The organism is Sphingobacterium sp. Ag1, from assembly GCF_000988325.1.
Lineage (GTDB): Bacteria > Bacteroidota > Bacteroidia > Sphingobacteriales > Sphingobacteriaceae > Sphingobacterium.
Genome location: NZ_LBGU01000044.1, coordinates 230686 through 461371, shown reverse-complemented (window position 1 = coordinate 461371; position 230686 = coordinate 230686). Strand labels below are relative to the sequence as shown.

Sequence of the window (230686 nt, the reverse complement as noted above, 5' to 3'; positions counted from 1 at the left end):
ATTGCCCATAGACTCTCGACCATCAAGAATGCCGACGTCATCTGTCTTATCGAAAGAGGGAGAATCGCCGAGTTCGGTTCGCATACAGAATTGCTAAAGCAAAAAGGTAGATACTATCGTTTGTATATGGGACAATTTGACTGATCATCCCGAAGCTTTAACACCCTACTTATTTCGTGAATACTATATCTATTTCGTGGCAGAGGATCTTTTTTGAAAAGTACCGCGGCTTGCAAAATACGAGATCATCGATTTTCTGAAAGATGGCTACAATATTCTGACATTTGGATACATCTGCCGTCAACCTTACACAGAACTTTGTCTCAAGAAAAAAAAGATTATGAAAGTATTTATAACTGGAGCTTCGGGCTTCATAGGTTCAGCAGTTGTTCAAGAAATGATCGATGCGGGACATCAAGTAACTGGTTTAGCACGCTCAGAAAAATCAGCAGAGATAATCACCAATTTAGGTGCTCAGGTAATCCGTGGCGATCTTCAACACTTGGATATATTAAAACAAGCAGCTTCAAACGCCGAGGCCGTCATCCATACGGGGTTTTCCCACGATCTGATGTTTGCAAATGAATATGCAAAAGCTGCCGAAATTGATATCAATGCGATCAATGCCATGGGTGAAGAGCTGCTTGGTACACAAAAACCGCTTGTCATTACAGCGGGAACCTTGGGTCTACCACTTATCAACGGGTTCATCACAGAGGAAAGTACACTGCTAAATTCTCCAAGAGGTTCAGAACCTGCGGCAATGTCCCTGGCAGCAAAAGGTGTCCATGCTTCAGTGATTCGCTTACCACCCTCTGTTCATGGCAGCAGTGATCTTGGCTTTATGGCAGGCTTCACATCAAGCCTCATCCAATTTGCGCGCAATCATGGTGTTTCGGCCTATCCCTTAGATGGAAACAATCGTTGGCCAGCGGTTCATCGCTTGGACGCTGCAAAAGTTTTTTGCAAGGCGACCGAGAAGGCCGAAGTTGGGGCATTGTACAACGCTATTGGTGAAACCGGCATTAAAATCAGCGCAATTGCTGAACTGATCGGCACGAAATTAAATCTGCCTGTTACTTCATTACATGGTGAAGATATGGTTAAACATTTCCAATGGCTGAGCCATTTCATCACCTTCGATAGCCCGGCGACAAGTTTTGAGACACAGCAGCAATTAAATTGGTCGCCTACGCAGATCGGTTTATTGGACGATGTTCAGCAAAATTATTTATAAATTTGTTATATGCCACAAAGTCGAACACAGCGTATAAAAACGATCAGTGAATTTCATCAATTAAGAGGTTTGCCACAGCCAGAGCATCCATTGCTGAGTGTTGTGGACTATTCAAAGATGAAACGTTCTCCTTTGGATGATGCTTCGGCCTTATTGTTTGATTTTTATGTCATTTCCAATAAAAGAGGCATCACAGGCAAAATGCGCTATGGGCAGCAGCTCTTTGATTTTGACAATGGTGTGCTCGGTTTTATGTCGCCCAATCAATTGCTGAAACTGGAAGAAAATGACGCTGCTGCCAACGTCAACCGAAGCGGGTGGATGTTGCTTATTCATCCGGACTTTTTATGGAATACCACATTAGCGAAAACTATTAAAGAGCATGAATTCTTCGATTATTCGGCAAATGAAGCTTTATTTCTTTCAGACAGTGAAGAGAAAACACTTAACGATATTATTGAAAATATCCAACGGGAATATCGAGCAAATATGGACAAATTCAGCAAGAACATTATTGTGTCAAACCTTGAAACATTACTGAATTATTCGGAGCGTTTTTACAACCGACAATTCCTGACGCGCGAGAAAGCCAATCATCAGGTTTTAAATCGCCTGGAAAAACTGCTGAATGCTTATTTTTCGACAGAGAGCCTGATCGCACAGGGTCTTCCATCCGTTCAATATATTGCAGATAGCTTAAATATTTCCTCCAAGTATCTGAGCAGTTTGCTTAAGGTACTGACGGGACAAAGCACCCAACAGCATATTCACGAAAAACTAATTGAAAAAGCCAAGGAGAAATTGTCAACAACGGCACTTTCTGTTAGCCAGATCGCTTATGAATTAGGCTTTGAACATTCACAGTCATTCAGCAAATTGTTTAAAACAAAAACCAAACTTTCGCCTCAGGAATTTCGAGCAGGCTTTCACTAAGTTAATGAACGCTAACCGTTACCATCGAATGGCCATTAGATTCAGTAAAACGGTCCATCTGGGCATGGACATTATAATTTTATGGGCGAAGATCAAAAAAAGAAACAGCAGACCAAGCAATAGTTATTATCCGGTCTGCTGTTTGAATCGACAAAGCTTATTTTTCTTTATGATCTTTAATTGTATCTTTAATCGCTTTAGTTTCTTCGGCGGTCTTTTCACTTACTTGATCTTTATACTTATCAAATTCATTTGAGACCTTATCAGCCACATGGCCTGCTGTTTCGCTAATCGAGGATGACACATGATCATACTCTTCTTTCACTTTATCGGCTACTTCTTCGTATGTGTGTTTTGCCTGTTCTTTGAGGTCCCTTGTTTTTTCCTTGATTTTTTTCCGCGTTTTTTTTCCACTATTCGGTGCCACTAATAGACCGACCAATGTACCAACTGCTGCTCCCGCCACCATTGCGAGAAGTAATCCCGTTGAATTATTTCTTCCGTTGCACATCTTTAATTTTTTTAGACAATCGTAATTAAGCATATATTTTCAAAATGATTATGTTGTTGAACTTCTACAAGAGCAAACAATAAAAGCAAAAAATTAGTTTGTCATATTTTAAATAATGTACAACAGGGTAGATTACAGCACCAAATGAATCGAAAGGCGCTAAAGATGAGCGTTCAGAAATGGTCTGGATCAAATAGCTCTGCTAGACTTGACTTTTCAGTTCTGACCCCAATCCAGTGTTGATTTTCTTTTGTTTGAAGTATTGAAAAATGACTGCAATAATAAAAAGCACAAAAAGGACAAGAAGGGTCTGTCCAATAATTGGATCATTTATATCCTTTGCCAAGGGATGTCCGACCGGAACTCTGGTAAAGGTCTCATTAACAGCAGGCACCAGCGACAAGAAGAAACTAAATGACCATAGAAAATTCTCAAAATACTGAGACTTCGTACTACTTTTCTTCGTTGCGTGCAGCCAATAGGCCACCATTACAAGAACAAAGATGAAGAGCGAAAAAACATGTCCAGCATTGAAGCCACCTTGTTTCGAAATCCCTAATGCCGTAAGAGAAGTGATGGCTGTCGCATAAAAATATAACTTCCCCGATAATACTTTAAGATTGATCTTACCATAGCTGATAAATCCTAATACAGCGCCTAAAAGTGCTGTTACTCCGATAACTGTGTGGAAAACTCCTAAACCTGATAAATTCATTTTTCTATTTTTAACGTTGATAATTTCAAAAAAATGTTCCTGTAAGGTCGTTGTCACGCTTTCACGGCACAATCCATGGAATAACAACCCTTTAAAGGAACACTACAAAGTTGCGATAGAATAAGGAAAATGGTTTTTTGATTTCGTTCAAAGATTTGATGTTTTAGTTCAAAAAACAGGACCACAATCTTATGGTTTTTAGTTGCTTTTAAGCTGTCGACGATATTTTGTTGGCGATATATTGTATTTGTCGCTAAAACTCTTTGTAAATGTTGTAAGGTCGTTAAATCCACAGTTAAAGGCAATTTCGGAAACACGCTGATCGGAAACCAAAAGGAGCTCTGCCGCCTTTTCGAGCTTCTTATTTTTGATGTAGCTGGCAGGTGTATCATGATATAATTTGGCAAACTCTCTTTTAAAGGAAGAGACACTCAGATTATTCTGTTCCGCAAGCTGCTCAATGGTTAATTGGGAAAACAGATTGGCTTCAATAATCTGTTTAAACGAATAGGTATTTGAAGAAAAAAGCTGTGATAATATCACTCGTATGACCGACGCGTTTCTCGTTTGGGACAGGAGCAATATAATTTCTTTTAATTTGAGCACCAGTATATCTTCATTGATCAATGAAGGATTTTCAAAATAGAACAGCAAGCCTTCCACATATTTCTGGATCAGGAAATCATTGTCAATTTTTTCTTTTGATTGGTTTGAAATAATATTTTCAGGTTCAAGCAGCAACGAGGGCAACTCTCTATCGTAAACTTTCTTCAAGGTATCTGGATAAAAAGTGACGATTAACAGCTGACAATCACGCGTTGGATTCACATCGTGGATTCGCTTTCCAGAATTAATACAATTCAGCAATAAGGAATAATGTTTCGCAATAGTTAGCTCTTCGTCATTTGCCTGGCATTGCATTTCCCCTTCCAGTACATAGAGGAAGCAAGCCTGTTCCACTACTGGAAATTCAAATGTAAATGGTGCCTTCAATGCAATTTTTTGCATCATCGGTCTTCCAAATAGCTCATATTTTTTGTAATCATTTACCATTGTACCGCTCAATTTCTCAAATTTAACGATTGAGTTCCGTATAATTAAAATGACGGTTGTGCAATCGAGTCTTATTTTTTAAAATTCCGTTAAAATAGATTCTTCCAATCGATGTATTTTAATTCGTTAAACACCTGTTAATATTAGTCTAAATTTACGTCTATTTTAACACCAAGATCTTTGCTGCTTGCCTTTAAAACATGATCTACCCAAATGCATAACATAGACTGTTTTCCAGGTTTGTTTTGATCCCAGTCTTCTTTCCAAACAATGTCTATTGTTTTCCCGTGATAGGCTAAGTTTCCGAGGTAAAAATAATCCATTTTGCCAGCAGGTATCAGCGGCTGAACCTGAAAGCTATTGTGATGGGATGCCTTAAATCCAATGAGATCTGCTATGATTATGTCTAGATAGGTTGAATGAAAATAATCCTTCTGCCCACCAAATTGCTCACCGTCACTTGGTATATACCATTCACCGATATTTGGGTGGGCATAACCGTGAAGCCGTGTAAGCTTCATAATTTGTTCGTACAGGGTCTCTTTGTCCTGCGCAGTGATATGATTTTTATAATTTCTTAAATAGTTGCTGTATGCTTTATAGACGACTGAGTTTTGAAAAGGCCATCCTCTGCCGTTCCAGGCATAAGCCTGCTCATTATAATAGGGATGTTGTCTTTCGGCCGTAGTCATTCCTTTATGGTTATTGAAACCTTTTTCGGAAGTAAACATCGCCCAAGCTACCTCATACTTTTTATTATCCTCACGCGGTATCATATTGAAATACCAAGGGGTGTAACCAACGGATTCCCGCACCCGCGCTTCGTAATCCCGTACACCATAGGCATTGTCTCCGGCTGTCAAGGTATAAAAAAAACCATCATCTGCATTCCAAAGTGTCCTGAGAAATTTCCACTGTATTTCCTGGCTTCTGAATTTATAGTAATCTGCTTTCGCCTTATTCTTAATCGAAGGATGATGTTGCTCTTCCTGTCTATAGAGATTGTACAATGCGTTGGTATTCCCAAAGGAATAGCTTCCAACGGATGGGCGCACCAGATAAAAATCAGGATAACCTTTGGTAAAGGCCAATGGAAAGTCTTTCGCAGCAGTCGTATTTGCAGCCTTGTCTGTCGTCCCCCAACCTAAATAAAGATCTCTCCATGTACTATCGCTATAAATAGCATAGGGCCCTTTACTCTCAATCAAGCCAAGCACCGCCGAAAGGCTGAATTCCATACCATCGTACAGATCCAGAATTTTGTACATGCCGTTGGTCTTCGCATCGGGATTTTTCACAGTGAATAGGCTATCCAAAAGGTGCTGGTGGGTCTCCATCGCTGGAAGCATCTTTTGTGTCCAGGCCTGATCGGGATGAATTTTTAAAAATGATTCAATGCCATCGACCATCCAACTGGAAAAATGAACACTTTCGGGCCGGCTCAAATGGGTTAAAAAATTGCCGTTTTCACGCTGATTTATTTTGGAAGCTGATCCAAGCATAAAATATTCTGCATAAGATTGAAGGTATTTGGGATCACGAAGCCAACGTACATCGTAAAACTGATGCGCTGTTGGGCAGGTAATCGCTCCACTCAGGGATCCCCAGGCGGGATAACCAAAAAATTCCGTTATAACCCAATATTTCTTTGAATCATATGGATCGTAATAATCCCGAAGATGCTTGCTGATCATCCACCAACGATAATTATACACGCGACTTAGGGTATCGTTGGAACTCTCAAAATACGGAATGTTATTGACCAAAAAGTCTTTGTTGTTGGATTCGTCAAAAGCTCCGTCCGATTTTGGCCGGTGCTCGAAAGCATTGAACTCCTTTATATTATCTGTTAGATTATTTTTCGCCACTTCCTTTAAACGATCAAGTTCAAGCCGATATATCGACTCCTGCTTTCCCGAAAATCGCCGATTACTGGAACAGGAAAAAAGAATCCCTAGAATCAAAAAGGCTGTGCTGCTTAAAACAATAGAATTTAAAAAAACGGAACGATGTTGTCTTTTCATATGGTTGTATGGAATAGAACTGGAACGAAGACCTAATCAACAGAATTTTTATGACAATTCAGCATGGTGGAACAAATCGGCGTAAAATTGATACAATATATCATATTGCAACAACCGTAATTTATATAAAACTCAAATATTCCCATTTTCACATAAAAAAGTATCTTTTTCATATTCTTTCTACTGCTATTCTAAGCTACATTTGTCCATAAGTAAACTTGACTCAAGAGAAGTAATTGCCGAAATGAATGGAGATGCCTATCTCATCATTTTAAATTTCTGAATTGATTCGATAAGAATACTGTAAAAAGAATCCTACAATACTACACTGAAGAACATTTTGTGGAACGACAGCGTCGTTCCACATTTTTAATTTATTAAACCGGTCTTTACCCCACCTTCTACGGTAGCCACTTTAGCTTGCTCACCGGCTTTTTCATGCTTAGTCTCCGGTAGTTCCTTCCGTTGTCATTTTAATTTTATGGATTGTACCATCTGGACGGTAATTTAAGGTATCTATGCATATCGAACGGCTAAAACTGCCTCCATCTGGATTAATTCCCCCATTATGGTAAATGAAATACCATTGATTTTTAAAAGGGACAATTGCTTGATGGTTCGTATTGCTATTGCCTGCTATTTCATTCAAAATTCCTTTATAGACATAGGGACCTTCGATCTTATCGGCCATGGCATAAGCGATCTTCTCCGGAAATTCCGTAGCATAACTCAAATAGTATTTTCCATTGCGCTTGTGAACCCACGGTGCTTCCGTAAAAGCTAGTCCTTCAAAATTCACCTGTTTTATTTCGCCATCAATCTCAACCATATTTTCTTTGAGCTTTGCGTAGTAACACTCGCGATTGCCCCAGAAAATCCAGGCTTGACCATCATCATCAATAAAAACAGCTGGATCGATACAAGCCCAGGAATGGGAAGAAGCAAAACAGTCTTTGTTGGTCAATAAGGGCTTTCCCAATGCATCGCTAAAGGGACCTTCGGGTCTGTCTGCGACAGCAACACCTATTCCGGACCAATTGGAACTGATGTACCAGTAATATTTTCCATTACGTTCGGTAACATGTCCTGCAAACGCATCGCCGCTTTTTGCCCATGTAAAATCACTTATGCGCAAAGACACGGGATATTCCGTCCAATTTTTTAAATCCGTTGTAGAATAAACGATCCAGTCTTTCATCTTATAGCCTTTCTGCCCCCCTGCAAAGTCATGACCTGCATACAACCAAAGTGTATCCCCCTTAACTAATGCAGCCGGATCGGCCGTAAAATGATGCTTAATAATCGGATTTCCCTTTGCGGTAAAATGATACCGGTCATCCGCAGCCACAGGAGCTAGCAATTCACCAGGTACACCGCCCCATTTATTGTTCAGAAGACGAGACTCTTCCTTGCTGATTGAAATCACACTTCCATGTCGCGGATTAAAATTCTTATGAAAAGGTTCAGGTTTTGAAGAGAAATTAAAGAGATCGTCTGTGCGCTGAAATTCGTATCTTCCATTCGCATACAAATCGTACATCAAGATATAATCGTTTGTTCCATTCAACTTAAAAAGGCTCGATCCTTCGACAACAACAGAAGTGTCTGCGTAGGCATCGAGATACCGGAAGTCTTCTCTCCATGGTCCTTTTAGGGATTTACTTGTCGCCTGCTGAATTCCATTTTTCACTTCTTTTCCGGCAGCATCTTTTGTATTACCCTTAAAGAAAAAATGATATAGCCCATCTTTATAGACAATGTCGCCATCAATACCGCCAAATTTTGGACTGAACAATAAAGTAGGTTCCTTTTCAAAGCCACTAAAATCTTTATTCGCATAGGCCGCATAAAAATCAAGTTTATCATTCGCATGCGATTTCACAGTAAAATACACCAGGTATTTTTTTTCAGCCGGATCGTAGATCGTCTGTGGTGCCCATACCCATTTTACGTTCTTAAATTTTTTAGGGTATAACTTTGCCAGGTCAACAGAATTGTGTTTCCAGTCCGTCAGATTATCAGATCGCATCAGGATAATACCCGGATTACTTCCCCACCCATTCTTTACCGTAAACATATCAGTTGCGACCATATAAAATGACTTTTTGTCCTCTCCCCTAAGGATGTGCGGATCACGAATCCCTCCCGTTTGGGATATATCCGCCGATGACAAAATAGGTTTATTGTTATTTAATGCAACCCAGTTTTGCGCATCCTGACTGACTGCAAATCGCAATTGTTCTTGTGTATTTTTATCCCCCGAACCTTCAAAATATGCAAAAAGATAACCCGCCGCCTTATCTGCATTGTGTATTTTTTGCGCTACGGCATTGGTAAAACTCATTAATGCAATACTTAATACCCCTATTTGTTTTAGTTTCATGTTTGATCAATTTTTAGGTTTTTCTAAATGCTCATTTGCCAAGCAAACCTTATTTATTACACCTTAACCATGGATTATTTAATGCACAAATTCCAAATTATCTTGATCGAAGGGCTATTCAACACGAATTTAAATTTGCTCAAAAACACTTTTCCACGAAGCTGTAGAAGAATATGATACGAGGTTTACTTTTATTAATGTCAAATATACATTTATTATTTAAATAGGCGATATTTTTATGGTAAGTATCGTTTAAAACGGGAGATTTTCCAGGGGTAAAAGTCTTGAATCCGAGATTGCTGCAGTACGATGCCCTATAATCTTCATATACGCTGGATTTTGTTCAAATGAAAAAAAATCGGACACACTTCGCTGTTTGATCAGCAGACAAATATCCCACTGCTCCTGATCGGGGCCTATCAGAAACTGGTCACCATGCCCAACAAAAAGTAGCTCACCGCCGCTTTCTTCCACAAAAGGTTTGGCTAGCTTTATATAATTCATGAAAGCATCGTATCCCGAAATTTCTTTGATTGGCGCAATCTCCGGAAAATTAGTATAGTCCGCGATTTTCCTCAACTGAATTAAATTGAGATTGACAATGGGGCCTTGGATATTTTTCAATGCCAGATTCCTTCCGGCTTCATAACTCGGATACAAATACGTCTTTCTTGCCATATTAATAGATACTTGTTGTTTCACTCACTTTACTCTTCAACTCAGTTGCTGCATGATGTACGACTCTTTTATAATCAATGATTTTGTCGTTTTCAAATGGAATAATAACTGCATTTTCAAACAGGAAATTTCCCTCGCCCAATTGGTTCCAATCCGCCTGTAAGTTTTTGTTGTCAAATTGCCCCATGTTTAACATAAATCTGATTCTGTTGGAAAGAGCCGTTAAATTCAGGCTATCTGCGATATATGTTTTATTTTCGGCCTTATTGTAAATTGTTAACACTCCCATCAATTGTTTACTGTCCAAGAATTCGGCTTTCAGTTGTTTTTTATCTATTTTGTTCATGTGTTTTTAAATTAAAATTATAAATCTCCGCCCAATGACTTCAATTGCCCAGCAAAAATAAGGAGATCTGTTACGGCCATTCCGTCCAATAGCTTGTTGGCGATGTGCTCAGCTGTAACAGTCGCCTCCTTTAAAATTCGATCACCAACCGCCGTAAGCTTCACATAACTGACCCGGGCATCTCTATTATTGTGCTCTTTTACAACAAGCCCCATCTTTTCCATGGGGGAAATAATCCGTGTAATTCCTGAGGCTGTTAAACCGGTACTTTCAGCCAGATCAATTCGCCGTAGCCGCTTACCGGGAACTTGGCTTAAAATATGTAAGATCATAAAGTCTGTCAGACTTAGTCCATGCAAGCTCAACCCATCAAACTTTTTGGTGATGACAGATTGAACTTTTACAATGTTCAGAATCGTATTAATCGCGTTCATAGTATTATTGTTCTTGTTATTTGCATAATACTTGATAACTCAAGTATTATGCAAATATAATAGTTTTATTTAAATGGCCGAATAGAATAAAAGATTCTGCCAACAGCGCGGTTACACGACAGCGCAATAAATCTATTTACCTTACGAGAGAAGTTGGTTGGTATAAAACTACACTTAGGTGTAGCCTTGATTGACATAATCTATAATATTTTTGGACAAATTCTAATCGACAGGAGGCTAAAGCCAACGATTTTCAGAATATGGAAAGGAAAGAATCCTCAGATATTAACAAATTTATTACCTATAACATAGTATAAACATGACAAATTGCAAAAACTGTGGGACAGATATAACGCTGAATTTCTGTCCGAAATGCGGACAGCCAGCGGTCCTTAAAAGAATTGATGTGCATTATATCGTCCACGAGATTGAACATGTCCTTCATTTCGAGCGCGGCATCTTGTACACGATTCGTGAACTCATTACCACACCCGGAAAAAATGTAAAAAAATATATTGCCGAGAACAGGAGTCGCTTGGTAAAACCCATTATTTTTATCATCATCACCTCGCTGATATACTCTGTAGTAAGCCATTTTTTTCATGTAAACGACAAATATGTGAGCTATTACGAATCTCAACATTCTACTACGGGTTCGATATACCTCTGGATCCAGGATCACTATGGTTACGCCAATATCATGATAGGATTGTTTATCGCTTTTTGGGCGAAACTATTTTTTAATAAATACGGTTTTAATTTTTTTGAAATTGTCATCCTGCTGTGTTTTATTTTGGGAATCACGATGTTGATCTATACTATTTTTGCATTAATTGAAGGTGTAACACATACAGGCGTTATGGTACAGGCTAGCATCGTCGCTATGGTATATAGCGTTTGGGCGATTGGACAATTTTTCGACCCCTACAAAATACCCAGTTATTTAAAAGCGCTCGCTGTTTATATTTTAGGGTATCTGTCATTTACTGTTGTCGTCGTTATTATTGGTCTATCGATAGACTTAATTTTAATGAAAAGATAGGTTATCCTCCTTTTTCCGTTCTTGTAAGACCTTTTACAATAGCATAAGGGTAAGTTTGCGCTGTAAACTTACCCATCCTATTACTCGTTGCCTGTTACAGATTATTTCTCAGATATCCCTGAAAATTATCTTGAAACTGAAGGCCGGACCCCAGTCTATATTTACTTAATTTATTGTTGAGGGTAAGTCCCCATAAAACGAATTCAGTCAGAAAATGGAGATCTTCGGGTTTCGTTTCCGGTTGGTATTGCTGAATTAAAGCATGGATAGGCTTCACTTGGTCCAAAACCTGCCCGTACGCCAAATCGTTGAGTTCATCAGATAATTCGATTCCTTCTGATTCCGAAAACCAACGAACAATATCATCGTAGGGATAACGCTCGTTTTCTCTTTCCAGTTTCTCAATTTTTGGGAATAAAATCGGGAAAAGGCTTTTAATCGCTTTTTCTATTAGCTGCACTGCAACGATACCCGCTCCTTCTTGCTCGCCTTCATAAACGAGCTCAACTTTGCCGGTTATCGCAGGCACAATACCCATAAAATCACTCAGCCGTACTGCCGTTGCTTGCGCCCCACTTCTGAGCATGCGTAATTCAGCGGTACTTAATAAGTTTTGAAATGCTGTAATGCTCAGACGCGCACTTACGCCGCTCTTTTCATCAACATTTTCACTATTTCGTGCTTCAAAGCTTATCTGCTCAATCAATTCCCTAGCTAGCTCAGGGACGTATATCTGCTCCTTCTGGGCCGCTTCCAAGTTCGCCTCCTGCGCAGTAATTGCCTTTGCTATCTCAACCGATGCGGGGTAATGTGTAAGTATCTGCGATCCGATGCGATCTTTCAGCGGCGTCACAATACTTCCTCTATTGGTATAATCCTCTGGATTCGCTGTAAATATAAATTGTACGTCTAACGGCAAGCGTAACTTAAAACCGCGAATCTGAATATCTCCCTCCTGTAATATATTGAAGAGGGCTACCTGGATTCTAGCTTGAAGATCAGGTAGCTCATTAATGACAAATATAGAACGGTTTGCCCGAGGAATCATACCAAAATGAATCACCCGATCGTCTGCATAGCTCAGTTTTAAATTTGCGGCTTTGATGGGATCTACATCACCGATCAAATCAGCTACTGTCACATCAGGTGTAGCCAGTTTCTCCGCAAAACGATCGCCTCGACCAAGCCAGCTTATCGGTGTATCGTCGCCTTTCTCCTTCAGCAACTCTATCGCATAACGCGATATGGGGTTAAACGGATCATCATTAATCTCTGAACCTTGAACCACAGGCACATATTCATCCAATAAGTTGACCATGAGCCTAGCTAGACGTGTTTTCGCCTGACCGCGAAGGCCCAAGAAATTAATGTTGTGTTTGGAAAGTATTGCTCTTTCAAGTTCTGGAATTACGGTATCTTCATAACCATGTACCCCATTAAACACGGTTTCACCCGCCTTTATTTTTGTAATCAGATTCTGACGCAATTCTTCTTTTATTGTTTTAGGTTTATAACCCGAAGTTTTTAATGCACCAAATGTTGTAATCTTCGTGTAATCCATATATTCTTATCGTATTCTCTTTTTTCGATTTTCTTCGTAATCCTCAAAGATCATTTCACCCAGATCCCCAAGTCCCGTGTAATAAGCCTTCCCTTGATTTGAAGCTGTAAACTCGTCGACAAATTGCTGTAGATAAGGATCCGAAGCAATCATAAAGGTTGTAATTGGTATTCCCAACTTTCGAGCCTGTGCAGCCATACTATAGCATTTGCTGGTGATAAAAGGATCCAAACCCATAGGATTCTTATAGTAAGTGCCGTCCGGCATATTTAAACAGCTGGGTTTCCCGTCGGTTATCATAAATATTTGCTTATTCGCATGTCGTTTTCGCCTTAGTAAGTCCATCGCTAGCTGTAAGCCCGCGACCGTATTGGTATGAAATGGTCCAACTTGCAAATAAGGCAGGTCTTTTATCGCGATAGGCCATGCATCGTTTCCGAAAACAATGACGTCAAGTGAGTCTTTCGGGTAACGGGTCAAAATAAGTTCTGATAAAGCCATCGCCACTTTTTTTGCAGGAGTGATCCGATCCTCGCCGTATAAAATCATACTGTGGCTGATATCGATCATCAACACTGTACTCATCTGCGACTTAAACTGTGTATCTTCTACGACGAGATCATTTTCTGATAAGGCAAACTCACCTATCCCATGATTGATCTGTGCGTTTTTCAAGCTCTCTGTCAAAACTATTTTCTCCAGGCCATCTCCGTACTGATAGTTTCTGAAATCGCCCATATTTTCGTCACTCCTTCCCTGGTGATTAGTTTTATGATTGCCTGATTTTCCTTTCCTCATTTTCCCAAAAATCTGGTCCAAGGCATGCTGACGCAAAGCTTTCTCCAGCTTTGAGGTAATATCTACGCCACCTTCACCACCAAACTCCACTTTTTCCCTGATATAACCTTTATCCTTCAGATCCGCAATGAAATCGTCTATCGTATAGGCTGGAGTCGTCAGTTTGAACTCTTTATCCAATTGCCTAAGCCAGTCAATGGCTTCATCAAAATCACCAGAGGTATGGGTAATCAATTCTTTGAAAATGTCAAATAATTTATCAAAAGGCGTTTGAAACGGCTCTTCATATTGTTTGAAAAGAAAACCTTTCCTTCGTTTCGTGCTTTTCATGCATTCCTCTTATTAGTATGAAGAAGCTATCCAACTCGTGTATCGGATGCTTCATAGTATGAATTTACGAAATAATAATTTTTGTGAGCACCGTATGTCCATTTAACTTCAAAAACTGGCTATAGTATGACGCATAAAAAATAAGGTACACTAAAATTAATGGCAGTCTTGTTTACTTAGCCCGATTTTTTTGGGTGATAGCATAAAGCGCTATTGGGAAAGCGTAAAAAGCCACAGAGAATTGGCATTCTCTGCGGCTTCTTGATCTGGTTATTCCACAAATAGGATAGAATTACCTGAATAAGTACCAGCTTAATAGAGCAGTTCCAAAGTCGGTTTATTGGCGGCAGCTTCCCTACTACTAAAAGACATATCATTTGTAGAAGAGGCCGCAGCTGTATTTAAAAATAGAAAGGATGCTTTACGATCAGTGCCGGTCAGCAATCTATTAATGGCCGAAGTGACGTCGATGGTCTGTAAACCTATCCCAGAAATAGGAATTTTACCGACAAGTACAGTATCCATTGGTGCATTGTTCCAATTAATGCTATTTTCCAACCAAGATGTCGTGGAGGTTGTATAAATATTAATAGTACGTTGTGGTGCTGTATTCACCCCTGCAACATACAATTTTAATTTTGCCGAACTCACTTTAGGTTTAGTAATCATCGCAATATCAAATTTAGCATATGCTTTACGCGCGTAAGATGTAGCGTCGGATTTGATGACAAGATCAGCTGTAGTTCCATAATTTGTACTCGCATAGCTACCGTTGCGGACATAGGCATCGGCAAGAGAGCTTCCAGCATTGGCTACAACAGCATGCTGAAACGCTCCAACATCTGGATTACCCAATGGCAGCGCATTTCCAGCAAAATCCTCTCCTCCATTGTTACTTATAAATACACCGGCATTAAGGGCGGCCGAACTGGAACCGACATCATAACCTTTTGCAGCGTCAAGGCCGTTTCCACCAATTGGGTTGACAAACACCGGATCTTCATAGAAATTGTTGTTCCGCACGGTAGTTCCCCAGTTCAATGACGTAAATGTACTTGACGGAAATAAACAATTATTGTTAAACTTCAGCCCATTATCGGCTTGGGTGGATAGACTGCTAATGGTTGAGGTGGTATAAAAAATATTATTTGAAAATGTCGCATAAGGCTTTCCTGAACTCACGCCATTCATGACGTTAAACAGGCTGGCGGTTGGATTTTTAATATAGAATACATTATTATAAATCTCACGGGAATCGTATGTCGTTTTTTCGATCAAAAAGAGTTTTTTTAACCGTGTTGTACCGATATCGTTGACAGAAACGTTATAGCGAACTTTAATATTCTTAGACTGGTTCATAAAAAGCATAAATCCGCCGTTATTATCATGCGAATAATTGTATTCGAAAATATCTCCATCGGTTACTGAATTGGTATCATAGCCATCGGCATCGAACGCGACTCCATCGTTAGCGCCCCCGCCTGTCATACCGTAAACTTCATTATAAGCCACCAGCGTATTCAAGCTACCAATTGTCCAAATACCCGCATAATTTTCAGAGCCTGTGTTCATACATGCCTTATAGACCGTATTGTGTGTGATTTTACTTCCTCCCGTCACGCCGGACATAACGATTCCGTCGCCGTAGATATATTCAATCAAATTGTTATCGATAATAATATCTTTTGATCTCGCTGCCATAGCCCTATCGCCAGTAGTCCTTATCCCTTCAACGGAACAATTGGCTACGTGGCAACTTTGTACCAAAGCACCATATATTTTACCGTCTAAGATAATCCCGCCAGAGCTTTTGTTATAATTGGTCTGTCCATCGATAGCACCATTGACGTCGTGAACATAACAATTTCTAACGGAGACATTGCTAATTGCTGTTCCTGCAGAACTGCCTCCAACCACGCGGATCCCCGTAGCAGCATAACTTGTTCCGCTGGGGATTGTATTTGTCAGTTCGAGGTTATTTACCTCAAAATAAGACACCTTATTGAGGTATAGTGCATTTGATCCGTTTCGCTTTCCACCACCGTTGATAATCGGACGAACATCACCGCCATATTTGTCTATAATAATAGGAGCTTCAGCCGTTCCCGAATTTTTCATATGCAACGTGTCATTCCACACGCCACCACTCTTGAACAAAATACGATCACCAGGGCCAAAAACCGAGGCATTAATTTTGGCCAGCGTTCTCCATGCTGCAGTTGTGCTCGTTCCTGTGCTATCATCGTTTCCGCTGGGATCTATATAGTAAGTATTACCTATACTTGCTAGATTTACCTTCGCTTTTGTTTTTAGTGATGTCGGAGAATCTAGTTGAACAGACTTTTGGCAGCTCAATAGCCCAATGATTCCAATAGAAATCACCATCATAAATTTTCTCATAATGCTGTTTTTAGTTTATAAATGTTATAATTCTTGCAGACGTATCCCTTATTCCAACGAATACGAATTTTATAATTTGATTAATAACATTAAATTATAAATAACTTGCCAACCACAGGGGGTAAAATCTGAAATAAAGAGGGGTAAAATTTTAAAGGCAGGTCAACATGTAGCCAAGATAAATCAATGCATCTTTTTATCCTGACCTACATCGATATAGAAGAAAATTTGATACTTTTAGCTAATAACTACAGCCCTTAAGAACAATACGATATTATGGAAATAGATCAGTATATCAATACACTTTCGGAAACGGAGCAAGAGGTCATCCGTCAATTCCGGAAAGCGATAACAGAAAATGACAATACCGTCTCTGAGAGCTTCGGAAAATTCATGTCAAACCCTAATGCGATTAGCTTTAATGAACAGGGCGTATTTAAATACGGGCTAACAGTCGCAAAGAATTACATTTCATTCCATTCCTTGGTTATCTATACTAACCCCGAATTAATGGAAGAACTAAAATTAAAATTACCCAAGGCCAAATTTCAAAAAGGTTGTATTAATTTCAAAACATTGGATGAATTTCCCGCATCCGTATTGGCAGAACATATTCAGGCTTCATCCAAAATAGATTTTAGCCCCATGATAAATCGCTATTTGAAAAAGAAATAAGTACCTGGCCAATTCCCAGCATTCTATTTATTCACTTTTACGCGCAACAATAGCATAAACCATCGGAATTTTATTTCCCAAATGGGCTATTCTGAATTTTTTAGGATCTAGTTCTGTCATGTTTTCAAAAATGGGATAAGGTGAATAGTCAAATTCGTTCAGGTCTTGAATGTTTAACCCATGATGAAGTAAAGCTCCAACGACCTCACTCACACTATGATTCCAGGTAACATAGGACTGCGAAATAGCTGCATCTTTATCGGCATAGGTTCCCTGCTCGGTTTCAACAATTGGAGCAATATTAAAATAATTATAGCCAATTTTATCAAAATTATCATCGAACATCCAGACAACTGGATGAAACTCGACAAAAACAAACTTCCCTTTCGGTTTCAAGAAACGTGAAATTATTTTCCCCCATTTATCTAAATCCGGTAACCAAGTAATCGTTCCATAGCTGGTAAAGACCAGATCAAATTGTCCGTCAAGATGATTCTCAAGCTCATACAAATCACAACAGATAAACTGTACATCTGCATTCGTTTCTTTCGCAATTTCTCGGGCACTTTCAATAGCCTTGTCGGATAGATCAACACCAGTAACTTTGGCACCAAGTCTACTCAAAGAAATTGTATCCTGTCCGAAATGACATTGTAGGTGTAATATTTTTTTTCCGCTGATATCACCCAATAACGCCAATTCGATTGAATTTAGCGAAGTCTCCCCTTTTAAAAATCCTGCTAGATTGTAAAAGTCTGATTTTAGATGTGTATCTGTTCTATTATTCCACGAGTGTTTGTTTATTGCGATGTAATTTTCTTCTGGATTCAAATCGTTCATTTGGTTTTTTATTAAACGGTTAATTACCGACTAAAGTACACTAAAAATTGAATACTATCGGATTCATCTTCTCCCAATTTAAAAATAAGTGTTTTAAGAAATTAAGCTTGGTAAAAATTATCATAAAGGTTCTCTATATTTAAATCGATTATCCAATACATCCAAGTTTAAAAGGATGACGTATGAATAACACCTATTTACATGAAGAATAAATGACGATAAAAATATATAGACCAAAGAGCTTACTTCTAAAAAAATATATTGAATGCTTCTATGTACTTGAGAAAACTCACGAAGAAAAAGCGACGGCATATTTTACGTTTCCGAGCATTTACACCATAGTGACGATAAGTGAGCAGACCAAAACTAAGGTAAGCCCAAATGAGGTCATTACGAAGCATTGTCCGTCCAATTCGATAGAAACAAACCTTGTATGCAATTTTAATGAACCTGTTTTAGTGAGTTATGAGGGAAAAATAAATGAAATTACCACTTACTTCAAACCTCTTGGGATAAATGCTTTTATATCCAATGATTTAAGCTATTATAACAGCGGAACATTTCCTGATTTTAATCCGCACCTGGATTATAAAAACGCGATGAGATCTATCCTTTCCATTGATGACCAAGACGAGCGAATCAAGGCCTTAGAAGATTATTGGATATCAAAATTTCGGGCATTTGAAAATGCATTGCTCGAAAACATAATCACCGAAATGCTAGATACAAGTAACCTCAATCAATCGATGTCAGAATTTTCGCTAAAAACAGGAAGATCGAGAACAACCATAAATAAGCAATTCGATCAACATATCTGTAAAACACCTTCCCAATTCAAAAAAATCATTAGATTTCGAGCTGCGATTCAAAGTCACCTCGAAGATGGCAACAAAATAGGTCTGTCTTATAACCTGGATTATTTCGATCAGTCCCACATGATCAGAGATTTTAAAAAATTAACAGGGTTTACACCAAAAATTTTCTTTTCCAAAATAGCTGATCTTGAACGGGAACAAATAAAATGGATTTTTATTTAGCAGGTTTACAAAAATACAATCACACTATTTTATTAAACAGTAACATTGCTCCATAATTATTTATACCATACGCTATGAAGCTTTTAATGTTACTTATGTTTTGTCCAATTTTTCTTGTGGCACAAGAAAAAACATCAGCCAAACTTGCCACCTATATGCAGGCACAAGCCGATGTAAATAATTTTAGTGGAACAGTTCTTGTCACGAAAAACGGCGCCATTTTATTAAAAAAAGCCTACGGTTTAGCAGATTATGAATGGAGGATCAAAAATACGATCGATACGAAGTTTCAGTTGGCATCGGTCACAAAACAATTTACCGCGGCTGCTATTTTACAGCTCGTAGACAGCGGAAGATTATCGCTAAACGATAAACTCAGTAAGTTTTTCCCCGATTATCCAAAAGCCGATAGTATCAGTATCCACATGCTGCTGTCACACACCTCAGGACTTGCTATGGGTTTTAAAGAAATCGCATTAAGTAGTATAAGTAGCGATTCTGCTTATGCCGCCATCAAGAAAATTCCTTTCGAATTCTCACCGGGAACGAAAAGCGCCTATAGTAATATCGGTTATTATTTGTTAGCAAAGATTATTGAAAAGGTCTCAGGTGAGCATTACGCTTCTTTCTTAAAGAAAAACATATTTGATAAAGCTGGCATGAGTAACACCGGAGTCAGTAATAATGATTCCATCGTCACGAAAAAGGCAAAAGTATATTATCCTAATGCAGAAGGTTTTATCCATAATCCCCATATCAACTGGGAGATCAACTTGGGCCACGACGGTATTTATTCAACCGTTGAAGATTTAGCCATTTGGGACAAAGCACTCTATGGAACGACGATTCTATCTGCAGCGATGAAAGAAAAAATGTTTACACCATATAGCGCTGAAAATTGGGGCTATGGATTTATCATCAATCCATTTTACAATCACGGACATTATTTGATTGCACATGATGGCGGATTCTTTGGTACAATGACTTCTTTTAATCGATTTACTGACGACAAACTCTTTGTCACTGTCCTTTCCAACAACGGCTCCCCCGCCCATATCATCGGGTATGGACTGTCTGCAATTGCGCTGGGTAAAGAAGTAGAGCTTCCCTATAAACATTATCCCACCAAAATAGATACGACGCTGTACGATAACTATGCAGGTGAATATGGGAAAATACATATATTAAAAATTGCAGGCAAACTCTACTATAACGATGCGGATACTGAACTCATTCCCGAGTCTAAAACAAAATTTTTCAGGGCAGACGACAACGACAGAACAATCGAGTTTGTTAGAGACAAAACAGGAATTTACAATTCCCTTATTTTAACAAAAGGTGGCGTTAAGGAAGTTTTCCCAAGGACCAATAAAAATTAATGAACCCATATGCATGCTTTTAGCATCAAATGTGTAATCGACTCTTTGAAACCTTAAAGAAAAAAATTAAATTACGCCCTTATCAGTCCAGTGTTAAATAGTATACAAACTATCCTAAATTATAACATCGTGCAACAGACAGATCAAAATCCGGAGAAAGCTAAAAAGAGTCCTTTATTAAAGTCTTTTTTCGGATGCCTAGTGTTTATGGCAGCCTATCTCATCAGTTTTTTTATTTTTGATGCAGGCAACAATGTGAAGCTGAATTATATTATTTTTTCGCCGCTTGCATTTATACTGAGCTGGGTATTTTGCTATTTCTATCTGCTGTTAAAAGATACCAGTACTTTAAAATATTATCTACTGGGATGTATGCTGATAGCCGGTACAATTATATATACAAATGGTATTTTTGATATCGATATTAGGATTCAAAACTTCTTTCACTCGTCGACACTCCCGAAAAAATACGGGCAATATCTCGATATCAATAACACCAAAAATAGATTTGGACGACATGAAATCATTCTTTTCAAGGCGAGTAGTAATCCTATTGATCAGTTTTTGACAAAGAACAACGAATTAATCATCCATAGTTTGAGCAAGGCTAAAAACGCTAACGATGCAGAACCAACCATCCATATGTTTTATAAATTGGACAAAAACGGCAAGCAGATCGATCAATATTCTTACACACAGGATGAAGATAAGGATACGGAGATTCTTTTCGAGGGCTATCTGATCAACATAGGAAAACATTACTTTCGTAGCTGGCCATTAGATGGTGATACCACAAAAAACAGCATTGAAATACGCAATGCCGATCTCAACTGGACTGCGGATCAACAACGCCAACAACTAGATGATATCGATCGTAAAGCACAGTATTTTCTTTCTGAGCGAATCTATGATTTCGAACACAGCAATTCGAAAAACTACTCAAAAAAAACGTATTTCATGGACGATAAATGGCATATATTCTGTGAAAATATATCGGATGATGGTAATTTAAATCTGCAAACTGTGTCTAGAGGGCGCACAGTAAATGACCTTTTCGGACACTGGGACAAGAATGAATGGGTCACGAATCATTCCCCCGCCAATATTCAATCGGTTTATTACCAAAAAATCAGGCGTATTCGCAATCGACAGGATGTGAACAGCGGAAAATATGAGCAAGGCGATCGTTGGCAAGGTTGCCTTTTCTCACACCTTATTGTCGAAAACGACACCTTAAAATTTAAAGATCATTTATATCTTGATGAGGAGTGGCATTGGTCTCAGATTGAAATCAATGGTAAGAATATTGGAGCGCTGACTTTTGAGGATACGGAACAATTTCATAACTATGGTTACTACTCAAATGCGGCTTTAAATTACCAGCTTTTCACCAGTCGACGCAATAGGCTTTATTTGATTAAAAGAATAGATCCTTAGCTTCATCCAGATAAATTAGGAAAAATAATAAGCAGACGAAATGCGGACTTGCTTTTTGCTATCCAAAATAATGACTATATTACATGAAATGAATTTTTGTAGAAATACATCCAATTTGATAGCCATTGGATCCTAGTGAAAATAAAATTCTGATATAGAAGGAAATAAAGCATATGAACAAAAGATATTTTTTCTACTTCATCCTCATTATCACCTTGTTCGCCTCGTGTGGTCTTATTCATAACCTTCCTGATTCGGCATCTCCCAATACTGGAGTAGATCCCAATTTATGGTATTCATTTGTGGATCAGAATGGAAATTTCTACCCCGATAATTGGAAGAAAAGTTATGGCATCCCCTCGAATAAAGCTGCTAGAGACCCTTATTCACTGATGAAGATTGCCACCGACAGAGGCGACCGCGAACAGTTACTCGCTTTTGAACGCGGTAACATGCTGCGTCTGTCAAAACGTATTGCACCCAAAAAACGTGTGTTCATTTTAATTCATGGCTTTAATGCCGATGAAGAATCCGTTGTAAAACAATATAAATATATTGCCGATCATATCGTTACAAATCCCAAAACCGACGAAATTATTCGCTTTTATTGGGATGGTTTACGATCAACCTCTCCGTTTCGATCTGCAAAAAACTGGTTTTCCGCAGCCTCCTTTAGCCAGATGGCCGGTGAATTTGGATTGAGACGTATACTGAATAATATGGCCGATAAAGATGTCTTCATTATCTCTCACAGTCGTGGAGCATCTGTGGTGATGAGTGCTATTTCGAATCCGGAATACAATAGTTCCTTTTCCGCTCAGGCCAAAGACATTCATAAGGTCGATATCGAGCGGGCAAAACCTTTATTGGAAAACAAAAACAGGATTACCTGTATTATGTTGGCGCCAGCCATAGGGCTTTCCGAATTTCAGTATACCGATACAACAACTAACACCAAAAAATTTGTGGAACTGAGCTCCCAGGTTAAGAAAATACATATCACCATAAATGGTACGGATAAGATGTTGAAGAAGTTTTTTGGATTCTTATCGAATAAACTTAATCCAACAGATCTGGGATATAAAGAGGAAAGTTTTAACGCACTTAAGAAAAATTATACCATCTTTTCGATGACTGATTTCACAGGAATGTCAAGCCATGACTTTAGTCGTTATATCCGAGATCCCAAATTCAAACAGATGCTTCGGGAAGAATCCATCCAAGTACAATAAGATGGTCGCTCGTCTAATTAAGTCAATAGGCTATGAATCGAAACTATTCGCTCAAAACGGCCATGGTTACTTACGGAAACAGGCAAGCGCCTCTTCCCATCCCTCAGAACGAGGCTTGGAACTCCGAGAGAATCTTTAATAATTCCATCTCTTTTGATTTCAACAATATCGTCCAAATGAACTAACTCGCCAGCTGCTACGGTATGTATAAAATCAGGGGAAACGATGGTCTTCGTATAATACCTTTTCCCTTCGCAGATGACTTCTCCCCTCGCCTTGCAAGAAGATCGTTCATGAACTGAACACCGCAATTTTAAAGGAATGTACTTTCTGATTCCTGTCTGTCTATTCCATATTTTATAGGCAGCCTCTTTCATACTCCATAAGAGCCAAACAACAATTTCAGGATCTGGACTGTTCACAATCAATAGTTGTTCCTGCTCATTAAATAGTTTTGAAAGAAAACCTCTACGTCTCCAATTACTCTCTTTTCTGGACTGAACCAGATCGATAATGTCATTACCAATCATTTTTCTTGTAACTTGCTTTCGATTATTTCGACTGCAGCTCCAACATTAAGCATACGCTCCATATCGGAATTTTCAATAACGATCCCAAATTGATCTTCGATATCCAGCACAATATCAACCAAATTGGCTGAATTAATTTGTAGATCACGCATAAAATCAGTCTCTTCAGTAAGTTTTTGGAAAGCTTCTCCGTTTGTTGTGTAGGGCGCTATAATTGGTTTTAAAGCACCGATCAATTCTTCTCTGTTCATAAATTTAGTTATCAAATTTTTTAAATATTAAACAGGCATTTACATCTCCAAACCCGAAACTTGCTTTGGCTATAATTTGGGGTTTGACATCAATTTGCTGTATTGGTACTCTTGATGGATCTATGAGTGCTGCAATCTCGGGATGTAAATCAGTACAATTACTGTTTCCGAATAAAAATCCATGAAATAACTGCAAAACTGTGGCCACGCATTCTATGCTACCTGCCGCGCTGAGACAATGCCCAGTCATTGCTTTTAACGAATTTATCCATGGAAAATCTTTCCCTTTACGCCCAAGTGCCTCAGTCCAATTTTCTATTTCAAAAGCATCTTTGGCTGTTGCCGTTAGATGACCGTTTATAGCATCGACATCCCATTTGGAGACGCCCGAATTGTTTAGGGCCTCTTCAATGCAACGGCGTACAGCATCAGCGTTTGGAGCTGTCATACTGCCTGTTCCCCGTTGTCCTCCAGAGTTTACTTGGCCGCCCAATAACTCGCCATATATAACGGCATTGCGTGCTAAGGCACTTTCCAAATCTTCCAGTAGCATTGCTCCAGCTCCACTACCCGGGACAAATCCTGCGGCTGTTGCACTCATTGGGCGCGACCCCTCCGCAGGGCGGTCATTATATTGCGAACTACAGACACGTAGTGCATCAAAACCGCCCCAAATATAAGGCCCACTATCTCCAGTACTGCCTGCCAGCATGCGTTTTGCTCTTCCGGACCGAATCCGGTCATATGCCATTAGAATTGCTTCAGTCCCAGTAGCACAGGCAGAAGAATTGGTGGTCACCTGATTTCCGAGGCCTAATTTCCCACCTAAATATGCACTGACACCACTGTTCATTGTTTGAGCCACGACTGTACTACCTAATCTACGGATTTGCAGCTCATCAATTTTATAAATACTCTCGCGAAACTTATCAATACCTGATGTACCTGAACCAAAGACCGTTCCGCTATCCCAATCGGGGACCGAATTTACGGCAATAGGAAGACCTGCATTTGTCCAGGCCTCCATTCCAGCAATGACTCCGTACAAGATGCCTGTACTATTAAAACCTCTAAGCTCAAGTTCAGTGAAATATTGCCTTTTAAGATCATCTGATACTTGCGGCATTCCCGCAATCTGGCAGGAAAACTGTAGCTTTTCCAGCAGTTCATCATGTCTAATGCCCGAAACGCCATCTTTGATGGCCTGGGTAAAGGCTGGCACCCCCACTCCATTGGGCGCAACGACTCCTAGTCCAGTAATCACAACTCTCTTCATAGCTCCTCCGTCATCATACCTGCCAATATCCCTTTACAAACTTCCTGCCCGGCTTCATTCTTCATCGTAACGGCACACTTTAGTTTGCCAAACCTAAAATATATTTTTTTTGAAAACACGGTGACTTTCTCCTTTGGATATACTGGTTTTAAAAACTGTATTTCAGTAGAAGTCAACGCAATAGACGAGCCTTGCATTAAGTCTTTATTGAGCAGAAAGATTCCCAAACAGGCCAGACCTATTTGAGCCATCGTTTCGATCAGAATAACTCCCGGGGTAATCGCTCTATCATAAAAATGGCCGCGATAAAAGTCCAGATCTTCATCAAAAGTATAGGTACCTGCAACACCTTCGTCATCGACTTGAATCAACTCATCGACAAATAAAAACGGCGCCCTGTAGGGCAATTTCGCTAGTATAGTATTCAATTCCATTGTTCAAAATGAGTAAGTTACCACTGTAATAAAACCCGCTGTGCTGAAAATCCCGGACCGAAACTCAGCATCAAGCCCAATTCACCGGCTTGAGGCTTACGTTTCATAATACGTTCAAGGACGTAGAGTACCGTAGCGCTCGACATATTACCATAGTCCGCTAGTATAGCCTTAGTATCTTCAATATCTTTATCAAATTCAGCAAAAATCTCCTCGATTGTGGCTACGATCTTTTTCCCGCCCGGATGAAAAATCATGTAATTAATATCTTTAATTTCCAGCTGGTTCTTTTTCAGGAATGGATGTATAACTGCATCAAAATGGGACGCAATCACATTGGGCACATCCACATCCAGTATCATCTGCATACCAGTGTTGGTCAATTTAAACCCCATAATGTCCTCCGCATCATAAAAATGATACATCTCCTGATCACGAATTACAGGGCCGCAATCTTCCTCATAGGATGAAAGCAGACAGCAAGCTGCACCATCGCCGAAAATGGCGGCACTGACCATATTCGACATCGAGAAATCTTCCAGCTGAAAAGTCGCTGTTGGCGTTTCCACCGCAATAACCGCAGCACGTTTACCTGGGTTTGCCTGAAGAAAATTTTTAGCATAAATAATACCTGAAACACCGGCAACGCAACCCATTTCGGTAACTGGTAACCGGACAATATCCTGTCGGAGTCTCATCCTATTAATAAGATATGCGTCTAGAGAGGGGATCATAATTCCAGTGCAACTGACTGTAATGATATAATCCAGAGACTGGGGATCCCAGCCCGTTTGTTCAAGGGCCTGACCAAGTGCTTGCTCCCCTAGGGCTATCGCCTCCCGGCAATACACATTGTTTTTTTCTTCAAAAGATGTCGCCGTGAAGACATCAATCGGATCCATAATCGCATAGCGCCTGTCCACGGCGGCGCCTTCGAAAAGTTTCTTGATTTTCTTAATAAAACGAGGTTCCTGTCCATGAAGCCAAATATCCAATAGCGGAAGAATATCAGCGGTAGCACAAGAGTATTTAGGGAGTTGCTTGGCAACAGTTATTATTTTAACGTTCATATATTGGAAATTATCCACTGGTAGCGAAACGCCCATTTCCATTGGATGGTGTAATGTTCTAACCGTAATCTCTTGGAGAATTGTACAAGCTCAACCTTTTTAAACCCACGCAGTATGGAAACAAGCCCATCCACTTTTGTCATTCTATTTAACCTAAAAACAACAGCAATAGTTTGAAAAAGCCGGTAAGCCATTTTACTCCTTTGTAAATCGTTGATGACAACCCCCAACCTTGATACGTTGACCAGGCTACCTAGCAAACGAAGAATCGCATCATCGTCGAAATGATGTAAAGTAAGCGTACACAGAACAATGTCATACTTGACATCTTCAAAATTCGCTTCAAAGATATCTGCACACAAATAGGATATATTGGTATAATCTTTCGACAAATCCCTTGCACAATTTATTGTATAAGGGTTGGCATCTATACCGAGCAATGAAAGCTTAATATGATGTCTATTGCCATAATCGCTCAACATGCGAAGCATGTCCCCATTACCACAACCGATATCCACAATGGTTATTGTTTCATTCTTGTAGCTGGTTGACAGCAATTTTTTTACGCCATTCAGCGTAATGCTATTTCCGCCTAGAAAACGATTAATCTTTGCGATCCGATCCAGTGTGATGCGAAGTTCATCACCTTCCAGCCGAAAATCGTCCATGATCTCATTCTGCGATGTTCTATATCTTGTGTCTATCCCCATTTTATTGAGCTTGCATTTCCATGAGTTTGTTTTATCATCCAACTTAAGATTTTTGGAAAAAATACCGTAGCCTTCATTAAAACTGCGGTACCTATTTTATGGCGCAATACAGCCGACAGAAGTCGTCCGATTAAAAGCCGTCTTCTAAAGGTTCCCTTCCATTGACTCACGTAGGACTGTTCCAATTGCTGGCGCGAATCGATATGACCATGGTAATAGTCCACAATAAGCTCGGACGCCATTTTTGCACTATGTATCGCCATCGCCATCCCATTTCCACAGAATGGATGAATAAGACCGGCCGTATCACCAATCATAAGCATATGGTTTTCTACCGCTGATTTCTGATCAAATGAAAATTGACTTATCGCAAGCGGCTTGTCAAAAAGCAGCCTACTCTGTTCAAAAAAACACTGAAGATGCCTATTTTTAGACAACACATACTTTTGATAATCACCTATATTTTTATACCTCTTGAACGTTTTTACATCGGCCAGATAACATAAATTTATCTGGTCATCTTCGACCTTAGAAATACCACAATAACCGCCTTCAAAATGATGCAAGGCAATAAGGTCATTCGGAAAATCGCCCGAATAGTGTGCCTTAACAGCCATCCACGGAGAGGTTTTTGTTATAAAATCGCGGGATAAGAGCTGATCCACATTGCTGCGTTTTCCATATGCGCCCAGTACAATTTTTGATCTTAATACCTGATCTTGAAACGAAACAGCAAATGTATCATTGCTAAAGGACACTCCTGTGACGGTCGCAATAACAATTGTACAACCCGTCCCTTTTACTCGCTGATATAATAGATCATCCAACGCGTAACGACTGATGCCAATTCCACCCAAGGGTAACCTGACCCTATTCATCTGCCCACCTTCTGTCGTGAACTCCAGCTCCCGAATATGTGTTGGACGTAGCGATTCAACATCCACTTGTAGCCAATGCAGATAGGGCAAGACTTCATTCGAAACATATTCGCCACAAACCTTATGACGAGGAAAATCATGTTTTTCGATTAACGTCACGCTGAATCCTTGTTTAGACAGATGCAATGCACTTGTAAGTCCAGCCAAGCCGCCACCTATAATAATCACATCAGGGTCCAATACCATATATCAAAGTTTGTTCTATATGAGTTTCATCTACAAAAAATCAACGTTATAAATCATGCTTCGGTCTCCTACATTGGTTGTCCCCGCTATTCAACAGACGATTCTTAATAAATCTGTTCACGACCTAGAATTTTCCTGCACAGGACAATATCATCCATCCGCTTTTATAAAAGTCTCTCTGATAACAGCCCTTAGCGATAAATGGTTTTTATTTGACCGTAAAATAAAGAAGGTATCTATCTGGATTTATATTCACGGTCGACAAACATTTTATCCAGAAAAAGATACCTGTTCCGGAACTCTTCAGCAGAAGCTTTCACCTCGGTATTCAAATTCAAGATATTCATACACTTATCTTTTGCTGTTGTTTTCGGCCAGGCTGGAAGTCCTTTTCCATTTGGATCACCCGTCTTGATAAAATTAACAAAGTACTGCTGACCAAGTTTCGAAACCTTGTAATCATCTTCTGCCCAGGCAAAAACATCATTACTCTGCAGATTTCCCAATAAATATTCGATATCACTGGCATGGAAAGCTCCCGGCAGGGGCTGTGGGCTTTTTTCCTTGTCTTCTTGTGTAGATTTCTTGCTAATTCCTCCGGCAAGCCCGGTTTGTGCATCACGATATGCCGGTTGCATGGGTGGCCGCGGTTTACCGAATATATAAACGAAGACTGGCTGGCCGCTATTCTTTCGTTGCAGGTCAAGCCATTTCCAAGTACTATACACAATAAAATTATCGCTAGCTAATGCAGTTGCCGATTCAATGACTTCTGCCTCGGTCTTCCCTGGATACTCCTTGAGCACTTCCTCAGCTTTAACACCAAACTGTGCTCTTACCAACTTCTCATAATTCTCCGGAGATGGGTAAGATTTACCCATGTAAGCCATATAGGGAGCTTCCGTGGAAGTCCAACCGGCAAGCAAGGGAACCTTAGATTGCTCCCCGGCTTCAAAAATAGCCAATGGAGATCGCGGCAAAAAATAGCCATCAACAATCAAACGGGTAGTGAAGGCTCCTGGCTCGCTGGCTTTATCTAGAAGTTCGGCCGCAGGAATTTCACGCAGTTGATCAAGACCTGTGGCATTTACCCGCGATGCAAATGCAACACCCTGTTGTTCCTGCTCAGTAATAGAGGCTGTACCATACCGTAAGTTAAAGACACTTCCGCTCTGACCGATAGCACGCGTAAACAACCCCTTGGATAGCGGACTAGTCATTTGAGCGGAAACAGACATACTTCCTGCCGACTCGCCACCGATGGTGACCGCATCGGGATCACCGCCGAATGCAGCTATATTTTTTTTGACCCAAACCAAAGCTGCATGCTGATCCAGCAGTCCATAATTTCCTGAAGCATGTTTCGGTGATTCCTCCGTTAATGCTGGATGCGCAAAAAAGCCAAAGATACCAAGACGATAGTTGACAGTAACGACAATAAGACCTTCTTTGGCAAAACTTTCACCATCATAACGATTTTCAGATCCATCACCAGCATTGAACCCCCCGCCGTAAAAATAAACTAAAACAGGAAGTTTGCCTGAATGAAGGCTCTTTGGACGCCATACATTCAGGTAGAGACAGTCTTCACTGATCCCCGGCGACCGAAATCGCATATCCCCATAGATCGGTTTCTGCATCGGAGAATAACCAAAATGATCTGCTTTGCGGATGCCAGACCAGTGTTCAGCAGCTTGCGGCTCTTTCCATCTCAGATCGCCTACTGGGGGTTTTGCAAAGGGGATCCCTCGGAAGGACTCGACCCCGCTTGACAAGATAATCCCTTCTAGCCCCCCCTCTTCAACCTTTACCTGTGGCATTTGGGCGAAAACAAACGATGCAACCAAAAGCCCAACAACTGTAAAAAAAATCTTTTTCATCATAACATTCATTTACAACTCTAGAGTTTTATTCTTACAGTTAAAATACAAAATAAAATCTATACCACCGTGATAGACTGGCATTTCACCGCAAAAACCTAAAGAAAATTTAACCAATAGACAAATACCTGCAGCAGCCGGATGCTTGCTTGCAGTGATCAACGCATTTAGTTGGTCAGCCAAATAAAAAGTAGCATAAGCCATTGGACAAGAATACATGTCCAAAATGGCTTACTACTTGCTGTGGTCAATATTTCGAGTACACCAATAAACTTTGACCTTATAATAGCATAGAAGCTAGTGTTATTATCCAAATCCAAAGAATCAAACTTCACTTTGTTCAGACCAAAAATGACAATGCGCCGCACCCAAGGACCCTCAATTTTGGTATTTTTTACGTCATTAATCAGTTTAAGTTTCGCAAACGAATAATCAGCGACATTTTGTATTACATCGGGCTGATTTGATTGAAAAATTAAGAGTACTTTGTCAAATGCCGGCAGAATGAGATCATCCTGCCTTTCCTCCAAGACAAGACTTGCAATCTTTGAAAACACATATTTGTTGCTGAAAATAAAAAGTAATACAGGTAGCAGGATCAATCCAATCAGCCAAAGGAATTTAGCCACGGCTTGTACAGGACTGACTGTCGAAAAGAAAGCTTCATGACTAGCATTAAATTGTAAACTACCAACCACCAAATAAAGTAAAGTCGAAACAATAGCCAGCAAATAATATTTGACTAAAGTTTTCGTCCCCAATACGCTCAATTTTTTTAAGTACGATAACTGTGTTTTCATCTTGTTATAATTAATTACCCTAATTTAGCATTATTCGCCAAACATTGATCCGTAGGTTTAATTCTCGATTGTTTTCATTTTAAATCCGCCAGAAAAGAATTTTTATTCGTCATCTCCTTTTCTGCCAACCGATTTTCTCCACAGAAATGTAAAAAATATTTGCGTAGCTAAATAACTACACGTATATTCGTAGTCAAATGACTTCAAAATGAACTTAAGACGAGATGTTTTCCAAGCTATAGCAGATCCAACAAGAAGAGCGATCTTACTTCTTTTGGCCTCACAAGCCATGACTGCAGGTGCAATTGCAGCCAACTTCAACACCGCAAGACCGACAGTTTCAAAACATTTACAAATATTGACGACATGTGAGTTATTAAAGTCTCAACAAAATGGACGTGAGATATACTATCAACTCAACCCAACGAAGATGAAAGAAATTGCAGATTTCATCGAACCTTTTCGTCAAATGTGGGATGACAGATTCAATAAATTGGAAGCTATTATGCAAAACTACAAGAACAAATAATATGGAGGTAAAAACCAACGTCCAGGCTGAGGATAATAAACAGGAGATTGTCATTACAAGAGAGTTCGATTTACCTGTTGAACTGCTCTTCAAAGCATACGAGGATCCCGAAATTTTTGAACAGTGGATGGGAACCAAAGTCCTGAAATTGGAAAATAAAACGCATGGTTCCTATGCGTTTGAAACTTCCAATAATGGCCAGGTCATGTTCAAAGCAAATGGAACAATACACGAATTCCTGCCCAATCAACGTATCACACGGACGTTTGAAATGGAAAACAGTACATTTCCCGTACAATTGGAATATTTAACATTTGAAAAAATAGGTGCAGAACGTAGCAGGCTTCACATCCATATTATATTTCAGTCGGTCGCGTTTAGAAACCAGCTGCTACAGATGCCTTTTGCGCAAGGAATCAATATGGCGCACAACAGATTACAAGAAATTCTTTCCAAACTTACCTAAAGCACTACATGATGAATCCAAAAATTGAACATTTTTTTGAAAATGCGACAAGATGGAATGAAGAATTCAATCTGTTGAGAGAAATTGTCCGTGGCAACAAAACACTGCAAGAGGATTATAAATGGATGCACCCTTGTTATACATTTGAAGGTAAAAATGTCGTATTGATACACGGCTTTAAAGAATACTGTGCGCTGCTATTCCACAAAGGTGTATTATTAAAAGATCCCAAAAATATATTGATCCAGCAAACCGAAAATGTTCAATCGGCCAGACAGCTTAGATTCACCACTGTTGAACAGATTGAATCATTAAGAGAGGTGATATCGGCATATATTCAGGAGGCCATCGAAATTGAAAAATCAGGTAAGAAAGTGGACATGCGAAAAGCTGCAGATTACCCTGTACCGGAAGAATTTAAGCGCGCCTTACTGGAAGACCCTTTGCTCCAAAAAGCCTTTCAATCACTTACGCCTGGTCGGCAAAAAGGATATCTATTCTACTTTAACCAGGCAAAACAAGTGAAAACTCGCGAGGCAAGAATCGAAAAATACTACCAGCATATTCTCGATGGAAAAGGTGTCGATGACTAACATATTTATTACAGTTTATTCGCGATATAGTAGTCTATAAAGAGTAGATTTGTCTACAATCAAATAGACAGAACTAGACCAAGACGAACGATTATAGCAATTATCGTAATCCGGTATACTCAATTCGTCGACTCATATATCGCTGAATTCACATGAATAAAAAATTAGTATTGCTCCTCTGCGGCCTCTTGCCCATTTTTTCACAAGCACAGAAAAAGAACAACGCAACACAACGACCCAATATCGTCTTTATCCTGACGGACGATTTCACGGCCCAGGCATGGGGCGTATACGGTGGTATTTTAAAAGATTTTGTCAAAAATCCGAATATTGAAAAATTAGCCAGTCAAGGGGCGGTGCTAAATAATACCTTCTGTACAAATTCCATTTGCACCCCTAGCCGTGCAACCATACTGACAGGACAGTACAGTAATAAAAACCAAGTTTACACACTTGAAGATGCATTGGATCCCAATAAGGAAAACATCGCTAAGGATCTGCACCATGCAGGCTACCAAACTGCTGTTTTTGGAAAATGGCACCTGAAAAAAAGGCCAAGTGGATTTGACGATTTTAAAGTTCTTCCTGGGCACGGTGTTTATCATAACCCGACTTACCTCTCTAAAGACAACTGGAATGATAAAGAAGAGGCTGGCACACCTTACGAAGGCTATGTTGATGATATCACCACAACGATGAGTCTGGACTGGTTAAAATCACGCGATCCAGACAAACCCTTCTTTTTAATGTGTCATTACAAGGCGACCCATGAACCCTTTGATTTTGCTGAGCGATTCAAAGATTACTACAAAGATGTGGAGTTTCCTTATCCTCCTACATTTTTGGACTCAGGAGCAATCACGACTGGACGCTCTTTTGAAGGCCAACCCTTGGAAGAGCTTGGCCGCCGTTATGAGCAAGCTTCCGTTGGTCCCTTTTGGACATCTTATCCCGAGCTTCCGTTTTCAACAAAAGGAATGGACCCTTTAGAAGCTCGCAAAAAGATCTACCAAAAGTTCATCAAAGATTATCTGCGTTGCGTCGCTGGGATTGATGATAATCTGGGAAAAATTATGCATTACCTTAAAACCGCAAATTTGGACGAAAATACCGTTGTGATCCTAGCTTCCGATCAAGGTTACTTCTTGGGAGAACACAATTTCATGGATAAACGTCTCATGTACGAAGAATCACTGCGCATGCCTTTTGTAATCAGCTACCCCAAAGAAATCAAAGCGGGTAGTCGATTAGACGATATGATTCTAAATATCGATTTCGCTGCGCTATTTGCAGACTATGCCGGCATCAAAAAACCCGCTTACATCCAAGGTGAAAGCTTCCGGAATAACCTCAAAGGAAATACATCCAAAGCATGGCGGTCTGCCCTATATTACCGTTACTGGCAACATGCACCAATACGCCCTGCCCACCTTGGAGTCCGTGATGAACGTTACAAACTGATTTATTTTTACGGACAGCCCTTAGAAATGACAGGTAGTGATTCCAAAACAACAGCACCAGCCTGGGAATTCTACGATCTACAACAGGACCCCATGGAAACACACAATGCCATTCTGGACAAAAAATATGTCAAAGAAATTGCCCGGTTGAAGAAAAAGCTGACTAAACTAAAAGCCGAAGCAGGCGATGATGATGCAACAAGACCCGCTTTTCAGCAGGTCCTCAAGCAAGAACACTTAACCGTTAAATAATTAAATACAAGCGATGGATTTAAAGCATCTATTTTCGTTTATACCATTCTTATTTACCCTTGACGCTTCTGCAGCTTCCATTACAGATGGGAATAAACCGGCTCCACCTCCAAACACCGTTATTATTTTAATGGATGATATGGACCTGCTGCCAACCATCGTCAACTCAATTATAATAAAAACGGGGATCCAGCTTTGGATCCCCGTTTTTATTAAACGACCTCTGTTAAACAGCGGTGTAACCGCCATCAACTAAATAGTACCCTCCTGTCATAAAGGATGATTTATCCGAACTTAGGAAAAGAACCAGTTCAGCGACTTCCTCGGCCTTTCCCAAACGTCCAATAGGGTGTTTACTAATTAATGCATTGATATGTTCTTTATCCAACTTCGCCAATAAAGGGGTATCAATATAGCCAGGTCCAACCGCATTGCAACGAATATTTTTTTGACCATATTCTGCACCAATATTCTTTGTCAATCCCACAACAGCATGTTTGGCTGCAGTATAGGCACTTGACATTGGAGCAGCAACAGTACCATGAATGGAAGCCATATTCACAATAACTCCGCCTCCATTTTTTTCCATCGCCTCCAGCTGATATTTACAGCCATAAAATACGCCATTGAAATTAATATCGATAACTTTTTTCCAGCCATCTAGACTATACTCTCCAGTTAGAGCAGCCTCTCCCCCAATACCCGCGTTGTTACAGGCGATATCGAGCCGACCAAATGTTTTGACTGCAAAAGCTACCAACGCCTCATTGTCAGCAGGAGATGAGCTATCTGCTTTAAAGAACGCAGCCTCTCCTCCCAGAGATTCAATTTGTTTTACTGTTTCCTGGCCAGCTTGCTCATTGATATCTGAGACAACGACCTTTGCTCCTTCTTTACCGTAAGCCATTGCAACAGCCAGTCCGATCCCCGAACCAGCTCCCGTTACCAAAGCTACTTTATCTGCTAAAATTTTCATATGCTACAAATTTTATGATAAATACAATTTACTAAAAGCAACGCGGAATAAAGCAGAAGCGGACATTTACTTCATTTAAAACGAAACTAAAATGACATTTCTAGACGGGTTAGTTCTGTAGCTGCGGATATTTTTTATATAATCTATCCAAAAACAAACGCCCCATCAATTGGAGCTTGGCTTGCGTTTCAAACATACCTGAACCTGGAGAAATAATACCATGCGGCATACGCTGAACAGTGCCATAATACATGATATCGAGCCCATTTCCATTGAGGTCAAGATGCATTTTCTTAGGTTTCAAGCCCATAACGGAGCCCATACGCGTTACCTTTTCAGCATTTGTAATCTGCGCAGTCCGTGCATTGAGCAAGGTTTCATGATCGAAAACCAAATGGTCTCTCACCTCCCCCTCATCAAAAAATACGTAATGCAATTCGTTGTTGCTAAGCACCAGATAAGAAGCGTTATCCCGTTCATTGTACCGAGCCTTTACTCCTACAGCCGCCCAAGCAACAGTCTTCGCTGCTGTTGCCGCAGCCGAAGCAACTTTATCCCCAACCGTTGCAATATACGCGCATTGCGTAAAGGCGTCGATTGGAGCGCCGTTCAATTGTTTTCTTAATTCGCTAAATTCATCATTTAACAATTCATCTTTTACGCCTGGAGCTAGGCCAATCCCGGATTCACCTTCATATTTTTTGGCCGTCTCCTTTTGCTTTTTCATCATCATAAGAGAAAAAAACACGCAAGCTACAACGATAACAGCAAAAATGCCGATGTACAACATCATAAAATAAAATTTAAAATGGGTTTATAATTCAATAAAAATCCAAAAAAGGAACAACCTAGTCAGTTTTCCTTTTTTTTAATATAATCGGCTACAAAAATTTTGCCAGACTAAAGAATTTTATCCGGGTAGTGAATATTATTTAATGCGGTTTGGTGCATATCCACCCAAATAGCGCTGTTTGACTGCAGTATAAGCCAATTTGGAGAGCTTCGCATGTCGGCATCGGCATCATTATTATAAACGGCCGGAAAATCAGACTCTTTGGCCCGAAGCAAAACGACGATCGTACCTGCCATAAACAAAGGAATATCACCCAAAACAAGATTATAGAATCCATCTTCAAGCAATCCTGGGCTAAATCGCTGTAAACTGTCGTAACTACGCTCCAATTTGCCAATCAATTTTTCCAGTTCATGTGGGTAGTGAACCTCAACATAAGACTCAAACAGCCTCGACCCTTTGTCGTAGGCGCCTGCTTTCATCAGGTTGAGTGCTTCATTTCTATACACCTGCAACCAACGATCTGACCCGAGATCATGATATTCCGCTGCCGCATCTTTACCATCCCGTTTCAGGGCCCAAAGTTTAAGCTGCTCAAGCCGCTCGGTGGTTTCCATTTCATTTTTTCCCATAAGACTACCGCTCCCGTTCCCTAAGCTCTAATTGTAATAGAATATCGCGCTTTTTACCTTCAATTAAAGATAAATTGCCAGCAACAAAAACGCCTTTCTGTCCTGAATTTTTGCTGATACCATATACAGTCGATTCATCATCAGGATCTGACGCTCCTTCGTAGCGAAATAAGTAGTCAATTTTATACTCATCAGCATGAGCCAACAAATCGTCAAATTCGATATTATAGTCTATTGTGTAACCTAAGTTGTTTAATTTTTCCAAGGCAACACTTGCAGAGGAGTATCCATGCATTCTTTCCATAGTTGATTGTTCTAAATCCGATCTAAATTCTAATTTTTATAATTTATTATAAAACGATTGACAAAAGGGTTTTGTTTTCCGCAAATTGAAATAGTTTATTCAAAATCATATGTCTACTTTTGTGCTACCAAACACGATGAAATATGGCAAATCTAGCAGCACCAGCTTATCAGCATACACCTCAATTGGCATTTCAACGATTACTCGATGTCTTATATACCTTACGGATTGAATGTCCTTGGGATAAGAAACAGACCATGGAAACCCTTCGCCATTTGACGATGGAGGAAATGTATGAATTAACCGACGCCATTTTGGAAAAAGATTATCCCGAAATAAAAAAAGAACTTGGTGACGTCTTGATGCACCTTGTATTCTATGCGCGCATTGCCGAAGAAGAGGGACAGTTCAATATCGTAGACGTACTTAATGCAATCTGTGATAAATTGATTACGCGGCATCCTCACATCTACGGTAACACCAATGCCGATACAGAAGATCAAGTCAAATCCAATTGGGAAACAATCAAGCTCAAAGAAGGCAACACATCTGTTCTTTCCGGTGTCCCGAAAGGTCTGCCGGCATTGGTGAAGGCGTATCGTATTCAAGATAAAGTGCGCGGTGTCGGCTTTGACTGGGAAGATAAGAAACAAGTATGGGAAAAAGTAGAGGAAGAACTGGCCGAATTTAAAGCTGAATTTAATCTAGAGACAGCACTTCCAATGGATCAGGAAAAAGCGGAAGGCGAATTTGGCGACCTCTTATTCTCCTTGATAAATTATGCACGGCATATGGGTATAAACCCCGAAAATGCGCTTGAACGTACCAACAAAAAATTCATTGCACGCTTCACCTATCTGGAACAAAAAGCAGCCGAAAATAAGCAGCAACTGCAGGAAATGAGTTTAGCAGAAATGGACGTTTATTGGAATGAAGCTAAAAAATTGAAAAAATAAAGCAATTCCTATAAAAGGCGGGCAGCGACCGAATTTAATTCGACTTTGTCAAATTTATGCGTAAATTCGCAGCAATATGGAAACAGTTGTTAGCGGTATCAGAAGTACCGGAAAATTACATTTAGGAAATTATTACGGCGCATTGAGCAATTTTGTGAAAATGCAAAACGAATATAATTGCTTTTTTTTCATTGCGGATTTACATTCACTAACGACCCACCCCACTCCTCATGGACTTCAGGGAACGGTTCGCCAAGTTATTGTTGAATATTTAGCAGCAGGAATAGACCCTGAAAAATCGACTATTTACGTTCAATCTGATGTTCCAGAAGTCGCGGAGCTCTATCTATACATGAATATGAACGCCTATCTCGGCGAGCTTGAACGCGCTACAGCTTTTAAAGATAAAGTTAGAAGCAATCCCGACAATGTTAACGCTGGTTTATTGACTTATCCGGTTTTGATGGCCTGTGATATCTTGATTCATCATGGTACAAAAGTCCCTGTAGGAAAAGATCAGGAACAACATTTGGAGATGACGCGGACTTTTGGTAATCGCTTCAATCGCTTATATAATGTAGATTATTTTAAAGAGGCATTTGCGTTCTCTTATTCTGACAAATTGGTGAAAGTTCCTGGACTTGCAGGCCAAGGAAAAATGGGTAAATCTAACGGTGAAGCTGATTGTATTTATCTATCGGATAGTGAAACCGTAATTCGTAAAAAGGTGATGCGCGCAGTATCGGATTCAGGCCCGACGGAGATGAACCAGCCTAAACCTGAAGCTATCCAAAATCTTTTTGACTTAATGAAGGTCGTATCTACTGCAGACACATTACAGCATTTTGATGAACTCTATAACAAATGTGAAATTCGTTATGGTGATTTCAAAAAGCAATTGGCCGAAGATATGGTCCTTGCCACCAACGATGTACGCTCCCGTATTGAAGAAATATCAAACGATGATGCATACATTGCTAAAGTTGCAAAAATGGGCGCTGAAAAAGCAAGCGAGTCCGCACGCAAGACCCTGAAAGAAGTTCGTGAGATTATTGGTATTAGAAGATTTTATTAAGCTAGAAATAATATGCACATAGCTATCGTTGGAAATATAGGTGCCGGCAAAACAACATTAACCGAAATGTTGGCCAGTCACTTTAAATTTGAACCTCAGTTTGAAGCTGTAGACAACAACCCTTATCTGGAAGATTTTTATTCGGACATGAAACGCTGGGCTTTCAATCTTCAGATTTTTTTCCTCAACAGTCGCTTTAGACATATTGTAAAATTGCAGGAAACCGGCATTGATATGATTCAGGACCGTACCATTTATGAAGATGCTTATATCTTTGCCGAAAACTTGTATGATATGGGCTTAATGAGCGCACGTGATTTTGAAAACTATAGTAATATTTTTCAAAGCATCATCCACTATATCAAACCGCCGGATTTATTGATATACCTCAAAGCCTCTGTCCCTACCCTGGTGAATAATATCCAAAAAAGGGGCCGTGATTATGAGTCTGCAATTCGTTTGGATTATTTGTCAAAGCTAAACGATAAATACGATAAATGGATCAATAATTACAAAGACGGTAAGGTCATGATTCTCGACAAAGACAATCTGGATTTTACCACAAACCCAGAGGACCTCGGAAATATCATTCAAAAGATCGAAGCCGAATTATTTGGATTGTTCGAATAATTGCGATATCAAAAAGCCTGTAAGTCAATTGATTTTACAGGCTTTTTAATAAACGTGCATTTCCTCAGCCAATGATAAAAAATAAAAAATGAAATTTTTAGGTATTATTCCTGCCCGATATGCATCGAGCAGATTCCCTGGAAAACCGCTAATCGACATCGAAGGAAAAACGATGATCCAGCGTGTCTATGAACAGGTCAAAAAATCAACAAAATTAAACGAGGTTGTTGTTGCTACTGACGACCAACGCATCGCACAGACTGTACGCTCTTTTGGTGGCGAAGTCGTCATGACCGCAGCGCATCATCAATCGGGAACAGATCGTTGCGCCGAAGTCATAACGAATATAGGAGGCTATGATGTTGCCATCAATATACAGGGTGACGAACCCTTTATCGACCCCGCACAAATTGATCTTTTAGCAAATTGTTTTGAAGATCCCACTACGCAGATTGCGACCTTGGTCAAGGAAATTACAGCAGAAGAGGAGCTATTTAATGTAAACATACCCAAAGTTGTCCGAAACACCAAAGGAGAAGCCATCTACTTCAGTCGGCAAACCATTCCTTTTTTAAGAGCCGTGGAAAAAGACCAATGGTTACACAGACAAACATTCTATAAACATATTGGAATATATGCCTACCAGGTAGATACATTAAAAGCCCTGACACAACTTCCTATTTCTATGCTAGAAGAAGCAGAGGCATTGGAACAGCTACGCTGGTTAGAAAACGGTTACGCCATTCAAACGGCAATTACAACGCATGAAACTGTCGCCGTGGATACAAAAGAAGACCTCGCTAAAATATTAAGACTATTTTTCAATAAATAGTAAAGCTTACCGGTGTTCGGTATAGTATAACGACCGGACACCTTCCAATAGAACCTGCTTATCCGAATCACTTAATTTGATCATCTGCTCTTTTGCTCTGATCAATTCATCCAATTGCAATTTTGTACTCACACCAACAAGTGCTGTTGCTACTGCTGCATTAGAAAGCACATAAGAAAGAGCAACAATCATATTGTCTTTTCCGATACGTTTGGAAAGATTTGCCAAGTTTCTCACGATATGGGCCACCTCTCCCGAACTATATTGGAGAAAAGGTTCAATAGGTTTGTTAATGAGAACACCTTTGGCTAATACGCCGCGTACGACGATACTTACACCCCGTTCTTCCAATAAGCTACTGATTTCTTCTTCAGGTCTTCTATCCAATAAGCTGTATTGCATCATAACTGAGGCCATATCAGATTTGGATAAAAATGCCTTAATAACATTTGGGCGAATTGATGAAAGACCGTAAGCACGGATTTTCCCTTGTTTCTTCAACAACTCAAACGCTTCAACAATCTCCTCTATCGGATCTTCTATCGTACCACCATGTAACTGATAGAGGTCGATGTAGTCCGTTTTTAGACGTGACAACGAACCTTCCACAGCCTTGATAATATAGTCCTTCGATGCCTTCCAATCCCAACCTGATCCATCTGCACGCCAAAGGTTACCAACTTTCGACGCCAACACAATTTGTTTGCGAAAGCTTTGCACACCTTCCCCAACGATCATCTCATTTAGCCCCTTATCGTAGAGGTCAGCGGTATCGAAGAAAGTGATCCCTTTGTCGTAAGCTTTTTGGATAATATCTTTCGATTGTTTGGACTGATTGCTTTTTAGCGACATACAGCCCAAACCTATTTCCGAAACGATTAAGCTTGTATTACCTAATTTACGTTGTTCCATCTGCGCCAATATCAAGCAATTCTACCTCAAACACCAATGTGCTGTTTGCCGGAATTTCACCTGTTGCCCGTTCGCCATACGCTAATCTACTTGGTATGAAAAATTTATACTTTGCACCCTTAGACATTAACGGGATTCCAATCTGCCAACCTTTGATCACCTGACCCAAGGATAGTTTCAATGGCTCCTTACGGTCATATGAGCTATCAAATTGCTTTCCATTCAATAAGGTACCTTTATAATGCACTGTTACCTCATCGTCACTTTTCGGTTTTGGCCCTTCGGTTTGACTTAGAACAAGATATTGAATTCCCTCAGCTGTAGATTTCATCCCAGGAACCTTTGCATTTTCGGCAAAAAATTTATCTTCTTCAGCACGGCTAGCAGCCTCTTTTTTAGCACGAACGTCCATAATCGCCTGCTGGATAACAGCTCTTCCTTGGCCATCTTCCAATAGCGATTTCTCCCCTTTCAGAACATCCGAAATTGCTTTTGCAATGACATCTGACTTCAAATAATCGATCTCAATAGACTTTAGGGAATTTCCGATATCGGCACCAAATGCATAAGACACAGAATCGGCCTTCGTTTTCAGTTGATTTGTTGCACTTGGTTTAGTTGCGACGACCTTCTTCTTTGCCGTCGTGTTCGTTTTTTTTTGTTGAGCAAATCCTGTGACTGTCGTCAAGGATAATAGGGCTAATGCGATATACTTCATGTTTGTTTAACGGTGCTTCTGCACGATTTCATTTATAATTTCTTGCGTGATATTAGGGTAATCAACGTCAACCCTAGATTTACTGTTGAGCCAGGCTTCTATCGCCAGCATGTTCTTCTGTTTTAAACTCGAAATTACAGGCACTCCCATCTCTTCCAATGACGCTGCATTCAAATGCTGCTCATACTGGTTTTTCATTGGGATAACTAACAGTTTCTTTTTCAAATATAACGCTTCTGCCGGTGTTTCAAAACCTGCCCCACATAAAACTCCAGAAGAAGATGCCATACTATCAATAAAAGATTGGTTATTGATCGGTCTTATCGTTACATTTTTCATGTCAAATGCCTTTGAATTGTGTTTACTAAAGACATCCCATTTCACGTCCGGAAACTTCATCAAATGCTTTAAAAGATGCGCATCGTCATATGCGGGGAGGTAAACCGTGTAATGTCCCTGATCGGTGACATTTAATTCACGAACAGCATTGCGGATAACCGGTGGATAAATGTTCTTGCCGTACCGCTTGAAATGGAAACCATAGGAATGGGTAGACGGAGCATAATTTTTCATGATAAATTTGCCCAACATGTCACTATCTTCTGGCTTGGGGCTCGATGGGTCTAAGGCAGCGATCTGATGGCTCAAGCCAATGCATTCTAAATCTTTTGAATGACAAGCCCAGGCAGAGATCGGTTCAAAATCATTGATCACCAAATCATAGTTTTCGATGGGTAAGCTCTTAATTTCATTCGTAAATTTGCGGATCGTCGAACTCATAAAAGTTTTCCACAGGTCTACCCCGCCGGATTTACCAAAGATAAAACTCAGCCCGTGATAACGGTATTTCACTTCAAAAGGTAATGATAGATCCGCTTGAATTCCACTAACCAAAACATCGACTTCCCCTAACTCCCTCAGACAGGGGACAATATCCATTGCACGGCTCAGATGTCCGTTTCCTGTCCCTTGTACGGCATACAATATTTTCATAATGACTGCATTTTGTGTCGGCAAATTAATCAATTTTAACGAGTATCAATATTATTTTATTGTTTAGTTATGTTAAGAAAATATAAATTAACATCAATAAAAAATGCAGTTAATCCATTTTTAATTTTCCTTTATGTATATTTAATATCAACAATTAATTAATAGCCAGTTTGATACCCCATGAAGTCTCTATTTTATCAGATGCTTTGCATAATCGCCATGCTAATTTTAACATCGTGGGGATTTTTTGCGCATAAAAAAATTAATCATTATGCCGTTTTCGCCCTACCAGCAAAGTTGGCAAAATTTTATAAATCCAATATCGACCTTATTACCGAAAAAGCGGTCGATCCAGACAAACGTTGCTTCACAGATAGCGCTGAAGGCCCGAGGCATTTTATCGATATGGAGGACTACCTTAAGGAAAGTACAATTGATACCATACCCCTACATTGGTCACAAGGCAAAGAAAGATTTCAAGAAAGTCAATTGTTAAAAAATGGTATAGTACCCTGGCAAATCAACCTTACCTATCAAAAGCTTGTTAAGGCCTTTCAAGCAAAAGATTATAAACGGATCATCAAACACTCAGCAGAACTGGGCCATTATATTGCAGACGCCCATGTTCCATTGCATACGACTAAAAATTACAATGGACAGCTCACCAATCAACTAGGCATACATGCATTCTGGGAAAGCCGCTTACCGGAAATGTTTTCCGAAAAATACAACCTTCGCGTCGGAAAAGCGAGCTATATCAAAGATCCTCTACAAGAAGCCTGGGTTATTGTTTACGAAAGTAATCGCCTTGTGGATTCTGTCTTAACGATTGAAGCTGGTCTCGATCGTCAATTTAAGGCATCTCAAAAAAAATCATTTATTGAACGAAACAATCAACTGGTATGGACCTACTCTGATAATTATGCCAGAGCCTATCATGAAGCCATGAACGGTATGGTAGAAAGGAGAATGCAAAAAACCATCTTACGTGTTGCCTCCTATTGGTATTCCGCCTGGCTCGAATCTGGCCAACCCGATTTGACCAACATCGAAAAAATAAAAAGCACCAACAAGCAAGATCACATCGATATAACAGGGAAAAAGCGTATCGGTCGAGAAGAATGGATATAAGAAGGTTATAGAACACCACCCGGACTACCAATATTATTCGCGCCGGACTATTTGTTTTTTAATCTGCTAAGCTACTTTTGCAGCGTAAAATCTAGGAAAACATGTTGAATAAGAATATTACGTTAACAAAACTTGCACTAGTACTGAGTATTGGAGCCGCGACTGCGCAGATTAAAGACACAACCGCTTTGGGTGAAGTCATCATTAATCAAAATCGCTTACAGATCCCTTTTTCAAAACAAAGCAAGAACATCCAAATATTGACGCAGGAAGATATACAGAGACTACCAAATCGATCAATCAACGAATTGCTTAGCAATATCCCAGGAGTTGATATTCGCCAACGTGGACCATTCGGTTCGCAGGCAGATATAAGTATCGACGGAGGCTCTTTTGAACAGACGGCGATCCTACTCAATGGTGTTAAAATCACCGATCCACAGAGTGCCCATCACAATATGAACCTTCCGGTTCCGCTGGAGGCCATCGAGCGTATCGAAATCATTCGAGGACCAGCATCCAGAATTTTCGGCATTAATGCGCTAACTGGCGCCATTAACATCGTGACAAAAAAAATGGAATCGAATCAGATTAGCGCCCAAGTGTATGGTGGTTCTTCATTCAAAGATAATGAGCAGACAAGTGCAGGCAAGTATTATGGTAAAGGTGTTCAGCTTGGCTCACAGTTCTTAACCAAGCAAACAAGCCACGGTTTATATTTTGGCCACGAAGATTCGAATGGACAACGCTATAATACAGCCTCTAACAATAATAAACTCTATTATGACGGGACATATCAACCGAATACAGCCAATATGATAAAAGCCAATGTTGGCTATATCAACAATCAATTTGGAGCCAATGGTTACTATGCTGCACCGAATGACAAGGAAGCTTATGAACAGGTTAAGACAGCTTTCGCTTCCCTGCAGTCCAAGCATCAATTAACACAGGCATTTTCCATCAGTCCACGCATCAGTAACCGCTACAACGAAGATGAATATTGGTATTTAGGCAGAGAAACAACCAAAGGTAGGTCCAAACATTACAGCAACGTCTTTGGAGCTGAAATCAATGCCACATTGGAGCAAAGTTATGGTACATTTGGCTTAGGATTAGAAAGTCGATTTGAACGCATCAATAGCACCAGTATTGGCGACCATAACCGGGAGAATTACGGTGGCTACCTTGAATTCAAAACAGAGGCGATCGAAAAACTGATGATCAACTCAGGTGCCTATATCAATTATAACTCAAAATTTGGCTGGCAGGTATTCCCGGGGCTAGATCTAGGATATGATATCACCGAACATTGGAAGATTGTAGTCAACGCAGGTTCTAGCCAACGTATCCCTTCCTTCACGGATCTTTACACCAATCAGACAGCCAACGTCGGAAACCCCACACTGAGCTCTGAAAATGCCTATCAGATCGAAGGTGGTATAAAATACTTATCCAATCGAGTTATTGCGCAAGCGGGCTATTTCCATCGAAGGATAAACGATTTTATCGACTGGCAAAAAGAGGATGCCAATACCGGAAGCGGAACGGTCGTTCCATGGAAACCGATTAATATTGGAAAAAACAAAATTGATGGATTCAATGCTTCATTCCGATATAATATCAATGATCCCAGTGCAACGACACGATACTTTACAACGCTAAGTTATAATTATCTCAATCCAAGCATAACACTAGCAGATGGGATACTATCCAAATATGCTATTGAGAGCCTAAGGCATCAAGTTATTGCCAACTTTACCATAAACTACAAGAATTGGATGTTCACTTCTGCCAACCGCTTTAATGAGCGTATCAGTTACAAATCTTATTTCATTGCTGACGTACGAGGATCGTACCAATTCCAAGACTTAAATATCTTTGCCGATGTACAAAATATATTTGACAAGAGTTATATAGAAGCTGCGGCCGTTCCAATGCCCGGTCGTTGGTTTAGTGTGGGGGCAAAATATAAACTAAACTATTAAACCCGAGCAAATGGTGAAATCAATAGTCTTCCGATTTCGCTATTCTCGAAAAAAAAGTCCCAAATGGAATGACCATTTGGGACTTTTCATTGTGTCCTTGTTAAAAAGCCACGTAAGGTACGCCCTATTTAAGAAAATCGGTCAATAGCTTACTATTTCTTAGGAAGAACAGATAGAATTCCTCCAATGAGATGTTTTTGGAATTCAGGTTCGTCATAGGACTCATCGGTATGTCCAAGCCCGGTATAGAATACTTTCCCCCCGTCGTAGCTTTGGGTCCAGGAAATTGGATGTTGATCACCCATTTTTCCATTCTGGTAGCTTTTTTCATCCAGATTCATCAAAACATGCAGACCACCCTTCACATCCTTGAAGTTATACCACTCATCCTTGTGCCACCAGATCGGATCGAGGTGCTTGGTAGCTGGATGTTTTCTATCCAGTACATCAATTTTGGCTTTTTGTACTGCAGGATGAGACGCAAAATATGCCCCTACAAGACCATTATACCAGGGCCAATCAAACTCAGTGTCCGTCGCCGCATGGATACCCACAAATCCTTTTCCCGATTGTATATACCGCACAAATGCTTCCTGTTGCGCACTATCGAGAATATCGCCGGTTGTGCTCAGAAAGATAACGGCGTCATATTTGTTCAATCCCTGATCGGTAAACAGAGCTGCATCCTCCGAATGATCAGATTTTATCTTTTCTTTATCAAGCAATTGCTTAAGTACCTGCGCACCCTTTTCGATGCTTCCGTGTCTAAACCCTTTTGTCTTGCTAAAGATCAATACTTGCCTTTGTGCCTGAACAGCAGCTGATATCCCCAACAGGAGAAACAGAAAAACGAAGATTCTATTCATGATATAAATGGTTATTATGATGATTAAAGTTTAGATTTACTATTTTACGAAACGAAATCGCGATAAAAATAGCTGTAAAGAAAAGCCGTGCATTCTCCCGATACACGGTTTTTCTGTTTTATTATGGTGTGATTAGCTCACGGTAAAAATCAAGGCTTTCAATAATATCTTCCTCAGAAACGTAGATATCATATTGACAACTGCCAATTTGGTCAAGCAATGCAAAACCGATCTGATTGGACAAATTTTTCTTATCATTTCGCATCAAATCCAACAAGGCTGTATCAATGGATGAATCAAATGTATAATCTTTAAAGTATTTTCTGAAGGTTTGGATCAAATCGTTTAATTCATCCAAAGGCAGACCATTCAATTTATGCGATAGATACCCCTCACAAATCATTCCCGCTGCAATAGCTTCTCCATGTAATAAAGGTGAAGCATCATTCAACAACGAGTATCCCTCAATAGCATGACCAATTGTATGACCAAAGTTTAATATTTTACGTAGTCCTTTTTCTTTCGGATCCTCAAGGATAACACGGTTTTTGATCGAAACAGAATGCTTGACCAAAGAATTGTCGATTTGATCGATCTCCAATTTTTTCACTCGCTCGTAGTAATCCCGATCGAAGATCAGTCCATGTTTGATTACTTCAGCAAAACCTGAGATTAACTGACGCTGATCTAAGGTTTTCAAAAACTGGCTCGAAATAAATACTGCTTGAGGTTGTGCAAAAGTTCCAATAATATTTTTCACACTGCCCATATCAATACCGGTCTTACCTCCTACCGATGCATCTACCTGGGAAAGTAAAGTCGTCGGAATTTGAATAAAATCCATCCCTCTTTTGAAAGTTGACGCTGCAAATCCCCCCATATCGGTGACTACCCCACCACCCAGGTTGATCATCAACGAATGCCTATCCGCTCCGAAATCGAGCATATTATGCCATACGCCAATACAGAAATCAATATTTTTATTTTCCTCGCCAGGATCTACTTCTATCACATCATAATTCGCCAAATTGGGTAAGGCCTGCTGAAATAAGGGTAAACAATTATCCAAGGTGTTGGTATCCACCAAGACGATGATCTTTGAGTAACTGCGCTCAGCTAAAAACGCCTCCAAAGAGGCCAACGTATCATCAAAATATACCTGATAGCCCAAACTTTCTATGACTTCCATTCTACGATTCTTTAAGGTTTAAGTTTTCTATTTACCAATATTGTTTAATATTACACCAATTTTATTTGCATCCCATCAAATTCAACAACATCTCCTGGTCGCAATTTGAGCCTTTTCCGGTAATCGACCTGCCCATTATACTTTACACACCCTTCCGATACAACCCACTGAGCCATAGCACCATGCTCCACCCAATTTAAAGCTTTAAGTAACTGTATGAGCTGGATATATTCGCCCTCGATTTTAAATTCTTGCATTTCACAAAAATAGTGGTTTCACTGAGGAATACAAGAATTATCATCGTTTTAATGCTTAGTAAATTGCTACATTTGCCTTATTGCAAATAAAGATTATGATTGAGAATTCTGAGCCCAAGACATTATCCTTTGATAATACAGAGATTGCTTTTAAAAGTAAAAGCGATAAGGATTTGGAAAGAGCGTATTGGTTATTCAAAATAATAGCGAATAACTTCTTGACAAAAGTAGGTCCGTCAATGACCAACTTTGCACTGAACATCGGATTACCTATCCAGGGTATCATCCGTAAAACAATCTTCAAGCATTTTTGTGGCGGAGAGACCATCGAAGGTTGCGAAAATGCGATCAACGAATTGGGAGAGAATGGTGTAGGGACAATATTGGATTATTCCGTTGAAGGAGAAGAAACTGAAAGTGCATTTGACGCTTGCTGCAACGAGGTATTGCGCACCGTAGTCGCGGCCAGTAAAAACAAATACATTCCATTTTCAGTATTTAAACCAACTGGATTAGGCCGATTTGAACTGTTTGAAAAAGTCAATGCAAAGGAAGCCTTGACAGAAAGTGAACAGGCAGAATACCAACGTATGTTGGATCGTACCGATCGCATCTGTAAAGCTTGTCATGCAGCTGGTGTAAAAGTTTTAGTAGATGCTGAACATTCATGGATCCAAGATGCAATTGACGATATCGCTCGTGAAATGATGGAAAAATACAATATGGAAAAACCAATTGTATATAATACTTATCAATTGTACCGTAGTGATAAGTTGGCATCTTTGAAAGCTGACTTTGAATACGCCAAAGTTAGAGGATTTCACATGGGTGCTAAGATCGTTCGTGGTGCCTATATGGAGATCGAACGTGCTCGCGCTGCGCAAAAAGGTTATTCCGATCCCATCCAGCCAAATAAAGAAGCTTCCGATAGAGATTATAATGAAGCTATTGAATTTATCTTGGATCATCTGGACAACTTTGGACTAATGGCGGGTACACACAATGAGGACAGTAGCATGCTACTTGCAAAGGAAATTGACAGACGTGGTATCGACCGATCAATCGACCGTATTTACTTTGCACAATTATTGGGTATGTCTGATAACCTGAGCTTCAATTTAGCTGCACATGGCTACAATGTTGCCAAATACATGCCTTACGGACCGGTGAAAGCAGTGATGCCATACCTTTTCCGTAGAGCACAGGAAAATACTTCAGTCGCAGGAGCGACAGGTCGGGAGCTCGGGCTTTTGATCAAAGAAAAACAAAGAAGAAAAGCTAGTCGATAACGACTAGCTTTTTTTATAATTGGCGCGCATCAAGTCCATCTACTCAAGGAACTATGCTCAAATGGTCTCCAAGAAACACCCTACTTTTGAAAAGCACAAAAGCACTTTACCTATCACTCGCCTCCCCTTCGCACTTTTGAAACAAGCTAATTACAAAATCATTCCATATTCTTGAAACAATTATTTATGTTTGCAAACTTTTCCCTTAAAACAAAGTTCATACTGGAAGGGTGCTCCCCAGGAGCTTAAAAGAATACGATTTGAAATGGAAGAAAAACTTAGATTATTTGATCTTGCACGTCAACAGATGGGCAAATACCCCAATCTTGATATGTTTGCGCACAAAGTGGACGGCAAGTGGAATTATATCAAAACAGCAGATTTTCTTGAACAAGTAGACAACCTCTCCGAAGGGCTGATTGAACTTGGCGTGAAACCCAGCGAGAAAGTTGGTCTCATTGCCGGCAGTAGCATGGAATGGCATATGATTGACTTTGCAATCCAGCAAATTGGTGCAGTCGTGGTGGCCATCTATCCAAATATTACCGATACAGACTATCAATATATTTTTAATGATGCCGAAATCAGGGTCTGTATCGTCAGTAACAAAAGCTTGTACGATCGCCTGATGAATCTAACCGATTCAATCTATACATTGAAGTATCTTTTTTGTATCGCCGAACAGGAAGGAACACGCAGCTGGAAAGAACTTAATGATATAGGCTCCAATTGCTCCCCAGAAAAACTAGCAGCGCTCCGCGATCAGATCAAACCTGAAGATCTCGCTACCCTGATCTACACTTCTGGAACCACGGGCAAACCAAAAGGCGTCATGCTGTCACACAATAATATATTTTCCAATGTATTAGGTGCAGCAGAAATTACGCCCTGTAAGGCTTACGACCGCGGATTGACCTTCCTGCCACCCTGCCACGCCTACGAACGCATGGTTTTATATACCTATATGTATCTCGGCTTTACGATCTATATCGCAGAATCTTTTGATAAAATAGGTGATAATCTGAAGGAAGTAAAACCTCATATCATGACCGTTGTCCCCCGTATTCTTGAAAAAGTCTACGAGAAAATCATGAAAACAGGCCACGATCTCACTGGTTTCAAACGAAAAGTTTTTGATTGGGCTGTCTCAGTCGCAGAAGAATATGATCCAAATCCTGAGAAAAGAAGCCTATCCTATAATCTCAAACTAAAGCTTGCCAAGAAACTTGTCCTTAACAAATGGTATGAGGCTTTGGGTGGCGAATTGCTTACCGTTGCCTCTGGATCAGCCTCTCTTCACAGCAAGTTAACACGTGCCTTCTTAGCTGCAGGAATTCCATTATATGAGGGTTACGGCATGACCGAAGCCTCACCACTCATTTCAGTCAATCATTATATCAAAGGTATTCGCATTGGCACTGTTGGACTTCCTGTACGTTTTGTTGAAATAAAACTCGCCGAAGACGGAGAGATATTGGTAAAAGGTCCCAACGTCATGATGGGCTATTATAAGAATAAGGCAGAGACGGATAAAACCATCATTGATGGATGGTTGCACACCGGAGATATCGGGAAGTGGGAAGATGAGAAATTCTTAAAAATCATTGACCGAAAAAAAGAGATGTTCAAAATTTCGGGTGGAAAGTACGTTATACCACAACCTATCGAAACCAAGCTCGTTGAATCTAAGTTTATAGAACAGGCAATGGTAATCGGTGACGGGATGAAATTTGCCTCTGCCTTTATTGTACCAAACTATGCCCATTTGTTGGATTGGGCCAGAACAGATGCTCCTGAACTTGCTACCATGGCAAAGGATGATTTTCTGACTGACCCGACTATTGTAAAAAAAGTCAATCAGGAGGTGCGCCGTGCAAACCAGCATTTTGGTAACTGGGAGCAGATCAAGAAACCGATTATTTTAACCGACGAATTTACAATTGAAAATGGAGAGTTAACACCAACCTTAAAAATGAAACGGAAGGTCATTCTCGAACATCATCAAGAAGAGTTCAATAACCTCTATCAAATGGAGATGGATTAAGGATCAACTGATCAAAATTTTGACATAGCACGCTATATTTATACAAGTAAAACATGAAATTATTAAAGGATAGAATCCTTCATGACGGTAAAAGTCTCGCAGGAGGCATACTTAAAGTAGACAACTTCATCAATCATCAAATGGACCCCGTATTGATGAAATCTATTGCGGTGGAATTTGTCCGCCGTTTTGCAGACCTCCCGATCAATAAAATCATTACAATTGAAGCAAGCGGAATAGCCCCAGCGATTATGCTTGGCTACCTTTTAGAACTCCCGGTTGTATTTGTAAAAAAAGCAAAACCCACGACCATGGCCGATATGTATGTGAGCCAGGTACATTCGTTTACCAAGAATAGAACCTACGACATCTGTGTCAGTAAAGAATTTCTTGCACCCGGCGACAATGTTCTTTTTATAGACGATTTTTTGGCCAATGGAAATGCTGCTTTTGGCATGCTCGATTTGGTCCAGCAATCAGGTGCGTCGTTATCAGGCATGGGGTTTATTATAGAGAAGTCCTTCCAAGAAGGGGGAAAAAGATTAAGAGAATTGCCTGATTTAAGAATCGAATCGCTAGCGCGGATAAAGTCGCTTGAAGTGAATAAGGTCAGTTTCGAAGAAGACTAGCAAAAAGAAAAGCCTCATCTCCCTAAAGATTGAGGCTTTTTTATTCAAACAACAAGATAAATTCTTTCTAGTCCCAACGGTAGTCATTGTAAAAATCTTCAGGATGTCTGCTAATTGCAACATCTTTTACAATCCGGATATTGGCTGCTCCCAAGTTGACATTCAACATAAACGAAGGCACGTTTGATGAAAAATTCCAACGGCCATTGCGCATATACACGTAACCTCCTCTGTAAGGGTCATAGAATGTTTTGTAATCTCTAAAGTATACATGGTGTCTACTATCGTAACGATGTGCACTTGCCCAGGCTGGTGCTCCATGACGGTATCCTTTTCGGTATGACTTAGCTACTTCTTTATGATATTTACGGTCTTCTTTTTCGCGTTTTTCTAAATATTTTCGATATTCCTTATCCCTTTTCTCTTCATATTTTCTACGCTCTTTGTCCTGTTTCCATTCACGTTCATGTCCCCGATACTGAGCGGAAGATTGTTGTGGAGCCACTAATACAAGTCCTCCTATTGCCAACGCGAAGTATATCATCTTTCTCATAACAGTATAATTTAAATTTAAAAATTAATTTCACTCCGCCTGTGTTTCATTCTTTTTTACAAGCGTTTCTATGGGTATGACTTCAATGTTTGAACAAAGGTTTAATCGGTCAAGATGAATTTAATTTGTGCCGCAATATATAGAATCCATTATTCCAATTTAACGTATCTTTGTACCATGTCAAATACGGGATATATCACTGAAGATACCATTGTTGCATTAGCGACATCTTCTGGAACAAATGGAGCTATCGCTGTCATACGCGTTTCGGGTCAGAATGCCATAAAAATTACAAACGAAATATTTAAAGGAAAGAACCTGCTTCAACAAGCATCGCATACTATCCATTTTGGAACCATACGGGATGGCGAAGAGATTATAGATGAAGTACTTGTTTCTTTATTTGTAGCCCCGAACTCCTACACGAGAGAAAATTCGGTGGAAATATCAACGCACAACTCCAAATATATTATCGAGCGCGTTGTAAATTTACTGATCAAAAAAGGAGCACGTGCTGCTCGTCCGGGAGAATTTACCCTACGTGCATTTCTCAATGGTGGCATGGATCTATCACAAGCAGAAGCAGTTGCCGATTTAATTGCATCCAATTCTGCAGCTTCACATCAAGTGGCGATGCAACAAATGCGGGGCGGTTTCTCCAATCAGCTTAAATCCCTTCGTGAAGATCTCATTCACTTTGCTTCACTAATTGAATTAGAGCTTGATTTTTCGGAAGAAGATGTGGAATTTGCGAACAGGGATCAGCTAAAAAATCTAATCAACAAAATACAGGTCATTGTTCAAAAATTAATACAATCTTTTGAACAAGGTAACGTCCTTAAAAATGGTGTGCCTGTTGTCATTGCGGGGAAACCGAATGTTGGAAAATCAACCCTATTGAATGCTTTCTTAAATGAAGAACGTGCCATTGTTTCCGATATTGCAGGGACTACGCGTGATACTATTGAAGATGAAATTAATATTCATGGCGTCACATTCCGATTTATTGACACTGCAGGTATACGTGAGACGGCAGATGTTATTGAAGCAAAAGGAGTTGAGCGTACCCGTGAAAAGATGAAACAGGCACGATTGATCATTTACCTTTTCGATCCTACCCAGGACAAAGTTGAAGAAGTACAAGCTCAATTACCAGAAATCGAGCGACTACAAATTCCGTTTGTCACCATTATCAATAAATCAGATTTGCTTTCTGAGGCGCAAAAAGACGTTTACAATGTCCTTAATCCGCTCTACATTTCAGCAAAAGAGCAAATTGGCGTCGAGGAATTGAAAGACGAATTGATCAATCGTGTACAATTAGGAAATTTAAATACAGATGATGTTATGGTCACCAACATCCGTCACGTGGAAGCGCTACAAAAAACAGCAGATTCACTGGAACGCGTAATATATGGTATTGACAATCCGGTCACTTCTGATTTCCTAGCAATGGATATCCGCCAAGCGCTATATCATCTTGGTGAAATCACGGGAAGTGTTTCGACAGACGATTTATTGGATAATATCTTCTCGAAATTCTGTATCGGCAAGTAAATCATAGCCTTAATGATCGCGTGATACAACAAAGAGCAAGGTCCGACCATGGTCGGACCTTGCTCTTATTAGTGAAAAAAAACATACAAATCCAGCGCAGAGCAGAGCCAAGAACTATTTGGCTTCAAGTTGAATATCACCCGAAATTAGTCCTTCGCTTTTTGCCCTTACCTGTATTTTGCCTTTGTTTTTGCTCGTGACAATCGCCAAGGCTTTACCATGAAAAGCATTGCGGGAAGCAGATTGGAAGCTCGTCAGATCCGTCGTATTGCCATTGTCTGTCGCCACAATTTTTGCACCATCTCCCTCCACCTCAAATTCGATTTTATCGTCTGCATAAGGAACGATCGTGCCAAACTCGTCCACGATATAAGCATGTACAAAGGAAAGTTCTTTCTTTGCCGAATTGAAATTCACATTTTCTGCAAACAATTGTATACGATGCGCTTTCGCTGCGGTACGGATCGTTTTACTTAGCAGTTTCTTGCCACCTTGAAACGATATTACTTCAATCTCCCCTGGTTTGAATTCAACAGCTTTAAATACAAGGTCGTACCGATCTGGGTCTTTGGACTGCTCCCTTATCCTTTTACCGTTCAGATAAAGCTCCACCCGGTCAGCCTGATTAAAATATACCACGATATCTACCCGATCACCTTGCTTCCAATTCCAATGAGGCAATACATGTAAGACCGGCTTTTCTGTCCAGACGCTTTGATACAGATAGTAGACATCTTTCGGAAATCCAGCTAGATCCACAATACCAAAGTACGAACTTCGTGCCGGCCAGGTGTAGGGTGTTGGTTCGCCGAGATAATCAAATCCTGTCCATACATACATGCCCGCAATATGGTCGTACTTTTCCATCAACCTCAAGCTTGTCTGATGATTTGATCCCCAAGGTGTAAATACATTGTCGTAAGCCGATATGTTCCTGTCTTTGTTCCCGCCAGAAAAGGGAATATCCCATCGTTCTGGCCACATGCGACTAGAATCATATGGCACCAAATCATACGTTCCGCGGCTTTCCAATGCCGAAGTACTTTCCGTTACGATAAACTTCTTTTCAGGATGATCTTGTGGGAAGCTTGCCCATTTCTTATGGTTATAGTTGTAGCCAATCAAATCTACCGCCGAACTCATCAGCACCGGATTGGCTTTGGAGAGTTCATTATTGGCAATGGTGGTCGGACGTGTGCCATCCAGACTATCGACGATTGTTGCCAGCGCAATCGGAATCGCTGCACCATCAGCTTTGGAATGCCATTGCTCCTGCGCTTCATTGCCCAGGCACCATATAAACAGCGACGGATGATTCCGGTCCCTTTTGATATGGTCAACAAAGTCCCGCTTGTACCATTCGTCCCAATATAAATGATAGTCATAGGGATTTTTACGCCCATTCCAGACATCGAAGGTTTCACTCATCACAACAAAACCCAAGCTATCGCAGAGGTCCAAAAACGCTGGCGCCGCAGGATTGTGTGATGTCCGTATTCCATTCACCCCCATTTCTTTCATGATGCGAAGCTGACGTAATGCTGCAGATCGGTTGAATGCCATGCCCAAAGCGCCGAGATCACTATGTAAACAGACCCCACGGATTTTAAGCGGCCTCCCATTGAGCATAAAGCCCTGTTGCTGATCGAAGCTAAAATTACGTAAGCCAAATTTCGTAAGCTGTTCATCTACAACCCGACCATCAACAATAAGTTTAATCTTTGCTGTATATTGATAGGGATTTTCGATACCCCATAAGATGGGATTTTCGAGGACTATCTGCTGATCGAGGGGATGCAGACCTGCCTTGAGGGCGTTCAACGTAGTACGTTTACTCGCTATAACAGCACCTTGAGCTGAAAGCACCTCTGTCAACAACATCATATTTTTAGATGCCTTAGGGCTATGCTCAATTTCGAGGCTGAGATCCACGACAGCGTGTTTCTCGCTGAGCTGCCCAGCCCTTATGAAGGTACTGTTGCTGCCTATGGCGACTGGATTTCGGCTGATTAATTTAACATCACGATAGATACCCGAACCCGAATAGAAACGCGAATTGGGCTGATTCTTATTGTTTACTTTTACTGAAAGCAGGTTGTCCCTACCATCCCAGTATAAATAAGGGGAAAGCTCATATTCGAATCCGATATAACCATTGGGTCTTTTTCCCAAGAAATGCCCATTGATCCAGACTTCACTGTTTTCGTATACACCTTCGAATGCAATAAATATCCGTTGCCCTCGCTCAGCCTGAGCCAACTTAAACGTTTTTTGATACCAGCCTACGCCACCATCGAGGTAAGCAGCCCCGCTACCTGCAGGGCTGTTTTCTCTAAATGGCATTTCGATACTCCAGTCATGTGGTAGATCGAGCTTTCGCCAGCCCTCTCCGTTTCGTCCATTGCTATATTGCTGGATGCTGTCCAGTTTAAACCACCAGCCCCCATTAAAATCAATAACCTTTCCGGACTGTCCACTTACGGAGCTCGCGGTCGCAAATAAGAGGAAGAGCAGGATCATTATTCGGCTATACCCAGTATCAACTAATTGCTTCAGCATACATTTATGGGGTCTTGTTGTTATCCTTGGCATCTCCGGCCAAACTCTCCTTGTAGGCCTTGCTGATAAAATTAAAGGTCAGCATGGCCGCTCCGTCGTTCGAAAGCACGGGATCTCGCAATACCCCCAGTTGCATGGTATTCTCGGTCAACGACATAATACGGACATCGCCCCAGTCGACGACGATCCCATCTTGTGGTTTTCCATGTAAAGGCGAAGCCCCCGTCATGCGGATGGTTTTCTTTTCGGTATCAATATTGAAAGTTCCCTTCTGGACTTTGCCCAGCATAGCATGGTTAACATGAATGTTTGCGCCACCTTTCAGGTCAAAAGTCATACTCCCATAATTGCCTGCCGGCATCAGCCAGCTATTGCCTTTCCAATCGGGTTCCCAGCTCCAGCTATCGCTGTTTAGGGGCGCAGCTGTTTTGTTGATGCTTCCCCACCAGTCACCGGTACCGTAAAAATACAGCGGACCTTTAAAGTAACGGGAGATACCGTCAGCATCTAGATCGAGATACCAGGTTTTCTCTTCCCCTGCCCCGCCCGCCAGTAAGGTCCAGGTCTCGTCACTGATAAATTCGGCATACATCTGATCGATTTTAAAGGTCACAGGCTCGCCGTAGACGATGCCACCACGCGTCTCGACACCAAATTTTACCGTGTAATCACCAGGGAAAGGCATTTTCAAGGTCACCTTTTTTTCCTGGCTCCGTCCCTGTGGATGCTCCCATAAAGCGGTGTATCTGGGATCCATCAAACTCGTTAAATACACAATATTGGGATTATTGGCATCATGTTCAATGGTAAACGCTTTACCCTTCTCTAACTGTGCCGATGTGACATCGATGTCCCCCAGGGTATAATTCTCCGGAGAACAGGCTCCAAAGAGTACCATCGCTACAAAGAAGCAGATGATATATGTGAATATCTTTTTCATGTTTATCTAGTTATAATTCAACTAATAGTAAGTCCTAGTATACCTATGTTTAGTTCCAGCCGGCATTTTGTTTCAGTACACCATTGGATAACGTAATCTGCTTGTTTGGAATCTGCATAAATCCTTTCGTTGTCAAAAAACGTTCCTTAGTCACGCTGACCTTCTCCGGCACCGAACCGCTAAGCACATCTTCGGTTGTTTCCAGTGTAGCAGCCGCATTATTTAACCCCTGCCGCAATACATCCCAATAACGGATACCTTCAAACGCAAATTCAAATTTTCTTTCCTTCAGAATATTATTTTTTGAAACTGTTAGCGGCACAAAATTGGTCTTGTACGCTCTTTTCCTTACCTCGTCAAAGTATTTCTGTGCGTTTGCGGATCCGAGTTCTGCCGCCATAAGCAAGACATCAGCATAGCGGATGACAAAGTAATCCTGGTCTTGGGACAGTTGCATATCCTTATCTCCACCTGTATTGGTAGTGCCATCCGGCAATGCCGTAGGGGCGTATTTTTTTATGGTGTAACCTGTATACTCACGCTGGTCTTTCAGGTCAAATCCGGTGATGTTCTCGCCATCGATATCAATAATTGAGGCGGTTTTGCGCGTATCCATGTTGTCAAACTCATTGAAGAACTTTTTGCTTACCGTACATGCACCCCATCCCTGACCATACGGAGACCAATTTTTACCGCGCAAGCCCAGGAAGACGACCCAGCGGTTGCCATCGATATACCCGCTATAATTCGAGGTATTGTTGAATTTCTGCGCAAATACCACTTCAACATTTCCCTTACCGGCATATTTGGAGATGTCTAGTGTATTATTGCTTGCATTGGGGATATAGCTCGCTGCCGGCCACAGATTCTTGAAATCTGCCACCAGCGCAAACTGGCCACTGCTGATAACTTCTTCCAGTCCCGCCAAGGCTTCGGCTTTGGAGACACCGATATCTTCACTGCCGTAATAGCCTGAATAAAATAGATAAACACGGGCCAGTAGCGCTTTAGCAGCAAATGGAGTTGCCCGACCATCATTGGTTGCCGCAGCTGACTTCGGGTAAGCTGTTGCCGGGATATTGGCAGCCGCAAATTTAAGGTCCGAAACAATCAGTTGATAAACAGCTTTGGGGTCCGACTGTGGAATATTCTCATTGGTCGGGCCCGTTAGCAAAGGGATGTTTTCGAAGAGACGGACGAGATCAAAGTACATGGTGGCCCGCAGGAATTTTGTTTCCCCTTCAATACGTACCCGCGCTGTTGTGTTACCTGAAAAATCAGTACCATCCAATTTTCCCAAAAGTGTATTGCAGCGAAAAATCCCCGCATAGTAATCAGACCAGGTACCATCAAAGATATTATTGTCCGATTGGGATTGCGCAATATCAAAACGGTCTATTGCCTGAAATGCGCGACCGTCTGTTGTACCAGTTCCACCAAAACAATTGTCGCTTGCTACTTCTGCAGTGATATAGAAGGCCTGACTCCCATTGGAAGTCGTCCGTTGATAACCATCATAACAACCGACCAAGGCCATGTCAGCATCGGCTATCGTTTTATAAAAATTGCTTTCCAAAACGCTAGTCATCGGTTCGACATCCAAAAAACTGGATGAACATGATCCTAAGATTAAGGATCCAAATAACATGGAATGATAGATATAGCTCGTTTTTTTCATGATTTCTTGTGTTTAGAATTTAACATTTAGGCCAAATAATACAGTCCTTGGTCTTGGATAGTAACCGAGGTCGATACCCGATACCCAACCATCGGTTCCATAACCGATCTCAGGATCCATCCCATCATATTTGGTGAACGTAAACAGATTTTGACCTTGTACGTAGAAGCGGATCTGATTGGCATACTTCCATTTGATCAGCTTCGATAAGTCATAACCTAAGGTCACATTGCTAATCCGAAGGAAGTCTCCATCCTGAATATAAAGGTCTGAAAACTGCCAGTTGACATTAGTTTCCGTAACACGGGGGATCGTATTGGAAGTACCCTCTCCCGTCCATCGCTCTAATATTCGTGTGGTATAGTTTGCCTGTTTATTGGCATGATTGCGGTAAGACTGTACAATTTTGTTGCCCAGGGAGCCGTAGGCATTGACCGAAAAATCAAATCCTTTATAATCTAGTCCAATATTAAATCCATAGGTGAAACTAGGCATGCCTACACCCAGATTTGTTTTATCCGAGGCATTGATAATACCATCGTTATTCTGATCTACATATTTCACATCGCCGGGTTTTACATCCGCTTGAAGAATACCTTTCCCGGCTGTTTTCCAGGCATCGATCTCGGCTTGGCTCTGGAACAGACCGTCTGTTTTATACCCCCAGAAGTAACCAATGGGCAGGCCGTTTGCGGCACGATAAAATTCTTCCGAATTATCGTATAACATGGCTGTCTGTCCGTGGATAATTCCATCTTCAGTTGGTATTTGTCCGACCTTATTTTTGTTGTAGGCACCATTTACCCCAAGACGGTATTTGACTTCATTGATCCTGTCCGCCCAATTTAGTCCCAATTCTACCCCCGTATTCTTCACATCACCGCCATTGATAAAAGGAGGCAACGTACCGGTTGTCGCCAAAACAGGCGCTGTAACCAACCAGTTCTTCGTCTTTTTGACATAAAAATCGGCCACAACATCCAGGCGGCTTTTCGCGAATTTGGCGTCAAATCCAATATTGGTCTGTTCGGAAGTTTCCCAGGTCAGATTCGGATTGGATAAGCGGCTCGGATAAGCACCGGCGATATTATTATTGCTCGTTCCAAAGACATAATGCGCTCCGGGGTTGGAGGACGTAATGCCTGTTGAGGTACTGATGGGTGCCGCATATTGAAAATCAGCGATATCCTGGTTACCCACTTGCCCCCATGAAGCACGAAGTTTAAAGAAGTTTACAGCCGCTAAATGTTCTTTAAAAAACTCTTCCGAAGAAATTACCCAGCCTGCCGATACCGAAGGAAAATATCCCCAGCGATTGCTGCGCGAAAATTTAGAAGATCCATCTGCACGCAATGTAGCATTCAACAGGTACTTTTCCTTATAGTTGTAGCCCAGCCGTCCAAAGTACGAGACCCTACGCGTGATGTTCTCTGGTTTTCCAGACACGGTACGCGTTTCGACGACATTACCTTTTTCGTCCAGGTGTGCCTGGCCTGTGGTATTGTCCAGGTAAGCATGTGCAAAATCATTGAACTGCGAAAGCAGATTCCAGTTGGACCCCGAAAGGTAAGTTCCCTGGTAACGTAGCGATTCCATACCGACCATGGCCGAAAAACGATGATCCGTATGGATATCAAAGTCATAGGAAGCAGTATTTGTCCAGGTCAGCGTATGACCTTTGCTCATGTTCTGTGAGGTTGTTGTATGATCTTGGTTGTAGGTGTAGATGGAGAAGCGGTATAAGGGCGTAAAACTTCTGTATTCTGAAGCATAATAGTTGAATCCCAGCAATGACCGAACCTTCAAGCCTTTGATCGGCTCGATCTCCGCAAATACATCCGCCAGTAATTTTTGGCCATCATTGGCGTTATTAGAATTGGTCATCATCACTCCATATGGATTGCTGTCCCCATTGTACCAAGGTGAATTGGAGGTATCATTGAAAGGACTTCCGTACAAGCCATTGTCCGAGTACACCGGTGACAAGGGCGAAGTCGCAAAAGCACCGCGTAAGGTATTATTGTACTGGTTGCCTACACCGATGCCCCGATTTTTGATGTAGTTAAAGTTAAGGTGCTGACCTATTTTCACAAAGTTATCGAAGAGTTTATGTTCCGAGTTCGTACGGAAACCATAACGCTGATAGTTGGAAACATCTTTACCACCGACAATTCCCTCCTGACCAATATAGTTCATCGATAAGGCGTAGGTGGATTTTTCATTGCCGCCAGTCAGGGCAACATTGTAATTGTCCATTTTTGCATTATCCTTAAACATGTAATCCATCCAATTGGTATTGGCCAGACCATCCATGCTGTTAAAATCAATAACCCCAGCCCCCGAATTCAGCGATTGCTCATTCATGATCAGCTTGTACTGATCTGCATCCAGCAATTTTGCTTTACGCGAAACGTTCTGAATGCCTGTATAGCCATCAAACGACAGCACATTTTTTCCCGCAGCGCCCATTTTAGTGGTGACCAGAATAACCCCATTGGCAGCCTGCGAACCATAGATGGCGGCCGAAGCCGCGTCTTTCAATACGTCGATAGATTGGATATCGGCCGCATTTAAGACCGAAATATCCCCTCCCGGAACGCCATCGATGACGTACAAGGGGCCTGAATTGCCAATTGTTCCCAGCCCCCGTACGACCACCTTCATATCTGCTCCCGGCTGACCGGAAGTTGATGTAATGGATACACCCGGTGCTTGCCCCTGAAGCGACTGCAGCGGGTTTAATTGATTGCGCTTCTGTAGTTCTTCACCCTCCACCTTCAAATTGGCTCCTGTATTCAGTTTTTTCTTTTGTACACCGTAGCCGATAACCACCACCTCTTCAAGATCGGAAGCTTGCGGCTGTAGGCGGATCACCATATTGGGGCCAGTCACTTTAATTTCTTCGGTTTTGTACCCCACGTAGGTAACGATCAATACTGTCCCTGTGCTGGCCTTCAGTGCAAACTTGCCCGATTCATCACTGCTTGTTGAAATCTTCTGATTCTTTACTTTGATACTCGCTCCCCCGATCGGCAGTCCTGAATCAGCCGAAACAACCGATCCGGTAAAGGATTGTGCCCAGACCAAAGAGGTTACGCTGGTCATGACAACGACGGCCATGCCCCTGCTCAACAATTGTTTGCTTATCATATCTCTTGATTTATAAATTGGTTTTTATTATTTTAATTTGACCTGCAAGGCTTTACCGGCATAGGTTACCACTGTGGGTTTTGCTGGTGAAACATCCAGTCCAACGGCGTTGCTGTCGCTGACAAAAATGAAATTGAACTTTCTTTTGGTCAGCATGCCATCGAAATCACCCTGACGGTTGGCCACTGACAGCGTCTTTGTCGAATTGTCATAACTGAAATCAATGCGACTATATTTCCCTTTTTCATAATTATAGTTGCTTCCTTCGTCTTCATAGAGTGAAAAATGACCGTTTGCTCCCGCATAGACATAGACATCCAGTACATCCGGCTTTTTCTCGGCAGTATACTGCATGACCGGTCCAATAGGCAATATTGCTCCGGCTCTGACATAAACAGGGATACGTTCGTATGGTGCAGCAACAAGCAGATCCTGCCCACCTGTTACCATCTTGCCACTGTATAGATCATACCAGCTGGTTCCTTTTGGAAAGTGTATCTTGCGTGAGCTCGCACCTTTTTCAGTGACAGGACTGATGAGCAAAGATGGTCCCCAAAGGTATTGGTCATTGCGGTCGAATCCATCTTTGTCCTGAGGGAAATCCATGGCAAGTCCACGTATCATCGAATAGTCATCAAAAAAAGTCTTTGCGGCAAGACTATAATTATAGGCCAGTAATTTATACCGTAGATTGATCGCATAGATCATGCTTTTATAGGCCGGATGATCCACAGGAGCGATATTATACGGCTCGCGGTAGGGATATTGTCCATGCGCCCTGAATAAAGGCAAGAATGCCCCGTATTGGTACCAGCGGCTATTCAGCTCGCGCCACTCCTCCAAGTCCGCCGCATCAGGTTTGTGAAACCTATTTTCAACCAAAAAGCCACCTGCATCCATCGTCCAATAAGGTGTACCGGACATCGAGAAATTGACGCCCCCGGCAATCTGATCTTTCATGTCATGCCATCTCGAAGCAATATCGCCGCTCCAGGCAGCAGCCGCATAGCGCTGCTGCCCTGCAAAAAAGGATCGCGTCAGAATAAACACCCGTTTGTTAGGATCTGTTTCACGCTGGCCCTCGTAGATACCCTTGGCATTTTGCAAAGGGAACGCATTATAGTAGCGAACAGATGATCCTATAGCTGGCTGAAAGACCGATTTACGCTCATCCAGATCAATATTGGAGTGAATATCTGGCTCACTCGCATCCATCCACCAGGCATCGATCCCAATTTTGAAAAGATTGTTGTCCAACAATTTCCAGAACCCATCGCGTGCCGCTTTGTTGAAAGGATCATAAAATGTCGAGGTATAGCCCTTTCCGATCCAGTCTTTACGGCCGTCATAAATATTTCGCGGATAGATCCATTTGTTGGCTTTAAATTCTTGGTATACCGATGACTCTTCATTGATTTTGGGCCAGGCCGAAATCATGATCTTAAAGTGCTGATCATGCAGCTTCTTCACCATAGCCAGAGGGTCTGGAAAACGCTTTACATCAAATTTTTGGCTCCCCCAGTCGTTTTCAGCCCAGTAAGACCAATCCTGCACAATATTGTCGATCGGAATCTTACGTTTGCGAAATTCAGCCGCGACCTCCTCAATTTCCGCTTGTGTCTTGTAACGTTCTCTGCTCTGCCAAAATCCAAAGCTCCAAATCGGCATAATCGGTGCCTTGCCGGACAAGTGGCGATAACCTGCAATGACCTCATCCATTGATGCGCCCTGTACAAAGTAATAATCAATGGCATCTCCAGCTTCTGAATTAAAGGAAAATACGTTTTTACGCGCTTCTGGAATGGGGCTCTGCCAGTTTAAGGTAAAATAAGATTCGCCCCCATCAGGTATCCATTCCATTCGGATCTGGTAAGTTTTATCTTTCTGCAGGTCTCTTTCTATTTCAAAGGTACCCGCATTCCAGGATTGCCGCCAGCGGTCAGCGACCTGCTCGCCATCAATCCAAACTTTCATATAACCTGAATATTTAAAATGCAGCACATGTTTGCCAGTATAGGCCGAAGAGAAACTTCCGGCATAGATGACTTTGCTTTCGGCCAGCTTTACGCTCTTTGGAAATTTGTGCTGATCTGTTAGGTAGCCATAGTCGATAATCGATTCCGGTCGGGATAGATACACTTCTTCGTCCCTGTTCCGATTTACATAGGTTGCCGTGAGCCAACCCGGTTCTCCTTCTTTTGACTGCAACTTAAAAGCATTTAAAGGCAATAACGGCCTCACGTCGCCCGCTTTTGTAATGGAGTAATTGTGCCATAAAATGCCATAGTTGTTAGTGGACAGTAAAAAGGGTATTCCGATTTCTGTATTGTACTGCAGCAGCGAAACCTGTTTGCCACGGTTATAATTCATCACCGCATTCTGATGTTGGCCGAGTCCATAGATCCCCTCTTCCGCATTGACAATAAAGTCTTGGTTAATGTGATAAAATGCATCACCTTGATAACTATTGGCTAAAAAAGAACTTGAATTCCGCTTTGCTTCTTTAAGGATGGATTGCCCCTTAAGGTCAAAAAATTCCACTTTGCCGTTCATCAAGGAAACCACTGCCTGCATATTGGCCGTTTGTACATTTACCGTCGAGTCGGTCGAGCTTACCGCGAGTGATTTTACTTGCCGGCGCAGTGAATCGACGATCACTAAGCTCGTTTGTTCCGGTAAGACTGCACCAGCTGGAACAGCTGTGACACGCACAATCTTGTCGGTTACGACATCCAAATAAATATCCTGATCAATGGAGGTCTCCGAATTTTTGAAGCTGACCTTAATACCGGAAGGCATTTTTTCATAATGAGCTTTATTGGCTTGGCTAAATCCCTGCTGCACGATTGCGAAGAGCATCAAACCACTTAAAGCGTACGTTAAGTTGCGCATTTAAATAAGATTTATTGGTTATTATATTCCCTTGGTTATTACGCGTCCTTTCCTATTGAAAGAACAGATCAAATATAGAATGCAACCGGTTGTATAAGGGGTATATTTTGTTAACTTTTAGGGGTTATTTTGTTAACTTATGCGGGGATACTGGCGGAAAACACTATCGACAATTCACTTATTTACAAGCTTTTTCGATAAAAAGACGGCAGGTTACCAAATGCAGATTTAAAATATTTGCTGAATTGTTTCGGATTTCCGAATCCTACTTCATAAGCGATCTCAGCCATCGATAATTTCGAGTTCTGAACTAGATGCATGGCACGTTTGAGCCGAATATGTCGGATGTATTCCATCGGTGAATAGCCTGTGATGGCAAGCACCTTTTTATAAAGCCCTACGCGCGTGATGTTCATTCTTTTGGCAAGCAGTTCGACAGAAAGCGAAGAGTCACTGAGATCCTGTTCAATTTCCATTACCAGCGCACGGATAAATTGTTCATCAGCAGATGCGATATCGGGCTGCGTCAGATTAACATTAATCTGTTTTTTATACCGTTTTACCATTGTCTGTTGTTGATGGAGTATCTGCGCTAATTTTGAACGCAGCAGGTTAATATTAAAAGGCTTGTTGATATAATCTGTAGCACCCGACTCCAAGGCTTCCAGTTCAATTTTCTGATTGACTACGGCCGTTACAATCAGCACAGGGATATGGACCAGCTTGGCCTGGGCCTTTATAAACCGGCAAAATTCCAGTCCGCTCTCTCCAGGGAGGCTGAGATCGGTGATGATCAGATTGACCTGCTGCTTGCTTAGGATCAATTTTGCATCATTGATGCTTTGCACAGCGTGGATTAGGTAGGCTGAACTCAGGCTCCGTTCCAGGTAATGGAGGAAGTCGATATCATCTTCGACCAATAAAATAGCAGGTTTATCCTGCTTATTGCTTTCGACAGGATCGACACTCGCTTCGGCCTTATGTATGGGTAGCTGAACTTTAAAAATCGTCCAGTGCACATTGCTGCTCAGCGCGATAGTTCCGCCCAAGAATTCGACATAGTCTTTAACAATGGAAAGCCCGATTCCCGTACCCTGATTCAGTTTTCCATTGGGAACATCCAGTTGCATGTAACGTTCAAATACGCGGGCTTGTAGGTTTTCGGGAATCGCTGTACCCTGATTTTGAACTTCAATACGCAACATCTTTCCTGTTTCGTGTTCAGTGACTTCGGCATTGAATGCCACAATGCCGGATACCGGGCTAAACTTGATCGCATTTGACATCAGATTGAAAATAATGCTTTCCAATTTGTTTTTGTCAAACCAGGATAGATAGGTGTCTGGAGCGATATTGACCTGCAGCGAGATCTGACTGCTTTGCGCTATCCCGGCAAAGGCATCAAGCATTTCGCGGATAAATCCCATGAGGTCCCCATACGCTTCGTTCAGCTCAAGCTCACTTTTCTCCAATTTTCTAAAGTCCAGCAGCTGATTGACCAATTTAAGCAGACGGTCTGCATTCTTCTTGATTAAGTTTAGGTCAGCTTTTTTTTCTGGATGCTGCTCTTCATCCAGCAGCTGCTGCGCTGGAGTTAGAATCAAACTGATCGGAGTTCTGAATTCATGACTTATATTGGTAAAGAAACGTGTTTTCAACGCATCCAGTTCCTTTGCCTGTGCAGCCTGTTCCTGGGCGAGGTAGAGTTGATTGCGCGTCTTGACACGTAGTTTTGTCAAATAAAAATAAGCCCATAGGACGATCAGTACCAGGCTGGCATAGAAAAGAAAGGCCCAAGCCGAACGCCAAAAAGGTGGCTGTATATCGATTGTTAGGAGCAGCACGCCCTCAGACCAGCTATTCGAATCGATGGCGTGCCGAATATACAAATTGTAGCTTCGGGTGTCTAGATTGGTGAAATTGGCGCGCATGGTTGCCGGTTCAAAATCAAACCATTCATCACTTAGACCAGCAAGCTGATATTGGTAGAGTCCATTATGCTGTTGCAGGTAGTCAAAGGTAGAGAACTCCAGCGAAATGGCATTGAGGTTGTAAGGAAGACTCAGTTCTTTAAGATTATTCAGGGCTTGATCGTAAATGACCCGGCCCGAAAATTCCTCACCTACGGCTATCCGCTTGTTAAATAAATAAAGATTGGACAAAAGCGGTAAGACCAGTTCACTTTCGCTGCTAATTTTCTTAGGGTCGATAAAATTGAATCCCTTTGGCCCGCCAAAGACAAGTCTTCCGTCCCGCATTTTTAAAGCGGCGTTTTCATTGAATACATTCCCCTGAAGGCCTGATTCCCGTGTAAAATTGCGGATGATGAACTTCTCGGCCTGCCCTTTGCCGACAATCGCCGACAGTCCTTTGTTTGTTGAAGCCCAGATTCCCCCCTGATTATCGACCAAGAGCGCCAGGATCGCATCGTCGCTGAGTCCATCCTGCTGTGTGAGATAGCTTACTTTTGTACCGTCAATTACATGCAAGCCCTCTTGTGTTGCTACCCAAATACGACCAGTTTTGTCCTCTTTAATATCATAAATCAGATCATTCATAAGTTTCATGGGCGAACTGGATGTATTCATATAGCTAATCTTGTCGTCGGGAGCCAACAATGCCAAACCTGTAGCTGTGCCGATCCAGAGCCGTTTTTTTGAATCTTCAAACAAGACAGAGATATAATTGCTGTTAATGGTTTGTCCCTGCCGAGTATACGCTCTCGAAAACTGTTCTGTCTTTTTATCAAACAGGTACAAGCCAGCACTTAGGGTTCCTATCCAAAATCGATGTTGACTATCCTCGTAGATCTCCCATACACTATCGTCGTTCAACTTTCCAGGAGCCGAATCACGGTGGAAAACCTTAAAACTTTTGCCGTCGAATAGACACATACCACCTCGATAAGTTCCGATCCACAGCTTATCTTCCGTATCCAGCAATAAGGAAACAATCACGTTGGAGCTCAAACTGTTGGGATCCTGAGGATCATGCAGGTATTGCGTGAATGTTTTCTGACTGCTATTATAATAGAGCAATCCCCCACCGTTTGTCCCGATCCATAGATTACCCTTTCGATCCTGTACAAACTTATTGACATCGTCAAAGGGAAGCGATTTAGGAAGCCCTGGATAGTTCCTGATTAAAGAGAATAACAACAGGTTGGGATGATAATAACTGATGCCACCTTTATAGGTGCCCGCCCATATGATACCTGACTTATCCCGATATAAAGCCGTTATGCTATTGTAAGGTAGGCTCCGTAAATCATATTTATCGTTAGCGAGGATCTGTACACTTTTTGTTTTTTTATCATAAACATTGATCCCACCATGATCAGTTCCTAGCCAAAGATGCCCTTGATCATCTTGCACGATATTGCCTACAAAAGGATTGGACAGTTCTTTTTGGAGGTGTTGAATTGATCCATCTTTCGGGTCAAGCCAGTATACACCAATTGGAATGTCTTTTGAGAAAATCCATATCGCCCCTTCCCGGTCGGCAAATAGATTATAATTTACCAGCTTACTGCTGATCGGCAATAGGCTGGTTTTGGTACTTCGCAATGATTTGGTATCGATGTGGCCCAACAGGCCATTTTCGTAGATTACCCAGATCGTATGCCCTTGACCAGCTATCACATCAGCGATTCGGTTGTTTTTTGTCAACGACGGTACAGTACGATAGGTTTTCTTTAGGCTATCGTACAAGATCAGCGAACGATCGCTATACAATAATGCGAAGGTCTGCCCTTCCAGCGGCCTTATCGTGTGTACGTCTTTGACGGGCAGGTTTAAGTGGGTCAGTATGGAATCAAGCTGCTGGACGATAATGCCTGAGTGCTGATCATACACATTCATCCGGTTGCTGGTGCGAATCCATACATTGCCTTCTGGTCCCTCAAAGATTGCAGAAATTGCATTTCCACTCAGGCCGGTACGTTTATTGGCGGAATAGCGAAAATTTGTGAATTGCGTTCCATCAAATCGGCTCAGGCCAGATTCGGTACCAAACCAGAGGTAATTGTACTTATCCCTGAGTGCACAATTGACATGATTATGGACCAGGCCCTGGTCAGAGGTTAAGGTTTTAAACGCATAGGTATTGACCTGGCTCCAAGCTGACGATTGCCCTAAGAAAAGGAGAAGAAAGAGTTGGAGATACGCGAATAAAAAAGACTTAAGCTGCTGCATTGGTTATCATCTCCCCAATGATACAAAAATTGAGTAAATACAGCAAATCAAGTTGCTATTAATATAAGCTTTAGCATGAGCCCCATATTTTTTATCCTATAAACTAGGTTACCACATTGAGATCAAGTTCGTAAGTTAAACCTAAATAACACCATTTTTATAGGGATATAGCTGGGGGTTAACAGGGGTTTACCCCTGTTATACCCCTGTTATACCCCTGTTAACCCCCTGTTACCCCCCAGTTAAACCCCTCCTACTGATTGAACTCGTATAAATTAATTGATACGTTTAACCACTCTAAACAATCGTTAAAATCCAAGAAAGAAATTGACTTATAAGGAAGTGATGGAAAACGTAAAAAAAAGCGAAACAACGCTACATAGAACGTGCAATATTAGTCATAAAAGACAAAAGCTAATGCTATACGCCTGATTCATTTCGATAAATGATCCCTTTACTGAAATTGTTTAGGCCTATCTTTTTCTGCTGCTCTTGCGGCAATCTCATCAATGCGTTTTTTGCGGGTATCTGGTCTTTTGGCAAGAACAATCCATTGCAACATCATTTTTTTGACGGATTTACTCAGCCCAAGAAAATAATCTTTTGAACCAGCATAATGTCGAAATGCTTCATCCAGATCCTCGGGAATAATTAATTCTTCCACACTGTCCAAAATTGACCAAGAGCCATTTTCTTGTGCTATTTTTATAACCGCGTACCCCGCTGGAGCCATCAGATTCGCATCGATTAGTTTTTTAACTTTTTCTTTGTTAATTCTAGACCACGTGCTCTTTGGTTTTCTTCGACTAAATAATTGCATAAATGAATAGGCATCAATCGGCCTCCTCGTGCTATCAATCCAGCCAAAACACAAAGCTTCATCCACCAGCTCTGTCCAACTGACTACTGGTAGATTTGATTTTTTGGTATTACAGATCACCCAAATTGATTGTGCTATTTGATGATTGTTTTCGAGCCAAAGCCGCCACTCTTCCTTTGTGTTCAGGTAAATAGTGACTCTTTCTTCTGCATGGTGTTTTATCATTGTTTTTGTCGATTGGAATAGATCGAATTTATCTATTGTGAAAATACGACTTTTTCAAATGCTAATCATCACTGTTGTCCAAAAGGATATGGACAAGCTCAGCACATTTGTTAATCCAAATTGTTCACCAATATTTTCCTTCTTAAATTCTAAGAATGTACCTTTTTGGAACTAGGATAAGTATGACGAGTAGAACAATCTGTATGCAGACTGCGAAAAACAAAAAAGTTTGCATTCGAAAAGCAAGTTCAGAGACTCGTTTTGCGCTTCTGCGCCGTAAATCGATCTGATTTTTCAGCACATGCTTTTCACAGCTGTCAATATCAGCCCGCTGCTCTATTTTCCATTTTTCCTCACTTGCCAGATGATCACTTTTCGTAGGCGCCAAATCGATAGCGTCAAATAGGGTAAAAAAAAACCAGCAACAACCTATAATAGTAATTAAAGTCAAGCTAATCAGGATTTTCTTTATCATGCGTATTTATTTTTTTGCATTTCGTTTCAGATAATAAGCCCTTAAACAAATTGAGATCAATGCAGCAGTTAACCCCGAAACCAGAAAAGACGAAAACTGGAAAATCACTTCACCAAACGCTTTACTGTCGCCAAAACACTGTACGGAGTTTCCCCATGCATCCGTACCCATAGCTCCCTCATGTATACAGTTCCGACAAGCCCAATATTCGGGAAGTATAATCCCAAGATAAATTGGTAAGAAAATACCATAACAAGTTAGAAGAATAATTTTTATTGCACGAACCAATTTCATATTATCTATCTACCTAAACCTTTTATTCGTTAAACACGACAATCGCCAATTTACGGTATTACAATAAGCTAAAAGATCGATAGTTTATATATGTTGGCAGCCATTTATAATTCGTTAGGGATCCATCAATTTACACAAACGTTTGTGTATTCATTTTATTTGAATCTCTAATCCATTCTCCGTATACTCGTGATAACATTATAATCAATTATTCGAGGCTAACGTTCAAGCACACCTGGACTAACAATAAGACAGCATGAAGAGAACAAGTACCTTGTATTCTTATAGAAACACATGTTAAAACGCTATAAAAAATGAAACAGATTGGTTTAAAAATCAAACGGGAATGGAAGTTTCTTTCCATATTCGTCATCTGCTCTTTACCAAGCTTATTCAGCATGGCACAATCCAACAGGCCGGTTCTCCGTATCGGTATCATGGCCGATATGCAATACGCAGACAAAACAGACCACGGTAGCCGGTTCTACCACAATTCTTTAATGAAAGTCGATACCGCTGTAGACTTCTTTAATCGCAATAAAGTCGATTTTTCATTGGTTCTTGGCGATCTTGTCGACGAAGGCCCAAAAGATCTACCTGTATTGTTAAAACATCTCTACCCTTTAAAAAAACCGATGTATTGTCTACTTGGCAACCATGACTATGTCAGCGTATCTAAACCAGATCTTCTGCACACTACTTTTGGGATGCCAGCTAAATACTACGCATTTACAAAAGGGAAATGGCGATTTGTTTTCTTAAATACGAATGCGCTCAGTGAATATGCCACAACGCCCAATTCAGCAGACCAACGTGAATGGAAAACCTTGGTGGGTAGCCTACAGGCAGACGGAAGGAAAAATACGCAACCCTGGAATGGCGGAGTTGATCATAAACAACTCCTATGGTTGCAAAACGAACTTGCCCAAGCGCGGAAAAATAAGGAGCATGTGATCGTATTGACACATCATCCCTTATTGCCAGAAAATGGTTATGAAACACTCAATAATAGGCCAGTTCTTGATATACTCTACAAATTCCCAGAAGTTAAACTGGTACTTTCCGGTCATAATCATAAAGGCAATTATGTGATGGTAAACAATATTCCTTTTGTAACCATGGAAGGTATGATCGAAACACCTACAAGCAATGCCTATGGTCTTTTGGAGCTTTATCCGGAAGAAATCAAAATCAAAGGCCAGGGTAGACTCAGTTCAAGAGTTTTTAAATTATCATCCAAATAAGGCTCAATCGGGCGATTAAAAAACTCGCCATAAATGAAATTTAAATAAAACACCCCCAACAGCGAAAGCCGTTGAGGGTGTTTTTTATTGAATGGGTTTAGTGAATACACTATTCTAAGGTTGGATTAAATGTTCCGCCCCAATCTTTATTCTGCTTGATATTCGGATTTTTATCAATGACTGATTGTGCTATTGGAAAGAAATAATAGGTATCTGGTACCAGGTTCACTTTGTTTCCTGTACTTGGCACCTGCAAGACACTATATTTAAACTGATTCTCTTTCAACGTGTATGTTTTGGCCAATGCATTTGCATCTTCCAGTTTCATTTCAGTTCCATTAGCATTGATCGCAATAGCTTCAACTCCATGCTTTGTCGTATTGTTTAGTATATTTAACTTACGTAACCGTCGTAAATCCCAAAAACGATGTCCTTCAAAGCAGAACTCAATATTACGCTCTGCTAAAATGGCTTCACGCATTTGCTCTTTCGTAGTCGCTGCAATACCATATTTATTATCCGCACCAGGTTCTATACCCGCTCTTTTTCTGATCTGTGTCACCAAATCTAAGGCTGTCGCAAAGTCTCCGGTTTCATTTGCTGTTTCAGCATAATTCAACAGGACTTCGGCATAGCGCATCAACACAAAATCCACATCATACTGGGTTTCCACTTCGGTCTGTTTTAATGATAATTTAGAGTTTTTTAAGATAAAAAATCCACTATATCGATCCAAATTGGAAGAAGGTGTTTTTGCGTTAGGGTTTATACCAAAGTCATCTAAAGCCGGAGCAATACCTACAGAAGTGTATTGTCGTTTGCCGGTCTTTCCTGAAACTTCATAAATCTTGGCATTCCACACAATGGATTTATCAAAACGCGGATCGCGGTTTTCCCAATAGGATTGCAAAAATTGATCTTCTGTCTTATAGTATTTGCCCGTTTGATCGGAATAAAGCTTTCCATCTTTCATTGGAAAAGCTTTTACAAATTCCCAGGATGGAACGGAACCCGCTGGCCCTCTACTTTCGGAGCCTGGTCGTACTCCATTATCCCAATTAGCGACTTTATTTGGATAAGTATTAATCACAGCAAAAACAACCTCTGGTCCTTTTTCAACCAGCGCAATATTGGAATAATCTGGAGTCAAACTATAGCCATCCGCTTTAAGTTGCTCATAAGCCAATTTATTCGCAGTGTTGGCCTCCTGCCAATAAGCATTTCCATAAGGATTGGAAGGATTAAACTGGGGTGAAGCTTTATATAACAATACTTTCGCTTTAAAAGCTGCCGCAAAATCACCGTCAACCTTTCCATAATCTGCCGTACCCTTGGCAATCGTTTTTGGCAGTAAGGAAATAGCCTGATCCAAATCTTTGATCATCAGATCAAAACACTCTTTTGTAGAATTGCGGGGTACATTAAGATCATCATTTTTTAAATCTTGAGGTACCGTAATATAAGGGACCCCACCATGAATCCTGACCATATTAAAATACATATAGGCACGGAGAAACAAAGACTGCCCAATCACCGCATTTTTGAAGTCCGCTTTTAGCACAGTACTTTCACCAACTTTCTGTATCGCCGTATTAATTTTTCGGATGGTTGTATAGTCCCAGGATTTGTAAGAACCGTTGTTGACGGTGACCGCATCCAAGGGGAAAGCGATGCCAATTAGTTGTTCCGAATTTCCATCCGCACCAGCGTTCCAGTTGCCAAATAGTGGATATAGATTGGCAAGATAGCCGTTGACTAGATTTGGATCGGCCCATACCTTGGCTTCATCCAGCGAATTGAGATCTTCAATGTCCAGCACATTTTTACAGGAAGACATACACAGAGCCAACGCTATTAAAGGATAATATATTTTTTTCATCTTTTTTTCATTTAAAATTTAACATCAAGTCCAAACGTAAAGGTTTTCATGACTGGATAAGAATCATACAGCTTTTGTTCCGGGTCATGGAATTCTTTCATCGGCGAAAAAACAAACAAATTGGTTCCATTGAAAAACAGGTTGACATCTTTTACACGGATCTTCTCGGTCATGCTTTTCGGCAATCGGTAAGACACGTTAACATCGCGTAAACGCAGATAGGCTCCATTTCTTATCCAGAACGACGAAGGAGCTGCACCAGACTCAGCCCAACCAGAATAGCCTGTTGGACGAGGGTATTTCGCATTGGTATTATCCGGCGTCCAAACATCGGAAGCCCAAATCGGGTAATATGGACGGAAAGTATCGCCATGCTGACGCATTCCACCACCTTCTTGATTGCTGATCATCCGATCATAAGCAAGAACCCCCTGAAATAATGTCGAGACATAGAAGCCTTTCCAGCTCGCATTGAAGCCAAACCCGTAATTGATGCGCGGAGAATTATTGTCCGACAATAACTGCAAATCGTTATCATCAATTTTCCCATCCGGACCTCCTGAGTAGTTCGCCCCTTGAATATCTTTATATAAGATCATCCCAGGAAAAGGATCCCTTCCGTAGGTCTTAAATCCTTTTGCTTTCAGTGCGTCGGCTTCAGCCTGTGTCCTTACTAAACCCAGTGCCTCTAAGCCGATAATTCTATTTTCTGGCCGCCCAATTCTGGAACGAAAGTTCTGCGGTTGGCCGGCAGCATACGCCGGTTCCTCGTCAATGATATCCCAGCGGTCTTTTGCATAACCCAGATTCCCATTGAGCCCATAGGTCACCTCGCCCACCTTATCATTCCAGTTCAACGAAATCTCCCCGCCTTTGTAACTTCTTGCGGCATAGTTTTCAGGAGCAAGTGCGCGACCATAGTTATCCGGAACTTTCAGTGATCTTGGTCCTAGGATGTTCGTTTCCTTACGTGAAAACAGATCTAGGCTACCGGTCAGCTTATTCTTAATAAATCCAAAATCCAAACCGAGATTGACGCTTTTAGAAGTCGTCCAAGTGAGGTTCTGCGTCGGTGTTGCACCATACGCAATACCATTGTAATAGCGATCTCCGAACATATAGCCACCAGAGCTGTAATATTTTTCCAGATAGCCAAACTGACCGATTCGATTAGCATTTACATCCAAATCATTACCCGTTGTACCGTAAGAAGCTCTGAACTTCAAGTCTGATATCGTATTCTTTATATCCGTAAAGAAGTTCTCGTCCGATACACGCCAGGCTGCCGAGACTGAAGGAAAAAAGCCCCACCGTTTATCGCTAGGAAACAAAGGTGATCCATCGTAGCGGAAAGAAAACTCCGCAATATACTTATCTGCATAATTATAATTAGCACGCCCAATCACGCCGCGTCTTGAATCAATTGTTTCATTGGCAGTTGTCGACCTAAAGTTCCGATCTGTAGGATAAATAAACATCTGATCCAGGGCTGTAATCGGATTCTCTGCCCGTGAAGTAACGTACGTCCCTCCTTTTTTGGACTGCTCATAAACCAATGTCCCATCGACGGAATGTTTACCAAATTTGCGGTTATAGTTTAAAAACCAGTTTACCTGATATTCCCACAATCGTTGTGGGCTGTAATCCATGAAAGGCTGACTCTGACTAAAAGTAAAGATATTGATATTCGCTTCCGAAGGTGGGGCCGGTATAAAGCGGTTGTCATTTGGATTCAGTGAAGTAAAGGTGTAGTTTTTTTGAAAGCTCATATAGCGCTTGCGCATATAGTCACTGGCAAGATAACTCCCCACAAGTTTTGTCGATAGACCTTGTACCAATTTATCCAGCTTCAAGTTTAGGCTCATAATTGGATTGACCTGCCGCACTTTGCGGTCGATATAACGATCCCCGATGACCTGATCGATCACATTCCATGCCTGCCAGCTTCCCATAGGTGTCTGTACGGGATAGGCCGTTGGCGTATTGCTCGGAGTTCCGTCTGCATTCAGGTAAAACGGATACATCTTTGGCCAGTTGAAGGTAACACGGTAGAAATCGGATACATCAAAATCATCATCATTGGAAGATGTGCTAAAAGGCCAAAAAAAGCGCTTCGAGTTGGTCTGGTTAGCTGAAATATTAAAATCCATGCTAAAATCTTCGGTAATCTGCGCGGAGATATTGCTGCGCAAATTGAACTTCTCATGGTCCAAAGATTTATAGGATCCATTTTCTTTGCGGTAGCTCAGCAAGCTATAATAAGTAATTTTGTCGCCACCACCATTGACCGATATGGATTGCCGATGGGTAAATGGATTTCGCCAGATGACATCGTTGGCATTATAATTTTTATCCTTGAAATAATCAAACTCTTTTTGTCCATTTGGGATGGAAAGACCGCGAAATTCGGCGACCCTGTTTTGATAGGTGAGCTCATCTTGTGCAGTCGTTAAATTCGCAAGAAGTTCCTGTGTTGGCGTATTAAAGGTATAATTACTTTGTACATTAAAAACTGGTGCTTGCGCTGTTCCTTTTTTCGTCGTCACAACGACAACGCCATTACCCGCCCGGGTGCCATACACTGCGGCAGTTGCTGCATCTTTTAAGAAGGTCATTTGGTCAACCTCGTTCGCTTCAAGCACATCAAATGCAGCTTTATCGCGGACCACACCATCAATTACATAAAGTGGCTCGGCAAAACTCCCCCGGATACGCAAGCTCGACGATGCTCCAGCCATCCCCGAAGTATTGGTGACATTGACCCCCGCTGCCCTACCGGCAAGTGAATTGGAAAGATTTGAACTGGGGATATTTTTTAGCTGTTCTGCATTTACGGTAGCGACGGAACCGGTGATATTCCCTTTCCGCTGCTTACCATACCCAATGATCACGACCTCTTCAAGCGCCTGATCACTCGAAACCATAACAACACTGATGTTGCCTGCGGAAACTGCTACCTCCTGCTTTGTAAAGCCCTGGTAGTTCACGACCAAAACATCACCACGCTTGGCCCGAATAGAAAAAATACCTTGTTGATTGGAGGATGCTTGAACGGATGTTCCTTTGACGGTGATGGTAGCGCCGGCTAATGCCTGACCTTTCTCATCTTTGATGATCCCTGTAACCTGATCTTGATCGACAATAGCATTGATCGGATCCAGATTCAGTGCGTAAGAATCAGGCTGACTAAACAGCAGGCAGAGCCCCAAAAGGCTAATGGGTCTCGCCTTTCCATGAAGAAAAAAATTTCTCATCATAATTACAAATTGGTTTAAAATAATAAAGAACCCTCAGGCTCAACTTTGGTTTATTTACTTAGCCTGCTTTTCTTTTTGTAAAAAACAGCAAAAGTGGATTAGATTGTCTACTAAATTTAAAAAACAAATTCTTATTTACGAAATTAACATGATTTTTTAATCAGAAGTTCACATAAACGTTACATGCTGAAATAGGGAATGGAAATGGTTGACACAGCAGTGCCGATCTTCAGGTAGAACACCTAAAAACTGTGGTGAATACAGGGGTTTAAAGTGAATTTACATCCCTGTACGAATACTATCTAGGAAATTTTGTTTTCAGGCAAGCTGAGTACGATCAATGTAGAGACCCCGAATGGGGCTAAAAAAAATAAGAGTCTAAAACTGTAAACTAGCGTTTAAACAAAATTGTCTCCCGTTATATGTTGGAAGTACAACATAGCTCTTTTTCGAATTCTGTAATCGACTGTCTACCAACGGGAGCAACCAATAGGCGATTTTAGTACTTAAGATACCGACCCCAGCTCCCATAGCGATATCCGAGAACCAATGCTTGTCGTTGTACATCCGCAGATAACCGGTACCTGCTGCAACAGCATATCCTGCTATTCCGTACCAAATTGACTCCTGTCTATATTCCTGCCAAAGCAGTTCGGCACCAACGAATGCAGCTGCAGCATGCCCTGAAGGAAAGGAATTATTCGCTGAACTATCAGGCCGCCATACGGGAATGGTGGATTTCATAATTTTCACGGTTGAAGTCATGATAATATTAGAAACAGCTGTCGTAAACAGGCGTTGTTTAAGGTTATGTTTGGCAGGCACCCCTACCGCGTCCAAAACAAATACTCCGGCAGTTCCAGCAAAGCGGGTGAAATCGTCCAACTTAATTTTTCGGCTAGTCCCCCTCGATACGCCGTCTCTAATGTCTTCATCTATCCCCTTTAAAAAAGGATTTCCTTTGGCAACGACACCATAGGTGATTAGTCCTACAGGAACAGCCAGTTCCTTGTAAGGAACTTTCTTAAAAAAATGAGATCCGCTGCTCGAATCCGACGGTTGTTCCGACAGGATTTGGGCAATTGAGGTAGCCGGTACTACAAAAAGTAAAACCAGGATACAATAAAAAACAAAGTATCTTTTGTAAGTGCTCATTTTATCCGTATTTATTTTATCGTGTGCAAAGATAATATTAAAATATCCAGTAAAAAAGATACCGGGCATTGTCAACTCGGAAACTAAGCATCTTGCACCATCCACCTTCGTCAGAGGGTCAGCTTCCCTTATAGGCTGAATAGCCGTAGGGCGAAAGCATAATCGGCACATGAAGATGTGTCTGCTCAAAAAGCGTAAACAAAAGTCCGCCGTTTCATGAATTGATATGAACAGCGGGCTTTAGATTTAAAATTTATGTATGATCAAAGTCCTATCGTCACGCCATTGGCAATGACCGCATCTTTTTTCACAACAACAATCCCGTCACAGATCATATGCGTATCAAAATCACCATCATTCAAACCCGGTCCACCAATGATACGAACGTCATCTCCAATTCGGCAGTTCTTATCCAAGATTGCATTTTCGATATAACAACGTTTACCTACACCTACCGGTGGTGGCTTTTGTGTATTTCCCAATTCCAATACTTCTTCCAACTGCTCATAGTAATCAGTTCCCATCATGTAGGTCGATTTAATAACCGTTCCTTCACCAATACGGGAACGTATCCCAATAACGGACCTCTCCAGTTTATCGCCATTTAAAATACATCCATCGGCAATTACCGTATTATTTAACGTTGTACCCGAAATTTTCGAAGGCGGGAGCATCCGCGCACGTGTATACACGGTTTCATTAAACAAATTGAAGTCCGGAATATCATCTGTCAATCCGATATTGGCATCAAAAAATGATTTGATGGTCCCGATATCGGTCCAATACCCATCAAATTGATAGCTCAATACCCGAAGTGCTTCGATAGCATCAGGTATAATTTCTTTACCAAAATCCATCCCCGGGTTGGCGATCAAAAGGTTGCGCAATATGTTTTTCGAGAAAACATAAATGCCCATGGATGCCAAATAATGCCTTCCCTGTTTATGCAAAACCGCTGAAACCTCTGAGGTCCAATTTAATACTTCATCCTTATCGGGCTTTTCGACAAAGGCAGTGATTTCATTCGCTTCGTTCGCTTTTAAAATACCAAATCCCGTAGCATCTTTACCATTGACTGGTATCGTAGCGATGGTAACATCGCCTCCATTTTCAACATGGAAATCAATCAGCTTTGAATAATCCATTTGGTATAATTGATCACCGGACAATACAAGAATGTAGTCGTAATCGACATTCAGGAGATGCTTCTGCGTTCGTCTTACCGCATCGGCTGTCCCCTCAAACCAACGATCGCCCTCATTGGTCTGCTCTGCAGCCAAGATGTCGACAAAGCCCTTACTGAAAATGCTGAAATTGTAAGAATTTTTGATGTGTGTGTTCAAAGAGGCTGAATTGAACTGCGTCAGTACGAAGATCTTATTATAGCCTGAATTCAAACAGTTCGAAATCGGAATATCGACCAAACGGTATTTTCCAGCTATTGGAACCGCTGGTTTCGAACGCTGTTGCGTCAATGGGAAAAGGCGCGACCCTCGACCTCCTCCCAATACAAGGGAAACTACTTTGTGTATCATACCTCAATCCATTAATTGGTTATAAAACTATTATCTTCAAGAACAGGGACCTGATCAGGTTTACGCTCGAGATCCTTTAAATTCAGGTTTAAGAATCCTTATTAAATTAGCAATTTTTCGGATAAGAAGCAAACAGCAATTTTGATCATTGATTCTTTTTACAATAAAGGTAATCCTCGAAAAACGAACAGAGCCATTCTTAATGTTAACCGATTAAAAGACGATGATTACAAGTCCGTGTCTCCCGTAGATTTAATATCCAAATAGACCACTGAATAAAAAAAGGCAGTAGATATAACCAACAAGCAATAGATTAATACCTATTTGCGGATATTTCTTTTGCGTAAATAACCATAGGATCTCAATAAAGGCATAAATAGACAAGGGTGCCGCAAGACTGACTGTCATAAAATAGAGTAAATATCCTGCTCCCAAACCATCATTTTGTTGCTTAAGAATCAAATATGGGACAAGAAGTAGCAGGAAGGCGATACAAACCACAGAAAAGCGGATAAAAAAATGTCGTTTCAATTTTCTATCTCCTTTAAGAGGTTTGTAGACAAACATAGTTGATCCTGATATATAGACAGTTAACAGCACATAACCGATATAGTGATGCGCGCTCTCCAAACCATTCCAATCTTGGTTAGCATACGCAAGACCAACAATTAGAAATAAAACAATAAATAAGACTACTTTAATATAATTCATCTAAAAACACAGGGTACTTGCCCTACTAGAGTAATTGAACGCTATAAATTTTAATATCGTATGGAACGCAAGTGAATTACAACACTTTGCTCCAATACGACGTCTTGCCAATCGAACGTTGACCACAATAGTGCAAATCAGCAGCACATGATCGATCCATCGATTTAAGAAATCTACTCAAATTTGAATACCAGCGGCAAAAATAACTATTTAAAGAGATAATTATAATCATCTTCAATAATAATGGTATATCTCAAATTTGCTTGAATCGTTCAAAATTCAAAATTTCTACCAAATCCATCTGTAATTTGTCTTGTAAATCAACCCTCCTGCTTGAATGGCGTTAATTTAAGCCCCTATTGCCGTGGAGACATTTGTTTAAATATGAGCGGAAACGAAAGGTATGCGCTATTTTAAAGTAACCCGAGTTTATTCAATAGTCATGGCACTATTGCTATTTTTTAGTCTGGCGCATGCACAGACAAGCAATAATTTGACATATTTTATCAAAAGTGCCCAGCTCAATAGCCCCCTATTGACAGACTACAACAATCAAATTCTCTCCACGCGTATTGATAGCCTGAAATTAAGCGCTACCTATGGATTTATTGTCACTGCTGAAGGTAATGCGAGCTATGCGCCCAGTAGCAAAGGCTGGGGCTATGACAATGCACTAACGAACGGCCAATCAATCTTTGCAGGCGTACGTGTCTCGCGGGAATTTATCAGCCGGAACAATCTCGCGACAAGACTCAAGGCTTACAAAAGTAGTATCGCTCAAGTTATCACGCAAAAAGACCTTGCGATTCAAACACTAAACAGGCAGATTACAGATCAATACATCACTACATATACCAGTCAAAAACAGATGGACTTGAGCGCTGAAATTATTGCACTATTGTCCAAAGAAGATCTAGTACTACAAAAACTGACACAAAAAGCAACTTTTAAACAAACAGACTACCTTTCTTTTAAGGTTACATTACAACAAAATCAACTCGCACTACAACAGCAGACTGCGGACTGGCAAAATAACTATGCTTTGCTCAATTATCTATCGGGAATTATCGATACCAACTTTCATGCGCTCCCCCCTCCCGATATGGGAGAAATATCCCTCTTCCCTTCTTTTCAGGAAAGTATTTATACAAAATCATTTCAAGCTGATAGTACAAAACTGGCAAATGATGCGATGGTTATTGCATATGACTACAAACCAAAGGTGAATGCCTTTTCAGATGGTGGCTACCAATCGTCGCTCACACATACCCCATTTAACAATTTTGGTATGAGTATCGGTCTTTCAGTCTCTTTACCAATTTATAACGGACATCAGAAACAACTATTATTGCAGCAAAACAACCTTGCTTTACAAACCCGAAAGAAATACCTCGAACAAACGCAGAACCAGTATCAACAAGAAGTTTTCAGTCTACAGAATCAGATACGACATTATGATAACATGTTAGAAATGGCCACACAGCAAATAGAATATGCGAAGACTTTAGTTGAGGCGAATGCAAAACAATTACCCACCGGAGACGTAAAAATGGTGGATTTTATCCTGTCCATCAATAATCTCCTCAACCTAAAAGCAAATATTATCCAATATAGCAATGCATTATATACACTTAAAAATCAGATGAAGTACCTCATCATCCAATAATTATGAAACATGTCCTAGCTCTTTTCATATGTTCTTATTTGCTGTTTTCTTGTCATTCAGGGCAAAGTGAAAATGCGAACATAGCTGATCCGATCATAAAACCGGCAACCGAAGTCAGCATTGCATTCCCCTCGGACACAGCCAAGCTAGCCAATGTGGTCACACTGAATGCAACAGCATCTTATCTATTAAAGTCCGATGTCAAGGCTAACGCCAATGGTTATATTACAAAAATTACCATAAAAATGGCCGATCATGTCAACAAAGGAATGTTATTATTCGGTCTGGAGACCAAAGAGGCCCGGGCGCTGGGCAATACAATCAATAAACTGGATCCGTCGTTTCATTTTAATGGTAATACCACTGTGGTAAGCCCAGCAACCGGATACGTCGCTATGCTTAACCATCAAATCGGCGATTACGTCCAAGATGGTGAAATCCTAGCCACGATAACCGACGCGAATAGTTTTGGTTTTGTGGTTGACGTTCCTTACGAATACCTTCAGATCGTGAAGAGTAAAAAAATATTACCTATTGCCTTACCGGACGGCATTATTCTGCAAGGCTCAATAGCGAAGGTCATGCCAACGGCGGATGCAATCTCCCAAACAGTAAAGATTTTATTAAAAGTCTCTGCTAATGATATTCCCGAGAATCTTATTGGAACAATTAGTTTCTCAAAAAATCTCGATTATGGTCTTTCGGTTCCCAAACTGGCAGTATTGAGCGACGAAGGACAAACCTCTTTCTGGGTCATGAAACTCCTGAATGATTCGACCGCAATAAAGACGATAATCGAAAAAGGTATCGAAACGGACAAATTTATTCAAGTGAAGTCAGGTGATTTAACAACTAAAGACCGCGTGTTAATATCCGGAAATTTCGGACTGGCAGACACTGCTGCAGTACATATCAGAACAGGTGGAAAACGATAAACAATAGGGTTCTAACATACCTAAAAGCATTTTCTCATGAAAAAATCATTCTTTGTTACTTATAAAATCCCCCTCTTTGTTTCGATACTCATGATCATTATGGGCGGGATATATGCGTATTCCAAGATTCACGCGGCATTATTTCCGCAGATCACTTTCCCAAAAATAAAGATTATCGCAGACGCCGGACAACAACCTATTGACCAGATGACTGTAGGCGTAACTAAAATACTGGAAGATGCAATCAAAAAAGTGCCTGATTTGCAATTACTCAAAAGTACGACCAGTAGAGGGAGTTGCGAAATATCGGCATTCATGTCCTGGGATATGAATATTGATCTGGCCAAGCAACAGATAGAGAGTAGTATCAACCAGATACGTAACCAATTGCCTAGCGATATCAATATCACTGTAGAGAAAATGAATCCTGCCATTTTACCCGTAATCGGCTATTCATTAAACTCAAATACAGTTGATCCAATTGAACTAAAGCAACTTGCCCTATACACCATTAAGCCCTATCTTTCCCAGGTTCCCGGGGTCAGTGAAGTGCGGATCATCGGCGGTCAGGACAAAGAATACCGGGTGCTAATGAACCAGCAGATGATGGCGCGATTGGGTATCACTTCCACTAAAATAGAACAAGCCATCAATAGTACAAATTTTATTAAATCCAATGGCTACTCTGCTGATTTCCGCTTTCTATACCTGACCTTGACCGATGCTCAAATCCGCAATGAAGCGCAATTGCAAAATTTGGTCATCAGCAACGATGGCAATCGGATTGTTAAGCTGGGGGATATTGCTCAAATTATGGTACACCAAGCCAAACAGTACATAAAGGTAAATGCCAATGGACAAGAGAGTATTTTGCTCGCGGTCATCCAACAACCCAACGCCAACGTTGTCGACGTGACAACAGCCATGGAAGCGAAAATCAGTGCGCTACAAAAAACATTACCGAAAGACCTTACCTTAAAACCCTACTATGTTCAGGCAGATTTTGTAAAAGATTCGATAAAAAGCGTAACAGATGCTTTATGGATCGGACTCGTATTGGCAATTATAGTAGCCATTATTTTCCTACGTTCCTGGAAAGCGAGCCTGGTTATCCTAATAACCATTCCGATAACACTGGCATTGACGATTTTATCGCTTTACGCCATGGATCAATCGTTTAATATCATGACATTAGGAGCTATTGCAGCTGCTATCGGACTTATCATCGATGATGCCATTGTCGTTGTAGAACAAATACACCGTACACACGAAGAACATCCTGAAGAAACGGCCACAACACTCGTACAAAAAGCCATAAATTACTTACTAAAAGCCATGATCGGGTCATCGCTTAGTACGATCGTGATATTTCTACCATTTATGTTGATGAGCGGCGTAGCTGGAGCCTACTTCAAGGTCATGACCGACACCATGATTTTAACGCTTATATGTTCCTTTTTTGCAAGCTCGATTTTACTTCCTGTAATTTATCTCTTTTTTTCATCCGAGAAAAAAAAACGGCAGCCAGCGCAACATCATGATGTCAAAGAGCGGAAATGGGTGGGATTTTTTTTAGACCGCCCTTGGTTAAGTTATTCGTTCATCATTATTTTAATACTGTGTGCAATGGTAATCTTGCCAAAGATCGACACCGGTTTTCTACCCGAAATGGATGAGGGCAGTATCGTTCTTGATTATAATTCACCTCCCGGAACCTCGCTGGAAGAAACAGACAGAGAGCTGAAACAGGTTGAAAAAATAATAACCGCTACACCGGAAGTAGAAGCGTATAGCCGAAGAACGGGCACACAAATGGGCTTTTTTATTACGGAACCGAATCGAGGCGATTATCTTATTCAACTAAAAAAACAGCGTAATAAAACAACAAATGAAGTCACCGACGAGATACGAAATCGCATTGAAGCATCAGGGCTGCCTTTGACAGTTGACTTTGGACAGGTGATCGGTGATATGCTTGGTGATCTAATGAGCAGCGTCCAGCCAATAGAGATCAAAATCTTCGGAACTGACCAAAGAACAATACAGGCATACTCAAAAAAAATAGCCAACATTGTACAAAAAGTTAACGGTACTGCTGATGTATTTGACGGAATTATAATTGCCGGGCCTTCGATAATCGTTAATCCTAAATTCCCTGTACTGGCACAATACAATATTTCTCTCGCCGATTTCCAAAGTCAATTACAGACCAACTTAGATGGTAATATTGTGGGCAACATCTTTGATAAGGTGCAATACACGCCAATACGTTTACTTTATAACTCACGTACCAATCAGTCGCTCAGTGATATCAACAACAGCATGATCGCACTCCCAAATGGCATACTGAAGCCCTTGAGTGAATTTGCAAACGTTACAATTACTGCTGGATCGGCAGAGATCAATAGAGAAGATCTTCAGTCATTAGGTATTGTGACCGCTCGATTGGACAATGGGGATCTAGGGGGAACCATCCAATCAATCCGGCAGCAAATTGATCTACAGATCAAATTGCCAACAGGTTATTCCATTAGCTATGGTGGAGCCTATGCCGAACAGCAACAATCTTTTGGTGAGTTATTGACAATTTTGCTCATCTCCTGTTTATTGGTTTTTGCGATCATGCTATTTCTATTTCGGAATTTCTTGCTTGCGCTTACTATATTATTTATTTCGATATTAGGTATTTCCGGAGGGATTATACTCCTCTTCCTCACCGGTACACCCCTCAATGTTGGCAGCTATACGGGTCTTATTATGATGGTCGGGATAATTGGCGAAAATGCTATTTTTACCTATCTACAATTTCACGAAACCTTGGCAACCAAGACAAAGGACCAGGCAATCATCTACGCTATTAGCACAAGGCTACGTCCCAAACTAATGACTGCAATTGGCGCGATCATCGCATTAATGCCACTTGCCTTGGGTATCGGCACAGGCGCCCAAATGCATCAACCGCTGGCAATCGCAGTTATTGGAGGATTTATCGTGGCTTTGCCCCTATTGCTCATTGTTTTTCCGACCTTACTTAATAAAATCAACTTCCGAGAGGGTAGCTAAACGCAATTTTCATTGGAGAGAAGCACGCTATTGACCTAATATTTATGTAAATTGCTAAAGTATAGAGAACAAAATAGCTATGGATTCTTCACTATTGGATGAGAACTATTGGGATGAACGTTATAAGACCAAATCGACAGGCTGGGATATTGGCTATGCATCCCCTGCAATCATCAACTATGCAGCGGGGTCTATTGCTAAAGATGCGGCGATTTTAATTCCCGGTTGTGGAAATGCTTACGAGGCGAAGGCTCTCCTTGCCATGGGGTTCAATCAAATTACCTTACTTGATATCGCCCCAACGCTCGTTGCAAAGGTAAGAAGCGAATTCGAAAATAACCCTAACATCCAAATTGTATGTCAAGATTTCTTTGAGCATCAAGGCCAGTACGACTATATTATTGAGCAAACCTTTTTTTGCGCGCTAGATCCCTTGTTACGCCCCAACTATGTACAACAAATGCATACTTTGCTCAAGCAGCAAGGTATATTGATGGGTTTATTGTTTAAACGGGAATTTGCGCAGCAAGGCCCACCTTTCGGTGGAGATCAAACAGAATACCAACACTTATTCAAATCTAAGTTTGACATTTTACACCTGACAGATTCCACCAATAGTATTCCCCAAAGACAGGGAAATGAACTGTTTTTTGAGCTGCGCAAAAAATTGTCTACTTGTCCGGCATAACCCGATAAGTGGGATCTTCCACGATATTGACCTTCACAATGTCTGCTGCATCTTTTAGCAGTGAGCGACAATCCTCACTGAGGTGCCACAATTCGATCTTTTTCCCTTGTGCAGCATAGCGTTCGGTAATTTTGTTGAGGGCATCCACAGCGGACATATCCACCACACGACTCTCCTTAAAATCTAAAATCACACGGTCGGGATCTTCCAAAACATCAAATTTATCCAAGAAGTTAGCTGTTGAACCAAAGAAAAGAGGTCCATAGATTTCATAATGCTTGATGCCCTCGGCATCCAAATATTTTCTTGCTCGAATGCGCTTCGCATTGTCCCAGGCAAATACAAGTGCGGATACCACGACACCAATCAGCACCGCAAGTGCCAAATTATGTAAAACCACCGTAATCGCTGCGACAAGAATACCAACAAAAATATCAGATTTCGGAAATTTATTGACAATACGCAAGCTCACCCATTGGAAGGTACCTATTGCCACCATCATCATCACACCGACCAGCGCTGCCATTGGTATCTGCTCAATGAAAGGAGCACCTACCAAAATAATCACTAAGATGGTCATGGCTCCAATAAAAGAAGAGATCCTCGTGCGTGCACCAGCATTCAAATTGACTAGTGTTTGAGCAACCATGGCACATCCACCCATTCCTCCAAAAAATCCATTGATTGCATTGGCTACCCCCTGCGCCATGGATTCGCGGTTTGCATTTCCTTTGCTCGCGGTTATTTCGTCCACCATATTTAGTGTCAAAAGCGATTCCACCAACCCTACTCCGGCCATCACCAACGAATACGGAAAAATCAGTTGCAATGTTTCCCAGCTCAGGGGTACATTGGGTAAATGTAAATGGGGTAATGTCCCACTGACAGAGGCTATATCTACTACTTTTTTGGTATCAATTCCTAAAAGAGAAACCAAGCCAAACACAACGAGAATAGCGACTAAAGAGGCCGGAACTGCCTTTGTGATCCGAGGAAATCCAATCACGATCAACATCGTCAGTAGAGTGAGTCCCCCCATGATGTATAAGGTACTTCCCGACATCCACTCCACCCCCGATCCTGTATTCTCTTTAAATTGGACCACTTGCGCCATAAAAATAATGATGGCCAGTCCGTTTAAAAAACCGTACATCACAGGCTGCGGAATTAAGCGTACAAATTTCCCCCATTTAAAAAGTCCGACCAAAAATTGTAGAAGCCCCGCCAAGACGACAGCAGCAAAAAGATAATCAATACCGTGACTTGCCGCCAGGGCCATTAAAACAACCACTGTTGCACCAGCACCTCCAGAGACCATCCCTGGCCTGCCTCCCAAAACGGAAGTAATCAAACCCATTAAAAATGCTGCGTAGAGTCCCGTTAAAGGCGGTAATCCAGCCAAAATAGCAAACGAAAGTGATTCCGGAATCATCGTCATCGCGACCGTTAATCCTGCAAACAACTCATTCTTAAGATTGATCGATTTTATATTGAATATTTCAAAGGTATTGTTCATTTCTAATTACTTGAACAGGATAATTGCTGCAAAGGTACTAATCGCACAAACACTTTTATCCTATATTTGTTATTCTTTACAAATTTTATCGCAAAACAGTATGTTCATTTCGATCAAACAACGCATTAACCAACGTCACTATAGTCTCTTTATATTTATCTTTTGGGTGCTTGTCCAGCTCGGGAATATAGGACCAAGTAAGGCAGCACTCCTTCCAGCAAGAGACTCTTTAATGAATTCAGATAGCCTATTTCGAGCGACATCAGTCGAAAAAAATCACTTGTTCCACCGCGAGCAGCCAAAACCATGGAACAATCATCGTATCAATGTAAAACAAACAGACAGTCTATTTGATTACCAAAAAAAGAACTTCTTAAGGGCGGGAATTGAGTGGTTCTCCATCCAGGCTATTCCTGCCTCGGTTAATTACTTCATTCGAAAAGATCCTGTTTCCCATATTTCCTTTAAAAACTTCTTTAGCCATTTAAAACTGTCTGCCTGGACCTGGGACGACAATCTTTTTGCAACGAATCAAATGGCGCACCCTTATCACGGTCAGTTTTATTTCAATTCCTTCCGATCCAACAACTATAGTTTTCTACAATCAACAGCTGCAACCGTAGCTGGTAGCTATATCTGGGAAACTGCAGGTGAAACCGAACCCCCATCCATCAATGATATCATCAACACAAGCTTTGGGGGTACTATTTTAGGTGAAATGACCCATAGACTATCGCATCATATTCTTTCACGACCAAGCCTAACTAAAGGACAACGTAATAAAAAAGAACTACTGGCCATGCTGATCAATCCGATAAACGGACTCAACCGATTGCTCGATGGGCGCTGGGGAGATAAGGTCAAGGGAGCTGTTATCGACAGTTCTTTAGTGCACACCGAAGTCGAATTGGGGCTAAGACGGTTTGATGCCAAAGAACATGACATCTTAAATAAAGGAAAGAATGACGTATATGCACGTATCAAACTGATTTACACCAACAATGATATAGACAAAAAGAAACCCTTTGATGACTTCTTCCTCAATTTGGAACTCGGATCAGATGATAGTTCCATTGTCAATGCGGTCAATGTCTATGCTTCGCTATATGGAAACCGTATTCTCTCCAATTTAACAGGACGCCACCGTGGTATCGTGTCTGCACATTTCGACTTTCTGCGCAATGAAGCTTTTTATTACGGATCCCAGAGCATCAATTACAATGTCTTTTCAAACTTCAATATTGGTAGCCGTACCAAGCTGACAACCATTCTTGGTGGTGGTCCGGTGGTATTGGCCGCTGTACCTGATCCCTACCTCCATTTTGGTGAAAGCCGCACATACGATTACGGACCCGGAGCTGATGTTAGGGCTTCGGCTACATTGAGCACATTGAACCGCTTTAAATTTGGTGTAGATTATCGTGGTGGATATTTTGTCACAATCAGTGGTAACAAATCCCACCATTTTCTTCATACGGCATCCACGAGTGCTTCAATGCGTATCTGGAAGAACTTTGGTGTCAACCTTTACTCTGGTTACTTTAGATTGGAAGGTCGTTATCAAGACCATAACAACGTAAACAAAGACTATCCTTTTGTCCGGATAGCCCTAGCCTACAACTCTGAATATTAACTATAAAAAAAGGCTTAACGCATTTGGTTAAGCCTTTCTCATCAATTTGTCCAATACTTCTTTAACGCTTCCTTTAAACGCGGGTCGTACCCGTATATATCCGGATAAGTAACAATTTTACCTTCGTCATCCAACCAAGTTGTATAATACGTGATATAAACTGGCATCTGCCGTTTTAGTGTTACCCAGCGAGACTTTGAAATGGAATCTGTCGTAATTTCTTTCGCAATTTTTTCGGCCTGTTTTTCATTATTGACAAGATAAGAAGCCAAATCCACAGGTTTTTCTACACGCACACAACCATGGCTGACCGCCCGGTTGCTTTGCCCAAACATTTGTTTTGCCGGCGTATCATGTAGATAAATAGAATAGGGATTCTCGAACAGGAACTTTACATTCCCCAATGAATTATCCGAACCGGGATTCTGTTTGAAACGAAAATTCTCCACAGAATCCGAATTCCAATTGACAGTTGTAGGATCCACTTGTTTACCTTTGTAATAAGCCACCATATTGCGCGACGCCAAATAGTTTGGATTATTCCGAACACTTGCCAATAATTCTTTCTTAACAATACTGCTTGGAATATTCCATACCGGATTAACTTGCATGGCATCCAACATCCCCTGCATCACAGGCGTCTCATGGTTCTCACCTTTCCGCGTATATGCCGGATTGTCTGTTTCACCCACACACACATTCATCAGTTGGCTTGTCTTCCCATCTTCCATGATATGTAAACGCTGTTCAGGTATGTTCACAAATACATATTTCTCCGGAAAAGCATCCCCCATCCAGCGCAATTTTTCCAATACCATTAACACCTGGCTTCGTTGTGCACTGTTTAGATTCCCATTTTCCAACAAATCTTGAAATCTAGCATAATATTGATTTTTAGGCTGTATATCGGCCAAGACGTTTCCGATTTTCACGCTGTCCAATAAGTTGACAACTTTGCCATAGCTCATACGTTTTTGAGGAACGAAATACCTTCCATAAAGGCGTTTGGGATTGACCACACCATATTTGATACTGCTGATATAAGCCACGAGTCCATCAGTGCTCAATAAGTCAAGCTTCGCCAATAAAGGATAAACTTCGGCAACATCTTTGCCCTTCAGTTTTCGAAGCGAAAACAACGTTTCCTTAATCGCAGCCGTATGGAAATAACTGGTCCGAATACCATGCTCTTCGCTTCGCTCGAAGTAAGTAATCATAGTATCGATACTACCATCAAAGAGATGTTCGGCAATTAAAGTCATCCCTTCAGTAGAATCCGATAATTCCTTCATCCAGCTCGGATTAACCAATTGGGATTTTTCCTTAGCATACACGTCACGGAAGACTTTTACGTAAGCAGCTGTGTCAAAATCCTTATAGGACTTATTTTCAAACTCCTTCGCCAGCACATCGCCATAAGTTGGAGGGTTATCTTTACAAGAAAAAAATACTACTGAAATAAATGAAATAAAAACTAAAAATCGTAACATATTACAAATCGTGAAAAAGAAATGGCTTCGCAATAATGAAGCCATTTTCTGGGGACAAAGATAAATAATTCTTATGGTCTAAAGAATCTTACCTGTCATTGAATCACTACAGAATCAATCACTGTATTTTTTCAGAAAATCTTCCAGCAATTCCACCATATCGGTATTGCCCAAAAAAGCTGCTGATCGTTGGTGCAAAGTTTTTGGCTCAATATCTAGTATACGCTGAGATCCATTCGAGGCTTTACCTCCGGCCTGCTCGATGATAAAAGCGATTGGATTGCACTCATACATCAATCTCAGTTTCCCATTAGGGTGTGCAGAAGTCGTTGGATAAAGAAAAATGCCCCCTTTGAGGAGATTGCGGTGTATATCGGCGACCATTGAGCCGATATACCGTGACGCATAGGGGCGTTGCGTTGCACTGTCTTCCATTTGGCAATATTTGATATATTGCTTGACGCCGTTTGGAAATTTGGAATAATTTCCCTCGTTAATTGAATAAATTTGGCCCGAAGCCGGAATTTTCATGTCGGGATGGGATAAACAAAACTCGCCGATCGATGGATCCAATGTGAATCCGTTTACGCCCTTTCCGGTTGTATACACCAACATGGTTGAACTACCATAGATCACATAACCTGCAGCGACCTGTTTCGTTCCATGTTGTAAAATATCATTGCTATTACAAGAAACACCCGTATCAGAAATTCGTCGATAAATGGAAAAAATAGTCCCCACAGATACGTTGACATCAATATTGCTTGAGCCATCCAGGGGGTCAATACACACAATATATTTGGCATTTTTGGAAACCCCTGACTGGATGTAAACTGGATTTTCATGCTCCTCTGAGGCAACTACACAGCATTCGCCCCCACTTTGAAGTGCTTTGATAAACTGTTCATCAGCGTAAACATCCAGTTTCTTTTGTCCCTCGCCCTGCACATTAACCTGTCCTGCATCGCCTAAAATATCAACCAATCCCGCTTTATTTACCTCTCTATTTACAATTTTTGCCGCAATTCCAATATCGCGCAAGAGTCTAGAAAGTTCCCCTTTGGCATATGGAAAATCGGCCTGTTTTTCAATGATAAATTGACCTAGTGTAGTTATACCACTCATAATATTGTTTTATTGGATATTTGTTGCACAAAGCTAAAAAAGTTAAACAAACTTTAGCAAACACATGCTGCTCATATTTAGCATTTTAGCAGACTAAATACGCAATCGATTGCGCTAAGTTTTGAAAACTCTTCTTTGCTAAAACGATTATTAGCTATTAAAAAGATAATAAAAGGTGGAAAGCAGTGGATAAATTTCAAAGAGCGACGATTAGAAAAAAAAACAATAAATGCTAAGTATTTGGTAATTTTGGCTAAATATTCTGATACAATGCAACAACTTATACAGCTCATCGAAAAGGAAAAATTGGGAAGCCAATTGGTAAAACAGCACACGTTGATCATAGATGATAAACAGGTCGTTCACGGCGCCCTATTCATGGTCAAAACCACAAAAAAAACATTTAAACTGATGATCCCGGCACCTTTTCACGAAGCATTGCTGAAAGAGCAGGTCAGCATCAATACATTGATCAAACATCCCCAAGTGATGCTATTAGCTTAATCAACGAGATATTCCACCCCCATAACTACCCCCAAGCAAACAAAACATAGTTCGATTGTGTTTATCATAGCGTGATTTCGATGTTTTTCACATCACATTCCGTCTCCCGAAGACTATAAAGCTGGCTCGACCTAGAAAATGGGGGCAAATTGAAAGCATATTATCAACGGGAAATTTTACAAAAAAACCCGGTAAAAGTGTAAAAATCACCTCGATATAACTTTTAACTTTAGGCAACAAAGACAACGCTATGCAACACCGCTATACACTTTCAGGAATGTCCTGTGATGGATGTAAAACAACAATCGAACATGCATTGAACGAGTTACCTGGGGTTCATGCCGAGGTGACTTTAAACCCACCAAGCATCACAATAACATCCCAGAAACACATTCCGTTACAGCAATTACAGGAAATAATATCCAAATTGGGGCCATATCAAATCGGCGAAGCACATCAGCATACTTCCGAAGTTCCCTCCGATCAATCCATGGAAGTTCCGCCTATCCATAGCGAACAGCAACACAATCATTCCGCTCAGTCAAATGCGACAATGCATCAGTCACAAACATTAGCTACGCCCGACAAAGTACATCATAGTACGTATGCAGATAAATACTATTGTCCGATGCTTTGTGAAGGCGATAAGCTTTATGATTCACCAGGAAGCTGCGCCGTATGTGGCATGCATTTGGTAAAACACGATTCAGTCTCGCACAGCGATCAGGAACATCAACATAATCCGCCTATTCAATCAAGTACAGCAGTTCCTACACCCCATAGTCGCGTCCACAACGATCATAATACTACACATCAGCCGAAGACAGCATCCCCAGCCGACAAAGCACATGGTAATCCGTCTGCGGATAAATACTATTGCCCAATGCATTGTGAAGGCGACAAGCTTTACGGCGAACCCGGAAACTGCCCCGTATGCGGCATGAACCTGGAAAAGGTCCCCATGTTAAAGACAGACCTTCAATATACTTGCCCAATGCATCCTGAGATTGTACAAGACCATCCCGGAAATTGCCCCATATGTGGTATGGACCTTGTGCCTATAGCCAATGGTAATAATGCGGACGACGATCATACCTATCGTAATCTTCGTATGAAATTATGGGTCTCTATCCTATTTACTGTCCCCATATTTATACTTTCCATGGGTGAAATGCTTCCGGGCAACCCGATCGGTAAAATCATTCCGCCCAGCTGGTCGGGATGGATACAACTGGTTTTATCTTTACCGGTTGTTTTTTACACCTGTTGGTCTTTTTTTCAACGTGGCTGGGTATCTTTCAAAACCTGGCGCCTTAATATGTTTAGCCTGATTGCACTTGGTGCTGGAGCTGCGTTTGTCTATAGTTTGGTAGGTCTATTTTTTCCGCAGATCTTTCCTGACGAATTAAAAAATCACCATGGCTACATTGCGCTTTACTTCGAGTCCGTTACCGTCATTCTAACGCTGGTATTGTTAGGCCAGGTGATGGAGGCTAAAGCACATTCCAAAACCAATTCAGCTATCAAAGAACTGGTCAAGCTGAGTCCTTCCGAAGCTACGCGCGTGGAAAATGGAATCGATAAAAAAATAGGCATAGATCAAATTCAACTTGGTGATATACTCAAAGTAAAACCCGGTGATAAAATTCCAGTCGACGGACAAATTACGGATGGCAACAGCAGCATCGATGAATCCATGCTGACGGGTGAACCTATTCCAGTAGAAAAGCAGGAAGGCGATCATGTCAGTTCAGGAACCATCAATGGCGACCGCAGTTTCCTCATGAAAGCAGAGCGTATTGGTTCGGACACACTCTTGGCTCAGATTATTCAACTTGTTAATGATGCCAGCAGAAGCAAGGCACCCATTCAACGGTTAACAGATAAAGTATCCGAGGTATTTGTTCCGATTGTCATTATCATTGCAATTTTGACATTTCTTACCTGGTGGCTCTGGGTTCCTTCTGCTTCCTTAGCGTTCGGCTTTGCCAATGCACTTGCCGTACTAATTGTTGCCTGCCCCTGTGCCTTGGGGCTCGCTACACCGATGTCCGTCATGGTTGGTGTCGGCAAAGGAGCCAAACATGGCATCCTGATCAAAGATGCAAGTGCGCTGGAAAAAATGAACCAGGTCGATGTGGTACTAACAGACAAAACCGGTACCATCACCGAAGGAAAACCCACCGTCGATGATATTCAACCAAACTCCTCCAATAGCAAAGACGAAATATTGTCTTTGGCTGCCGCTTTAAATACCAATAGCACACATCCTTTAGGTCATGCTATTATTGAAAGAGCAAAAAAAGAAAACAGTAAAACAGAAAATAAAGTTTCCGATTTCGAAAACGTAGCGGGGCAAGGAATCAAAGGAAACATAAACGGAAACAGTATAGCACTTGGCAATCAATTGTTGATGCAGTCTATCGGTATAGCAGTTCCACACGATATGAAGCAGATGGCTGAAACCGCTCAATCCAATGGAAAAACGGTGTCTTTCCTCGCAAAAGATCAAACCTTATTGGGCTATTTTAGTATTTCAGATCAAATCAAGGCTTCATCGAAGCAGGCAATTCAATACCTCCAAAAACATCAAGTCGATGTAGTCATGCTGACTGGAGATAATGTCCATACGGCAAAGGCTGTGGCGGATCAAGTCAGCATCAAGCATTTCAAAGCCAATGCCTTGCCCAAAGATAAGTTGCAAGAGATTCATACATTACAGCAACAAGGTCATGTGGTCGCAATGGCCGGTGATGGTATCAATGATGCCCCTGCCCTTGCTCAAGCCGATATCGGCATTGCCATGGGTACAGGTACCGACGTTGCCATACAAAGTGCTTCTTTGACTTTGTTGAAAGGAGATCTTACTGGAATTGCCAAAGCAAAAGTACTGAGTCATAAATTGCTTCGTAACATTAAGGAAAACCTGGGTTTTGCTTTTGTCTATAATATACTCGGTATTCCATTGGCAGCCGGACTGCTATATCCATCTTTCGGAATTCTCCTGTCACCCATGATAGCAGCTGCCGCAATGAGTTTTAGTTCCGTTTCGGTTATTTTGAATTCTTTACGCTTAAATCGTGCAAAGATCGATATCGATTAAAAACAGATATTCCCTATATTCGCTGCTACAATAACGACATATAGCTTACAGTAACATGCGTAATATCTTTTTAATCTTAATTACGGTTATCATCACAGTTGTCTGTGTCAAGAATCCGCAATCGGTTCAGCTCAATTTTCTCGGGGAATCACAAGTGGCACTATGGAAGCTACTATTGACATTTTTTATTGCCGGAATTGTCTTTGTATCGCTGCTAAAAACCGGAAAAAAGAAACAGCAGGTACACGAACAGGAGGAAATAGACGAATCGGAAGAAGAAAACGATCACAAAAAACCTCAATTATCGGATGAAGATCGAGAATTCCTCTCCTAAAAGAAAAAATAAACCACTAAAAATGAAGCCCTAAACAGCTGTAGCGCATTTTTATGGCATAAATACTTGCGTGGAATAGGGATTAACCCTATCTTTGCATCACTTCAAACAAGGAACGTTAGTTCTAAAACAAAGAAGTAAGATTCCGTAGCTCAGCTGGTAGAGCAATACACTTTTAATGTATGGGTCCTGGGTTCGAATCCCAGCGGGATCACAAAAGAAAAGCTAATCGCAAGATTAGCTTTTTTTGTTTTAAAGCTATTAGGATCCAAAAAAAGTTCGGCCGGGTTCGATCCTTTCGAGGCTCAGCAATATTAAAAATCACTATTTCCATTGATTTTTTTACAGAGCTAATTTAATAGCTTTGTTAGGCACATTAAATAGCACAACGGATGAAAAATTGCCCAAGATAAATTAGCTTCATCAGATTTGGCGTATCCTGATTTAATTCCGACACTCATGCAGAACGGCTTATATGGCTACTGTGACAAATCACTAAACATTAAGATAAAGGCATTTTTTGAAAAAGCAGAACTCTTCGAAGCTGTGAACAGCAGTATCCACTGTTTATTGGCTATCGCGGTGACCTCGATAAGGAAATATACGTCGGTTTAAATGGAATAGAGTACTGTATCAAAGACTAGTGTAAAAATCATTAATTTCCAAGTTACAGTCCGTAAAGACACTATTGCAGCTGTCATTTCACTAACTTTGTTAATAAGATAGACCAGCATGTACAAAAACAATTGCCCCAGATGATAGAAAAACTACTCTTCGAAATGAATACTTATGCTGCGCTCAGTGCAGAAACAACAGACATTTTGAAAACTATCTTTCAGGTGAAGCAGTTCAAAAAAAATGAACATATTCTACGTGCTGGAGAATATGCCCGATACTATTATTTTATATGTAAAGGATTATTAGGCTATTATAAATTAGACGCTGATGGTAATACCATCTATAAAATGTTTTTTGAAGAAAATAGCTTTTGTGCTTCCACCGCCGCCATCATCACAGAAACACCGAGCACGTTCAACATCGTTGCACTCGAAGATGTGGAGTTGATTCAGTATTCTGCCAAGGCTTTCCGTGAGCTTGTCCGGACAAAGCATGATTTGGCACTCTTTCAGATAGCCTACCTGGAAAAGAATTGGGTGGTCAAAAAAGAACCACTTGAAATCGAGCTGAAATGGGAATCTGCGAAGGAACGTTACCTTGAACTTCATCAGAATCAAGTGCTTTTCAAGCGCCTCAAGCAGCATCATATTGCCTCCTATCTTGGTGTAACACCCACGCAATTGAGCCGTATCCGTAAGGAATTAAAATAATAATTCCATCAACATCTGTACACGTTTTTAAAGATTATACTGTCGAATTTTGCCATATAAAGACAAAATTTATAAGCTATGAAAACAGTATACACCCTCCTATTTTCTGCTCTTAGCCTACCATTGGCGGCACAGCAAATTATTAAGACGCAAATCCATAGTGCCAAAATGAACAAAAACATTGAAACTGTCATAATTACACCCGACATGCAAGACGGGATCAATTATAAAACAGTTTATATACTCCACGGTTATAGCGGCAACCCCACCCGCACAGTGCAAGAAGATATTCCCGACTTAATCCAAAAAGCAAAAACATTTCAGACTATTTATGTACTCCCAAATGGCAACTTCAATTCTTGGTACGTAGATAGCCCCATCGATCCACATTCACAGTACAGCACCTTTATCGGAAATGAGCTAGTCAATTACATCGATCATCACTACCCGACGCAACAAAACCGAAATGCGCGCGGAATACTGGGCTGGAGTATGGGTGGCTACGGAGCATTGCACATCGGCATAGCCTACCCACAAACATTTTCGATCGTCGGAAGTTCATGCGGCGCACTTGATTTCGACCGCTTTGGACAAGCCTACCAGCAATATCAGGTAGACAAGGTATTGGGCGATTTCAAAAATCTGAACGATGTAGACCGCATCTACAGCAACGAAGATAAAATGAAGCACAATAAACAACGCTATATCCTCGATTGTGGAACTGAAGACCTGCAAATGCTGGAAATGAACCGGACATTCCACAAGCATCTGACCAACAAAAACATCGAGCATCTTTACATCGAATCAAAAGGTGGACACGATACCGCTTATTGGAGCAAATCACTATCACAACAGTTGGCATTATTTCAAAACTACTTTCAACATGAAGGACTATAAATCGACACTCTATGTTGCTGCAGGCGCTTGCAGCTATGGACTCCTCGCAACGATCGTGAAATATGCAAACCATTTAGGGATACACACAAGTCTGTTGACCTTTCTGCAGTTTATGTTTGGTTTTCTCTTTTTGTTGTCCTTTAATCTGTTATCAAAGCCTAATGCAGAAGAACATAACGCCATCAAATTTTCATCAAAAATTAAACTGATGGTCTGGGGCATTTCCCTTGGTTTAACAACAACACTTTACTATCTCTCCATCCAATATATCCCGGTATCTGTTGGAATTATTTTACTGATGCAATCCATTTGGATAAGTTTGGTTGCAGAAGCAGTACTGTTGAAAAAGTTTCCGTCAAAAGGCAAGATAACAGGAGTTATTATTGTTCTGCTCGGAACGACCTTAGCAACCAATCTATTCCAAAACAATAATAACCTTGATTACAGAGGAATAATACTGGGTTTAGGAGCGGGAATAAGTTATGCGCTGGCGATTTATGCTTCAAGCACAGTGGAGAAAGAGTTACCGAGTTCGGTACGAAGCCAATTCTTGGTCTTAGGCGGACTGCTGCTCATCGTAGCATTTTGGAACATGGATATTATTCGGTATGTGCAAGTTAATGCAATCCCCTGGGGATTACTGATTGCCATTTTTGGAACGATCCTACCGCCTTTATTGTTTACAAAGGGAATCCCGAAAACTGGAATAGCGATGGGAAATATTATTTCAAGTCTGGAAATCCCCGTTTCAACCTTATCTGCCATGTTGGTTCTACAGGAAGTTGTTTCAGGATTCCAATGGTTTGGCATACTCCTGATTTTAATGGCTGTCATTATAATTAATGTTGGTAAGTCGTAGTAGCCAGCCAATGATTAAATCTATTATATTGCCATAAGATCAGCCCCCATACCGGAACTATGGATGCAGCCATGTGGAGCATTTCAAATATATTGGATGCTCCACCAGTTTGGATCAGAAAGGACGAAAACAATAGGCTAATAGCCGCGGGCAATAAAACAAAGGATAGTGCCCGTGCAAGCCTACTGCTTCTGAATTGCTTATTTAAATTTAGAAAAATAGATATCGTACCAATCGCAATACAGAGTGTCACGAATGAAAGCAACAATTCTGTAAAAAAGGGCATGTAGCAACGTGCCCTTTTTGCCGCCTCATTATTTGCCTGAAGTATCGCTGTAAGGACAAACGTCGTCGATACACTAAACCCTATTATTCGCAGAAAATTAAAACAAAGCTTCCTTTTCATCAGCACAATAATTTAAAGTAAACAAACAAAGCGGCTAATAGGCCTGAACTCCCCCGTTCCCTCCTATTTTTTCTTAATACATTTCGACCAGTTCCTACGGAGAGCGGCAATCCCAAAACTGATTTCAACGCCGACCTTTTACAAGTTACAGCTGATAAATCCCTGTAACTATCAAGCTTTAAGTAAAAACAAGAATTTTTTTAAAGATGCAAATTAATCCTTGAAAGATAAATGCCAAAGCACTATTGGACGTGGTCCTGACGATATTGGACGGATGGACCTTAATATTTGTCGGCATGCTACATCTGAATATTTTTTCACTTTTTACTAAGGTTTATCCTTCCTGTTACGTATCTATCTAAAATTATACACCATGAGATTGACTGATGACATCAAACAACTAATCATAAAGTACATTGGCGACAACTTATCTCCCGATGAAAAGACCGATTTAAAGTTATGGTTGGATGAATCAGCAGAACACCGTATTTTTTTTGAAGACCTTTTAGATCGCGATGATTTTATCAATGATTTAAATCAATGGAGCCTACTTCAGGCCTCAGATACAATGGATTGGAACGAAAGGTTAAAGACAAAGACCCTAGAGACCATTCGGAGCTCCGCCATTAAACCATCTCCTATAAGAAACCTAAAGCGTTTGCTACCCTACGCTGCAGCTTTAATAAGCCTAATTTTAGGTGGTCTGATGTATTTCATGGTGGTAAAAAAACAGGCTACACCGATCAGCAATCGAATGGTCTTAAATGATGTGGAAGCACAGAACAACCAGGCTGAAATACGACTTTCGAATGGCAAAGTACTCCAGGTATCGAGTCAGAAAGGAGCCCTTGTTTCAGGAGATAAATTGACCTACGAAGACGGTACTGTTCTACAAAGCGAATCTTTAAAAGAAGATCTGATGGCTACAGTCAATACCCCCGCCGGCACAATGCTGAAACTGCTATTGGAAGATGGCTCGGAAATTACGCTCAATGCGAAAACAACACTCAAATACCCGCTTCATTTTGCAAAAAACAAACGTGTTGTTGAAGTTGACGGTGAAGCCTATTTCAAAATTGCAAAAAATAAAAAGGTTCCATTTCAGGTCGTTTCCAATGGACAGCTCATCGAAGTCACCGGTACCGAATTCAACGTAAACACCTATTCGAAATCCCAAAGTAGTACAACGCTTGTGGAGGGAAGCATCAATCTATCCGCGCAAGGGCAAACGTTACAGCTCAGACCCAACCAACAAGCGCTCTTAGCTTCGGGTCAACTATCCAAAAAAGTGGTCGATCCCGCTAACTACATCGCGTGGCTCGACAATAAATTCTATTTTAATGAAACGGACCTTCATACTGCCCTACAACTGATCGGTCAATGGTATGACCTGCAAATCATCTACACGCAACCGATAAAAGAAACACTATTATATGGCGAAATTCAACGTACGAAAAGTCTATCGGCAGTCCTAAAAATTTTGGAACGTAGCCATATTAAATTTGAGTTGATCCAAGAAAATGGCATCCGTAAACTCTTTGTTTCAAACTAACCAATTATCAATGAAATAACCCAAAAACAACAATTATGAGAAAACCAACCTAAGGAGACAAAACGAGATACTAAAAAAAAGCCGACCAATGCTACGAACATTAATCGGCCATAATAGCGATCTCCATTTTTGACCGATTTACCCAATCAGTTTAACAATAGATTATATCCCTAATTCAACAAATTTATGAATTTTAAATTTCTTGTTCATAGAAATCGAATTGCTGTGAACATTCCCAAGCAATGGAAGACCAAAATGAAGCTGAGCGCATTTTTTACTCTTGCATGTGTTGTTAAGCTGTCTGCAGCCAGCTACGCACAATCAATCACGATTAAAGCCAAAAAAATGTCTTTGGTGCAGGTACTACGTACCATCCAAAAACAGAGCGGCGTCCCCTTTCTATTGAATGGTAAAGAACTTGCTGAACTAAAAATTGAGGCGCAGGTTCGTAATATGCCTTTAGAAAAAGCTGTACCTATCCTCTTAAAAGGCCAACCCGTCGATTGGAGTTTTCAGGACAATATGCTTGTCGTAACGAAGTTAAAAACAAACCACCTATCGTATGACCTTCCAAGCAATTACGTCTTAGTGCAACAAAACCGCACCATCAAGGGAAATGTTCACGATAGCAAAGGAACCGCGCTCCAAGGTGCAACAATTATGATAAAAGGTTCGACAAAGGCAACTACTACAGATGCAAGTGGTAACTTTCAGATTGAAGCAAATAATAACGCCGTAATTGTCATTAAAATGATCGGCTACCAAACCAAGGAAATCTCATTGGCCAACCAGCTTTACCTCAATATTGAACTTAGCCAGCATATCGACGCATTGGAGGAAGTCGTCGTCGTAGGCTACGGTACGACCAAAAAGAAAGAACTAATCGGTTCGGTTTCCCAAGTTGATGGGAAACAACTCGCCAAACGCTCCGTTCCCCAGCTTGCTCAGGCCCTCACAGGTCAAATGCCGGGCGTGACCGTCATACAGCGATCTGGCCAACCCGGGGCAGCAAACAATACCATACAGATTCGTGGTGTGGGATCATTCGGCGCCAGTACCGACGCACTTATTTTAGTTGATGGTATCCCCACCAATTCCTTTAATGATATTGATCCAAATGATGTTGCCTCGATATCGGTATTGAAAGACGCCTCCTCAGCAGCCATATATGGAGCTAGAGCCGCAAACGGCGTTATTCTGGTAACAACAAAAACAGGCGCAGCTGGCGGAAAATTAACGGTCAATTACAATGGTTATTATGGGATCCAAAAGCCAACAGCCTTCCCCGAATTTGTCAACTCTTGGGAGTACGCTTCCTTACTCAACGAAACCACAAGTGGTGGCGGTGGTTATACGGCCGAAGAAATCCAAAAATTTAAGGATGGCTCAGATCCTGACAATTATCCCAATGCCAATTATATGGCAAGCTCATTTAAGTCGCAAGCAACACAAACAGGCCACAATTTAAATATATCCAATACCACAGATAAAATACAATACACCTTATCTGCTGGTTTTCTGAATCAAAAAGGTATTGTCATCAAAAACAATTTTGACAAATACAATGTCCGCCTCAATCTCATTTCAAACCTTAATGACAAGCTCAAATTAACGACGCGGGTAGCGGCAATTCAGACCGAAACAGACGAACCGGCAGCACCGGCAACGCTCGACTTCTCCCGCATGACGGATATCATTTCTCAGGTGATTCGCTATCCCGCCATATACCCTATTCGGTTGAGCAACGGTGACTGGGGTGCAGGAAATAACCTGAAAGGGACACCCGTATCTTTCCTGGAGAGCGAATCCTTCTACAAAGAAAAAGTATCCAATATATCGGGAAACGCAAGGCTCGATTGGAAACCGATTTCAGATCTGACCTTATCCGCTATTGGTGGGTATACGCAGACGAATGGCCGTACAAAACTTTTCAGAGCTTCGCAAAGGATCAACAATTCCATAATTCTGGGCCCCTCAAATCTGAACCAAAGTGCGCCCTACGACACTTACAAAACTTTTCAAGCTTTAGCAGACTACACGAAGACTTTCGGGTCGCATAACTTGAAAATATTAGGTGGTTATTCTTTCGAAAAAGGCTACAGCGAAGGTTTAAGCGCTTACCGCCAGAATTTTCCCAGCAATGATCTTACCGAGTTAAATGTAGGTTCACCAGATGGGCAACAGAACGCTGGGACAGCCTCAGAGTGGGCATTGGAATCATTATTTGCACGCATACAATATAATTATGCCAAGAAATACCTTGTCGAGGGTGTTGTTCGATACGATGGGTCATCCCGTTTTCCAACCGATAAAAAATATGCTACCTTCCCTTCGATTGCAGTAGGTTGGTTGCTGAGTGAAGAATCGTTTATAAAGGACCATTATAGTTGGATCGACGAATTGAAAATCAAAGGATCTTATGGGGTACTTGGAAACCAAAATATCGGAAATTACCCGTATCAAAATATTTTAAATACCGGATATAACTACCCCTTTGGTAATGCAATATCTCCAGGCTTAGCTCGAACCACCATTGTTGACCCTACCCTACGCTGGGAATCGACCCGAACGGCAGATGCGGGCATGGAAGTGGCTTTATTTAAAAATTTATTGACATTCAGTAGCACCTATTACAACCGATATACTTACGATATTTTGGTGAGCCCAGGTTCTAGTGTTTCGAATGTGCTAGGTTTTGACGTCGGCCTACAAAATTCTGGAAAACTACGAAACACAGGATGGGAATTTACGTTAGGGCATCAAAAAAAATTAAATGATTTTTCTTACAATGTAAATCTAAACTTCTCTACGGTCAAAAATAGGGTCGTCGATTTGGGTGTCGGCAATATCAATCAACCGAATGGCTTAGTGGGAAATGGTTCAACCCTATTTATCGGTTACCCCATCCAATCCTACTACGGCTACCAGGCCGATGGCTTATTTATCGATGCTGCTGATATCGCAAGCTATGCCAATCAAACCAGCATCAACCCAAAACCGCAACCAGGCGATATCCGATACAAGGACATCAGTGGCCCCGACGGTGTACCTGATGGAAAAGTAGACGCTACGTACGACCGAACTGTGATTGGATCACGTATCCCCAAATACACCTACGGGATGAATATCGGGATGAGCTACAAAGGGTTTGACTTAGGAATACTTCTTCAAGGTGTAAGCGGTGTTAAAGGCTTATTGGACAATTATGCTGGATTTGCGTTGACACAAAACGGCAATATCCAACGCTGGCAAGCTGACGGCAGATGGACAGCCGCCAATCCCGATAGAAATGCCATTTATCCAAGAATTGAACAATTGCCGAATACCGGCACACCCAATACCCTGCTATCAGACTATTGGTTACTGGATGCGAGCTACCTACGACTCAAGAACATCCAATTGGGCTATACCATCCCTAAGCATATCCTTACCAAATGGAAATTGTCGGGTCTAAGGGTTTACGCAAATGCCGAAAACCTATTTACCAAAAGCAACTATAGAAAAGGCTGGGATCCCGAAATCAATTCAAGCGGCGCCTACTACCCTATTATGCGCAATTTTACATTTGGGGTTAACCTAAGTTTCTAACCGATCGATAAAACACCATGATACACATTACATGCAAACCTATAAAATTGGCCTTATGCATTCTTTTTGCATCAAGCCTGAGCATCAGTTGCAAAAAGCAACTGGAAACCAATCCATTGGATAAATTTGCCAACGAAACCTTTTGGACAAATGAAACCAATGCAAAATTGGCCTTGACCGGTCTATATAAAGGTGAAATCCAAATGAACTCCCTCGCCGAATTCAGCCCTACAGATTGGTGGTCCTATAATGGCCTGCTTTACCTGGAGTTTGCTTCGGATAATGCCTACGATAGACGTGGTGATAATTCGGTTTTCAATAAACTATCCGATGGTACATTAACGAACAATAATAGTGTTCTTGGAAATTACTGGACACTTTCCTACAAAAGAATTGCCCGTGCTAATTTTTTTCTTGAAAATATTGATAAGGCCCCTATTTCAGCAGATCTGTTGACCCGTTTCAAGGCAGAAGCGCGGTTTATTCGTGCTTGTCAATATTTCTACCTCTCTCAATACTGGGGTGACGCTCCCTTGGTGACCAAAACCTTAACACCCAATGAGGCGAATCAGGTATCCAAAGCAAAAAAACAGGAATTGGTTACTTTTGTTGAACGTGAATTACAGGCAGCGGCAAACGACTTACCGAATTATGGCAAATTGACTGCCGCAGAACGGGGCCGCGCAAGCAAACAGGCAGCCCTCGCTTTCCTGGGACGCATCCAACTGGCCGAAAAAGCCTACGCCGACGCGATCAAAAGCTATGAGCAGATCATCAATGCCAATGAAAATAGCATTGATCCCAACTATTCAGGCTTATTTAATGGAACCAACGAAACGAGCAAAGAGATTATTTTTGCCACGCAGTATCTTGTTGATCTCGCTGGAAACGGTATGTTCCAACACAATTTTCCCGCAGTCGCTGGGGGTTGGCATCTCCATTGCCCGCTTGGTAGCCTTGTAGAAAGCTATGGTTTCACCGATGGAACGGCATTTTCGTACGATGATGCGCGCTATAATGCGCAAGACATCAGCAAAAACCGGGATCCGCGTTTAGCCTTCACGGTGATAACAAATGGAGACCGCTTTAAAAATTTAAAATACACCTCACATCCAGATTCCACATTGTCTATCGATCAATTGACAACAACAAAACAGGCAACACGCACGGGCTACGGATTACGCAAGTTCAACGATGAAGGCTTTAGTGGAAACTTACAAAACTCTGGAGCCGATGTTCCTATTATACGCTACGCCGAAGTCCTCCTGAGTTACCTTGAAGCCAAACTCGAAAATGGCGATCCTATTACCAGCGACCTACTGGACAAAACCATCAACGCTGTCAGAAAAAGAAGCAGCGTTAATATGCCAGCCATAACCGTCCAAAGCAGTAGCGCACTGCGTTCGACCTTACGTAACGAAAGACGTGTCGAACTTGCACTGGAAGGACTCCGTTATTGGGATTTATTACGTTGGGGTATCGCAAAAGATGTACTAAAGGGTGATTTCTATGGGGCACCATTCCCGAACGCAAAAAATCTCCGTATAAAATCCGGTGGAAGTAAAGACCCGTATAACCGCTGGTACGTAACCAGCAAGTCCTTCCGAGCTGGCCAAGATGAACATTGGCCAATTCCACAGAATGAAATTAATATCAATCCAAATTTAAAATAGTACCTTGGGTATCGTCAATTGTCAAACGATACCCTTTAAACAAAATTCAACGTATATGAAGAAGCCACTATGCCTAACGTTATTACTCTCCGCGAGCCTTTTCGTTACGCTACCCATCGTTAGTTTTGCCCAAAAGGCAAGTAAACCGAATGTCATCTATATTTATGCGGATGATCTTGGTTTCGGTGATTTAAGTAGCTATGGTGCCAAACAAATCGAGACACCCAACCTGGATAAGCTCGCCCGAAACGGCGTTCGATTTACCAATGCACACAGTACATCGGCAACTTGTACTCCTTCCCGTTTTGCATTGATGACCGGAACGTATCCATGGCGTCAGGAAGGTACAGGCATTCTGCCAGGCGATGCCAAGCTAATCGTTCCTACGGATAAAATTACATTACCCAAAGTATTTAAACATGCCGGCTATGCTACTGCCATTGTTGGCAAATGGCATATGGGGCTCGGAAATCAGGTCCAAAAAGACTGGAATGCCCCCATCAAACCCGGACCTAATGATGTGGGTTTTGACTATTCATTCATTTTCCCCGCCACAGCAGATCGCGTCCCAACAGTGTTCCTTGAAAACGATCAAGTTGTGGCCGCTGAAGCCAATGATCCAATCCTGGTGGACTATGAAAAGAAAATTGGTAATGATCCTACGGGCAAAGAACACCCCGAACTGCTCAAAATGCATTCTTCACCGGGTCAGGGCCACAATCAGACTATCGTCAACGGTATCGGAAGAATCGGCTACATGAGCGGCGGAACACGTGCCAGGTGGGTGGATGAAGAAGTTTCCACAACATTTCTTCACAAAGCTCAGGACTTTATTTCCCAACATCAAAACAAACCGTTCTTTCTCTATTTCTGCTTGACAGAACCACATGTCCCACGTATGCCCGCAACACAATTTAAAGGGAAAAGCAAACTCGGCTACCGCGGCGATGCTATTCTGCAGTTGGATTGGACCGTCGGACAAATTCAACAGCAGTTGCAGCTCTTGGGACTTGACAAAAACACGATTATAATTTTCAGCAGCGACAACGGGCCCGTTCTCGACGACGGCTATATGGATGGAGCTGTGGCCCAACAAAATGGCCATCTACCCGCAGGCCCACTACGCGGTGGCAAATATAGCATCTTCGAAGGCGGAACGCGCGTGCCCTTTATCGTGAGCGGCAAAGGTGTTGCACAGGGGAAAGTTTCCAATGCTTTGATCAGCCAAATAGATCTCTTGGCAACAAGTGCCCAATTATTGGATGTTCCACTAAAAGCAGATGAAGCAAAAGACAGCGCCCCACTCTTGAAAACCTTAACCGGTCAAGATAATAAGGGACGTAGCAGTATGGTACAGCATGCGCAGACACTGGCTATCGTAAAGGACGAATGGAAATATATTGCACCCAGCAAAGGTGCCCCCTACATGAAACTAACCGATACTGAAACAGGAAGTCTTCCGGAAGATCAGTTATACGATCTCAAAAATGATATCGGCGAAAAGAATAATGTGGCTTCAAAATATCCAGAAAAGGTTGCTGAACTCAAGCAGTTATTGGAAGGAGAACGTAAAAAATGAAAATAAAAGCTGGACTCGCCCTCATCCTCCTCGGATGGGGGACTCTTTTTGCACAACAAAAGAAAAAGCAGCATCAATTGCCCAATATTATATTTTTCTATGCGGACGATTTAGGTTATGCCGAAACGGAGCCCTATGGACAGCGATTGATCAAAACACCACATATCCAGCAGCTGGCACGCGAAGGTCTACGTTTTATAAACCACTATACAAGTACACCCGTCTGCGCCCCCGCCCGTTGCATGTTATTAACGGGCAAGCATGGTGGCCAATCCTATATTCGTGGAAATTATGAATTGGGCGGTTTTGCAGATAGTCTCGAAGCTGGCCAGATGCCACTTCCTGAAGGAACCTATACCATGGCTCATCTATTTAAAAAAGCCGGCTATCAGACCGCAGCCATTGGAAAGTGGGGACTTGGGATGAGTAATTCCACCGGAAGCCCCAACAAACAGGGATTTGATTATTTTTTTGGCTACCTGGACCAAAAACAGGCCCACAATTACTACCCAACTCATCTTTGGGAAAATGAAACAAAATATCCTCTTCAAAACAAGGAAAAATTTGTACATACTCCTTTAGATTCCAGTAAGGCCACGTCGGAGGACTTCAAGCAGTTTGACGGTAAGGAATATGCACCTGAACTAATGACAGCGAAAGCGCTGGCTTTTATCGACAAAAACCGAAGTAAACCTTTTTTCTTATACCTTCCTTATACTTTGCCGCACTTATCACTACAAGTTCCCCAGGAATATGTAGATAAATATAAGGACCTCTTCCAGGACAAACCGTATTACGGACAGGACGGCTATACCGCTACCCCCTATCCAAGAGCGACCTATGCGGGTATGATCACCTACCTGGATGACCAAGTCGGTACCATTATGAAACATATCAAATCATTGGGAATAGATGACAATACCATTATTCTGTTTTCCAGTGACAACGGAACTGGTTTTAATGGGGGCATAGATTATCGCTTTTTCCGCAGTGTCGATTCGCTTAGGGGATTAAAAATGGATATTTTTGAAGGTGGTATCAAAGTTCCGTTAATTGTCAGGTGGCCAAACCATATCAAAGCCAATGCTGAAACGGACCTTATCTCGGCCCAATATGACCTCATGGCAACCTTCGCACAGCTGGTTCAACAAAGCCCCGGACACAGCAATGGGCTCTCCCTCCTTCCAACCTGGCTGGGTCAGAAGAATCAACAGAAACATCAATACCTCTATTTCGAATATCCAGAAAAGGGCGGCCAGCTCGCCATACGCGAAGGACGTTGGAAGGCCGTCAAACTCGATCTGAAGAAAAACCCCAAAGCAAAATGGCAATTGTTTGATTTAACGACAGACCCTTGGGAAGAAAATGATTTAGCTGCACAATACCCGCAAATGCTGCGACATTTTGATGAAATTGTTCAGCATGAACACCGACCTGCCCATATTCAGGAATGGGAAATTGTAGCGAATAAGATGATTAAAAAATAAATCGATTTCTTTCTTCATTTTTTAATCTTAAAAAACTTGGGTTGTCCGGATTGAATCATGACAACCCAAGTTTTTTATGTAATTTAGCACAGCAATCCACAGCTGGAGTCCTAATGTGAATGTACCTATTGAATGACGTATCGAACATAGAGGAGTACAACATATTCCGAAGGCCAACGTAAAAGGATCAATAACCAAGTATGCAGCAAATAGAATCATACATCAATACATTAAAAGAAGGTGATGAAATGGCTTTATGCTTTTTTATGGATCATTTTGGTCATTCGTTACGCTATTTTGCCTTTTCCTACCTCCGCAACAAAACCGACGCCGAAGAAATTGTCTCCGATGTTTTTGTTAAGTTATGGAATAATCGACAAAAGGTAGAGAATTATGAAAGCCTGAAGGCCTTTCTTTTTATCGCTACTAAAAATGCCTGTATCGATATGCAAAGAACGACGCAATTCAAAATACGGAAAGAGGAGCTCGATATTCTTCAGCATATGTCGGTTCCGGAAGACGATGTACTCAAGAAAATATTCCGGACGGAACTCACCGAATTGCTGCTTGCTGAAATAAATTTGCTCCCCAGACAGCAGGCTCAGATCTTCAAGCTCAGCTTTTTGGAAGGCTTGAATACCGAAGAAATTTGTGAAACATTAAACACAACCGCATCGACCGTCTATTATGCAAGGTCTAAGGCATTATACGCATTAAAAGAAAGGTTCAAATCTAAAAAATTTGAATACCTCAGTGTTCTTATGCTATCCGCATGGTATGCCTTCAAAGGATAATTAACTCCCTTCAATTTCCCGCATCCGACCCCTAGATAGATCAATAGGCTATTCACACGGTATACTTTCCAAGGTTAACCACCTTCAGGCAATACTTCCCGTCCAACGTTGGAACGGTTTAAAAAAATACAAACAGCTGTTTATCAGTAAACTAAGAAAGCAATAATTTTAAAAAACTAGAAACAAAAAAAAGCTTAGCATTCGGTCGGGCGACCTGCTAAGCTTTTATAAATACCTCTTTGTAAGAGGCAATCAACCTAAACCTAGGACAAAGATAGTGCTTCAAATGATATAAACAAAAATTTTGTTATATTTTTTTTCAACTCCCATAAATTTGTTTTAGGATAGTAATCACAAAAGGAATAGTAAGTGTACAATGTACACTACAATCTTTTTGCATTTTTCAATGGGCTATTTTTTTGATAGCTTCGCTCAGCGCCTCCCAACCACCGTATTTAACTCGTGCATTATTTAAATTTACTATGTAATAAGGGAGCACTCCTTTGCTTCGTTTTATCAAGCACTCTTATTCTTTACAGGTTCAATTGGATGCATAAACAGGGTCCGAAATGATGGATTGCCCTTTTTAAAGATCCTTTTAACAATCGCTACAACTATCCTGCTAGTTTGAGCATCAAGTCCAGTTTCAACTAGCATACGCCTGACTTATCGCGACAGTATTTGTGCGACCTAAACAATCATATTTCATTTTTTTATTTAGTAACTTTGGAAACAATCAAAAATAAAATAACATGTTTACTGGAATCATAGAAACCTTAGGAAAAATAGAAAATATCGAACAGGAGAAAAGTAATATCCATTTTTACGTCAGTTCTGCTATTTCCAATGAACTTAAAATAGACCAAAGCGTTAGTCATAATGGTGTTTGTCTTACTGTAGTAGGATTAAACAATGATCTCCATAAAGTGACAGCAATTGACGAAACCCTACAGAAGACAAATCTGGCTCAGTTAAAGGTGGGCGATCTGATCAATCTGGAACGCTGTACTTTGGCAGGCGGAAGATTTGATGGACATATCGTTCAGGGACATGTGGATCAGACTGCGCGTTGTATCCAAAAGAAAGATGAAAATGGTAGTTTTATTTTTACCTTTCAATACGATGTTTCCAAGCAAAATATCACCGTAGAAAAAGGATCCATTACCGTAAATGGTATCAGCTTGACAGTAGTCGATTCTAAAGACGATCAGTTCTCCGTTGCAATCATTCCATATACGCTAGAGCATACCAACTTGCAGCAGGTTGAAGTGGGGAGCACAGTCAACTTGGAGTTTGATATCATCGGGAAATATGTCACGAAGATAATGGCTTTGCGCGCTTAAAAAATTCACTTTTCTTCCTTGGGTTTAAAGGTAATCCAAGGAAGTTCATCCTTACACGCTTTATTTCGGGGCCTAACTGTATACTTGATTTATTCCAAATAGTGCCCCTGACGGATCAGTAATGCGCGATATTTATTGAATACACTCGATTTGGAAACAAAGCCCATATATTTATTTTCGTCCCCTAAAACCGGAAGTATCCACGTATCGTCCTTATTCATTTTAGCCATCACGATTTCCATGTTTTCGTTGATCCCAACGGTATCATTTGGCTTCTGCGCTAATTTCTCAAAGGTGGTATCTCCCCCATCCACTTCGCCCAATAAGACTGAAAATAGAAACTCACTATAAAGAAGTCCCATAAATTTGCCCTCATAATCAACCACGGGAAAGATATTGCGTTTACTATGGATGATGTCTGTTTGTCGACCTTTTGGTGTTTCGTCAGGGCGTAAGATCACAAAATTAGTTTCCAATACATATTTAATCCGCATCATACTTAACACGGATCGATCCTTATCTTCATAAGAAATCAGATCGCCAGACTCCGCCAATACCTTGGTGTAAATGGAATGCTTTAGCACGGCCCGATTAATCAAATAAGAAATGGAACAAACCAACATCAATGGAACCATTAACGTATAACCTCCGGTCACTTCAGCAATCAAAAATATGCCCGTCAACGGCGCGTGCATAATGCCACTCAACGCACCGGCCATCCCCGCTACCACAAAATTTGGTACATTTAACTCGGCTATTCCGGTTAAGTTTACACCATACGAAAATGCAAATCCTAATAATCCGCCCATGACTAAACTTGGTCCAAATACCCCACCATTTCCGCCACCATTTAAGGTAAATAATGCAGCAAAAGATTTCCCAAATAAGGTTAATATCGTATAGCCCAGGACAACTAATCCCATATCTTTATAGTCTGAAAACAGACTGTTCTTAACAATCGAATTAAACTGACCATTCAGAATCTGCTGAATGGTAATATAGCCCTCACCATACAGTGCCGGGAATACAAAAATCATCAGACCTAAAGCAATTCCACTGACCCAGACTTTATTATAGGGATTCTTAATCCTAGAAAACCATTTACCCACACTTCTGGAAACACGTGCAAAGTAAATCGTATAAAGCCCAATCAACACGGCCAACAAGAGGTAAAATACTAAGGCCGAAACCTGCCAGTCGGAATTAAACGTACTGAATAAAGGCTCATTATAAAGCACACGAGAGACAACAGAAGCCAATGCAGATGAGATCAGCAAAGGAATGAACACGGGAATTGAAAATTCTGGAAGCAAAATCTCGATGGCAAAAATCATTCCGGCCAAAGGGCTGTTGAATGCACCTGAAATTCCTGCTGCTGCACCGCAAGCCAATAACATGGTAACTTCCTTATACTGCAGTCCAAAAAAACGGGCGATATTAGAACCGATGGAAGACCCGCCCAAAGCAACCGGTGCTTCCAAACCACAGGAACCGCCAAAGCCAACGGTTATAGCTGAGGTCACTACCTGAGAATAAATATTACTGGGATCCAATCGGCTGCCTTTCCGACTAATGGCATAGATAATGGGTGTAATCCCATGTTCCATCTTCTTCCCTTTCAGAAATTTGCGAACAAAAAACACGCTGAGCAAAATTCCGATCAATGGAAAAATTAAGTAAACTGAGTATTTTACTTTCCAGTCGATATCATCCTGTATAGTCGTTGCAATAAAATGGGTTAATCTTTTCAGTACAGATGCCATAATACCACCAACAATTCCAACCAAAAATGCGAGTATAATAATAAAGTTCCGGTTAGAAACTTTCTTCATTCGCCATTGATTGATCTGGTCTATTTTTTTAAAAAAACGTCTTTTGAGGTTTCCCATATCGTTCTATTGAAAGCTCAACACTTCCTTCTTCTTTTTTGTTTTGAATTTATCGGGTACTACGGCCAATATTTCTCTTTCCAGCGCCTGGATGGCCTGTCTCTTCACATAGTTCTGTGTGGTCACCAATGATATCTCGCGTACCGGTTCTGGTGATTTGAAATAACGGATACGATCCAATTGTTCGTCGGAATAATCCCAAATCGACAATTCAGGCAATATGGTGATGCCGTCGTTGATATCGACCATACGTTTTAAGGTCTCTACGCTACCGGTGTTATATTCAAATCTTCCCGTAAGATCTTGATTGTGTTTGTGGTGACAAATATTAAGTACCTGCCCACGCATACAATGCCCCTCATTGAGCAACCAAAGTTTATCATCGGCAATATCATCACCACTCAGTATTTTTTTTGGAAACAGGGGGCTATTGACTGAGATATAGGCAACAAAATTTTCGTAAAATAAGGGCGACTCCAAAATCCCAGGATCATTTAAAGGAGTAGATAGCACACCACAGTCCAAAAGTCCGACCTTCAATTCATGCACAATCCGTTCTGTGGTATATTCCCATATCTGCAATTGTAGCTTCGGATATTTTTCCATAAATGTGGTCAGCACATTCGGAAGTAAATAAGGTGCGATTGTCGGGATAACACCGACCCTTAGCGTGCCCTCAATTTCCCCTTTTTTATCCTGTACAATCTCATTGATTTTTCGGCTTTCCGTCAATACCATTCGAGCTTGAAGAATAATTTTCTCGCCGATTTCTGTAGGAACAACAGGCTGACGGCTCCGATCAAAGATTTTTGCCCCTAAAGACTCTTCGAGTTTTTGTATTTGCATGCTCAACGTAGGTTGTGTGACAAAACATTTTTCTGCAGCTGCAACAAAACTTCGGTAGGTATCAACAGCTATAATATATTCCAATTGGATTAAGGTCATCTTACTATCTTTAAAGCACAAAATTACGAATCCTGTCGTAAACCAATGTCAAATCCTTTACAATTAAAGTCAACAGGCGTATTTGGCCTGCCGATTATACAATAAATACCTTGCCAAAAAGATCCTGTATATCCACTATTGTTACATTAGTTCACATAAAAATCGATTTCATCGAAATGCTTTTCTTAAATTTGGAGATTTACAACAGTTGATAGTTAAAATCCTATGAAGTTTATAAATCGTACGACAATTGCACTAGCTTTATTCTTAACCATGGCAAACAGTCCTTATAGCAAGGCAAATCCTGATGAGGGAATGTTTCCATTGAGCGAATTAAATAGAGCTGGATTGAAGAAAGCCGGATTAAAGATCAGTGAGAGAGACATCTACAATCCTGGTCAGGTCGGACTGGTAGATGCCCTGGTTCAAGTCAGTGGATGTACCGGATCGTTTGTCTCAAACCGTGGTCTGATTATTACCAATCATCATTGTGCTTTTTCTGCCGTTCAACTTGCGAGTACAGCAATCAACAATTACCTAAAAAACGGTTTTGTCGCACAAAATCAAGAACAGGAAATTGAGGCAAAAGGATTAAAAATAAGAATTACCGATTCTTATGAGGATGTTTCCGCTAAAATATTAAATGCTGTCGCCAACATCAGCGATCCTGTGGAGCGTATCAATACGATCAAACGTAAACAACAAGAACTGGTTAAACAAGCTGAAAAGGAAGATCCGACGATTAAAGCTGAAGTATCGGAAATGTTTATCGGCAAAAGCTATGTCCTATTCCGTTATAAAACAATTGAAGACGTTCGTTTGGTTTATATTCCACGTCAAAACATCGGTGAATTTGGTGGAGAGACCGATAACTGGGTATGGCCACGCCACACGGGAGATTATTCTTTTCTGAGAGCTTATGTCGGCAAAGACGGAAAATCTGCACCTTATTCTAAAGATAACGTTCCTTACCAGCCAAAAAAACACCTTAAAGTCAATCCAAATGGTGTACGGGAAAATGATTTCACCTTTATCCTTGGTTATCCCGGAAAAACATTCCGACACAGACCAGCACAATATATTCAATATCAACAGGAATATCTTTTGCCTTACGTATCCAACCTGTATGATTTCCAAAATAAACAGATGGAGGAAGCAGGAAAAGACAATACCGATATCGCCCTGTCCTTGGCAACACGCATAAAACGTAATGCCAATGTATTGAAAAACTATCGTGGTAAACTCAAGGGCTTACGAGGAATCGACTTGCTATCGACAAAAAAACAAGAAGACGAAGCATTGGCAGCGTTTATTTTAAGTAAACCTGAACTGAAAAACAAATATGGAAGTCTACTCGCTGATATTGATGCCTATTATCAGCTCAGTGATCAAGATGCCCTGAAAGAACTTTGGATCAACAATATTTACAATAGCACAAGCTTATTGAAAGTAGCTCGCGACCTAAACGTTCTGAAAACCAACTTAGCCAAGGAAAAATCATCCCAGGCGGCCAAACAGCTTTTCGATTTAAATATTGAAAAGTTAAAAACAGCACTTAAAGAAACTTACGAAAGCTACAATAAGCAAGCTGATCAGCGTATTTTTGCCCGAATGCTGGAAGACGCCATCGCATTCCAAGGTAAAAATCAATTGGCCTCCATTCAGAAATTGCAATTTAATACGGCTACTGCTCAAGAATTTGCCACAGAAATCATCCAAAACAGCAAACTTGCCGATCAAAAATATATACTGAATACCGTCTTGGCCAATGCCGATGCATTGCAGAAATTTGACGACAAATTATTGGATTTCCAGGGCAAGCTGAACAATGACATTGTCGATTTCGCAGCTGAGCAAAAAAGACGTGAAGGGATACTGAACAAATTAATGGGCGATTATGTCGCCGTCAAGGAAATTTTCCAGGCCAAGAACTTTATTCCTGATGCAAATTCAACCTTACGTCTTACTTACGGGCACATCAAAGGCTACTCGCCTGCTGACGCAACCTATATGAAACCGTTTACAACAATTGAAGGGATTATTCAAAAAGGAAATCTTGGTTTAGCAGAATTTGACTATCCACAAGAAATCAAGACAGCTTACCTCAATAAAAATTTTGGTCCTTATGTTCAAAAAGACCTGGGATCCGTGCCGGTCAATATCTTATATGATATGGATACCACAGGCGGAAATTCAGGATCTCCAATTATGAATGCCAATGGTGAATTAATCGGTGTAAATTTTGATCGTGCTTACGACGCAACAATTAATGATTTCGCTTGGAACGAGAGTTACAGCAGATCCATCGGAGTCGACATTCGTTATGTCCTCTGGGTTGCCGATAAAATTGACAACGCGCATTTTATCCTGAAAGAAATGGGTATCTAATCTGGTCTAAAACAAGGCGCGAGAAAGCCGCTGCATCTCTCGATGCAGCGGCTTTCTTTGTTCACCACGCTATTTCCGATTCGCCCGGAGGCATGCCACTATGAACGAAGAATTCACCGTAAATCAGAACCTATTCATCTAACTCAGAATAGCTTCGCATACTATTTTGCCCCTTGGAGCAAAGAAGAGAAAACAGTCTTCAAACGCAACAAGCCTGTTGTCAATACCTCCCTTGAACAAGCAACGTTGAGGCGAATAAAGTCATCACTCCCCTTCCCGTACATCGCACCTACATTCACCTGCACATGCGCTTCGTCCAATAAGAGCTTTCCCAATTTTCGACTTGAAATCCCCAAAGCGGCGCAATCTACCCACACAAGATAAGTACCCTCCAAAGGAAGCACATGCAAAGCAGGCAGATGTTCGTTCATAAAGCCTTTCAAATACAGATAATTTGCATGGATGTAGCTTAAAGCCTGATCCAACCATTCCCCGCCCCACTCATACGCAGCGATCAAGCCCGTAATGGCAAAGGGACTTATGCTACTGATCTCATTAGCTAAGAAAGCCTGTTGCACCTTCCTCTTGAGTTCAGGATCGGCCACGAGGACTGTAGCGACCTGCAATCCCGCCAAATTAAAGGTTTTACTCGGTGCTACACAGGTAATCGAATTCGCCAAAAAGGCTGCACTGATACTTCCAAAAGGAATATGTGTATAGCCTTCAAATACCAGATCGCAATGAATTTCATCTGAAATGACTAAAACTTGGTGCCGCAAACAGATTTCACCAAGACGTTCAAGCTCAGCTCGGGTCCAAACTCGCCCAGCAGGGTTATGTGGGCTACATAAAATAAATAACTTGACTTTCGGATCACTTGCTTTATGCTCAAAATCCTCAAAATCGATCGTATACTCGCCATTACGATAAATCAGGTCATTGGAAACCACCTCGGCTTGATTGCGTTCTATGGAAGAAAAAAAACAATGATATACAGGCTCTTGCACCAAAACCTTATCTCCGGACGATGTCAATGCGCTAACCAAAGCCGAAAGCGCCGGTACCACACCGATAACAGGAAGTATCCATTCCGGTTGAAGTACAAATTTATGTCGCCGTGAGGACCAGCTCATCACTGCGCTGTAAAAAGCAGCTGGAATCGTAGCATAACCATATACAGCATGTTGAACCCGTTTCGCAAGTGCATCCACGACTGGTTGTGCTGCTGGAAAGTCCATATCCGCAACCCAGAGTGGAATTAAATCGGCATAATCGTGTTGATTCCATTTGACCGAATCGGTACCACGACGAACAATCGTTTTGTCAAAATTATAGATCATACAGCAATTTAATTAAAATTAGGAGGCATTTGCAATAAAAATACGATAAAGTAAAAAAGGGTTCAGTTCGCACGATAAATTACCTAGTATAGACTAAAATGTATAACGCAACTCGACGGGCGTCGTAGACAACGTGCATTTAAAAAATCCAGTATACCCGGATAAGCAGAAAGCGCTATCTTTACAGAAAATAGCATAACAACTATGGCCAAAAACAACTTTTCATTCCGTGCCAGATTAAAGAGTTTTCGCTACGCCTTCAGCGGGCTGAAAACAGCCTGGCAGGAAGAACACAATTTCAGGGTGCATTGTATCGCGGCCATTATGGCCATACTGCTATCCTTTGTTCTTCACATCCGTACCCATGAATGGATTGCTGTACTATTTGCCATTGGTTTTGTATTCGTCTGTGAATTGTTAAATACTGCATTGGAGAATATGGCTGACTTTATCTGTCCTGAAGATAACCCAAACATCAAAAAGATGAAAGATGTCGCCGCAGCGGCAGTGATGATAAGCAGCATCACTGCACTATTGATCGGCCTCTTAATTTTTACGCCAAAGCTGATCTCATTGGCCCTTCGTTACATTTTCTAACGCAAATTTCTCATCAAAAGCGATCTTCTTCGGATCGACAAAATACATTTTCCCAGCTTTCTCTTCCATTGCACCATAACCTTCCACTGCACGTCCACTGGATAGTTTAAATATCACCTGACGGACGGATTCTTGTCCTTCAGAAGAAAAAGTATAATCGGCCGTTAAAATCCCCGCCTTTAATAGCCCATCAATGTGTCCGCTATTACGATCTTTTTCCTTCCAAGCATAGCTTAGATCACCATGTACTTTTTCTCCATCAACAGTGATTGACAGCGAAATTGTATCTCCATTTTTAAGGTACCGGTATGTACTCTTTCCACTAAGAAACCCCGCGGTATCCAATGGTTGAGTAGTTTGAACAGTATCATCGCGTTTCGTTGAAGTAACTTGTTTTTTTTGTTCCTGATGGCAGCCCGCGCAACACAGCAACATTATAAATCCGAAATTTATTATTCTCATCGTATCGTTTTTGTTTGATCGTATAGATAGCAATTCAAAAGAATTTTTGTTTTAAATAACTACCATTTAAAATTTTCAAATTCAAAAAACAAAAAGCAACTGAATATTGTTTATAAGTTAGATAGCAGTCTACTATTTTAGCACGATATAAGCTATTAAAAATAAACAATTTAGTAACAATAAAATTATCGCAGACTTATTGTAAAGCTAATTTTTATTAGTAAATTGTACACTATAAAATTCAGGAATTCTTAACCAATATTAGTATGAAAGATGTAAGCTTTAAGAAATTTGATAGTGGATGTACATCACTCACAAAATTGTCCATTGAAACAGACTTGGCTATTATTGTTAAAGAGCAAGTTACCATTTCTTCCGAATCCAAAATTGAAAAACTCAGACGCTGTAAAGAAGAATTACTTAAGAGCCTTTGGTTTGTTCAACGTCAATGTTGAGATAACAGTTTCCTCCAAATTTCGACTATCCGCCGATCAGCATCTATGGTCTGATCGCCACACATTCATGTCACTTTTAACACAAAATAAGCCCCTCCGCTTTATGTTTCGAGGGGCTTTTAAGATATCCAGTTATGCGATATCGCAAGGATTAAAGCGATTTCAAATGTTTATAGTTAGACTTGATGGTATCCCACACTTCTTCGAAATTACCCGACAACATTAATTTTGCCATACTTTCTGTCATCCCTTTCATTTGACTGAAGGAGATCTTGGGCGGCATGGCGAGCGCGTTGGGATTGGTATATATATCAATCAGGACAGGCTCATCGACAATCCCAAAAGCCTCATGGATAACACCATCCACATCCTGGGGTTGAGTGACCGTAAATGCACGTATGCCCATCGCCTGGGCGATCATCGCAAAATCTGGATTGACCATATTGGTTTCCTGATCTTTAAGACCCGATACCTGCATTTCCAATTTCACCATACCAAGTGCACGATTGTTGAAGACGATGATTTTGATCGGCAGATTATATTGTTTTATTGTTGCCAGATCACCCAACAACATGGACAGTCCTCCGTCACCACAAAAAGCAATAACCTGGCGCTCAGGATGTGTCAATGCAGCGCCTATAGCCATTGGCATGGCATTAGCCATAGACCCATGATTGAAAGACCCCAGCATGATTCGATCCTTTTGCTGATTAATATAACGTGCTCCCCAAACACAGCACATCCCGGTATCAAGCAAGAAAATCGCATCATCACTGGCTTTCTGATCAATGGTATGCGCGACAAATTCCGGCTGTATTGCGCATTCGCTGCCTGAATCCTCCACATACGTCATGAGATCTTCCTTGACCTTTTCATAAGAAGCAAGCTGCTTCTCCAGAAATTTCGTATCCGAACGCGCTTCCACAAAAGGCAATACAGCCTTAATGGTATGTTCAATATCGCCCACTAATCCATAATCTACGATAGATCTGCGCCCTAGCTTTTCACCTTCAATATCAATCTGGATAATGGTTTTGTTGGTCGGTATAAAATCCTTATAAGGAAAATCAGTCCCCAAAAGTAAAATAAGATCGGAATGATGCATACTTTGAAAAGCCGAAGCCATTCCTAGAAGTCCTGTCATCCCGATTTCATTGGGATTGTCGCGTTGAATATCCATCTTTGCTTTAAATGAATAACCTACTGGCGCATGGATTTTTTGTGATAACGCTACTATTTGCTGCTGTGCTTTCTTGGCTCCCACACCACAGAACAAGGTTATCTTTTCTGCCTGATTGATATATTGTGCCAATCGCCCAATTTCCATCTCCGAAGGTCTAATTTGCGGCTCGGTAAAAAACACTTTCGTTGCAGTGTTCATCTGAACGGCTTCCATTTCTGATACATCACCAGGTAGGCCGATAACTGCGACATCCCGTTTAGAGATAGCCTGTTGTAATGCATTTTGCACCATACGTTGTACCTGCTCCGGCCGAGTGATCATTTGATTGTAGCAAGAACAATCATCAAACAGTTTGATTGGATTGGTTTCTTGAAAATAATCGGTTCCAAATTCATATGTAGCACAGGTTGATGCGATCACAAGCATGGGTACACGTGTCTTGTGTGCTTCATAAACACCATTGATCAGATGCACATGCCCCGGCCCACTACTTCCGGCACAACAGGCGATCCCGTGCAAATCAGCCTCTGCCGTTGCGGCAAATGCCCCCACTTCCTCATGCCTGACATGTATCCATTGCATCGTTCCATCTGCATGAACAGCTTCGTTGAAAAAATTTAAACTATCGCCCGTTACGGCATAAATACGCTGAATTCCCGCATCCTTTAAAAGACCCACAATCTGGTGTGCTACATTTTTCATACTTATACTATAATTTAAGATTTTGTGATAGCGGCATCGTGCAAACTCTATTGCCGCTACTTAATAACAACAATAATGTAGCATAATGGTTTGGGACATTAGCTGAACAGGTCTGTCGTTTCCCAAGCGCATAAACTGGTCAAATGTGCAACAATAGCCTCAATTTGGAGCTGGGATACGTGGAGCCCAAATTTAAGCCAACAATCCGTTACACTTAAAATACTCAGCGATTGTATTCAACAAAAAAAGCTGTTTCAACTTGATTGAAACAGCTTTTTTAAAAATGATAGCTTGGATAAATCCTTAGTTGATTTGTCGCGACAACTCATCGACAAAACGTTTTGCATCATTGAGATCTTTATTCCAGTCCGCATAGCGTTTAGCAGTATTTAATTTTGCTATTTTTGCATTTAGCTTCGCTAGGTTGGCTTGATCTTTTGATTTTTCCAACTTCGCCTTCAAAATGCCGACTTTGGTATAATCTTGAATACCTTCTAACATACGCTCGTAACGGATAGAGCTTCTTCCTTGCGGATAAACGATATACGTGTCTCCTGCCGGCCATGTACGGAACCTTGAATCACGCAGTGGATCCTTCACCCAGGAGTTGAATGCCCAACGTAATGCCCCATCGAAGCCTGCCGCCAGCGCATACCAAGCCATATAGGTGGATTCTGCTGGATCCGAGAACGTAAATTGGTTTGGAAATTCGTCCGAGCAACACACATAAAATGTCGTGATATATCCTTTTTTACGTCGCTCAATAAGATCTTTCTGATCAAAAGGATCTCCAGCGGCAACGCTGATATCTGTACTCTTATGATAGCGTTGGTAGCTTTTGTGATTATCAGCAAATGCAACACCAAATTCGGGCGCTACTTTTTCCAACAAGGCGATCGCTGGATCCATTTCTTCCCGGCCTCTTTCATCCATCGCAATATTGGTAATTTTTAACCAGCCCTTTGCGGTAATGTGCTTACTAAAATCCTTTAAGAAAGGCGTCCATAGCTCCTCAAATATTGCTGTACCGGGTTTTGCAATCACATTGACCAGTTCATTTTTGCTCTCATCGAAATAATGTACCTCATTATTCCATGGCAAAAGCGAATAGCAATTGATCTGTTTGTTAACACCTAGATCCATCATAAAGTTTACCCATCGATCAAAAACAGTATAATCATAAGTCCAGGAACCATCTTTTGCCTTCTTCCAGGTGATCATATCCGCATAGGGATCATAGGTCTGTACGTTCCACGCATCCTTATTTAAAGTCGCGGTAATCACTTTTTGCCCTGCAGCTGCAAGCTGTTTCATGGTCGGCTTCAACGCTTCAAAATGTTCATCGCTCCACATCTTCACGTTATTGACCCGAGCCACAGCAGAAGGATGCTGCCATTGGTCCAAATGATAAGTCCACTGCGATGATGGTGGCAGCACATGATTTTGGACATTGACGATCAGCTGTAATTGCTCTTTCACCTTGCCATTTTGCTGAACCGAAATTGTCGTTTTATATTGTCCAGCGGCAGCTTCCTTGGGAACCTTTACAGTAATCCATACAGGACGGACTTTCTTCGCTTCAAGGTCATAGCTTTTGAGATCATCCAACATGTCTGCTGAAAGAGAAGCTTTAAAATCTTCTGGCTTACGGTGGCCACAGCCACTTGCAAATTCATCAGTCATGACATAACGAACAAAACGCGCTTGTACCGCATCACTGCCAATCACCTGGCCTGTTGTAGATTTTAATTCACTTGCCGATACAGCGACATGCGCTGTGGCAACACTGGTCCATAACAATACCTGCGCCGATACTTGTTCACCTTTCCAGGCATCTACAGTCGCCGTACGTTGTGTTGTCAGATTTGGATTGACAGATTTGGGGTAACGTTTGTCTATCGATACAAACGACGCATGTAGGCCGGCTTTAACATTCGACCAATTGGATAAAGTATCCTTTGTCGGATCGGCCATTTCAGTAAATGTTGTCCCTGTAGCAAAACGCTGCTGGGAAAATCCCGGATTACTGCCGCAAAATAGCATACAAGCCAGGGCAATAGAAGAATAAATTGTAGTTTTAGGCATAACAGTTATAATTAACAAAACTTTAGCGAAGCGATAATCTTCTTTCCAGCCCAGGAGCAGGGTGCTCGCAGAAAAAAGGCAAACAACTTCTGTTTGCCTTAAAAATAGTAAAATTTTATTTATCTATAACTAACTTTGTTCAAAAATTTCAGAAAGTGCTTTATACAGCTCAGGATGATGGCTCTTGAATTTCGCCGGGTTCTCAAAGAAATATTCAGACGCAACTGCAAAAAACTCGGCTGGATTGGTCATGCCATATACATCAATATCAGATTTATTCGCCTTTATCTTGGTAATTTCTTCCCGTATCAGGTTCATAAAAGGAATGACTGAAGTTTTATCCATCAAATGTGTAGGAATGCCATCCACGGTACCATCGGTTTTATCGATCAAGTGTACAAATTCGTGTATTGCTGTATTCTGTCCATCCTTTGGATTCCTAAAGCCATACTCCAATGCCGATTTGGACAATATCATTTGTCCGTTCATGGCTCCCTCACCCACCATCCCCATAATATTGCGGTCAGCATGGCCTTCAAATTCATATGCCGTATTGAATTGGGAAGGATAAACCAAAATATTGGTCAAATTGGGATAAGTCCATTTCTTAAAGGCAAATATTGGGATAATTGCACTGGCGGCAATCATCATATAATCTTTCAACTCAACCGCTACGCCCACACCTTCAATTTTAACTGTATCCAAAAATTTTAAACAGCGGGTTTCAAATTCCATTTTATCCGCATCGGTCAGATTGCGGTAATAGGCAACTTCTTTTTCCAGAATTTCCTTTCCTTCGTCGCTTAATACACGTTTAATGGCTTTGCTGTTTTTGGCCGTACGATTTAACAGGTAATAAACAACATAAATGGTTACTGGTATAAGCAGTATAATAAATAGTTTTCCTAACATATTAGTTGATCTGTATCCATTTGGGATCCCGAGCCTGCAAATTACGCAAAAAGCCTTTAAAATGTGAGGTTCCGAATAAGATTAAAATCTTTTGCTGTGGGGCGTCAGCAACTAATGATGCCAGGTTTTCTTCCCTTTTTTTCATGACAAATTCTTTATCAAATTTGTTCTTTAAGGCTGCTTTGATCGGTTTACAGGAATAAGGTTCTTGGAGCGGTGTTTTATAATCACAATCATCCAGTTTGATCGTACCATACAGGTATTCAAACTCGTCAAGCAATTTATTTTTGGGAATATCCGCATTCACCGCCGTTTCATAATTCACCAGGAAAAAGGAATAATCGGGCTGACTGATGATTCGTTGCCCCAGTTTACGGTACATGGGCGCCCGAAGAACCCTGGAGGTATCGCCCGGTATTTCAATACATTGCTGCAGCCCGAGCCGATTGCCCGTAAGTTTTCTAAATTTGCGGTCATATAGATCACGTTGTGCCGCGCTATCCACCTGATAAGCGATACTTTCATAAAAAACAACATAGCCCGAACGTTGGAGGGAATCTACAGCGCGCTGAATTTGATCATAGTATACCCGCGTACCCAAATGCCGCATTGGAATATAAACGACTGACCGATCGCCATGGCGAAGCTCAAATTTTCGCGAGGCATCACGCAAGACGCCTGTACCTTGAACCATCAATGAGGTATCACAACCTACAATGACAACCAGTATAAAAAAAAGGGAGATAATCTGTATCAATCGCATACTACTCATTATAATATCTATTCTTTGCTAGCAAAGACAATACCATCTGACGTTAATTTGCCGGTATTAGACAAATTTTGACTTCAGCTAACTGCTTTTCAAGCTTTTCAAGATACTTTTATGATAACATGAAATGATAACAATATATTATCTCCCCTGTTCTATAAATTTTATAGGCTTGTCAATCCTATTGTTGTTCCGTTTGGAATAACAGCATTTTTTTTGATGACAACAATGCCGTCACAAATGGTATAGGTGGGATGATTAGCGTTCAACAAATGGGGTCCACCATTGATCCGGACATCGTTGCCGATACGGCAATTTTTATCCAAAATAGCATTCTCAATATAACACCGTTCGCCAACACCAACCACAGGTATATTTTTGCGCTTTGCTTCCTCCATATCGACAAGATCCTCATAATAGTCTGACCCCATCATATAGGTGCCGCGTACCACAGATCCTGTACCAATCCGTGAACGAACCCCCACGACGGAACGGTCTATTTTATCCGCTTGGATAATACAGCCATCCGAAATGACCGAATTAATTAATGTTGTACCCGAAATCTTAGAAGGCGGCAACATCCTTGGACGGGTGAAAACCGTATTTTTATCAAACAGATTGAAGGCCGGAATATTATCGGTCAAACCAATGTTGGCTTCATAGAAAGATCCTATGGTACCAATGTCTGTCCAATAACCCTCAAATTGATAGCTAAGTACTCTATTTGTATCAATGGCATCGGGAATAATTTCTTTTCCAAAATCCATTCCGCGATTCTCTTCAAGCATACGTTTCAGGACGCCTTTTGAAAAAACATAAATACCCATAGAAGCCAGGTATTCCCTGCCCTCACCCTTTAAATGATCGCTCACTTCTGAACTCCAGTCTACGAGCTGCTCGCTATTCGGCTTCTCGATAAAAGAGGTAATATGATTCTTTTCATCCGATTTCAGTATACCAAAACCGGTGGCATCTTTGGCGTTTACTGGTATAGTGGCAATGGTCAGGTCGCCTTCGTTTTCGACATGGAAGTCAACCAGGGCATCAAAATCCATTTGATATAGCTGATCCCCTGATAAAATCAGTACATAGTCATAATCAATACTCGCCAGCTTCCGAAACGATCGTCGCACGGCATCGGCCGTACCCTCGAACCATTTGTCGCCATCGTTGGTCTGTTCAGCAGCCAGAATATCGACAAAGCCCTTGCTAAAAATACTAAAGTTGTAGGTATTCTTAATGTGGGAGTTGAGCGACGAAGAATTGAATTGTGTCAACACAAAAATCTTGTTAAAACCCGAATTAAGACAATTCGAGATGGGAATGTCCACCAAGCGATATTTCCCGGCAATGGGAACTGCTGGCTTAGACCGTTGATCGGTCAATGGATACAGACGTGAGCCCCTTCCTCCGCCCAAGACGATAGCTACTACATTATGACGTGACATATCAAATTACATTAATTGGTTATATAGACTTATATACTTCGCTGCAGATTTATCCCAAGAAAAATCCAAATGCATCATTTTACGTTGATTCTCCTCAAACTGCTTTTTACTGTCGTAAAAATTTATAGCCCGGACAATCGCTGCACTAATTTCAGTGATTGTCAGACTATCAAAACCTATACCGTAGCCATCATTTTTCAGATCGATTACCGTATCTTTTAATCCCCCCACCCGATGCACGATCGGCAATGTACCGTACTTCATTGCATAGAGCTGATTAAGCCCACAGGGCTCAACGCGGGAAGGCATTAAAAGAAAATCCGCACTGGCATAAAGCCAATGGGCAAGATTTTCATCATAACCAAAGAACACATCAAAATTATCTATTCCATCATCGACGAGTGATTTCACTCGCGACTGGATCACTGGGTCTCCGGCACCCAGTATAAATATACTTAATCTATCGCGATATTTCTCTGTCAAATCCAAAATTATCTCCGGTAGTAAATCTGCTCCCTTTTCTGTTGCAAATCGGCCGATAAAAACAAGCAATGGCCGATCTGGATTGATCTTATACTGCTTCGCCAAAGCCTCCTTATTTTTCAACTTGCCAGCAAAAGCTTGTACAGCATCGTAGTTTTCCAGCAAAGTATAATCAATTTTGGGATCCCAGATTTCCCAGTCAATTCCATTGACAATACCAACGGATTTATTCCGTTCATCATAAAATAACTGCTGTAAACCATTCGCTTCCACATAAAGCTCTTCCAGATATCCTTCAGAGACCGTTGTGTAGGCATCGCAACATTTAATGAGGGCTGCAAGCGGATTAATTAGACCATCCCAGTCCAATAATCCCCATTTCCAACTATCGAAAGCGGGCAACAGAATAGCTTTGCTCCAATGTGTCCAGCCCTGATACTGCCCATTGTGCACGGTGGCTACCGTTTTAACGTCGGCCAGAAAATTATAGTCATTGCTATACTTCATCAAAAAAGGCATCAAACCGACATGATGATCGTGGCAATGCACTATATCAGGTACTATCGCTTTATCCTTAAACCACGCCAACACAGCATGTTGAAAGGCGATAAATTGCTCACCTTCATCCGGATAACAATATACCTCCTGCCGATCGAGTTTACCTGGAATCTTAATCAGGTAGAGTTCAAAACCAAGGACCTGTTGATCTTCCTTATAAACGCCGTAGCGCAGCAATTCAGATCCTTGATAAAAAGTACCTTCATGAACTAGGCTAAAAGCATGATCCCTTACAAAAGGACGATCATACCAGGGCATGACAACCGCTGCCTCCCAGCCCAGCTTGGTTTGGTATTTAGGCAGTGCCCCCACGACATCCGCGAGGCCACCCACTTTGGCCACGGGATAACATTCTACACTCAAGTGAAATACGTTCATTCTTCTTTTACAGCATGAAATTTAATAACATGATTTTACACAGGGATACGCTCGCCTTGTTTAATTGGATTAGCCTCCTTCACCACTTTCTTTCTTTTTAAAATATATCCGCCCAGCGGAGGCAAATGAAGCTGTGCCGATTGCACTTGATTCATCCAATGCAGGTGCTCACTATGGACGGCCGGATGATGTACACCTGAACCAAAATAGTTCAAATCGTCTGAATTCAAAACTACTTCCCATTCACCGGCATAAGGTAAACCAATACGAAAATGTTCCCGAACAACAGGCGTTAAGTTAAGTACAACGACCGTATCATCCCAGGCGTCAAATCCCTTTCGCCAATAGACGACAATTGAATTTTCACGATCACCAGCATCTATCCATTCAAATCCAGCGGCGTCAAAAGCCTTCTGGTAAAGACTTGGTTGGCTCCTATAAACCGTATTCAGGTCGGCTACAAATTGCTTCATACCCTGATGTGGCGCAAACTCCAAAAGATGCCAATCAAGCGATTGGTTTACATTCCACTCCGAAGTTTGCCCAAATTCTCCGCCCATAAACAGCAATTTTGTTCCCGAAAAAGTATACATAAAGAGATACAATGCCCGCAGGTTGGCAAACTTTTGCCATTCATCGCCCGGCATCTTATAAATTAATGAATGCTTTCCGTAAACAACCTCATCATGTGACAGCGGTAGCATAAAATTTTCATGGAAAGCATATACTGTCGCAAAGGTCAGTCGATCATGATGATAGCTGCGATTAATCGGATCCTCTTTAAAATAATCCAATGTGTCATGCATCCAGCCCATCATCCATTTCATTCCGAAACCCAATCCACCAGCATAGGTTGGGCGACTGACACCTGGCCAGGAAGTCGATTCTTCCGCGATGGTCTGCACATGCGGGAAATGTCCGTAAACGGCCTCATTCAGCTCTTTTAAAAATTGTACTGCTTCGAGATTTTCATTTCCACCAAACTCATTGGCAATCCACTCGCCTGCGTTTCGACTATAATCCAAATAGAGCATAGAAGCTACCGCATCGACCCGAAGTCCATCGATATGAAAACGATCCAACCAATAAAATGCATTACTGATCAAAAAAGAACGCACTTCATTACGTCCGTAGTTGAAAATATAGGATTGCCAATCGGGATGAAACCCTTTACGGGGATCTTCATGCTCGTATAAGCTCGTACCGTCAAAACGATAAAGACCATGTGCGTCACCTGGAAAATGTGACGGAACCCAATCCAACAATACACCTATCCCGGCGGCATGCAGCTCCTCAATCAGATACATGAGATCTTGTGCCGATCCGTAGCGTGAACTCGCAGCAAAATAGCCTGTTATCTGGTATCCCCAAGAAGGATAATAGGGATGTTCCATCAGGGGCATAAATTCTACATGGGTAAAATTCATCTCCTTCACATAGGATACGAGCGCCACAGCGATTTCGCGGTAGTTGAGCAAAGTATCCGGACTTTCGGGATCCCGCGACCAGGAGCCTAAATGCACTTCATAGACAGACCATGGTTGATCCAGCCTGTTTTTAACAGCCCTTTCCTGCATCCATTGCTTATCCTGCCACTCGTACCAAGTCGAATGAACAATGGAAGCAGTCTTTGGCGCGATCTCCCACTGAAAAGCAAAGGGGTCTCCTTTTTCAAGTTGTTCGCCAGTATAAGTCTCAATAACATACTTATACGCCTCCCCATTGCCAAGCCCCGGAATAAATCCCTCCCAGATTCCGCTACCATCCCAGCGCACATAGAGCGCGTGACGCGCTTTATCCCAAAAATTGAAGTTGCCGGTTACAAAGACCGATTTTGCATTCGGAGCCCAAACCGCAAAATAAACGCCTTTTTCACCATTGACTTCCAGCTCGTGTGAACCGAACTTTTCGTATAATTTGAAGTGCTTACCCGACTGGAATAAGGCGACATCAAATTCAGAAAATAGACTATGCGGAATTACTTCATTGGTCATGTTTTAACCTTCTATCAATATGTTATCAAATTCTCGTGCGACATTAATCCAATACCGCCCCTTATCATCTACTTGTACTTTTGTTTCAATACCATCGGTCTTAACCTTCTTAACCTGAAAAGGCAAGCCGATTAACTGTAATTTATATTCCTCATATCGCTCCGTAAAAAGCCCATCTTGCGTCTGTTTAATCGACAGGGATTCTTTGAGCCCCGATACGGTAAAGCATTTTTCAAGATAAATATCCTGCTCATACGCAAAGGTGTCGCCATGATCCGAATACACATACGAACGGGTTACACCTTCAGCGAAGTAAACATTGAGCTGCAGCTCCTCAATCTTCTTTTCACCAGTGTATTGCATCACTGGATATTCGGGGATAACAGATCCTCCACGAATGAAAATCGGCATCTCATCAATCGGCGTAGGAACAGTATGTTCTTTACCGCCCACGTAGGTTTCATTATTGAAATAATAGAACCAAGTACCTTCAGGCAGATAGACAATCTTACTTTTTTGTCCCGGCTGCAATACCGGGGATACCAATATTTTATCCCCAAAACAGAATTCTTCCTCACGTTGCCAATTGGTCGGTATATGCTGTTCGACCATGGAAATCGGACGTAATATGGGAAAACCATACTTCGTTTGCTCCCAAAAACAGGTATAGATATACGGCAACAACTTATAACGGAGTTCGATAAATTTCCGATTGATCTTTTCCCAATCCTCCCCAAAACTCCAAGGCTCCCGGTCGCGGGTATCGCCAGCGGAATGCACACGCATAAAAGGTGAGAAAACGCCAAATTGCATCCATCGCGTAAATAACTCACCGTCGGGTTCACCCGTAAACCCACCGATATCCGTTCCACAAAAGGACATGCCCGAAGTAGACAAACGCTGTAACTGCAAGGTTCCCAACTTGAGGTGTTCCCAACTGGCCAAATTATCACCGGTCCAGACCGAAGAATAGCGCTGCGTACCCGCATAAGCCGCTCGGGTAATGGTAAATGGCCGTTTATTTTTATATAATTTCTTTAAACCATCATAGGTTGCCCGGACCATCTGCATGCCATAGATATTATGTGCCTTACGATGCGAACCCCGATGGCCGTCGTATTGGTGACGTACATCGTCGGGGAATGTTCCGCGGCCAAATACGGCCGGTTCATTCATATCGTTCCAAAAGCCAGCCACGCCATCTTCCACAAGCCCCTGGTATAAGGTGCCCCACCATTGACGAACCTCCGGATTGGTAAAATCAGGAAATTGACAACGTCCCGGCCACACAAATCCTTCCATAAAATAATCATCCCCGCGGCGACAGAAATACCTATTTTCCTTTCCTTCCCTGAACACCCAGTAGTTCTCATCAACCTTGATGCCCGGATCGATCATCACCACCGTTTTAAAGCCATCATTGGCCAAATCGCTGATCATATTCTTTGGATTGGGAAAATACTGCTTGTTCCAGGTAAAACAACGGTATCCTTCCATGTAATCGATATCAAGATAAATCGCATCACAGGGGATCTGTCGCTTCCGAAACTCCTCAGCAACCTTCCGGACATTCGCTTCGGGGTAATAACTCCAGCGACACTGATGGTAACCAATTGCCCACAGCGGTGGCAGGTAGTGCGTACCTGTCAGCGTATGATAGCGACGGATAACGTCGATAATATGTGGACCATGGATGTAGTAGTATTGCAGTTCCCCTCCTTCGGACCAAAAGCTTGTTTTTCCCGGATCTTCCGCGGCGAAATCAAAATACGTTTTAAAAGTATTGTCGAAGAATATGCCGTAGGCTTCACCATCTTTTAAACCAATATAAAACGGAATAGTTTTATAAAGTGGATCCTGATCGTAAGCAAAAGCATAAGTGTCTGAATTCCAGTTTTTAAGTCTTTTACCTCTCAGGTTCAATTTAGTGGCCTTGTCCCCCAGTCCATAAAAAGCTTCATTTTCAAAGGCCACTTTTGTGCTATATACATAGTAGCCGCCAAAATCTGGATTCTCCTCCCAGTGCATGGGTGCCAAATCAGCGTTAAACAGTTTACCCGAGCGATCAGAAAAAGAAATCAAAAAATCATTCTTATTGATCTTACAGGAAATTGTATTGGTATGGACCAGATAATGATCTGTTTCTTCCTTGCATTGATGTATACTAACGCGGTGATCTTTCTTGGCCAGGGCATACGAAAAATCCTCCAAAAAAGTGCCTTGCGGAGCCAGCCGTACCCTGACGATCTCATCCGTTACGATCTTAATTTCTACCTTGGCTTTGCCATCCGAAAAATAATAAGACTTATCGTTTTGATTGTGGGCTACTATGGTTTCAAGGTATTTCTTTTCAATTTTAGGTAAATCCAATACCGGATTATTCACATGATGCATACTCTCCAAAGTACCATCATTTTCCTCCTCATGTAGTGTGGTTTGATTTAGGTTGTCGTCTTCAAGCATAGTTGTAATATGTTAAAAAGTTTCTGAAGGCTTAATTCCTCTTTAAGATAGAAAATTAATCCTGCGCTGACAACAAAACACAAAAAAAAATCCCACCTATAGGGATAGGCGGGATTTTTTTCGATACCTGTGGATAAACTTCTACAGCTTACTTAACAAAATGCGCACGAAGCATCCAGGCCATCTTTTCATGCTTTTCCAATAGTCCGACCAAAAAGTCCTCTGTACCATTGTCGGCTGTACCTTCGACCACGGAAATGTCGGCGCGAATTGACATCGCTATGGCCTCATGATCAGCCAACAGTTCCTTATAATAAGACTGGCTGTCGGTCTTTTCTGAGGTAGACTCCGTCAAGCGAGTCAATTTCAAATATTTATCAAAGGTACCTACTGCATAATGCCCTAAAGTACGTACACGTTCTGCTACTTCATCGATCACTTCAGCTAGTTCATCGTATTGTGATTCCAAAAATAAGTGAGCAGCATGAAAATCCGCACCTTCCACATTCCAATGCGCGTTGCGCGTTTTCATGTAGACAATGTGTTCATCTGCCAACAGCACATTTAGCAACTTTGCAACTTTTTTCAAGTCCGCATCTTTAATTCCAATTGAAGTTTTCATATTATAATCTTTTGTTAACTATATGTTTTAAATGCTTAGTTAAATTTACCCAAAAATGCGGTAAAAACCAAAAAAAGCCAGTCAAATTCACAACATTCAACTCCACACACTGCAACAAACCCGCTTTGAGGTTCGTATAACTGCAAAGCCGTTGCCATACAGAAAAAATGTACCGAGGCTGCATCGAGATTGTTCTTAGTAGACAGCAATAAAACTTAAACAGTCCCTTATAAACGAAACATTTTAAAGAAAAAAACAAAAATCGATCAAGCTATTATTTAAAGCACATAATGTTGTATTTTTGCGGACATCTTTATTTGGAGGGAAAGCTGCGGACAACATGGACAACAATACATATTTTCACAAATTCAAACAGGATATTTCAGCAATTGAACTTCCAACACGGTTTACCTTCCCATTTTGTTATGAACCGCACCCTCTTGCCGTGATCGCTGCAAAAGAACTCCAATATTACATCGAAACACAAGACGATTGGACCCACAATTTTGGCCTGGACTCCGCCGTGGAGGGCCTCGCTATTGGAAAAATGTTCGGTGTGCTGGTTGTCAGAAACTCGAAGAACGAGCTTGGCTACCTTGCGGCCGTTTCAGGGAAACTGGCCGGAAGCAACAAGCACCGGTATTTTGTACCGCCAATCTTCGATATGTTGGAAGAAAACAGTTTTTTTCTACACGAAGAGGTACATCTCAATGCGCTGAACCGCAAAATAGAAACGCTTGAAAACAGTGAAGAGCTAGCAAACACGCAGCGTAATCTTGGCCGTTTAAAAAACGAATGGGATAAATCCCTCGATGAGCTAAAATCGAAATTAAGGATCCAAAAGAAGGAACGAAAAGAAATCCGCACGAAAATGAAGGTCAGTTTGTCCGATGCGGATTATGAATTATTGATGGAAGACATGCGAAGCCAGAGTTTAAAAGACAAACAACAGCTTCAGCGCTTTCAATATGACATGCATTTGGCCCTGGAAACGGAAAGCAACCATCTCCAACAATTGCTTGCTACGATTGCCGCCCTAAAAGAGGAACGCAAAATGCGCTCAGGTAATCTGCAAAAACAGCTTTTCGAACAATATAATTTTCATAATGCAAAGGGACAACACAAGAATGTCGTCGATATATTCCATGAATTTGACCATATAACTCCGCCTGCAGGATCGGGGGAATGCGCTGCACCAAAACTGCTGCAATATGCGTATGGAAACCAATTCTCCCCCATTGCTTTGGCTGAATTTTGGTGGGGCTGCTCCCCTGCATCTGAAATACGCAGGCACAAAAACTACTATCCGGCATGCCGCAAAAAATGTGAACCGATTTTAGGGTATATGCTGCAAGGCTTGGTCGTAGATCCGAATCCCATGCAGCAGGAAACGACCTTGGATATCACACTTCCCCAAATTTACGAAGATGAAGATATTATCATCATCAACAAGCCGGCCGAATTTCTCTCTGTACCAGGAATATATGTCAAGGATTCGGTCTACACCCGCATTCTCCAACGCTACCCAAGTGCAGGACCGATTATTATCCACCGCCTGGACATGTCGACATCCGGCCTGCTGGTTGTTGCCAAAAACAAAGAGGCGCATAAATTTATTCAAGATCAATTTATACAACATACCATCAAAAAAACATACATTGCCTTGCTTGATGGTATTATCGAGGCTCCCTCCGGCTTGATCGACCTTCCACTTCGCGTCGATCTGGATGATCGCCCCCGACAAATGGTCTGCTACACCTATGGTAAACCGGCGCAGACAAAATGGGAAAAAATTGCAATAGAGAATAATCAAACACGGGTCAGGTTTTATCCCTTGACGGGCCGAACCCACCAGCTTCGCATGCATGCGGTGCACCCCAGTGGGTTAAATACGCCTATCGTTGGTGACGATCTCTATGGCAGAAAAGCCAATAGATTACACCTCCACGCGGCTTCAATTACCTTTATTCATCCACGTTTCAAGCAAGAAATGACCTTCGAAATCGCGCCAGATTTTTAACAGCGTTGACTATATCGTTACAAAAGTCAGTAAATATGGGAACGGAAAATCATCGCGAAGTCAAAATGTAATGTGAAATTTATTGACCCAAATCAACAATTTACCATAAATAACTCACAAACAGATCTTTAAAAGGAAATATAATTCAACTGCTTTCCTTTATTACATTACAATAAAATTTTAATTATTCTTAATTTTTTGTTTCCTTTGTTCACTGATTTTTTGATTTTAATACCTATAAAGTCAAAAATAAAGTAGAGACAGGAAAACAATTTTGAATTTTCAAGATTATAGCAATATAATGAAAGCTAAAATAAACGCAACAACCTTCATAACTAAACTCTTTTTTTCGATAACGCTCGTACTAACGGTGTCCATGGCTTTTGCCCAAAACAAAACCGTTACCGGTACAGTTAAAGATGCAAAGACCAAGAATCCTATACCCTATGCTACCGTAGCCGTCGTTGGCGCCCCGGCTTCCGCTGGAACCGCCACGTCGACCAATGCAAATGGTGAATTCAAACTTGTCTTTCCAACATCTTATGTGAAAATCAGGGCAAGTTACATTGGGTATGACAGCAAAGATGCTTTTGTTACGAATGACGCTACGCAAACAAAAGAAATTTTGATGGATGAACAGGACAACATGCTGGAGGAAGTTGTCGTCAAAGCCAAAAAGAAAAAATACAGCAACAAAGATAATCCTGCTGTCGCATTGATCCGAAAAGTCATCGAGAATAAGGAAAAAAATAGACTTTCAGGTCAACAGTATGCTGAATTTGACCAATACGAGAAGATGTCTTTAGGACTGAGCAATCTTTCGGAGAAATTCGTCAATAAAAAAATATTCAAAAATTACCAATTTCTTTTTGAAACGGATGACTCCGCTAAAACAGCCAACAAATATGTTTTGCCTGCTTTCATTGAAGAAAAAATGTCCAAGGTTTATTACCGTAAAGATCCAAGCAAAACCAAACAGTATATCCTTGGTAATCAACGCGCACAGTTTGACCCTAAATTTATTGACAACGATGGTCTGACAGCCTACTTCAATAAATTATATGAACAAGTTGATATTTATGATAACAACATTTCATTGGTTACCAATCAGTTTTTAAGCCCAATTGCAAACTCCGCACCTACTTTTTATAAGTTTTACATTACGGATACCATTAAGACTGTACAGCCTTGGTTGGTCGAATTGAGCTTCTTTCCACGCAACAAGGCAGACATGTTATTCAAAGGCCAACTGTATGTTACCTTAGACGGCAATTATGCCGTACAGGGCGCTAATATGACTGTTGCAGATGATATTAATCTAAACTTTGTACGTGACCTCCAGATACAGCTTAAATTTGAGAAAGATAGCAAAAGTCGCTTTTACTTAAAAACAAGTACTCTGGGTATTGATTTTTCTTTAACAGAAAAAGGCATGGGGATCCGTGGAAGCCGAACAGTAGATTACAATAATTACAAAGTCGGCATTCAGCGTCCTGATAGCACCTATGATGGTCCATCTACCGTCATTGCTTACAATGTAGAAAACAAGAAAGCAACAAAATCATTATTTGAAACACAACGTCCGCTTGCCCTTGCGCAAAACGAATTGAATATCTATCATAATATTGATACTTTACAAAAGATCCCTTCCTTCCGTACCTTCATGGACATCGCTGCATTGGTACTTTCCGGATACAAACAAGCCGGTCCGGTTGAGATCGGTCCTGTAAATACATTCTATAGTTTTAATCCGGTTGAGGGCTTCCGATTACGGGTTGGTGGACGTACGACCGAATCTTTAAGCAAACGTTTCTATGCGGAAACGTATGCGGCCTATGGTTTTAAAGATCAGAAATGGAAATACTTTTTCAGCGGCACGTATGCATTCAACAATAAATCGGTATACTCCTTCCCGATGCATTATATCAGGGCCTCCTATAAAAAGGACACGAAGATTCCGGGACAAAAACTGGAATTTATTCAGGAAGATAACTTCTTACTGTCCTTCAAGCGCGGTGACAATGACCGCTACATTTATGAGACCAATTACGGCTTAGAGTATAAAAAAGAATTTTTAAATCACCTAGCCATTGGTGCTGCATTCAATATTAACAGACAAACTCCTGCTGGAAGCCTTACCTACCAGATGGTAGATGCCAACAATGAAAGTAGACTGTTTAATGAATTGAACTCGACGGAATTGTCGGTAAATTTCCGATATGCTCCACATGAAGAGTTTTATCAAGGCAAGATTTACCGCACACCAATATTCAATCAATATCCGATCTTCACGTTCAATTATACCGCTGGAATCAAAGGACTGGCTAAAGGTGAGTACAATTACCACAACTTTAATGTGGGCGCCTTTAAGCGCTTCTATTTTAGTCAATTTGGATTTGCTGATGTAACGGCAGAGGGTACTTATATTGCCGGAAAAGAGATCCCATTCCCTTTTTTGACAATCCATCGGGCAAATCAGACGTATGCGTATCAATTGAACTCGTATAACTTGATGAACTTCCTGGAGTTTGTCAGTGACCACAATGCCTCGTTGAATGTGCAATATTATATGAACGGTTTTCTGTTGAATAAAATTCCTTTGATCAAAAAGCTTAAATTACGTGAGGTATTTAGCTTCAAAGGTGTATATGGTGGCCTGCGGAAAGAAAACAATCCTGACGATCCTAACTATGGCTCAAAGGTATTCACTTGGCAGCACAATGCAGATGGTGTACAGAGTTCTTATACCTTCGGTTCAGAACCTTATATGGAAGCCAGTATCGGTCTATCCAACATTTTTAAAATATTACGTGTAGACTACGTAAAACGTCTAAACTATCTTGATCACGTCGATGCACCAGCTTGGGGTATTCGTGCGCGGGTTAGATTTGACTTCTAATAGTTTCCATAAATTTATAGTATAATTTGAAGCCCTGTCATTTGTATGAACAGGGCTTCTTTTTTTGTCCTATAATTCCGCAACATCGGCTCCCCCTCCAACGCTTTCTTGACGAAATAGCGGGGAAAGCTTCGTACTTGCTTCGTACCTTATTCGGAGACACAACAGATGTTGTACAGATGTTGACCAGATTCCGACCAGCCCCTGACCAGGTAATTCCTGGTCAGGGGCTGGTCAATATTTATTGCAAGATTGTCGCCTTCCGAAGCTGATACGAACACTATACGAAGAAAGCCCCACTGCATTAGGCCTGCAGACACAAAAAGCGATGGCTTATGAACAAAAAAATCCCCCTTGCATAGTACAAGGAGGATAAAATTAGCATATGACGGTGGTTAGTTTTTATGTTTAAATGCATCCACACCACTTTGTAGGAATGCCTTATACTCTTCTACATTGTAGTTGGCACCACTCTGGGGCACCAGTTTTTTGCCCGTCGGATCGACAATAACGTACAGCGGCTGCGAATTGCTATCGAATGTAGCCGCTTGAAAATCGCTGTTTTTCTTGCCGATGGTATTGATCTTTTTGCCACTATACTTTGAAACAAATTGTTCGTTTGCAGCCAGCTCTGTTTTATCATCCACAAAAAGTTCGGCCATCACAAATTCTTCTTTTAATAATTTTGCCACAGCTTTGTCCGTCCAGACATTCGCTTCCATTTTACGACAATTGACACAATTCCAGCCCGTAAAATCAATTAAAACAGGCTTGTTTAATTCTTTAGCCGTAGCTAAGGCCTGGTCGTAATCATAATAAGGGTCGAATCCCTTTGGCGTGCCTCTTTCATGAAAAATTTCAGCATATTTTTTCACCTTTCCATCTGAAGCCACAGTACCAGCACTTACACCAGAAGAAAGATCAAAGTCTTGTGTTGCCGATGGTGGTAAAAAAGCCGAAATCGATTTTAACGGTGCTCCCCATAAGCCCGGCACCATATAGACCACAAAAGAAAAAACAACGATGGCCAAAATAGTTCGAGGAACAGACAGGAATTTCAGCTCACTGTCATGGGAGAACTTGATCTTACCAATCAGGTATAGCCCCATCAAAGCAAAAATAGCAATCCATAGCGATAAGAACACCTCTCTATCCAACAAGTTCCAGTGGTAAGCTAGGTCGACATTGGATAAAAATTTCAATGCTAAAGCGAGTTCCAAAAAGCCTAACACGACTTTTACACTATTCAGCCAACCGCCAGATTTCGGTAAGGATTTAAGCATCGAAGGAAACATCGCAAACAAACCAAAAGGAATGGCCAGGGCAATGGAGAATCCCAGCATCCCAACTGCTGGCCCCAATCGCTCCCCTTTCGAAGCTGCCTCAACCAACAGCGTTCCAATAATCGGTCCCGTACAAGAAAATGAAACCAAGGACAAGCTGAAAGCCATAAAGAACAAGCCAACTAACCCACCTTTATCCGATTTGGCGTCCATTTTATTGACAAAGGAGCTTGGTAAGGTAATTTCAAAAGCGCCAAAAAAAGAAGCCGCAAAGCCAACCAACAACAAAAAGAAAATGAAGTTGAAGATACCGTTGGTCGAAAGTGCATTGAGTGCATCAGATCCGAATGCGACCGTGATAATCATTCCCAAAGCCACATAAATCACAATAATAAATAATCCATATAACAGGGCTTTACTAATACCGCTGGCACGACTCCCCGCCTGTTTGGTAAAATAACTCACCGTCAGCGGTAACATCGGAAAAATACAAGGCATCAACAATGCTGCAAAACCACCTAAAAGGCCCGCAATAAAGATACTCCACAGCGATTTTTTGCCCTCTGCCCCAGCTTTGTCTACGATTGTCCCAGCTACTGATTTCATCCTGGCGGAATCGGCCTTGACCGTAGCGGTATCTGGGGACTCCTCAAAAGACAGTGAATCGGGACTTATCGTACCATCCGTAAACTCAAGCTCCTCCAACTTGTTTGCTGTTGTATCCGCTTGGGCAAACATTGCCCCAGGCGCAACCAGCAACAACAAAAGGATTAATAATTTAAAATTGACTTTCATGTTGTGTTATTCTTAGGTATAAATTGGTTTTTGAATAAATGAAACCCGAGGAGCTAGAGACTCCCCGAGTTAACTATAAACATATGAAACTAAATCTTTTTAAGCACCAAATACCGGATTTGGCAACCTGCAGATCGGCTGAAAACCTGAGAAATCAACGTCTGTAGAAAGATATCCTTCTTTTACCGGCTCCTCTTTCACCAAATCCGTACTTAGGTATTTTTTGTTATCATCACAAAGTAGGGTCACCACGACCGCTTCATCGCCTAGCTCCTGCTGTAATTTAATCGCTCCGATTACATTTGCTCCCGAAGAGATTCCAACAGCCAATCCCAATTGGCGAGATAGCTTCTGCGCCATGATAATGGAGTCGCCATCGTTGGCACATACGACCGTATCGAGTTCATCCAAATCCACAATGGCAGGAATAAATTCATCAGATATTCCCTGAATACGGTGTGAACCTACCTTATGCCCTGTAGTTAAAGTTGGACTTTCTGCCGGTTCCAGGGGATGTACACGGACATTTGGGTTTACCTTTCTTAAGCTTCTACCCACACCCATGACCGTACCACCAGTTCCCACACCAGCAACAAAAGCATCAGCAACTAAGCCCTGTTCTTCCAGTTGCTTGACAATCTCATAACCGGTGGTTTTCTCATGCGCTTCGGCATTATATTGATTCTCGAATTGCCGTGGAAGAAAAACACCGCCCTTCGCAGCAAGCTCTTCACTTAAACGGATACTACCTAAAAAACCACCTTCTTCTTTGCTTATCAACTGAATATCCGCACCCATACTACGGATAATATCGGTACGTTCCTTACTCAACCAATTGGGCATAATAATCTTTACCTGATGACCAAGTGCTTTACCAATTGCTGAAAAAGCAATCCCTGTGTTTCCACTTGTGGCTTCAATAACAACATCACTCGGCCGGATCTGACAATTCATATACGCTTTGTATAAAATATAAAGCGCCATCCTATCCTTGATGCTACCGGTCAGGTTGTAGTTCTCACATTTCACGAAAATTCGTCCGGGTTTACCTTTGTAAGTATACTGTAGCTCCAACATCGGTGTATTTCCGACCAATCTCCACAGATGTTTGAATCTCTTGTCCAATGCAGGCGACAAACACGCACTTAATAATTCTTGTTCAGCCATTTCTTATAAATGATTATTCTGTTGCAAAATTGACCATTGACAAGATAATATTCAACACATCACTATAATTTCAATAAAAATTAAATTAAAAGACATAAAAACCAATAAATAATTCAGAACAATAGCGTATTTTTACAGCCGTACCGAAAATATTCAGATTATGGAATTGGATGAAATAGATGTAAAATTATTACGCCTCCTACAGCAAGACGCCTCCATGAGCAATAAAGCACTATCTTTTGAGCTCAACAAGTCTATTGCTGCTGTTCATGAGCGCGTTAGAAAGCTGAAGCGGCTGGGTTACATCAAAAAAACGGTGGCGATTTTGGACCGCCACAAAATAGGCATTGGGTTAATTTCCTTTTCCCAGGTCTTTCTCAAGGCGCATACTTTTGAAGTGTTGAATGAATTCGAAAAAGAGGTGGCTAAATTTCCCGAGGTGATGGAATGCTACCAAATGGCGGGTTCTTATGACTTTATGTTACGTATTGCAACCAAAGATATGGATGCTTATCATATTTTTCTGCGGCATCGACTGGCTGTATTACCGCAAGTAAATACCGTACAGACCTACTTTGTATTATCGGAAACGAAAAGTGAGACGGCTTATCCCCTTTAAAGGTCGTATTAAAAACGAAAGAAAAGCGCTGTCATGTGTCACCGTGCTCTATAGCACATGACAGCGCTGAAAAAACATCTAATCGAACAACAAGGTTCCTGTCACATTCCAACTACTAAAACTCGTTCCTTCAGGAGCTCCCTGTGGAATCTGCACCTGCATTGTATGGTCGCCGGCTTTTAAATCCCCCAGATCAATGTAGATTGGTGGTGTTACTGTACCCGGGCACCAATTGGAGCGGCTCAGATCGGATGAAGACAGACCTGTGGCAAAATTGCCTGAAGCTGGGTTTGACAAACGGTACGAGCCACAATCATTACGCCAAGGCGTGTATTTAAAGCGTAACGAATTGTCTAGGAAAATGCGGTTTTCCTTCGGCACAAACTCATCTCCGTTCCCCCAGCCTCCATGCCCTGTGGTAATGTAGCGTAATTGCACGTTTTTAGCGTCCTGGTCCAAATGAAACGAAACAGTAAGACCTTTCTCCTTATCAAACATAGATCCATACTCCTGGCCGCCCATTTCCATCACGTTGGTTGTGGTAAATAAAGACATCGTCTTTTTCAGGCTGCCCTTTGACTCGGCATCAAAACCCGGATGCACCGTCAACTCCACACTCACCTCATGTCCGTTTTTATCATAATTGCCGATGAAGGCCCCTACATAAACTTCCTGCTCGCTCAACATACCAGCCAATTCCGTTACGTCCTGACGGTACAGTACCGAATCTTGCCAAACCTTATCCTTTAACTGAAGATAGTTAAACTGCTTAACACCAAAAGGTGTAAAGAAACGCATCAATTCAACAATGGGCTCAAAAGATGCTGTTTTTACAACGCCTTGATAAGCTTTACCATTTCCATTTTCATACGTAGGCAGGGTACCCATACCATTTTTCATGCCATCCAAAAAGCTTTGCGCCTTGTTGGTCGGGATGATAAAAACTGATCCCGTACGGTCATAGGCATCACCCTTCGATTGTTCGACCAACTGCACAAATACATTATCGCTAGTCTTTATTTTTGGGATCTTCACCTTTTTTACCAAAACAGTCCCATTGGCAAAACGCAAAATAGAATCCGACTTTACATCATCCGCAAAACGTATGCGCTCCTTCCGAAAAACAGGTATTTGGATAAAACGATTCTTCCAGATCAGATCTTTATACGAGAGTTCATCGTACAATTTTTCATTTCCTTTCAGCCGCAGTTGCTCCGGTATCGTCTTTACCTTTTCTACTTTGGTGGCAAAAGTCCGTGTATTCCCGTTGCGGATCACCTCGAGTACCAGACCAAGGTCCTGACCAAGTTCGGTGGGTGCACCTTTTACCCCTAATTTATCGGTATACCAAACTTCTATTTTATTGGAATTGATGCTGGTCTCCACTTTTTTGCAGGGATAGCCCAAGATTGTTTTAGTCTCATTTGTCGTGTTAAATTTTTGCTTCGAAAGCGCGAGCGAATCTTTGGTTAGAATGATTGACCCGTCTTTGAGTTTAGCAATTTTAAGTAAGGCATTACCTCCGGCACGCTCCACCACAACCCGTTCGTATGGCGGCGCCAACTGTCCCTGCATTTCCTTCGCTGAACTGACAAAAGTCTCCTTTTCATTGGCATAGACGAGAATGGTATTTTGATTGGCAGCTGTATTTCCATTGAAACTTTGGTTATATTGAATGACATAACTCGACAGCTTTTGCGCCTGCGACGACAATGACAAACATAAAATAGAGGTAAAAAGAATACTTTTCTTCATAGCATGTGTATTGGTTTAGATGCAAAAATAAGAAAGGCTTTAGGAAATCCTAAAGCCTTTCTTATTTTATGCTAAAACGTTTATTTAATCAACCAGATATCCAAGAGGTAGAATACCGCAAAAATCACCGAGGCATAACCATTGGTTGTCATAAAGTCACGATTGACCCGACTTAAATTAGTCGATGAAAACAGGGTATGCTGGTAAATTAGCAATGCACCGTAAAAGGCCACACCTAAATAATAAATCCAACCGACAGGCATCAAAAATGCTGGTATTAAAATAAATATAAAAGAAAACACGTGCAGACCTTCCGAAACGCGCATGGCTCCCTTCGTTCCCAACCAAACGGGTATAGAATTCAGCTGATTGGCCCGATCAAATGCTTCATCCTGCAACGCGTAAATAATATCGAAGCCGCTCACCCAGGTCAACACTGCGAAGCCATAAAGTACCGGAACAGTCGCAAACTGTCCTGTAATAACCATATATGCACCTATTGGAGCCAATCCTAGCCCTGCTCCCAACACTAAATGGCATAAAGGTGTTATGCGCTTCGTATAGGAGTAAAAAAGCACAACAAAAAGTGCAATGGGCGACAACATAAAGCAAAGAGAATTGATAAAACATGTCGCTGCTATAAAAATCAGGCAATTTACTAACGTAAAAATCAATGCATTTTTAGCAGAAATTTTTCCGGCAGGAATATCACGCATGGCCGTTCGCGGATTAATGGCATCAATATCGCGATCCAAATAACGATTGAATGCCATAGCGGCATTACGGGCCGTTACCATACACACGAGCATCAAAACCAATAATTTCCACGAAAAGGTGTAGTCCGTTGTGTGCAATGCCAAAAAGAAACCGATGAAGGCAAATGGTAATGCAAATACACTATGGGCAAATAAAACTAAGGACAAGTATTTTTTCATCTGAACTTAAGATCTAGCTAAAACTGTTCGTTTCCTTCGGGTTCAGGGCGAACAAATCGGCCATTAACTTCATCAATGGCTTCTAAAATAGGCTCATGACCCATTTTCTTTTCCGCTGACGTTAGGAAAATCGGCGGCACCTCTTCAAACCACTGAAGCAATGATTTTTTAAATTTTGCAATGTTCACATCGGATTTGACCGTCGATTGCTTATCGGCCTTGGTGAAAACCAACATAAAGGGTAAACCGCATTCACCCAACCAATAGCAAAAATCCAAGTCTATCTTCTGTGGTTCATGACGGCTATCTACCAACACAAAAACGCACTGCAAATTGTCCCGATGGGTAAGATACCTACGGATAAACTTCTCCCATTCCGTGCGACTTGTTTTAGAGGCTTTGGCAAAACCATAACCGGGCAAATCCACCAGATACCAGGTATCGTCGATGATAAAATGATTGATCAACTGAGTCTTACCAGGCTTTTGGGAGGTCTTGGCAAGTCCTTTCTTGTTGGTCATTGCATTGATCAACGATGATTTACCGACATTCGAACGTCCGATAAACGCATACTCCGGCAAATTGGGTGCAGGTAATTTGTCAACTCTCGTGTTACTACACACGAATTCGGCTTTTTTCACTTCCATGGAACAAAGGTACGTTAAATGAATCCCTTTGACAAGATTTGTACCGCTTCTATTCCATAAAAAAGCTCCGTCCCCCATTTTATTGGCGGGATCATAAAATGTCCCTAATTATTTTTAACTTTCACTTCAAACGATTCATCAAACGACTAAGCGCTTTCCGAAGCTGCAATATGCAATCGGGGAATACGTATTATTAGCCAAATAAAAGAAGTCAGTATGTCATAAAAGAAATACAACTTGTAACTAAGAGATCCAGGATATCATAAAGGAATATAGCATGTCATAAAAGAAATATGTCTTGTAATGAGAGGTTCGAGGAAGTCCTAAAAGAATACAGTATGCCATAAAAGAAATACAACTTGTGACTGAGAGATCCTGCATGTCAGAAATGAAATTCAGCTTGTAATAAGAAGTCCAGTAGTTAAAATGCAAGCATCACCCAACAAGGAATTTTTCGGAACTGCTGTAACAATTCAGCTGCTCAAGATACTAATCACTTAAATAAACGTCAGTCTTTGGGGAAAAAGGAATGCTTTTGACGAACTCAAAGAACGAATTAATTAAACCTTAAAATAGATGTTACTCGAAATCAATCATGTCACCAAAGATTACGCCAATCACCGTGCATTGGACGACGTATCCATTCAAATCCCAAAGGGTAAAATTTTCGGACTATTGGGACCAAACGGGGCCGGAAAAACGTCCCTGATCCGTATTATTAACCAAATTACCGCACCCGATTCCGGTGAGATTTTGTTTAATGGGGAAGCGCTGGGTCCGCAGCATATTGCACAAATCGGCTATTTACCTGAAGAGCGAGGTCTGTACAAAAAAATGAAAATCGGCGATCAAATGTTGTATTTGGCGCAACTTAAAGGACTTTCCAAGCGAGAAGCCCTAGCACGCATCCACGATTGGTGCCAGCGCCTGGACATCACATCCTGGTTGGACAAAAAAATTGAAGATCTCAGTAAAGGTATGCAGCAAAAAGTCCAATTTGTCGCCACGGTCATCCACCAACCGCAATTGATTATCTTGGATGAACCCTTTTCGGGATTTGATCCCGTCAATGCCAATATCATAAAAGAACAGATTCTCCGATTGAATCAAGAGGGGGCAACCATTATATTCTCCACACACCGCATGGAGACTGTGGAAGAGCTTTGCGATAATATTGCCCTCATCAACCGATCCAAGAAAATCCTCGATGGTTCCGTACAGGCGATTAAAAAAGAATACCGAAATCAAACCTATCGATTGGAATATACAGCCAACGAAGATAATTTTCTTCTATCCGAAGATAGCCTATTTAAGGTCATCACGTCGACAAAGCACGAAAAAACATACAATACTACAATTCAGCTAAATAACAATATTCATATCAACAATGTCTTAATGCGTTTCTTACCCGAAATACAGCTCAACCAATTGATCGAAATCGTTCCCTCCATGGCGGATATTTTCATTCAAAAAGTTACACAAGTCTCACCCCTATCTCAAGATCATGCATAAAATACTACTTATCATTCAACGGGAATACCTATCCCGTGTCAAGAAAAAATCTTTTATTGTCATGACTTTTGCCGTGCCATTGTTCTTTTTTGCATTGTATGCGGGCATGTTTTATCTGACAAAAAAGAGCTTTAAAGATTCACACACCGAAGTCTTTATTTTAGATGAACAAGGCGACTTTGCGGGAAAACTGCAAAGCAATAAAAATGTAAGTTATACAATCAGTAAACTGGATCTCCAGGCACAAAAAGCGCAGCTGACCCAAAGTGAAGGAAAACAGTCGATCCTTTATATTCCAAAAGATATTTTAACAAGCCAAAGAGCCGAACTCATTACCAGTGGCAAGACCAGCTTTGTTATACAGGAGATCATTAGCGGACAGCTGGAAGAGATCATCCGTGAAAAGGAATATAAAGCCAAGGGAATTGACCTGCAGATTATCCAGTCCATTAAGCCGAAAGTCAGCATCGATGCAAAAGAAATAACAGCCGACGGCGAAGAAAAGAACAGCAACACGGCCATTGCAATGGGCCTTGGTGTCGCTTTGGCTATCTTAGTCTATCTATCCCTGTTTCTTTATGGTGCCCAGGTAATGCGTGGTATTATCGAAGAAAAGAGCAATCGTATCATCGAAGTTATTATTTCCTCGGTCAAGCCCTTTCAGCTCATGATGGGTAAAATTGTTGGAATCGGGATGGTTGGCCTGACCCAATTTGTGATGTGGCTTGTGCTTACCGGGGGCTTATTTATCACAGCAACGCTACTGTTTGTCAATCCGCAGGATATGCAGGAAGTTGCCGCTAGCCAACCTGGAGCGGGCAACATGAGTACCGTATCAAAAGCTATGGCCCAGAATGATTCTGCTTCGATCCTTACGTCGATCCAAAGCTTTAATTTCACAGAGGTCATCATTTTCTTCTTTCTGTTTTTTATTGCCGGATACCTGTTGTATAGTGCTATTTTCGCCGCTGCAGGCTCAGCTGTCGACAACGAAACAGAGGCCAATCAGTTTTCCATGCCCATTACCATGCCCTTGCTATTGACCTATATTCTCTCGTTCGGCGTCATTATCAATGATCCCAATGGACCGATAGCAACATGGTTGAGCTTTATTCCATTCACCTCACCGATCGCCATGCTCGTTCGTATACCTTTTGGTGTACCCCTATGGCAGATACTGACCTCGTTGACCTTGCTCATACTGACCTTCTTATTGGTAACCTGGGTCGCTGCACGTATCTACCGCGTCGGGATTTTGATCTATGGAAAAAAAGCAAATCTCAAAGAAATCATCAAATGGTTCAATTACAAAAGTTAGTTTTATACTGAACCTACTGTGCATAACGATCGAATATTCCCGAACAGTGTCAGCGCTCAACTAAAAGAAAGGGGCCAAATTGCAAGCAATTTGGCCCTGTACTTTTAAGCGCGCGATTAGGCTACGATCAGATGCAGTATGATCACTCCTAAAGACAGCTCAATTAATATCTTAATTTCAATTTTTTAAAGACAAAATGCCACAGCCATATCGGTCCGACAAGTAAAAACTGTAGAAACTGTTGTCCTGTGATTTTTTTCTTTTCCTTTCCCTTACCGATAAACAGCGCGACAATAGATAGCAATGCGATTCCCAAACATACCCAGATGACAGCCGGGCCACCGTTCTTCTGTGCGTACTCCAGTTGCACGATAAAGAAACTCATACCCCCGATCGAGAATAATATCGCATAGGACAAGGTTGCAGACAGCTTTAAATAATAATAAATAACAATAGCGATGAAGAAAGAGCCCCAATTCAAAAAGGTATGCCAATTGAGTTTGACCAAGAATTCGAACTGTGGAAATGGAATCATCCAGATGCAGCCCATGATACCAAAAAACAATAATGGTAAAAAGATGGCCTGAATCAGGCGGTTGGTCGGATCCTGAAAATTAGCATCCAGCTCCGCAAAATACTTATCCACGGGGCGTAAAGGTTCGACTTCTTGAACTTTCTTCTTTTGTTTCATTCGGCAAATTTAACAAATATTGAGCATGCCTTAGGTCTTAAAAATGATAATATTCCCTATTTTTTGGTCTGCCGTAGGTCATTATCTGCTTTCAGGGCAAACAAACTCGCTTACTCCTATTCTATTCCGTAATATTGCAGCATGAAGTCTTACAAACATATCTTATTCGATCTGGACGGAACCCTGACCGACCCTGCAGAAGGGATTACAAAATGTATTGCCTATGCCTTGGAATCAAAAGGCATCCATACAGCCGATCTGAATAGCCTCAAACCCTTGATCGGTCCGCCCCTTAAAGATTCTTTCATACATACCTTTGGATTTGGGGAAAGCGAAGCAATTGCCTGTGTAGAAAAATATCGGGAGCGCTTTTCAGCCATAGGGCTGTATGAGAACATCTTGTTTGATCGCATACCGGAGCTTTTGGAGCATTTAAAAATAGGAGGTTACAAGATTTATCTTGCCACATCCAAACCCGAAATATTTGCCCACAAAATATTACAGCACTTTGCCATAAATACCTATTTTGATTTTGCCGGCGGAAGCGCGTTAGACGATTCCAGACCGACCAAAACCAGCGTCATCCAATATGTCATGGAAAAGGGCAAACTAACAAATCCACAGGACTGCCTCATGATCGGCGATCGCAAACATGATCTGATTGGCGCAAGGGAAACAGCCATGGATGCTGTTGGTGTATTGTATGGCTATGGTAGCCAAGCTGAACTCAAACAGGAGTCACCGACCTATCTCATCCAGACAGTGCCTGATCTGATTGAATTTTTCAATTAAAAAATAGGGATCCTAAATTAAAGACAATTTAGGTTGAGTCCATTTAGGTCAACTTGATTCAAGTCTAGTCTATTCAAGTCTGGTCTATTCAGATCAATTCCAATACAGTCTATTGACACCAATTCAAGTCCATTCACCAGGCAAGACACAAGTCAACCCCAAACACCTTGAATAGCTGAAATCATCCTGTTAGGGGAAAGCTGTAGAATTCCATAAAAAAAGCTCCAATCGAAATGATTGGAGCTTTTTTAAGATGGATCCTTGGATCTATTTTGCGTAAGACACCGATCTTGTCTCACGGATCACAGTTACTTTAATTTGCCCTGGATACGTCATTTCCGTTTGGATACGGTTAGAGATATCAGCAGCGAGTATTTCCGACTGCGCATCAGAGACCTTCTCACTCTCCACGATGACACGTAGTTCACGACCAGCTTGTATCGCGAAGGTCTTCTCAACCCCAGGATACGATAAAGCCAAGTCTTCCAGCTCTTTTAAGCGCTTGATATAACTTTCTACAACCTCACGGCGTGCGCCCGGGCGTGCACCAGAAATCGCGTCACAGGCTTGAACAACCGGAGATATTAAAGCCGTCATTTCGATCTCATCATGGTGAGCACCAATTGCGTTACATACATCAGGATGTTCCTTGTATTTCTCTGCAAGTTGCATACCTAAAATAGCGTGTGGCAACTCTGGATTATCATCAGGCACTTTACCAATATCGTGTAGTAATCCAGCACGTTTCGCATGTTTAACATTCAGGCCCAGTTCTGCTGCCATTGTCGCTGCAAAATTAGCAACCTCACGCGAGTGCTGTAAAAGATTCTGTCCGTAAGATGAACGGTAACGCATACGCCCTACCATACGAATCAACTCGGGGTGCAAACCATGGATCCCCAAATCGATCGCTGTACGTTCACCGATTTCAACAATTTCATCCTCAATTTGCGTCCGCGTTTTTGCAACAACTTCCTCAATACGTGCAGGGTGGATACGACCATCGGTTACCAAACGGTGTAAAGCTAAACGTGCGATTTCCCGACGTACAGGATCGAAACCGGATAGGATAATTGCTTCAGGTGTATCATCGACGATGATCTCTACGCCTGTTGCAGCTTCCAAAGCACGAATATTACGACCTTCACGACCAATAATACGCCCTTTAATTTCATCATTTTCAATATTGAAAATTGAAACGGTATTTTCGATCGCAGATTCCGTAGCAGTACGTTGGATTGTCTGTATAACAACCTTTTTCGCCTCTTTAGTCGCAGTCAATTTTGCTTCATCCACAATATCTTTGATTTGAATCATGGCTTGTGAGCGGGCTTCTTCACGCAACGAATCCACCAATTGATTTTTTGCTTCGTCGGCTGTTACGCCAGCGATGCTTTCCAATTGTTTAATCTGTTGTAATTTGAGCGTTTCTACTTCTTCAGATTTCTTTTCATTCAGTTCAACCAATTTATCCAATTGCTTTTTCTTGGCATCCACCTCCTGCTTGTCGCGGTTGATGTTTTCCAATTTTTGGTTAATTGACTGCTCTTTTTGTCTTAACGTATTTTCCTTCTGGTTGATGGTATTGTTACGTTGATTGACTTCCTTTTCATGTTCAGATTTTAATTGAAGGAACTTTTCTTTGGCCTCTAACAGGCGTTTCTTTTTAATGTGTTCCCCTTCCTGCTCTGCATCTTTCAGTATGCTATTTACCTTATCCTTGGCTTCCTGTTCTTGTTTTTTAAACAACAAAACCAATAGATAACGACCTATAACAACACCAACAATCAGAGAAATTATGCTATAAATTGCGATGTCCATGTATGTATAATTGTATTATTATGTTTGTTTTTATTAATTATATTCAAATTCCGGTAAAATCATCAATCGGCCTTTCCCCTACTTCGGTATGTAACAACGAAGTAGCGAGCTTACGAAGCTCGTACGACTTTCATGACAAAAAAAAACCGCAATTAAATTTAAACAGGTCTCATGTATTATTAAACTTCGTGATTACATAATTAGGCTTAGATTGTGACCCAGATGGCTTTCGCAAAATGGCCTATATCTTTTTGCGCCTGTAATATTGAAGCGTTAAGTTTAAAATAGTGACAACCCGAATTTAATTGCGGCAAATTCGTCGTTTAAGCTCTAAATATAAAGAACGTAAATTTATTTTTTAAAGAAATCCGTCAACAACTGATCAAGTTCCTGTACTGAATTTTCCAAGCCCACTTCGTGGTTTTGGGACTGCCGCTCTGCATTAAGCATACGCGTCGCAAATTGCAATACACACATGGACAACAAATCCTGCTTATCTCTCACAGTATAGTTTTCCTGCAATTCCTTTACTTTTTCATTTATCAATTTCGCAGCATGTCGAATTACTTCTTCTTCCGCGCTCTCCACCCGAAGGGGATAAACACGATCTGCGATATTTATTTTTATGGAAATCTCTCCCATTTCTTTGAGCTTTTTAACGTTGTATTAGTTTGAATCCGATAACACTTCTCCCAACTATTTCAACAAACTAATACATTTGTCTATTTCCCGCACAAAATCGTTAATTTTTTGTTTTGTGTCAAGTATTTTTTCATTAATTGCTTCCTTATCCGTTTCAGAATCTAACGTACGGGCAACTGCCAACGCTTTGACCTTCTCTTCCAACTGCTTGCTCTTATCGTTGCTCGCATCGAAAGCCACTTTTAAGGATTGTACCTCTAATTTAAGCAAATCATTTTCTTCTTGCAAGACTTCGCACAATTGAATTAAATTTTTCGTTTTCTCAACGATCAGATTCATTTGTGAAGACAATGTTGCCATAGTATAAATTGAATATTACCAATTAATGTTGTATCTCTCATTAACCACGCACTTCCGCGCCTAGTTCCTTCTCAAAATTAACAATTAATTTTTGAACTATCGCATCAATTTGCTTATCCGTAAGTGTTTTTTCTTCATCCTGCAAGATAAAGCTCAGAGCATAAGACTTTTTCCCTTCCGGAATTTTATCACCTTTATACACATCAAACACATTTACCTCCTTCAAAAGCTTGCGTTCGGTCTTTTGAGCAACAAATTGTAGCTTATCGAAGCTCACATTTTCATCGATTAAGAGCGACAAATCTCTGCGCACAGCCGGGAATTTGGAAACTTCTTTGTATTGAATGCTATTCTTACGAATAATTTTCATCAAAACATCCCAGTCAAAATCAGCAAAGAAAACCTGACCTTCAACATCTGCTTTTTTCAAATCTGCGTTTGCAATTGCACCAAACGAAACTAAACATTTCTGCCCTTTCATATAATTCAAACCATAGGCGAAATGTGTACTTGTAGCATCTTGTATCTGAATTCCTTCAATTTTCAAACGTTTGATAAGCGTATCTACAGCCGCTTTAAGGTTATAGAAATTAACGGCGTCTTTTTTGCTGTTCCATTGCTCAGCTTCATTTTTACCTGCCATGGCAAAAGCCAGATGCTGCGTTTCTTTATAGCCTTCGCCATCCAGCGCATACGTCTTACCGAATTCGAAGAACTTCAGGTCAAAGTTTCTTCGTTTTTGGTTATATTCAATCGCACTCAAAACAGAAAAAACCATATTTTGACGCATTGTGTCCAAATCCGAGCTCAATGGATTATACAATTTGACCGCCGTTTCGCTATCATCCGCATAATCCAGCTTCGTAAGAGAGTTGGACAGAATCTCACGAAACCCATTGGCGATGAGCAGATCAGCCAATTGATTTAAGACAACTTCCTTGTCTGGCTTTTCAACCGTATTTAAAGAGGCCTTAATTTGTGACTTCAACTCAATATTGTTATAACCGTAAATCCGCAACACTTCTTCCACAACGTCTACCTCGCGTGTGACATCAACGCGGTATGCAGGCACCAACACATCAAGTCCTGTTTCAGTTTCTGAAGCGACTTCAATGCCAAGAGCGACAATAATGGATTTAATTTCTTCATTTGGGATCGCCTGACCGATCAAACGAACCACATTCGCATAGCTCACGTGAAATGAAAACGGGTTAATCACCACGGGATAGTCATCTTTTAGCGTCGATGAAATCGTTCCACCTGCAATTTCCTGAATCAATAAAGCTGCGCGCTTCAAGGCTTCAACCGTAATATTCGGATCGGTACCACGCTCGAAACGGAAAGAAGCATCTGTTTTTAAGCCATGTCTTTTGGAGGTCTTCCGTACAGAAACAGCATTGAAATAGGCCGATTCCAAAAATACATTGGTCGTTTCGGCTGATACACCCGAATGTGCTCCACCGAAAACACCCGCAATACACATCGGTTTTTCAGTATCAGCAATCACCAAGTCCTCTGCAGACAAGGTACGCTCCACACCATCCAGCGTAACAAATTTTTCACCCTCAGTCGCCAAACGAACAATGACTTTATTTCCCGCAATTTTATCTGCATCAAAAGCATGCAGTGGCTGACCTAAATCGTGTAATATGTAATTGGTAACATCGACAATATTATTGATCGGACGAACACCGATAACATTTAATTTCTCTTTTAACCAATCGGGAGATTCGCCAACGCGAACACCGGTGATATTGATACCACTATAACGTGGGCTTGCCTGTGCGTCTGAAACGACCACTGTCGTCCCCTCCGCCTCAGCAGCCTTAAATGCAGAAACATCTGCCTTTAACACGTGTGTACGGAAATGTGCCGCAATATCTCTTGCAACACCTAAATGCGAAGCAGCATCTGCACGGTTTGGTGTTAAGCCAATTTCATAACGGTAATCATCCTGGATATTGAAATGATCTTTCACTAAGGTCCCCACAGCAACGTCAGCTGGTAATTCAACGATACCGGCATGAGATGTACCCAAACCGATTTCATCTTCTCCACATAACATACCTTCGGAAACTTCACCACGAATTTTAGATTTGGTAATTTTAAAAGGCTCTCCGGTAAGCGGATGGCAAGTAGTACCTACTGTAGCAACAATGGCTTTCAATCCTGTACGACAGTTTGGTGCACCACATACAATGTGCAATAACTCCGGTCCACCGACATCAACAGTGGTTACTCTTAATTTATCGGCATTAGGATGCTGTTCACAAGTTTTCACTTCACCAACAACCAAACCATCCAATCCACCTGGGATACTCTGCACGACGTCCAAAGCTTCTACTTCCAATCCTGTATTTGTTAAGATCAGCGATAGTTCCTCCGGTGTCGAATCTATATTAACGTGTTGTTTTAACCAATTATATGAAATATTCATCTCGAATCTGATTTGATGCACAAACTTAGATAAATTTGAGTTTATATCCAACGTCAATTTGCCGATCATCGGTGTCTTCGGTAAATTGTCGTGAAATCGTGCTGTTTCGTACGAGACAGCTTCGGGATAGCGTCGTATCAGCTTCGACATGCTAGCGGCATAAATACGACGTGCCTCCCTGTTATCTCCGAGCTAAAGACGGTTGGAAGGCTGTGGCATGCCTGTGGGGAGACGCACGAATATCGACCATGTTCAGACTCAGGGGCGAACACTAAGCGAATAAGAGCCAATTAAAGGGGGCTACACACAAGATTAAGGGAGCTCAGCTCAGGACAATTATAAAGCTATTCTTCGGTATTTTGAAATAGCGTTTGATTAGATTAAAACTGGAAGCAGTTTTTAATCAAAATCCAGTCATTTCCATAAAAATAATATGTAACTTTGTGCTTTAATTTGAAGAACGTTCAAAACAAACATTTATAATGATTCATTTCTTTGAGAACCCATCGAACACTGTATATGGTGTTCAAAGCGTAAACTCTTTATCACAAGAAGACATTACTAAACTCAACTGGCTATTCGGCAACGCCAAAAAACTAGACGACCAAAACCTTAACCATTACTTTGTAGGACCCCGTGCCGCGATGGTGACTCCCTGGAGTACCAATGCAGTAGAAATCACACAAAATATGGGCATTGCAGGAATTGTTCGCATAGAAGAATTTCAACCGGTACCAGCGGATTTCAATGACTTCGATCCAATGATTTCACAAAAGTTCAGTATGTTGACGCAGGACATGTATACCGTCAACATTACACCTGAACCGATATTGGAAATTGAAGACATCGAGGCCTACAACAAATCTGAGGGCCTAGCGCTAAATCCAGAAGAAGTAGATTACCTCAATAACCTTTCGACCAAATTGGGTCGTCTGCTTACAGACTCGGAAGTATTCGCTTTTTCGCAAGCGAATTCTGAACACTGTAGACACAAGATTTTCAATGGTACTTTTATCATTGATGGCGAAGAGCAACCAACTTCCCTCTTTAAATTAATTAAAAAGACTTCTGAAACCAATCCGAACGAGATTGTTTCTGCTTATAAAGATAACGTTGCCTTTGTCAAAGGTCCACGTGTCACACAATTTGCGCCTAAATCGGCCGACAAACCTGATTTTTACGAAGAGAAAGCATTTGATTCGGTTTTATCCGTAAAAGCTGAAACACACAATTTCCCAACTACTGTAGAACCATTTTCGGGTGCTGCTACTGGATCAGGTGGTGAAATCCGCGACCGTATGGCCGGTGGCCAAGGAGCGATTCCATTGGCGGGTACTGCCGTATACATGACTGCTTATTCGCGATTGGAACAAAATAAATTGGACCTTCAGGCAGGAACAGTTACTGAACCGGCAAAGGAACTCAACAAAACGCGTCCATGGGAAAATGCGATGCAAGAACGTCAATGGTTGTACCAAACCCCGGTTGACATCCTGATCAAAGCTTCCAACGGTGCTTCTGACTTCGGTAATAAGTTTGGTCAGCCCTTAATTACGGGTTCTGTATTGACCTTCGAGCATGAAGAGGATGGCCGTAAACTTGGTTACGACAAAGTCATTATGCAAGCCGGCGGTGTTGGTTATGGAAAACTGGATCAGGCAAAAAAACATACGCCGAAAACTGGTGATAAAGTTATTATCCTAGGTGGTGAAAATTACCGCATCGGAATGGGTGGCGCTGCTGTATCTTCTGCAGATACAGGGGCATTTGGTTCTGGAATTGAGCTTAATGCCATTCAACGTTCCAATCCCGAGATGCAAAAACGTGCAGCGAATGCTGTTCGTGGCTTAGTAGAGTCTGATCATAACCCTATTGTCTCTATTCACGATCATGGTGCAGGTGGCCACTTAAACTGCTTATCTGAACTTGTTGAAGAGACCGGCGGTTTAATTGACCTGGATGCACTTCCTGTAGGCGATCCTACCCTATCCGCAAAAGAAATTATCGGTAATGAATCGCAAGAACGTATGGGACTTGTGATCGCTGAAGATGATATTGACACCTTAAAACGTGTTGCCGATCGCGAACGTGCACCAATGTACACCGTAGGTGATGTCACTGGCGACCACCGCTTTACTTTCGAATCAAAAAGTACGGGTGAAAAACCAATGGATTACGCCCTTGAAGATTTCTTTGGCTCATCGCCAAAAACTTTCATGCGCGATAAAACCGTAGTTCGCAATTACGCTGATCTTGCTTATGATGCAGCCAACATTCCAAGCTACTTAAACCAAGTATTACAACTGGAAGCTGTTGCTTCCAAAGATTGGTTAACCAATAAAGTAGACCGTTGTGTTGGTGGCCGTGTTGCCAAACAACAATGTGCGGGTCCATTGCAATTGCCGTTGAATAACGTCGGTGTTATGGCATTGGATTATAAAGGTAAAGAAGGTATTGCGACAACAATAGGTCACTCCCCTGTGGCGGCCTTAGTGGATCCGGCTGCGGCAAGTAGAACGGCTATTGCCGAATCGCTTTCCAACATTGTATTTGCGCCAATCAAAAATGGCCTCGCAGGAATCTCCCTATCGGCCAACTGGATGTGGGCGGCCAATAATGAAGGTGAAGATGCCCGCTTATACCAAGCTGTTAAAGCCTGCTCGGATTTTGCCATCGCGTTGGGAATCAATATCCCCACGGGAAAAGATTCTTTGTCGATGAAGCAAAAATATCCAAACGGCGAAAACGTCATTGCCCCTGGCACATTGATCATTTCTGCCGCAGGAAACTGTACTGATATTACCAAAGTGGTTGAACCTGTGCTGAACAAAAAGGCTGGATCAATCTATTACATCAACTTATCAAAAGATCAGTTCAAATTAGGCGGTTCGTCATTTGCACAAATCATCAATAAATTAGGTACTGAAGTTCCGACCATTCAAGATGCTGCTTACTTTAAAACAGCATTCAATACCGTACAGCAATTAATTCAAGAAGGACAGATCGAAGCTGGTCACGACGTCGGATCGGGTGGCTTGATTACCACCTTATTGGAAATGACCTTTGCCGATGTTAATCTTGGCGCCAACTATGACCTTTCGGCATTACATGAACCGGATAGCGTAAAAGCCTTCTTTAATGAAAATATCGCCTTGGTGATGCAGGCAAAAGACGATGTGGCCTTCGAAGCGATCGTGAAAGATGCCGGTGTAGACGCGGTTAAAATTGGTCAGGTGATCGAAGGGAATACAGTGACGATTAAAAATCAAGAAGCTTCCTTTAGCTTTGATGTTGCTGCAACACGTGATGTATGGTTTACGACGTCCTTCCTTTTGGATTCCAAGCAATCTAAAAATGGAACTGCACAACAACGTTTTGATAATTATAAACACCAACCCCTAGCCTTTACTTTCCCAAGTCAATTTGATGGTAAGAAACCAAAAATCGACGGAACTAAAGCACGTCCGAAAGCGGCAATCCTTCGTGAGAAGGGTTCCAACTCCGAACGCGAAATGGCAAATGCCATGTTCTTGGCCGGCTTTGATGTGAAAGATGTACACATGACCGATTTGATCACTGGTCGTGAGACATTGGAAGACATCCAATTTATCGGTGCCGTCGGAGGCTTCTCAAACTCAGATGTATTGGGTTCGGCAAAAGGTTGGGCCGGTGCTTTCCTTTACAATGAAAAAGCGAAAAAAGCCTTAACCGATTTCTTTGCTCGTCCGGATACACTTTCGGTTGGTATCTGTAATGGCTGTCAGTTATTTATGGAACTTGAAATGATCAATCCTGAGCATGAAATCCATGGAAAAATGCTACACAATACTTCAGGAAAACACGAGTCAAACTTTGTATCTGTAAAAGTTCAGGAAAACAATTCGGTCATGTTATCGACACTAGCGGGAAGTACCTTAGGGGTTTGGATTTCACACGGGGAAGGAAAATTCAATCTTCCGTATGCTGAAGAGCAATACAATATCGTGGCAAAATATGCTTATGAGCAATATCCGCATAACCCAAATGGTTCGGATTATAATACAGCAATGGTCTGCGACAAGACTGGCCGCCACTTGGCTACCATGCCACATATTGAGCGTTCGGTATTCCAATGGCATTGGGCAAATTATCCAAAAGGTCGTCAGGACGAAGTTTCTCCTTGGATTGAAGCATTCGTTAATGCACGTCAATGGATTGACGAGCAAGGCAAATAAAAAAAAGAAAAACTCCTTCATGTATGAAGGAGTTTTTTTTTAGATATCCCTTTTGTATCCTGGTTTGTTCATCATTTGATCTAGGGAGTATTTTCCAGAGCCCATGACCATAAAAAAGATCAGCAAAAAGAATACGACTATAGAAAGCCACAATTCGGAATTCAAATAACTAAACCCGTGGGTGATATTAACAAAAAATACAGCCCCTACCAGTACCGGAAATAATAGTAATGAGGCTAAACGGGTTTGAAAACCTAAGATAAGGAACAGCCCGCCTACCAAATGGGTAAAAACCACATAGTGAACCGCACCCCACGATGATAAGTGGAAACTACTTTGCTCAATCATGTGTTGAACAACATCCCTATCATTTACGAAACTTACACCTTTGGCAAAAATAACGATCCCTAAAGCTATTCTTAGGTAATCGATCCATTGTGGGTGATGTGCATCGCCCCAATGCTCAATTTTGTGTATCAGGTTCATAACATACCTCCTTTTTATAGATGGTTATAGCCTAATAACAATTGAACAGTAAAAAAGTTGTTTGTATGAGATGATTCACTATCAAAATGTTACGAAGTGAAGACACCCCACTCCTACGCAACACTTCTGCTAAAACCAATCGTTGGCAAATGAGGCCCCACACTGTTTCCAAAATCAATCAATCAATCAATCAATCAATCAATCAATCAATCAATCAATCAATCAATCAATCAATCAATCAATCAATCAATCAACAAAACCGTAGGTTAGGAGAAAAAAAGTCGAATGACAAAATCCCAAAACGCGGTTGTCAGCAGCCCCGCAACAATGCTAAAACCGATCACCAGATTGACCAATTTGGTATTCAGATGGTATTGCTCGGCAATGATTCCTGAAGTGACCAAGGTTGGCATTGCCGCTTCGAATATACTGATCCGCGCAACAGCACCCTTTACACCAAGTAGTAAAGCAAATAGTAATACCAATGCTGGGGCAAGAATCAATTTATAACTCATCGCTGTACTGATCTGCGAAATCTGTTGTCGCCAACCGTCAAACTTCAACTGTAAACCAATAGAAAATAAGGCCAATGGCCCAACGGTCGCCACCAGCTTATCAAAAAAAGGCTCGGCAACCGAAAGATCAACCAATTGCGACAGCATTAAGGCTGTTATACAACCGATCAAGGGTGGGAAGCTGACTAACTTTCGAAGCATAAATTTGACATCGATCGCCTCGCCATCTTGGGCATTCGCTCGCAGTGCATTGATAATTCCAGCTGTAGAAAGCAGAATAAATGTGGTTTGGTCGCAAATAATTGCAATCGGCAACTGGGCTTCGCCAAAATAGGCGATGATCAATGGAAAGCCAATAAAGGACGTATTGCTATAACCAGCGGCCAATTCCAAACTACTGCGCGAACGCTGTTTGTAGTTTTTACGCCTACAGTACATTTCCATAAATAACCAACTACCTGCCCAAACCAGGATTGCCGAAAACACCGGAAACAGTAATTGCGATGACCATACAATCTTCGGAATATATTTGAAAGACACCGCTGGAAGGGCAAAATAAAGAATCCAGGTATTGATCCCTTTATGTGCTTCGGAGTGAATTAAATTTGTTCGCCTCAACAGCATCCCCGCCGCAATGCAAAATGCTATCATTATAAAATTGACCATGTTTTATTACCATTTTATACGACACAAAGGTGCAATAGTGCGGCAGGCAATAACATGTACAAATACATTCTTTTTATGTACATTTACAGATATATAATCAGAAGAATAATGCGCAAAAAACAGTTTGAGCCTTTGCGGATCAGTGAATTTATTGAGGATAGCTTTCATTTGCCTCCACATGAGCAGAATTATTATGAGCTTGTTTATATTCGTTCGGGCACAGGAACCCATGTGATCAACAAATTTGAACTGAATTATAAACGTGGCGATGTATTTTTAATTAGTCCGGCAGACAAGCATTATTTTAATATTGAAGAAAAGACACATTTTCTGTTTATTTTATTTACAGATACCTACTTCCTGCAGAATAAACGCAATCAAAAGCGCTACGCCTGGATTATGGAGCTGATGAATGACCGGGGATTAAAGGAACGCAAATTGGATATGGACGAGCATTATCGCCTGATTTACACCCATATCCTCGAAGCGGTCCGATTGTATAGTCATACGAGCGTCAGCGAGCGTTCGGACTGGCTATTTGATCAACTCGTCGCAATCTTTGGACTCTATAAAGAAATAGCAGAGACGCAACGTTTACCCCAGCAGCATGAACTATATGTTGGCCGATCGATTTCGGCCTACATTCATCAGCATATTTTTTCGCCCGAACAACTTCAGGTCAGCCTACTGGCTCAGAAATTCAATATTGCCCCATCCTATTTTGGTATCTACTTTAAGAAGAACTTCGGCAGCAGTTTAAGAGCGTATATCAATACCTATCGGATCGAACTCATCGAAAACAGACTTAAATCGAAAGATTATACGTTGAAACAAATTGCTGCAGAACTCGGATTTACCGACGAGAGCCATCTTTCCCATTTCTACAAACGCGCCAAGGGTTATAGCCCTTTACATTACCGAACACATCTGACTAAATAGTAAGCCTTCCTGATAATACATCCTGTATATGGTTTAAAACAAATCAATTAATTGATTAATTTTTGGGCGGAATGACACTATAAAACTTCAAGCCCTCCGCTTCAAACTTCTTATATAATACAAGTAAGACATCATTTTTAAAGGCGGAAGCATTGGCAGCAAAATTTACCCAACCGGAAACACTCAGGTAGATCATCTCCGCACTGATGTCCTGTATGCTGATTCCGCTATCTCTATCCTTGATAAAATGGTCGCTATTTTCCATCGCGTCCTTAATCCATTGTTTGGCTTGGTCTAAATCTGCTTTCCGATCGATATGGAGAACAAAACTTGTCTTGCTGTATTCTTGGGATAAGGTCCAATTGACAACCCTTCCCGACAGTAAATCACCATTTGGAATAATGACATCTGCACCATCTCCCGTTTTTAAAACACTAGCGCGTATACCGATTTCCTTGACGCGCCCTTTTTTATCGGCAAGCTCAATTTGATCACCAACGCGAAACGGCTTATCAAAAACCAGAATTATGCCCGAAACAAAATTATTGATGATGTTCTGCATGCCGAGCCCGATACCAACACTCAATGCGCCAATCACGACCGTAAGTTTGTCCAAACTCATGCCCAGGGCCGAGATGGCCATAAAGAAACCGATCAGAATAATGGCCAAGCGAAAGAGCGGAAATAAGGTCATCTTCTGATTATAGACCTGGCTGAGCTGACCGTCTTCACCACCGAGAACGATCAAACTGATATTCTTCTGAAACCAATTGGCCACCAACAGTAATAAAACTGCTACAACAAGATTTCCTAAGGTAAAAGAGATGCTGCCGATGCTGCGTACTTTTCCGAAGAATGTTTCGCTTAGTGCCAATAAACTTTCAATAAACTGTAAGTTATTTGCCAGGACAATGATCGCCAAAAGCACACACACAATACGCAGAATTTCGGTGATGATTGCCAAGGTACGCTGCTCGTTGAAACGCATCCAAAAACCGGAAGTCAACCGATCTTTTTTAAACTGATTACGGACATCTGCCTTAATCATATCCGAAAAATACTGAAGTGTAAAAGACTGTACAAGCCCCACAGCACAGGCAATACTAAAACTACGTGAATGCTCCACATGCCCAATAATATTCAGCGTAATTGCCGTCACGTTGAGTATCGCAAAAATCACATAAATAAAATTACTGATATAGCCCGGACTATCCGCATTCTTTATACGCCGTTTCGTATAACTGACCAATCCTAAAGCAATCAAATTGAAGGCAATACAAACGATACGTAAAAACAGGTCGTCGCTTACGATCATATTGACAAATACATCCAGGATATAGAATACAATAAGGATAATGGCAATTTTACGCTGCAATCCACTCATGCGATGCCTGAGCAAAAACATGAAGATTAACATAACGACCAATTGGGAAGCCTGCAAAATGAAACTTGGTGTAAAGAAGTTTACAAAGGGCAACAGTGTCAGGAGAAAAATAATGGTTTTCCCAACAACTGCGTCAATCGCAAGTTTATGTTCAGGATCATTTTGCCGAAGGACATAAGACACCCGTACAATCCAGTAGCAATAACCCAATCCCAGTACAATCAACAGGATACGGCTCGCCCAATCCGTGCGATTCACATATTTGTCTATCGACTTATTGTTACTGTAATTACTCCGGATATTATTTAAGATCACATCTTTAGAGATGGCTGCCGTATTGGCTTTCCATATCGAACTTTTAGCGGTCACGGAATCGGCTTTTTTGCTTCCGGTTTTTATTTCGTGAACGGCTTCGATCCGAATCAGATGACGTTGATTTTTAGCAATAAGTTCATCAATCGTCCGATTGATCGCTTCCAGCGAATCTTGTTTTGCAGCTAGTTTAAGCTGCGCATTGTCGAGATATTGATACGCTCTACTGTGATTATTGGCACTGATATCATAGCGGTTGATCAGCGTCTTGATCTGATCTGCTGTCACATTGAGGCTATTGGAATAATTGCTGATACTGCCTTTAATAGACTTCAGCTGGCTGATTTCTTCATGGATACTATTTTTTATTAAAGCAATACTATCTTTAGCCGATCCAGCATTCGTTGTCAAGTAGCCATTGGATTTTTCATTCAGCTGCGCGATAAGCTCAGCCATGGAAGCCGTACGAATATTGGATAAAAAGTTTAGATTTACTTTGCGCAGATCATTGCGTAGTTCATTCCGCAGTGAGTCATTTCCAACCCGTGTCGAATCCACATTCGACCGTCTACTTAGGCTGCTATGGTTCGCCGTGCGATCGCCTATCTGATTCTTCCGAACCTGAACGGAGTCCTGTGCAAATCCGTGCAGCTGAAAAGCCAAGAGACTTAAGACAAAAATAAAACGCTTAACAATGCCCAATTTCATACTTCTAATTTTGTTGATTTTCTTTCCCGGCAATAGGTAGTCAAATGCCATGGAAACTACAAATTGCAAAGAAAGGACCAAAGGTTTTTCTCCGACAAAAATAACTTATCTCCTGTTAAAATCGAATAGCATCCGAGAGTTTTAGTTCTTCCAGCCGTTTTATTTTATCATCACGATAAAATAAATTCATCGTCTCAAAAGGAATCAACTTCAAGTCTTTATTGACGATGTGGACACAAGATTTCTTAACCGCACGAACATCAAAATCGTAGGCATCCATAAAATTCATAATGATAATACGGAAAAGATTATCGTAATCAAGATCAGGTGCGCACACTTCCGGCAAACAGCAAAGCAATTGATTTACTTTCGGCTTTACCTTATCCACCGAAATTCCGGTGCTAAATATATCCAGCAATTGCATCTGAACCCCTTTGTCCTGTTCATAGACAATGGTATTGCGCGATTGGTTATTTAATAAAATAGCCGGATCAATATGCCGGGTCAAGGGTATCCGCTCATCGCCTATCTTTAGGATATAACCCATCGCCAAGGCATCAGGATTACAAGGAACAGGAATAATATCATGTGGATCCAATAGGGAATATTGATTCAGGATTTCCTGACGTACCTCAGTCAGTGTCATTTTATGCTGCTGTGCATCGGCGGCATTTCGCCCGGCAATTTCCACCGGTTGAAAAGTTACCCCGCGTACACATCGCTGTTGTAAAGCGTACTCCAAGATTTCCCCGATTTCATCATCATTGGTTCCCTTTTCTAAGACCACAACCAATGTTGTACTCAGATTGAGCGCATTTAATTTGTCAATGGCCTTTTTTCGGACATCCGTGAGATCTTTGCCCCGAAACTTTTCGAGCACGGATGGGCGAAAAGAATCAAACTGGAGATAGATTTCAAATTCAGGCGCATAGGTGGCGAGTTGCTCAGCAAAACCGGGATCATTGGCAATTCGGATACCATTCGTATTGAGCATGAGATGCTTAATAGGTTTTGTCTTCGCAATGTCTAAAATCTTAAAAAAATCAGGGTGTATGGTTGGCTCTCCACCGCTGATCTGAACCACATCTGGTTCACCCTCACTTTCGACGATTTTGTCAAACATCTGTTCAATCTCTTCCAGCGAGCGATGTCGTCCGTAGTGGGGCGACGACATGGCGTAACAAGTTGGGCAGGTCAAATTACAACGGTCGGTGACCTCAACAATGGACAAGCAGCTATGCTGCTCGTGATCTACACATAAACCGCAATCGTATGGGCAGCCATAATGTACTTCGTTGTCAAATTTCAACGGTGTTTCGGAGGCTTTATTATAATTCCGAATGTTCTTATAATAGTCAACATCCGTCGCAATCAGCGTTTTGAAAAAGCCATGATCGGGACAGTTTTTGGTCATAAATACCTGTTCATCCTCGATAATAATCTTGGCACCCACACGCGAAAGGCATGTTGGACATAGGCTAATGGTATAATCGTAGTACGTATAGTTTCTTACTGGCATCGTTCTGATTTCTAGTTCATAAAGGTAAGTCCGCAGGCAAGCCCTCCTGCCAGCATTGCTCCAATTCCGCCCAACAATACTTTAAGCCAGGGATTGACATTAAACTTCGACTCCTTATTACCTGCTTTAATAATCGAGCCGATAATAATAACCAAAAGTGCAATGCCAATCACAATAGCACCTATAGTAAGAAGAAAAAGTCCTAGCATCGCGGTACTTTCCGATCCAAATGATCCTTCAAGCAAATACATGATTCCTATTTTTTGATTAAACGTTCATTTTTTAATAAATAAATATAATAAATTATCACCACGATGCAGGTAATTTGTATGGTACTTAGCCCCAAAAGTATAATTGCCCGCGGCTTAATAAAGTCCAGCAGGAAACGAAAACCAAAATAACTAAGCATAAAAAGCTGAAACAACACACCATTTCGATAATTGTATCGTCGTTTAAAAAGTTGGAGCGTTACAAATAAAAGCAGCAAAAATGCGATTTCATACAGCGCAACTGGATGCCGTTTGTAGGCATCGCCCAAGTACATCCCCAATGGAGAGGTAGTGGGTAAACCGTAGGTCTGCTCGAACACACCCGTGTAAAAACATCCTATTCTGCCAATGGCAATTGCGGTAATTAAAGGAAAGACCATGCGATCCCCGGTACTTTCTTTTTTACCCATGATCTTTTTCATCCCTTCTACGGCAACCAAACCTCCTGCCAAACCACCGATTATCGTATTATTCACCCAGATGTAAGTCCATTTATGTGTCGCATTGAGCAACTCAGCAGGACGCTCGAGGGAACCGATAATATGCGAGCCGATTAAAGCGCCTAAGCCGGCAGCAATAACAATAAGAAGTGAATTGGTATGCCCTAAACTTTCCTCATCCTTCCATTTGAGCAGTTGGTAATAACGCATCCCTATAAACATCCCCAACCCTTCCATAAAAGGATGTAAGAGAAATGTTTTTCCAAACAAATCTATCGTAACCGGAAATTCAATTAGCACAAGCATAAACAAGTATACGAAAGACGATCAACAAAATGATAAACAAAATTGCTTACCAAGCAGATAGGACGCCAGCATTTAAAAACCAAAAAAGCCAGTCCGAGAAATGGACTGGCTTAAGAATAATTATTTTACGACAGCTATTAAAGCTGATTGCTATACACAAACCGTATTTCCTCACGGAGGTTATAACGCGAAGCCATCACTTCGCCATAGGCGCCTGCAGAACGAATGGCAATTAAGTCGCCACGTTTTGAGACCGGAAGTGGCACTTCCTTACCAAAACAATCTGAAGATTCACAGATAGGTCCAACCACATCATAATTAATGGATTCCACCGTATCGTTCGCACTAATATTCTCAATTTTATGATAGGCCTGATACAAGGCTGGGCGCATTAATTCAGTCATTCCTGCATCCAATACCAAGAAATTCTTCTTGACACCATTTTTGACATACAAGACACGGCTTACCAAGCTTCCGCATTGCGCAACCAAAGCCCGTCCCAATTCAAAGTGCACCTCTTGCTGTGCTGTACGCTCCAGGAAGCGGTCGAAAATATCAAAATAGGCTTCAAAATCGGGAATTGTATTCCCATCCGGGTTTTTATAATCTATTCCCAATCCGCCACCGACATTCAATACACGGATTTGAGTACCGCGTTCTTCAAACCAGTTTTTCCATTCATTGACTTTCACACACAGGCTTTTGAATACGGTCATATCCGTAATCTGTGAACCGACGTGAAAATGAAGGCCTACCAATTCAATAGACTCACATTTTTTAAGCACGGCTGCACATTTTTCCAAATCGGCATTGGGCACACCAAATTTGTTTTCATCAAGCCCTGTTGTAATATAATGATGGGTATGTGCATCCACGTTTGGATTGATCCGTAAAGCTACATTCGCTTTTACACCTTTCTTTGAGGCAAGCTCATTGATGACCTCAAGCTCCTGAATGGATTCAACATTAAACGCGAAGATATTTTGATCGAGCGCGTAATTGATTTCCTTATCGGATTTACCAACTCCTGCAAAAGTGACTTTTTTGGAATCAAAGCCACATTCAATGGCTTTCTTCACCTCATTGCCACTCACACAATCCGCACCAAAGCCGACCGCTTGAATCGCCTTCAATAACTCGTCGTTAAAATTGGCCTTTAATGCATAATGAACATGAAATCCCCGTTTGTGCGAAGCAGCATGAGCAGCCTCCAGGGTCTTGTTTAACACATCCAGATCATAATAATAGAACGGCGTTTCTTTCTCTGCAAACTCCGCCGCGATACCTGTATTTATCATATAAAAACCTAATTCTTAAAATAAGCGATTGTGCAATGAACGTAATGCTTCAGTTTTATGATCTGAATTCAATAGAATTGACACGTTAAAGTCTGAACCACCATACGAAATCATACGAACCGGAAGGTGTTTTACAGCATCAAGCACGCGAGCGGCATAGCCATGGCTATTTAAACCAAAATCGCCTACAACGCATACAATGGTCTGATCACCATCCACTGTTACTGAACCAAAATCCTCCACTTCTTTGATGATATCTGCCAAATTTGTGGTATCATCAATCGTCAATGATACCGCAACTTCCGACGTTGTGATCATATCGATTGGTGTTTTATAGCGCTCGAATATTTCAAAGACACGGCGTAGGAAACCGTAGGCAAGTAGCATTCTCGACGAATGGATATGAATTGCCGTAATACCGTCTTTCGCTGCTATAGCACGGATACAACCTTTCTGTGCACCGTCTTTACTGATCAATGTCCCTTTTGCATTAGGTTCCATCGTATTCAAAAGGCGAACTGGAACGTTATATTTTTGTGCTGGGAATACCGATTGTGGATGTAAGATTTTAGCACCAAAATAAGCCAGCTCCGCTGCCTCATCAAAGCTTAGATGTGCAATCGGTGTGGTTCCTTTGACAACACGGGGATCATTGTTGTGCATCCCGTCGATGTCAGTCCAGATCTGAACTTCCTCGGCACGGATTGCTGCCCCGATCAAGGAAGCCGTATAATCTGAACCTCCACGGCGCAAATTATCAATTTCACCAAAAGAATTACGGCAAATAAAACCTTGCGTGATAAATAAGGTATTTTCTGGACTCTGGGCCAAAATATGGCTTAGCTTTTCGCCAATGTAATCAACCATAGGCTCATTGTCTTCATCAATTTTCATAAAGTCCAGTGCTGGCAACAGCACGGATTTTACGCCAATTTCATTCAGATAAAAATGCCATAAAGCGGTAGACATCAATTCGCCTTGTGCTAAAATAACTTTCTCCTCGATCGGTGTAAACAATTCGTTGGCCAAGGTAGAAATCAGATTAAAATGGTAATCGATCAATTCTTTACCATTTTTATATCCCTGTTCAGTACTGAAAAGTTCTTTAATAAGGTCTTCGTACTTATCCTTATGCTTCTTGACCAACTCTTTAGCTTCGTCCTTCTTACCTGCTGTGTAAGCTTGACCGATTTCAACCAAAGCATTTGTCGTTCCAGCAACTGCGGACAACACGACGATCTGACGTTCAGCAGGGTTTACAATATCCAACAACCCTTTGATACGTGCTGCACTCCCCACGGAAGTACCACCAAATTTTAAAACTTTCATACTGAAGTTACAATTATTAAATTTCTGTGTGCCAATATAGGCAATTCATGAATTTATATTAAAAAAAATGCGGCACAAAATCATGAAAGTTTTGTGCCGCATACCTTTATGTTATGCGGAAGAATTACTTCTTCAAGTTTTCGATCAGTAGACCAGCCAATTCTTCGCCGATTCTTTCTTGAGCTTCATTGGTCGCCGCCCCAATATGTGGAGTCAACGAAATTTTCGGATGTTTTAGGATCTCCTCACGTGGAGTAGGTTCGTTGTCGAATACATCTAAACCAGCAAATGCTACCTTACCCGAATCCAATGCTTTCACCAATTCCAATTCATCAATAACACCACCCCTAGAAGCATTGACTAAGCCCACACCATCTTTCAATAATGGGAACTCAGCAGCTCCGATCGCTGGTTTATCCAAAAATGGAACGTGTAAAGAGATAAAATCTGAAACTTTCAATAAGTTGTCCATCTCCACTTGTTGAATAGGCACGTCAACCTGGATACCACCTGAAAGTGTTATGGTCAACGCTTTTGGTCCTTCGAACAAATCCGTATAAACCACATCCATCCCTAGACCAATGGCGATTTTGGCAACTTCGCGACCGATACGGCCAAATCCAACGATACCGATCGTCTTACCACGAAGCTCCGTACCGGCACCATAAGCTTTTTTAAGGGCGCCAAATTTTGTGTTGCCCTCAACTGGCATTTTTCTGTTGGCATCGTATAAGAAACGTACACCATTCAATAGGTGAGCAAACACCAGTTCAGCAACGGATAGCGAAGATGCCGCCGGGGTATTGACAACAGCGATGCCTTTTGAGCGGGCATATTCTACGTCAATATTATCCATGCCTACTCCACCACGGCCGATAACTTTCAAATTAGGGCAGCCATCAATCAGGGCCTGACGCACTTTAGTTGCGCTACGTACCGTGATTGCGTCATAAGCAAGAAGCTTTTCTGGAAGCTCTTCTTGTGGAATATGCGTTGTATCTACACTATGACCGGCATCTTCCAGCATTTTTTTTCCTAGTGGATCGATACCGTCATTCGCTAATATTTTCATCTTTATAATTCGTTTTTAAAGGTAGCAGTACCATTCAACTCATTGGAAGATCCAATCCCGCGAATACGATACGACCTTTATAATTCGTAATCTAACTAATTATTTATTCGTCAACTGTTAAATTTCAGCAACATGCATGCAGCCTTAAGCTGTATGCGTGTCCTCAAATTCTTTCATGGCATCAATCAACGCATTTACGCTGCTTAATGGTAAAGCATTGTAGATTGAAGCTCTAAATCCACCGACAGAACGGTGACCTTTGATGCCAATCAGATTACGTTCTTTCGCCAAAGCCAAAAATTCAGCTTCTAACTCTGGTGTATCCATCACAAAAGTAACATTCATGCGTGAACGGTCTTCTACAGCAGCAGTACCTTTGAATAATGGGTTGCGATCGATTTCATCGTATAAAGCGCGTGCTTTGATGATATTCTCTTGTTCCAATACCGCAACACCGCCTTTTGCTTTTAACCAACGAAGGTTTAACATCGAAACAAAAATCGAATATACCGGTGGTGTATTGTACATTGAACCACCGTTGATATGCAATTGATAATCCAACATCGATGGAAGAATACGTCCTGATTTACCTAAGATATCATCTTTAACAATCACGAGTGTAACACCTGCAGGCCCCATATTTTTTTGAGCACCAGCATAAATCAAATCATAGTCAGCAACGTTGATCTCACGTGAAAAAATATCAGAAGACATGTCAACAACCACTGGCAATGCGGTTTCGGGTTTATCAAAAACCTCCGTACCGTAAATGGTATTGTTGGCTGTATAATGAAAATATGCCGCATCTGTTGGGATGGCATATCCCTTAGGGATATAGGAATAATTTTTATCAATCGACGAAGCTACAACATCTACTGTACCGAATTTTTTAGCTTCTTTTAATGCTTTTGTAGCCCATACACCCGTATCCAAATAAGCAGCCTTACCGCCTTCTGGTAAAAGATTCAACGGTGCCATTGCAAATTGCAAACTCGCCCCGCCTTGAAGGAAAAGAATCGAATATCCTTGAGGTACTGCCAATAACTCACGTACTAATTGTGTGGCTTCATCTATCACTGCTTCAAACTCTTTGGAACGGTGAGAGATCTCTAAAATTGATAAACCGGTGTTGTTAAAATCAATTACAGCTTCTGAGGCTTGTTGAAATACTTCCTTTGGCAGAATACATGGACCTGCTCCAAAATTATGTTTCATTGATGTTATAGTTTGTTTGATTGCTATTGTTTAACCCTAGCTAAGCAATCCGTTGTTTAAAAACCAAAGGTAAAATAAAATTATATATTTTTCAACTAATCTGTTTTTTTATTGAAAATTTATAAAATTCTAAATGATTTCAATAAAAAGATCGCACAACAAACAGTAGGTTCAATGCAAAAAACATCAAATAAGCAACACTTTCCACGCCATATCTACCTGATTATCTTGCAAATACTCCTTAGCCTTGAGCTGAAGATGGGTATTGCGAGAAGATTGATCACCAATAAAGGCATTTAGCAATTCGTAAATTTCAGGGAGACTCGTTATCTCATCTACCTCCTGTGGGGTGGGTAAACGGTCGATCTGAGCCAACTTCATTTTTTCGTTCTCCGTAAAAACAGTCGATTCCTTTATAAAAGGCGGCAGCTGATTGTAATCCATAAAAAAGCAGAAATTTTATTCAAATTTCTGCTTAATATCTCAGAAAATAAAATTCTTATATTTTTTCAATAATTCGATCTGCAAATTCACTTGTTTTAACTAAGGTAGCATCATCCATCAAATTGTAAAAATCCACCGTCACCGTTTTAGCCAGTATCGTTTCTCCTAAAGCCTTAACAATTGCCGCTGCAGCTTCCGTCCAACCTAGATATTCAAACAGCATGACACCACTCAAAATAACCGATGAAGGATTCATGGTATTTGTATTTGCAAAGCGAGGTGCAGTACCATGGGTGGCTTCAAAGACAGCATGCCCTGTTTTAAAATTGATGTTAGCCCCCGGAGCAATCCCTATCCCGCCAACCATAGCGGCTAGCGCATCAGAAATATAATCGCCGTTCAGATTCAACGTTGCTACAACAGAAAAATCCCGTGGATTAAGTAGGATCTGCTGTAAAAAATTGTCGGCAATCATATCTTTAATCAAAATTTTACCGGAATCCAAGGCCGCCTGTTGTTCTTGGTTGGCAACCTCGGCACCCTTTTCTTCTTTCGTTCGCTCCCACTGTCCCCAAGTATACGTTTTGTCAGCAAATTCCGTTTCAGCAACCTCATAACCCCAAATCTTAAAAGCTCCCTCCGTAAATTTCATGATATTTCCTTTGTGGACAATCGTAACGGAAGGCAGATTATGATCAATAGCATGTTCAATCGCTGCACGGACCAATCTTTTCGACCCCTCCTCAGAAACCAGTTTGACACCGACGCCTGTCGTGGACGAGAAATTGTAATCGATATCAAGCTCGTCATGCAAGAAATCCTGAAACCTATTGGCTTCAGCTGTTCCTGCCTGAAACTCTATTCCAGCATAAATATCTTCGGTATTTTCGCGAAAGATCACCATATCCACATACTCGGGATGTTTGACTGGTGAAGGTACACCCTCAAACCATTTTGTCGGGCGTTGACATACATAGAGATCCAAATCCTTACGCAACGCAACATTCAACGAACGGATTCCTCCGCCTACTGGCGTGGTGAGCGGCCCTTTGATTCCAACCAGGTACTCTTTTAATACATTCAGCGTATCTTTTGGTAGCCATTCGCCTGTTTCGTTGAAAGCTTTCTCACCTGCCAACACCTCCTTCCAGGTTATTTTCCGTTTTCCGCCATACGCTTTCTCCACCGCCTGATCAAAAACACGCACTGCCGCATGCCAAAGGTCGGGACCAATACCGTCGCCGATAATAAAAGGAATTGTTGGAAAATCTGGAACCTGTAAAGTTCCTTCACTTGACATTGTAATCTTATTTGACATAACCTTCAATTTTAACGGACAATAACTATCCCTTATTAAACATATTTCCGATTTCTTTGCTAATTTTTCTAAAGATTGGTGCAGCTTCAACATCTTCATATTCGTCAATGTGCGCATTTTCCACTCTACTAGGAAACACTAAAACAAGATTTTCGTTTGCATAAATACGATCTAATTTCTTTGCTACTCCATCCAAAGAATCCCGATAGGAAACTTCTCCATTTCTAGCCGACACAAAAATAAACATCGCATCCTCCTCCTTAAACGCTTTAAGGCCCTGTAAATTGTCCCAGTTGTCGTAATGTTTGAATGTGACAGGAACAGAATTTTTCAATTCGACGAGATGTTCTTCAATGGCAGCGGCAGAACGTGTATCAACCACAAAAGTGATAGACAGGGATAATTCCTGGGCAAACTTAACCACCTTCTCCAGCCAGTATTCGAAACCAAATTCCGCCTCGCACATCGGTGGTGCAAAAACGACAATGGACTTATTCGAAATAAAAGGTTTTTTAAAATGACATAACATCACATTAGCCGAGGTTCTATTTAAAATACTTTCCGTTTTCTCCCCGACAAACTTATCCATAAAATTGGCCGCACTTGGCCAGCCCAAAACAATACAATTGGCAGAAACCTCTTTTGCCGAACGCGCAACGCCGCTGGCAATGTTTAAATCTATTGTAGCACTTATATTCACATTTGTTTCACTACCCGAAGCATATCTGACCATATTGTCCAGGTTCTTCCGTGCTTTGGACATGTTTAATTGTGCCTGTTCATTATCTTTCACAACGGACACAATATTGACAGGATAGGAACATTTCTTGCTTTTAATATAGGTTGAAAAATCCAAAATCGGCTCCATATTATCCATATTAGCGATAGAAATCAAGATGTTTTCATCTTTTTCCTTCACCACATCAGTATGTTCTTCGTCCTGTTCACCGTCCATAACCACTTTACGTGAGGCATTTCCCGTCACCACCGTGGCGACAATGCAGGTCACCAAAATCAGTAGAATTGTACCATTAAGCACATTTTCATCGATAATGCCGTTCTTATGTCCAACCATGATAACCGCCAGTGTTGCTGCGGCATGCGCACTACTTAAACCAAATATTAGGTTACGTTGACCACGGCTGTATTTAAAAACGATCTGTGTCAGCCAGGCGGCCACATATTTTCCGACGATAGCCACAACGGTCAGTGTTCCGGCAATAATCAGGGCCTGCGGCCCCTTCAAGATCACGCTGACATCGACAATCATTCCCACAGATATCAAGAAGAAAGGAATAAAAATCGCATTGCCAATAAACTCGATCCGGTTCATCAAAGCCGAAGAATGTGGAATCAGTTTATTGAGGGCGAGACCGGCCACGAAAGCCCCAATAATCGGCTCAAGGCCGGCAATTTCCGCTAGAAAGGCCGCAAAAAAAACAACCGAGAGAACGAAGATATAGTTGGATGTTTTCTCACTCCCCAAGCGCTCAAAAAACCATTTCGCGATCCTTGGAATAACACCAAACATGATAAATAGAAAGATAGCAAAGGAAATGGCCAGTGTAATCCAAAATTCATTGCCTATATTTCCCTGGGAAATACCGGTAATCACAGCAAGAATAATCAACACGGCCGTATCCGTCAGGATTGTTCCACCGATCGTTATCGCCACAGCCTCCATTTTTGAAATACCATAGCTATTGACGATGGGATACGAAACCAGCGTATGGGTAGCAAACATGCTTGATATCAACAAACTCGGCAAAACACCGTAACCCAATAAAAAGTGACAAACGGGATAACCAATACTGATCGGCACGATGAATGTTAGAAAGCCAAAGAGCAAGCTTTTATTTTTGGTCTTTTTAAATTCATTCATGTCCAACTCAAGGCCGGCAATAAACATGATATAGAGCAGGCCGATCGTTGAAAACAGCGTTATGGCCGAGTTTTTTTCCAACCAGTTGAGTCCATGTGGCCCAATAACAACGCCAGATATAATTAATCCTATAATACCCGGCACCTTAATCGGGCGCAGTACAATCGGTGATAACAGGATAATAAAAAGTACCAGTGAAAATATAAGTACAGGATTTTGTAAAGGTGCTTCGAAAGCGTGGGAAATATGCTCAAAAGTTTTATTCATAAGTGCTTGTATACTAGCCGTAAAATATAAATATTTATTTTTCTATACAGCTCGAAAAATAGTTAACAGCATTAAAAATACGATTTTTTAAAGAAAGCGAAGCTTAAAAAGAGTGTTACTTAAAAGAAATGGCTTTAATCGGACTAATCTTGGTAATAAGCATTGACGGAATAAATAAAGAGATCATTCCGATAAACACAACCGCCAAATTGACAAGAATCACATCAGACCATTGAAGTTGAACGGCCACATAGGAGATATAGTAGGTCTTCTCATCCAATTTAAAGAAATGGGTAAAATCCTGAAAAAAGTAAAAACCGAGGCCAATAAGATTACCGATTAACAATCCGAGGCCGATCAGGTACAAGGCACTGTACATGAAGACGCGGCGAATTCCGGCATTGTGATACCCCAACGCCTTTAAAATACCGATCATTGAAGTCCGCTCAAGAATGGTGATCAGCAAGGCGGAAATCATATTGATAATCGCCACGACCGTCATCAGGACAAAAATGATTTTGGTATTCATATCCAGCAATTCCAGCCATTGAAAAATATCGGGAACCTGATCCTTGATATTGATGGCCTGCATATCGATAGGCAACAGATCTTCAACTCTATTCGTTGTCTGTTCGAGTTGACTAAAATCTTTAATCCGAATCTCATAGCCCCCTACTTCATGATCATCGAGGTTGCTCAGTTTGCGGATGACGTTTAGCGAACCGATCACATAAACCTTATCTAGTTCTTCGGAACCCGTATTAAAAATGCCCTTAATGACAAATTTACGTTTGCGTATAGGATCCTGCACGAAATACATGATAAAGTCGTCACCGACTTTTAGGAGCAGTCGATCAGCGAGATACTTGGATACTAAAATCTGATTATCGGCATTATCCGATTTAAAGTCTATCATATTTCCTTCCACCAGCATACGCTGAAAGGGCTGCTGATTATACAATGAATCAATACCCTTGAGAACCACGCCTTCAACCTCGTCGTTCACATTGATGATCCCGGCCTTGGTCGCAAAGGAACTGATTGAGCTGACTTGGGGAATCGCCAATATGGACTTTCGGACCTCGGGTGTAAGCGTTATCGGTGAATTTTCGTAAGACTTATTTAAGTCGTAACGCAACACCAATACATCGGCAAAAAAACTCCGTTGTTTACTGATAATCTCTCCCTTAAATCCGCGCAATACCGCAATAGAGATAATAATCGCTGCAATGGCAAGAGCAATAGCACCAATAGTCACCCGAACGATCAATTTTGAGAACGTTCTTTTTCCAGAAAATGCGATCCGATTTGCTAAAAAATAAGGAAAATTCAAGCTTTCAATATATTTATGTAACTTCGCAAAGTTATAAAAATTTGTTATTTACAAAACTGAAATGACAAATAATTAGGCGTTTTTCAGTAGGCTATTCCATGAGGATGCCCCTGTGCTGGTTTAAAGAGTTTTATAAAAATTACAAGTATGATGCGTATTATTTTCATGGGTACTCCCGATTTTGCTGTAGCTTCTCTTGAAGCGCTGATTCAGTCTGGCGAACAAGTTGTCGCTGTGGTTACGGTACCGGACAAACCAGCGGGACGTGGACAAAAAATACACGAGTCTGCTGTAAAAATATTTGCTACGCAACATAACATTCCCGTCCTTCAACCTGTGAAACTTCGCGATGAAGCATTTTTAGATGAACTGAAAAGTTTTCAGGCTGATCTACAGGTTGTGGTGGCATTTCGCATGCTCCCTGAGATCGTCTGGAATATGCCCAAATTTGGAACAATCAACGTTCACGCCTCACTCCTTCCACAATATCGGGGTGCAGCACCGATAAATCATGCCATCATCAATGGCGAGAAAGAATCGGGCGTAACGACATTTTTACTACAGCACGAAATCGATACGGGAAACATCTTATTGTCGAAAAAAGTTGCCATCAAAGAAACTGATAACGCCGGCGATCTTCACGACAACCTCATGGTAGCTGGGGCAGAAACCCTCCTTCAAACGATTCAGCAATTAAAGGCAGGAACCTTACAGCCTAAGTCTCAAGAGGTCCTTCTCACAGGGGAACCGCTCAAACATGCACCAAAAATTTTCAAAGAAGACTGTAAAATAAACTGGGATCAGCCCACTGCGCAGGTGTATAACTTCATTCGTGGTTTAAGCCCTTACCCAGCGGCATTTACCCTCTTAAACGATAAGGTCCTAAAAATCTATCGCACAGAAAAAGAACTTGTCAATACAGCTACACTCCCTGGAACCATAGAAACTGATAAGAAAAGTTTCTTAAAAATTGCGGCACAAGACGGCTATATTGTCATTACTGACCTTCAGCTTGAAGGCAAGAAAAGGATGAATGTAGTCGATTTTTTAAAAGGCTATCGATTTTAACCTTTTTCATCACCACCATCATAATATTGCAGCAAATCACCAGGCTGGCAGTCTAGCGCTTTACATATCGCTTCAAGAGTATCTAATCGCAATGCCTTCGCCTTTTGATTCTTGATGATTGAAAGATTGGAAAGGGTAATTCCGACGTTGTCACTCAATTGGTTAAGTGACATCTTTTTCTCTTTCATTATTTTATCCAAGTGAATTAAGATTGGCATAATATAATTTTTATTCTTTTAAATTTATTTAATGTCACTAATAAAACAAAAGATCCATCTTTTTGTTTTATCATAAAATTATCATTTTAAAATAAATTTGAGGAATGCATAGCGCATAGTAAATCAGCTACCGTTGAGTTAAATTGTCTAGAATAAGAAAAAAAATTAAACCTTTTAGCTCTTTAAATATCAAACAGTTGAATATTACAGCAATGGATAAGAAGAAAAAAAATATTAGAATGGAATAGTTTTTGATGATTAAAAATTGAAACTCAAAAAAGCCTAACTCACTAAATATGAGTGGCTAGATAATCAATTTTCCATTAATAATTCAAAAATTTTTCGTATTTTCGCAAACATTTCTTAGAGAGGAGAATTAATAAAAATTAATGAGACAGCTCAAAATTACACAATCTATCACCAATCGTGAGTCACAGTCTTTGGACAAATACTTACACGAAATTGGTAAAGTAGACTTAATTACAGCAGAAGAAGAAGTAGAATTAGCACAGCGTATCCGCGAAGGCGATCAAGTTGCCTTGGAAAAATTGACTAAAACCAACCTTCGTTTCGTAGTATCAGTGGCAAAACAATATCAAAATCAGGGTTTAACCTTAGGTGATTTAATCAATGAAGGAAACCTGGGCTTAATTAAAGCAGCTAAACGTTTTGACGAAACAAAGGGGTTTAAATTCATTTCTTATGCCGTTTGGTGGATTCGCCAATCTATTCTTCAAGCAATTGCTGAACAATCGCGTATCGTACGTCTGCCATTGAACCAGGTTGGTTCATTGAGCAAAATCAGTAAGGCTTTCTCAAAACTAGAACAAGAATACGAACGGGAACCGTCTCCAGAAGAATTGGCGGATATCCTTGAAACCACAGTAGACAAGGTTTCGGATACCCTAAGCAACTCTGGCCGTCACGTATCTATGGACGCTCCCTTTGTTCAAGGTGAAGAAAACACACTTTTGGACGTTTTGGAGAACCATGATCCAGACACAGACAGTTCTTTGATTGATGAATCTCTGTCAGAAGAAATCAAACGATCATTGGCAACATTAACAGAAAGAGAACGTGAAATTATCGTACTTTTCTTTGGCTTAGGTTCCAATCACCAATTGTCGTTAGAGGAAATCGGAGAAAAATTCAATTTAACACGTGAGCGCGTTCGTCAGATCAAAGATAAAGCTCTTCAGCGTTTGAGACACACTTCAAGAAGCAAAATCTTAAAATCCTATTTGGGTTAACAAGAGATACTTATTAGACATTTTGGCAATCCCAATCAGAAATGGTTGGGATTTTTTTTGGGTTGCCTACTACGCAGGCAACCCTTCTATTTTCCAAGACTCCTGTTATTTAGAATCCGGCATCAAAATAAATTCAAAAAGTCGATCTCTTTTCAAATATTTCCCAGCAACATCCTGTACTGATTTCGAAGTTACCTTCTTCAAATTATCTATTCTACGTGTATATCGTGCGAGATCAAGATCATTCTGATAGGAACTTGATATATAATTCAGCCAATAACCATTTTCACGAAGATTCAACTCATTTTGTCGCTGTTGTTCTGCTAGGAACTTTTCGATATCTCCATTTTCAGGGCCTTTTTCCTGAATCTTCTTGACTTCATCCAAGGCCGAAGTGATTAAAGCATCAGCCTTATCTACTGCCGAACCAAAACCAATGGAAAAAGCATAGCGTGCTTTTGGCAGCTTACTGAAACTCGCCCGAGCGCCCACACCATAAACTCCACCTTCTTTTTCACGGAGTCTTTCCAATAATTTGATCGTCAAGACACTCTCCAAGGCTTCCATATTGACATTTTCAGTTTCATTATAGGAATAATTCCCATAGTAAGCCAATTGCGTACTTGCTTTTTCTTCTTTGCCCTTATGAACAACCACGCGCTCGCCCTTGCTCGGCTCTAGGATATTTAAATCCTTATAGGTCTCGCCTCTTTTAAGGGCCGGCAACGAAGCCAGGTAGGTTTCTAAATAAGGCTTGATCTGATTCTCGTCAAATGACCCCACGATTGTGAATACAAAATCCGAAGCATCAGCAAATCGTTCTTTGTAAATTGCCAAAGCACGCTCCCGATCAATTTTATTGATCGTTTCTACCGTTGGATTTTGCCGGCGGATATTGTTGCCATAAAGCACTTCTTTCACTTTATCCGAGAATACATTATTTGGATTGCTCAATCTATTTTCCAAAGATCCTTTTGCCCGGGTCATGGTACTCTGGAAAATATCCTGATCCAATCGAGGCTCGGTAAAATAACCATAAATCAATTCAAAAGCATTCTTCAAGCCTTCTTTATCTGTGCTACCTGAAATACCTTCATAACGTTCGGAGATATACGGAGAGATCGAAACATCTTTTCCTGAGAGATACTTCGTAAGCTCAACGTTGTTCATTTGCCCAACACCGCTCGCATCAATTAAAGAAGATGCATTGGAGGCTGAGAAGTAATCTGCATCACTATAGCCTGATGTTCCACCCGGACTATACGCCATAATCTGTATCTCATCATTTTTAAAGTCCGTAGGCTTTAGGATTACTTTCACACCATTGCTTAAGGTCAATTCTTTCGCTTGAACGGCGTCAATACTTTTTGACGATACAACAGTGCCTTTTACGGGCTCTTTTGAAAGCAAGGGAAGATTGGAAACTTTATCTTCATATGCTGTCACGGGGCTCTCTTCCACTGCCTTCACCCAACCCATCACGGTGGACTCAGCGGGTAAGTTGGCCTTATCCTTTTCTGGCCCCATAACTAAAACATCGCGGTTCAGATCGGTATAATATTTTTTCACCAAACCATTCACTTCCGACAGTTTCAACGTTGGTAACAACTGTTTAGTCAAACGATAAGCGTTTTCATTACTTAAAGCCGGTTCATCATCAATAAAATAATTGAGATAACGGTTTACATAGCTATCCGATTTCTTTTTATCACGCTCGATAAAAGACATCTCGTTACCCTTTTTCATATCGGCGATAGCCCGATCCAACTCCGTCTGTGTAAAACCGTATTTTTGAATGCGCTCAAATTCGGTTAACATCGCTTTAAATCCGGATTCCAACTCGCCTGGTTTAGGCACTACCAACAATGAAAAAGTATTAAGGTTAGCAACAAAATCGCTGATACTTCCACCTGCCTGCATAAAAGGAGGGTTCGGTTGTTGCATCAATTCAGAAAAACGACCCGCGATCATCTGATTGAACACATTCTTCAACAGCTCGTTTCTGTAATCTCCTACCGTGGAAACCTTTTCTTTTTCGCTTTTGATCAAAATCTGTGCAACAGTGTAGGGCAGTTCCGGATCTGAAATAGCCAAGAACTGGTTCTTGTTTAACAGATCGACACGATATTTTTTACGCTCCAACGCTTTTTTGGGCATTTTCATATCGGAAAACAATACTTTCACCCTTTCTTCCATTTCCTTGGGATCAATATCTCCAACGATGATCAGGGCCTGTAAATCCGGGCGATACCAGTCTTCATGAAATTTGCGTATTTCTGTGTAGGGAAATGTTTTCAGTATCTGTTCCGTTCCGATCGGCAAACGTTTGGAGTAAAGGGAACCATTGAGCAACATCGGAAAGTATTGATCCTGTAAACGCTGCTGTACTCCTCTTCCACCTCGTTTTTCTTCGAGAATAACACCCCGTTCTTTATCAATTTCTTCACCATCCAACAAAGCGTCCTGAGCCCAATCGCGCATTACCTGCAAACCATTTTTTAAAAGTTCAGGATCGTCAGAAGGAATGGGTAGCTGATAAACGGTCTGGTCAAAGCTGGTATAGGCATTGAGGTCCGATCCAAATCGAACACCCGCTTTCTGCAGGTAGTTAACCAATTCATTCTTTGGAAAGTGCTTCAGGCCATTGAAGTTCATATGCTCTAAAAAATGTGCCAGACCGAGCTGTTTTTCATTTTCCAGAATAGAGCCGGCCTTCATGCCCAGATACATGGTAACACGACCTTTAGGCTCGCTATTTTTACGAATAAAGTATGTAAATCCATTTTTCAGTTTCCCTGTGATGACTTCATTGTCGAAGGGTAATTTTTGATTCAGGGCCAAACTATCTTGGGATAGAATCGCGCGCGCTTCCGCAGTTAACGTGGTTGGCATTTTTGCTTCTGCTATATAGAACGTAGCCGGTAATAGAAAAGCTAATGCGAGTGGTTTAATGAATTTCATACAAAAAAATGTCTTTTTTCAGTTATTTTTGCTAATTGTTTTATATTAGGGTAAACGGAACAGGAGATCAATTGTCCCGATAAATCGTAAAATACAGATTAATACTTTTTTCATTATCCAAGGAGGAATCGGGACCCGCTATAAGGGAACGTCTCTTTGTATTACTTATAATCTGTAAAAATTCCACTTAAAAATACAGAATAACTTTCGAAAAGAACAACAGTTAATTGTAATTTTGTTGCAAATGGATTTTGAAAACTGGAGTGATATAAAAAAAGAATTCGAACAATTCTTAAAGTTCGAAAGAGGCTTAAGCGTTAATTCAATTGATGCTTACTTAAATGACGTATCCAAATTTCAGATCTACTGCGAAGACAATCATTTGGTTTTAAATACCGTCACGAGAAAGAACATACAGGAGTTTTTGGCTTGGTTGCAGGAGTTTAATATTTCACCCTTCACACAATCCCGGCTGATATCTGGTCTGAAGACTTTCTTTAACTTTTTGATGATCGAGCATGAATTAGTCAACAATCCGACAGACCTTCTTCAGGCACCACGCTTGGCACGCAAGCTGCCCAGCGTTTTGAGCATACATGAGATTGACCAATTGATCGCGGCAATCGATCTCTCTTCACCCGAGGGTGAGCGTAATAAAACGATCATCGAAATCTTATACGGATGTGGTCTCCGTGTTTCCGAACTTGTCACACTCAAAATATCAAACCTTTTTTTAGACGTCGAATTTATCAAAGTTGAGGGTAAGGGAAGCAAAGAACGCCTCATTCCAATTGGTCAACACGCCATTAAACACCTTCGCATCTATTTAGAAACAATCAGACCTCATATCAAGATTAAGGCCGGAAATGAAGATATTGTATTCCTCAATAGAAGAGGCGCCGCATTATCCCGGGTCATGATCTTCTTGATCATCAAAGAACTTGCCTTAAAAATCGGTTTACAAAAAACCATCAGCCCACATACCTTTAGACATAGCTTTGCGTCACATCTCGTGGAAGGTGGTGCCGACTTAAGAGCTGTACAGGATATGCTCGGTCATGAAAGTATTACCACGACCGAAATATACACACACATCGATAGGGACTACCTTCATTCCGTTATTACGCAATATCATCCACGGTCGTGATGAATGTCCGATCACCTTTTGCCAGCTCGGTCGTCCAAATGAACTGTACTGCTTTATTCAGGGGCAATCGTGCTAGCCACCTCTCATTCCACATGGCCCGCCCGATGCTAAGCATATATGGAAACTATTAGCATTGACGTAAAAAAAATAGAGAATTGACGAAAGCTAAACGCTAAAATACTGACGATAAGATGCCTTAAAAATTGATTGCTAAAAGATATAATTTTATCACAAAGATTGTTTGTAAGATCTAGAAAATAGTATATCTTTGCGAGACGTTCCCGTAGTTCAATGGATAGAATTTCAGATTCCGGTTCTGACGATGTGGGTTCGACCCCCGCCGGGAACACATCCTATTTAACAACAAAGACTATCCTAGGATAGTCTTTGTTGTTTAGAAGCTCTTTTGCAATAACTTGTGTTGCGAAGCCGTAAAAATATTCCGGAAGATGATATTGATTTCATGATCAAGGGCTGCCCCTGAAATTCCGGTATGTGGATAGAGTCGTATTGTATTTGTCAAAATAGATTCCACAAAATCCCGGCTTTGTATCCCTATCTGTTCATAAATCGCGGCATTATCATTGCCATCGTGAAGATTTTCCCAAGAAAGAGCGGCCAAATTCATGATGGCTTCCCTCCGATTGGCATAATCCTGCTGAAGGTCATCCAGCAACCTAAACGCAGCCTTACTTTCAGACTTTTCCCATTTAGATTGATTGCTTTTCATTACAAACAGTTTTTCAACCAGATCCAGAAAGCGTTTGTGCATGCCCATAAAGTTTGCCAATAAAGTCAATTCTGCAAAAGGCATAAAGGGATATTGGTACAACGGCTCGCCACGTGCACTTTTTGCCGCATCAATCTCAAAAGACTGCCTACCATCGACAAGAATGTCTTCAAGTGAAAAAGAATGCGAAGCCGTAGCCTCCAATCCAAATGTATCCCAATCATAGTGAATCAGTACATGATCCCGATCGACAAAAAATGACTTGATCAGTGGTTCACCCTTTTCATCCAATACGGGTTTTCCCGCCTCCTGAATTGCGGCATTTAATGTGAAGTGGGTTAAATGCGGTGCTCCGGTAGCGTATCTCCAGAAACCACGGAGTCGATAGTGGTCCCCTTCACGCGTAGCAGTACCAGATGCCTGTCCACTACCCCCGAAACAAACCCGATCCGTTTCGAAAATTTGATTTCCTATAAGGGGATCAATAAAACCGACAAAGAGATTTGCTCCTGAACATAACGTGACTGTCCAGGCTAATCCCCCATCCCAATAAGCCAGCTCAGCCAATAAACTGAGTCCTTCAGGTACACTTAACCCCAATCCACCTAATGCACGGGGAACCCAAATCTTAAACCACTTCCGACGGTAAATCAGCTGCAATTGTCCATCTGACAACGTTTTCTGCTGAATTCCTTTTGCCTGATTATCTTTCAGTATAGCGATATCTTCGCTATTGAATTGCATATCTTTCTTCACGTATTATTCTCCTCCAATTAAAATACCCACTAAATGCCATAACAAATAAAAATAACGTCAAGCCCGAATAAAGAAACAGCCCTTTATGGATCAGTAAAGGAATTGCCATCAGATTACTGATATTCAACAATATCCAGTTTTCTATCTTCCGCTTTGCCAATAACCACATCCCTGCCCAAGCTGTACAGGAAACTGCAGAATCCCAAAGCGGTACATCAGAATCTGTTAAGTGTACCAATCCGAAATAAAACAAGAGAAAACCGGCGGCACAAATTCCCCCGACTATCCACCATTCTTTCGGCTCACAGTGTGTTATGGGCGTAGCTACGTCACGACTATATTTCCAATAGATCCAGCCATAGATGCTCATGATCAAATAATAGAGATGTAGCAATATTTCGGCATATAGTTTCGCATGGAATAATACGTATACAGAAATTAAGATCCCAATAATCCCAAAAATGTAATTGATGGATTTATTTTGCCGGGAAAACCAAACTTGTAAAACACCAAAGGATACCCCTAGCCATTCCGCAATGGTGGCCTGTTGAATCTGTTTTATAAAAGCTTCGAGAATTGTTTCAGAAGTCATCGCCTTGTTTATTATTTCGTGTCATTCATAATAAACCTATGGGAGAGAAACGGCTATTTTGATTGAAATTAAATCCCTACGCCAGCATTACCTGGATCAGGTATATAAAAGCGATTGTACAAGGAGGTACAATCGCTTCTATTGGGTATAATCTCAGCCGAGAATGACCACGGTCATTCCAAGCACCCCATAAGTATATTTTCGGTCGAATTGATTATTCTATAGCAATCAATTTCAACGCTTTGTGCGTACGCGTACGCGTTTCTTTACAAAGTTGCGCATCGTCGTTCAATGATTTCCCATGCGAAGGAATCATCTCACGTAGTTTTTTACGGTATTCATCTGATTTGGCACGTTCAGGAAAACATTTCTTCAACAGGCTGATCATAATAGCAACAGAAGTGGAAGCCCCAGGAGACGCTCCTAATAGCGCAGCAATAGAACCATCGGCACTAGACACTACCTCTGTACCGAATTCCAAAATTCCACCTTTCTTTTCATCTTTTTTGATGACCTGAACACGTTGCCCTGCTTTTTCAATGACCCAATCTTCCAATTTAGCTGTAGGCATAAATTGTTTTAAGGACTCCAGTTTATCTTTAGGTGACTTCATGACTTCAGTAATAAGATACTTCGTCAAAGGTAAATTATCAAGTCCGGCTGATAACATCGGACGGATATTAGACAATTTGATAGAAGCCGGTAAATCGAAGTAAGACCCCTGTTTTAAGAACTTCGTTGAGAAGCCTGCATAAGGTCCAAACAATAAGGCTTGCTTGCCATCAATATAACGTGTATCCAAGTGCGGTACCGACATTGGCGGCGCACCGACAGAAGCTTTACCATATACTTTCGCATGGTGTGTATTAATGATCTCTTCATTCACACAACGTAGCCATTGGCCTCCCACCGGGAATCCACCATAACCTTTTGCTTCTGGTATGCCGGATTTTTCCAACAATAACAAGGAGTGACCACCGGCACCAATGAATACAAATTTTGCTTTGATTTCTCTCTTCTTTCCTGTCTTTAAATCTTTGACTTCCACTTCCCAACGACCATCGTCTTCACGATCGATGTCAATTACTTCGTGGTTTAAGGAAATCGAAATATTTTCTTTATTTTCAAGATTTGCGATCAAATCACGCGTCAATGAACCAAAGTTCACATCCGTACCGAGATCCATTTTTGTTGCAGCGATTTTTTCGTCTGCCGCACGTCCTTCCATCATTAATGGAATCCATGATTTCAATAATGTTGTATCTTCCGTATACTCCATTCCCTTAAACAAATTTTGGGTCGTCAACGTTTCCCATCTTGTTTTTAGAAATTTAGCGTCTTTTTCACCAAAAACCGCACTCATGTGTGGAATGCTACGGATAAAATTTTCAGGTTGTGCAATAATGCCTTTATCAACAAGATAGGACCAGAATTGCTTAGACACTTCAAATTGCTCGGCAATTTTCACTGCTTTATCAATCTTGACAGAACCATCTTTCTGTTCGGGGGTATAATTCAACTCGCATAAAGCAGAGTGACCCGTGCCAGCATTATTCCATGCGTCAGAACTTTCAGCAGCCACAACATCCAAACGCTCAAGAATTTCAATATTAATGTCTGGGCTTAATTCATTGATTAGAGTACCCAAAGTAGCACTCATAATACCGGCGCCGATTAGAACAACGTCAACTTCTTTATTTGATTTTTTGCTCATGTTTTTGTGATTGATGCAAATTTAATATAGTTTTTGGTAAACGTCCAAGTCTTTTGTCAAAAAACTGTACTTTTTAGAACCACTTATTCAAAAATACCATTGATTTATTAAAATAATCCTAAGTGAGCGATCGCTTACCGTAAAATTCTAAAATTGTTTATTAAAAACACTCCCCTACTCCAAGATAAACACCAGGTCAGCACACAATGTTTTTCTATTTTAACCCGTTATTTATCGAAAGATTTTGTGTTATAATATAGTTTTAACATTTTTGCAGAACATCGACGGGCAATAGCGTATACAGTAGCTAAAAAAAGATCATGTATTCGCTCATACGACGGCATCGGTAAAACACAGGCACTGTGGCATAACCAAGATAAACCAAACGGAAACGAGTTCATATATCGTCTTGAATTCCAAGAACAAAAGGACTGTGAACGAAAGACAGCGCGTGGAAAATGGCCATAAATGCCTTGGCGTGAATAATGGAAGAACAAATAACTTATACAGATGAAAATACTTGAAGGAAAAATTGCTTTGGTAACAGGAGCATCAAAAGGAATCGGAAGGAAAATTGCAGAAGTGTTTGCACAACATGGTGCTAACGTCGCTTTTACGTATCTTTCTTCTGTCGAAAAAGGACAGGCACTTGAACAGGAGCTTCAAGCGTTCGGCACCAAAGTAATTGGGTATCGCTCTGATGCTTCAAAATTTGAAGAAGCAGAACAATTAATCAACGCGATCGTTGCTGACTTTGGCGGATTGGATATCGTTGTCAACAATGCCGGCATCACAAAAGACGGCTTATTAATGCGTATGACCGAAGAGAATTGGGATGATGTATTAAATGTCAACTTAAAATCTGTTTTTAACGTTACAAAAGCTGCTTCGAAAATTATGATGAAAAACCGTAAGGGTTCATTTATCAATATGTCATCAGTTGTTGGTGTTCAGGGAAATGCTGGTCAGGCAAATTATGCTGCATCAAAAGCTGGTATCATTGGGTTCACAAAATCGGTCGCTAAAGAATTAGGTTCTCGTAATATCCGTGCAAACGTAGTTGCTCCAGGCTTTATACGTACCGAAATGACAGATGTACTGGATCCTAAAGTTGTGGCAGGATGGGAAGCCGGAATTCCATTGAAACGTGCTGGCCAACCAGAAGATGTTGCCAACGCATGTCTTTATTTAGCATCTGACTTATCGGCATACGTAACCGGACAGGTTCTTCCTGTTGATGGTGGTATGTTATAAAATATAACAGGCTAAGGTCAAGTTTTCTTACCTTGACCTTAGCCTGTTCTCTAGTTATACTTCACGACCTATCCTAATCTATCCCCTCTATTCCGGTTATACTGGACAAAGACACTCTACTTCTCCTTCTGTTTATAGAATTCTCTGTCTCCAAATGCCCGTATTGTTAATAATACCAAATATCTTCAATAGGCTTCTGATAAGAAGGAATCTATAGATCGCCTCCAATATTTACAAATTTTCGTTAATTTTGTCGATCAAATTTAAATGCTATGGCGAACTGGAAGGATTTTTTTGAAATTAAAACCGAAGATGATTTTAATCAGCATTGTTTAGATACCTACCGATTCCAAAGCCAGCATTGTAAGGTTTATCGTGACTATATCAAACTCCTCGGCAGAGAAAAAGACCTTATTCAGCACTACACGGATATTCCTTTTATGCCTATTGAATTTTTTAAGACGCAACAGGTTATTGCTGAAGGAATGGAGGCTGAAATCGTATTCTCGAGTTCGGGTACAACGGGTATGGTCACCTCAAAACATTTAGTCGCTGACCTCCGTATTTACGAACGCACTTTCCGTCGTATTTTTGAAGACTTCTATGGTCCACTAAGCAATATTGCCGTACTTGCCCTTCTACCATCATACCTCGAAAGAAGTGGTTCATCTTTAATCTACATGATTGATGATCTCATGAAGCAAAGTGAGCAACCTGAAAGCAATTATTTTCTCTATAACCACCAAGAGCTTTACGATACACTTGTGGCGCTCAAAAATAAAGGCACAAAAACAATCCTTTTCGGCGTAACGTATGCCCTACTCGACTTCATTGAACAATACGCTTTTGAATTTCCTGAACTGATTATTATGGAAACTGGCGGAATGAAAGGTAAGCGCAAGGAAATGGTCAAACAGGAAATCCATAAACTCCTGGAAGAAGCCTTTTCCGTCCATGGAATCCATTCGGAATATGGCATGACAGAACTACTCTCACAAGGTTATTCTTTAGGTCAGGGAATTTTCCATTTTCCCAAATGGATGAAAATCTTGATTCGCGACACCAATGATCCATTGAGCCTAATTCCCATGAATAAAACTGGTGGTATCAACGTTATCGACCTTGCAAATCGTTACTCGTGTTCATTTATAGCCACGCAGGATTTGGGTAAAGTATATCCGGATGGATCTTTTGAAATATTAGGACGTTTTGACCAAAGTGATATCAGGGGATGTAATTTGTTGGTTCAATAATGATCCAACATGATTCAGCACGGGTTTTGTGATGATTCTTTATATTCCCAAATAAATGAAAGCGTAGGTGGTGAAACACATAGGGCAATTAAATTAAAACACCTGTTCATGATGTGTGAACAGGTGTTTTTTCATTCGAAATATGATCTTTATTTCAGGCTCGGATCTTCAAAGGTATTGCCCGATCGCATATCCCCCGAATCATATCCCTTTTTAAACCATTCCATACGTTGAGCGGACGTACCATGCGTAAATGATTCAGGAACAGCATAGCCCTGTGCTTCTGTCTGTAATTTATCATCTCCCACTGCTTCGGCGGCTTTCATACCGTCCATAATGTCATTGTAATCGATTTTTATATCGGTATATTCATTGAGATAATGCGCCCATACTCCGGCATAAAAATCGGCTTGTAGTTCGGTCATCACAGAGATCCGATTATTTTCACGTTCACTCATTTGCCCACGGGCCTGATTGGTCTTTGGTAATAAACCCACCAACTGTTGGATATGGTGTCCAACCTCATGGGCAATTACATACGCCATGGCGAACTCTCCCTTTGCCCCAAATTTATCCGACAGTTCTTTACTAAAGCTCAGATCCAGATAAATCTTTTGATCGCCAGGACAATAAAAAGGCCCGTAAGAGGCCTGTCCCATGCCACAACCATCCGTTTGTGTACCACCATCATAAAAAACAAGGGTAGTAGGCGTATAACTCTTCTGCATCTGCTCTTTAAACAGCTTAGTCCAAACATCCTCTGTACTTTGGAGTACAGTCAAGGAGAATTCGGTTAGCCTTTTTTCTTCAGGATTCAATTCACGTGGTTGCCCCGACTGTTCTGTCTGCGCCCCCATATTTTGAGCTTGCTGTAAGAGTTGCATCGGATCTCCACCCATCAAAAATCCAATGACCAAAACAATAATTCCACCAATTCCTCCTAAAGCAATTTTTCCCCCCCCCGACATTCCTCTGCGGTCTTCAAAATTACCACTTTGTTTACCTCCTTGCCATTTCATAGTATTTCTATATTACAGTTAATAATCTTTTCTAATGTTGGTTAAACACAAATTCGGTACCAATGTTCTACATGAAGTTGATTTATTTGAATAAAAAACTCACGCTACAATTTACATCATAGCTCGCTCATATCATAAATTTACCGGTAAGAAAAGATAGTCATTAGCAAAAACAACGCTTTAAAGGGACAAAAACAGGAGTTATTCCCTCAGTCGTGATATTCGTCATTGTACATCAAAACAAATTTGGCTAAGTTTGGGCTTTCAAAAAAACTGACATGAAATTAGAAGAACAATTACAAGCGAGAGCTGGCGGAAAATGTGAGCTGACAGGCGAAGATGCCACTTTAATTGCTTATACATTACCACCGGAAATAACATCAAATTTGGACAATACTTTACTGATTTCAGAAACATTGGTCAATCAGCTCAACAAAACGGAGCAATTAAATCCGGACGATTGGAAATTCCTTCCAAATGCAATGTGGTCCGAGAACCCATCGGTACAAATTGTATGCTGGCGTATGTTAAACCGACTAAAAAATGAAGGTTGGGCGTCTGAAGCATTGGATATTCTATATTTAGACGATGAGACACTAGCTGAAGCTAAGAAAACTGGAGATCATGAAAATGATGGCTATGTTTCTTTTCATGAAGATAGCATCGGGCAACGACTTTTAGAGGGTGATACTGTTGTTCTGACAAAAACGCTTGACGTGAAAGGCTCCTCTTTAAAAGCGACTTTAGGTACCGTGGTTAAGAATATTAGACTGGTAGCAGACAATATCGAGCAAATTGAGGGAAAGATTGAAGGCCAAACAATCGTGATACTGACCAAATATCTCCGTAAACAAAATTAAAATAGACTTTTCGTCTAAATAATTAAGGCTTAAACTGGGGAACTCCTGTTTAAGCCTTAATTATTTAAATAGATACTAGTTGCCACTATTGCGGATAATTCCGCACAAATTCGAAACGATAGTTTGGATGTTGTTTGAGACTATCGATCAAGTCCGATAATAGCCGCTGCCCTTTTTTCGTTTGATACATATTATCATGTGTCAATAGCACAACATTGTTCTTTGTATAAGACGTACCTTTGCGGAGTAAATTCTTCATTTGGGTATACAATTGATTCACCGATAGGTCCGGTTTCCCCGTAACACCATTAATCTTCCACTCACAATCCCAACCAATTACTTTATAACCATTTTGGTGTAGTAATTCGGCCGTCGAAGCCCCACTTTTCAGATCAACCTTTTTGCGGTCTCCGATATACCAGATATTTCGTCCAGGCAGCCGCACTATCTTATGTGTTAGGCCCAGCGATTGCTCAGCAAGTTCAAAATCTTCAAAGGCCGTCTGCGCATTCGAATAGAACGTACTGTACTTATTATGTGCATGCCAGTAACTGTGGTTGTAACAATCCACTAACGGATTATTTTTATAACGTTCCGTAAAGCCGTGTAACTTCTTACTCATTTTGTCATGATTGCCAATCAGAAAAGCATTGATTTTAATGCCTTTTGCTGTCGCAATGGAATCAAGGTGCTGACTTCCATTTAAGGGTCCATCGTCAAAAGTGAGATAAATGTAACGTGGAGAAACAGTATCAGTCAACAATACCGTTGTATCTTTAGCTCCTTTGTAGTCCACATCTTCTTCCATTTTTGTAATGGTGTCTTTCCGTAGGGAATCTACTTTACTTATCGAATCCTGCACAGCCAGCAAGCTATCCTTTTTTGGAGGCATAGAGTCAACAGCCCCCACATTTTGCACCTTATTTGTCCCACTTTGATTGCAGGAGTAAAATCCCAAAATAGATATACTTAACCCTACCCATACAACACTCGAATTAACCACTTTTCTCATTACAAAAATTAACTTACACATTACAATTGTTTCCCGAAGACTCAAAATCACCTAAAATAAGCTGAGCTCAGTCCCGTGTAGCGCAAAATTAATATATTTTTCATTAATCAAGCTGTTATGTTATTTAATTTATTGTGCATATACACAAAAGCTCTCTGATTTCACAAGCGCCCAAAAGAAAAGAAGCAGATTCACGTGTTATTTCTGGCTAGAAAAAAAAGGAACCTATGTTGATATAGATCCCTTTTTTATTCTGTTATTTAGCTACTCAATTAATCCCGATGTCTTCCGCCATGACCGTTACCTCGCCCGTGTCCATGTCCCTGATCATTGCCACGCCCGTGACCACCTTCGCGACCTCGTCCATAAACGCGGTCGTTTCCTCTATCGTATCCCCGACGCTCACCCCATGAATGTTCGCGGCTTACCCGACGCTCGCTTGCAAATGAATATCCACCACCATGATGACTGTCTCGAATGGCGACCTGTCTTCCCCGATAACCGCCATAACGGCTTCTGTAGCGATCGTGATGATGCCAAGGTGTGCGATCGTTGATTACTACTTTGTGCACCCGATAAAAATCGTAATGTCTATATCGTCTCGGTAAACTTGCTCTTCTTATCCAGCCGCCGTTATCATAATAAACGTAACATCTCGCGGGTACATCGTAATACATATTGTATTCTGGCATATAATAATAACGCGCGTAATCATAACCCGCTGGTCCCCAACTAGGCTGACTTCCAATATTGACACTGATACTCACTTGCGCCTGTGCAGCTCCCGCCGTAAAAAGGCCTGCAATGATCGCCGCCGCATAAAACAATTTTTTCATAAGTAGCTCCTCCCTTAGTTTGTAATTTCTTCTTTACAATACGACAACAAACAGTATGCAAAAGATTAATGTTCAAATGTTAATTTTTGTTAACACAACAATAAAAACCTCATTTTGAACAGGTTGAAAATAGTGTAATTCACAAAATACCCCAAACCTTTTTGAAGGATCCGTTGTTCAGATTGATAGGACTTTAATGAATAATTACCATGAGTATATATAACGTAGGCATATTTGTCGGCAGTTTAAGAAAGGAATCTTTCAATAAAAAGATCGCACAGTTTATTCTCGACCAGGAGGAATCGAAATTTAGCTATCGCATGATTGATATCGGCGATCTCCCCTTATATAATCAGGATTTTGACGATGCTGGTAACCCACCGGCTAGCTATACCCGTTTCCGTCAAGAGGTCGCGTCCTTGGATGCTGTGCTTTTTGTTACCGCAGAATATAACCGTTCGATTCCAGCGGTATTAAAGAATGCGATTGACGTGGGTTCGAGACCCTATGGAAAAAATACATGGGATGGTAAACCTGGCGCAATAATTTCCTCATCAACGGGAGTTTATGGGGGCTTTGGGGCCAACCATCATTTGCGCCAATCACTTGTCTTTGTCAATATCCCAACGATGCAGCAACCTGAAGCTTATCTGGGCGATATTGGCAGCTGTATCGGTCCAAATGGAACAGTGGAATTAGCAAAAACCAAAGATTTTCTCCGCAGCTTTAAAACAGCATTTGAGCAATGGGCTGAGCGAATCATTCATACAAAAAGGCAGAATTAAGTTCTGCCCTTTTGTATGAATGATCAAATTAAACTAGTCTTGTTCATCACTGAGGTCATAGTTCCAATGCTGTAATTTTTCCTGTAAGATCCGCGATATCTTATTGAAATAGCGCTTTTGCTTATAGCCCATTACCCATTGTACCCCCTGTACAGCATTGGTACAGAAAATCTCATCTGCCCGTTTCATGATTTCGGGGCTTATCTGTGCTTCCACCACTTCTATACCTTCATCCTGTGCCATGTCCATGACTACCCGACGCATCACCCCTTCAATACATCCTTCGGATAATGCTGGTGTATAAAGCACCTTTTCATAATAGACAAAGATATTTGAAATTAAGGATTCACATAGGTAACCCTCCTGATTTAGAATCAACACATCATCAAAAGCCATTTTCTTTTTATAGATGCCAGCTAACACATAAATCTGTGCATTTAAAGATTTAATCTTTGAAAGGTCACTATAGGGTTTTTTGAATTCATTGTACAGCCCTACAATCAAACCGACCTTCTTATCGCGAAGATTTGGTTCTATGCGTTGCACCTGCAAAACAAAACCAGGTTTATTGCTCGTCGGACTATACAATCCGCCGCCAGATCTAAACACGATCAACCGGATACGAACCTGCTGCCCCAACATATTGTTTTTACGGATTAATTCTTCGGATCTCGAACGAATAAAAAATGCATCGAAAAGGTTTGCATCATCCAAATGAATCAACTCCATTCCTTTTTGTAAACGCTCGACATGAAAATTTAGAAAGCGGATATCACCATCCTTATACAACATCGTTTCAAACAGTCCGTCCCCATAACGAAAACCTCTATTCTCAATGCTAAATATTTCCTGATCTTCCGGCACTACATTGCCATTGAAATTGATATAGTTTGTTGGCATCTTAATTTTGTTCTAAATTTTAATCATGTTCTATAGCCATTGAATTTGCCGCATATCCGCGCCACTTTTCTAAAGCTAAACGAAAATCTTCCGGATATGGTACCTCAAAATACATATTTTCTTTTGTAGAAGGATGAATAAATCCCAATACTTGCGCATGAAGTGCTTGTCGCGGCAGCAATGAAAAACAGTTATCCACAAACTGCTTGTACTTTGAAAACACGGTACCTTTTAAAATCTTATCGCCGCCATACATGGCATCATTGAATAGCGGATGACCAATAGATTGCATATGCGTACGAATTTGATGTGTACGCCCTGTTTCTAATTGACATTCTATTAGGGTAACATAGCCCAGTCGCTCCAAAACGCGGTAATGTGTTACTGACCAACGACCCTTGTCTTCACTATCATACATCGCCATGATACGTCTGTCTTTTAGATGACGTCCAATATAGCCTGTGATTGTTCCGTCCTCTTTTAAATCTCCCCACACTAATGCAATATATTTACGGGTAATGCTGTGATCGAAAAACTGCTTTGCCAAAAAAGCCATTGATTTTTCATTTTTAGCAATGACCAATAGTCCGGAGGTGTCTTTATCGATTCGATGCACTAAACCCGGGCGATCGGAGTTTCCAGGTAGCTGTGGCAGCTGCTGAATATGATACGTTAATGCATTGACCAAGGTTCCTGTATAATTATTATATCCTGGATGCACGACCATTCCCGCCTCTTTATTCACGATCAGCACGTCGTCATCCTCGTATTTGATATCCAATGGAATGTTTTCTGGGTAAACTTCGTTATCCCGCGGCGGATCAGGTAGCACCAATGTGATCACATCATCAGGTCTAACCTTATAGCTTGCCTTGATCTCCTTACCGTTAACCATGACAGAACCTGCTTCAATAGCATGTTGAATTTTGCTCCGCGTGGCATTTTCCACCCTGTTCATCAGATATTTATCAATGCGGAGTAATGCCTGTCCCTTATCCACCTCAATACGTAGATGCTCAAATAATTCCTGTTCTTCCTGATCTTGCGATCCAATTTGTTCTGTCATACTACAAAAATAAACCAAATGAAACAATTTTCGTTAAATTTGTTTTCATTTAATGTTATGTTGCCGTTCAAAATCCATAGCCCCGAAACTGAGTTGTGCCTTCCGGCCTGGGAGAAGAAGCATATTAAAGTAACGCTTAAGCGGGATGACCTCATACATCCATTTATTTCGGGCAATAAGTGGCGAAAATTAAAATATAATCTGGAAGAAGCAGTGCAGCTAGGGAAAAGCCATCTGGTTACTTTTGGCGGGGCATGGAGCAACCATCTTTTGGCTACTGCTTGCGCCGGCGCTACCTTCAAATTTAAAACAACTGCTTTTGTTAGAGGTGAAGAAGGGGTTAACAACCCTGTTTTAACGATGTGTCGCCTTTTTGGGATGCAGCTTATTTACGTCGACCGCGAATCTTACCGAAATAAAGAAAATTTATACGAGCGTTATTTTGGTCAGGATCCAACGACATTCTATATACATGAAGGCGGTTACGGTATGCTCGGAGCGAAAGGTTGCGCCGAAATCGTTGACGAACTCCAACATGAATATCAGCATATTTTTACAGCCTGTGGTACAGGAACAACATTAGCGGGGATAGGCAATGCTGTCGAAAAACGGGATCTATTTACCCATGTACATGGCGTTCCTGTTTTAAAAAATGGTGGCTTTATTCAAACGGAAGTCGATCAACTTTACCCCAACATCCCCCCGCCTATTTTACACCTTGATTATCATTTTGGCGGTTATGCAAAATCCAATGCCGACTTGCTTGCCTTCGTTCAACATTTTATAGCATCCACAGGAATAATGATTGAACCTACTTATACGGGCAAATTGCTCTATGCCGTGGATGACCTGATCAAAAAGGACTACTTTACCCCCGCGGATCAGGTGCTCGTAATACATACCGGCGGACTTACAGGCCTACTTGGCATGTACGAACGTTTTAATTTTCTTGATCTACATCAATAAATAAAGCAGAACACCCCACAGAGACATTTGATTGACATTTGTTCAGCAATTATATTGTAAGTTTGAGCAGATTTTAACATAAATCAAATCGAAAACATGCGAAAATCATGATTTTCCAAAGGTAACAGCGAGGCCAGTATTGGGTATTTTTAATCCTATGCAGCACCTCATAAATTAATGATATAAAGATGAAAATATTAGCATTTGCAGGCACAAGCAACAAAAACTCAATCAACAAAACGTTCGTCACAAGTACTTCAAAATACTACAAAGAAGCCGACGATACCATCGAATTGCTGGACTTAAACCATTTTGAAATGCCGATCTATTCTTACGACAAAGAAGTCGAGTTGGGCATTCCTCAATTGGCACATGACTTTGCAGCTAAAATGGATGCCGCAGATTTCCTGTTGATTTCTTTGGCAGAACACAATGGATCCTATACCACAGCTTACAAAAATATCGTTGACTGGGTTTCACGGATCCCTAACCGTAAATTATTCAATGGCAAACCTGTTTTCTTATTGGCTACTGCACCTGGTCCAATGGGAGGAGCCACAGTATTGAACACCGCTGTCAATCGAATCACTTGGGACGGTGCCGATATATTAGATTCCTTTTCTCTTCCTGAATTCCACAAAAACTTTGAAGAAGGTAAAGGTATTATCGACCCGACTTTAAGAAGTCAATTAGAAGCTAAAGTACGTAAAACAAAACGTGCACTCGCCGAAAAATTATCCGTTCAGGGTTAACAAAAGATTAACAAATAATCATTGTAAAAACCTCTTTTAATATGTAAATTGAAAACCTATTAAAAGAGGTTTTTTGATATGGCAAAAAAAATATTACTACTTGTAGGAGACTTTGTAGAAGACTACGAAGCAATGGTTCCATTTCAGGCAATGGGTTCTATAGGAATAACGGTAGATGCAATTGCTCCAGACCGCAAAAGCGGAGATGTAGTTCCCACAGCAGTACATGATTTCACTGGTGATCAGACCTATAAAGAATTGCGCGGGCATAATTTCGCAATCAATAAAGATTTCGACCAGGTAAATGTCGAAGATTATGACGGACTATATATTGCTGGCGGGCGATCGGCGGAATATATCCGACTCAACAATCGTGTTTTGGAGATTACGAAACACTTCTTTGAGCACAACAAACCTGTGGCAGCTATATGTCATGGTATCCAGGTGTTAACAGCTGCAAAAGTACTCGCAGGTCGTACATTGACAGCCTATGTTGCTGTAGGTCCCGACATCGAACTAGCGGGCGGCACATGGAGAAATATCCCTGCAGATCAAGCGGTCGTAGACGGAAATTTGGTCACCTCTCCTGCTTGGCCAGGACATCAGGCAATTTTAAAAGAGTTTTATAAGTTATTAGGTATTACTATTACAATTTAAGTGTTTTTTAATGAAGAAGAATAAAAGGTTATGGCTTTTGGTCATACCGATTTTAGTGCTGCTGGGTTTTATTTTAAAAGATAGCTTCAATCAGAAAAGTATTGAAGATTTACCGGGAGGTTTTAAGGAAGTCGCTTTCGTCAGAAATGAACAAAATAAAGGCGGTATCATACGCATCTATGCCGTTACAGTAGGTGACCTGTTGAACGCAGATTATACAGGCTGTCTTGACTTGATGCCAGTTAATGATTACGGAAGTACAACAACCGTATATTTCTTCGATCGAAGTGCACCTTATCCAACAAGCTTGTCAATTGACACACCACATTTTGACACGACGAAATACAAAGCTATTCAAATTTCCAAAAAGTACGGAAAGAAGAAGTAGACGAAGCCAAACATAATGACGTATCCCTCAAAGGCTGAATAGACCTTTGGGGGATTTTTTTTACCATGCAGCGCACGACCTTATAGCGGTCTATCTCAGGAAGGAAGAGCAATGGGCAAACTACCCATTTAAAACGACGGTCAAGACACATCAACAAAAAATAACTTAATAATTCTTTAACACAAAAAAGTTCGATTATCCCCTGCAGAGCTATAGTTTTGCTTTTTAAATTTACGTATATTTAGCTATGGCGAAAAAATTTATTCCTAGAGACGTTAGTTGGTTGAGCTTTAATGGCAGAGTACTTCAGGAAGCTGCGGATGAGACTGTCCCTTTACCCTTAAGAATCAAATTTTTAGGTATATTTTCCAATAACCTCGATGAATTTTTCCGCGTGCGTGTTGCAGGTCTAAAACGGGCTATAGACCTCAAAGATAAAAGTGCCAATCAATCCTTCTATGAAGATCCTCAGCTTATCCTAGAAGAGCTCAATATCCGGGTCATCAAGCAGCAAAAGAAATTTGACAGTACCTGGAATCGTATCCAAAAAGATATGGCCAAACAAAATGTCTATATTAAGACCAGTGAGGAACTCAACCCCGAACAACAGAAGTTTGTGAGTGACTATTATCAGGATGACGTAGAATCGAACGTCATTCCCCTGATATTGGACGATGTGCGGCCTATGCCCTATATTCGGGATAAAAGCCTTTATTTGGGTATTGCGATGGGAAAACAGGAATGGCAGTACGAAACCAAATTTGCACTCATCGAAATCCCGACCAGTCAAAATGGACGCTTCGTCCAGTTGCCATCGCCAAAAGATGAAAAACACATCATACTTTTGGAGGATGTTATCAAGTTTAATCTTCCTCTGATATTCTCCTATTTCGGTTTTGATGTATTCAATGCACATGTATTTAAAGTCACAAAAGACGCCGAATTTGACATTGACAATGACATCAACACGACGCTGGTCGAAAAGATAAGCAAAGGGGTAAAAAACAGAAGAAAAGGTAAACCTACCCGATTTATTTTTGATCAAGAGATGGACCATAAATTGGTAGAATTCCTGATCAAGAAACTTAACCTTTCAAAAAAAGACAGCATCATTCCAGGACAAAAAATACACAACTTCAAACACTTCATGGATTTTCCCAATGTGTTTAAATCGTACAATCAGCCCTTGGAACGAACATCCTTTCCACACCCCTATTTCAAGAACTACGAACGTGTAACGGATACCGTATTGAAAAAAGATGTGCTGCTCTCCTTCCCCTATCATGAGTTTAGACCGATCATTGATTTACTTCGTGAAGCAGCGATGGATCCAGATGTGAAAACCATCCAGATTACAGCATACCGGTTAGCCTCGAATTCAAAAATTGCAAATGCCCTGATTAACGCGGCCCGCAATGGAAAGGAAGTCACCGTGATGCTTGAACTTCGGGCAAGATTTGATGAAGAAAACAATTTGGACTGGAAAGAGAAACTTGAACTGGAAGGCATCAAGGTATTGACCGGTATTCCAAATAAAAAGGTTCATGCAAAACTATGCGTCATCAAAAAACGTATTGGGATGAAAACGATCCAGTATGGTTTTGTCAGCACAGGAAATATCAACGAAAAAACGGCTAAATTATACGGAGATTACTGCCTGTTAACGAGTAATAGGGATGTTATTGCCGATATAAATAAGGTTTTCAATTACCTGAGACGTCCTAAGTCAAATCCGGCTGAAATTATCAAAAATTGCAAAAGTCTGTTGATATGCCCAACGGATATGCGCAGGGAACTTCTACACTACATCGATCAGGAGATTACCGAAGCCAAGGCTGGTCGAAAAGCATATATTATTGTCAAGGTAAACTCACTGAGCGATAAAGAAATGATTAAAAAGCTCTATGATGCCGCAACAGCTGGTGTCAAAATAGACCTTATCATCCGGGGAATCTACTGTGCAACAAATCAAAAAACCTTTAAATTGCAAATGAATGCTATTTCAATCGTCGATGAGTATTTGGAACATGCACGTGTGATGTATTTCTACAACGCTGGCCGAGAGCAGCTATTTATTTCCTCGGCAGATTGGATGACAAGAAACTTGGATCATCGCATCGAAGCAGCGGTCAAAATAACAAGTAAAAAAATCAAGGAAGATTTAAAAGAAATGCTTCAGATCCAGCTCAATGATAATGTCAAGGCACGGATACTCAACAATTCACTGAGCAATCATTACGTTGAGAATAAAAAGGCGCCGTGCCGTTCGCAGATTGAAATATACAATTATCTGAGAAAAAAATTAGCGGATCATTAGTGGGCTGTTGATCAATACGAGCGCAGATTGGTCAATAAGCTGAATTCAAGATCATTCTTGTCATTACGAACGAGAATAACGTTTTATATTATATTAATTAAGACACAAGTTGTATCTTCATTCCATGAAATTTAACTTGTGTCTTATATTTGCCTTAAGCCTTTCCACGCTTTCTCTCAGTGCGCAGGAAAAGACCATGCCTTCAGATTTTGTATACGTCAAGGACATTATTCCAACAATAAGTTTAGAAATGCGTTATTTTGGTAGCCACAACTTCACGGGAAGGCCAATTCAAGGTTATGAAAAACCAGTCGCTATTTTAACGAAGCGCGCAGCGCTAGCACTGCAACAGGTCGAGAACCATTTAAATAAAAAAGGTCTTGGCCTGAAAATATTCGATGCCTACCGTCCGCAACGTGCTGTTGACAACTTTAAAACATGGTCCTTAAACACCAATGATACCATCGCAAAAAGGGAATTCTACCCGATTATCAATAAGAAGAACTTGTTCAATCTAGGCTTTATTGCCTCCAAATCAGGCCACAGCCGTGGCAGTACAGTCGATCTAACGCTCATTAGCTTAAAAGATCATAAAGAGATTGATATGGGTGGACCTTTTGATTTTTTCGGCGCAGTCTCCCATCATCACTATGCGCATCTGACCGCCCAACAGAAAGAAAACCGAAAGATTTTAAAAGAAGCGATGGCCAAATTCGGCTTCAAAGCTTATGATAAGGAATGGTGGCATTACACTTTGCAAGATGAACCCTATCGTAAAACCTATTTTGATTTTATCGTAAAATAAACATGTCTGTAAAGGAAACTCCCATCAAAAACAAGGGTTTTTATGTCTTTCATTTTAAGGGCAACAAATCGAAACCTGTATTTAGTTCCGAGCAGCAGCAGATTTTAACAAAAGGTGACCTCTATTCGCTCTGTTTAATAAAAAAAGGTGAAACTTCGTTCATGATTAATAATGAACGGGTACAGGTTGCTCAAAATCACCTATTGTTAACCAATCCATCCTCCCGAGTGAATGGCTCTTCAGTCGTCAAATCTTGGGACTGTGAGGTGTATTTGATTTTCTTTACGCTGGATTTTAGTTTCAAATTGGATTTTCAAGAAGATTTCTTTGAGGTCACCAAAAAGTCGCTTGCCTTAAGTGACAGTTACATCTGGTCGCTATCGAACCAAGATTCGACCAACTTATCCAACTTATTTAAACAGTTTATTCATTACGATCGACAAGAGTCTAGCTATCTTTTCAAGCATCAGATTATAAAGTCATTAACGGAAATATTATTTTGTGAAATAGCCCGTCTAGGAAGCCAAAATATGCGAAATACCCCCGCTATTCCCTCCCGGAAAAGAGAGATTCTGGCCAATTTTCATTTGCTACTAAAAAAATCGTTTCATAAAGAACACATGGTGCAATTTTATGCGATGGAACTAGGCATCACAGCGAAACACCTATCGGTGATTACCAAGGAACTAACTGGAAAATCAGCAATAGAACTTATTCAGAACGTCTTGGTAGAGGAAGCAAAATCATTACTTTGCCAGGGCCTTCCCATCGGAGAAATTGCGGTGAAATTACATTTCTCGGATCAATCTTTTTTTGGTAAATTCTTTAAGCGAAATGTTGGAATCTCGCCTAAAGAATTTCGTCAGAATCTCTACTTAAACAAAGTCGATTAAATCGAAGATGCTTGTAAATTGCTGGTCTGCAGCTCCAGTATCCTGCAATTTATCCTCGCCCCAAGTCTGCCCTTTCAACCATAAGGTTTGGCAGCCAACCGCTTTGGCAGGTACCATATCTTTACTATAGGAATCACCCACCACCAATACCTCTTGTGCAGGAAGTCCTATTTTAGTTACACCTAAGGCATAGATGGCAGGATCAGGTTTGCGCACACCGACGACAGCCGACTCCACAATATCCTGAAAATAAGATAGGATCCCAAAATCATCAAGTACCGACTTTAAGTTACCATAAAAATTGGAGACCATGACAATCGGATATTTTTCATGGAGTGAATTTAACAGTGGTTTTACCTGTTCAACCGTATTCTTCGCCAGTGAATAACCGTCAAAGGCTATTCTATGCGCTAATGATCGGTCTAAGTCATACCCTGCTGCAATAAGATAATCAAATTGCACCTTGAGCTTTGCCTGAAGAACTTCCAAAAAATTAAACTGCGGTTTAATAATAGGTTGTAAGGCCATCTGCCGTTCCGCGTAGGTATAGGCTTCCTGAAAAGCATTCAAATTTACAGGAACCTGATATTTTTCATAACCCGACCAAATAACAGCTCCCCAGTGGCCCCCATTGGTGTCTAAGGTTCCACCATAATCAAAAATAATCCCTTTAATATTAAACTTATCCATGTTATTTCTTTTTTACTAAACTCATCCACCCCAAACCGATCATAATCCACACAATTTCCCTAATTCGTGTCACAACACCCATAAAAATACCGACTTTCGCAGGCAATCCTATACTCATTACAGCCATTGCCAATCCACCTTCCCGGGTTCCCAACTGCATTGGAAAGAAAAAAACAAGATTGGCAAATAGGGAAGATCCTGAGCTAATGATCATAGCATCAATAAAATCAATATTGATATCTAAGGCCAAACCAATAAAATAAATCTCAAAACAGCCTACAACGCGTGCTACAAATTCCCAAAAAAGGGCCGTATAGAAACGACCGCGGCGATTTTGAAAAAGGTTTTTCACCTGTTGATCGACGTCATTCAAAGTTTCATATTTCGTCTCCAGTAAATTACCGACTTTCTTACCTACCAAGGGTAACTTAGACAAGGCTTTCAAGAGTGAAATTGTAATTCCTTTCTTATAAAATTTCGTAAATAACCAAGTACAGATGATAGCCATCACAAAAATCGCAGCACAGGCCACATTGACCATCGTGCTAGCAGGCACAAACCAAAGAATTAGAAAAACAGAAGCGACCCAAAATAAAATATGCGATAGGATGTGCATGACACCGTATAACAGCACAGATGAACCTGCCTTCGAACCACCGACATAGTTTTTAAGCTCCATAATACGATAAGGCTCCCCCCCTAACGCAACAAATGGTGTTATATAATTGATGGCATACCCCGATATTGTCAATTGTAAGACCTTCCAAAAAGGGACGTTTGTCTGTGGCAATTCCGGTTCCTGAATAATTGCCTTAAATGCCATAGCATTCATCCAGTAGAGTACTGCCCAGCTACCAAGTACAGGCAGAAACCACCAGCCAATATTTTCAAGGTTGTTCCAAATCTCATCAATTCCCATAGCATGAATCATATAGGCCAGTGTACCTATACCGATCAGCATAAAGAGCACTTTATAGATTTTGCTACCCATAGGTTGGATCATTTGTTAATTTATCAACAAAATAGCCACTTACCTTTTCTTGTCGGTTACACATATAGATCAATATCGGATTTAGGACAAACATGTCAAAGAAAAAGTAAATCCAAGGTTGGCCGATAAACAACCAAACAAATAGGAAAATCACCCTTGTATTGAACTGTACAATATTTGTATACTTCATCAATGGTTTATTTTGAGTCCTAAAGTCGACCATTAATTGTTTTGGCAATTCGTCTTTATAACGACTTTTCACTAGGTGCAGTAGCTTTTGCAGTTTTGGCGAAAGCTTTTCCTGGTTTCGTGTATAGCCCATATAGCCATTCAACACAAATTTGCTAAAAAAATTCTTGCGCCAGGACAAGGCATCGTAGTCAACTTTCAAATCACGAGTATTGTCCAGCTCACTTCCAGCTTTACCTTTTATAAAATACAAATGCACATTACGGTAATAATCAGCCATTGCTGACTGAAGCATATGCGATACACCTGCAAGCACACAAAATACCCACAGCCATTGTGGCCATCCTTCATTAATACTGCGTAGACAGATCGCAATATGAATAGAAGCAAACCAAAAATCGCCAGCAAAACCATCCAAGATACGACCAAAGCGACTTTTATTGTCCGTCATTCTGGCCAGCTGTCCATCGGCACTATCTAGAGAATTGGCAAAAACCAATAAAAGCATGCCGATCACATTAATCCATAACGCCGGGTAATAGAATAAAATACCCGCCGCAACGCCAAAGAAAATACTAATAATGGTTACAGCGTTGGGTGTAATACCAATTTTTGCACAGACTTGCGCAATGCGATAACCTATAGGTCGATAAAACCAAATATCAATTCGTTCCTCAGTGTCATTAGATTTTAAAGATTGTTCGAATGCACTCAAATTATCTTCTTCGATTACATTAACTTGTTCTTTCTGCATTGTGGTTCTTTTCAGTAAATTTATGGTAAACCATTTGAGCAATGGCCTCTGCAGCCTCTGCCCGACAAGGCGCAAAACTTGGCCAGTCATTTAAGTCAATAATATGGAAGTCTCCATTTGCATCAATAATCACATCGCCGCCGTAGATATGTACATCCAGTACTTCTGCCGCACGATTAGCGACTTCTTTTAGCTTGTCGAGATCAAAAGGAAAGTGTACGACCTCATCATTAATTTGTTCATACAAATCATATTTGTGATGATTGTGTTCATAGGGATAAAAATAAAAAAAGAAATCCGTTCCCCGCACCGCATAAAATTTTAGTAGGTCTCCGGCAAGATGTTCAGAAATCACCGCCTCTTTAATCCCGCGGAGCGCATATTCATTCAAGATATGTTGCGCTTCTTTCAGACTAGCGGCAAAAGTAACATCTTCTTTATGAATGGCGTGAAAGTCGCCACGTTTGATCCACACACCCTTTCCTTTCAGTTTCTCAAAAATAGATTGAATATCGGCAACCGTAGAGATCACGATACTTTTCGGATAAGGAACTCCACCTTCCAAAAGCTTAAGGGTCATATTTTTCCGAAAGCAATTTTCAATTCCAAATCCTGAATTCAAAACATTGACCCCATTATTTTGAAGAGATTGCAACTTTTTCACTAGAGTCTTTGTTCTCCCCATGGTCAGAATATTGTCCTGCTTCACGGATGCTGAAGACAAAAATTCATCCTCGTTACAAAGCTCTACCGAGGCACCTTTTTCAGTCAGTTTTAAAACTACTTCATTGAATATGGCGGCATCATTCCCCACATGGTTGGGTGAAAAGCGATTTTTTCGAGTTACGCCTAAAATAGAAATCATATCGCTCATTTTACTAACTAACCTCCTCACTCAAAAATTGTTCTGCGACAACACGATCTTTTAAATGATCAATATCGACCACCTTTTCAAATACAAATGCTTCTACTTGTAAGTCGTTTTCCAATAGAGCACGCTGAAAATTACGCATTCTGGAATTGCCTGCTTCGACGGAGCTCAACGCACAGTCCATCGCCGCCTGACGAAAGCAGTAAATTCCCCCAGAAACGTACTTCGTTTCTGCGGTTGCCGTATCCAAAAAAGCTTCTACCTGAAGCTCCGAATTGGTGTTCACATAAAGCGGACTCTCATCGTCAACAAAAGGAGTAACAGCCATAAAAGCGTCTGCCTGTTGATGTTGTTGAAATGCTTGTAAATAGGCATGAAATTCATGTGGCCTAAAAACCGTATCTGTTGTGGTCAGACAACAGGACGACCAATTGGGGTTGTTTTTGACAAGCAAAGCAAAACTATGCAATGAACTTGCTGTATCCTCTTCTATCAGCACAATAGGTAATTCAAACGTCGTTGTTTCCAAAAACAATTTCAGTTCTGGAGATTGTTTATTGATAATAACATGAACACTTTGCGCCCCTTCTTTAACAAACACGCGAATCAATCGTTCAATTAATGGAACTCCATGTAATGGTAGCAAGGGTTTCGGTAAATTGAATCCCTCTTTTCGCAATCGAGAACCTTCTCCCGCCGCTATAATTGCAAATTCCATTTCTTCTAATTGCAAAATAAAATCATTTATAAAAAAAGCAAAACCCCCGTCACTATCTCAGCGTTCGTAAGCGCAAAAGTCTACAGAGGGTTATATCACAAATCTTCAATATCGTAAATATCTTGAAGAAAAAGGGGAAAAATTGCTTTTAAACAATTGTTTCCCCGCTCTTATTAAGTTAGCTTATTGAATACTATCGACGAGCTCCTGGTAATAATCCAGTCCTAAATGTGTGATTAAATCTTCACCCATAATGTGACGCAATGTATTTTGCAATTTCATCAATTGTTTGAAGATATCGTGTTCAGGAGGCAATCCTGGAGCCGTTTGAGGCGACTTCAAGTAGAATGACAACCACTCTTGAATACCCGACATGCCTGCACGTTGCGCCAAGTCAATAAACAAAGCCAAATCCAAGGCAACCGGTGCTGCTAAAATTGAATCGCGGCATAAGAAATTGATCTTAATCTGCATTTTGTAGCCCAACCAACCAAAGATATCAATGTTGTCCCAAGATTCTTTATTATCACCGTGTGGAGGATAATAGTTGATACGTACTTTATGGTAAAGGTCACCGTATAACTCAGGGTTCTTTTTCGCATCTAAAATTTCTTCCAATACCGATAATTTAGATACTTCTTTTGTTTTGAAATTTTCAGGATCATCCAATACTAATCCGTCACGGTTACCTAAGATATTCGTCGAAAACCAACCTTCAACACCCAAAGCTCTCGCTTGAAGACCAGGTGCCACAATTGTCTTCATCAATGTTTGACCTGTTTTAAAATCTTTACCTGCAATTGCTACACCATTTTCATGTGCCAACTCAACAATCGCTGGAACGTCACATGTCAAATTCGGTGCACCATTGACATACGGAGCGCCCTCTTTCAATGCCGCATAACAATAGATCATACTTGGTGGAATACGTTGATCATCATTATCTAATGCTTCCTCTAATTTAGCTAAGGTTGAAAAAGCTTCGTTTGTTTCAATATAACGCTCCGTAGATCCACACCATACCAATACAACACGATCCAATCCGTTTTTCTCTTTGAATTCACGAATATCACGTTGTACAGCATCTGCCAATTCACGGCGAGTTTTTTCAGATTTGATGTGTGTTCCGTCTAAATTTTTCACAAAATTACGGTCAAACACAGCTTTCATTGGTTGGATAGCTTCCAATTCAGCCTTCACAGCATCCAATTGACCTTGCTCCAATACCTGTGCTTTTGATGCAGCCTCATATACGTTATCTTCGTATACATCCCAGCCACCAAAAACAACATCTTCCAGTTTTGCTAAAGGGACGAAATCTTTAATTAATGGATTTCTGTTCTCAGTGCGTTTACCCAGACGGATTCTGCTCAATTGAGAAACAGATCCGATTGGTTTTGAAAAACCTTTGTTTATAGATGCCACACCAGCGATTAATGTTGTAGCCACAGCACCTAATCCCGGAATAAGAATACCCAATTTTCCATTGGCATCTTTCACTTGTTGTCCCATATTAATTCTATATACTTAATTTGTTATTTAATTGATGTATTATGATAAAATAATTCTTAAAATTAGCTTAAAAAAACATATTTCATACCACCCCGCACTTAATTTATAAAATCGTGACAAATAGCGATACGAAGCCCATTCGAAACCTTAAGAAATAATCCGAAAATGAATTATTATTTAGTATTCTACTAGTCCATCTAACTGGAATTTAACGTTTTTAGCTAAAGTTGTTAACCCAAAAAACAATTGTCCTTAATTTTACTCAATATATCAAGATTCGAAAACTAATCCAAATTCAATCCAAAAAAAGTTTTTCTTTCTTAAAAATTGGTCAATTTTTCTTTTTCCATTTCCCATAAATATGACAATAAAATTGGAAAATGGTTTTAGTAGCACTAACTTTAGCCTAGAATCTAAATACAGGCAATGAGTCTATCGTTCAATTTATAAACCAACAGCATTTGACCTGCGCATTGTTATTGGATAAATGGTCTGCCAATCGGTAGCGCGATAACAAATTTAACGGTATCCCCTATAGCCTAAGGTGCATAAGAGTATCCATAACATTGCAACGAACGAAACCAAGTGTAAAGTAGAGTTTTACACCAAAGAATGTACTGAACAAATAATTATCTGAATGAAAAATACAATTTCGTACCTAACTTTGGCGCTTTTAAGCGCAAGCCAGTTACATGCTCAAACCCCTGCCGACTCGGCTTATGTTAGAGATCATTATGAAAAGACCGAAGTAGCAATCCCCATGCGAGATGGGAAAAAATTATTCACTGCGATCTACAGTCCAAAAGACAAATCCAAGAAATATCCGGTTTTGCTCAATAGAACGCCATACACTGTCTCGCCTTATGGTCAAAACGAATACAAAAAAAGCCTGGGAAACTTTCCGGCGATGATGCGTGAAGGCTATATTTTCGTTTACCAGGATGTCCGTGGCAAATGGATGAGCGAAGGTAATTTTGAAGATATACGTCCGACCACCTACAGCAAAGATAAAAAAGCATTCGATGAAAGTACAGATACCTATGATGCGCTTGAATGGCTACAGAAAAATCTCAAAAACTATAATGGCAAAGCCGGACTCTATGGGATCTCCTATCCGGGCTTCTATTCTACCGTTGGATTGGTCAAAACGCACCCGAGCTTGAAAGCCGTCTCCCCACAAGCTCCGGTAACAGACTGGTATATCGGCGATGACTTCCACCATAATGGCGTACTGTTTCTTCAGGATGCATTCACCTTTATGTCAACCTTTGGTGTCCCGCGTCCAAAACCCATCACGCCAGATCAATTCAAGAGCAAAATTCAGATCAAAGAAGCCGATAAATACAACTTCTTTTTAGAAGCCGGAACAGCGCGGGAACTAAAGGAAAAGTATTTTGGTGACTCCGTACAGTTTTGGAATGATCTGTTTAAACATCCCGACTATGATGATTTTTGGAAATCGCGTGTGATCACCAATTCTTTACAGGAGGTAAAACCAGCTGTGATGGTGGTCGGTGGTTTCTTTGACGCGGAAGATGCTTATGGAACATTTAAGACCTATCAATCGATTGAGGATAAAAGCAAAAAAAACAACTCGATTTTAGTCGCAGGACCTTGGTATCATGGCGGCTGGGTTCGTGCAGAAGGAAACTATTTAGGTGATATCCAATTTGAGAAAAAAACCAGCGTTACCTATCAGGAACAATTTGAACAACCATTTTTCAAATATTATCTAAAAGATGAAGGGAACTTCGCACCATCGGAAGCGAACATTTTTGTCTCTGGAAGCAATGAATGGAAACATTTCGAACAATGGCCACCCAAAAATGTAGAAATAAAAAAACTATACTTCCAACCTCAGGGGAAACTTGGATTTGACAAAGTTCAACGTACAGATTCTTGGGATGAATATGTCACTGACCCCAATAAACCGGTTCCGCACCAGGGTGGGCTAATCCAAAACCGAACGCGGGAGTATATGGTAGATGATCAGCGTTTCGCCGCTAGTCGCCCTGATGTCATGGTTTATCAAACGGAACCGTTGACAGAAGATCTGACTATAGTTGGCCCCATCAAAAATTTCCTTAAGGTTTCTTCAACAGGTACAGATGCAGATTATGTTGTCAAACTGATTGATGTTTACCCGAACGATGCAGCAAGTTATCAAGGAAAAACAATGGCTGGATACCAGATGATGGTACGTGGTGAGATCATGGCCGGGAAATACCGAAATGGTTTTGAAAAAGCGCAGGCCCTGACTCCAGGAATGGTCGAAAAGGTGAATTTTGAAATGCCAGATGTTGCGCATACGTTCAAAAAAGGACATCGCATTATGGTTCAGGTACAAAACTCCTGGTTTCCGCTGGCAGAACGAAATCCACAGGTGTTTTTAGCACCTTATACAGCTACCAAAGCCGATTTCCGTAAAGCTACCCAACGTATTTTTCACGATGTGAACAATGCCACCTACATCGAATTTTCTGTCCTCAAAGATTAACAGTTAAATTTGAATAATAGCGTTTAAGAACGAATTCAATAAGGCTACATCAGCTAAACAGCTGTGCCTGATGTAGCCTTATCTTTAATCTTCCGCTACATACTTATCTTCCCCGGCCTTCCATCCTGCAAACAATAAAAGTACGATACTGCCCGCTAAAAAATAGAAGGAGTAATTCCAGGTAGCATCTATTTCGTGCAGCTTACCGAATACCGGCGGACCAAAAGCTGCAATCAGATAACCAACAGACTGGGCCATGCCCGATATTTTAATCGCATTCGCCGTTGACCTCGCCCGCAGGGTAAAGAAAAGAATAGACAAACTGAAAGACAATCCATTGGAAAGTCCCAACAATATGGCGGCAACATAAATTCCCTGAAGTTTGTAATGCCAAAATATAAAGATGCTTCCAAGCATGCCTATCGCAACAGCCGCTGCCATTAGACGCTGATCCTTCATCCGATGTGCCAAAATAGGCCCAATAAACATTATGGGAAGCATGGCAATTTGGATCAAAAAAAGCAACCAGCCCGTATCCTCCGCTGGCATACCATAATCGACCAATACTTTAGGTAGCCAAGAAATCAAACTGTAGTAAATTAAGGACTGAATACCCATAAATAAGCTGATATACCAAGCTAATCTTGACCTAAAGATATGTCCGAGTCCACTTATCGCCGGTCTATTTTCAGTGATACCCTGTGCTTTCTTTCGGCTTAAAGCATCAAAGAAAGCAACGATAAGAGATAACAGGGCTAAAATCACCCAAACGCCCAAGGAACCCTGCCACCCGAGACCAGTCCATTCGCCCAATCGTAAACTAAAGCCCGAAGCAAAAGCTGCGGTCAGATTCATTGCTACTGCAAAAATGCCTGTCATCAGTCCAATCTGCTTTGGAAAATTTGTTTTTATATAACCGGGCGTAACGACATTGCCCACACAGATCCCAAGCCCGATTAAAAAAGATCCCACAAACAGCGTTGGCGTATTACCCCAAACCCGAAGCACAATTCCTACACTCAACGTCATTAAACCGAGTAATAAAAAATGGTGCATGCCCAGTTTATGTGAATATCGGCTCACTGCTACAGAACAGCTCGCAAACATAAAAAGAGGTATTGCCGTCAATAGACTGCTTTGAAAACTATTTAATTGCAAATCTTCACTGATTTGCCCCAGTACAGGGCCAACGGCTGTGATTGGTGACCGCAGATTGGTTGAGACTAAAACGACAACCAATATGGATAACCAGGTCCAAGAAACAGCTGCGGATATTTTTATATTTTCTTTCATCATAAAACCACATTATACATGTAAACCAAGCTATACAAGTAATGAATGCTTGCAAAGGTATGTCTGGAATTTTAATTAAATTTGCCATTTATTTAATTTAAAACGACATGGATAGGACAAATCATACGTTGACAATTGAAGGCATCCAGAAATCAACCTTTGTCTGGTTTGAAGAAAACTGGATACACGACGACGAATTACACAGTCATCGGAAAGGTCAGTTGATCTATGTCGAGCAGGGTTTTCAATACCTTACCGTTGCAGGAAAAATGTATCTACTCCCCCAAAATCACGTTGCCTGGATTCCCTCAGGTGCATTACATAAGACCAACTCCCACTCGGAACGCATTAAGCTTATGGTTCTTTTTTTTGATCCCCCACAATTCGACGGCTCACAAGAGCATTTGTTTTTCAATCAGGTACAGCTATTTTCTGCTCCTAAAGTATTAAGGGAAATGATTTTATATTGTGAAAAATGGTCGAAATCGATGGAAGAAAATCAACAGGAGAAAGTTTTTCTAGGCGCATTATTAAATGAACTCCCCTATTTTTGCTCACAATTACTCCACTTAGAAATTACGCTTCCGCATGAAAGTAGGCTTCAAACCGTCTTAAATCACCTGCATGACCATTACACAGAAGCCATCACATTAGATGAGATCGCCATACTGTCCAATCTTTCGCTCCGAACTATTGAGCGCCTTTTTAAAAAAGAAACCGGCATGACACTTGCAAAATATCAGCAGCTACTCCGTATTATCAAAAGCTTGGAGCTTCTGAGCACAAAGCAATTCACCATCTCCCAAATTGCGTATAAAGTCGGTTATAAAAGCGTCCAAGCATTCACCAATAGCTTTTATGCGGTGATGAAGTATAGGCCTTCAAACTTCATGGTGGACTAGTTTTGCCCCAGTCACAAACGGTTTGTAGCTGTTTAGCTACAAAATTCAGGGTATTTAAAAAAATAGTAAAGAATATTTGCACAGGTGTAATATTTACACTATCTTTGTATCATCATAATTTAGGTTTATAATTGGTTATTTAAGGTTTTCATTCTCCCCGTTTGAAAACCTTTTTTTATTTATTTTTCACCATGCCTCAATTCATTTCGTCGCTTCGCAAACGTAATTAAATCCCTCCTACGCTAAAACAAAAACTGCTGATCTCCTGTTCTCAAAAGTAACGCTCAAATTAATTCGCAAAAAATTCAAGAATATCTTTAACAATACTGTATTTTTAACAAATAAATCGGATGTGAAAAGATCATACGAACAAAATAGGTTTTAAATATTGAAAAAATAAGCTAAACATATATGGCAGAACATGGGGATTTGCAAATCGCAATACTAATCGATGCGGATAATGTATCTTATCGCAAGATCGAAGAGATTTTGAATGAAGTCAAAAGATATGGAATTCCGACCATCAAACGCATCTACGGAGATTGGACCAACCCATATGTTGAAAAATGGAAAGACAAACTCCTTACCCACGCAATTACGCCCATACAACAATACAGTTATACGCAAGGCAAAAATTCAACCGATTCTGCGTTAATTATTGACGCCATGGATATTCTGCATTCAGACCGCGTTGACGGGTTTTGTATTGTATCCAGCGACAGCGATTTTACCCGATTGGCGACACGTCTACGGGAGTCAGGCAAACTGGTCATCGGTATCGGTGAGAAAAAGACACCCAAACCCTTTATAGCCTCCTGCGATAAGTTCATTTATGTCGAGATTTTTGAAAAAAATCAAAAGAAAGAAACAGTAACAAAGAAAAAACAACAAAATCAGCCCAAGCCTGCTCCCGTCGACAATCCGACAAGTATTGCCGTATTGGATGAGGAGACTTTGGAACTTTTGAAGGACACGGTGGATGATACTGCAGATGAAAATGGCTGGGCATTCTTGGGTGAGATCGGGAGTCTTTTCAACAAAAGAAAGCCTGATTTTGATGCGCGCAACTATGGATACGATAAGATGTCTCATCTTTTCAAAGCCTACAAAGAAGATTTTGAAATTGAGGAGCGAAACACCGACAAATCACGGATAAAACACTATTATATCCGGAACATCATTAAGCGTCCTCTATCTGCTGTTACAGCTACTCCCTCTTTAGATACAACACATACAGCAATTCCGACTACTGTAGTAACACCAACTGAAAAAACAGAAAAACCAGCGAATCAAAACAGCAGAAAAAAAGGAAGACCAAAGAAACGTCAGGATAAAGGGGCTCTCGAAACAACGCAAAAAGAAATCACACAAAGTCCAGCGAAACAGGAACAAAAAGAAATATCAACCGCTCCAACCATAGACATTTTGCCCGGGAGTATGTTGTTCCCTTCGGAAGGAAACATAATTACGGCAGATGACGTGAAAAAGTCGCAAATACGGATCACAAAAGAATTCAAACCCCTGTTTCCGACCAAATCCCAAAAATTGAGAATCATGATTGATGCTGGAGAATATGAATGTAATTTCACTTATCGGGGCCGTGGATTTCATGTGCTTAAATTGGGAAAAGAAGCTGCAACCAAGCTCGGTCTAAGCGAGGGAATCCAACTACAACTAGTCAAACTTAACGAGGTTAGCTTTAGTTTGCAAAATAAATCAGTTTAAGTAAGGGTCAGGACACGATCACCAAGCTATTTAGGCGATAGGACCATGTATTATTGTCTTGTCGCCTATAGAGGCTGATAGATCCCAATTTCTTGCCGTTGGTTCGCCGAGCAGATTTTGGATACAAAAAAAGGCCAGGAGAACGCTCCTTGGCCGGGATATTTGTCTTATTTTTAAGTGAGTCGCCTTATCGTATTGAAATAACAACTAGCGTCCACCAGCAAATTCCATCGTAAAGTGGTAGTTCTCATCGATGGCCATTGGCTTACGATCCACTTTACGAAAATCGCGTGCTTCTTCAGTCCACAAAAACGGGTAAAACGAAAAAACTTGATTACCGTTCAGCAATTTAACCTCTTCCCGCCAGTCTTTCCATTTAAATGTTTCATAAAACTGTCTAATATCGCCTTTCAATGCCCAAAAAACAAAATCTGAATAACCACATTCCAAACTTTCCCATTGTAAGGTATCTTGCGCGAAATAATAGACCTGTCCAATAGCATCTCCCAGCGCACCGGCATTAATAGCGAAATAACCGCCCAAGACATCGTCGGCAATCAGCAGAAAACCACCCTTTTCACCCTCCTTGTCAAAGCTTTTACCCTTATTCCACTCCATAATCCCTCGGTCCAACTGCGACGAGCCAGAGCCTAAAATACGTAACCAGCCCCCATCGATTAAAATACCACCTGTTTGATGAATAATGGCTCCCATAGGAGATTTGGTGGTAATTTGGGCTCTTAAAAGTTCCTCATCAGCCCGCTTAGGGTTTCGAGGAAGCAGTTCATATGAATTTGTCGCTTCCTTCATCCAACCTTCTACCAATTTCCATCCTGAATTGCTTGTATCAATCAGTTCTTTTAGACTTTTCATTTCCTATATGTTTTATGCAGCGACCAACTAGTCTACCGGTCGAATCGGAGCGGTATCCAGCTATTCATTGTGCCGAAATTACCACAATTCTTAATCGCATCCAAATTACAACAGCCCCAAGAGCAAATCGAAGAAAATATTCTTCGAAAACATACACCTAAAGATTAGGAACCTTGTGTCTATTTTAACTAATTTTAAGTTATGCAACATGAATTAGAAAAACTCAGATACCCTATAGGTCGCTTTGCGATACCCGATGTCATCGACAAATCCCTGTTGAATGACTGGATCAAAACAATTGCCGACTTTCCGGCCCGGTTAAAATCCGAAGTCGGCGATTTAACCGACGACCTACTGGAAAAACGCTACCGTCCCGAAGGCTGGACGATTCGTCAGGTCGTTCATCACTGCGCCGACAGCCACATGAACAGCTTTGTCCGTTTTAAATTAGCCCTCACAGAAGAAGACCCAACCATCAAATTATATGAGGAGAAATTGTGGGCCGAGCTTCCCGACGCAAAAAATATTCCAATAGAAAGCTCAATCAAATTGCTCGAAGGCTTACATGAGCGCTGGGTTATTTTGTTGAAAAGCTTAACTGGCGAACAGCTTGAAAGAGGTTTTATTCATCCTGCGACCAAAAGGTTGATTTCTTTAAAGATCAATATTGGCCTCTATGCCTGGCATTGCAATCACCACCTGATGCACATTGTCAACGCTAAAAACCATTGATGGGAATCACATATCGCAATGATCATTTCACTTAAAGTCAAAGATCATTGCGATAAATTCACTTTATTGCCGTCACTTTATTATAATGACATCGCCCATATAAAGGCCAGCAATCCGGCGGCAACCAGTCCAATAACACCCGATACCACAAAGGACAGGAAATAATATCCTACCGTCCGTGTCTGCTTCTTTACACGATGAACAATGCCTGCAGATAACGTATAAAGTGTTCCAAATCCAAAAAAAACAATCAGGATCAAGTCGATCAGAATGCCACTAAAATCTATATTTGCTGATGATAACATATTTTACTTTTTCTTTTTAAATAGTTTGCCAAAAAAGGACGAGCTAGCACCTGAATCTTCAGACTGATTATCCCATTGCAATAAATCCAGTTCGATATCCAGTTCATTTTTTTTTGCAAAATCAAGCCACTGGACATATTTTTCCTGATTTCTAAATGTAGGATCATTCTTGTAATAATCCAATAACCGAGCAGTAGCACTTTCGTAAACGCCATAGTCGTTGGCTCGTTCAAAATAGTGGATCGCCTTTTTACTGTCCTTTTTAAATTTAAGTCCCTGATCATAGAGCAATCCATAATAAATATTGGAATAACTATTTTCTTTATCCCTTTTCAAATAAACCAATAGACGATCGTAATCCTCCAAACTGTAATAGATAGAAGCTATATTGCTATTGTTCTCAACTAATTTTAATTCAGCTTTCTGATAATAGCTGAGGGCTTTTTCCAGATCTTCTTCGACATAGGTTCCACTTGAATAAAAGTAGCCTAAATTGGACAAAGCATAGCCATTACCCAACTCTGCTCCTTTCATGTAGGCATTAAATGACTTTTCCAGGTCCTTTTTATAGCCGATGCCATACTGAAAGAGGTAGCCAATTGCATTCCATGCAGCGGAATAATCTTTTTGGGCCGCTTGTTCATAATATTGAATTCCTTTGTCCAAATCTAAAAAAGGATTGTCTTCGCTATCAGTATCCGTATAGATATTCCCCAATTCATGCATGCTGCTTTCATTATTCTGGTCGGCAGAAAAGGTAAAATAGCGTATCGCCATTTCGACATCGCCTTGTCGGCAACAGTCCAAGGCCATATGATATAGCGTATAACCATCATAACTGGATTCAAAATTATCGCCCTTCGCAGCCTTCCACCCTTCAAAAAAACGATTACATATTTCAAAATCTTCCCCAGACAATTGATCCAGCTTCTTCAGAAACTGACCATATTGATCTTCCTGAATTACTTCCACACCATCGTAGCCTTTTTTATACAACAGGTCACCTTGCAATAACATCAGATCCTGATAATGATCAACACTTGCGCAGATATAATCGTAAGCGGAACTGAGCGCCCTTTGAACAACGTCAAAATAGTAATATCTCCCCGCATGGTCTTTCAGAATAAAATAATCCATCACCGCATAAACAATTTTTACATAGTGCGTTGAGAGCGGTACCAGCCAGCCCTTTTCAGCAACCTGATAGATTCCCTTCCCGGTTGCTGTTTCGATAATATAGCAATCCCAGGCGCCATTACCAAAATCAGTCCCCCCTTGAATGGACCGAATTCCCAAGTCTTGCAATACAAAGGCGCGGGCTTCCAGGTCATACAAACGGATACCGCCGGAATCAGCAAAGAATACTGCGCATCGCCCATTTCCAGCATTGAGTAAATCAACATCTTTGACCAAGATAGTTCCGTCGGCAGACAAAACTGATTTTTTCTTTTTATTATTCAAATTGACTGCATAAAAATCAAACAGCAATTCGCTCAGTGCACCACTGGCAAAAGCACCAAGCAAAATACCTCTATTGGAATAATAATGACGCAGTTTATTACCCCCAATCTCTTGATAAATAAATCCATCATAATCAATTTCAAACGGTTTGTCCGCACCGCCAACATTGAAGAGCTGACCCTGGGCATCGATGATATAATATTGCTGATCTTTCTTCCCTTGATAATAACCGTAAGCAAAGTCTTCGAGTTCATCATATTCAAGTGGTATGATTATTTCTCCGTTCCCGACGTTGACTAATCCATATTTTTTAGCTAAGCTCACCTTACCAACCGTTGATCCCGCTCCATATTGGGCTGGCGCCGCCGATGAATAAACACAGGAAATAGTTTCTTCTCCACCCCTATTCAAATAACCGAACAGCTCATTTTTCTGTATGACTGCGATACCTTCACACTCAAAATTACCAATTTCCTGATAGCTAGCTTCGACCTTCACCTCCCCTTTTGCATTGCGTATCCCCCAAAGCCCCTGATCTTCAAAAAATTGATTATCTAGACTATCAATCGCGTCTCTATTCCACCAGCCTAAGCCATAGTTGCTCCATTCCAGTTCGAGCATCGCTAAAAAAGAAGTATAACCAGCGGACACCAAAATAAACTCAAGCTCAGCTAAGGATTGTTTTTCGATTGCTTTTTCATAGAGCACATTCTTCTCAAAGATTTCAATTGCAAAATCTTTGGCCTGTTGGCTATGTTTAACATCGCTCATGTTAAATACATCACTTGCGTTCAGCTGGAAATAATTGAAGGGTAAACCGTCCAAAAAATCGAACAGTTTCCCGATAGCTGCCATGGCCTGCGCATCGGAATTTAACCCATATTCATGAATGAGCAAATCATAAAACGCACGAAGCTTGCTGATTCCCGGTTTCTTTTCGGCGTAAATTAAGGTACCTTTTGCCTTCGGATTAGCAGCAAATAGCGGTAAAAAAAGGGGTGGAATCACATAGTTCCATTCCCCTAAATAATGAGGAAAGTAATCTTGATCCTTCTTATCTGTATTGTAAATATATATGCGATGAGCCATTTTCTATGCAATTTCCTTACTATTGATCAATTTCAACAGCATTTTCTTTAGCAAAATTGAACCAAAATCCGTATTTATCCGCGTCTGAAGCTGCTCCATGTGCTCCATAGAGTTGTAGCAAACGATTAACGGCATAGGCGTACACGCTATTTTCATTGGCTTTTTCATAATAGCGGATTGCTTTTTGTAAGCTTTGCTTTACACCAAAGCCTTCCTCATATAGAATCCCATAATAAATAGCAGAAAATAGATTGTTGGGATCCTTTTTCAAATAACGCAATAAGTTCGCATAATCTTGCCCTTGATAGTAGATTTCTGCGATTTGAGCATCATTATAAATCCCCGCTTTTTCCGCTTGTTTAAAATAATCCAGAGCCAAGGCATAATCTTGTTCCACATATTCACCCTCATAATACCAGTTACCCAGGTTGCTCATAGCCTGCGCTTCACCTAGCGCAGCAGACTTTTGATAGGCCTTTAAGGCTTTGGATACATCAAAGGCTACACCATGGCCTGTGGCATATAAAAATCCCCAATTATTCCATGCCTGCGCATGATCCTGAGCCATGGCTTTTTCATAAAAAGACTTTCCTTTTTCGATATCCATCCCCTCGTAGTCATCATCCGTAAAGATGTTTCCAAGCAAATATTGACAGTCTGCACTACCCCGATCTGCTCCGATGCTGAACAATCGAATGGCATCTGAAATCTTTCCCTCCGCTTCCAGCTTCTTACCATTTTCCAACAGCGTTTCATTGTCAAAATACTGTTCGTAGCCGGCGCCCTTACGCTTGATCCACGCCTGATAGAACTGTACAAAATAGCTTTGATCGCGCCCCCGGAGCTGGTATCGCTCGGAATACAAATAGCCATATGCTGTTTCGGGAATCTCGACAACATTTCGATTTAAATCCAAATTAAACAACTTATCCCCTTTGAATAAAAGCAACAGTTCACCTTCGGCCGCTTCTGGTCTTGGGTAATGAAAAGGCGAACAGATATAATCATACAGCGCGCTACGGACGTTAAGCTTCGTATCGAAGCAGTACATACCCTGTGCACAGTGTATGCGCATAAAATCCAAAAAGCAATGTTCGATTTTTTGATAGGCAATAGCAGGTTCAAGTAACCATTCCCCTCGATGAGCGTCGTAAATCCCCTGCCCTTGAGCACAGCCGACGACAAAAATATCTTTACGGTACTGTTGTATATGATCGACTAGAACCTTATCAATCGTCAAATCAGCCAATCGGAATAAGCCCTGTTCAAGCGAATAGATCTGCCATCTTTTATTTTTGAGATACGCAATACTTCGATAGTCGTCCAACACTATAATCCGGTCAATTCCTTCATCCAAAATATTACCATCGGGTTGAATGACGGCAATTTTTGACTGTAGCTTATTGGGTTTAATCCAAAAATAGCGATTGGCTAGCGGCTCCAGGCTACCTTCCAAAAAAGTCCCTAAAAACTGACCATCCATTAGGTAATACTTCCTTTTTATCGTTCCTTTTTGCCGGCTATAGAACAACTTGTTATAGTCATACATAAACGACTCGGGTGCGGGATCTGAAATAATCAATCGTCCTTCAGCCGAAAGGAGCATGTGGCTATCCCCCTGTCTTGCATTTAAAAAGCCATAGGCGATCCAGTCGAGTTCATCATATAATGCAGGTATACTCAACTGTTTGGTATCAATATGCAGTACCCCACGTTTTCCTGCCACTTCCACTTCAGCGTAATTGTTCCCATTGATATGCCGGGCATCAAAAGCCTCCACATATTGACAGGGAATTAATATAGTGCCACTCGTATCAATATAACCAAAAAGGCCATCGCGTTCAACAACAGCGATCCCCTGTTCATTGAATTCGAATATTTCATCGTAAATCGCCTCAACCAAAATATCCCCCTTGGCATTCTTTAATCCCTGCTTTCCTACTGCCTCAAAAACTTCAGGGTCTGGCTCTTTCAGAACGTCTTCTTCCCATAAACCCAGTCCATAATCAATCCAATCGGTTTGAAGGGCATCTAAAAAAGAAGTATAACCAGACGCTTTCACAAGCGGGTCCAGCGGATCTAAGGACTGCTCATCGACAGCTTGTTCATACAATAAGGCTTGCATTTTAATTTCTTCCACCCAATCTTTGGCTTGCTCCACATCTTTTTCCGCATTCATGGTAAAAACATCGCGTCCATCGATCTGCAAGGTATCAAAAGGTAGCGCTTCCAAAAATTCAAACATGTTGTTGACAGGCTCATAATAGCTTTTTTTATAATGCAATTGATACCTATCAGCCAACAACGCATAAAAATAGCGAAGTCTTGCGATCCCATCTTCCTTGTTGGCATAAAGCTGAGAACCTTTGGAACGGATATTGGCGGAAAATAATGGCCGCATGAGGATGGGAATTTCATAATTCCATTCGGCCAGGTAAGTGGGATATGTTTCTTTGGTCCTGAGATTTACATTATAAATATAAATACGATGCGCCATACTTTATTTCTTCTGTTTTTTGTTGTATCACATCGATCCGTTCCATACGACAAGAATCATGCGAATGCCGTAAAAATACCGTATTTATCGATTTCTTCGATTAGCGGAAAACAGGGATTTTTTTCTCCCCCTATTTTCTGCAACTTTGGATTGGATTTTGTAACAGAAAGAACAATGAATCATTTCAAATACAGTTATTATAGCAGTGCATTAGCACTCCTCTCGTTACAAATCTCTTGTCAGGAAAAACCGAAACAAGTCGAAGCACCTGTAAGCTCAAGCAAAGCCATGGAAAAAGCTGCCGAGGATACTGCTTCAAAAGAAAGTATATCGTTAAAAACTTCCAAACTGGATAGCATTGACCAAGCAAATGCACAAAGCGTACTGGAATCTGACGAAATCACCAAAGCTTATGTAAACTTAAGTGCTCGAGACAGTATGATACGCTTACATGCCAATATACGTATCGATCATCGCTTCTTTGGATACGAAGAGGCAGATAAACAGGCTACGAAGTTGCTTTTGTTTTCCATCTTTACCAATGATGTGGAACACAATCCATTTCAACTCAAATTAGGCGCATACTATGATACCTCCGACTTAGAAAGTAAAGGTTTAAAACTAAAATATGCTGGCCTAAAGGGCGACTTTGTAGCAGCGAAAATCATAGACGCTACCGATACACCGGTAGGCACCGTCTACTTCGAAAGAAAATGGGTTGAGATTGAATAACAAAAACCGTTTTTCAATCTATATGTTTATGAGTAACAACAATAATTGCGAAAAATAACGATGAAGGTAATCTTAAAGACTATGTTTCTGCCCTGCATGGTATTGTTTTTCAGCTGCCAGCAAAAGAATGAAGCTAAAAAATCAGCTGCCGCATTCAGCAGCACCGCCAGCATAGACTCCATAAAGAAACAAAAAGAGCTAAGATCCATATCCGATGATAACCTTTCGCTCTTTAAGCAGCTGTATCCTATTGCTATTCTTCGACCGGAAAGCAACGATAGTTTTAAAAAGTATGGCATCGAATTCTCAGGAATATGTTATGCATGTGATCTTGCAGAAATCAAAATGAATAAAAAACAACTGCTTTTGGTCAATGTCTGTGATTCCAATGAAATCTATCAAATCAAAGATTTCACCTATAATTTTCGTGACAGCGGCCTCACGATTAAGACTAAAAATAATGAGTTTTACTTCAAGAAAATAGAGAAAGAGCCCATTTTCGAATTAAAAATTAAGGGGGATTCTCTTTTGTTAAAAAATAAACGTATCGCAAAATACTATACACAGAAAGCTTTAGTCGATCAGTTCGAAGTCCATGATTGTGGTGATTTTCAGGGTTAGCCCAAACGCGACTCAGCTCGAATTAGTGCATTAAGATAGCGCTGCACCGGACATTAACGTAAGATCTTAAAAAAGACCAGACAGCAATGAAAGCAGGCAGGAGCCAATATCATGGTTGCCTGCTCCGTTGGTTAGACCTATACTTCAAAATAAAACCCCGATTCAGTAAGTTCTTTATATTTTACCCTGTCAAAACTATAGATCTTTGCAGCCCTGGCACGCCGGTCTTTTTGCTTATCGCTGTGGTCGATCAATAAACCCATGCTGAGGATTTTTTTACGAAAGTTTCCCCGATCAATTGACCGCTGCAGAACAGTTTCATACAAATTGTGTAAATCGGGCAAGGTAAACTGTTCGGGCAAGAGCTCAAAACCGATCGGTTGATAACGAATTTTACCCCTGAGCCGTTGTATAGCGGTATTCAAGATCTGTTTATGGTCAAAAGCGAGATCCATCTTTTCGTCAATACCAAACCATTGCACCGCATCGATATCAACCCCTGCTTCCAACGTATAAGCATCGGGCCTGACAAGTGCATAGTAAGCAATACTAATGACTCTTCCGCGCGGATCACGAGCTAAGTCTGAAAATGTATAAAGCTGTTCGAGGAAAATATCTTTGAGACCGGCCTCCTCCTGCAGTTTACGAAGCGCACAGTCGTCGGCGTTTTCATCTTCCTGAATAAAACCGCCAGGAAATGCCCATTTTCCCACAAAAGGCTCTATTGCCCGTTTGGTCAATAATACCTTAAGCTGGTTTTTATCAAAGCCGAAGATTACACAGTCAACCGTAACAGCAGGTCTTGGGTAATCATATGTGTATTTTTTTTCGGAGGCTGTCATCTGCTACAAAGTTACTTCGGTTGACAATTTGATCTGGATTCCATACTTCTCCTTTAAAGCCTCAAACTGCTGTAAAGTCTGCGCTTCAAATCCAGCAATGGGCGACATACAGTCGATCAATAAGGTGATTCGTGACGTAATCGCTCGGTCTTGTTCAAAATATTCCAAAATCTGCACGGCCGATGCTAAAACACAATGACTGGAAGCTTGACCGGCGATGTATATCGCATCGTAATCGCGAATTGCATCGAGCACAGCATGATTTACGAATTTATTATCGTCATATTCCGCTTTGATAATACCGTACATTTCCGTATTTGGATCTTGCCCCTTATAAACCAATATCGGTTTGACCTGACGCGCTGCACTGTGAAAATAAAGCATATTGGTGAATTGACTCTCCAGCTGCGCCCCCGAAGTCCCTTCCAGACAATGGTATGGCCAGATACACAATTGTTTTTTTCCCTCAGCTTCCAAATGCTGGAGATAATCCAGCGCTAAGGCTGTATGGCCATTCACAGCACGCCAGATACCGTCGCGGACATCAGCATAGCGAATAATGGTAAATGGCTCCGGATGATTTCCCGCACTGTCAAGCCACCAAGCGGGATGGAAAATCTGCCTTATCGAGTGACAATCGAGACTACACATGACTTGCGTTAAGGCCTCAATATTACGATACATCCACTGCGTCAGACGTTGTACATCGGCCTTTGAGCCATTGACCGCAAGGCTACCGATGGATTCCATAAAATCATTTTGGACGTCGATCGCCAAGAGCAAGGTGCGTCTTTTGTCCGAGGCTGCTGGAGGGATAACTTCGTCCTTGGCCAAGGTCAATATGTCCGCTACATTATCCTTTTTGCCGCTGGCAATCTGTTGGACATCTACAATCTGATCAAATTGTGTTTTTATGTTATTCAGTTTCATAACATCTATATTTATTTCAACGCAGCCTTCATTTCGCAGAACGATGAAGCCATTAAAGCCTTCTTCCAGTGAAAATCATCTTCATTATAGTACTTTTTTGTCCCTTGTTGCCTGTTATGAAGTGCCTGCGTCGACTTCTCGAACCATTTAAAATTAACCTTTGAATGTAGGCACCGCTGCAAACTTGTGGGCAGATTGTTGTATACGTTTACGAATAATTTCGTCTATAACCGGATCGCCCGATGTACCTTTTAAAATAAACCCATCGATTTGCGCATAGGTCATACCCAATTCCTCTTCATCGGTCTGCCCCTCCCAAAGACCAGCAGATGGACTTTTATACTGAATAGATTCGGGCACCCCCAAATATTTGGCTAAGGTATATACTTCCTGTTTGGTAACCATTGCCAGCGGGTTCAGATCATAGGCACCATCGCCCCATTTCGTAAAATAACCTACAGTAGCTTCAGCCATATTCCCCGTACCAATAACAAATCTACTACCCAATTGTGCAAATTGATACAAATACGTCATACGAACACGTGGACGAATATTGGCAAGGCTCAAAGCGCGGTTAGCGGCGGTAGCTTCTGCGACAAACTGCTCTTGATGAATGGCCAACGCATCCACCGCGGGTTGAATGTCAAATACATGAAATGGAAAATCAAATTTCTGAATAAGCTCCATGGCATGTTGATGGCTTTTACTTTTGTTCATATCACTGCCATACGGCATCAACACCAAGTGGACATCCACCTGTGCCAGCCGGCATAGGCAAGCGACAACACTGCAGTCTATCCCACCACTCATACCCAATACAAGTCCTTTTCGGTCGGCCGATTTCACCTGTTTGGCAATCCAGGATGCCATCAATTGTGCATACTGTGCAACGTTTTCATCCTGGATGAAAAACGGTTTGTTTACGCTATTTTCCATATACTCGAATTGTTTCAGTTCTTAATCTATTCCTTATTTCTTCAAAACGCGTTGTGCGTACAAATTCGCCATTCAGATAACATGTTTCCAGCAGATTTCGTTCACCCAGATCGGCGACCGTTTGCGGTGTAAGATCGTCTATCAAACGAAAATCGTCATTTTCAAAGACTACTGCGACCATCCCCTTTTGCGATTTTTTAAAGTTGCCAGTATCTGTAGCGGGACGTTTCTGTATCGCTTTAAACTCACCATTGACAATCTCGGCCGTTCCTTTTAACGCAAAGCCAAAGGTATCCCGTGTCACATACTGATAGGTATACGAACCTATGCCCAATATGGTATTCGTCGAGGCAAACCCCTTATCCAGCAAACCTTGACAGATCTTATCCGCTCGATCGACTGTAATGGAATCACCGTACACTACGCCAATATGGGAATCCAGCTCCTTAAAGCCTTTGCTGTTGGTCGTACCACCAAAAAGTTCAAACAAACGTTCGACGATACCTTTCTGCACAGTACTGCGATCAGATGCAGCATCGCCACAGATAATCTTCACAGGATCGCCACTATCGGGACGAATAACAACCTTCCCCTCCCTAGCCATAATAAGATCTTTCAATTGCGGCAATACATTGTCAACTACATTCCAGAGGTCGTAGGTATCCGATACGATGGAGATATTTCCACTTGGATACACTGTTGTGATTAAATGTCGAAATGCTTCTACCTCGTCCTCTCCGTACGAACACATTACACTGTGCTCCGTCGATGGGGTGTACATCATTACATCACTTTTTGCATGATAGTAGGATTTCAGATACTCCCGAACAGACAATGTAGCAGAGACACCGAAGCTCAACAGATGTCCCCCAGCCGTACGATAAGCCGTTTCAGGAGACCCCATACCACGCATGGAAAAATCTCCGGCCTGCGTAAAGACTTTATTGACGTCGCCCGTCTTCTCGGCAAACCCCGTCAATAACCTTTTATAGCGATCTGCGATTGTCGCTGCAGTCATCGGTGACCAGATAAAAGCCGATAATTGAGTTTCCAGATAACCCGGAAGCCAGAAAAAATCGGGATGTGTATTTTCAATCGTAAACATTGGTACGCCGACAGGAACCAAGCTTCCTTCCTGCAACGCATTTACCTTGATTGGAAGATACCCCAGCCGATGTAAGTCGCGAATATGTTTCGAATCATGCGTCGCCGCAAACTTCGCGTTTGTATTTTCAAAAACAGTTGCAATTGCCTCTTCGTAAGCCGCCACGACCTCTTCTTCCGGTTGAGCAAAAAAGTTTGCATCAAATGAATTGGTGATTTCGGCCAAGGCTCCCTGTAATCCAAAAAATACAACATGACTAATACCTTCTATGCGAGACATGCGTGGCGTCCAAGTCTCATAAACCCATTCCGTATGTGCTGGATATTGATCCTTATGACACAATTTATAACCATCTGTCCAAAGTATTGGATTCTTGCTCATTGATTTAAACATAACTTTCAGTCGTTAAGTTGATGTAATTTATTTTTGGGTGCTCGGTATCCATCATGGAATTGGTGGTAAAGACGCTGGTTATCGGTGAATCATCATCCAGCAGGGTCCCTTTAAAAATTCGGGCTTCACAATGTGTGACCAAAAGATAAACTGCACTGGCTCCCATTTCTTTCAATATTTTCCCGGCCCAAAGAAATGTGCCACCTGCAGAACAGAGGTCATCGACAATAATACATTTTGCGCCGAGCGGAATATTTCCAGCCTTAAGTTCCATCCCTTCGATCCGGCCTGTTTGTGGATTCCGCTTTTTCTCAAAAACACAGCTATTTTCATAGCCGCTGTTGATGTAACGTGCCGCCGCTCCTTTATCTGGGAAAACAATCCGATCATTGTCCGAAAAATCAAGCTTTTCCATCAACTGTGGCAACCAGTCCAATGCCGGATAAACCCCAACACTGTTCACTAAAAGTTCCAGGGTAACGTGGGAATGCGGTTCGACCACAAACACCTGATCAAATTGCAAACTATTGATAAACTCCGCCACATAGTTCAATGTGAATAAATCACCTTCTATTTTGCGATCCATACGGCTATAGGGCATATAACGGATCAATAACCGACAAGTTTCAGCTTCGGTTTCATCCAACCGCTTCTTGACAAAAAGCAAGCGGATTAAGTCTCCATCTTCTTGATAGGTAAATTCGACAAGGTTGTCTTTTAAGATCAACTGATCAAAATCTTTCACTTTTGTTTCCCCATTTGGAAATTGCTCTGTGACTACCTGTTGCTTATTTAATACGATCATAGCTTTTAATTTCACGTTGTACTATTGAGTATTTTTTACTCAACAAATATGAAGATTAAATTTAAACGTGCAAAATATATTGAGTACTTTTTACTCATAAAATCAAAAAAAACACCATAAAATACTAACAATCAATAGAATAATTTAAATAAGATTAGTTTACTTAAAATTCATACTCCATTTCTAACTATTGGTCCTAAATCTGATTTCTGATTAACCGATGTTAAACCGACACATACGTATACCAAGTCGTATCTCATAACAATTTTTAAACACTATTTAGACAGTGATCAGTCATTAATTATACAGTCCGCATTGAGTCATCACTGAACAAGCACTGAACGATCACTGAACAAGCACTGAACAAACAATGTTAAAAAGTAGAATTTGATAGCTCGCTCATCCCCGTTTGGCTACACGGCATTCCG

185 protein-coding genes, 2 tRNA genes and 1 riboswitch (1 of these 188 cut by a window edge) are annotated in these 230686 nt (G+C 41.1%); of the genes, 75 read left to right on the top strand and 112 right to left on the bottom strand.

The genetic code is table 11. The features are described 5' to 3' along the window. The 3 genes from AAW12_RS22690 to AAW12_RS22680 form a co-directional block, all read left to right on the top strand. Nucleotides 1–144 carry the final stretch of an ABC transporter ATP-binding protein gene (locus AAW12_RS22690; protein WP_046675936.1) on the top strand. The gene continues 1662 nt to the left of window position 1, outside the view, so only the last 144 of its 1806 coding nucleotides appear in the window; its start codon lies off the left edge, out of view; it ends in the stop codon at nt 142–144. A 196-nt stretch (nt 145–340) separates the two neighbouring features. Then, on the top strand, nt 341–1237 hold the full coding sequence (locus tag AAW12_RS22685; RefSeq protein WP_046675935.1) for an SDR family oxidoreductase: 897 nt from the start codon (nt 341–343) through the stop codon (nt 1235–1237). Between the two features lie 9 nt (nt 1238–1246). Next, on the top strand, nt 1247–2170 hold the full coding sequence (locus tag AAW12_RS22680; protein WP_046675934.1) for a helix-turn-helix domain-containing protein: 924 nt from the start codon (nt 1247–1249) through the stop codon (nt 2168–2170). Between the two features lie 157 nt (nt 2171–2327). Here the strand turns inward: AAW12_RS22680 and AAW12_RS22675 are convergent, their stop codons facing one another. The 8 genes from AAW12_RS22675 to AAW12_RS22640 all read right to left on the bottom strand — a co-directional run bounded on the left by AAW12_RS22675 (nt 2328) and on the right by AAW12_RS22640 (nt 10314). Next, complete coding sequence (locus tag AAW12_RS22675; RefSeq protein WP_046675933.1) at nt 2328–2681, bottom strand: YtxH domain-containing protein; 354 nt, start codon at nt 2679–2681, stop codon at nt 2328–2330. Nucleotides 2682–2883: 202 nt separating this feature from the next. Continuing rightward, a complete protein-coding gene (locus AAW12_RS22670; RefSeq protein WP_046676388.1) occupies nt 2884–3396 on the bottom strand; it encodes a hypothetical protein in 513 nt (170 codons plus the stop codon). A 198-nt stretch (nt 3397–3594) separates the two neighbouring features. Continuing rightward, nucleotides 3595–4407: a helix-turn-helix domain-containing protein gene (locus AAW12_RS22665; protein WP_231585338.1), complete on the bottom strand. Its 813-nt coding sequence runs from the start codon at nt 4405–4407 to the stop codon at nt 3595–3597. A 185-nt stretch (nt 4408–4592) separates the two neighbouring features. Then, on the bottom strand, nt 4593–6473 hold the full coding sequence (locus AAW12_RS22660) for an MGH1-like glycoside hydrolase domain-containing protein (RefSeq protein ID WP_053003939.1): 1881 nt from the start codon (nt 6471–6473) through the stop codon (nt 4593–4595). 442 nt (nt 6474–6915) lie between these two features. After that, complete coding sequence (locus AAW12_RS22655) at nt 6916–8856, bottom strand: family 43 glycosylhydrolase (protein WP_084823291.1); 1941 nt, start codon at nt 8854–8856, stop codon at nt 6916–6918. A gap of 252 nt (nt 8857–9108) precedes the next feature. Further along, nucleotides 9109–9534, bottom strand: a complete 426-nt coding sequence (locus AAW12_RS22650) for a hypothetical protein (RefSeq protein WP_053003938.1) — start codon at nt 9532–9534, stop codon at nt 9109–9111. Between the two features lies 1 nt (nt 9535). Further along, a complete protein-coding gene (locus AAW12_RS22645) occupies nt 9536–9880 on the bottom strand; it encodes a GIY-YIG nuclease family protein (protein WP_046675930.1) in 345 nt (114 codons plus the stop codon). Nucleotides 9881–9897: 17 nt separating this feature from the next. Continuing rightward, nucleotides 9898–10314: a MarR family winged helix-turn-helix transcriptional regulator gene (locus tag AAW12_RS22640; protein WP_046675929.1), complete on the bottom strand. Its 417-nt coding sequence runs from the start codon at nt 10312–10314 to the stop codon at nt 9898–9900. 319 nt (nt 10315–10633) lie between these two features. Here AAW12_RS22640 and AAW12_RS22635 point away from each other — a divergent pair, with 319 nt between their 5' ends. Next, nucleotides 10634–11356, top strand: a complete 723-nt coding sequence (locus AAW12_RS22635) for a DUF3667 domain-containing protein (RefSeq protein WP_046675928.1) — start codon at nt 10634–10636, stop codon at nt 11354–11356. Between the two features lie 94 nt (nt 11357–11450). Here the strand turns inward: AAW12_RS22635 and AAW12_RS22630 are convergent, their stop codons facing one another. The 3 genes from AAW12_RS22630 to AAW12_RS22620 form a co-directional block, all read right to left on the bottom strand. After that, on the bottom strand, nt 11451–12917 hold the full coding sequence (locus AAW12_RS22630) for a sigma 54-interacting transcriptional regulator (RefSeq protein ID WP_046675927.1): 1467 nt from the start codon (nt 12915–12917) through the stop codon (nt 11451–11453). A 6-nt stretch (nt 12918–12923) separates the two neighbouring features. After that, nucleotides 12924–14045 carry a vWA domain-containing protein gene (locus AAW12_RS22625; protein WP_046675926.1) on the bottom strand — a complete coding sequence of 374 codons (1122 nt, stop codon included), beginning with the start codon at nt 14043–14045 and terminating at the stop codon, nt 12924–12926. Between the two features lie 312 nt (nt 14046–14357). Beyond that, on the bottom strand, nt 14358–16445 hold the full coding sequence (locus AAW12_RS22620) for a DNRLRE domain-containing protein (protein ID WP_046675925.1): 2088 nt from the start codon (nt 16443–16445) through the stop codon (nt 14358–14360). 276 nt (nt 16446–16721) lie between these two features. Here AAW12_RS22620 and AAW12_RS22615 point away from each other — a divergent pair, with 276 nt between their 5' ends. After that, a complete protein-coding gene (locus AAW12_RS22615) occupies nt 16722–17120 on the top strand; it encodes a DUF1801 domain-containing protein (protein ID WP_046675924.1) in 399 nt (132 codons plus the stop codon). 27 nt (nt 17121–17147) lie between these two features. Here AAW12_RS22615 and AAW12_RS22610 read toward each other — a convergent pair whose 3' ends face one another. Beyond that, the gene (locus AAW12_RS22610) at nt 17148–17960 is read right to left on the bottom strand and encodes a class I SAM-dependent methyltransferase (protein ID WP_231585337.1); all 813 of its coding nucleotides are present in this window, start codon (nt 17958–17960) and stop codon (nt 17148–17150) included. Between the two features lie 212 nt (nt 17961–18172). Here AAW12_RS22610 and AAW12_RS22605 point away from each other — a divergent pair, with 212 nt between their 5' ends. The 4 genes from AAW12_RS22605 (at nt 18173) to AAW12_RS22590 (ending at nt 23045) form a co-directional block, all read left to right on the top strand. Then, on the top strand, nt 18173–18997 hold the full coding sequence (locus AAW12_RS22605; RefSeq protein WP_046675923.1) for a helix-turn-helix domain-containing protein: 825 nt from the start codon (nt 18173–18175) through the stop codon (nt 18995–18997). Nucleotides 18998–19092: 95 nt separating this feature from the next. After that, complete coding sequence (locus AAW12_RS22600; protein WP_197084142.1) at nt 19093–20376, top strand: serine hydrolase domain-containing protein; 1284 nt, start codon at nt 19093–19095, stop codon at nt 20374–20376. Nucleotides 20377–20505: 129 nt separating this feature from the next. Then, nucleotides 20506–21813, top strand: a complete 1308-nt coding sequence (locus AAW12_RS22595; protein ID WP_156167734.1) for a hypothetical protein — start codon at nt 20506–20508, stop codon at nt 21811–21813. Nucleotides 21814–21986: 173 nt separating this feature from the next. Beyond that, on the top strand, nt 21987–23045 hold the full coding sequence (locus AAW12_RS22590) for an alpha/beta hydrolase (protein WP_046675920.1): 1059 nt from the start codon (nt 21987–21989) through the stop codon (nt 23043–23045). 17 nt (nt 23046–23062) lie between these two features. On the opposite strand, the gene AAW12_RS22585 is transcribed toward AAW12_RS22590, so the two are convergent. The 9 genes from AAW12_RS22585 to AAW12_RS22545 form a co-directional block, all read right to left on the bottom strand. Continuing rightward, nucleotides 23063–23575: a 4'-phosphopantetheinyl transferase superfamily protein gene (locus tag AAW12_RS22585; protein ID WP_046675919.1), complete on the bottom strand. Its 513-nt coding sequence runs from the start codon at nt 23573–23575 to the stop codon at nt 23063–23065. Next, the gene (locus AAW12_RS22580) at nt 23572–23826 is read right to left on the bottom strand and encodes an acyl carrier protein (protein WP_046675918.1); all 255 of its coding nucleotides are present in this window, start codon (nt 23824–23826) and stop codon (nt 23572–23574) included. Before AAW12_RS22580 ends, AAW12_RS22585 begins: the two co-directional genes overlap by 4 nt. Nucleotides 23827–23830: 4 nt before the next feature. Continuing rightward, nucleotides 23831–25102, bottom strand: coding sequence for a beta-ketoacyl-[acyl-carrier-protein] synthase family protein (locus tag AAW12_RS22575; protein WP_046675917.1), 1272 nt, complete (start codon nt 25100–25102; stop codon nt 23831–23833). After that, entirely contained in the window at nt 25099–25536 is a 438-nt protein-coding gene (locus AAW12_RS22570; RefSeq protein ID WP_046675916.1) for a 3-hydroxyacyl-ACP dehydratase FabZ family protein, read from the bottom strand. The genes AAW12_RS22575 and AAW12_RS22570 overlap by 4 nt, the downstream gene beginning before the upstream one ends. Nucleotides 25537–25553: 17 nt before the next feature. Next, nucleotides 25554–26606, bottom strand: a complete 1053-nt coding sequence (locus AAW12_RS22565; protein ID WP_046675915.1) for a type III polyketide synthase — start codon at nt 26604–26606, stop codon at nt 25554–25556. Then, nucleotides 26603–27316, bottom strand: coding sequence for a methyltransferase domain-containing protein (locus AAW12_RS22560; RefSeq protein WP_046675914.1), 714 nt, complete (start codon nt 27314–27316; stop codon nt 26603–26605). Before AAW12_RS22560 ends, AAW12_RS22565 begins: the two co-directional genes overlap by 4 nt. After that, nucleotides 27307–28440, bottom strand: coding sequence for an NAD(P)/FAD-dependent oxidoreductase (locus tag AAW12_RS22555; protein ID WP_046675913.1), 1134 nt, complete (start codon nt 28438–28440; stop codon nt 27307–27309). The genes AAW12_RS22560 and AAW12_RS22555 overlap by 10 nt, the downstream gene beginning before the upstream one ends. Nucleotides 28441–28676: 236 nt before the next feature. Then, a complete protein-coding gene (locus AAW12_RS22550) occupies nt 28677–30323 on the bottom strand; it encodes a carboxylesterase/lipase family protein (protein ID WP_197084141.1) in 1647 nt (548 codons plus the stop codon). Between the two features lie 164 nt (nt 30324–30487). Next, on the bottom strand, nt 30488–31120 hold the full coding sequence (locus AAW12_RS22545) for a hypothetical protein (protein ID WP_046675912.1): 633 nt from the start codon (nt 31118–31120) through the stop codon (nt 30488–30490). A gap of 208 nt (nt 31121–31328) precedes the next feature. Between AAW12_RS22545 and AAW12_RS22540 the strand changes: the two genes are divergently transcribed. The 5 genes from AAW12_RS22540 to AAW12_RS26355 all read left to right on the top strand — a co-directional run bounded on the left by AAW12_RS22540 (nt 31329) and on the right by AAW12_RS26355 (nt 34676). Next, on the top strand, nt 31329–31649 hold the full coding sequence (locus AAW12_RS22540; protein ID WP_046675911.1) for an ArsR/SmtB family transcription factor: 321 nt from the start codon (nt 31329–31331) through the stop codon (nt 31647–31649). A 1-nt stretch (nt 31650) separates the two neighbouring features. Further along, nucleotides 31651–32115, top strand: coding sequence for an SRPBCC domain-containing protein (locus AAW12_RS22535; RefSeq protein ID WP_046675910.1), 465 nt, complete (start codon nt 31651–31653; stop codon nt 32113–32115). Nucleotides 32116–32123: 8 nt separating this feature from the next. Continuing rightward, nucleotides 32124–32708: a YdeI/OmpD-associated family protein gene (locus tag AAW12_RS22530; RefSeq protein WP_231585336.1), complete on the top strand. Its 585-nt coding sequence runs from the start codon at nt 32124–32126 to the stop codon at nt 32706–32708. A 152-nt stretch (nt 32709–32860) separates the two neighbouring features. Further along, the gene (locus AAW12_RS22525; protein ID WP_053003937.1) at nt 32861–34420 is read left to right on the top strand and encodes a sulfatase; all 1560 of its coding nucleotides are present in this window, start codon (nt 32861–32863) and stop codon (nt 34418–34420) included. A gap of 13 nt (nt 34421–34433) precedes the next feature. Continuing rightward, nucleotides 34434–34676, top strand: coding sequence for a hypothetical protein (locus tag AAW12_RS26355; protein ID WP_156167733.1), 243 nt, complete (start codon nt 34434–34436; stop codon nt 34674–34676). On the opposite strand, the gene AAW12_RS22515 is transcribed toward AAW12_RS26355, so the two are convergent. The 4 genes from AAW12_RS22515 to AAW12_RS22500 form a co-directional block, all read right to left on the bottom strand. Further along, on the bottom strand, nt 34647–35396 hold the full coding sequence (locus AAW12_RS22515) for an SDR family NAD(P)-dependent oxidoreductase (RefSeq protein WP_046675908.1): 750 nt from the start codon (nt 35394–35396) through the stop codon (nt 34647–34649). The genes AAW12_RS26355 and AAW12_RS22515 overlap by 30 nt on opposite strands. Before the next feature lie 109 nt (nt 35397–35505). Beyond that, nucleotides 35506–36189 (bottom strand): hypothetical protein, encoded by a 684-nt coding sequence (locus tag AAW12_RS22510; RefSeq protein WP_046675907.1) that lies wholly within the window; start codon nt 36187–36189, stop codon nt 35506–35508. A 107-nt stretch (nt 36190–36296) separates the two neighbouring features. Beyond that, nucleotides 36297–36821 carry a hypothetical protein gene (locus AAW12_RS22505; RefSeq protein ID WP_046675906.1) on the bottom strand — a complete coding sequence of 175 codons (525 nt, stop codon included), beginning with the start codon at nt 36819–36821 and terminating at the stop codon, nt 36297–36299. A 4-nt stretch (nt 36822–36825) separates the two neighbouring features. Beyond that, a complete protein-coding gene (locus tag AAW12_RS22500) occupies nt 36826–37125 on the bottom strand; it encodes a hypothetical protein (RefSeq protein ID WP_046675905.1) in 300 nt (99 codons plus the stop codon). A gap of 143 nt (nt 37126–37268) precedes the next feature. Here AAW12_RS22500 and mazG point away from each other — a divergent pair, with 143 nt between their 5' ends. The 4 genes from mazG (at nt 37269) to kdsB (ending at nt 40618) form a co-directional block, all read left to right on the top strand. Beyond that, nucleotides 37269–38081 carry a nucleoside triphosphate pyrophosphohydrolase gene (gene mazG, locus AAW12_RS22495; RefSeq protein WP_046675904.1) on the top strand — a complete coding sequence of 271 codons (813 nt, stop codon included), beginning with the start codon at nt 37269–37271 and terminating at the stop codon, nt 38079–38081. Between the two features lie 76 nt (nt 38082–38157). Further along, a complete protein-coding gene (gene trpS / locus AAW12_RS22490) occupies nt 38158–39156 on the top strand; it encodes a tryptophan--tRNA ligase (protein ID WP_046675903.1) in 999 nt (332 codons plus the stop codon). A 12-nt stretch (nt 39157–39168) separates the two neighbouring features. Then, nucleotides 39169–39786, top strand: coding sequence for a deoxynucleoside kinase (locus AAW12_RS22485; protein WP_046675902.1), 618 nt, complete (start codon nt 39169–39171; stop codon nt 39784–39786). Between the two features lie 88 nt (nt 39787–39874). Continuing rightward, nucleotides 39875–40618 carry a 3-deoxy-manno-octulosonate cytidylyltransferase gene (gene kdsB, locus AAW12_RS22480; RefSeq protein ID WP_046675901.1) on the top strand — a complete coding sequence of 248 codons (744 nt, stop codon included), beginning with the start codon at nt 39875–39877 and terminating at the stop codon, nt 40616–40618. Between the two features lie 6 nt (nt 40619–40624). Here kdsB and AAW12_RS22475 read toward each other — a convergent pair whose 3' ends face one another. The 3 genes from AAW12_RS22475 to AAW12_RS22465 are packed head-to-tail and all read right to left on the bottom strand — an operon-like array spanning nt 40625 to nt 43241. Further along, nucleotides 40625–41530: an aldo/keto reductase gene (locus tag AAW12_RS22475; protein ID WP_046675900.1), complete on the bottom strand. Its 906-nt coding sequence runs from the start codon at nt 41528–41530 to the stop codon at nt 40625–40627. Further along, entirely contained in the window at nt 41517–42248 is a 732-nt protein-coding gene (locus tag AAW12_RS22470; protein ID WP_046675899.1) for an FKBP-type peptidyl-prolyl cis-trans isomerase, read from the bottom strand. Before AAW12_RS22470 ends, AAW12_RS22475 begins: the two co-directional genes overlap by 14 nt. 6 nt (nt 42249–42254) lie before the next feature. Continuing rightward, nucleotides 42255–43241, bottom strand: a complete 987-nt coding sequence (locus AAW12_RS22465; protein WP_046675898.1) for a glycosyltransferase family protein — start codon at nt 43239–43241, stop codon at nt 42255–42257. Nucleotides 43242–43460: 219 nt separating this feature from the next. Between AAW12_RS22465 and AAW12_RS22460 the strand changes: the two genes are divergently transcribed. Beyond that, nucleotides 43461–44372, top strand: coding sequence for a zinc dependent phospholipase C family protein (locus AAW12_RS22460; protein WP_231585335.1), 912 nt, complete (start codon nt 43461–43463; stop codon nt 44370–44372). 101 nt (nt 44373–44473) lie between these two features. Further along, the gene (locus AAW12_RS22455; protein WP_046675896.1) at nt 44474–46360 is read left to right on the top strand and encodes a TonB-dependent receptor plug domain-containing protein; all 1887 of its coding nucleotides are present in this window, start codon (nt 44474–44476) and stop codon (nt 46358–46360) included. 152 nt (nt 46361–46512) lie between these two features. On the opposite strand, the gene AAW12_RS22450 is transcribed toward AAW12_RS22455, so the two are convergent. The 3 genes from AAW12_RS22450 to AAW12_RS22440 form a co-directional block, all read right to left on the bottom strand. Then, nucleotides 46513–47226, bottom strand: a complete 714-nt coding sequence (locus tag AAW12_RS22450; RefSeq protein ID WP_046675895.1) for a ThuA domain-containing protein — start codon at nt 47224–47226, stop codon at nt 46513–46515. Nucleotides 47227–47347: 121 nt separating this feature from the next. Next, on the bottom strand, nt 47348–48415 hold the full coding sequence (gene aroB, locus AAW12_RS22445) for a 3-dehydroquinate synthase (protein ID WP_046675894.1): 1068 nt from the start codon (nt 48413–48415) through the stop codon (nt 47348–47350). Between the two features lie 50 nt (nt 48416–48465). Continuing rightward, complete coding sequence (locus tag AAW12_RS22440; protein WP_046675893.1) at nt 48466–48672, bottom strand: RNA-binding S4 domain-containing protein; 207 nt, start codon at nt 48670–48672, stop codon at nt 48466–48468. A 95-nt stretch (nt 48673–48767) separates the two neighbouring features. Between AAW12_RS22440 and AAW12_RS22435 the strand changes: the two genes are divergently transcribed. From AAW12_RS22435 to xpt, 3 genes are all read left to right on the top strand, one after another. Then, on the top strand, nt 48768–49961 hold the full coding sequence (locus AAW12_RS22435) for a proline dehydrogenase family protein (RefSeq protein ID WP_046675892.1): 1194 nt from the start codon (nt 48768–48770) through the stop codon (nt 49959–49961). A 265-nt stretch (nt 49962–50226) separates the two neighbouring features. Next, a complete protein-coding gene (locus AAW12_RS22430; protein ID WP_046675891.1) occupies nt 50227–52005 on the top strand; it encodes an AMP-dependent synthetase/ligase in 1779 nt (592 codons plus the stop codon). A 53-nt stretch (nt 52006–52058) separates the two neighbouring features. Continuing rightward, nucleotides 52059–52634: a xanthine phosphoribosyltransferase gene (gene xpt / locus AAW12_RS22425; RefSeq protein WP_046675890.1), complete on the top strand. Its 576-nt coding sequence runs from the start codon at nt 52059–52061 to the stop codon at nt 52632–52634. 67 nt (nt 52635–52701) lie between these two features. Here xpt and AAW12_RS22420 read toward each other — a convergent pair whose 3' ends face one another. Further along, nucleotides 52702–53187: a hypothetical protein gene (locus tag AAW12_RS22420; RefSeq protein WP_156167732.1), complete on the bottom strand. Its 486-nt coding sequence runs from the start codon at nt 53185–53187 to the stop codon at nt 52702–52704. Between the two features lie 177 nt (nt 53188–53364). Between AAW12_RS22420 and mnmE the strand changes: the two genes are divergently transcribed. Next, nucleotides 53365–54744 carry a tRNA uridine-5-carboxymethylaminomethyl(34) synthesis GTPase MnmE gene (gene mnmE / locus AAW12_RS22415; protein WP_046675888.1) on the top strand — a complete coding sequence of 460 codons (1380 nt, stop codon included), beginning with the start codon at nt 53365–53367 and terminating at the stop codon, nt 54742–54744. Nucleotides 54745–54858: 114 nt separating this feature from the next. Here mnmE and AAW12_RS22410 read toward each other — a convergent pair whose 3' ends face one another. The 7 genes from AAW12_RS22410 to AAW12_RS22380 all read right to left on the bottom strand — a co-directional run bounded on the left by AAW12_RS22410 (nt 54859) and on the right by AAW12_RS22380 (nt 71201). Beyond that, on the bottom strand, nt 54859–57303 hold the full coding sequence (locus AAW12_RS22410) for a glycoside hydrolase family 2 TIM barrel-domain containing protein (protein WP_046675887.1): 2445 nt from the start codon (nt 57301–57303) through the stop codon (nt 54859–54861). A gap of 4 nt (nt 57304–57307) precedes the next feature. Next, entirely contained in the window at nt 57308–58243 is a 936-nt protein-coding gene (locus tag AAW12_RS22405) for a hypothetical protein (protein WP_156167731.1), read from the bottom strand. A 49-nt stretch (nt 58244–58292) separates the two neighbouring features. Beyond that, nucleotides 58293–59921, bottom strand: a complete 1629-nt coding sequence (locus tag AAW12_RS22400) for a RagB/SusD family nutrient uptake outer membrane protein (RefSeq protein WP_046675886.1) — start codon at nt 59919–59921, stop codon at nt 58293–58295. A 12-nt stretch (nt 59922–59933) separates the two neighbouring features. Continuing rightward, nucleotides 59934–63071, bottom strand: a complete 3138-nt coding sequence (locus AAW12_RS22395; protein WP_197084140.1) for a SusC/RagA family TonB-linked outer membrane protein — start codon at nt 63069–63071, stop codon at nt 59934–59936. Nucleotides 63072–63098: 27 nt separating this feature from the next. Beyond that, nucleotides 63099–65963 (bottom strand): TIM-barrel domain-containing protein, encoded by a 2865-nt coding sequence (locus AAW12_RS22390; protein ID WP_231585334.1) that lies wholly within the window; start codon nt 65961–65963, stop codon nt 63099–63101. A gap of 182 nt (nt 65964–66145) precedes the next feature. After that, a complete protein-coding gene (locus tag AAW12_RS22385; protein ID WP_046675884.1) occupies nt 66146–70156 on the bottom strand; it encodes a two-component regulator propeller domain-containing protein in 4011 nt (1336 codons plus the stop codon). A gap of 454 nt (nt 70157–70610) precedes the next feature. Next, a complete protein-coding gene (locus AAW12_RS22380) occupies nt 70611–71201 on the bottom strand; it encodes a YdeI/OmpD-associated family protein (protein WP_046675883.1) in 591 nt (196 codons plus the stop codon). A gap of 1083 nt (nt 71202–72284) precedes the next feature. Between AAW12_RS22380 and AAW12_RS22365 the strand changes: the two genes are divergently transcribed. Beyond that, the gene (locus AAW12_RS22365; protein WP_046675880.1) at nt 72285–73214 is read left to right on the top strand and encodes a metallophosphoesterase; all 930 of its coding nucleotides are present in this window, start codon (nt 72285–72287) and stop codon (nt 73212–73214) included. A 109-nt stretch (nt 73215–73323) separates the two neighbouring features. Here AAW12_RS22365 and AAW12_RS22360 read toward each other — a convergent pair whose 3' ends face one another. The 6 genes from AAW12_RS22360 to AAW12_RS22340 all read right to left on the bottom strand — a co-directional run bounded on the left by AAW12_RS22360 (nt 73324) and on the right by AAW12_RS22340 (nt 81751). Then, a complete protein-coding gene (locus AAW12_RS22360) occupies nt 73324–75093 on the bottom strand; it encodes a RagB/SusD family nutrient uptake outer membrane protein (RefSeq protein ID WP_046675879.1) in 1770 nt (589 codons plus the stop codon). A gap of 11 nt (nt 75094–75104) precedes the next feature. After that, nucleotides 75105–78350, bottom strand: coding sequence for a SusC/RagA family TonB-linked outer membrane protein (locus AAW12_RS22355; RefSeq protein WP_084823289.1), 3246 nt, complete (start codon nt 78348–78350; stop codon nt 75105–75107). Between the two features lie 378 nt (nt 78351–78728). Beyond that, nucleotides 78729–79505, bottom strand: a complete 777-nt coding sequence (locus AAW12_RS22350) for a phosphatase PAP2 family protein (RefSeq protein ID WP_053004026.1) — start codon at nt 79503–79505, stop codon at nt 78729–78731. Nucleotides 79506–79623: 118 nt separating this feature from the next. Beyond that, complete coding sequence (locus tag AAW12_RS26845) at nt 79624–79707, bottom strand: hydroxyisourate hydrolase (protein WP_197084180.1); 84 nt, start codon at nt 79705–79707, stop codon at nt 79624–79626. 61 nt (nt 79708–79768) lie between these two features. Then, the gene (locus AAW12_RS22345; RefSeq protein ID WP_046675878.1) at nt 79769–81040 is read right to left on the bottom strand and encodes a glucose-1-phosphate adenylyltransferase; all 1272 of its coding nucleotides are present in this window, start codon (nt 81038–81040) and stop codon (nt 79769–79771) included. A 252-nt stretch (nt 81041–81292) separates the two neighbouring features. Then, nucleotides 81293–81751, bottom strand: coding sequence for a hypothetical protein (locus AAW12_RS22340; protein WP_046675877.1), 459 nt, complete (start codon nt 81749–81751; stop codon nt 81293–81295). Between the two features lie 442 nt (nt 81752–82193). On the opposite strand from AAW12_RS22340, the gene AAW12_RS22335 reads away from it, so the two are divergent. The 4 genes from AAW12_RS22335 to AAW12_RS22320 all read left to right on the top strand — a co-directional run bounded on the left by AAW12_RS22335 (nt 82194) and on the right by AAW12_RS22320 (nt 88103). Continuing rightward, nucleotides 82194–83417, top strand: coding sequence for a TolC family protein (locus AAW12_RS22335; RefSeq protein WP_053003934.1), 1224 nt, complete (start codon nt 82194–82196; stop codon nt 83415–83417). 2 nt (nt 83418–83419) lie between these two features. Then, the gene (locus tag AAW12_RS22330) at nt 83420–84352 is read left to right on the top strand and encodes an efflux RND transporter periplasmic adaptor subunit (RefSeq protein WP_046675875.1); all 933 of its coding nucleotides are present in this window, start codon (nt 83420–83422) and stop codon (nt 84350–84352) included. Between the two features lie 36 nt (nt 84353–84388). Then, nucleotides 84389–87415 (top strand): efflux RND transporter permease subunit, encoded by a 3027-nt coding sequence (locus tag AAW12_RS22325; protein WP_046675874.1) that lies wholly within the window; start codon nt 84389–84391, stop codon nt 87413–87415. A 79-nt stretch (nt 87416–87494) separates the two neighbouring features. After that, nucleotides 87495–88103 (top strand): methyltransferase domain-containing protein, encoded by a 609-nt coding sequence (locus AAW12_RS22320; protein ID WP_046675873.1) that lies wholly within the window; start codon nt 87495–87497, stop codon nt 88101–88103. Here the strand turns inward: AAW12_RS22320 and AAW12_RS22315 are convergent. Beyond that, on the bottom strand, nt 88087–89619 hold the full coding sequence (locus tag AAW12_RS22315) for a SulP family inorganic anion transporter (protein ID WP_046675872.1): 1533 nt from the start codon (nt 89617–89619) through the stop codon (nt 88087–88089). The genes AAW12_RS22320 and AAW12_RS22315 overlap by 17 nt on opposite strands. Before the next feature lie 100 nt (nt 89620–89719). On the opposite strand from AAW12_RS22315, the gene AAW12_RS22310 reads away from it, so the two are divergent. Further along, nucleotides 89720–91252: a DUF3943 domain-containing protein gene (locus AAW12_RS22310; protein ID WP_053003933.1), complete on the top strand. Its 1533-nt coding sequence runs from the start codon at nt 89720–89722 to the stop codon at nt 91250–91252. Nucleotides 91253–91293: 41 nt separating this feature from the next. Here AAW12_RS22310 and AAW12_RS22305 read toward each other — a convergent pair whose 3' ends face one another. Then, nucleotides 91294–92742: a L,D-transpeptidase family protein gene (locus AAW12_RS22305; RefSeq protein WP_053003932.1), complete on the bottom strand. Its 1449-nt coding sequence runs from the start codon at nt 92740–92742 to the stop codon at nt 91294–91296. A gap of 114 nt (nt 92743–92856) precedes the next feature. Then, on the bottom strand, nt 92857–93867 hold the full coding sequence (gene fbp, locus AAW12_RS22300; RefSeq protein ID WP_046675871.1) for a class 1 fructose-bisphosphatase: 1011 nt from the start codon (nt 93865–93867) through the stop codon (nt 92857–92859). A gap of 270 nt (nt 93868–94137) precedes the next feature. Between fbp and AAW12_RS26350 the strand changes: the two genes are divergently transcribed. From AAW12_RS26350 to AAW12_RS22265, 7 genes are all read left to right on the top strand, one after another. Then, on the top strand, nt 94138–94371 hold the full coding sequence (locus AAW12_RS26350; protein ID WP_046676375.1) for a hypothetical protein: 234 nt from the start codon (nt 94138–94140) through the stop codon (nt 94369–94371). Between the two features lie 250 nt (nt 94372–94621). Next, the gene (locus AAW12_RS22290; protein WP_046675870.1) at nt 94622–97474 is read left to right on the top strand and encodes a heavy metal translocating P-type ATPase; all 2853 of its coding nucleotides are present in this window, start codon (nt 94622–94624) and stop codon (nt 97472–97474) included. Nucleotides 97475–97529: 55 nt separating this feature from the next. Further along, on the top strand, nt 97530–97808 hold the full coding sequence (locus AAW12_RS22285; protein ID WP_046675869.1) for a lipopolysaccharide assembly protein LapA domain-containing protein: 279 nt from the start codon (nt 97530–97532) through the stop codon (nt 97806–97808). Between the two features lie 141 nt (nt 97809–97949). Then, nucleotides 97950–98022: transfer RNA gene (locus AAW12_RS22280), tRNA-Lys, on the top strand. A 541-nt stretch (nt 98023–98563) separates the two neighbouring features. Next, nucleotides 98564–99136 carry a Crp/Fnr family transcriptional regulator gene (locus AAW12_RS22275; protein ID WP_084823288.1) on the top strand — a complete coding sequence of 191 codons (573 nt, stop codon included), beginning with the start codon at nt 98564–98566 and terminating at the stop codon, nt 99134–99136. 78 nt (nt 99137–99214) lie between these two features. After that, the gene (locus AAW12_RS22270; protein ID WP_046675868.1) at nt 99215–100033 is read left to right on the top strand and encodes an alpha/beta hydrolase; all 819 of its coding nucleotides are present in this window, start codon (nt 99215–99217) and stop codon (nt 100031–100033) included. Further along, on the top strand, nt 100020–100892 hold the full coding sequence (locus AAW12_RS22265; protein ID WP_046675867.1) for an EamA family transporter: 873 nt from the start codon (nt 100020–100022) through the stop codon (nt 100890–100892). Before AAW12_RS22270 ends, AAW12_RS22265 begins: the two co-directional genes overlap by 14 nt. On the opposite strand, the gene AAW12_RS26120 is transcribed toward AAW12_RS22265, so the two are convergent. Further along, nucleotides 100873–101298 (bottom strand): hypothetical protein, encoded by a 426-nt coding sequence (locus tag AAW12_RS26120; protein WP_046675866.1) that lies wholly within the window; start codon nt 101296–101298, stop codon nt 100873–100875. The two genes, AAW12_RS22265 and AAW12_RS26120, sit on opposite strands and share 20 nt — an antisense overlap. 373 nt (nt 101299–101671) lie before the next feature. On the opposite strand from AAW12_RS26120, the gene AAW12_RS22255 reads away from it, so the two are divergent. The 7 genes from AAW12_RS22255 to AAW12_RS22225 all read left to right on the top strand — a co-directional run bounded on the left by AAW12_RS22255 (nt 101672) and on the right by AAW12_RS22225 (nt 113314). Further along, nucleotides 101672–102850 carry a FecR family protein gene (locus AAW12_RS22255; protein WP_046675865.1) on the top strand — a complete coding sequence of 393 codons (1179 nt, stop codon included), beginning with the start codon at nt 101672–101674 and terminating at the stop codon, nt 102848–102850. A 186-nt stretch (nt 102851–103036) separates the two neighbouring features. Further along, the gene (locus tag AAW12_RS22250; protein WP_053003929.1) at nt 103037–106438 is read left to right on the top strand and encodes a SusC/RagA family TonB-linked outer membrane protein; all 3402 of its coding nucleotides are present in this window, start codon (nt 103037–103039) and stop codon (nt 106436–106438) included. Between the two features lie 17 nt (nt 106439–106455). Continuing rightward, nucleotides 106456–108111: a RagB/SusD family nutrient uptake outer membrane protein gene (locus AAW12_RS22245; protein WP_046675864.1), complete on the top strand. Its 1656-nt coding sequence runs from the start codon at nt 106456–106458 to the stop codon at nt 108109–108111. A 55-nt stretch (nt 108112–108166) separates the two neighbouring features. Further along, entirely contained in the window at nt 108167–109690 is a 1524-nt protein-coding gene (locus AAW12_RS22240) for a sulfatase-like hydrolase/transferase (RefSeq protein ID WP_046675863.1), read from the top strand. Beyond that, nucleotides 109687–111177: an arylsulfatase gene (locus AAW12_RS22235; protein ID WP_046675862.1), complete on the top strand. Its 1491-nt coding sequence runs from the start codon at nt 109687–109689 to the stop codon at nt 111175–111177. Before AAW12_RS22240 ends, AAW12_RS22235 begins: the two co-directional genes overlap by 4 nt. A 200-nt stretch (nt 111178–111377) precedes the next feature. Further along, nucleotides 111378–111971, top strand: coding sequence for an RNA polymerase sigma factor (locus AAW12_RS22230; RefSeq protein WP_046675861.1), 594 nt, complete (start codon nt 111378–111380; stop codon nt 111969–111971). Between the two features lie 752 nt (nt 111972–112723). Continuing rightward, nucleotides 112724–113314 (top strand): riboflavin synthase, encoded by a 591-nt coding sequence (locus AAW12_RS22225; RefSeq protein ID WP_046675860.1) that lies wholly within the window; start codon nt 112724–112726, stop codon nt 113312–113314. Between the two features lie 89 nt (nt 113315–113403). On the opposite strand, the gene AAW12_RS22220 is transcribed toward AAW12_RS22225, so the two are convergent. Both AAW12_RS22220 and AAW12_RS22215 read right to left on the bottom strand, forming a co-directional pair. Continuing rightward, the gene (locus AAW12_RS22220) at nt 113404–115203 is read right to left on the bottom strand and encodes a chloride channel protein (protein ID WP_046675859.1); all 1800 of its coding nucleotides are present in this window, start codon (nt 115201–115203) and stop codon (nt 113404–113406) included. 6 nt (nt 115204–115209) lie between these two features. Beyond that, nucleotides 115210–116148, bottom strand: a complete 939-nt coding sequence (locus AAW12_RS22215; protein WP_046675858.1) for a hydrogen peroxide-inducible genes activator — start codon at nt 116146–116148, stop codon at nt 115210–115212. Nucleotides 116149–116373: 225 nt separating this feature from the next. Here AAW12_RS22215 and AAW12_RS22210 point away from each other — a divergent pair, with 225 nt between their 5' ends. Beyond that, on the top strand, nt 116374–118536 hold the full coding sequence (locus tag AAW12_RS22210) for a S46 family peptidase (RefSeq protein WP_046675857.1): 2163 nt from the start codon (nt 116374–116376) through the stop codon (nt 118534–118536). 161 nt (nt 118537–118697) lie between these two features. Here AAW12_RS22210 and AAW12_RS22205 read toward each other — a convergent pair whose 3' ends face one another. Next, nucleotides 118698–119876, bottom strand: coding sequence for a MalY/PatB family protein (locus AAW12_RS22205; protein ID WP_046675856.1), 1179 nt, complete (start codon nt 119874–119876; stop codon nt 118698–118700). A 204-nt stretch (nt 119877–120080) separates the two neighbouring features. Here AAW12_RS22205 and AAW12_RS22200 point away from each other — a divergent pair, with 204 nt between their 5' ends. After that, nucleotides 120081–120473: a diacylglycerol kinase family protein gene (locus AAW12_RS22200; protein ID WP_046675855.1), complete on the top strand. Its 393-nt coding sequence runs from the start codon at nt 120081–120083 to the stop codon at nt 120471–120473. On the opposite strand, the gene AAW12_RS22195 is transcribed toward AAW12_RS22200, so the two are convergent. The 10 genes from AAW12_RS22195 to AAW12_RS22145 form a co-directional block, all read right to left on the bottom strand. After that, nucleotides 120447–120935, bottom strand: a complete 489-nt coding sequence (locus AAW12_RS22195; RefSeq protein WP_156167729.1) for a hypothetical protein — start codon at nt 120933–120935, stop codon at nt 120447–120449. The genes AAW12_RS22200 and AAW12_RS22195 overlap by 27 nt on opposite strands. 606 nt (nt 120936–121541) lie before the next feature. After that, on the bottom strand, nt 121542–123275 hold the full coding sequence (locus tag AAW12_RS22185; RefSeq protein ID WP_046675852.1) for a thiamine pyrophosphate-dependent enzyme: 1734 nt from the start codon (nt 123273–123275) through the stop codon (nt 121542–121544). Between the two features lie 303 nt (nt 123276–123578). After that, nucleotides 123579–125360: a DUF4091 domain-containing protein gene (locus AAW12_RS22180; RefSeq protein ID WP_197084139.1), complete on the bottom strand. Its 1782-nt coding sequence runs from the start codon at nt 125358–125360 to the stop codon at nt 123579–123581. A 129-nt stretch (nt 125361–125489) separates the two neighbouring features. After that, nucleotides 125490–126272: a zinc-dependent peptidase gene (locus tag AAW12_RS22175; protein WP_046675850.1), complete on the bottom strand. Its 783-nt coding sequence runs from the start codon at nt 126270–126272 to the stop codon at nt 125490–125492. 1 nt (nt 126273) lies between these two features. Continuing rightward, nucleotides 126274–127035 (bottom strand): hypothetical protein, encoded by a 762-nt coding sequence (locus AAW12_RS22170; RefSeq protein WP_046675849.1) that lies wholly within the window; start codon nt 127033–127035, stop codon nt 126274–126276. Between the two features lie 170 nt (nt 127036–127205). Next, complete coding sequence (locus AAW12_RS22165; protein WP_046675848.1) at nt 127206–128489, bottom strand: glucose-1-phosphate adenylyltransferase; 1284 nt, start codon at nt 128487–128489, stop codon at nt 127206–127208. A gap of 6 nt (nt 128490–128495) precedes the next feature. Beyond that, nucleotides 128496–129908 carry a glycogen synthase gene (locus AAW12_RS22160; RefSeq protein ID WP_046675847.1) on the bottom strand — a complete coding sequence of 471 codons (1413 nt, stop codon included), beginning with the start codon at nt 129906–129908 and terminating at the stop codon, nt 128496–128498. Between the two features lie 35 nt (nt 129909–129943). Next, nucleotides 129944–131902 (bottom strand): 1,4-alpha-glucan branching protein GlgB, encoded by a 1959-nt coding sequence (gene glgB / locus AAW12_RS22155; protein ID WP_046675846.1) that lies wholly within the window; start codon nt 131900–131902, stop codon nt 129944–129946. A gap of 3 nt (nt 131903–131905) precedes the next feature. Next, entirely contained in the window at nt 131906–134365 is a 2460-nt protein-coding gene (locus tag AAW12_RS22150) for a glycoside hydrolase family 31 protein (RefSeq protein WP_046675845.1), read from the bottom strand. Between the two features lie 148 nt (nt 134366–134513). After that, nucleotides 134514–134987: a Dps family protein gene (locus AAW12_RS22145; protein WP_046675844.1), complete on the bottom strand. Its 474-nt coding sequence runs from the start codon at nt 134985–134987 to the stop codon at nt 134514–134516. Between the two features lie 340 nt (nt 134988–135327). Between AAW12_RS22145 and AAW12_RS22140 the strand changes: the two genes are divergently transcribed. Together AAW12_RS22140 and AAW12_RS22135 are read left to right on the top strand one after the other, a co-directional pair. Next, nucleotides 135328–137007, top strand: a complete 1680-nt coding sequence (locus AAW12_RS22140) for an RluA family pseudouridine synthase (protein WP_046675843.1) — start codon at nt 135328–135330, stop codon at nt 137005–137007. Nucleotides 137008–137308: 301 nt separating this feature from the next. Continuing rightward, nucleotides 137309–139906, top strand: a complete 2598-nt coding sequence (locus AAW12_RS22135) for a DUF5686 and carboxypeptidase-like regulatory domain-containing protein (RefSeq protein ID WP_046675842.1) — start codon at nt 137309–137311, stop codon at nt 139904–139906. A 395-nt stretch (nt 139907–140301) separates the two neighbouring features. Here the strand turns inward: AAW12_RS22135 and AAW12_RS22130 are convergent, their stop codons facing one another. Next, entirely contained in the window at nt 140302–141984 is a 1683-nt protein-coding gene (locus tag AAW12_RS22130; RefSeq protein ID WP_046675841.1) for a protein-disulfide reductase DsbD family protein, read from the bottom strand. A 99-nt stretch (nt 141985–142083) separates the two neighbouring features. After that, the gene (locus tag AAW12_RS22125; RefSeq protein ID WP_046675840.1) at nt 142084–143151 is read right to left on the bottom strand and encodes a PLP-dependent cysteine synthase family protein; all 1068 of its coding nucleotides are present in this window, start codon (nt 143149–143151) and stop codon (nt 142084–142086) included. A 160-nt stretch (nt 143152–143311) separates the two neighbouring features. On the opposite strand from AAW12_RS22125, the gene AAW12_RS22120 reads away from it, so the two are divergent. Beyond that, entirely contained in the window at nt 143312–143770 is a 459-nt protein-coding gene (locus AAW12_RS22120; protein ID WP_046675839.1) for an Lrp/AsnC family transcriptional regulator, read from the top strand. Nucleotides 143771–143848: 78 nt separating this feature from the next. Here AAW12_RS22120 and AAW12_RS22115 read toward each other — a convergent pair whose 3' ends face one another. The 3 genes from AAW12_RS22115 to yihA form a co-directional block, all read right to left on the bottom strand. After that, nucleotides 143849–145525 (bottom strand): PNGase F N-terminal domain-containing protein, encoded by a 1677-nt coding sequence (locus AAW12_RS22115; RefSeq protein WP_046675838.1) that lies wholly within the window; start codon nt 145523–145525, stop codon nt 143849–143851. 80 nt (nt 145526–145605) lie between these two features. Next, entirely contained in the window at nt 145606–146460 is an 855-nt protein-coding gene (locus AAW12_RS22110) for a UbiA-like polyprenyltransferase (RefSeq protein ID WP_046675837.1), read from the bottom strand. Between the two features lie 17 nt (nt 146461–146477). Next, nucleotides 146478–147107 (bottom strand): ribosome biogenesis GTP-binding protein YihA/YsxC, encoded by a 630-nt coding sequence (gene yihA, locus AAW12_RS22105; RefSeq protein ID WP_046676372.1) that lies wholly within the window; start codon nt 147105–147107, stop codon nt 146478–146480. 576 nt (nt 147108–147683) lie between these two features. Here yihA and AAW12_RS22100 point away from each other — a divergent pair. Further along, nucleotides 147684–148619: an ABC transporter ATP-binding protein gene (locus tag AAW12_RS22100; protein WP_046675836.1), complete on the top strand. Its 936-nt coding sequence runs from the start codon at nt 147684–147686 to the stop codon at nt 148617–148619. Beyond that, on the top strand, nt 148612–149937 hold the full coding sequence (locus AAW12_RS22095; RefSeq protein WP_046675835.1) for an ABC transporter permease: 1326 nt from the start codon (nt 148612–148614) through the stop codon (nt 149935–149937). The genes AAW12_RS22100 and AAW12_RS22095 overlap by 8 nt, the downstream gene beginning before the upstream one ends. 163 nt (nt 149938–150100) lie before the next feature. On the opposite strand, the gene AAW12_RS22090 is transcribed toward AAW12_RS22095, so the two are convergent. Further along, entirely contained in the window at nt 150101–150628 is a 528-nt protein-coding gene (locus AAW12_RS22090; RefSeq protein WP_046675834.1) for an Mpo1-like protein, read from the bottom strand. Nucleotides 150629–150769: 141 nt separating this feature from the next. Between AAW12_RS22090 and AAW12_RS22085 the strand changes: the two genes are divergently transcribed. Further along, nucleotides 150770–151420, top strand: a complete 651-nt coding sequence (locus tag AAW12_RS22085; RefSeq protein ID WP_046675833.1) for an HAD-IA family hydrolase — start codon at nt 150770–150772, stop codon at nt 151418–151420. 267 nt (nt 151421–151687) lie between these two features. Here AAW12_RS22085 and rny read toward each other — a convergent pair whose 3' ends face one another. The 4 genes from rny to pheT all read right to left on the bottom strand — a co-directional run bounded on the left by rny (nt 151688) and on the right by pheT (nt 156680). Continuing rightward, complete coding sequence (gene rny / locus AAW12_RS22080; RefSeq protein ID WP_046675832.1) at nt 151688–153241, bottom strand: ribonuclease Y; 1554 nt, start codon at nt 153239–153241, stop codon at nt 151688–151690. A 351-nt stretch (nt 153242–153592) separates the two neighbouring features. Beyond that, the gene (locus AAW12_RS22075; protein ID WP_046675831.1) at nt 153593–153883 is read right to left on the bottom strand and encodes a cell division protein ZapA; all 291 of its coding nucleotides are present in this window, start codon (nt 153881–153883) and stop codon (nt 153593–153595) included. A gap of 54 nt (nt 153884–153937) precedes the next feature. Continuing rightward, a complete protein-coding gene (locus tag AAW12_RS22070; RefSeq protein ID WP_046675830.1) occupies nt 153938–154243 on the bottom strand; it encodes a hypothetical protein in 306 nt (101 codons plus the stop codon). A 40-nt stretch (nt 154244–154283) separates the two neighbouring features. After that, on the bottom strand, nt 154284–156680 hold the full coding sequence (gene pheT, locus AAW12_RS22065) for a phenylalanine--tRNA ligase subunit beta (protein WP_046676371.1): 2397 nt from the start codon (nt 156678–156680) through the stop codon (nt 154284–154286). Nucleotides 156681–157162: 482 nt separating this feature from the next. Between pheT and purL the strand changes: the two genes are divergently transcribed. Next, nucleotides 157163–160894, top strand: a complete 3732-nt coding sequence (purL, locus tag AAW12_RS22060; protein ID WP_046675829.1) for a phosphoribosylformylglycinamidine synthase — start codon at nt 157163–157165, stop codon at nt 160892–160894. Nucleotides 160895–160933: 39 nt separating this feature from the next. Here the strand turns inward: purL and AAW12_RS22055 are convergent, their stop codons facing one another. Together AAW12_RS22055 and AAW12_RS22050 are read right to left on the bottom strand one after the other, a co-directional pair. Next, nucleotides 160934–161380 (bottom strand): DoxX family protein, encoded by a 447-nt coding sequence (locus tag AAW12_RS22055; protein ID WP_046675828.1) that lies wholly within the window; start codon nt 161378–161380, stop codon nt 160934–160936. 266 nt (nt 161381–161646) lie between these two features. Beyond that, entirely contained in the window at nt 161647–162561 is a 915-nt protein-coding gene (locus AAW12_RS22050; protein WP_046675827.1) for an AEC family transporter, read from the bottom strand. A gap of 108 nt (nt 162562–162669) precedes the next feature. On the opposite strand from AAW12_RS22050, the gene AAW12_RS22045 reads away from it, so the two are divergent. Then, nucleotides 162670–163500: a helix-turn-helix domain-containing protein gene (locus AAW12_RS22045; protein ID WP_046675826.1), complete on the top strand. Its 831-nt coding sequence runs from the start codon at nt 162670–162672 to the stop codon at nt 163498–163500. Between the two features lie 55 nt (nt 163501–163555). Here AAW12_RS22045 and AAW12_RS22040 read toward each other — a convergent pair whose 3' ends face one another. The 12 genes from AAW12_RS22040 to AAW12_RS21985 all read right to left on the bottom strand — a co-directional run bounded on the left by AAW12_RS22040 (nt 163556) and on the right by AAW12_RS21985 (nt 178596). Continuing rightward, a complete protein-coding gene (locus tag AAW12_RS22040) occupies nt 163556–165955 on the bottom strand; it encodes a mechanosensitive ion channel family protein (protein WP_053003928.1) in 2400 nt (799 codons plus the stop codon). Between the two features lie 64 nt (nt 165956–166019). Beyond that, entirely contained in the window at nt 166020–167423 is a 1404-nt protein-coding gene (locus tag AAW12_RS22035; RefSeq protein WP_046675825.1) for a radical SAM protein, read from the bottom strand. An 11-nt stretch (nt 167424–167434) separates the two neighbouring features. After that, a complete protein-coding gene (locus AAW12_RS22030; RefSeq protein WP_046675824.1) occupies nt 167435–167674 on the bottom strand; it encodes a hypothetical protein in 240 nt (79 codons plus the stop codon). A 5-nt stretch (nt 167675–167679) separates the two neighbouring features. Next, entirely contained in the window at nt 167680–168438 is a 759-nt protein-coding gene (locus AAW12_RS22025) for a prolipoprotein diacylglyceryl transferase (protein WP_046675823.1), read from the bottom strand. A gap of 137 nt (nt 168439–168575) precedes the next feature. Continuing rightward, complete coding sequence (lysA, locus tag AAW12_RS22020) at nt 168576–169736, bottom strand: diaminopimelate decarboxylase (RefSeq protein ID WP_046675822.1); 1161 nt, start codon at nt 169734–169736, stop codon at nt 168576–168578. Between the two features lie 15 nt (nt 169737–169751). Beyond that, nucleotides 169752–171065, bottom strand: a complete 1314-nt coding sequence (locus AAW12_RS22015) for an aspartate kinase (RefSeq protein WP_046675821.1) — start codon at nt 171063–171065, stop codon at nt 169752–169754. A 124-nt stretch (nt 171066–171189) separates the two neighbouring features. Then, complete coding sequence (locus AAW12_RS22010) at nt 171190–172137, bottom strand: D-2-hydroxyacid dehydrogenase (RefSeq protein WP_046675820.1); 948 nt, start codon at nt 172135–172137, stop codon at nt 171190–171192. Between the two features lie 144 nt (nt 172138–172281). Next, entirely contained in the window at nt 172282–173352 is a 1071-nt protein-coding gene (gene serC, locus AAW12_RS22005; RefSeq protein ID WP_046675819.1) for a 3-phosphoserine/phosphohydroxythreonine transaminase, read from the bottom strand. Nucleotides 173353–173538: 186 nt separating this feature from the next. Beyond that, a complete protein-coding gene (locus AAW12_RS22000) occupies nt 173539–173796 on the bottom strand; it encodes a hypothetical protein (RefSeq protein ID WP_046675818.1) in 258 nt (85 codons plus the stop codon). Between the two features lie 55 nt (nt 173797–173851). Next, on the bottom strand, nt 173852–175114 hold the full coding sequence (gene icd / locus AAW12_RS21995; RefSeq protein ID WP_046675817.1) for an NADP-dependent isocitrate dehydrogenase: 1263 nt from the start codon (nt 175112–175114) through the stop codon (nt 173852–173854). A gap of 25 nt (nt 175115–175139) precedes the next feature. Further along, entirely contained in the window at nt 175140–177263 is a 2124-nt protein-coding gene (locus AAW12_RS21990; protein ID WP_046675816.1) for a cation:proton antiporter, read from the bottom strand. A 115-nt stretch (nt 177264–177378) separates the two neighbouring features. Further along, on the bottom strand, nt 177379–178596 hold the full coding sequence (locus tag AAW12_RS21985; RefSeq protein ID WP_046675815.1) for an ABC transporter permease: 1218 nt from the start codon (nt 178594–178596) through the stop codon (nt 177379–177381). Nucleotides 178597–178746: 150 nt separating this feature from the next. Between AAW12_RS21985 and fmt the strand changes: the two genes are divergently transcribed. Next, a complete protein-coding gene (fmt, locus tag AAW12_RS21980; protein WP_046675814.1) occupies nt 178747–179664 on the top strand; it encodes a methionyl-tRNA formyltransferase in 918 nt (305 codons plus the stop codon). On the opposite strand, the gene AAW12_RS21975 is transcribed toward fmt, so the two are convergent. Then, entirely contained in the window at nt 179661–179882 is a 222-nt protein-coding gene (locus AAW12_RS21975; RefSeq protein WP_046675813.1) for a helix-turn-helix domain-containing protein, read from the bottom strand. The two genes, fmt and AAW12_RS21975, sit on opposite strands and share 4 nt — an antisense overlap. Before the next feature lie 389 nt (nt 179883–180271). Between AAW12_RS21975 and AAW12_RS21970 the strand changes: the two genes are divergently transcribed. Next, nucleotides 180272–181132: an RNA polymerase sigma factor RpoD/SigA gene (locus tag AAW12_RS21970; protein ID WP_028068906.1), complete on the top strand. Its 861-nt coding sequence runs from the start codon at nt 180272–180274 to the stop codon at nt 181130–181132. Nucleotides 181133–181237: 105 nt separating this feature from the next. Here the strand turns inward: AAW12_RS21970 and AAW12_RS21965 are convergent, their stop codons facing one another. Then, the gene (locus AAW12_RS21965) at nt 181238–184093 is read right to left on the bottom strand and encodes a M16 family metallopeptidase (RefSeq protein WP_046675812.1); all 2856 of its coding nucleotides are present in this window, start codon (nt 184091–184093) and stop codon (nt 181238–181240) included. A gap of 244 nt (nt 184094–184337) precedes the next feature. On the opposite strand from AAW12_RS21965, the gene xerD reads away from it, so the two are divergent. Together xerD and AAW12_RS21955 are read left to right on the top strand one after the other, a co-directional pair. Continuing rightward, nucleotides 184338–185240 (top strand): site-specific tyrosine recombinase XerD, encoded by a 903-nt coding sequence (gene xerD, locus AAW12_RS21960; RefSeq protein WP_046675811.1) that lies wholly within the window; start codon nt 184338–184340, stop codon nt 185238–185240. A gap of 277 nt (nt 185241–185517) precedes the next feature. Beyond that, nucleotides 185518–185589, top strand: a tRNA-Arg gene (locus AAW12_RS21955). Nucleotides 185590–185634: 45 nt separating this feature from the next. On the opposite strand, the gene AAW12_RS21950 is transcribed toward AAW12_RS21955, so the two are convergent. The 3 genes from AAW12_RS21950 to AAW12_RS21940 all read right to left on the bottom strand — a co-directional run bounded on the left by AAW12_RS21950 (nt 185635) and on the right by AAW12_RS21940 (nt 189032). Then, nucleotides 185635–186714, bottom strand: a complete 1080-nt coding sequence (locus AAW12_RS21950; RefSeq protein ID WP_046675810.1) for a hypothetical protein — start codon at nt 186712–186714, stop codon at nt 185635–185637. Further along, nucleotides 186701–187318 carry a nicotinamide riboside transporter PnuC gene (gene pnuC / locus AAW12_RS21945; RefSeq protein WP_156167728.1) on the bottom strand — a complete coding sequence of 206 codons (618 nt, stop codon included), beginning with the start codon at nt 187316–187318 and terminating at the stop codon, nt 186701–186703. The genes AAW12_RS21950 and pnuC overlap by 14 nt, the downstream gene beginning before the upstream one ends. A 55-nt stretch (nt 187319–187373) precedes the next feature. After that, nucleotides 187374–187518, bottom strand: a riboswitch (TPP riboswitch). A gap of 14 nt (nt 187519–187532) precedes the next feature. Further along, nucleotides 187533–189032, bottom strand: coding sequence for a malate:quinone oxidoreductase (locus AAW12_RS21940; protein ID WP_046675809.1), 1500 nt, complete (start codon nt 189030–189032; stop codon nt 187533–187535). A 510-nt stretch (nt 189033–189542) separates the two neighbouring features. On the opposite strand from AAW12_RS21940, the gene fabG reads away from it, so the two are divergent. Both fabG and AAW12_RS21930 read left to right on the top strand, forming a co-directional pair. After that, the gene (gene fabG, locus AAW12_RS21935) at nt 189543–190286 is read left to right on the top strand and encodes a 3-oxoacyl-[acyl-carrier-protein] reductase (RefSeq protein WP_046675808.1); all 744 of its coding nucleotides are present in this window, start codon (nt 189543–189545) and stop codon (nt 190284–190286) included. A gap of 272 nt (nt 190287–190558) precedes the next feature. Beyond that, nucleotides 190559–191539, top strand: coding sequence for an acyltransferase (locus AAW12_RS21930; RefSeq protein WP_046675807.1), 981 nt, complete (start codon nt 190559–190561; stop codon nt 191537–191539). A 149-nt stretch (nt 191540–191688) separates the two neighbouring features. Here AAW12_RS21930 and AAW12_RS21925 read toward each other — a convergent pair whose 3' ends face one another. Continuing rightward, nucleotides 191689–192558, bottom strand: a complete 870-nt coding sequence (locus AAW12_RS21925) for a neutral zinc metallopeptidase (RefSeq protein WP_046675806.1) — start codon at nt 192556–192558, stop codon at nt 191689–191691. A gap of 278 nt (nt 192559–192836) precedes the next feature. Between AAW12_RS21925 and AAW12_RS21920 the strand changes: the two genes are divergently transcribed. Next, nucleotides 192837–193418 carry a PhnA domain-containing protein gene (locus AAW12_RS21920; protein ID WP_046675805.1) on the top strand — a complete coding sequence of 194 codons (582 nt, stop codon included), beginning with the start codon at nt 192837–192839 and terminating at the stop codon, nt 193416–193418. A gap of 85 nt (nt 193419–193503) precedes the next feature. Here the strand turns inward: AAW12_RS21920 and AAW12_RS21915 are convergent, their stop codons facing one another. Both AAW12_RS21915 and AAW12_RS21910 read right to left on the bottom strand, forming a co-directional pair. After that, on the bottom strand, nt 193504–194430 hold the full coding sequence (locus AAW12_RS21915; protein WP_046675804.1) for a polysaccharide deacetylase family protein: 927 nt from the start codon (nt 194428–194430) through the stop codon (nt 193504–193506). 272 nt (nt 194431–194702) lie between these two features. Next, nucleotides 194703–195266, bottom strand: coding sequence for a hypothetical protein (locus AAW12_RS21910; protein ID WP_046675803.1), 564 nt, complete (start codon nt 195264–195266; stop codon nt 194703–194705). A gap of 209 nt (nt 195267–195475) precedes the next feature. Here AAW12_RS21910 and AAW12_RS21905 point away from each other — a divergent pair, with 209 nt between their 5' ends. Next, complete coding sequence (locus AAW12_RS21905; RefSeq protein ID WP_046675802.1) at nt 195476–196051, top strand: NADPH-dependent FMN reductase; 576 nt, start codon at nt 195476–195478, stop codon at nt 196049–196051. 33 nt (nt 196052–196084) lie between these two features. Here the strand turns inward: AAW12_RS21905 and AAW12_RS21900 are convergent, their stop codons facing one another. Continuing rightward, nucleotides 196085–196951: an aminotransferase class IV gene (locus AAW12_RS21900; RefSeq protein ID WP_046675801.1), complete on the bottom strand. Its 867-nt coding sequence runs from the start codon at nt 196949–196951 to the stop codon at nt 196085–196087. A 19-nt stretch (nt 196952–196970) separates the two neighbouring features. Next, nucleotides 196971–198017, bottom strand: a complete 1047-nt coding sequence (locus tag AAW12_RS21895) for an RluA family pseudouridine synthase (RefSeq protein WP_046675800.1) — start codon at nt 198015–198017, stop codon at nt 196971–196973. An 18-nt stretch (nt 198018–198035) separates the two neighbouring features. Between AAW12_RS21895 and AAW12_RS21890 the strand changes: the two genes are divergently transcribed. The 7 genes from AAW12_RS21890 (at nt 198036) to AAW12_RS25810 (ending at nt 204795) form a co-directional block, all read left to right on the top strand. Beyond that, nucleotides 198036–198983 (top strand): 1-aminocyclopropane-1-carboxylate deaminase/D-cysteine desulfhydrase, encoded by a 948-nt coding sequence (locus tag AAW12_RS21890; protein ID WP_053003927.1) that lies wholly within the window; start codon nt 198036–198038, stop codon nt 198981–198983. 188 nt (nt 198984–199171) lie between these two features. Next, on the top strand, nt 199172–199735 hold the full coding sequence (locus AAW12_RS21885; protein ID WP_046675799.1) for an NADPH-dependent FMN reductase: 564 nt from the start codon (nt 199172–199174) through the stop codon (nt 199733–199735). Nucleotides 199736–199813: 78 nt separating this feature from the next. Beyond that, on the top strand, nt 199814–200392 hold the full coding sequence (locus tag AAW12_RS21880; protein ID WP_046675798.1) for a DJ-1/PfpI family protein: 579 nt from the start codon (nt 199814–199816) through the stop codon (nt 200390–200392). A 10-nt stretch (nt 200393–200402) separates the two neighbouring features. Beyond that, nucleotides 200403–200780, top strand: a complete 378-nt coding sequence (locus tag AAW12_RS21875; protein ID WP_046675797.1) for a hypothetical protein — start codon at nt 200403–200405, stop codon at nt 200778–200780. A 247-nt stretch (nt 200781–201027) separates the two neighbouring features. After that, nucleotides 201028–203097, top strand: a complete 2070-nt coding sequence (gene ppk1, locus AAW12_RS21870; protein ID WP_046675796.1) for a polyphosphate kinase 1 — start codon at nt 201028–201030, stop codon at nt 203095–203097. Nucleotides 203098–203221: 124 nt separating this feature from the next. Next, complete coding sequence (locus AAW12_RS21865) at nt 203222–203902, top strand: M15 family metallopeptidase (protein WP_046675795.1); 681 nt, start codon at nt 203222–203224, stop codon at nt 203900–203902. A 2-nt stretch (nt 203903–203904) separates the two neighbouring features. Further along, nucleotides 203905–204795: a helix-turn-helix domain-containing protein gene (locus AAW12_RS25810; protein ID WP_053003926.1), complete on the top strand. Its 891-nt coding sequence runs from the start codon at nt 203905–203907 to the stop codon at nt 204793–204795. On the opposite strand, the gene AAW12_RS21855 is transcribed toward AAW12_RS25810, so the two are convergent. From AAW12_RS21855 to AAW12_RS21830, 6 genes are all read right to left on the bottom strand, one after another. Further along, nucleotides 204778–205485 (bottom strand): HAD family hydrolase, encoded by a 708-nt coding sequence (locus tag AAW12_RS21855; RefSeq protein WP_046675794.1) that lies wholly within the window; start codon nt 205483–205485, stop codon nt 204778–204780. The genes AAW12_RS25810 and AAW12_RS21855 overlap by 18 nt on opposite strands. Nucleotide 205486: 1 nt before the next feature. After that, nucleotides 205487–206476: a lysylphosphatidylglycerol synthase transmembrane domain-containing protein gene (locus AAW12_RS21850; protein ID WP_046675793.1), complete on the bottom strand. Its 990-nt coding sequence runs from the start codon at nt 206474–206476 to the stop codon at nt 205487–205489. Then, nucleotides 206469–207419 carry a CDP-alcohol phosphatidyltransferase family protein gene (locus tag AAW12_RS21845; protein WP_046675792.1) on the bottom strand — a complete coding sequence of 317 codons (951 nt, stop codon included), beginning with the start codon at nt 207417–207419 and terminating at the stop codon, nt 206469–206471. Before AAW12_RS21845 ends, AAW12_RS21850 begins: the two co-directional genes overlap by 8 nt. Next, nucleotides 207400–208284, bottom strand: coding sequence for a hypothetical protein (locus tag AAW12_RS21840; protein WP_231585333.1), 885 nt, complete (start codon nt 208282–208284; stop codon nt 207400–207402). Before AAW12_RS21840 ends, AAW12_RS21845 begins: the two co-directional genes overlap by 20 nt. A 13-nt stretch (nt 208285–208297) precedes the next feature. Next, nucleotides 208298–209023: an NDP-sugar synthase gene (locus AAW12_RS21835; RefSeq protein WP_231585332.1), complete on the bottom strand. Its 726-nt coding sequence runs from the start codon at nt 209021–209023 to the stop codon at nt 208298–208300. A gap of 168 nt (nt 209024–209191) precedes the next feature. Further along, nucleotides 209192–210520: an inositol-3-phosphate synthase gene (locus tag AAW12_RS21830; RefSeq protein WP_046675789.1), complete on the bottom strand. Its 1329-nt coding sequence runs from the start codon at nt 210518–210520 to the stop codon at nt 209192–209194. Between the two features lie 637 nt (nt 210521–211157). On the opposite strand from AAW12_RS21830, the gene AAW12_RS21825 reads away from it, so the two are divergent. Next, nucleotides 211158–213017, top strand: coding sequence for a CocE/NonD family hydrolase (locus tag AAW12_RS21825; RefSeq protein WP_046675788.1), 1860 nt, complete (start codon nt 211158–211160; stop codon nt 213015–213017). 84 nt (nt 213018–213101) lie between these two features. Here the strand turns inward: AAW12_RS21825 and AAW12_RS21820 are convergent, their stop codons facing one another. Then, nucleotides 213102–214313, bottom strand: coding sequence for a CynX/NimT family MFS transporter (locus AAW12_RS21820; RefSeq protein WP_197084138.1), 1212 nt, complete (start codon nt 214311–214313; stop codon nt 213102–213104). 104 nt (nt 214314–214417) lie between these two features. Here AAW12_RS21820 and AAW12_RS21815 point away from each other — a divergent pair, with 104 nt between their 5' ends. Then, nucleotides 214418–215212: an AraC family transcriptional regulator gene (locus AAW12_RS21815; protein ID WP_046675786.1), complete on the top strand. Its 795-nt coding sequence runs from the start codon at nt 214418–214420 to the stop codon at nt 215210–215212. A 411-nt stretch (nt 215213–215623) separates the two neighbouring features. Next, nucleotides 215624–216937 (top strand): NYN domain-containing protein, encoded by a 1314-nt coding sequence (locus AAW12_RS26115; protein WP_084823286.1) that lies wholly within the window; start codon nt 215624–215626, stop codon nt 216935–216937. 207 nt (nt 216938–217144) lie between these two features. Here the strand turns inward: AAW12_RS26115 and AAW12_RS21805 are convergent, their stop codons facing one another. After that, a complete protein-coding gene (locus tag AAW12_RS21805) occupies nt 217145–217810 on the bottom strand; it encodes a DUF2625 domain-containing protein (RefSeq protein WP_046675785.1) in 666 nt (221 codons plus the stop codon). A gap of 201 nt (nt 217811–218011) precedes the next feature. On the opposite strand from AAW12_RS21805, the gene AAW12_RS21800 reads away from it, so the two are divergent. Next, a complete protein-coding gene (locus AAW12_RS21800) occupies nt 218012–218542 on the top strand; it encodes a YfiT family bacillithiol transferase (protein WP_046675784.1) in 531 nt (176 codons plus the stop codon). A gap of 80 nt (nt 218543–218622) precedes the next feature. Here AAW12_RS21800 and AAW12_RS21795 read toward each other — a convergent pair whose 3' ends face one another. From AAW12_RS21795 to AAW12_RS21785, 3 genes are read right to left on the bottom strand one after another with little or no spacing between them, the layout of a single operon-like run. Next, entirely contained in the window at nt 218623–218847 is a 225-nt protein-coding gene (locus AAW12_RS21795) for a hypothetical protein (protein WP_046675783.1), read from the bottom strand. A gap of 3 nt (nt 218848–218850) precedes the next feature. Further along, nucleotides 218851–221397, bottom strand: a complete 2547-nt coding sequence (locus AAW12_RS21790) for an SEL1-like repeat protein (protein WP_046675782.1) — start codon at nt 221395–221397, stop codon at nt 218851–218853. 19 nt (nt 221398–221416) lie between these two features. Next, nucleotides 221417–223894 (bottom strand): SEL1-like repeat protein, encoded by a 2478-nt coding sequence (locus AAW12_RS21785; protein ID WP_046675781.1) that lies wholly within the window; start codon nt 223892–223894, stop codon nt 221417–221419. Between the two features lie 174 nt (nt 223895–224068). Here AAW12_RS21785 and AAW12_RS21780 point away from each other — a divergent pair, with 174 nt between their 5' ends. Next, on the top strand, nt 224069–224626 hold the full coding sequence (locus AAW12_RS21780) for a hypothetical protein (protein ID WP_046675780.1): 558 nt from the start codon (nt 224069–224071) through the stop codon (nt 224624–224626). 60 nt (nt 224627–224686) lie between these two features. Further along, entirely contained in the window at nt 224687–225247 is a 561-nt protein-coding gene (locus AAW12_RS21775; RefSeq protein WP_156167727.1) for a hypothetical protein, read from the top strand. A gap of 137 nt (nt 225248–225384) precedes the next feature. On the opposite strand, the gene AAW12_RS21770 is transcribed toward AAW12_RS21775, so the two are convergent. The 5 genes from AAW12_RS21770 to AAW12_RS21750 all read right to left on the bottom strand — a co-directional run bounded on the left by AAW12_RS21770 (nt 225385) and on the right by AAW12_RS21750 (nt 230258). After that, nucleotides 225385–226089 (bottom strand): NUDIX hydrolase, encoded by a 705-nt coding sequence (locus AAW12_RS21770; protein ID WP_046675778.1) that lies wholly within the window; start codon nt 226087–226089, stop codon nt 225385–225387. 3 nt (nt 226090–226092) lie between these two features. Next, nucleotides 226093–227019 (bottom strand): hypothetical protein, encoded by a 927-nt coding sequence (locus tag AAW12_RS21765; RefSeq protein ID WP_197084137.1) that lies wholly within the window; start codon nt 227017–227019, stop codon nt 226093–226095. A gap of 153 nt (nt 227020–227172) precedes the next feature. After that, a complete protein-coding gene (nadE, locus tag AAW12_RS21760) occupies nt 227173–227955 on the bottom strand; it encodes an NAD(+) synthase (RefSeq protein ID WP_046675777.1) in 783 nt (260 codons plus the stop codon). Next, nucleotides 227945–229441 carry a nicotinate phosphoribosyltransferase gene (locus tag AAW12_RS21755; protein WP_197084136.1) on the bottom strand — a complete coding sequence of 499 codons (1497 nt, stop codon included), beginning with the start codon at nt 229439–229441 and terminating at the stop codon, nt 227945–227947. The genes nadE and AAW12_RS21755 overlap by 11 nt, the downstream gene beginning before the upstream one ends. A 4-nt stretch (nt 229442–229445) precedes the next feature. Beyond that, complete coding sequence (locus AAW12_RS21750) at nt 229446–230258, bottom strand: ribose-phosphate pyrophosphokinase (RefSeq protein WP_046676364.1); 813 nt, start codon at nt 230256–230258, stop codon at nt 229446–229448. Nucleotides 230259–230686: the final 428 nt, after the last annotated feature.

Bases quoted from the DNA above. Each gene is read 5' to 3' on its own strand.
- AAW12_RS21875 (WP_046675797.1), top strand. From the start codon at position 200,403: ATGAAGAAGAATAAAAGGTTATGGCTTTTGGTCATACCGATTTTAGTG.
- pnuC (WP_156167728.1), bottom strand. From the start codon at position 187,318: ATGACTTCTGAAACAATTCTCGAAGCTTTTATAAAACAGATTCAACAG.
- AAW12_RS22270 (WP_046675868.1), top strand. From the start codon at position 99,215: ATGAAAACAGTATACACCCTCCTATTTTCTGCTCTTAGCCTACCATTG.
- AAW12_RS26115 (WP_084823286.1), top strand. From the start codon at position 215,624: ATGGCAGAACATGGGGATTTGCAAATCGCAATACTAATCGATGCGGAT.
- AAW12_RS22210 (WP_046675857.1), top strand. From the start codon at position 116,374: ATGAAGTTTATAAATCGTACGACAATTGCACTAGCTTTATTCTTAACC.
- kdsB (WP_046675901.1), top strand. From the start codon at position 39,875: ATGAAATTTTTAGGTATTATTCCTGCCCGATATGCATCGAGCAGATTC.
- AAW12_RS22390 (WP_231585334.1), bottom strand. From the start codon at position 65,963: ATGCGCAACTTAACGTACGCTTTAAGTGGTTTGATGCTCTTCGCAATC.
- AAW12_RS26355 (WP_156167733.1), top strand. From the start codon at position 34,434: ATGGATTTAAAGCATCTATTTTCGTTTATACCATTCTTATTTACCCTT.
- AAW12_RS22665 (WP_231585338.1), bottom strand. From the start codon at position 4,407: ATGATGCAAAAAATTGCATTGAAGGCACCATTTACATTTGAATTTCCA.
- mnmE (WP_046675888.1), top strand. From the start codon at position 53,365: ATGTCAAATACGGGATATATCACTGAAGATACCATTGTTGCATTAGCG.
- AAW12_RS22670 (WP_046676388.1), bottom strand. From the start codon at position 3,396: ATGAATTTATCAGGTTTAGGAGTTTTCCACACAGTTATCGGAGTAACA.
- AAW12_RS22630 (WP_046675927.1), bottom strand. From the start codon at position 12,917: ATGGATTACACGAAGATTACAACATTTGGTGCATTAAAAACTTCGGGT.
- AAW12_RS21990 (WP_046675816.1), bottom strand. From the start codon at position 177,263: ATGAATAAAACTTTTGAGCATATTTCCCACGCTTTCGAAGCACCTTTA.
- xerD (WP_046675811.1), top strand. From the start codon at position 184,338: ATGGATTTTGAAAACTGGAGTGATATAAAAAAAGAATTCGAACAATTC.
- AAW12_RS22090 (WP_046675834.1), bottom strand. From the start codon at position 150,628: ATGAAACAAAAGAAGAAAGTTCAAGAAGTCGAACCTTTACGCCCCGTG.
- AAW12_RS22625 (WP_046675926.1), bottom strand. From the start codon at position 14,045: ATGAAAAGCACGAAACGAAGGAAAGGTTTTCTTTTCAAACAATATGAA.
- nadE (WP_046675777.1), bottom strand. From the start codon at position 227,955: ATGGAAAATAGCGTAAACAAACCGTTTTTCATCCAGGATGAAAACGTT.
- AAW12_RS22540 (WP_046675911.1), top strand. From the start codon at position 31,329: ATGAACTTAAGACGAGATGTTTTCCAAGCTATAGCAGATCCAACAAGA.
- AAW12_RS22125 (WP_046675840.1), bottom strand. From the start codon at position 143,151: ATGGCTGAACAAGAATTATTAAGTGCGTGTTTGTCGCCTGCATTGGAC.
- AAW12_RS22160 (WP_046675847.1), bottom strand. From the start codon at position 129,908: ATGAACGTATTTCACTTGAGTGTAGAATGTTATCCCGTGGCCAAAGTG.
- AAW12_RS22315 (WP_046675872.1), bottom strand. From the start codon at position 89,619: ATGAACAATACCTTTGAAATATTCAATATAAAATCGATCAATCTTAAG.
- AAW12_RS22560 (WP_046675914.1), bottom strand. From the start codon at position 27,316: ATGGGGATAGACACAAGATATAGAACATCGCAGAATGAGATCATGGAC.
- AAW12_RS21755 (WP_197084136.1), bottom strand. From the start codon at position 229,441: ATGAGCAAGAATCCAATACTTTGGACAGATGGTTATAAATTGTGTCAT.
- AAW12_RS22255 (WP_046675865.1), top strand. From the start codon at position 101,672: ATGAGATTGACTGATGACATCAAACAACTAATCATAAAGTACATTGGC.
- AAW12_RS21815 (WP_046675786.1), top strand. From the start codon at position 214,418: ATGGATAGGACAAATCATACGTTGACAATTGAAGGCATCCAGAAATCA.
- AAW12_RS22250 (WP_053003929.1), top strand. From the start codon at position 103,037: ATGAATTTTAAATTTCTTGTTCATAGAAATCGAATTGCTGTGAACATT.
- AAW12_RS22530 (WP_231585336.1), top strand. From the start codon at position 32,124: ATGATGAATCCAAAAATTGAACATTTTTTTGAAAATGCGACAAGATGG.
- AAW12_RS22180 (WP_197084139.1), bottom strand. From the start codon at position 125,360: ATGCCTAAAACTACAATTTATTCTTCTATTGCCCTGGCTTGTATGCTA.
- AAW12_RS22330 (WP_046675875.1), top strand. From the start codon at position 83,420: ATGAAACATGTCCTAGCTCTTTTCATATGTTCTTATTTGCTGTTTTCT.
- AAW12_RS22410 (WP_046675887.1), bottom strand. From the start codon at position 57,303: ATGCTGAAGCAATTAGTTGATACTGGGTATAGCCGAATAATGATCCTG.
- AAW12_RS22170 (WP_046675849.1), bottom strand. From the start codon at position 127,035: ATGCGATTGATACAGATTATCTCCCTTTTTTTTATACTGGTTGTCATT.
- AAW12_RS22305 (WP_053003932.1), bottom strand. From the start codon at position 92,742: ATGTTACGATTTTTAGTTTTTATTTCATTTATTTCAGTAGTATTTTTT.
- AAW12_RS21850 (WP_046675793.1), bottom strand. From the start codon at position 206,476: ATGGGTAGCAAAATCTATAAAGTGCTCTTTATGCTGATCGGTATAGGT.
- AAW12_RS22660 (WP_053003939.1), bottom strand. From the start codon at position 6,473: ATGAAAAGACAACATCGTTCCGTTTTTTTAAATTCTATTGTTTTAAGC.
- AAW12_RS21880 (WP_046675798.1), top strand. From the start codon at position 199,814: ATGGCAAAAAAAATATTACTACTTGTAGGAGACTTTGTAGAAGACTAC.
- AAW12_RS22195 (WP_156167729.1), bottom strand. From the start codon at position 120,935: ATGAGAATAATAAATTTCGGATTTATAATGTTGCTGTGTTGCGCGGGC.
- AAW12_RS22095 (WP_046675835.1), top strand. From the start codon at position 148,612: ATGCATAAAATACTACTTATCATTCAACGGGAATACCTATCCCGTGTC.
- AAW12_RS22435 (WP_046675892.1), top strand. From the start codon at position 48,768: ATGATTGAGAATTCTGAGCCCAAGACATTATCCTTTGATAATACAGAG.
- aroB (WP_046675894.1), bottom strand. From the start codon at position 48,415: ATGGAAGTCATAGAAAGTTTGGGCTATCAGGTATATTTTGATGATACG.
- AAW12_RS22175 (WP_046675850.1), bottom strand. From the start codon at position 126,272: ATGTTAGGAAAACTATTTATTATACTGCTTATACCAGTAACCATTTAT.
- AAW12_RS22455 (WP_046675896.1), top strand. From the start codon at position 44,474: ATGTTGAATAAGAATATTACGTTAACAAAACTTGCACTAGTACTGAGT.
- AAW12_RS21895 (WP_046675800.1), bottom strand. From the start codon at position 198,017: ATGACAGAACAAATTGGATCGCAAGATCAGGAAGAACAGGAATTATTT.
- AAW12_RS25810 (WP_053003926.1), top strand. From the start codon at position 203,905: ATGTCTGTAAAGGAAACTCCCATCAAAAACAAGGGTTTTTATGTCTTT.
- AAW12_RS22130 (WP_046675841.1), bottom strand. From the start codon at position 141,984: ATGAAAGTCAATTTTAAATTATTAATCCTTTTGTTGTTGCTGGTTGCG.
- AAW12_RS21975 (WP_046675813.1), bottom strand. From the start codon at position 179,882: ATGCCAATCTTAATTCACTTGGATAAAATAATGAAAGAGAAAAAGATG.
- fbp (WP_046675871.1), bottom strand. From the start codon at position 93,867: ATGAGTGGTATAACTACACTAGGTCAATTTATCATTGAAAAACAGGCC.
- AAW12_RS22150 (WP_046675845.1), bottom strand. From the start codon at position 134,365: ATGCTTGAAGACGACAACCTAAATCAAACCACACTACATGAGGAGGAA.
- AAW12_RS22265 (WP_046675867.1), top strand. From the start codon at position 100,020: ATGAAGGACTATAAATCGACACTCTATGTTGCTGCAGGCGCTTGCAGC.
- AAW12_RS22355 (WP_084823289.1), bottom strand. From the start codon at position 78,350: ATGATGAGAAATTTTTTTCTTCATGGAAAGGCGAGACCCATTAGCCTT.
- AAW12_RS22640 (WP_046675929.1), bottom strand. From the start codon at position 10,314: ATGAACGCGATTAATACGATTCTGAACATTGTAAAAGTTCAATCTGTC.
- AAW12_RS22500 (WP_046675905.1), bottom strand. From the start codon at position 37,125: ATGGAAAGAATGCATGGATACTCCTCTGCAAGTGTTGCCTTGGAAAAA.
- AAW12_RS22405 (WP_156167731.1), bottom strand. From the start codon at position 58,243: ATGAAAAAGATATTCACATATATCATCTGCTTCTTTGTAGCGATGGTA.
- AAW12_RS22685 (WP_046675935.1), top strand. From the start codon at position 341: ATGAAAGTATTTATAACTGGAGCTTCGGGCTTCATAGGTTCAGCAGTT.
- glgB (WP_046675846.1), bottom strand. From the start codon at position 131,902: ATGACCAATGAAGTAATTCCGCATAGTCTATTTTCTGAATTTGATGTC.
- AAW12_RS21820 (WP_197084138.1), bottom strand. From the start codon at position 214,313: ATGATGAAAGAAAATATAAAAATATCCGCAGCTGTTTCTTGGACCTGG.
- AAW12_RS22585 (WP_046675919.1), bottom strand. From the start codon at position 23,575: ATGATTGGTAATGACATTATCGATCTGGTTCAGTCCAGAAAAGAGAGT.
- AAW12_RS22205 (WP_046675856.1), bottom strand. From the start codon at position 119,876: ATGATCTATAATTTTGACAAAACGATTGTTCGTCGTGGTACCGATTCG.
- AAW12_RS22575 (WP_046675917.1), bottom strand. From the start codon at position 25,102: ATGAAGAGAGTTGTGATTACTGGACTAGGAGTCGTTGCGCCCAATGGA.
- AAW12_RS21840 (WP_231585333.1), bottom strand. From the start codon at position 208,284: ATGATTTCTATTTTAGGCGTAACTCGAAAAAATCGCTTTTCACCCAAC.
- AAW12_RS22230 (WP_046675861.1), top strand. From the start codon at position 111,378: ATGCAGCAAATAGAATCATACATCAATACATTAAAAGAAGGTGATGAA.
- AAW12_RS22545 (WP_046675912.1), bottom strand. From the start codon at position 31,120: ATGAAAACACAGTTATCGTACTTAAAAAAATTGAGCGTATTGGGGACG.
- AAW12_RS22515 (WP_046675908.1), bottom strand. From the start codon at position 35,396: ATGAAAATTTTAGCAGATAAAGTAGCTTTGGTAACGGGAGCTGGTTCG.
- AAW12_RS22240 (WP_046675863.1), top strand. From the start codon at position 108,167: ATGAAGAAGCCACTATGCCTAACGTTATTACTCTCCGCGAGCCTTTTC.
- AAW12_RS22070 (WP_046675830.1), bottom strand. From the start codon at position 154,243: ATGGCAACATTGTCTTCACAAATGAATCTGATCGTTGAGAAAACGAAA.
- AAW12_RS21950 (WP_046675810.1), bottom strand. From the start codon at position 186,714: ATGCAATTCAATAGCGAAGATATCGCTATACTGAAAGATAATCAGGCA.
- AAW12_RS21920 (WP_046675805.1), top strand. From the start codon at position 192,837: ATGAAATTAGAAGAACAATTACAAGCGAGAGCTGGCGGAAAATGTGAG.
- AAW12_RS22525 (WP_053003937.1), top strand. From the start codon at position 32,861: ATGAATAAAAAATTAGTATTGCTCCTCTGCGGCCTCTTGCCCATTTTT.
- AAW12_RS22465 (WP_046675898.1), bottom strand. From the start codon at position 43,241: ATGAAAATATTGTATGCCGTACAAGGGACAGGAAACGGACATCTGAGC.
- AAW12_RS26350 (WP_046676375.1), top strand. From the start codon at position 94,138: ATGCAACAACTTATACAGCTCATCGAAAAGGAAAAATTGGGAAGCCAA.
- AAW12_RS22400 (WP_046675886.1), bottom strand. From the start codon at position 59,921: ATGAAAAAAACGAGCTATATCTATCATTCCATGTTATTTGGATCCTTA.
- AAW12_RS22555 (WP_046675913.1), bottom strand. From the start codon at position 28,440: ATGGTATTGGACCCTGATGTGATTATTATAGGTGGCGGCTTGGCTGGA.
- AAW12_RS21830 (WP_046675789.1), bottom strand. From the start codon at position 210,520: ATGGGACAACAAGTGAAAGATGCCAATGGAAAATTGGGTATTCTTATT.
- AAW12_RS22040 (WP_053003928.1), bottom strand. From the start codon at position 165,955: ATGGCATTTGACTACCTATTGCCGGGAAAGAAAATCAACAAAATTAGA.
- AAW12_RS22225 (WP_046675860.1), top strand. From the start codon at position 112,724: ATGTTTACTGGAATCATAGAAACCTTAGGAAAAATAGAAAATATCGAA.
- AAW12_RS21925 (WP_046675806.1), bottom strand. From the start codon at position 192,558: ATGAAATGGCAAGGAGGTAAACAAAGTGGTAATTTTGAAGACCGCAGA.
- serC (WP_046675819.1), bottom strand. From the start codon at position 173,352: ATGAAACATAATTTTGGAGCAGGTCCATGTATTCTGCCAAAGGAAGTA.
- AAW12_RS21790 (WP_046675782.1), bottom strand. From the start codon at position 221,397: ATGGCTCATCGCATATATATTTACAATACAGATAAGAAGGATCAAGAT.
- AAW12_RS22505 (WP_046675906.1), bottom strand. From the start codon at position 36,821: ATGGGAAAAAATGAAATGGAAACCACCGAGCGGCTTGAGCAGCTTAAA.
- AAW12_RS21855 (WP_046675794.1), bottom strand. From the start codon at position 205,485: ATGGATAAGTTTAATATTAAAGGGATTATTTTTGATTATGGTGGAACC.
- AAW12_RS22395 (WP_197084140.1), bottom strand. From the start codon at position 63,071: ATGATAAGCAAACAATTGTTGAGCAGGGGCATGGCCGTCGTTGTCATG.
- AAW12_RS21825 (WP_046675788.1), top strand. From the start codon at position 211,158: ATGAAAAATACAATTTCGTACCTAACTTTGGCGCTTTTAAGCGCAAGC.
- AAW12_RS21865 (WP_046675795.1), top strand. From the start codon at position 203,222: ATGAAATTTAACTTGTGTCTTATATTTGCCTTAAGCCTTTCCACGCTT.
- AAW12_RS22035 (WP_046675825.1), bottom strand. From the start codon at position 167,423: ATGCCAGTAAGAAACTATACGTACTACGATTATACCATTAGCCTATGT.
- AAW12_RS22635 (WP_046675928.1), top strand. From the start codon at position 10,634: ATGACAAATTGCAAAAACTGTGGGACAGATATAACGCTGAATTTCTGT.
- AAW12_RS22320 (WP_046675873.1), top strand. From the start codon at position 87,495: ATGGATTCTTCACTATTGGATGAGAACTATTGGGATGAACGTTATAAG.
- AAW12_RS21775 (WP_156167727.1), top strand. From the start codon at position 224,687: ATGAAGGTAATCTTAAAGACTATGTTTCTGCCCTGCATGGTATTGTTT.
- AAW12_RS22470 (WP_046675899.1), bottom strand. From the start codon at position 42,248: ATGAAGTATATCGCATTAGCCCTATTATCCTTGACGACAGTCACAGGA.
- AAW12_RS22340 (WP_046675877.1), bottom strand. From the start codon at position 81,751: ATGAATTATATTAAAGTAGTCTTATTTATTGTTTTATTTCTAATTGTT.
- AAW12_RS21770 (WP_046675778.1), bottom strand. From the start codon at position 226,089: ATGACAGCCTCCGAAAAAAAATACACATATGATTACCCAAGACCTGCT.
- AAW12_RS22050 (WP_046675827.1), bottom strand. From the start codon at position 162,561: ATGGTCAATTTTATAATGATAGCATTTTGCATTGCGGCGGGGATGCTG.
- AAW12_RS21795 (WP_046675783.1), bottom strand. From the start codon at position 218,847: ATGTTATCATCAGCAAATATAGATTTTAGTGGCATTCTGATCGACTTG.
- AAW12_RS22570 (WP_046675916.1), bottom strand. From the start codon at position 25,536: ATGGAATTGAATACTATACTAGCGAAATTGCCCTACAGGGCGCCGTTT.
- AAW12_RS22010 (WP_046675820.1), bottom strand. From the start codon at position 172,137: ATGAAAATATTAGCGAATGACGGTATCGATCCACTAGGAAAAAAAATG.
- AAW12_RS22550 (WP_197084141.1), bottom strand. From the start codon at position 30,323: ATGATGAAAAAGATTTTTTTTACAGTTGTTGGGCTTTTGGTTGCATCG.
- AAW12_RS22025 (WP_046675823.1), bottom strand. From the start codon at position 168,438: ATGCTTGTGCTAATTGAATTTCCGGTTACGATAGATTTGTTTGGAAAA.
- AAW12_RS22360 (WP_046675879.1), bottom strand. From the start codon at position 75,093: ATGAAAAAAATATATTATCCTTTAATAGCGTTGGCTCTGTGTATGTCT.
- AAW12_RS22620 (WP_046675925.1), bottom strand. From the start codon at position 16,445: ATGAGAAAATTTATGATGGTGATTTCTATTGGAATCATTGGGCTATTG.
- AAW12_RS22310 (WP_053003933.1), top strand. From the start codon at position 89,720: ATGTTCATTTCGATCAAACAACGCATTAACCAACGTCACTATAGTCTC.
- AAW12_RS22215 (WP_046675858.1), bottom strand. From the start codon at position 116,148: ATGACCTTAATCCAATTGGAATATATTATAGCTGTTGATACCTACCGA.
- AAW12_RS22365 (WP_046675880.1), top strand. From the start codon at position 72,285: ATGAAACAGATTGGTTTAAAAATCAAACGGGAATGGAAGTTTCTTTCC.
- AAW12_RS22015 (WP_046675821.1), bottom strand. From the start codon at position 171,065: ATGAAAGTTTTAAAATTTGGTGGTACTTCCGTGGGGAGTGCAGCACGT.
- fmt (WP_046675814.1), top strand. From the start codon at position 178,747: ATGCGTATTATTTTCATGGGTACTCCCGATTTTGCTGTAGCTTCTCTT.
- AAW12_RS22475 (WP_046675900.1), bottom strand. From the start codon at position 41,530: ATGGAACAACGTAAATTAGGTAATACAAGCTTAATCGTTTCGGAAATA.
- AAW12_RS21970 (WP_028068906.1), top strand. From the start codon at position 180,272: ATGAGACAGCTCAAAATTACACAATCTATCACCAATCGTGAGTCACAG.
- AAW12_RS22485 (WP_046675902.1), top strand. From the start codon at position 39,169: ATGCACATAGCTATCGTTGGAAATATAGGTGCCGGCAAAACAACATTA.
- AAW12_RS22220 (WP_046675859.1), bottom strand. From the start codon at position 115,203: ATGGGAAACCTCAAAAGACGTTTTTTTAAAAAAATAGACCAGATCAAT.
- AAW12_RS21890 (WP_053003927.1), top strand. From the start codon at position 198,036: ATGAAACAATTTTCGTTAAATTTGTTTTCATTTAATGTTATGTTGCCG.
- fabG (WP_046675808.1), top strand. From the start codon at position 189,543: ATGAAAATACTTGAAGGAAAAATTGCTTTGGTAACAGGAGCATCAAAA.
- AAW12_RS21845 (WP_046675792.1), bottom strand. From the start codon at position 207,419: ATGCAGAAAGAACAAGTTAATGTAATCGAAGAAGATAATTTGAGTGCA.
- AAW12_RS22605 (WP_046675923.1), top strand. From the start codon at position 18,173: ATGACGATAAAAATATATAGACCAAAGAGCTTACTTCTAAAAAAATAT.
- AAW12_RS22590 (WP_046675920.1), top strand. From the start codon at position 21,987: ATGAACAAAAGATATTTTTTCTACTTCATCCTCATTATCACCTTGTTC.
- AAW12_RS22335 (WP_053003934.1), top strand. From the start codon at position 82,194: ATGGCACTATTGCTATTTTTTAGTCTGGCGCATGCACAGACAAGCAAT.
- AAW12_RS22045 (WP_046675826.1), top strand. From the start codon at position 162,670: ATGCGCAAAAAACAGTTTGAGCCTTTGCGGATCAGTGAATTTATTGAG.
- AAW12_RS22510 (WP_046675907.1), bottom strand. From the start codon at position 36,189: ATGATGTTGTACATCGGCATTTTTGCTGTTATCGTTGTAGCTTGCGTG.
- AAW12_RS22350 (WP_053004026.1), bottom strand. From the start codon at position 79,505: ATGAGCACTTACAAAAGATACTTTGTTTTTTATTGTATCCTGGTTTTA.
- AAW12_RS22100 (WP_046675836.1), top strand. From the start codon at position 147,684: ATGTTACTCGAAATCAATCATGTCACCAAAGATTACGCCAATCACCGT.
- AAW12_RS22235 (WP_046675862.1), top strand. From the start codon at position 109,687: ATGAAAATAAAAGCTGGACTCGCCCTCATCCTCCTCGGATGGGGGACT.
- AAW12_RS22085 (WP_046675833.1), top strand. From the start codon at position 150,770: ATGAAGTCTTACAAACATATCTTATTCGATCTGGACGGAACCCTGACC.
- AAW12_RS22420 (WP_156167732.1), bottom strand. From the start codon at position 53,187: ATGAGAAAGATGATATACTTCGCGTTGGCAATAGGAGGACTTGTATTA.
- AAW12_RS21910 (WP_046675803.1), bottom strand. From the start codon at position 195,266: ATGAAAAAATTGTTTTATGCGGCGGCGATCATTGCAGGCCTTTTTACG.
- AAW12_RS22650 (WP_053003938.1), bottom strand. From the start codon at position 9,534: ATGGCAAGAAAGACGTATTTGTATCCGAGTTATGAAGCCGGAAGGAAT.
- AAW12_RS22385 (WP_046675884.1), bottom strand. From the start codon at position 70,156: ATGCAGCAGCTTAAGTCTTTTTTATTCGCGTATCTCCAACTCTTTCTT.
- purL (WP_046675829.1), top strand. From the start codon at position 157,163: ATGATTCATTTCTTTGAGAACCCATCGAACACTGTATATGGTGTTCAA.
- AAW12_RS22450 (WP_046675895.1), bottom strand. From the start codon at position 47,226: ATGAATAGAATCTTCGTTTTTCTGTTTCTCCTGTTGGGGATATCAGCT.
- lysA (WP_046675822.1), bottom strand. From the start codon at position 169,736: ATGATAAATACAGGTATCGCGGCGGAGTTTGCAGAGAAAGAAACGCCG.
- AAW12_RS22110 (WP_046675837.1), bottom strand. From the start codon at position 146,460: ATGAAAAAATACTTGTCCTTAGTTTTATTTGCCCATAGTGTATTTGCA.
- AAW12_RS22290 (WP_046675870.1), top strand. From the start codon at position 94,622: ATGCAACACCGCTATACACTTTCAGGAATGTCCTGTGATGGATGTAAA.
- AAW12_RS21885 (WP_046675799.1), top strand. From the start codon at position 199,172: ATGAAAATATTAGCATTTGCAGGCACAAGCAACAAAAACTCAATCAAC.
- AAW12_RS21940 (WP_046675809.1), bottom strand. From the start codon at position 189,032: ATGAGCAAAAAATCAAATAAAGAAGTTGACGTTGTTCTAATCGGCGCC.
- AAW12_RS22200 (WP_046675855.1), top strand. From the start codon at position 120,081: ATGGCCAAAAACAACTTTTCATTCCGTGCCAGATTAAAGAGTTTTCGC.
- AAW12_RS22075 (WP_046675831.1), bottom strand. From the start codon at position 153,883: ATGGGAGAGATTTCCATAAAAATAAATATCGCAGATCGTGTTTATCCC.
- AAW12_RS22615 (WP_046675924.1), top strand. From the start codon at position 16,722: ATGGAAATAGATCAGTATATCAATACACTTTCGGAAACGGAGCAAGAG.
- AAW12_RS22145 (WP_046675844.1), bottom strand. From the start codon at position 134,987: ATGAAAACTTCAATTGGAATTAAAGATGCGGACTTGAAAAAAGTTGCA.
- AAW12_RS21780 (WP_046675780.1), top strand. From the start codon at position 224,069: ATGAATCATTTCAAATACAGTTATTATAGCAGTGCATTAGCACTCCTC.
- AAW12_RS22030 (WP_046675824.1), bottom strand. From the start codon at position 167,674: ATGTATTTGCTTGAAGGATCATTTGGATCGGAAAGTACCGCGATGCTA.
- mazG (WP_046675904.1), top strand. From the start codon at position 37,269: ATGGCAAATCTAGCAGCACCAGCTTATCAGCATACACCTCAATTGGCA.
- AAW12_RS22645 (WP_046675930.1), bottom strand. From the start codon at position 9,880: ATGAACAAAATAGATAAAAAACAACTGAAAGCCGAATTCTTGGACAGT.
- AAW12_RS22285 (WP_046675869.1), top strand. From the start codon at position 97,530: ATGCGTAATATCTTTTTAATCTTAATTACGGTTATCATCACAGTTGTC.
- AAW12_RS22345 (WP_046675878.1), bottom strand. From the start codon at position 81,040: ATGATACACAAAGTAGTTTCCCTTGTATTGGGAGGAGGTCGAGGGTCG.
- AAW12_RS22600 (WP_197084142.1), top strand. From the start codon at position 19,093: ATGTTTTGTCCAATTTTTCTTGTGGCACAAGAAAAAACATCAGCCAAA.
- AAW12_RS22325 (WP_046675874.1), top strand. From the start codon at position 84,389: ATGAAAAAATCATTCTTTGTTACTTATAAAATCCCCCTCTTTGTTTCG.
- AAW12_RS21930 (WP_046675807.1), top strand. From the start codon at position 190,559: ATGGCGAACTGGAAGGATTTTTTTGAAATTAAAACCGAAGATGATTTT.
- AAW12_RS22275 (WP_084823288.1), top strand. From the start codon at position 98,564: ATGATAGAAAAACTACTCTTCGAAATGAATACTTATGCTGCGCTCAGT.
- AAW12_RS21750 (WP_046676364.1), bottom strand. From the start codon at position 230,258: ATGATCGTATTAAATAAGCAACAGGTAGTCACAGAGCAATTTCCAAAT.
- AAW12_RS21765 (WP_197084137.1), bottom strand. From the start codon at position 227,019: ATGAAACTGAATAACATAAAAACACAATTTGATCAGATTGTAGATGTC.
- yihA (WP_046676372.1), bottom strand. From the start codon at position 147,107: ATGGAAGTGAAAAAAGCCGAATTCGTGTGTAGTAACACGAGAGTTGAC.
- AAW12_RS22245 (WP_046675864.1), top strand. From the start codon at position 106,456: ATGATACACATTACATGCAAACCTATAAAATTGGCCTTATGCATTCTT.
- AAW12_RS22000 (WP_046675818.1), bottom strand. From the start codon at position 173,796: ATGGATTACAATCAGCTGCCGCCTTTTATAAAGGAATCGACTGTTTTT.
- icd (WP_046675817.1), bottom strand. From the start codon at position 175,114: ATGTCAAATAAGATTACAATGTCAAGTGAAGGAACTTTACAGGTTCCA.
- ppk1 (WP_046675796.1), top strand. From the start codon at position 201,028: ATGGCGAAAAAATTTATTCCTAGAGACGTTAGTTGGTTGAGCTTTAAT.
- AAW12_RS22140 (WP_046675843.1), top strand. From the start codon at position 135,328: ATGGACAACAATACATATTTTCACAAATTCAAACAGGATATTTCAGCA.
- AAW12_RS26120 (WP_046675866.1), bottom strand. From the start codon at position 101,298: ATGAAAAGGAAGCTTTGTTTTAATTTTCTGCGAATAATAGGGTTTAGT.
- AAW12_RS22565 (WP_046675915.1), bottom strand. From the start codon at position 26,606: ATGAACGTTAAAATAATAACTGTTGCCAAGCAACTCCCTAAATACTCT.
- AAW12_RS22185 (WP_046675852.1), bottom strand. From the start codon at position 123,275: ATGAAAAATGTAGCACACCAGATTGTGGGTCTTTTAAAGGATGCGGGA.
- AAW12_RS22655 (WP_084823291.1), bottom strand. From the start codon at position 8,856: ATGAAACTAAAACAAATAGGGGTATTAAGTATTGCATTAATGAGTTTT.
- AAW12_RS21905 (WP_046675802.1), top strand. From the start codon at position 195,476: ATGAGTATATATAACGTAGGCATATTTGTCGGCAGTTTAAGAAAGGAA.
- AAW12_RS22580 (WP_046675918.1), bottom strand. From the start codon at position 23,826: ATGAACAGAGAAGAATTGATCGGTGCTTTAAAACCAATTATAGCGCCC.
- AAW12_RS22165 (WP_046675848.1), bottom strand. From the start codon at position 128,489: ATGTCACGTCATAATGTAGTAGCTATCGTCTTGGGCGGAGGAAGGGGC.
- trpS (WP_046675903.1), top strand. From the start codon at position 38,158: ATGGAAACAGTTGTTAGCGGTATCAGAAGTACCGGAAAATTACATTTA.
- AAW12_RS22430 (WP_046675891.1), top strand. From the start codon at position 50,227: ATGGAAGAAAAACTTAGATTATTTGATCTTGCACGTCAACAGATGGGC.
- AAW12_RS21900 (WP_046675801.1), bottom strand. From the start codon at position 196,951: ATGCCAACAAACTATATCAATTTCAATGGCAATGTAGTGCCGGAAGAT.
- AAW12_RS21800 (WP_046675784.1), top strand. From the start codon at position 218,012: ATGCAACATGAATTAGAAAAACTCAGATACCCTATAGGTCGCTTTGCG.
- rny (WP_046675832.1), bottom strand. From the start codon at position 153,241: ATGGACATCGCAATTTATAGCATAATTTCTCTGATTGTTGGTGTTGTT.
- AAW12_RS22440 (WP_046675893.1), bottom strand. From the start codon at position 48,672: ATGCAAGAATTTAAAATCGAGGGCGAATATATCCAGCTCATACAGTTA.
- AAW12_RS22535 (WP_046675910.1), top strand. From the start codon at position 31,651: ATGGAGGTAAAAACCAACGTCCAGGCTGAGGATAATAAACAGGAGATT.
- AAW12_RS21805 (WP_046675785.1), bottom strand. From the start codon at position 217,810: ATGAAAAGTCTAAAAGAACTGATTGATACAAGCAATTCAGGATGGAAA.
- AAW12_RS22115 (WP_046675838.1), bottom strand. From the start codon at position 145,525: ATGAAGAAAAGTATTCTTTTTACCTCTATTTTATGTTTGTCATTGTCG.
- AAW12_RS22380 (WP_046675883.1), bottom strand. From the start codon at position 71,201: ATGATAAAACACCATGCAGAAGAAAGAGTCACTATTTACCTGAACACA.
- AAW12_RS22680 (WP_046675934.1), top strand. From the start codon at position 1,247: ATGCCACAAAGTCGAACACAGCGTATAAAAACGATCAGTGAATTTCAT.
- AAW12_RS22460 (WP_231585335.1), top strand. From the start codon at position 43,461: ATGCTAATTTTAACATCGTGGGGATTTTTTGCGCATAAAAAAATTAAT.
- AAW12_RS22610 (WP_231585337.1), bottom strand. From the start codon at position 17,960: ATGAACGATTTGAATCCAGAAGAAAATTACATCGCAATAAACAAACAC.
- AAW12_RS22055 (WP_046675828.1), bottom strand. From the start codon at position 161,380: ATGAACCTGATACACAAAATTGAGCATTGGGGCGATGCACATCACCCA.
- AAW12_RS22675 (WP_046675933.1), bottom strand. From the start codon at position 2,681: ATGTGCAACGGAAGAAATAATTCAACGGGATTACTTCTCGCAATGGTG.
- AAW12_RS21785 (WP_046675781.1), bottom strand. From the start codon at position 223,894: ATGGCGCATCGTATTTATATTTATAATGTAAATCTCAGGACCAAAGAA.
- AAW12_RS22135 (WP_046675842.1), top strand. From the start codon at position 137,309: ATGAAAGCTAAAATAAACGCAACAACCTTCATAACTAAACTCTTTTTT.
- AAW12_RS22120 (WP_046675839.1), top strand. From the start codon at position 143,312: ATGGAATTGGATGAAATAGATGTAAAATTATTACGCCTCCTACAGCAA.
- AAW12_RS21965 (WP_046675812.1), bottom strand. From the start codon at position 184,093: ATGAAATTCATTAAACCACTCGCATTAGCTTTTCTATTACCGGCTACG.
- pheT (WP_046676371.1), bottom strand. From the start codon at position 156,680: ATGAATATTTCATATAATTGGTTAAAACAACACGTTAATATAGATTCG.
- xpt (WP_046675890.1), top strand. From the start codon at position 52,059: ATGAAATTATTAAAGGATAGAATCCTTCATGACGGTAAAAGTCTCGCA.
- AAW12_RS21915 (WP_046675804.1), bottom strand. From the start codon at position 194,430: ATGAGAAAAGTGGTTAATTCGAGTGTTGTATGGGTAGGGTTAAGTATA.